This is a genomic window from Streptomyces sp. NPDC002467 (assembly GCF_042889825.1).
In the GTDB taxonomy this organism is placed as follows: Bacteria; Actinomycetota; Actinomycetes; order Streptomycetales; family Streptomycetaceae; genus Streptomyces.
Window position 1 is genome coordinate 226,088 of the sequence record NZ_JBIARJ010000002.1, and the last position, 225,978, is coordinate 452,065.

A 225,978-nucleotide genomic window follows, 5' to 3' on the forward strand; every position below is an offset into this window, starting at 1 on the left:
ACGTCGCTCAGCGACTCCAGGTGCTGGATGTTGAGCGTGGTGACGACGTCGATCCCGGCGGCGAGGATGTCCTCGACGTCCTGCCAGCGCTTCGGGTGCCGGCCGCCGCCCGGGACGTTGGTGTGGGCGAGCTCGTCGATCAGCACCACCTGCGGACGCCGGGACAGCAGCGCCTCCCGGTCCAACCCCGCGTACCGGCCGCCACGGTAGTCGTGGCCGGCCAAGGGCAGCATCTCCAGGCCGTCGAGCTTCGCCTCGGTGTGCCGGCGCCGGTGGCACTCCACGAGACCGGCCACCACATCCGCCCCGCGCGCCACCCGGCGGTGGGCCTCGTCGAGCATGCGGTACGTCTTGCCGACACCGGGGGCCGCGCCCAGGAAGACCTTGAGCCTTCCGGGCCGGACGACCGGCTGTGCCGCCCCTGCCGTCAGGCCGGCCGCGTCCGTCGTCGTCATGCTCAGAACTTCTCGGGAAAGAAGAACGCCAGGATCAGATACCCGACCAGGCAGACCGCAATGATGATGCCGACGACATTCTCCGTACTCACCCGTACCCGACTCCTCCGGACGCCCTCAACCTCAACAGCGAACACCAGCGAGGTCGTGAACGAAACGTCCCTGATGCACTCCTAACGGCACTGGGGTGGGACTTTGACGGTGTATTGACGGCCGTTACATCGATAGGGTGAAGGCGGTGTGCCGGGAAGCCTGGTCGGCGTCGCGTGACCGCACGGTCCGCGTCGACTCGGGTGGGGGCGGAATGCGCAGCGTCGGTACGGTCTTGTTCCTCGTGGTGCTGGCCACGGTCGTGGCCACGGGTGCCCGCCGCTGGCGGATCCCCGCGCCCTCACTGCTCGTTGTCGCGGGCCTCGTCGTCGCGCTGATACCGGGCACCCCCGAGATCAGGGTCAGTCCCGAAGTCATCGGGCTCGTCGTGCTGCCGCCCCTGCTCTATGCCAGCGCGGAGGAACTGTCCTGGCGCGAGCTGCGCCTGGTGTGGAAGCCGGTCAGTGTGCTCGCCGTCGGCCTGGTGCTGGCCTCGGCGGCCGCGGTCGGGGTGATCGCGTCGCTGATCACTCCGCTGACGTGGCCGATGGCGCTGGTGCTCGGGGCCATCCTCGCGAGCACGGACCCGGTGGCGGTCACCGCGCTCGGCCGACGCCTGGCGCTGCCGCCCCGCGTCCAGGTCCTCGTACAGGCCGAGAGCCTGTTCAACGACGCCACCTCGCTCGTGCTCTTCCGGGTCGCCGTCGTCGTCGCCGCGGCCTCCGCCGGAGTGTCCTGGCAGGCGGCGGGCACCGAGTTCGCACCGCTCGCCGGGGGCGGCACTCTCATCGGGGGAGCTGTCGCCGGGGTGGTGGCGCTGATCCGACGCAGGACCGAGGACCCGGTACTGGAGACGGTCATCGCCCTGGTGACCCCGTACGCCGCCTACGTGCTGGCGGAGGCGGTGCACGCGTCGGGCGTGACCGCAGTCGTCGTGGCGGGTGTCGTGCTCGGAGGCCGGGCCGACCGGTTGACCAACGCCGGCATACGGATCCAGTTGCACGCCGTCAACGGCACCGTGCTCTTCCTGCTGGAGAGCGTCGTCTTCAGCCTGATCGGGCTCACCCTGCCGGGACAGGTCGCCGCGCTGACCGCCGCCGACGGACTCTGGCCGCTGTACGCCCTGGCGGTCGCCGCGACCCTGGTCACCGTGCGCCTTCTGTGGGTCCTGCCGCTCTCGGCCGTCGTCCAGCGCAACGCCGGCGTACGCCCGTCCTGGCGCGTCCCGGCCGTGCTGACCTGGGCGGGAACGCGCGGCGTCGTCCCGCTGGCCGCGGCGCTGTCCATCCCGGTCCTGGCGGACGACGGAAGCCCTCTGGACCAGCGGCCACTCGTGCTCGTGCTGACGACGTCGGTGGTGGTGGTCACCCTTGTCGCCCAGGGCTTCACCTTGGCCGACGTGGTCCGCCGTTCCGGAATCGCCCTCGAACCGGACCACACCGAACGCGAGGAGGCCTCGGCCCGGTGCGCCCTCGCATCCGCCGGGATCCGGCGACTGGACGAGATGTCCGACCTCGAAGCGGTTCCGGACGTCGTGGCGGACCGCCTGCGGCGCAGTCTGCAGGCACGTCTCGAACATGCCCACGACCGCCTGGAGGAAGCCGACCTGGCCGAGTCCGCGGACTACGTGTACCGGCTGCTTCGCCGTGACCTCATCCGGGTGGAGGCGGCCGAACTCCAGCGGCTGTACGACGAACACCACATCAGCGACACCACGCGCCGCAACCTCCAGCGCTCCTTGGACCTGGAGGAGGCACGGCTGGACCTGGCGAGCTGAGGTTCAACTGCGGCGGCTGGCTTGGCCGGTACTCGCCAGGTGATGGCGCCGGGTCAGCCGCAGCAGTCGCAACCGGGTCGGCATCCGCACGCGTCCGTCGCCGTGTCGACGGACGGCACGACGGTGGCGGCGGGTGTCGCGCAGCAGCCCTTGCCCTGCCAGGCGTCTAGGCCTTCCTTGAGCGCGATGGCGGAGATGACCAGGGCGGCGATGGGGTCGGCCCAGGACCAGCCGAGGGTGGCGTTGAGAACCAAGCCGACCAGGAGGACGGCGGAGAGGTAGGTGCACAGGAGGGTCTGCTTGGAGTCGGCCACCGCCGACGCGGAGCCCAGTTCGCGCCCGGCCTTGCGCTGGGCGGCGGACAGGAACGGCATCACCGCGAGCGAGAGGGCGGCGATGACGATGCCGGGAACGGAGCGTTCGGCCTCACCGGTGCCGGCCAGCGTGCGGGCGGCGTCGACGGCTACGTATGCGGCGAGCGCGAAGAACGACACCGCGATGATCCGTAGCGTGGTCTTCTCCCGGGCCTCGCGTACCGCATGCTCGCGAGCGGAGAACTGCCAGGCGACCGCGGCGGCGGAGGAGACCTCGATGACCGAGTCGAGGCCGAATCCGATCAGCGCGGTGGACGAGGCGATCGTCCCGGCGGTGATCGCGACGATCGCCTCGATCACGTTGTAGGTGATGGTGGCCGCGACCAGCAGCCGTATCCGGCGGGCCAGTACGTCGCGGCGGGCCGGGGCCGGGCTTACGCCGATGGGTATCTCGGCGGCCATCAGCAGCACCCCTCTTCTTCTGCGTCCACGCAGGTCTTGTCGGCCGCGACCGCCACCACGGCGGTGCGCAGGTCGTCGAGTGCGTGGCCGAAGCGTTCGTCGGCGAGCTCGTAGCGAGTGCGGCGGCCGTCGGGGACGGCGACGACCAGGCCGCAGTCCCGCAGGCAGGCGAGGTGGTTGGACAGTCGGGTGCGCGAAATGTCCAGGGCGTCGGCGAGGTCGGACGGGTACGCGGGGGCCTGGCGCAGCGCGAGGAGGATGCGGCAGCGGATCGGGTCGGCGAGAGCACGGCCGAACCGCACGAGGACCTCGATGTCGGAAGCAAGGGTCAGCACATCACGAAAGTACACCAGATCCTGAATTCAGGATATCGTGGATTGTGTTGGCTGAAGCGTCCTGGTCGATGGTGTCGACCCCTTCGCACCCGGGGGAGCGGCACCGAGTATGTCCTGCCGCCTCTACGGGCACGAGGACGGCACGGTTTCCGGCGCGCCGAGCGAAGCCGCGCTGCGCGAGGCACTGGGGGTACGGTCCTGCCACAGCCCGCCGCGTCGGGTGACCGGTGAGAGCACGACGTATTCGACGTGGCGAGTCGGCCATCAGGCCAAAGCTGCGGCCACGCCCGACGCCGGCACCGGCGTTGCCCGGACCTCGCGTACCAAGGCACGGCCCGTGGCGTGGTGGACGTATTCGCGGGTGAGTCGGAATCCGGCCGTCCAGGCCAGCAGCCGGCTGGGTCGGTTGTCGCGCGAGCAGCACCAGCTCGCGGTACGTCCACGTGCCTGGATATCGGCCGCCAAGCCGGCGACGCAGGCCAGTGCGAGACGTTCGCGGCGGTGGTCGGGCACGGTGACGACCGCGATGTCCTCGTAGGCGCTGCCGAGGAAATAGGTGCAGGCGACGGAGAGGATCCGGCCCTTGGCGAAGGCGGCCCAGGCGTGGCCCGAGGCGGCCAGTCCGAAGGGTCCACCCCAACTGGCGTGGATCCAGGCGTTTTCGGAGTCCAGCTCGGCCAGCGCCGGAACGTCCTCGGGTGTCAGCCGCCGCACCGCCACGCCACGCGGCGTACGGGGGAGGGATACCGATGCCTGAGCCTGGTGGACGTACAGCATCCGCTCCCAGGGGATGACGCGCTCGAACGCGGAGCCGAGGGCGGGCCGGAAGCGTGAGGGCGTCTCGACGTACTGGTCAGCGAACCGGGCCAGGGCATCCGGGGCGAGCGCGCTGGGGTCGCCGCGCAGTAGCACGTGGTCCGCGCAGGTGACGGCGAGGACGCGGGGCCGGTCAGGACGATCGGCCCACCAGCAGCCGGCGCCCGTGGTCAGTACGTGCTCGGCGAGTGCCCCGAGACCGGGGGAGCCGGTGGGAAACCACCGGCTCAGGGTGGGCAGTTGCTGCGGTGCGATTTCGATCATCAACGCTCCCTTGTGGTGCGCGGGCTGTGATGCAGGGGAGCGAGGCGCCGCCTGACGGCGGCCGTCCCGTCCCGGGGTGGTTCGCCTCAGGCGTCGCGGCCGACGAGCAGTCCGGCAAGCTCGCTCAGGCGCTGGATCGGGCGCTCCTCGGCGGGTGCAAACGGCCCGGGCCACGCGCTCATCACGGTCGTAGGACGCAAGGTGAGGCCCGGTGCCTGCCAGGCGGGGCAGGCACCGGGTGGAAGCGGCCGCCCGCTACACGGGCGGGGGCGGGCGGCCGCGGTTCGGAAGCGGTGCGTCAGCGCACCGGCAGGTGAGCAGCGCGCGAGGGCGGGCGCACCGTATGCGGTGGCCGGTCGTCGTGGCGCAGACCGCTGTTCACGTCACTCATCCAACTGCCTTACGAGGTGCGGCTCAAGACAGTCATCCAGTCCTTGACACAGCTCTGATGCCGACGTGCCCCGGACGGATGATGCCGGGCATCAGAGCAGAGCGAGTTCACGCCGCAGGACCTGCCTGGGATGAGGCAAGGCAGGTCTCCCGTTGTGACGTATGAGCGGATTGCGTGCGGATCCATGGGTGAGCTGATAGTGATCAGGCACGGCCAGACCGAGTGGAGCCTGTCGGGCCGGCATGCCGGCCGTACCGACGTTCCGCTGACGGATGCGGGTGAGGCGGCAGCCAAGGCGCTCGCTCCAAGGCTGTCCCAGCGCCGTCTGGTTGCCGTGTTCAGCAGTCCGCTGAACCGGGCCCTGCGGACGGCAGAGCTGGCGGGTCTGACCGATGTCAGGCCTGACCCCGACCTCATGGAGTGGGATTACGGCGCCTACGAGGGCCTGACCGCCGGGCAAATCCGGGAGACGAGGCCGGGTTGGGACCTGTGGCGGGACGGCGTCGTAACTGGCGACGCCGACCATCCCGGCGAGCAGCTCCAACAGGTGGCGGCCCGCACGGATGCGGTGCTGGACCGGATCCGGCCGCTCTTGGACGACGGCGATGTCGCCGTCGTCGCGCATGGTCATCTGGCGCGGGTGCTGACCGTGCGCTGGCTCGGCCTTGACGCGTCCGCCAGCCGACTGCTCGGCCATCCACATCCCGGCACTCTCAGCTTCCTCGCCACCGAGGAGGGGCAGCCGGTCATCTCCGCCTGGAACGTGCCGTAGCGACAGAGGCGCTGCATCACGTCTACCGCGCGGGACGCCGGTCGCGGATGAGGGCGCCGGAGATGCCGATGTCGGCGCAGGCGGCGGCAGCCGGCCGGCCACCGGGACTCACCCGACATCAGCGGTGCGTCAAGAAGCACAGGCCGGCCGTAAGAGGGGTGTCAACGTGGCACGTCGGCTTCCGGCAGTGATCGCAGACTGAGCGCAGGGGGGATCGGGCGGCCGTCCGTGATGCGAGGTTGGAGGGCGCGAGTGATCTCCGCCGAGACCATGCCCAGCCCGGACCTAGGGGGGCGGACTGGAGCCGGACGCATCACGGTCGGGCCGTCACCTCCGGGGGAAAGCCAACGGTCCGATCCGGATCTCCACATGCGACAGGAAGGCGGCGCGCCGATGCCCCGGGTGCTGGTGGTGGATGACGAACCGCAGCTTGCGCGGCTGCTGGTCATCAATCTGAAGGCGCGGAAGTACGAAGTCGACTGCGCGCAGGACGGGGGTACGGCCCTGGAGGCCGTGGCGGCCCGCCGCCCGGACGCGGTCCTGCTCGACCTCGGGCTTCCCGACATGGACGGGATCGATGTGATCAAGCGACTGCGCGTGTGGTCGCAGGTACCCGTCCTGGTGGTCTCCGCCCGCCACGGCTCCGAGGAGAAGATCCACGCCTTGGACGCGGGTGCCGACGACTACATCACCAAGCCCTTCAGCATGGACGAACTGCTCGCCAGGCTGAAAGCCGTGGCTCGCCGCACCCCGACACAAGGCACGGCCGCACCGGACGAAGCGCTGGTCGAGACCGAGGAATTCACGGTCGACCTGCTTGCCAAGAAGGCCCGGCGCAGGGGGAAGAACATCAGGCTCACGCCGACGGAATGGCATCTGCTGGAAGTCCTGATCCGCAATCGCGGCCGACTCGTCAGCCAGCGGCGTCTGCTCCAGGAGGTGTGGGGCTCCTCGTACGGCACGCAGACCAACTACCTCCGGGTGTACATGGCCCACCTGCGGCGCAAGCTGGAGGCGGACCCGTCGCACCCGCGCCATCTGATCACCGCCCCCGGCATGGGCTACCGCTTCGAGGCGTGACCGAGGCGAGGCCGGCGGGGCTTCTGGACGGGGCCGGGTGCAGGGGAGCCGGTGTCAGTATGCGCCGAAGGACCAGAAGACCCCGACCTCTTCGTCGGACACGGCGATGAGGCCCAGTTCTTCGAACAGGTCGAGGCCGTTGATGTACTCGCCCGTGATGAACCCGTGGACCCTCGTCCCTTCCAGGCCGGCCTGGACGAAGTCCCGGGCGGGGTCCGAGGCCGCGTCCCGGGCATTCGTCCAGAAGCGGGCGTCCGGGCCGTAGCGGTCCAGCAGGAACCGTGCGTCGGCGAGCAGGGCATCGCGCTCCGGCCGGTTCCGGACGGGCCGGCCCTCGTTCCACTCCTCCGCCATGACGGCGAGCGCGGTGACGGCCCCTGCCGGCTCCAGCTCGTGCAGGCGGTCCCGGAACTCGGCGGCGGGCGGCGGCTCGAAGGGGTACGTCGGTACGGCGTAGCGGGCATTGTTGGTGCGGTCGCCGTCGATCCGCAGCCAGCCGCGCGGGTCCGGGACCTCGCGGTGCATCAGGGCGAGCACGTCCTCGGCCCAGTCCTCGTGCCGGCGCGGACCGGTGGCGAGGAAGACGTACGGGTCATCCAGCAGGCGCAGGGCCGCCGCGTTCCAGGGGCTCCGGCGCCGCCGCAACTCCATGAGGGTGCTGCCGACGCTGCGGGCGAACACGTCGGCCGGCGAGCGCGGAATGCCGGCCAGCGCTCCGTACCCCCACCGCAGGAGTTCCGCGGCCGCACCGCCCGCAGCGGCCCCGTCCAGCTCGCGCGGCGCCTCGGGGACGACAGCCCGGTTTCCCCGCTGGAGTTCGATGGCTGCCCGCCACAGGTCTTCGAGATGGGAGTCGAGGAGGTCGAGGGCGATGCGGTCGTCGTCTGCCGTGCTCATGGGCCAATCCTAGGCCCGGCTCCGGATCTTGCTCTTGGGCGATGGCTGGGGGAGACGCGGGGTCGACAGGCCGGATTCGAAAGAGACGGCCCGGCGGTCCGAGCGGGCCGCTGACCGCACAGGTCCCGATAGCCGGCGAGGCGCTGTTGCTCACTGCAGGGTTGACCGTGCTGGGGCTGCGGCGACGGCTGGCCGAGTCCGGTGAGGGGGGCCCCGCCGACTGCGGGGCGCTGCCGTCCCCGGGCTGCCCGTACGTCGCGTCATACGCCCAGGTGTGCGCGAATGAGCGTGTCGAGTCGCTGCCATGCCGGAGACGAGGCGTTGACCGTGCCTTGGATGAGGGAGGGGATCTCCGAGCCCGTATCCAGCGCGGGAAGTACGTCGCGTCCGTAGCGTTCCTGCGTCGCATCGGCGATCCGGCGGGCCAGGTCGTCGATGCGGGGGTCGTCGGGGCCGAGGTCGTACGCGTGGTCGTAGTCAAGGTAGAGCTGCCGCAGCGCCGGGTCGGCCGTGGTCTCGGCCTGGTCGTGGAAGAGGGTGAACGCGCGGTCCGGGTGGGTGGCGAACACGAGGATCCACAGATCGCGCTGCAGGTCCACCCACCGAGGCGTGAATCCCCAGCGAGTCAGACGCTCGAGATGGGCTCCGACCTCGGCGGGCAGCGGTGTCAGCCGGCCGGCGGCCAGCTGACGCAGGCGCCCTTGCGTTGCCTGCAGACCACGGATGCGGGCGGTGAGCTCGTCGTCGATCTCGCCCAAGGCCTGCTGGAACTCCGTGTCGGTAGCCGATCTCAGGCCTCGGATACGGGCCAGTGGAACACCTGCTTCGGCGAGCGTCCGGATCTTGATCAGATCGATGGCGTCGTTCGCGCCGTACCTGCGGTAGCCGGACGCGTCGCGGTCCGGTTCGGGGAGCAGGCCCTTGTCGTGGTAGACGCGGATGGTCTTGGTCGACACCCCGACGTACTTGGCCAGCTGCCCGATGGTGATCACCCGGTCATCGTCCCACTTGACCTTTCCCCTGGGGCAGGGTTGCAGCATGGCGTCATGGCGAACATGAACATGAGCTTCGACCGGGAGACCCTGCGCGAGCTGGCCGATGAGGGCAACGAGACCGCTCTGGACCGGCTGGCCGATATGGCCGACGTGGCCGGCGACCTCGGGGAGCTCAGCGAGCTGTTGGATGAGGGATGCATGCATGCCGGGTTCCTGCTCACGCGACGCGCGGCCGCGGCCCGCGATCTGCGGGAGCTGCAACGGATCTCCGATGCCGGATACGACGAGGCGGGGAACGAGCTGGATCGGCTGCTGAAGGGGAATGGCGAGAGCGGATCCGGCCGGCCGCTGTAGTCGGCTGTCCAGACTTCGGCCACCGATGTCGCTTCATCCCGCGGCCGCTCTTCCGGTCGCCGTGGGTGGGCCGACGGCGAAGTGGGCGTACTCCCGCTCCGGGCGGAAGCCGGCGGTCCAGGCGAGTAGGCGGCCAGGGCGGTTGCTCGTCGAGCAGGTCCAGCTGGGCGTGTGGCCGCGGGCCGCTATGTCCGAGCACAGGGCGTTGACGCAGTCGAGCGCCAGGTACTGCAGGCGAGGGTCGGGACGGTGACGCAGGCGACATCCTCGTAGGTGGTGCCGAGGAAGTAGGTGTACAGGCCACGGCCACGATGCGGTCGCCTTGGAATACGGCCCAGGCGTGGCCGGAGCGGGCGAGGGCCTCGGGGCCGCCCCAGGTGCGGTGGATCCAGCTCATCGCCGGCGGAAGCGTGGTGAGCGCCCGGGCATCCCGCGCGTTGAGCCGGCGCACGGTGACACCCCTCGGCGGTCGGGCGGCCGGCACGGAGGACCGCTTGACGTACACCACGCGCTGCCATGGCACCACGTGCTGGAAGGCCGCACCGATCAGCGGAAGGAAGCGGCCCGGAGCCTCGACGCAGCGGTCCGCGAAGACCGCGAGATCGCTCGGCGTGAGGGCCCGCGGGTCACCGCGCAGGAGTACGTGGTCCCCGCACTCGGCGGCGATCACGCGCGGCTGGATCACGCGGTCCACCCACCAGCGGCCGGCCTCGGTGGTCAGCACGTGCTCGGTCAGGGCGGCCGAGCCCGGGGCACCCGTCGGGAACCAGCGGACGAGGGCCGGGAGTCGGTGGGGCGGCAGGTTGATCACGAGACTTCCTTGCTGGGACATGGAAGTGGGGCGGACCTGTCGGAGGGCCGCCCCACGGGGTGGACTGATGACTAGCAGTTGGGTTTGCTGCCGTGGTTGGAGCCCCTCTTGCGGCGGGCCCTCTTCTTGCGTGCGCGCTTGGACATGTCCGTGGATCCCTTCAGGCGGTGTGGCCGACGAGGAGGTCGGCGAGCTTGTTGAGGCGCTTGACGGTGCGGTCCTCGGTGGCGGCGGGGGCCGGGGCCACGCGCTCGGAACGGTCGTAGTAGGCGCCGTTGACGATCTCGGTGGCCGGGTCGCAGAGCCGTACGACGTGCTGCGCGCCCTCGGCGGCCGGCGCGCCTTCGTGCCCGTACAGCGGGAGAAGGCCGGTCTCGCACACGCCGGGGTTGACGGAGACGGCGGTGACCCGCGGGTCGGCGGCGAAGACGGTCAGCGCGAGCTGCGACTGGGCGTACGCGGCGAGGCGCGAGTAACGCCGCACGCGCTGCGGGTCGTTCCACTGGATGGCGCCCGTGCGGTGGAGGGCGGAGGAGACGTTGACGACGCGACCACCGGGGTCACTGGTGAGGGCCGGCTCCAGCATGGTGGTGAGGAGGTAGTGGGCCAGGAAGTTGACCTGGAAGGAGATCTCGTTGCCGTCGGCCGTGAGCGTGTGGCGCTCGGGTGCTGCGATGGCCGCGTTGTTGACGAGTACGTCCAGGCGCGGGTGCTCCCGTACGACGGCGTGGGCGAGGTTCTCGACCTCCTCCAGGCGCACGAAGTCGGCGGCGAGCGGCCGGAGACGGGCGCCGTCCACCCCGGCGGTGGCAACGAGCCGGTCGGCGGCGGCCTGGGCCTCCTCGGGCGTGCGGCCGTGGAGGAGGACGGTGGCGCCGCGCTCGGCGAGCCGGCGGGCGGTCTCGTAGCCGATGCCGGAGGTGGCGCCGGTGACGAGGACGGTACGGCCGGACAGGGATGAAGACATGTGGGATTCCTGGAAGCAGGCATGGCCGAAGCGCCCGGCGCCCCAGCGCGAGGCTGGTGCGTAGGCTCGGTCCATGCGGTGAAGGTGAGGATGCGTACGCGGCCTCGGTCAGCGCCCTTCAGGGGGCTGGCGGCAGGTACGGGGAGGACGCGCGGCCGACGTCAGAGGGCCGGGCGGACAGCGGGCGCCGTCGGCTGCACCGGATTCGGTGGCCGATCGTCATAGCGCGGACCGCTGTTCATGGCGCAATCCCAGCGCATCGGGGACCCGGCGGCAAGCGCTCGAAGGCTTCTTGACGGCCTTCTGATGACCCTTCGTCAGAGCCGCATCAAAGATCGACTTCCGTGCGGAAGGAACCCGTCAAGGAGTACTGCCAGGGCCATCCGCCTGGAGCAGACTGGTGTTGCGACGGAGCCGGACGACGGACCGGCGGCACGCGGCCGACGGGCGGTGACCTGAACACCGCCCGAGGGCGCATGGTCCCACCGTGGGGGTACGGGCCGATGCGACCGCGTGTCGGTCACCCGTCGCACAACACATGAGCCGTCCGGCTCGCCGGTGTGGGGATACCGGGGCCGGACGGCTCGCGTGTTTCTGTCATCAGCCCACACGCGGGCAATCGCGGGACTGCTGCGCTGCCTGATGCGGAGACGATCGCGGGCCATGAGGTGACCCGCGATCGTCGGCCTGAGTCGCCCTGCCGGTCACCTCGGCGTCAGGTGACCGCGGATGTCGGGAGCTCCGGCGATACCGGAGGGACGTCCCCTGCTATGGGGAGGGTGATGACCATGGTGAGGCCGCCGCCCGGGGTGTCCTCGGCGGTGAGGGTGCCTCCGATGGCCTCGGTGAAGCCGCGGGCCACGGCCAGGCCGAGGCCGACGCCGGCGCCGCGCGGGGCGTCGCCGTGGCGCTGGAAGGGTTCGAAGATGCGGTTCTTGGCCTCGTCGGGCACGCCGGGCCCGCGGTCGACGACGCGCAGCTCGACGCGGCTGGCGAGCGCGCTGGCGGAGACGTGGACGGGTTGGCCGTCGGGGCTGTACTTGACGGCGTTCTCGACGATGTTGGCGACGGCCCGTTCCAGGAGCCCGCGGTCGACGGCGACCATCGGCAGGGTCTCGGGGATGTCGAGCGCGACGCTGTCCTCGGGCACGCCGCCCAGGGCCATGGGGACGACCTCGTCGAGATCCGTTTCCCGGATCAGTGGGACGACGGTGCCGGTGTTGAGGCGGGACATGTCGAGGAGGTTGCCGATGAGGGCTGCGAGGCGGTCGGCTCCGTCCTCGATGCCTTCGAGGAGTTCGGCCTTGTCGTCCTCGGACCATTCGACGTCGTCGGAGCGCAGGGAGGTGACGGAGGCCTTGATCCCGGCGAGCGGGGTGCGCAGGTCGTGGCTGACGGCGGCGAGGAGCGCGGTGCGGATGCGGTTGGCCTCGGCGAGTTCGCGGGACTTCTCGGCCTCGTCGACCAGGCGCTGGCGGTCGAGTACGACGGCGGCCTGGGCGGCGAAGGCGCCGAGCACGCGGCGGTCCTCGGCGGGCAGGACCCGGCCCGTGAGGGCGAGGGCCATGTTGTCCCCTATGGGGAGGTCGACATCCGCCTCCTCGGGGCGGCTGACGGGACTGGTGCCGACGGACGCCGCCGTCGTCCAGGGATCCACCTCGCTGCTGCGCTCCAGGAGGACGACCGACTGCATGGCGAAGGTCTCGCGGAGCCGCTCGAGGAGCGCGTCGAGGGAGTTCTCACCGCGCAGGACGCTGCCGGCGAGGAAGGAGAGGATCTCGGATTCGGCGCGCAGCCGGGCGGCCTGGTGCGTACGCCGGGCGGCCAGGTCCACTACCGAGGCCACCGACACCGCCACACCGACGAAGATCGCGATGGCGACGATGTTCTTCGGGTCGGAGATCGTGAACTCGTGCAGCGGCGGCGTGAAGTAGTAGTTCAGCAGGAGGGACCCGAACGCCGCCGAGGCGAGCGCGGGGAGCAGGCCGCCGAGCAGGGCCGCCGCCACCGTGAACGTGAGGAAGAGCAGCATGTCGTTCGCGAGACCGAGCTCGGGGACGAGCTGGCTCAACAGCACGGTGAGCAGTGCGGGGCCGGCGATGCCGGTGAGCCAGCCCCAGATGATCCGCGAGCGGCCGAGCCGCGCGCCGCGTGCGACGGGCAGCCCGCGGCCCTTGGCGGCCTCGTCGTGGGTAACGATGTGGACGTCGAGGTCCGGGCCCGATTCGCGGGCGACGGTGGCGCTGACACCGGGGCGGAACACGGACTGCCAGGAGCGCCGACGGCTGACGCCCAGCACGATCTGGGTGGCGTTGCACCCGCGGGCGAACTCCAGCAGCGCGTCGGGGATGCTGTCGCCTATGACGTGGTGGAAGGTGCCGCCGAGGTCCTCGACCAGGGTGCGCTGGACGGCCAGTTCCTTGGGCGAGGCGGAGGTGAGGCCGTCGCTCGCGGCGATGTAGACGGCCAGGACCTCGCCGCCCGCGCCCTTCTCGGCGAGCCGGGCGGCGCGCCGGATGAGCGTACGTCCCTCGGGGCCGCCGGTCAGACCGACGACGATGCGCTCGCGGGCCTGCCAGGTGGAGCGGATGTTGTGCTCGCCCCGGTACTCCTGGAGGTACTCGTCCACCCGGTCGGCGACCCACAGCAGGGCCAGCTCGCGCAGGGCGGTGAGGTTGCCGGGCCGGAAGTAGTTCGAGAGGGCGGCGTCGACCTTGTCGGGCTTGTAGACGTTGCCGTGGGCCATGCGACGGCGCAGGGCCTGCGGGGACATGTCGACGAGCTCGATCTGGTCGGCGCGGCGCGCGACCTCGTCCGGGACCGTCTCCCGCTGGCGGACGCCGGTGATCGTCTCGACCACGTCACCCAGTGATTCGAGATGCTGGATGTTGACGGTCGAGACGACGTCGATGCCGGCCTGGAGCAGCTCTTCCACGTCCTGCCAGCGCTTGGCGTTGCGCGAGCCCGGCACGTTCGTGTGCGCGAGCTCGTCCACGAGAGCCACGGCGGGGCGGCGGGCGAGGATGGCGTCGACGTCCATCTCGGTGAAGGTGGAGCCGCGGTACTCGATCTCGCACCGCTCGATCAGTTCGAGGCCGTGCAGCATGACCTCGGTCCGCGGGCGGCTGTGGTGCTCGACGAAGCCCACGACGCAGTCGGTGCCCCGCTCGACGCGGCGGTGTGCCTCGGAGAGCATCGCGTACGTCTTGCCGACGCCCGGTGCCGCGCCGAGGTAGATGCGGAGCTTGCCGCGTCCCATGTTCAGACTCTTCTTCTCTGGTGACGATCGGATGGGCGGGTGGGTGGTCAGGGTTCGAAGCGGTAGCCCATGCCCGGTTCCGTGATCAGGTACCGGGGGTGCGAGGGGTCCGCTTCCAGCTTGCGCCGTAGCTGGGCCATGTATACGCGCAGGTAGTTGGTGTTCTCCCCGTAGCTTGGGCCCCAGACTTCCAGCAGGAGCCTGCTCTGGGTGATCAGCCGGCCCGGGTGGGTGATGAGGATCTCCAGCAGGTGCCACTCGGTCGGGGTCAGTCGTACGGTGCGTTCGCCGCGGTGGACCTTCTTCGCGATCAGGTCGACGCTGAACTCGTCGGTCGTCACGACGGCGACCTTGTCGGCCTGGGAGGCGGCAGTCGGTTCCTGCCTGCGGGCGGCGGCCCGCAGGCGGGCCAAGAGCTCGTCCATGCTGAACGGTTTCGTCACGTAGTCGTCCGCGCCGGCATCCAGCGCCCGGATCTTGTCCTCCGAGGTGTGACGTGCGGAGAGGACCAGGATGGGGACTCGGCTCCAGCCGCGGACGCTCTTGATGACGTCGATGCCGTCCATGTCCGGGAGGCCGAGGTCCAGCACTATGACGTCCGGCTTGCGGGCGGCCGCGAGCCGCAGGGCCGAGCCGCCGTCGGAGGCCTCTTCAACGTCGAACTTGCGCGCCTGGAGATTGATCTTCAGTGCGCGGACGAGCTGAGGGTCGTCCTCCACCACCAGCACCCGGGTCATCGGTGTGCAGCCTTTCCTTCGTTGCGGGCACGGTAAGGGGCCGGCGGGACGCTGGGGGCCCCTCCCAGCGTCAGCTGGGGGAGTTCCGCGTCCCGCCGGCCCCCGGTCCGTGCGATGTGGAACATCAGCTCTTGGTCAGTGCCTTGAGGGCGGTGTTCAGTTCGAGCACGTTGACGCGGGGCTCGCCCATGAAGCCGAGGGTTCGGCCGGTGGTGTGGTCGGCGACGAGCTTCTCGACCTGCTTGACGTCGAGCTTGTTCTGCTCGGCGACCCGGTGGATCTGCAGCTCGGCGTAGGCGGGGGAGATGTCCGGGTCGAGGCCGGAGCCGGAGGAGGTGACGGCGTCGGCCGGCACGTCCGAGGGCTTGACCCGGTACGTCGCCGTGGAGTTGTCCGCGATGACGGCTGCCTTGGCGTCCTCGACCAGGTTGACCAGGTCCGGGTTGTCGGCGGCCTTGTTGGTGGCACCGGAGAGGATCAGCGAGTACTGGGTGTTGACGCTGTTGGAGCCGAGGCCGTTGGAGGGGCGCGGCTGGAACCACTTCAGGTCCGGCTTCGCCGCCTCTTCCGGGTCGTCGGGGTTCTGCTTGGGCAAGTTGTACGTCTGGCCGATGAGGGAGGAGCCGACGACCTGGCCGCTCTTGTCCTTGATCTCGGAACCATTGGCCTTGTCGCCGAAGGCGACCTGGGCGATGCCGGTGACGGCCAGCGGGTACAGGACGCCGCAGACGATCGTCAGGACCAGCAGCGCGCGCAGGCCGGCCCACAGCAGACGAGCGGTGTTTCCTACGGAGTTGTTCATGGCTCAGCCGATTCCGGGGATGAGGGAGATGAGCATGTCGATGATCTTGATTCCGATGAACGGGGCGATCAGACCGCCCACGCCGTACAGACCCAGATTGCGGCGGAGCATCTTGTCGGCGCTGGTCGGCTTGTACTGCACGCCCTTGAGGGCGAGCGGGACCAGGGCGATGATGATCAGCGCGTTGAAGACGACCGCGGACAGGATGGCCGACTCGGGCGAGGACAGGCCCATGATGTTGAGCTTGTCGAGGCCCGGGTAGACCACGGCGAACATGGCCGGGATGATCGCGAAGTACTTGGCGACGTCGTTGGCGATGGAGAAGGTCGTCAGGGCACCGCGCGTGATCAGCAGCTGCTTGCCGATTTCCACGATCTCGATGAGCTTGGTGGGGTTGGAGTCCAGGTCCACCATGTTCCCGGCCTCCTTGGCGGCCGAGGTGCCCGTGTTCATCGCGACGCCGACGTCGGCCTGGGCGAGGGCGGGCGCGTCGTTCGTGCCGTCGCCGGTCATGGCGACGAGCTTGCCGCCGGCCTGCTCCCGCTTGATCAGGGCCATCTTGTCCTCGGGGGTGGCCTCGGCGAGGAAGTCGTCGACGCCGGCCTCCTCCGCGATCGCCTTGGCCGTCAGCGGGTTGTCGCCCGTGATCATGACGGTCTTGATGCCCATGCGGCGCAGTTCGTCGAACCGCTCCCGCATGCCCTCCTTGACCACGTCCTTGAGGTGGATGACGCCCAGGACCCTGGCGCCCTCGTCGTCCCTGACGGCGACGAGCAGCGGCGTGCCGCCGGCCTCGGAGATCTTGTTGGCGAGGAGGTCGGCGTCGTCGGAGACCTGGCCACCCTGCTCCTTGACCCAGGTGATGACCGAGCCGGCGGCGCCCTTGCGGGTCTGCTTGCCGTCCACGTCCACGCCCGACATGCGGGTCTGGGCGGTGAAGGCGATCCAGTCGGCGTTCGACAGCTCGCCCTGGTGGCGCTCGCGCAGGCCGTACTTCTCCTTCGCGAGGACGACGATGGAGCGGCCCTCGGGGGTCTCGTCCGCGAGGGAGGACAGCTGGGCGGCGTCGGCGAGTTCGGCTTCCGTGGTGCCCTTGACGGGGACGAACTCGGAGGCCTGGCGGTTGCCGAGGGTGATGGTGCCGGTCTTGTCGAGCAGCAGCGTGGAGACGTCACCGGCGGCTTCCACCGCACGACCGCTCATCGCGAGGACGTTGCGCTGGACGAGCCGGTCCATGCCCGCGATGCCGATCGCGGACAGCAGGGCACCGATGGTGGTGGGGATCAGGCAGACCAGCAGCGCAGTGAGGACGATCATGGACTGCTCGGCGCCCGCGTAGATCGCGAACGGCTGGAGGGTCACCACGGCCAGCAGGAACACGATGGTGAGGGACGCCAGCAAGATGTTGAGGGCGATCTCGTTCGGGGTCTTCTGCCGGGCGGCACCTTCGACCAGGGCGATCATGCGGTCGATGAAGGTCTCGCCGGGCTTCGTGGTGATCTTGATGACGATCCGGTCGGAGAGGACCTTGGTGCCGCCGGTGACGGCCGAGCGGTCGCCGCCGGACTCGCGGATGACGGGTGCGGACTCGCCGGTGATGGCGGACTCGTCGACGGAGGCGACACCCTCGACGACGTCACCGTCGCCGGGGATGATGTCGCCCGCCTCGCAGACGACCAGGTCGCCGATGCGCAGGTCGGTGCCCGGTACCTGCTCCTCGCTCTTGCCGTCCTGGGTCAGGCGGCGGGCGACGGAGTCGGTCTTGGCCTTGCGCAGGGTGTCGGCCTGAGCCTTGCCACGACCCTCGGCCACGGCCTCAGCGAGGTTCGCGAAGATGGTGGTCAGCCACAGCCAGGCGGTGATCGCCCAGCCGAACCAGTCCGTCGGGTTCTTGACCGCCAGGACGGTGGTGACGACCGAGCCGATCAGGACCACGAACATGACCGGAGACTTGATCATGACGCGGGGGTCGAGCTTGCGGACGGCGTCCGGGAAGGACTTCAGCAGCTGCTTGGGATCGAACAGGCCGCCGCCGACGCGTCCGGCGCCAGGCTTGTGGCCGGTGGGCACGTCCTGGTGCGGAGCCCTGGTGGGAGTGGCGGTGCTCATGATGCGAGCCCTTCGGCGAGCGGACCCAGCGCCAGGGCCGGGAAGTAGGTCAGACCGGTGATGATGAGAATCGTGCCGACGAGCAGTCCGGTGTAGAGCGGCTTGTCAGTACGGAGGGTGCCCGCCGTCTCCGGAACGGGCTTCTGCTCGGCGAGCGAGCCGGCCAGCGCCAGGACGAACACCATGGGCAGGAAGCGGCCGAGCAGCATCGCGATGCCGATGGTGCTGTTGAACCACTGGGTGTCGGCGTTCAGGCCGGCGAACGCGGAGCCGTTGTTGTTGGCGCCCGAGGTGTAGGCGTAGAGGACCTCGGAGAAGCCGTGCGCGCCGGAGTTCAGCATGGAGTGGGGCGGGGTGGGCAGGGCCATGGCCGCGGCGGTGAAGCACAGCACGAGCGCCGGGGTGATGAGGATGTAGCAGGCCGCGAGCTTGATCTCGCGGGTGCCGATCTTCTTGCCCAGGTACTCGGGGGTGCGGCCGACCATCAGGCCGGCGATGAACACCGCGATGATTGCCATGATCAGCATGCCGTAGAGGCCGGAGCCGACGCCGCCGGGCGCGATCTCGCCGAGCTGCATGCCCAGGAGTTGGATGCCGCCGCCGAGGCCGGTGAAGGAGGAGTGGAAGGAGTTGACCGCACCGGTCGAGGTCAGCGTGGTGGCGACCGAGAAGATCGCGGAGGCGCCGATGCCGAAGCGGGTCTCCTTGCCCTCCATCGCGCCGCCGGCTACCTCGAAGGCCGGGCCGTGGTGGGCGAATTCGGTCCACATCATCAGCGCGGTGAAGGCGAGCCAGATCGTCGCCATCGTGGCGAGGATCGCGTAACCCTGGCGGAGGCTGCCGACCATGCGGCCGAAGGTGCGGGTCAGGGCGAACGGGATCACCAGGATGAGGAAGATCTCGAAGAGGTTCGAGAACGGGGTCGGGTTCTCGAACGGGTGGGCCGAGTTGGCGTTGAAGTAGCCGCCGCCGTTCGTTCCCAGCTCCTTGATGACCTCCTGCGAGGCCACCGCCCCGCCGTTCCACTGCTGCGAGCCGCCCATGAACTGGCCGACCTCGTGGATCCCGGCGAAGTTCTGGATCGCACCGCACGCGACCAGGACCAGCGCGCCGATCACGGAGATCGGCAGCAGGATCCGGACGGTGCCGCGCACCAGGTCGGACCAGAAGTTGCCGAGCTCACCGGTGCGCGAGCGCGCGAAGCCCCGTACGAGGGCCACCGCGACGGCCATGCCGACCGCGGCCGAGACGAAGTTCTGTACGGCAAGGCCGCCGGTCTGCACGACGTGGCCCATGGCCTGCTCGCCGTAGTACGACTGCCAGTTGGTGTTCGCTACGAACGACGCGGCGGTGTTGAACGCCTGGTCGGGATCGATCGCGGAGAAGCCCAGCGAGCCGGGCAGGACGCCCTGGGCGCGCTGCAGGGCGTAGAGGAAGAGGACGCTGACCGCGGAGAAGGCCAGGACGCCGCGCAGGTACGCGGGCCAGCGCATCTCGGCCGACGGGTTGGCGCCGATGATCTTGTAGATCCACTTCTCCGGCTTGTAGTGCTTCTCGGAGGAGTAGACCCGGGCCATGTAGTCGCCCAGCGGGCGGTAGGCCAGCGCGAGCGCGGCCATCAGTGCGAGGAGCTGGAGCACACCAGCGAAAACGGGACTCATCGGTGGCTAGAACCTCTCCGGGTACACAAGGGCGAGGACGAGGTATCCGAGCAGGGAGACGGCCACGACGAGGCCGACGATGTTTTCGGCGTTCACAGCTTGGTCACCCCCCGGGCGATGAGAGCCACCAGTGCGAAGACCGCGACCGTGGTGACGACGAAGGCCAGATCGGCCACCGTGAGCTCCTGGATGAAGAGGGAAGAAATGAATCGGCCAGATGGCCGATGACGAGATAACCGTGTCTTCATCCCGGCGTTAAGACACCTTGACGGGGTCCATACGGACGCACGGGAACTCTTAACGCCGCCCTTACGTGAAGCGCCGGAGAAAGCCTGGTCAGCCCTGGTGGGACAGGCCGGCCGTGTCCAGGGCGGAGCCGGCCTGGGCGGCCAGTGCGACGGCCACCAGGCGGTCCTGTTCCGAGGGGAGCGGGCCGGGGAGCGGATCCAGCAGGAAGCGGCCGTAGTAGTGCCCGCCGCCGACGACTCGCAGCTCGGTCTCGCCGTCCGGCCAGCCGGCGTACTCCGTCACCCGCCCCGGGCGGCGCAGCCACAGGCCGCCGTCGTGCTCGAGGCGCGGCATGTTTCCCATGAGGGTGCCGTATTCGAAGCGGCAGCCGCGCAACCCCAGCAGGCCGACGAGTTCCCGGCGCACGTATTCGACCACGGCCTCCGGCGAGCGGCCGTCCTCGGTCAGGCGGGCGGTGCCCTGGAGGCTCGACAGATGGGCCGCGTCAGTGATCACGGTCCGCCGAAGCCGCCGTGCGCGTACCGCCAGCTGAGAGACGACCAGGCCGACGACGAGCAGCAGGACCGCCGTCTCGATGTCATCGCGGCCGGCGATCAAGAACCGTTGATAGGGCTCGGTCAGGAAGAAGTCGAACCAGGCGGCGGCCGACAGCGCGGCCGCCGCTCCGGCGGCGCGTGTGCCGACGGCGGCCACCGCGACCACCGCGACGACGAGGATCAGGGCCGCGTTCGTCGCCGAGAGATCCGTGCGGAAGGGCACGAGCACGAGCGCCACGAGGAAGGGGACCACGAGGGCCGCGAGCAGGGCGGCCGCGTCGTGAAGTCGATACCCGGACATGTGATGCCTCCTGTCCGGACACGAGGGGTTCGAATATCAGAACTTCTCGGGCCTGATCAGAGCGACCACGAGATAGCCGAGCAGAGCGAGGGCGATGACCAGTCCGACCACGTTCTCCGCATCCATCTGGACCTTCTCCCTTTCACGGAGGCAGGCGGGGAAGCCGCCTGTATCAACACTGCCCCTTGCCAGAGGGACGGTCACACACTGCGGCCAGGTCTTGACGCACCTCATACGGCTGCCCCGCCTCGGCATCAAAGGCGCGTGAATACTGGAGCAGCGGCCGTATGGATGACGCCAAGAGCACTGGTAATCAAGCCACGGCATTCCGACGCTGTCCTCACTTTGTCCAACGGAGGAACAGCGAAAGATGTCCATAGACATGGGAAAGCCGAGCACGGCAGGACAGGCCCCGGGCACGGAGGAGCCTCCTGATACCGGCGTACGGGCGCCCGCAGCAGGCGACCGCCACCGGCTGACCGCCCTCCAGGGACTGGCCGCCCTGTCGCTGGACGCGATGGCTTCCGTCGCGTACGGGCCGGAGTCGATCGTGCTCGTCCTGGCCGTGGCCGGTGCTTACGGCATGGGCTTCACCCTCCCCGTCACCCTGGCGATCGCCGCCCTGCTCGCGGTCCTGGTGGCCTCGTACCGGCAGGTCATCGCCGCGTTTCCGGACGGCGGCGGCTCGTACGCCGTCGCCAAGAAGCACCTCGGCCGGCGTACGAGTCTGGTGGCCGCCGCCTCGCTGATCCTGGACTACGTGCTGAACGTCGCCGTGTCCGTCACGGCCGGCGTGGCTGCCCTGACCTCGGCGTTCCCCGAGTTCTACGGAGAGCGGGTGTGGATCTGCCTGGGTGTCCTGGTGCTGGTCACGGCGGTGAACCTGCGCGGGGTCGTGGAATCCGCCAAGGCGTTCCTCGTGCCCACCGCCGTCTTCGTCGGGTCGATCCTCGCGATGGTCGTCGTGGGACTCTTCCGCGACGGTCCCGTCAGCACCGCCTCCGCCGCCGGGCACGCCTCCGCGCTCGGCGAGGGAGCCACCACCGTCGGTGCGCTCCTGCTGCTGAAGGCCTTCGCCGCGGGCTGTTCCGCCCTGACGGGCGTCGAGGCCGTCGCCAACGCCGTGCCTTCGTTCCGGGCGCCGGCCGCCCGCCGGGCCCAACGCACCGAGGTCGCACTCGGCGCCCTGCTCGGTGTGATGCTGATCGGCCTGTCGATCCTCATCGGCCGCTTCCACCTCCAGCCGGTCGAGGGCGTGACCGTGCTCGCGCAGCTCGCGGACGCCTCCTTCGGGCACAACGCGGCTTTCTACGTGGTCCAGTTCGCCACGATGGTGCTCCTCGCGCTGGCGGCGAACACCTCCTTCGGTGGTCTGCCGGTCCTGATGAGCCTGCTGGCTCGGGACAACCATCTGCCGCACGTCTTCGCGCTCAAGGCCGACCGTCAGGTCCACCGCCACGGCGTGGTCTGGCTGGCCCTCGTCTCCGCCCTGCTGCTCGTCTTTTCCGGCGGCGACACCAACACCCTCGTCCCGCTCTTCGCGATCGGCGTCTTCATCGGCTTCAGCATCTGCCAGGTCGGCATGGTCCGGCACTGGTACGGGGAACGGCCGCGGGGATGGCAGGCGAAGGCGGCCCTCAACGGCTTCGGTGCCCTGCTGACCGGGGTCTCGGCCGTCGTCGTCACCGCCACCAAGTTCACCGAGGGTGCCTGGCTGGTCGTCGTCGCGCTGCCGTTGCTCGTTCTCGGCTTCGAGAAGATCCACCGCGCATACACCGAGATCGGCGAACGTCTGGAGCTCGGCCGGATTCCCCAGGCCCCGCATCGCTCCCGCTCCTTGGTCGTGGTTCCCGTCTCCGGTCTGTCCCGCCTGACGAGCCAGGCTCTCAACGCTGCCAGCTCGCTCGGCGACGACGTTCTCGCAGTGACGGTCACCCACCCGGCCCCCGAGGACCGCCAGACCGCTGAAGCCCTCAGGCGGGACTGGGAGTTGTGGAAGCCCGGCGTCGAGCTGATCGAGCTCTCCTCGGAGACCCGCTCTCTCGGCCGTCCCCTGGCGGCATACGTGCGGAAGCTGGCCCAGTCCCACCCGGACGCCCAGGTGACCGTCCTGATCCCGGAGACCGAACCGGCCCACCTGTGGCAGCGGCTGCTTCAGAACCAGCGCGGCTCCGTCGTGGCCCACGCGATCCGCCGCGACACCGACGCCGTGATCTGCCGACTGCGCTTCCGCATCACGGCAGACGCACGCTGACGTACGTTGACGCACCTCTGACGGCGGCTTGACACGTCTCGTGCGCCGCCGTCAAGAAGGTGCCAATTCCCACGCCCACAAGCGTACTTCCAAGGCAGCAGGCAGTAGTTTCCTGCCTGTTGCGCTGCCGGGGACCTCTAATACTCACATGACGGCCGAGGGGGTCCATGGGGGACGGTCCCCGGCGGCGACACCCTCTTCCGCGCCCTGGCCGCGAGCTGCCGGGGCTGCCACGCCTCGAACCCATCCAGAAGGTCGCTTCATGCCTCCCGCCGCCGCGCAGCACGTTCCTCCGGGTCTCGGAACACCTCCGCGGACTCCGACCAACCGACCGTCGCGGAAACGCTCCGGACAGGTGAACGTGGTGGACCCCGAACTGCTCGCCGCCTCCGCACGGGAGGCCGTCGGCAAGCTCCATCCGCGCGAACTGGTCAAGAAGCCGGTGCTGTTCGTCGTCGCCGTGGGATCCGTCCTGACCACGCTCTCGGCGCTCATCCACCCGTCCGTCTTCACCTGGGTGATCAGCGTCTGGCTCTGGCTGACGGTCCTGTTCGCCAACCTAGCCGAGGCCGTTGCCGAAGGCCGGGGCCGGGCTCAGGCGGAATCGCTGCGCAAGGCACGTACGGACACCGTCGCGGTGCGGCTGAACCACTGGACGTACGGCGCGAACCTGAACCGGGCCGAGACCGAGGTCGTCACACCGACCGAGCTCCAGCCCTTCGACTTCGTCCTCGTCGAGGCCGGCGAGCTGATCCCGGCCGACGGCGACGTGGTCGACGGGGCCGCGATGGTGGACGAGTCCGCCGTCACCGGCGAATCGGCCCCCGTCTTAAGGGAATCGGGCGGCGACCGGTCCGGGGTCACCGGTGGCACGACCGTGCTGTCCGACTCGATCGTCGTACGGGTCACCTCGCGCCCCGGAAACAGCTTCATCGACCGGATGATCGCCCTGGTCGAGGGCGCCACCCGGCAGAAGACCCCGAACGAGATCGCGCTGAACATCCTGCTGGCCGCACTCACCGTCATCTTCATCCTGGTGGTCGTCGCCATCCAGCCGATGGCGGCCTACGCGCACGCCGCACAGTCCACGACCGTCCTGGTCGCCCTCCTCGTCACCCTCATCCCCACCACGATCGGCGCCCTCCTTTCTGCGATCGGCATCGCGGGCATGGACCGGCTCGTCCAGCGCAACGTCATCGCCATGAGCGGACGCGCCGTCGAGGCGGCCGGAGACGTGAACACCCTGCTCCTCGACAAGACCGGCACCATCACCCTCGGCAACCGCGAGGCCGCAGCCTTCATCCCGCTGCCCGGCGTGGATCACATCAAGCTGGCCGACGCCGCCCAGCTGTCCTCGCTCGCCGACGAGACGCCCGAGGGCCGCTCCGTCGTCACCCTCGCCCAGCAGTACGGACTCCAGCCGGCCGCCGCCGAGGACCTCAGCAATCCCCGCTTCACCGAGTTCAGCGCCCGGACCCGGATGAGCGGCGTGAATCTGAGCTGGGACAACGGCGCCGGCTGCGCCATCCGCAAGGGCGCGGTGACGCAGGTCTGCGACTGGGTGGTGGCGCGCGGCGGGACCGTGCCGCCGGAAGCAGCAGCTTGGTCGGCCACCGTGTCCGAGTCCGGGGGCACGCCCCTGCTGGTGGCCGTCCACGACTGGGACGGCCCGAGGGTGCTGGGGATCATCCACCTCAAGGACGTGGTCAAGGAGGGGATCCGGGAGCGGTTCGCGGAGCTGCGCAGCATGGGGATCCGCACGGTCATGGTGACCGGCGACAACGAGCTGACGGCCCGCGCCATCGCGCAGGAGGCCGGCGTCGACGAATACCTCGCCGAGGCCACCCCCGAGGACAAGCTCGCCCTCATCAAGCGGGAACAGGCCGGCGGCAAGCTCGTCGCGATGACCGGCGACGGTACGAACGACGCTCCCGCGCTCGCCCAGGCCGACGTCGGCGTGGCGATGAACACCGGTACCTCGGCCGCCAAGGAGGCCGGGAACATGGTGGACCTGGACTCCAACCCGACCAAGCTGATCGACATCGTCGAGATCGGCAAGCAGCTGCTGATCACGCGCGGCGCCCTGACCACCTTCTCCATCACCAATGACGTGGCGAAGTACTTCGCGATCATCCCGGCCATGTTCGCCTCGGCCTACCCGGGACTCGAAGCCCTCAACATCATGGGCCTGAGCAGCCCGACCTCCGCCATCACCTCGGCGATCATCTTCAACGCCCTGATCATCGTCGCCCTCATCCCGCTCGCCCTGCGCGGCGTCCGCTACCGCCCCGCCTCCGCACACGACCTGCTGCGCCGCAACCTGGGCGTCTACGGGCTCGGCGGCCTGATCCTGCCGTTCGTCGGCATCAAGCTCATCGACCTGCTGGTGTCCACCATCCCCGGCCTCGGCTGAACTGCGCCGGGTCCTCTGCGGGGGCGGTTCCCGTCCGGGCCGCCCCGCTCCAGCAATGTCCTGAGCGTGAATGCCCCCACTACGCCACAGGTGGCACTGTTTGCGTTAAGGACGCGTCAGGGTTTGTCCGCTCGCGTGCATGAGTGATCAGCCTGCGTACGCTTGCTCAGCCGTCGTTGTCGATGGCTGATTCTTTGCCGTACGACAGGAGCACCCCACGATGGCCACCCCTGCCCGCTCCTCGCGCCTGCGCGCGTGGATGCTGGAAGGCTTGACCGCCCAGACGAGTTCGCCCGCCGCCAAGGAGGCGGCGGCCCAGCCCCACGGCCGGCCGTGGTGGCGCGTCATGTGCCTGACCGGTCTCGACTACTTCTCCACCCTCGGCTACCAGCCCGGCATCGCCTTCCTCGCGGCCGGTCTGCTCTCGCCACTCGCGACCATCGTGCTCGTGCTGCTGACACTGTTCGGCGCGCTCCCGGTCTACCGGCGGGTGGCGGAGGAGAGCCCGCATGGCGAGGGCTCCATCGCCATGCTGGAGAAGCTGCTGTCGTTCTGGAAGGGCAAGCTGTTCGTCCTGACCCTGCTCGGGTTCGCGGCGACCGACTTCCTCATCACCATCACCCTCTCCGCCGCCGACGCGACCGCGCACATGGTGGAGAACCCGCACCTCACCAGCACCCTGCACGGCCACGAGGTACTGATCACCCTGATCCTGATCGCCCTCCTGGGCGGGGTGTTCCTGAAGGGGTTCAGCGAGGCCATCGGCGTCGCCGTGGTCCTGGTGGTCACCTATCTCAGCCTGAACGTCGTGGTCGTGGCCGTCGGGCTGTGGAACGTGTTCAGCGAACCCCAGGTCATCACCGACTGGACGACAGCCCTGACCACCGAGCACGGCAACGTCTTCATGATGATCGCCATCGCACTCGTCGTGTTCCCCAAGCTCGCCCTCGGCCTGTCCGGCTTCGAGACGGGTGTGGCGGTCATGCCACACGTCCAGGGCGAGCCCGACGACACCGAGGCCAAGCCTGCCGGCCGGATCCGCGGCGCCAAGAAGCTGCTGACCACGGCCGCCGTGATCATGAGCATCTTCCTGATCTGCTCCAGCCTCATCACGACCCTGCTGATCCCGGCCGCCCAGTTCCAGCCGGGCGGCGAAGCCAACGGACGCGCCCTCGCCTACCTGGCCCACGAGTACCTGGGCTCCGCCTTCGGCACGGTCTACGACATCTCCACGATCCTGATCCTCTGGTTCGCCGGCGCGTCCGCGATGGCCGGTCTGCTGAACCTGATGCCGCGCTACCTGCCCCGGTACGGCATGGCCCCGCACTGGGCGAGGGCCCTGCGGCCGATGGTCATCGTGTTCACCCTGGTCGCGTTCCTGGTGACCTGGATCTTCAACGCCGATGTGGACGCGCAGGGTGGTGCGTACGCCACCGGCGTCCTCGTACTGATCACTTCGGCCGCGGTCGCCGTAACCATCGCGGCGCGCCGGGCGGGGGAGCGCGGCTGGACGATCGGCTTCGGCGTCATCTCGGCCGTCTTCATCTACACGACGGCCATCAACGTCGTGGAGCGACCGGACGGCGTGAAGATCGGTGCCTGCTTCATCGGCGGCATCATGGCGCTCTCCCTCCTCTCCCGCCTCGCCCGGGTCTTCGAGCTGCGCGTCACGCACATCGAGTTCGACGACATGGCCCAGCGGTTCATCCGTGACACCGCCAACCGCACCATCCGTTTCATCGCGAACGAGCCCGACAACCGGGACCTGGAGGAGTACCGGCAGAAGAAGGCGCAGATCCGCGCGGACAACGACATCCCGGCCGAGGACGACGTGATGTTCGTCGAGGTCACCGTCCTGGACGCGTCCGAGTTCGAATCGGGCATGCGGGTGCGCGGCGAGGTCCTGCACGACCGCTACCGCGTCCTGACCCTGGAGAGCTCCAGCATCCCCAACGCGCTGGCCGCCCTCCTCCTTCACGTCCGGGACGAGACCGGCCAGCGGCCCCACATCTACTTCGAGTGGACCGAGGGCAACCCGATGGCCAACTTCTTCCGGTTCTTCCTCTTCGGCCAGGGCGAGGTCGCCCCCGTCACCCGCGAGGTCATCCGGGAGGCCGAGCCCGACCGCGCCCGCCGCCCCCACGTGCACGCCGGCTGACGCGGCGTAAGGAGCCCGACAGGAATCCCGCTGGACCTTCGCCATGGCGAAGGTCCAGCGGGATTCTCATTACTGTGAACACTCGCTCGCGCCCAGACCACCAGATCCGCCGGACCGTACTGGTCCTCGGAGCGGCCGGACTGACCGTCATCGCCACCGGCGCCGCACTGGACGCCCTGTGGCTGCTCGGGATCGGGGTCTGGGGCGTCATCGCAGCGATGGTGATCGAACTCGTTACCAACCGTAGACGGGCATGCCGCAGGATCCGTTGGATCGGCCCTAACCGCCGATGTCGCGGTTGCGGAAGTCCTCCAGCGTCTCGCGCCGGACCAGCATCCGGGCCGAGCCCTCATGGACCGAGATGACCGCGGGCCGGCCCACGAGGTTGTAGCCGGAGGCCATGGACAGCTGGTACGCCCCCGCCACCGGTGTGGCGAGCAGGTCGCCGGGGTGGATGTCGCCGGGCAGCTCCACGTCGGCCGCGAGGATGTCGCCGGCCTCGCAGTGCCGGCCGACGACCGTGGCCGTACGGCGTCCGGCTGTCGAGGCGCGGCCGATCAGACGGGGCGCGTAGCGCACCCCGTACAGGGCGGGTCGCGGGTTGTCGCTCATGCCGCCGTCGACGGCGACGAACACCTTCTCCCCGGTGTGCTTGACGGCGAGGACCCGGTACAGGGCGACTCCGGCCGGTCCCACGACGGCCCGCCCGGGCTCGACGACGAGCCGGGGTACGGTCAGTCCGGCGGCCGCGCAGCCTTCGATGAGCTCGGCGCGCATCCTGCGCGCGAGCGTCGTGAGGTCGAGGGCGGGCTCGCCGGGCTGGTACGCGATGCCATGGCCACCACCCATGTCCAGCTCGGCCAGGACGACCCCGTGAGCGTCACGGACACGGGCCATCAGTCCGACCATGCGACGCAGCGCCACCAGATAGGGCTTCACGTCCGAGATCTGGGAGCCGATGTGGCAGTGCAGTCCGGTGAGTTCGAGCTGCGACTGACCGAGTACCCGGGTGATCGCGTGCTGTGCGCCCCCGTCGGTGAGGGAGAGGCCGAACTTCTGGTCGTCGGTACCGGTACGGATCTTGTCGTGCCCGCCGGCCGCGACGCCGGGCACCACCCGCACCATGACCTTCTGGCGCCCGCCGGGCCCGACGGCGGCCGCGATCCTCGCGATCTCGGACGGGCTGTCGATGACGATCCGCCCCACGCCGAGGCGCAGCGCCGCCTCCAGGTCGCGAGGCGACTTGGCATTGCCGTGCAGCACGATGCGGTCGGGCGGAAAGCCGGCCGTGACGGCGAACTCCAACTCGCCCGCTGAGCACACGTCGAGCCCCAGGCCCTCCTCGTCGACCCAGCGCACCATGGCACGGGAGAGGAACGCCTTGGCGGCGTAGAGGACATCGGCATCGGGGAACGCATCCCGATAGGTTCGGCACCGCTCGCGGACCTCGCCCTCGTCCAGGACGTAGGCCGGAGTGTCGAACCGCTCGGCGATCTCCGCCAGTGATACTCCGCCGACGGCCAGGCCGCCAGGCGTCACCTGAGTCGTGGAGGCAGGCCAGATCGACAGGTCATCCGCACCGGCCTTGTGCTCGGACAGAACGGCTGTGGTCACCGTGTGATCCCCCATCAGGCGATCCGGGCCGCGACCGGGGAGGCCTGGGGCAGTGGAGCCGCGACCGGAGGCCCCGCGGTGACCGCGGGAGCGGTGAACGTCGGGTCGACGGTCAGCAGGGATACGCCGAGCGGCTCGGCCATCGCGCGGAGCGCGGTCTCGGAGAGCCGGATCCACGGCTGCTGGACGCCCAGTGTCGCGGCAAGACGGTCCGGGTCGGTGAAGCCGACGATGGTGCGAGCTCCCAGCGGGGTGCGGAACAGGCGCACCACCACCTCCGCTCCTCCCGGCCGGACCGGCACGTACAGGGGTCCGGCCGGGACCTGTTCTTCAGGTTCGGGATCGTCGTCGTACTGGAACAAACACATGGGGCCCTCCCTGGGGAACCACGAGCGGCAGGTGTCGCCCCGGGTGCGGGGAGGCAGTCCGGGGCGCGGGTTCGAAGCTATCCCCGCATCCCCGCACCCGGGGCTACCCCGTAACGAGACCCATACGGGGGCGGGCCAAGTCCTGACGGATCACTGACACCGGAGGGTTGAGGCATCAGAAACCCGTCATGGTCACGGATCTCCGCGCTAGAAGGCCGTCAGCAGCCGCACCTCATCCCCCGATGAGGCCATTTCATGAGGACCGTCGGACGAGACGAGAGGGAAGAGGTCATGCGGAGAGTCCTGGTCGGTGTGACGGGAACGGCGGGCAATCTGGCCGCGTTGCACCGTGCCGCCGCGGAAGCGCGCGTGCGTGGTGCGGACCTGTGGGCCGTCCTGGCCTGGCAGTCACCGGGCGGCGAACTCGGAAGCCGCAACGGCCTCGGTCCCCATGCCCTCGCCCAGTGCCGTGCCGCGGCCGCCGAAAGACTCCGCGAGGTCCTCGATACGGCGTTCGGCGCCGTGAAGGCCGGTGTCACCCTTGATGGCATCACCGTACGGGGGACCCCGGGGGCGGCCCTCGTCGACGTCGCCCGCGATCGGCCGGGCCCGGCATGTGGGCCCGGCTGCGGCGAACGGCCGAGACTGACGATGCGGCCCGGCGGTGCTGGCCACCGACGCCCTGCCCCACTGCGGCGTCGATTCATACACGCGGGTTGTGTCGAACGGTCATAGAAGACGCGCAGGTGGGGAGAGCCCTGGACGACGCAGTTGCCCGGGCAGTACCTCGTCGCCGGGAGCCGCCCTTGATCGGCGGCTCGCAGGAGCCTCGTGGGCCGGGTGCACCCTTTCGGGCGTGAGGAGGTGCTGGCGGGAGAGCGAGCGCAGAGGCTGAGCCCATGTCCGCGAAAGCTGATGGTCTACCCGCCCGACGAGCAGGGATGGCGCCGGCCGCCCTGCTCGCCGCCTCCGCAAGGCCGCCCCGTCTCGGCCGCCGGTCAGCGCTCGGTGGTGCGGGAGCTGCAGGGCGTGGCCCAGAAGGTGGGGATGAGCCGGTGGAGCAAGTTGCCGGGAACAGGCGCGAGCAGAGGGGGGCCGGATGACTGGCCGCCTGTCGCCGGTGAGCGCGCGGGCGGTGAAGCCGACGGTGAGGGCATTGCCGGCGGCCTCGAACGTGATCAGGGTGCCCACGGGCGCGGCAGCGCCCTTGTGGGACACGGAGGGGACCGGACCGGCCCATGGTCGGTGAGTTCGGCCCCCGCCCCGCGCGTGTTCAGTACGGCCAAGACCAGTCCGCTACTTCCGGCAGGTCGGTGCCGTGCTCCCGGATCCAGGCGTGGTGGCGGATGCGCTGGTCGGCCATGGCCTGGCGCAGTCCTTCGGCGCGGGTCGCGAGGCCGGGTACGCGGTCGATGACGTCCATGACGAGCCGGTAGCGGTCCATGTCGTTGCGCACGACCATGTCGAAGGGGGTGGTCGTCGTGCCGGACTCCTTGTACCCGCGGACGTGCAGGTTCGGGTGGCCGGTGCGGCGATAGGCGAGGCGGTGGATGAGCCACGGGTAGCCGTGGTAGGCGAAGACCACCGGCTTGTCGGTGGTGAAGAGGGCGTCGTACTCGGGGTTCGTCATGCCGTGGGGGTGTTCCTCGTGGGGTATGAGCCGGGCGATGTCGACGACGTTGACGACGCGGACGGCCAGCGAGGGCAGGTGCTCGCGGAGCAGGGCTGCGGCGGCCAGCACTTCCATGGTGGGTACGTCGCCTGCGCAGGCGAGGACGAGGTCCGGTTCGTGGGAGCCGTGGTCGGTGCCCGCCCACTCCCAGATGCCGGCGCCGCGCGTCACGTGGGTGCGGGCCTCGTCGATGGGCAGCCAGTCGAAGCAGGGCTGTTTGCCGGCGACGATGACGTTGACCTGGTCGCGGCTGCGCAGGGCGTGGTCGGCCACGGCGAGGAGGGTGTTGGCGTCCGGCGGCAGGTAGACCCGTACCACCTCGGGGCTCTTGTTGAGGACGTGGTCGACGAATCCGGGGTCCTGGTGCGAGAAGCCGTTGTTGTCCTGGCGCCAGACGTGCGAGGTGAGCAGGTAGTTGAGTGAAGCGATGGGCGCTCGCCAGGACAGTTCGCGCGAGGCCTTCAGCCACTTGATGTGCTGGGCGACCATGGAGTCGACGATGTGGGCGAAGGCCTCGTAGGTGGAGAAGAGGCCGTGGCGGCCGGTGAGGAGGTAGCCCTCCAGCCAGCCCTGGCAGACGTGTTCGGAGAGGATCTCCATGACCCGGCCGTCGCGTGACAGGTTCCGGTCCGTGGCCTCCGTGATGCCCTGCCAGGCCTTGCCGGTGGCTTCGTACAGGTCGTCCAGCCGGTTGGAGGCGGTCTCGTCCGGACCGACGACCCTGAAGTCCCGTCGCTCAGCCGTGTCCCGCATGATCTGCGTGAGGAAGCGGCCGAGGACGCGGGTCGGTTCGTGGAGGGTGCGGCCGGGCTTGTCGACGGGGACGGCGTGCTGGTCGAGCGCGGGCAGCGGGAGCGGCCGCAGGAGGCGGCCCCCGTTCGCGTACGGCACGGCGCCCAAGCGGTGCTCGCCGTCCGGCACGCAGGCCAGGACCTGAGCCGTCGGCCGACCGTCGGCGTCGAAGAGCTCCTCCGGCCGGTACGAGCGCAGCCAGGCCTCCAGCTGCTGCAAGTGTGCCGGGTTCTCGCGCACACCGGCGAGCGGGACCTGGTGGGCCCGCCACGTGCCCTCGACCGGGTCGCCGTCGACGTTCGCCGGACCGGTCCAGCCCTTGGGCGTGCGCAGCACGATCATGGGCCAGCGTGCGTACTCTCGGCCGGGGTCGGTGCCCGCCGTCCGTGCCTCTTGCTGGATGAGGGCGATGCGGTCCAGGGCGTGGTCCATCGCGCGGGCCATGGCGTGGTGCACCTGGGCGGGGTCGCTGCCGGTCACGTACAGCGGGTCGTGCCCGTAGCCGCGCAGCAGCGCGTCGAGCTCGTCCTCGGGGATCCGGGACAGGACGGTCGGGTTGGCGATCTTGTAGCCGTTCAGGTGCAGGATCGGCAGGACCGCGCCGTCGTGGACCGGGTCGAGGAACTTGTTCGCATGCCAGGACGCGGCGAGCGGACCGGTCTCGGCCTCGCCGTCGCCGATGACGCAGGCGACCAGCAGGTCCGGGTGGTCGAAGGCGGCTCCGTAGGCGTGGGAGAGGGCGTAACCGAGCTCGCCACCCTCGTGGATGGAGCCGGGAGTCTCGGGCGCCACATGGCTCGGCACCCCGCCGGGGAAGGAGAACTGCCGGAACAGCTTCGCCATGCCGTCGGCGTCGCGGCTGACGTCCGGATACGTCTCGCTGTACGTCCCTTCCAGCCAGGAGTTGGCCAGGACCGCGGGACCTCCGTGCCCCGGACCCCAGACGCACAGGGCCTCCAGCGCACGCTCCTTGACCACGCGGTCGAGGTGCGTGTGCACCAGGTTGAGGCCGGGCGAGGTGCCCCAGTGGCCGAGCAGCCGCGGCTTGATGTGCTCCGGCCTCAGCGGTTGGGTCAGCAGGGGGTTGCCCATGAGGTAGATCTGACCGACGGCCAGGTAGTTCGCGGCGCGCCAGTGGGCGTCCAGCTGCGAGATCGAGTGCGCGGTCAACGCGGTCATGTCCGCTCCTGCGTCTGAGGGTCCGGGACGTTCGTCGACGGGGCCGATACCGACACCCTGCCCCTGCTGTGGTGCGGCCGCGAGAGGAGGACCGGCCCTCGAGGAGGGACCGTTGGCCCTTCTGCGCCCCTGCCCGGCACGAGCAAGGTGAATCCCGGTGGCGCCGGTCCTTCCCCCGGCCGACGCCACCCAATCCCCGCCGGCCGACCCCGATGCCTCTCGCATCAAATACGGAGGACAGACCTGTGAAGCGCACCCTCGTTGTCGGAGTGGACGGATCCCCGGAAAGCCGGGCCGCCGCGGACTGGGCCGCGCGCGAAGCCGTACGGCGTGACCTGCCCCTGCACGTGGTCCACGCCTGGCTGTGGCAGCCGCTCGCCGTCCCGATCGTCCAGGACCGCGACACCGAATCCCGCCGGGCCGACGACATCCTGAAGGAGGTCGAGCAGGAGCTCACCCACCGGTACCCGTCGCTCGCGCTCACCGCAGAAGTCCTGTGCGACACGCCCGTGCCGGCCCTGCTGCGCACCGCCAAGGAAGCCGAGATGCTGATCCTCGGCACCCGCGGGCACGGAGCCCTGCTCGGCTTCCTGCTCGGCTCCTACGGTCAGCAGGTGATCGCTGCCGCCGAGTGCCCCGTCGTCTCCGTCCGCTCCGCCCACGGCAGGCCTCTGGCCGTGCCGGAGGAGGGCGAGGTCGTCGTGGGACAGCAGGGTGGAGTGGAGGAATCCGCCGAGGTACTGCGCGTCGCGTTCGAGGCGGCCGCGGCGCGCAAGGTCCCGCTCCGCGCCGTCCGGGCCTGGAACCTGCCCCCGGTGTACGGATACAGCCCCGGCTCGATGTGGATCGCCGAGCAGCTCGGCGGTCTGGAGCCGTTCGAGAAGGCCGCGCTGGACCAGGCGTTGGAGCCGTGGCGGCTGAGGTTTCCCGAAGTGGAGGTCGTCGCGCACGTGGAGCGGGGCAGCGCCGGCCACGTGCTGCTGTCGGAGGCTTCGGACGCCCAGCTGGTCGTCGTCGGCCGCCGGGTCCGCGAGTCGGCGGTGGGTACGCGCATCGGTTCGGTGGCCCATGCCGTGCTCCACCACGCGGCTTGCCCCGTCGCTGTCGTCCCGCACCACTGACGCCGAATCAACGGTTGAAGCCGGGCTCGCCGTCGTGCGGCGTGCCCGGCCCTTACCGTGGGCGGTTCCTACTCCGCGGCCGGGATCGTGTGCCGGCCTGGTGGGGCCAGCGCGTGGCTGGCGATCACTGCGGCCTGGACGCGCCGCTCCACGCCGAGCTTGATGAAGAGCCGCGAGATGATGTTCTTGACGGTCTTCTCCGCGATGTACAGCCGCTTGCCGATCTCCCGGTTGGTGAGACCCGCACTGACCATGAGGAGGATCTCCTTCTCCCGGTCGGTGGAGCCGGGAAGACCCGTGACCTGTTCCTCCTTCGGCACGTCGACGCGTACGCGGGCCATCAGCCGCGTGGTGGCGCCGGGGTCGAGCATCGACTGGCCGGAGGCCACCGTCCGGACGGCGGTCACCAGGTCGGTGCCGGTGATCTGCTTGAGCACGTAGCCGGAGGCCCCTGCCATCACGGCGTCCAGGAGTGCCTCCTCGTCGTCGAACCACGTGAGCATCAGGCAGGCCAGCTCGGGCATCCGTGAGCGCAGCTCCCGGCAGACGCTGACTCGGTCGCCGTCCTGGAGCCGTACGTCCAGGATCGCGACCCGGAGGCGCAGTGCGGGGATGCGGATCAGCGCCTGTTCCGCCGTGCCCGCTTCACCGACCACGGTCAGGTCGGACTCGGCGTCCAACAGGTCGTGCACCCCTCTGCGCACGACCTCGTGGTCGTCGAGCAGGAAGATGCTGATGGGGAACGGTCGCGCCGCTCGCGCTCGCGCTCGTCGCGTGGGAGTGGGCACCGCTGCCGGTCATGACGCGACTCCTTCGCCTGGTTCGTCCTGAACGCACACACAGCGGCAACCTGCCTTCCGTACGGGCGGAACGGACAGTGCCGATTGGCACTCATCGGCCTGCCGCTGCGCGCGGCAGGGCCGGTGTGGGCAGAGGAGGAGGGACCTTCGGCCCTGTCCGAGGGCCTGCCGGGCCTTCCCGAGTGCACTCGGCACCCGATGAACTGCGGGTGCACGGGGAACGGCGCGACTCGACGGAGCCGCACGCAGCGCGGAGGACACCATGACGACCGCCTTGATCGACTTGCGGACCGTGGCACGCGACGACCGCGGCCTGAGGATGGCCCTGGCCGGAGAGCTCGACTTCCATACGGCGGGACGAGTGGAACCACGCCTCGCCGAACTCGCCGGATTCGGCCACCGCAACATGGTCCTGGACTTGTCCGGGATCTCCTTCTGCGACAGCTCAGGCATCGAACTCTTCCTCCGGCTCCACCAGCGCTGCCGTAGCGCGGGCACGCAGCTCCTGCTCTGCGGCGTACCACCCCTGCTGGTCAAGTCCATGCAGGTGCTCGGTGTCGACCGCGGCCTGCCGCTCGCCGTGACGTGATCGAGCGGGTGTCCGAATCTCGCCCCCTGACGGGGGCCGTTCGGCCCTGGTTCTCCCGTGGATCGCGGTGAAGGCTGGGATGCGGAAGCCGCAAGGGCCCATCGGGGCCGGACGAAGGTAAGCAGCATGGATCACGAAGGCAACCCGCTAAGGGCCCGAGAGGTCGGTGACACGACAGCCCGCCGCTACATGCGGGAGCTGGACAGGGCCGAGGCCCTGCGGCTGCTCTCGACGGTGTCCCTGGGGCGCATCGTCTTCACTCAGCACGCGCTGCCCGCCGTCCGCCCGGTGAACCATCTCGTCGAGAACGAGGCCATCATCGTCCGGATACATGAGGACGGAGCATTGGCCTCCCTGGCGGCACCCGCCGATGCTCCCGGTGTGGTGGTCGCTTACGAAGCGGACGTCATCGATTCCGTCACGCACCTCGGCTGGAGCGTTGTCGTCACTGGTTACGCGAGGGTGGTGGCAGATGCCGACGAGTTGGACCGGTACGCGCACTTGCTTCGTCCATGGGTGGCGCACCGGATGACCAGCGCCCTGCGGATCCGGCCGGATCTTGTCACCGGGTTCCTGCTGGAGGCGGACCCGACGCTGCCCGTGCCTGTGACCCGGGGCTGACGCCGTGCCCCGGTCCTCAGCCCCCGGTGGGGAGGGGCGCCCGCCAGACGAGCCTTGTACCCCCGTCATCCGGAGTCTCGTGACTGAAGGAGCCGCCCAGGCTCCGCGCCCGCTCGTCGAGGTTGAGCAGGCCGCTTCTGCGGCCTTGAGCCGGAATACCCGTCCCGTTGTCCGAGACGGTCAGTACGATCTCGCCCTGGCCGGCCTTGAGCGTCACTCCGACCCGGGTCGCCTGTGCGTGGCGGGCGGCGTTGCTGAGCAGCTCGCCCAGCACAGCCATGACGTGGTCGGCGATCTGTGGAGGTACGTCGGTGTCGAGCAGGCCCTCCATGCTCAGGCGCGGCGGATGGCCGAGGGTGGTGGCCGCGTCGCCGACGGCGCGAGCGGCGCGCGCCCGCAGACCAGGGCCGCCCTCGCGGTCCTTGGTACGCAGCCCGAAGATCGTCGACCGGATGATCTTGATCGTTTCGTCCAGGTCGTCGACCGCCTGGCCGACCCTTTCGGCGGCCCCGTCGTGCTCGACGAGCCGGGCGGCGCTCTGCAAGGTCATGCCGGTGGCGAAGAGACGCTGGATCGCCAGGTCGTGCAGGTCACGGGCGATTCGGTCGCGCTCCTCCAGCAGTGCTATCTGCTCGGCGTCCCGGCGCCGCTCCGCCACCTCCAAGGCGAGTGCGGCCTGACCGGCGAAGGCGACGAGCGGCTCCAGCTCGCCCTCGCCGAACGCCGGCTCTCCCGCCGGGCGCGCGAGCAGCAGGACACCTCTGCTTTCGCCGCCCGCGGTGCCCAAAGGGACGGCCACGGCGGGCCCCAACCCTTCCTGAACCTGGGACTCAGCGGGATAGCGCTCGTCGGCCCAGGCTTGCACCGCTGTGATGGGTTTGCCGGCCAGGTGCGCCGCTCCTGCGAGCGTGCCCGCGAAGGGGACGACAAGACCTTGCCGCTCGGCTCCGTCCGCGTCGGCCGCGAACTCCACGACCAGGCCGTCGATACCGCTCACGGGCATGGCGATGTCAGCGAGGCGTGCAGCGGTGATCTCTTGTGCGCGGCGGGCGATGAGCTCCAGCACCGCCGGTCGGGAGCTGCCGGACAGCAGGCTCTCGGTGATCTCCGCATTGGCCCTGAGCCACCGCTGCTGGCGCTGAGAGCCCTCGTAGAGCCGCGCGTTGTCGATCGCGACACCCGCCGCCACCGAGAGGGTGGAGATGACCGTCTCGTCCTCGGTGTCGAAGTCGATCCCGCCGCGCTTGTCGGTCAGGTAGAGATTGCCGAACACCTCGTCGCGGACCCGGATCGGCACACCGAGGAAGGTGCGCATGGGCGGGTGGTGGGCCGGAAAGCCGTAGGAAGAGGAGTGCGCGCCGAGATCGGTCAGGCGCAGCGGTTCCGGGTGGTGGATGACCTCCCCGAGCAGGCCGTGGCCCGCCGGCAGGGGACCGATCTCGGCGATCTCGTCATCCGTGAGCCCCACGGTCAGGAACTGCGAAAGCGTGCGGCCGTCGGGGCCGATCACTCCCAGCGCGCCGTACTCGGCGTCGACGAGCAGCGCGGCCGCCTCCACGATCCGCCGGAGCACCTGGGCGAGATCCAGCTCCCGCCCCACGGACACCACGGCCTCCAGGAGGCTGTGCACCCGGTCCCGGGTGCCGCGCACCTCGTCGATGCGCGCTTGGAGTTCGTCCAGCAGTTCGTCCAGCCGCATCCGCGGTACCTGCGTCAACGGATCCCTCACACCCACGTGCTTCCCCTCCGACGGCTCGCTCGGTTGCCCGATCCACGGTCAGCGTATCGACACGCCCGGACCCGATGGGCATCGTTGCGCGCGGATGCCAGCCGAGACTGACTTGACCGAAGCGCCGGACGACGACGGGGAGGAGACACCATGGGCCTGAAGAAGGCGGTCTACGAGGACGAGCTGCTGCGGCTCCAGACGGAGCTGATCAAAGTCCAGGAGTGGGTGCGCGCGGAGGACGCCCGGCTCGTGGTCGTCTTCGAGGGCCGCGACGCCGCGGGCAAGGGAGGCACGATCAAGCGAGTCGCAGAACACCTCAACCCCCGCGTCGCACGCATCGCGGCCCTCCCCACGCCGACGGAGCGGGAGCGCAGCCAGTGGTACTTCCAGCGCTACGTGGAGCACCTGCCCGCCGCCGGCGAGATCGTCCTGTTCGACCGCAGCTGGTACAACCGCGCCGGGGTCGAGCACGTCATGGGCTTCTGCACACCTGCGGAGCACCGGCTCTTCCTGCGCCAGTGTCCGGTCTTCGAGCACATGCTCGTCGAAGACGGGATCCTGCTCCGCAAATACTGGTTCTCCGTCAGTGACGCCGTGCAGGAGGAGCGGTTCCGCGCCCGGGCGGAGGACCCGCTGCGGCGCTGGAAGCTCTCCCCGATGGACCTGGAGTCCCTCACGCGCTGGGAGGCGTACTCGCGGGCCAAGGACGAAATGCTCGTCCACACCGACACGGTGGACGCACCGTGGTACGTGGTCGAGAGCGACGACAAGCGCAGCGCGAGACTCAACATGATGGCCCACCTGCTGTCCTCGCTTCCCTACGCGGACGTGGCCCTGCCGTCGCTCACTCTGCCGCCCCGCCCTCCCTCCACGGGATACCAGCGTCCTCCCAAGGACCTCCAGAACGCCGTCCCCGACCATGCGTCCACGCTCGGGAACGACTGAAGCGCGGCAGATTCCGACGCGGAGTCGCCAAGTGCACCGTCAGCGAGGAGCGCGATGTCCGCACGTGGAAGGCCGTCCCTGCTGCCCCTCGGTCTCCGGGGGTACCGCCGGCCGTGGCTCGGTCGGGACGCACTGGCCGGAATCACCGTGGCCGCCTATCTGGTGCCCCAGGCCATGGCCTATGCGGGGGTGGCCGGGCTGCCACCGGTCGCGGGACTCTGGGCCGTGCTGCCCGCCATGGTGCTCTACGCCCTGATCGGTTCCTCACGGCTGCTGTCGGTGGGACCCGAGTCGACCACCGCACTGATGACGGCCGTCGCCGTGGGGCCACTCGCCGGAGGGGACACGGGCCGGTACGCGGTGCTCGCGGCGGCCCTCGCCGTGGTCGTCGGCCTGGTGTCCCTGGTTGCCTGGGCCGTGCGCCTCGGCTTCCTCGCCGACCTGCTCTCACGGCCCGTGCTCGTCGGCTACCTCGCCGGTGTCGCACTGATCATGATCGTCGACCAGCTGCCCCGGCTCACCGGAGTACGAGCCACCGGCTCCGGCTTCTTCTCACAGCTGTACACCTTCGCCCTCAACGTCTCGGACGTTCACTGGCCGACCGTCGGCCTGGCCGCCGCTGTGCTCGTCCTGCTCCTGGTGGCGCCGAGGTACTGGCGGCTGGTTCCGCGTCCCCTGCTCGCCCTTGTCGCCGTCACAGCCCTGGTGGCGGCATTCGGGCTGGACGAGCGGTACGGGATCGCCGTGATCGGAGCCGTACCCTCCGGGCTGCCGGTGCCCGCGCTGCCGTCCCTCGGTGACCTTCCGCAGCTGGTGATCCCGGCGCTGGGCGTCCTTCTCGTCGGCTACTCGGACGTGATCCTCACCGCCCGGGCCTTCGCCGACCGGGGCGACCCGCTTCCGCTGGACCCCAACCGTGAGCTGCTCGCCCTGGGGGCGGCGAACCTGGGGGCGGGCGTCATGCACGGGTTCCCCGTCAGCAGCAGCGCCAGCCGCACCGCGTTGGCCCAGTCGGCGAAGGCACGGAGCCAGGCCTACTCCCTGTTCGCCGCACTCGCGGTACTGATGGTCCTCCTCTTCCTGGGGCCGCTCCTGGCCCACACTCCGAGCGCCGTCCTCGGCGCCATCGTGGTCTACGCCGCCGTCCGCCTGGTCGAAGTGGGCGAGTTCCGGCGTCTCGCGGCCTTCCGCCGACGCGAGCTGCTGCTGGCACTCGGATGCCTCCTGGGCGTTCTGGCCCTCGGCATCCTGTACGGCGTGCTCGTCGCCGTCACCCTGTCCGTGGTCGAGTTGCTGGCCCGTGTGGCCCGCCCGCACGACGCCGTGGAAGGCATGGTGCCCGGGCTCGCCGGCATGCACGACGTGGACGACTACCCGACGGCGCGGACGGTTCCGGGGCTGCTGATCTACCGCTACGACTCGCCGCTGTTCTTCGCCAACGCGGAGAACTTCCGCCGTCGTGCCCTGGCAGCGGTCGACGAGCAGACCTCTCCCACACGATGGTTCGTCCTCAACACCGAGGCGAACGTGGAGGTGGACATCACGGCCCTGGACGCCGTGGACGCACTCCGCCAGGAACTCGAGGACCGCGGCATCGTCCTCGCCCTGGCCAGGGTCAAACAGGAACTCCGCGAGGACCTGGACGCTTACGGCCTGACCGCCTCGGTGGGCGCCGACCGCATCTACCCGACCCTGCCCACGGCTCTGGAGGCCTATCGGGCATGGAGCCGCGGGGCAGGGTTCGCGGCGGAATGAGCAGGACCTGCCGCCCCGAAAAGTGCCGCCCGGCCCCTGCTGGTGACTAAGTCGGGGGAATGCGGTCCGGGTGGTTCGGGTGTTCGCTGGGATCGTCTGCCGCCGTGCGCCGGGGGCGGCTGCCCATGTCGGGGGTGAAGTCTTTTGCTCAGCATCCTGCGAAGACGGGAGCCCGTGTGAGAAGGATTCCGTTGGCTTCCGTGAGCGAGGTCCATCTCGGTTCAGTTGGCCGCTTCTCCAGGGCCAGGACGGGGCATACCCGAATGTCGGTGCGCCCGAGCTGTAGCTGGTGCGTGTAGTCGAGGACTTGCCCGATCCCCAGGCGAATCTGCTGATCCTCACTCGCGCCGGTCAAGCGCGTTCTGGGGCGCCGTCATGTACGCCGCGCGGGACCACTGCCGGCCACCCCTGGCCCTTGCACGGCACGCAGACCTCTGACCGCGGGTGTCCCTCGTCCCCGCTGCGTTCGGTTCCCGACCGTCGCCATACAGGGCCGAAGGGCCCTGCGAAGCGACCGGACAGGCCCTCCCGGAGAGTGCCGACCGGCCCGCCACCAGGGACTGTTGCCGCCGGGCATGAGGGGGCGCGAGTGACAGAGTTCACGTGCTCCCCGAGGCGCCCCCAGAGGACGCCGGCCGGGCGCACATCCCATTTCGGCGCCCGTCGAGCGCACCTTCCGTCTCACCTCCGGGGGACCCCATGACGTTTCACGTCGACTCCGAGACCGGCCGGCTGCGGCAGGTCATCCTGCACCGCCCCGACCGCGAAATGACACGCCTCACACCCACCAACAAGGACGAGCTTCTCTTCGACGACGTGCTGTGGGCCAAGCGCGCCCGCGACGAGCACGACGCGTTCGCCGATGTCCTGCGGGACCGCGGAGTGCGCGTGCACCTCCTCGCCGACCTGCTCACCGAGACGTTGGACGGCATCGAGGCGCGGCAGCTCGTGCTGGACCGGGTCTTCGACGAACGCGAGTTCGGCGTCCTCGGCGCCGACCGGCTCCGCACGCACTTCGACTCCCTGGAGCCGGCCGCCCTGACCGCCTGCCTCATCGGCGGCGTCACCATGGCGGAACTGCTCGAGCGCACGGGCCCGATACCGAGCGTACGACTGCACGCCATGGCGCCCGACGACTTCCTCCTCGCGCCGCTGCCCAACCATCTGTTCACCCGCGACACCTCGTGCTGGGTGTACGACGGCGTGAGCGTCAACCCGATGAACAAACGGGCACGCCGCCGTGAAACGGTTCACTTCGAAGCCCTCTATCAGCACCACCCCCTCTTCGCGAAGGGGGAGTTCCACCGGTGGTCCGACGGGCAGGCGGCCTATCCCGCCACCATCGAGGGCGGCGACGTCCTGGTCATCGGCAACGGCGCGGTGCTCGTCGGCATGAGCGAGCGCACCACGCCTCAGGCCGTGGAGAATCTCGCCCTGCGCATGTTCGCGGCGGGTTCCGCCCAGCGGGTCGTGGCCGTCAGCCTGCCGAAGAGCCGCAGCTTCATGCACCTCGACACGGTCATGACGATGGTCAGCGGCGACACCTTCACCCGATACGCCGGCCTCGGCATGCTGCCTTCCTCCACGATCGAACCCGGGACCGGCGGGGAGGGGCTGAGGGTCACCGACCACGCCCCCGAGGACATGGACGGGGCCATCGCCGACGCGCTGGGTCTGCCGTCCATCAACGTCCTCACCCCGAGCCAGGACCTGCGGTCCGCCGAGCGGGAGCAGTGGGACGACGGCTGCAACGTGCTGGCCGTGGAACCCGGCGTGGTCGTCGCCTACGAGCGCAACGTGACCACCAACACCCACCTGCGCAAGAGCGGTATCGAGGTGATCACCGTTCGAGGCAGCGAACTCGGCCGGGGTCGTGGCGGCCCGCGGTGCATGACCTGTCCCATCGAGCGCGAGGCCGCCTGACCACCCCTCCCGCGCCGCGCCCCCGCGTCCCCGTCATCCGCCCGCCGCACACACCCCGTACACATCGAGGAGCCCGCCATGCACGACGACCTGCACCAGCGCCCGTTCGTCAAGGAACTCGACTTCACTCCCGAGGAGTTCCGCCACCTGCTGGAACTCTCCGCCTCCATCAAGACGGCCCGCCGCGAGGGACGCGAGGAGCAGCGGCTGCGCGGCAAGAACATCGCCGTCATCTTCGAGAAGACGTCGACGAGGACCCGATGCGCCTTCGAAGTGGCCGCGCACCAGCAGGGCGCGCACGTGACCTACCTCGACCCGGCCGGCTCCCAGCTCGGGCACAAGGAGTCCATCAAGGACACCGCACGCGTCCTCGGCCGCTACTACGACGGGATCGAATACCGGGGCAGCGACCAGCGCCTGGTGGAGGAGCTGGCCCAGCACGCCGGCGTTCCGGTCTGGAACGGCCTGACGGACCAGTGGCACCCCACCCAGTCGCTCGCCGACGTGCTCACCATGTGGGAGCACACCGACAAACCGCTGAACCAGGTGTCCTTCGCCTACCTGGGCGACGCCAGGAACAACGTCGGCAATTCCCTGCTGATCGTCGCGGCGATGCTCGGCATGGACGTACGCATGGTCGGCCCGCGATCCCTGCACAACGCCTCCGACGTCGTCGACCACGCGCGGCGGGCGGCGGCCGTCAGCGGTGCGCGCATCACCCTGACCGAGGACGTGACCGAAGGCGTGGCCGGCGTCGACTTCGTCTACACCGACGTATGGCTCTCCATGGGAGAGCCGCCGGAGATGTGGGACGAGCGCATAGCCCTGCTCAAGCCGTACCAGGTGACAGCGAAGACCCTGGAGGCGACGGGCAACCCGGCGGTCAAGTTCATGCACTGCCTTCCGGCCTTCCACAACAGCGACACCACCGTCGGCGCCAAGATCGCTGCGCGGACCGGCATGACCGCGCTGGAGGTCACCGACGAGGTGTTCGAGTCCTCGCACTCCATCGTGTTCGACCAGGCCGAGAACCGGCTCCACACCATCAAGGCCGTCCTGGTCGCCACCCTCGGCGACTGAACCGGTATCCCCTCGACCTCCGGAGAACACGTCATGCGTGTAGTCGTCGCATTGGGCGGCAACGCCCTGCTCCGCCGCGAGGAGCGGCCGGACGCCGCCGTGCAGCTCGCCAATGTCCGCGCCGCTGTGTCCGCGCTCGCTCCCCTCGCGCACGAGCACGAACTCGTCATCACCCACGGCAACGGACCTCAGGTCGGCGTGCTCGCTCTCCAGAGCGCCGCCGACCGCTCCCTGAGCAGCCCCTACCCCTTCGACGTCCTCGGCGCGGAGACCCAGGGCATGATCGGCTACTGGCTGCTCCAGTCCCTGCAGAACGCCCTGCCCGAACGGCAGGTCTGCGCCCTGCTCAACCAGACCCTCGTCTCCGCGGCCGACCCCGCCTTCACCGACCCGGCCAAATTCGTGGGCCCGGTCTACGACCGGACCGACGCGGAGCGACTGGCCGCCGAACGCGGCTGGACGGTCAAGCAGGACGGCGCCCACTGGCGACGCGTCGTACCGTCCCCCCGTCCACAACGCGTCGTGGAGACCCGGCTCATCCGGCTGCTGCTCAACTCGGGAGCGGTGGCCGTGTGCGCAGGAGGCGGCGGCGTACCGGTGATCCGAGACGAACAGGGGCAGCTGACCGGCGTCGAAGCCGTGGTGGACAAGGACCTCACCGCCGCCCTCCTGGCCGAGGCGCTCGACGCCGACGCGCTCCTGCTCCTCACGGACGTTCCCCACGTCTCGCTCGGCTACGGCACCCCCGGCGCCGAGCCCGTCGGACGGACCACACCCGCGGCCCTGAGAGCCCAGCAGTTCCCCGCCGGATCCATGGGACCCAAGGTCGACGCCGTGTGCCGGTTCGTCGAGCTCACCGGCGGAATGGCGGCCATCGGCGCTCTCGAAGACGCCCGAGCCATCCTCGACGGAGCCGCCGGCACCGTCGTCACACCCAGCGGCAGCTTTCGCGAAGCCCGCCACGACGGAACACAGGACCTGACATGACTCTGCAGAGCGCACCCGCATCCCCACAGCCGGCCAGAGCCAGAACGGACTCCGGCGCGCCCGGGGCCCCACGGCGGCGGCTTCGGTTCCCGTCCGCCTTCACCGTCCTGTTCGTCGTCACCGTCGCAGTCTGGGCCCTGACGTTCGTCATCCCCGCCGGCCGCTACGACACCAAGGACGGCAGCCCCGTACCGGGCACCTACCACTCCGTAGAACTGACCACCGGATTCTGGGAGCGGCTCAAAGACCTGTTCCTCGCCCCGGTCAACGGTCTGTACGGCGTCACCGATGCCGGGACCGGCCTCACCGCACCTGGCGGCACCGGCTCCTTCGCGGGCGCGGCCGGCGTGTTCCTCTTCATACTGGCCGTGGGCGCGTTCATCACCGTCACGATGCGCACCGGGGCACTCACGACGGGAGTGGCGCGCCTCGCGCAGCGTCTGCACCACCGCAGGACCCTGCTGCTGGTGGTCCTGCTGACGGTGTTCTCCCTCGGCGGGACCACGTACGGCATGGCCGAGGAAACCCTCGGCTTCTACGGGCTGATGATCCCCCTGATGCTGAGCCTGGGCTACGACCGCATGGTCGCCGCGACGGTCGTCATGGTGGGAGCCGGGGTCGGCACCCTCGCCTCGACCGTCAACCCCTTTGCCACCGGAGTGGCTTCCGACAGCGCCGGCATCGGCACGGGAGACGGCATCGTCCTGCGACTGGTGATGTGGGTCTGCCTGACGGCCCTGGCAGCCGCTTACGTCGTGCGCTACGCCCGCCGCGTCACCGAGGACCCCTCCCGGTCGCTGACACCCCTCACCGAGGACGACCTCCGCATCAAGGCCGAGGGTGGCGAAGCGGCGAAGCTCACGAGTCGCCAGCGCATGGTCCTGTGCCTCTTCGCGACCACGTTCCTCTTCATGATCTTCGCCGTCGTCCCCTGGTCCGATCTGCACGTCACCTTCCTGCCCACCCTCGGCTGGTACTTCCCCGAACTCGCCGCCCTGTTCATCGTCGCGGCGGTCGCAGTCGGGCTGGTCGGCGGCCTGGGCGAGAAGGGCACGGTGAACGCCGTCACCGCCGGCGCAGGGGACTTCATCGGAGCGGCGTTGATCGTCATGCTGGCCCGCGGAGTCACGGTGATCATGAACAACGCCAGTGTCACCGACACCATCCTCGACGTCCTGCGGAGCGCGGTGGCCGACACCTCCTCCGGCGTGTTCGCCGTCCTGATGTTCCTGGTGAACCTCCCGCTGGCCTTCTTCGTCCCCTCCTCGTCCGGCCACGCGGCACTCGCCATGCCCATCCTCGCCCCCCTGGCCGACTTCGCCGGAGTGAGCCGGGCGTTGGTGGTGACCGCGTACCAGTCGGCTTCCGGATGGGTGAACCTCGTTACGCCCACCTCGGCCGTCGTCATGGGAGGCCTCGCCCTTGCCAAGGTCCGCTATGACCGGTACCTGCGCTTCATGGCACCACTGATGGGTGCTCTGCTGGTGGCCGTCGCCGGATTCCTCGCACTCGGTGCGGCAGTGCGCTGAATCGCTACGGGGCAGGCAAGTGGCCGGCTGGTCGGGACACCGACCAGCCGGCCACCGTCGTGTGCCCGGCACGAGGCGGACCTGTGGGCTCCGCCGGACGGCGCCGACAGGGCCCTGGGCGCTCCTCTGAGCCGCGACCGTGAGCTCGAGCAGGGCATGGTGTCCGTGGCCGCTCAAGGTGGTGGGGCCTCATGCCCGGACTGCCGGCCATCGGAGCGACTGCACGGGCGCGATTCCCGTCCTCGCTGTGGACCGGCAGTGCGACAGCGCCGACCGGCCACCGGTGGGGCGCTCGCCCCACCGGATGGCCGTCTCGCTGCGGCTGCTGATGCGGATATGCTCGCGGCGTCGGGCGGCCACCCATCGGGGCTGGCAGGCCTGAGAGTTGCGTCGGCGGCAGGCGGGCGGGCAAGGCCTGCACGGACGCTTTGGTCGAGGTGGTGGGGACGCGCGGGGACTGCCGCAACGGTCCTTCCCGGCCGGCCTGTGGACCCGGACCGACCGCCCCATCGCGCCCCTCGCCGCAGTGGCTTCCGTCTTTTCCACCCGGTACGACAAGCAACGCACCGACCACTGCGGTCGCAGCACACCAGGAGCCCTCGTCGCGCAGCTGCGCGACGAGGGCTCCTGGTGTCAAGGGGCGACGGCGTCCGTCGGGGGACCGCAGCCGGGGTGTATCCGTCCTTGGTGAGGCTCGCGACGATCAGAGATGAGGGACGACCGCCACGGGCGTCGTGGCGTGGTGCAGCACTGCGTGGGTGACCGGGCCGATGTGTGCTCCGACCGCCGCCCGGCGTATGCGCCGTCCGACGACCAGCAGCGAGGCTTCCTTCGACGCTTCCACGAGGTGGCCTGCGGGCCGTCCCACCAGGCACTGCTCCTTGACCTCGACCTGGGGGAACTTGCCGCGCCACGACCGCAGTACGTCGGTGAGTGCGCTCGCCTCGCGCAGTCCCAGCGCGACGCCGTGGCCGGGGTCGGCCGCCGCAGGGTCGTACCCCTCGACCACCGGTACGCTCCAGCCGTGCACGACCCGCAGGGTGGCCGCTCGGGCAGCGGCGGCTTCGAAGGCGTACGCGAGCAGCTCGTCGCACGGCCTGGAGAGGTCGAGGCCGAGCACCACGTCGAGGCACTGCCCCTTGCGGTCCCCGTGGTCGCCCGTCCCGGGGAGCGGTTCACACTCGGCCCGTTCCCCGGCCCGTACGGCGACGACCGGACGCTCGGCGTGCGCGATGACGGGCAGGGACACCGATCCGGTCAGGAAGCCGGCCAGGCCACCCAGCCCTCGTGAACCCACGACCAGGACTTCCGCCTTCTCCGCGGCGGACAGCAACACCTCCGTGGGGCGGCCGTGCACCTGCTCGACGCTGATCTCCAGGCCGGGGTACGCCGCCCGCAGCCGGTCGGACGCGTCCTGGGTGACCTGCTCGGCGTAGTGCTGTGCGGCGGTCGCCCCCTCGCAGGGCGTGGTGTCCAGGCCGGTGAACGGGGCGTGGGTGAAGGTCCGTGACCAGTCCTGCCAGACGTGCAGGAGGTGCAGGGGCAGACGGCGCATCTGTGCCTCGTGGGCGGCCCAGTCCGCAGCGGCCAGCGACTCGGCCGAGCCGTCCACGGCGGCGATGACGGTACGTGACATGATTCCTCCGGGTGAGGGGTCTTCGGGTGGTTTGCGGCACTGGTCCGGGGACCGGCGGCCGGGCGTGCGGCGTCGCCCGGAACGTGTTACCGGGACGGAGTGATCAGCCCGTAATGGCCGTCGTAGCGGTGGTAGAGGACGCAACCCCGGCCGGTGGCCGTGTCGTTGAAGAAGACGAAGGGCAGCCCGGTGAGGTGCAACCGTGAAACGGCCTCGGTCACACTGCTCGTCGGCACGGGAACCGTGCTCACGCCGAGTAGACCGTCGACCTCCCGTTCCTGACCCAGAGGTCCCAGGGAAGCCATGCGATGCCGCCCGGTACGGACGTCGCGGTAGACGACGCTGTCGCGCCCGGAGGCCAGGTCCGTGAAGAGCCAGAAGTCGTGGTCCATGGCCTCCAGGTCGATCACGGCGTCCTCAGGCGTCTGGTGGACCAGGCTGAAGGACTTGTGCCGCACGATCCGGCGCTCTTCGGCGGGAACGTGATGCCGGTGCGGACGGTGGTCGTGCCCTGCGCCGTCCCGCGATGTCCGGCTGGGCGTGCCGTTGCGGTGGGGGCCGCCCGCCGCATACCGCCGTGGCCGGGTGAGCCGGGCAGCCAGGCGCTCCTGCAGGAGGTCGACCGCTTCGAACATGCTGTTCGCGGCCACGTGGGCGCGAACCATCCGGCCGTTGACGTCCACCACGGCCTGAGCCGTGGCCGGGCGGTTTGCCGAAGTGTTGACGGCTTGCGTGAGCTTCACCCGCACGGTCAGCACGGGTCCGCGCACGTGGCCGATCACCGCGAGCATCTTTCCCTGGGCGTACACGTCCGCGCCATCGGGCACCTGCCCTCGGTTGCGGACCTGGACGTCGGCTGTCCGGCTGGTCTTGAGACCGCTCATGGGAACTCCTCCTCGATCCCTTCCAGCCTGTCTGCCGGCGGCCGCTCCCGGGCAGAGCCGTCCGGACCCCGCCACGGAGCCACTGGTACCGACACCACCAGAGAAACCGGGACTTCCGGTCGGCCGGGCAAGGCCGTTCGGCCTACAGACCCAGAGACGGGTAAGTCGACGAGCCCCGGGCTGATATCGCGTGACGTGCCGGACCGGCAGCACGGCTCGGGTCGGCGGCTCCGGGTCGCCGCGACCGGCCGCGGTGACTGCGGCCGCTCAACCGACGGAAGAGCCCGTGGTGTCCCGCCCTGTTGTCAGTGATCGCTCTCGCGGCCGGCTGTCAGCCGGTTCACCACACCCACCACACCGTCCACGCGCCACGTGACCCTGATCAACGCCGCTGTATCGAGGGCAGGTTCGGATGAACCCGCCATGGTGACCATCCCGTCGCGAACGTCGATGCGGAGCCCGTCGATGCGGTGGGCGGCAGGCGCCCGGCCGGAGACGGCATCGGCGACGTCCGAGAGGATCTCCTCGTCCGTCCTCAGGAAGACGCGCAGCAGATCACGTCGCGTGGTGATGCCGATCAGACGGTCCTCCTCGTCCACCACCGGCAACCGGTCGACGTGGCGACGTTCCATGATGCGCGCGGCGTCGGCGACGCGCTGTTCGGGATGCACGGTTACAGCCGGGCTGGTCATCAGCTCGCCTGCCGCCAGGGCGGGTCCCGCGACGGAGTGGGCGTCGGCCGGTCGCCGTGGTGTGAGCGCCATCCGATGCCGCCCGGAGTCGTGCCGGCCGAGACAGCCCTGTTGCCTGGCAAGGTCTTTCCGTGAGACGACGCCCATGACCTTGTCGTCGTCATCCACCACCGGCAGCCCGCCGATCCGGTGGGCGATGAACATGCGAGCCAGTTCTTCGAAGGAGGTGTCCGGGCGGGCCTGGACCACCTCGCTGGTCATGACTTGGCCCACCGTCCGTTCTTCGACCATGGTGCTCATCTCCACTCGTCTCGCAGGTTTCCGCATACCGCCGATGGCACCACGACCTCTGACTGCCCGCCGACCGCTGTGCTCAGCGCGCAGGGGCCGGGAAGCCCCGGGTTCGTCTGCTCCTCATGCTTGCCGTTGCCTCCAGAGTGGGGCGGAGGACGGCCGGGGAACAGAACCGGTCAGGACCCGCACGCCGGGCCGTTCGGCCCGTGACAGGCCGGGCCGGGCGGGGCCCGCCGGGGAGAGGGCCCAACGGCCCTGGCGTGCACCCCGTTCGACCCCTGCCCGCGGCGCTACATGCCCCCCAGGCTGGCACCACTCGCATCGGCACCCAACGGAAGGGGCGGCGGAGATGACCGTACGCATCGGAATCAACGGCTTCGGACGCATCGGCCGGAACTACCTGCGCTGCGTCATGGAACGCGCGGAGACGAGCAACGGCACCCCCATCGAGGTGGTGGCCGTCAACGACCTCACCTCCCCGGCTGCGCTGGCCCATCTGCTCACCTACGACTCCACCTACGGCCGACTCCACCGCACCGTTGATCACGACGGCGAATCCATTACGGTGGACGGTCACCGCATCGCGGTCACGTCCCGGCGCGACCCCGCCGACCTCGGGTGGGACGCGCTCGGCGTGGACGTCGTCATCGAGGCCACCGGACGCTTCCGCACCAAGGAGGAAGCGGGCCGGCACCTGACGGCAGGAGCACGCAAGGTGCTGCTGTCCGTCCCCGGCAAGGGCGTCGACGCCACCATCGTCATGGGCGTCAACGAGTCCGCGTACGACCCGCGCGTCGACCACGTGATCTCCAACGCGTCCTGCACCACCAACTGCGTGGCCCCCATGATGAAAGTCCTCAGCGAGCGCTTCGGCATCGTCAAGGGACTGATGACCACCATCCACGGCTACACCAACGACCAGGTCGTGCTCGACGGCCCGCACAAGGACCTGCGCCGCGGCCGCACGGCCGCAGTGAACATCATCCCGACCAGCACCGGCGCCGCCCGCGCCGTCGGCCTGGTGCTCCCCGAACTCGCCGGCACCCTGGACGGCATCGCCGTGCGCGTGCCGGTCGAGGACGGCTCGCTGACCGACCTCAGCCTGGTACTGGCACGGCAGGTGTCCGCACAGGACGTCAACGACGCTTTCCGGGAAGCCGCCGAGGGACCGCTGAAGGGCGTCCTGAGGGTGAGCGATGCCCCTATCGTCTCGCGCGACATCGTCGGCGACCCCGCCTCGTGCATCGTGGACGCCCCGCTGACGCAGACCAACGGCGACCTGGTCAAGGTCTTCGGCTGGTACGACAACGAGTGGGGCTACACGAACCGTCTCGTCGACCTGACCCAGTACGTCGCCACGCTGCTCGACGCCCGGTGAGCCGGCGGCAGCCCGGGCGGCGGACGCCGTAGAGGCACGGAAGGCCCGGTGGTGGCGCAAGCCTCTGCGCTGCCACAGATGCCGGAGACCATCGGGCCCCGTCGAGGGACCTTCGGGACCTCCGCCGAGGACCCGTCCCGGGCAAGGCTGTAGGTGACAGGACGGAACGGGTGGCCACCCCGGTGGCCGGCCACGTGTGGCCACAGCGCCACCCACACCCAGGGAGCTTTCCATGACACAGGCGACCAGCGACCCCCGCACCACCACCGACGGCACCCCGTCGGACACGCTCATCGCCGTGAACCTATTGGTCGACAACGCCTCCAAGGCGCTCGCCGACTTCGAGTCCTTCACGCAGGAGCAGGTCGACCACATCGTCGCCAAGGCCTCGGTGGCCGCCCTGGATCAGCACACCGCCCTGGCCCGCTCGGCGGTGGAGGAGACCGGGCGGGGTGTCTTCGAGGACAAGGCGGCGAAGAACATGTTCGCCTGCGAGCACGTCACCCACAGCATGTCCCGGGCGAGGACGGTCGGCGTCATCGGCCGCGACGACATCGAGGGCATCATCGAGATCGCCGAACCCGTAGGTGTGCTCTGCGCGGTCACGCCCGTCACCAACCCGACGTCCACCACCATCTTCAAGGCGTTGCTGGCGCTGAAGACACGCAACCCCGTCGTATTCGCCTTCCACCCCTCCGCGCAGGCATGCAGCACCGAAGCCGCACGCATCGTGCGGGACGCCGCCGTCGCCGCCGGAGCGCCCGAGCACTGCGTGCAGTGGATCGAGGCTCCCTCGATCGAGGCCACGAGCCTCCTCATGCGACACCCAGGCGTCGCTCTGATCCTGGCGACCGGCGGCAACGCCATGGTCAAGGCCGCCTACTCGGCCGGCAAGCCCGCCGTCGGCGTCGGCGCCGGCAACGTGCCCGCCTACGTGCACCACAGCGCGGACCTGCGCCGGGCGGTCAACGACCTCGTCCTGTCCAAGTCCTTCGACAACGGCATGATCTGCGCGTCGGAGCAGGCGGTCATCCTGGACACCGACGTGTACGACGAGGCGCTCGCCGAATTCCGGCGCCTGCACGCGTACGTCGCCACGGCCGACGAGAAGCGGAAGCTGGAGACCTACCTCTTTCCGCCCGACCCGGCCGGCCGGCAGGGCCGCGTCAACCCGGCAGCCGTCGGACAGAGCCCCGACCGGATCGCCGAGCAGGCCGGGTTCACCGTACCCGCGGACACCTCGCTCATCCTGGCCGAGGCGAGCCACGTCGGGCCCGACGAGCCGCTGACGCGGGAGAAGCTCTGCCCCGTCCTCACCGTGCTGCGGGCCGGGTCCACCGAGGAGGGCTTCGACCTCGCGGCCGACATGGTCGACTTCCACGGGCAAGGACACAGCGCGGTGATCCACACCGGGGACCCGGCCCTCGCCGAGCGCTACGGCCGTCGTATGAAAACCGTACGGATCATCGTCAACTCGCCTTCCTCGCAAGGAGCGATCGGCGGCATCTACAACCGTCTGGTCCCGTCCCTCACCCTGGGCTGCGGTTCCTGGGGCAGTACTTCGGTCTCGGACAACGTCTCGGCCGCCCAGCTGCTCAACATCAAGCGCGTCACCACCCGGCAGAACAACATGCAGTGGTTCAAGGTGCCGCCGAAGATCTACTTCGAGCCCCAGGCCATCCGCTACCTCGCGGCAATGCCCGACGTCCACCGCGTCACCGTGGTCACCGACGCGACCATGACCAGGCTCGGTTACGTGGAGCGCGTCAGCCGTGTCCTGCAACAGCGGCAGCAACCCGTGACCATCCAGGTCATCGACGACGTCGAGCCGGAGCCGAGCATCGACTCCGTACAGCGTGGCGCCGCCCTCATGCGCGACTTCCGGCCGGACACCATCATCGCCCTGGGCGGCGGATCCCCCATGGACGCGGCGAAGGTGATGTGGCTGCTGTACGAACAGCCGGACGTCGACTTCGCCGACATGCGGCAGAAGTTCTCCGACATCCGTAAGCGCGCCTTCCGCTTCCCCGTGCTCGGCAAGCAGGCCCGCCTCGTCTGCGTTCCCACCACCTCGGGAACCGGCGCCGAGGTCACCCCCTTCGCCGTGATCTCCGACCCTACGACCGGCAAGAAGTACCCGCTGGCCGACTACGCCCTGACCCCCAGCGTCGCGATCATCGATCCCGTCCTGACCAACGACCTGCCGGCGTCGCTCGCGGCCGACAGCGGCTTCGACGCCCTCACCCATGCCACCGAGGCGTACGTCTCCGTCTATGCCAACGACTTCACCGACGGTCTGGCGCTGCACGCCATCAGGCTGGTCTTCGACCACCTCGAGGCGGCGGTCACCGGCGAGTCGGCACGGCGGAGCGTGGCACGGGAGAGGATGCACAACGCGGGCACCATCGCCGGCATGGCCTTCGGCAACGCCTTCCTCGGCATCGTCCACGCCATGTCCCACACCCTGGGCGCCACCTTCCACATCGCCCACGGGCGGACCAACGCGATCCTCCTGCCGCACGTGATCCGCTACAACGGCACCGTTCCCGGCAAGCTGACGGGATGGCCCAAGTACGAGAGCTACCGCGCGCCCGAGAGGTTCCAGGACATCGCCCGTGCCCTGGGGCTCCCCGCATCCACCCCCGCCGAGGGCGTGGCCTCGTACGCCGCCGCGGTGGAACGCCTGCGGGACGCCGTGGGCATCGAACCGTCCTTCCGCGCCCTGGGACTTGACGAGGCCGCCTTCATCGGCGCGCTGCCGCAGCAGGCACTGAACGCCTATGAGGACCAGTGCGCCCCGGCCAACCCGCGCATGCCGATGCTGGACGACATGGAGGACATCATGCGCGCGGCCTACTATGCCGGGCCGCGGCCCCTTCCCTCCTTCTGACCGCGCGTAGGGCGGCGGCCCCTCTGCGGGCGGGCCGCCGAGACCGTGTGGACCCGGGGTCCAGGGCAGCCATCTGGGGCGCGGCCGCGCATGAGGGCCATCCGGCCCTGGCCTAAGGTCCCGCTCGCACGGCACGATGCAGTGGATCCGCCGGCGGGCGGAAGACTCGGCGAACTCGGAGTGTGCGATGACGGACAGCAGCGGCGGCCTCACCGGGAAGGAACCGGTCAGGGTCTTCCTCCTCGACGATCACGAGGTCGTGCGCCGCGGTGTGCACGATCTGCTGGACGCCGAGCCGGACCTGACCGTGGTAGGGGAGGCGGGCACGGTCGAGCAGGCGCTCGTCCGTGTGCCCGCGCTGCGCCCGCAGGTCGCCGTCCTGGATGTGCGCCTGCCGGACGGGGACGGCGTGAGTGTCTGCCGGGAGCTGCGCTCCCGCATGCCCGACCTCGCCTGCCTGATGCTGACGTCATTCGACGACGAGGAGGCGCTGCTCGACGCGATCATGGCCGGCGCGTCCGGATACGTGCTCAAGCAGATCACCGGAACCGACCTGGTGAACGCCGTGCGGACGGTCGCCTCCGGCCAGTCCATGCTGGACCCCGGCGCTACGGCGCGGGTGATGGCCCGGCTGCGCGGCGGACCTCAGCAGGAGGAGCTTCCACAGGGTCTGCCCGGCCTTACGGAGCGCGAGCGTGAGATCCTCGCTCTTGTCGGGGAAGGGCTGACCAATCGTGAGATCGGTCAGCGGCTCTACCTGGCGGAGAAGACGGTCAAGAACAACATCTCCCGGCTACTCGCCAAACTGGGCGTCGAACGGCGAGTGCAGGCCGCCGTCATCGCCACGCAGGCTCTGGCCGCCCAGGGAGACCAGAGCGGGCGGCTCGGCAAGGTGTGACGGCTGTGCCGGGATCTGAGCGCAGGTTCACGCGCCCGCGAAACGGCTGAGCGGCCCGGCCCGGCGTCCTTCTCGGACGTCGGGCCGGGCCGCTTCCGCATGTCTGCCGGAGAGGCCGGCCGGGGCCGTCGCCGAAGCGGGGCGGGGCCGTCAGGCGTGCGACACGACAGCTACGGGGCAGCGGGCGTGGTGCCAGAACCGGATGAGCGACCGACCGCTCGGCGGTGTGCGCTCGTGTGGGGCCTACAGGACCCGCAGCAGGGACCTGTGGCCCCTCGGCGGGCGGGTCGTGGGCAGGCCACCGTGGAGATGCAAGGCCTTCCCCGTTCTCCCGAGGAGCCGTTCATGTCCCGCACCGTCACCGTCGGCTTCGACGGATCCCGTGAGAGCCTCGCCGCCGTGGACTGGGCTGCCGGGGAGGCAGTGCGCCGCGCGGCGCCGCTCCGGATTCTCCAGGTCTGGAGCAAGGACGACGATCCGCGTACGCGCCTGGTGGCCCCGGCGACCGCTCAGGCGTGGGGTGAGCGGACGCTCGGTACGGCGGGGAGGCGACTGCGCCGACGCCACCCGGGTCTGCGGACCGAGACGCAATGGGTCTGCGGTGACCCGGTGGAGGAGCTGTGTGCCGCCGCGGTCGAGGCGGAGCTGTTGGTGCTCGGCTCCCGTGGCCTGGGCAGGCCGGCCGGCTTCCTCGCCGGGTCCGTGTCGCCGGCTGTGCTCGCCCGGACCCGGTGCCCCCTCGCCTTGGTCCGACCGCACAACCGTCCGGCTGCCGGGAAGGACGGGCCGGCCGGAGAGGTCGTGGTCGGCCTGGACGTGTCCGCACCCGGCGACGAGGTGCTCGCCTTCGGGTTCGCGGCGGCCGCCCGGTACGGCTGCGGTCTGCGGGTACTGCACACCTGGGCCGTTCCGGCGCTCTACGGAGCCGACATGGGCGCCGCCCTGCAACTGATGTGGGCGGAGGTCGCGCAGGACGCGCGCCGGGCGCTCGACGAGGCGCTGGCCCCGTGGACGGAGAAGTACCCCGGTGTGTCCGTCGTCCGTGAATGCCGCCAGGGCCGGCCTGCGCAGGACCTCGCGGAAGCCTCGCGAGCGGCCCGGCTGGTCGTGGTGGGTCGCCGGAACCGGCGTGCGCGGATCGGCACGCACATCGGGGCCGTCACCCACGCAGTCATCCACCACTCCCTGGCTCCCGTCGCGGTCGTGCCGCACGACTGACCGACCGAACCGGCCGCTACCGTGCGGCATGCCGCCCCGCTTCCCGGGACCCGACATCCACCGAAGAGACAGGCGAGCAGCCATGACCACCTATGTGTACGACTTCTCCGAGGGCGGCCGGGACATGGCCGGTCTCCTGGGAGGCAAGGGAGCGAACCTCGCGGAGATGGCGCGCATGGGCCTGCCCGTGCCGCCCGGCTTCACCGTCACCACCGAAGCCTGCCGGATCTTCCTCGCCACGGGGCAGGCTCCGGACGGCCTCGACCGGCAGATCGGCGAGCATCTCGCGGCGCTGGAACGAGCCGCCGGGAAGCGGCTCGGCCAGGTGGACGACCCGCTCCTGCTCTCCGTCCGCTCGGGGGCGAGGTTCTCGATGCCGGGCATGATGGAGACCATCCTCGACATCGGGCTGAACGATCTCTCGGTCCTGGGCCTGGCCAAGATCCCCGAGCGCGAACGCTTCGCCTGGGACTCCTACCGGCGCCTCGTGCAGATGTTCGGCAGTACGGTCATGGGCGTCGACGGCTCCCACTTCGAGGCGGCGCTCGCCGCCGTCAAGCAGCAACACAGCCGGGGCGACGACACGCAGTTGGACACCTGCGACCTCATTCGGATCGTCGAGACCTTCAAGGACCTGATCCACGAGCGGACCGGGGAGGAATTCCCGCAGGATCCGGCCGAGCAACTCCGGCGGGCGGTACTCGCCGTCTTCACCTCTTGGAACGGCGACCGCGCACGCCTGTACCGCCGGCGCGAGCACATCCCGGACGATCTGGGCACCGCGGTCAACATCCAGACCATGGTCTTCGGCAATCTCGGTCCGGACTCAGGCAGCGGCGTCGCCTTCACCCGGGATCCGGCAACCGGCCGACCGGGCGTCTACGGCGACTACCTTCCCAACGCCCAAGGGGAAGACGTCGTCGCCGGCATCCGCAACACCGTGCCCCTCCAGGACTTGGCCGGTCTCGACCCTGCGTCGTTCGCGCGGCTGCGCGGCTACATGGACCGGCTGGAGGCCCACTACCGCGATCTGTGCGACATCGAGTTCACCATCGAACGCGGCACACTGTGGATGCTCCAGACCCGCGTCGGCAAGCGCACGGCCCAGGCCGCCTTCGCCATCGCCTCCCAGCTCGCCGACGAAGGACTGATCAGCGAGCGGGAGGCGCTGGGCCGGGTCGGCGGCGAGGCACTCGCACGGCTGATGTTCCCCCGCTTCGCCACCACGGACTCGAGCGAGGTCATCGCGCGGGGCGTGCCCGCCTCACCGGGCGCGGCCGTGGGAGCCGTCGTGTTCGACTCCGCGGAAGCGGTCCGCAGGGCGGCCGCCGGCGAGAAGGTCGTTCTCGTACGTCAGGAGACGACGCCCGACGACCTGCCGGGCATGGTCGCCGCCCAGGCGGTGCTCACCAGCCGGGGCGGGAAGACCAGCCACGCCGCGGTCGTCGCGCGCGGCATGGGCAAGGTGTGCGTGTGCGGGGCGGAGGGCATCGTCGTGGACACCCGGCAGCGGCGCTTCAGCGCCGGTGGCGTGACGGTCCCCGAAGGCTCGGTCGTCTCCGTCGACGGGTCGGAAGGCGTGGTGCGCCTCGGCTCCGTACCCCTGGTCGACTCCGACGTCATGCGGTATTTCGAGGAGGGAGGCGTGCTGCCGGCCGACGGCACGGCCCGGCAGCCGGTGCGTGATGTGCACCGGCTCATGCGGCAGGCGGACGCCGTGCGGGGCCTGGAGGTCAGGGCGAACGCGGACACCCCCGAGGACGCGGCCCGCGCCCGTCGCTTCGGTGCCCAGGGGATCGGCCTGTGCCGTACCGAGCACATGTTCCTCGGCGACCGGCGCCCCCTGGTCGAGGCGATGATCCTCGCGCACGGCGGCACCGAACGAGAGGCGGCACTTGCGGCGCTGCTGCCGCTCCAGAGGCAGGACTTCATCGGCATCCTCGAAGCGATGGACGGCCTGCCGGTCACCGTCCGGTTGCTCGACCCGCCACTTCACGAGTTCCTGCCGGACCGCACGGAACTCGCCGTCCGTCTCGCACGCGGCGAAGCGCTCGGAACACCGGCCGATCCGCACGACAGCGAACTCCTGGCGGCCGTCACGCGCATGCACGAGGAGAACCCGATGCTCGGCCTGCGCGGCGTGCGCCTGGGGCTGGTGGTACCGGGGCTGGTGGCCATGCAGGTACGGGCCCTGGCCGAAGCAGTCGTGGCGCGCAGGCGTGCGGGCGGCGACCCTCGGGCGGAGATCATGGTCCCGCTGGTGGACGCGGTCGAGGAGCTCCACCTCGTAAGGGAGGAAGTGGACCGGGTCCTGGCAGAGGTTTCGCTGGAGACCGGCGTCGACGTCACCTGCCCGGTCGGAACCATGATCGAACTGCCCAGGGCGGCTCTCACCGCCGGCCGGATCGCGAAGGAGGCGGCGTTCTTCTCCTTCGGCACGAACGACCTGACACAGACCACCTGGGGATTCTCCCGCGACGACGTCGAAGCCGCGTTCTTCTCCGCGTACCTCGACAAGGGCGTCTTCACCGTCTCCCCGTTCGAGACGATCGACCGTGAAGGCGTCGGCCGGCTGGTGCGGATCGCGGTCGAGGAAGGCCGGGCAGCTCGCCCGGACCTGAAGATCGGCGTGTGCGGGGAACACGGAGGGGACCCCGCTTCGGTCCACTTCTTCCACGGGGCCGGCCTGGACTACGTCTCCTGCTCGCCCTTCCGCGTCCCGATCGCCCGCCTTGAGGCCGGCCGGGCAGCCCTGGAAGCGAACGGCACCGACGCGAGCGCATAGCCCCCGCACCGTGCTGCCCGGGGGCGCGGAGAGCCGCGTCGTCATGGACCCGTACCCGCCGCGGCTGCCGGGTAGGGCTCGTGACGCTCTGCGGGAGGGCCCATGGTCCCTCGCCCCGACGGGACCACAGGCCCTCTCCGCCCCGCTCACCGGGGCCGGTCAGCGGGATCCGCCTTGCCTCTTCGACCCTGGCCGGCGACACAGCCGGCGGGAACCATCAGCAGTGAGAAAGGGCGATCGCCCACCTCGCCTCCGCCCCGGCCCAGGAGATGACGACATGACCGTGACCGTCCAGCACTCTGCCGACCCCGGCCCCCTCGTCACCCGGTCGTGGCGTGGTTTCACCGGCGAGGAGTGGCAACGACACATCGATGTCCGTTCCTTCATCCAGGCCAACTACACGCCCTACGAGGGCGATGCCGCATTCCTCGCCGGTCCCACGGAGCGCACCCGCACCGTGTGGAAGACCGTCACCGCGCTCTTCCCGGAGGAGCGCCGCAAGGGTGTGCTCGACGTGGACACCGCCATGCCGTCCACCATCACCTCCCACGCGCCCGGCTACATCGACCGCGACCTGGAACTGATCGTCGGATTGCAGACCGATGCTCCGCTGAAGCGGGCGGTCATGCCCAACGGCGGGCTGCGGATGGTGGACAACGCGCTGCGCGCGTACGGCTTCGAACCGGATCCGTTCGTCACCAAGGTCTTCGGCACGTACCGCAAGACCCACAACGACGGTGTCTTCGACGCCTACACCCCCGAAATGCTGGGTGCCCGCAGGGCCGGCATCATCACCGGCCTGCCAGACGCCTACGGGCGAGGCCGCATCATCGGCGACTACCGCCGCGTCGCGCTGTACGGAACCGCCCGGCTGATCGAGGCCAAGCGAGCCGAGCGGACCCGGCTGGACGAGACACCGTCCACGGCCGACGTGATCCGCGACCGCGAGGAACTGGCCGAGCAGATCAGGGCACTGGGCGAGCTGGAACGGATGGCCGTCTCCTACGGCTGCGACGTGTCCCGTCCCGCAGCCACCGCGCACGAGGCCATCCAATGGCTCTACTTCGGCTTCCTCGCCGCCGTGAAGGAGCAGAACGGCGCGGCGATGTCACTGGGCCGCACCTCCACCTTCCTGGACGTCTACCTCCAGCGTGACCTCGACGAAGGGAAAATCGACGAGGGCCGCGCCCAGGAACTCATCGACGACTTCGTGATCAAGCTGCGGATCGTGCGGTTCCTGCGCACACCGGAGTACGACGCGCTGTTCTCCGGCGACCCCACCTGGGTCACCGAGTCCATCGGCGGCATCGGAGAGGACGGCCGTTCCCTGGTCACCCGCACGTCCTTCCGCCTTCTCCAGACCCTGTACAACCTCGGCCCCGCCCCCGAGCCCAACCTGACCGTGCTGTGGTCCCCCCTGCTGCCGGCGGGCTTCAAGCAGTTCTGCGCCCAGACATCCGTCGACACCAGCTCCATCCAGTACGAGTCCGACGACCTCCTTCGCCCCCGCACCGGCGACGACACCGCGATCGCCTGCTGCGTCTCCGCGATGGCGGTGGGCAAGCAGATGCAATTCTTCGGTGCCCGTGTGAATCTGGCCAAGGCGCTGCTGTACGCCATCAACGGCGGCCGCGACGAGATGAACGGCGAGCAGGTCGCCCCGGCGACGGCCCCGCTGACCGGCGAGCAGCTCGACTACGCCGATGTGGCCGACGCGTACGACCGCACGCTGGACTGGCTCGCCGCGACCTACGTCAACGCGCTCAACGTGATCCACTACATGCACGACAAGTACGCTTACGAGCGCATCGAGATGGCCCTGCACGACCACCCGGTGCATCGGACGATGGCCTGTGGCATCGCTGGGCTGTCCGTGGCGGCCGACAGCCTCTCGGCCATCAAGCATGCCCGTGTCAGGGTCATTCGGGATGCCACCGGGCTCGCCGTCGACTACCACGTCGCGGGCGACTACCCGACCTACGGCAACGACGACGACCGCGCCGACCGCATCGCGGTCGACCTGGTCCGCTCCTTCATGGCCAAGGTGCGCCGCCACCCGGCCTACCGGGGGGCCGAGCACACACAGTCGGTGCTCACCATCACCTCCAACGTCGTCTACGGCAAGCACACCGGCAACACCCCCGACGGCCGCCGTGCGGGTACGCCTTTCGCCCCGGGCGCAAACCCGATGAACGGACGTGACCGACACGGGATGGCGGCATCGGCGCTGTCGGTCGCGAAGATCCCATATGACCAGGCCCGCGACGGCATCTCCCTGACGTCCACCATCACACCGGAGGGCCTGGGGCACGATCCGGCCGAACGTGCGGAACACCTCGTCGGAATCCTCGACGCCTACACCGCCGCAGGCGGTTTCCACATGAACGTCAACGTCCTCGACCGAGCCACCCTCGAGGACGCCATGGAACACCCGGACAACTACCCCGACCTGACCATCCGCGTCTCCGGCTACGCCGTCAACTTCGTCCGCCTCACGCGCGAACAGCAACTCGACGTCATCAACCGCACCTTCCACGGTGCGCGATGACCACGGGCCGCATCCACTCCTGGGACCTGTCCACCGGCGTGGACGGGCCCGGCACCCGGTTCGTTCTCTTCCTCAGTGGCTGTCAGCTGCGCTGCCTGTACTGCGCCAACCCCGACACCTGGCACATGCGCGACGGGCAGCCGGTCACCGTGGACGAAGTGGTGGGGCGCATTGAGCGGTACCGGCAGTTCACCACCTTGGCCGGTGGAGGCGTGACGCTGACCGGAGGGGAGCCTCTGCTCCAGTCCGCCTTCACCGCCGAGGTGTTCCGACGCTGCAAGGAGCTCGGCCTGCACACCGCACTGGACACCTCCGGTGCCCTCGGCACTCGCGCCGACGACGCGCTCCTGGCCGATACCGACCTGGTCCTGCTCGACATCAAGTCCTTCGACGCCGGCGTCTACCGGCGCCTGACCGGCGGCCACCTTGCACCCACCCTCAACTTCGCCACCCGGCTGAACCGTCTCGGCGTCCCGACCTGGATCCGCTACGTCCTGGTCCCCGACTGGACCGACGATCCGGCTGCCATCGATGGGCTGGGCCGCGTCCTCGCGGAACTGGACAACGTCGACCGCGTCGACGTCCTGCCTTTCCACAAACTCGGAACCCACAAGTACGACTCGCTCGGCATCCCCTTCCCGCTCCGCGACAATCCGGTTCCGGACGCCGCACTGGTCGAGCGCGTTCGCGACCAGTTCCGGGCGCACGGCTTGCGGGCACACTGAACCAGCCGGATGCGCGCCACATGAGACGCCTCTTCCGGGCCCGTGACCATCAACTTCTCCTTGCAGCCGCCTCCACGCTACGAGGAAGGTCATGCGCACCGAACGCCGAGTGTGGGGCGCAGCCCGGGTACACCGATGGCCGGCAACCCTGTTCGGGTGCAGACCCTGTGCCGAGCTGAGACGACAGGCGCCGTTCTAGCTGCCGGACCCGTGCGGTAAGGCGCTTGTTGGCCTCCAGCGCGTTCGCGAGGTTGGTTTGGACGTCCGGCTCACCGCCGCCATCCGCCCATCTTCCGTGGGTGCGCTGGCAGCGACGTGGACGCGTTCGAGCAAGTTGGGATGGCCGTAGAGGAATGTCCGGTCGAGTTGAGCCGTGCGGGCGAGGCTGGAGATGGTGATGTCCCCGCCGGACTTCACCGCGGCGTCGATGGCCTTCAGGACGCGTTCGCGGCGGCGGGCAGAGTCGGCCCGCTTCCCGTCGATCACGGGGTTGGCCATCCGCTAGGCCTTTCAGGGCGGAGACCTTCGGGCGGTCTGATCCTGGGCAGGTCGCGGGAGACGACGCGGCGGGTGCGGCGGCAGCCGACGACGGGGCCGGTCTGCTCGACCGGCACGTCCCCCTCGACCCAGACCAAGCCGCGCGGCGGCTCGGCGTCCGCACGGTCGATTGAGCCAGGTCGTCAAGCTCGGTTTCGTCTCGCCGGAGGGCTCGGTGGAGGTAGGCCTCACCGGGACCGATCGCAGACTGGACCGCGTACATGTCCGTCGTCCGCGAGGCGGCCGTGCCCCTGGCCGCGCTCCGAGAAGGCACGGTCAGCCCGGTCTCCGGCGTGCTGCCGAGTTGGTCGGGCGTCGGGTTTTGGGTGGGTCGTCTTGGAGCATGGGCAGCAAGACGTCCTGGAGATCGGCCGCCGGGAGCAACGCGGCCTTCGTCGTCTACTTCAGCAGGCCGCTCAGGCCGGAGGCATCGGTCGGGGTCGGCGACAGCCCGGAAACGAGGCCGGTGGCCTGCCGCTTCGCGTCGCGGACCGTCGGGGCGAGGAAGCCCAGAGACAGGAGGTTGTCCAGACTGAGTGGACCGGCGGAGGAGTTGATGCCCTGGGGCGCAGCGGCGGGAGCGGCTTGGGCGGCAGGCGCGGAGATGAGCCCGAGGATGACGGTCAGGGGAGCGCCTGCCGCGATGCGGGCAGCGGCGTGGTGGGCCATGACCACCCCAACGCTGCTGGCGTCGTCCGGTGAGGCACGAGCTACACGTTCGAAACCACTGTCGACGTGGCGGCCGACGCTCCCTGCACGGCCACCAACACCGCCAGCGTGCTTGACCTCGGCGCCCCCGGCGGCGACTCCGTGCATGACCGGACCGCCATCACCGGCGGCGACTGCGACGGCAGCAACGGTGATCGTGGGTCGATCCTTCCCGTCAACCTCAATGGCGTTCTCCCGATGTTCAACGACATCAGCACGAACAACAACACAGTCCTGGAGCCGCCAACGCCAACAAGCAGACCTTTGGGCTGAACGCCCCCTGATGCGAGTGACGTCCTCCTGACCCTCCGGGGAGATCGTCGCCCACCTCGCTGAGGTATGCGGCACGGAGATGTCCAAGAAGGCCGTTTGCGCCATTACCGACACGGCCCTGGACTTGATGGGGAACGGCGCACCCGTCCGCTCGATGCCACGTATTCGGTCGTGTTCACCGGCTGGATGCAAGCAAAGATCAGAGCAGTCTGCCTGGCAGTTGCGGCGCTTCCGCAGTCCGCAGGAATCGCTTCCGCCACCCCTGCGCCTGGGCACCGCAGAGGCCGAGCACGTCGTGCGCCGCTGCACCCGCGGCAGGCCGTTGAACCGGCCGCCGCCGAATCCGCTATCCGGCGGTCGGCCGCGTACGGGCATGGGGCGGCCCCAGGCGGTGGCCCGGGGCCGCAGGCTGGCTGGGTGGGTCGGTCAGGGGTCGAGAACATCTCGGCTCCAATGACCACCGCGCGTTCATTGGGGTGGGATGCGGCGAGGATGTCGCGGGCCGTCTTGAAGGCGTCGAGGAACCCCGCGCATGCTCCGCCGACATCGGTGGCCCAAACCCGGTCTGCGCCGAGACGGTGCTGTACCCGGCAGGCTGTGGCGACCGCGAGCTGATCGGGTGCGCTGCCGAGCCGTCCGACACGGTCTTGTGGCAACGGTCGAATTCCATATGGAGACGAGTAGAACCCTTGGTGGGGACCTTCGGCCCCGACGAGGTACCTAGGGCCCCTCTTCTGTCCGGCGCTGGGGTGTCAGCGTGGAGCTGCCCCCAATAGCGGTCGGCGAGGAGGAGCTATCGAGAACAACAGCAGAAGTCCGGACCTCGGATCGGTCATCGTCGGTGTCGATGGGTCCGAGCCTGCCCGGTGGGCGGCGCTCTGGGCTTCGGACGAGGCTGCGCGGCGCCGTCGCCCCCTGCACATCGTGTACGGGTCTGACGTCGACGGCCGGGTCCTCGAGCTTTCGGACGACGACATGGAACGGGTCCGTGTCGCAGGGCGTGAACTGCTGGACGTTACGGCCGAGGCCGTGCAGGCCCGGCATCCCGCGCTCTCGGTCACGACGGAGTTCAGCCGTAGCGGGCCTGCGGTGAGCCTGCGCCGGGCCGCGAGCGACCGCGGGACCCTCGTCGTCGGCAACCGGGGACCGGGCGGATTCAGCTCCTTGACCCTGGGCTCGGTCGGCCTCAAGGTCGCTGCGGACGCTCGTACCCCCGTGATCGTCGTGCGGGGGAGCGAGCACGAGGCCGTGAACGGTGTCGTGCTGGCCGCCGTGCGCGACGAGCGCGATCTCCATTGCGTCCGTCACGCCGCGCGTGAAGCCGAGCTGCGCAAGGCCTCGCTTCGGCTGCTGTACGTACAGGGCGTCCTGCAGTCCGTCGTCTCCGCGGCGGGAGCAGCCGATGGCCAGAACGGGGTCGCCGGCCACCGTGGGCAGAGCTTGAAGGTCGTAGCCGAGCAGATCCGGGCCGAGTGCCCCTCGCTGACGGTCCAGGCGGACGCGGAGAGGAGTGTGTCCGTCGCCGGGGTGCTGGTGGAGGCCTCCCGCCATGCCGATCTGCTGGTCATGGGTGGGCGCCGTTCGCCCGGCTACCTCGGGCGCACCCTGGGGCGCGTGACGCACAGCCTGCTGCACCATGCGCACTGCCCCGTCGAACTGATCCCGCGGCACGCCGACGAGCCCAGGAGCGAGGCGTCATGACGACCACTGAGATGGCCACCACCGAAGCCGGCGAGATTCTCGTCCGCATTGACCCGGCGGAAAACTGGTACGCGAGCCTGGCTCGGGCGGCAGCCGAGGCCGAGAAGCGCGGGCTGGGGCTTCGCCTCGTCCTCACCACGGCCCCTCAACAAGATCTGCCCCCTGCCACCGAGAGCCGAAGTGCCACGACCGGCCAGTGCCCCTCAGAGGCGGAACGGTGGGGCGAGGAAGACGTCCGCCGTGAAGAACGAGACACAGGCGGAACGCAGTAGCGCCAGGCAGACGCCGAGCCCGGCCGGTGGACATCACCCGGCCGGGCTCGGCGCGCATGGGTTGCTCCCAGGTCTGTGGTCAGCCACGGACGGTCAGGGCAACCCGGCACACGTGATCGCTTCAAGCGTGGGGTACGACCGCGACCGGGGCTGTGGCGTGGTGGAGGACAGCGTGGGCGACCGGGCCGAGATGGGTGCCGAGGGCGGAGCGGCGTATCCGCCGGCCGACGACGACCAGTGAGGCGTCTGCCGAGGCTTCGACGAGCTGGTTGGCGGGTTGCCCCGCCGAGCAGTCCACTTCGACACGGACTTCGGGGTACTTGTCACGCCAGGGCCGCAGTTCGTCGGCGAGCGCCGTCGCCGTGGAGGTCGCCATGCCGTCCCGTACCACGGGCGCGAGCAGCGCCGGGTCGAACGCGAAGGCGGGCGGCATGCTCCAGCGGTGGATCACACGCAGTGGGGCCCGGCCTACGGACGCCGCGTCGAAGGCGTGGTCGAGGAGCTCGGCAGACGGGTGGGAGAGGTCCAGCCCGAGCACGACAGGCCGGTCGTTGTCTTTCCGTGGTGCGTCACCATCAGACGCGGGCAGGCAGTCGGCGTCCAGCCAGGCGCCCGGCCGCACGACCACGACCGGGCGCTTGGCCTGGGCGAGCACGGCCTGGGAGACGGATCCGACGAGGAATCCTGTCATCGCCCCCAGTCCGCGCGAGCCGAGTACCAGTACCTCGGCCTCCTGTGCGGCAGCGACCAGGACGGTCAGCGGCCGCCCGTCCACCTGCTCCGTGGTGATCTCCAGGCCGGGGTGTCGCTCGGTCAACTGCAACGCGACCTCCCGGGGGATGCGCTCACCCCAGTACTGGGGTGACGGGGTGGCCTCGGTCTGCGACGCGTATCCGTAGGGCGGGATCCACTCTTCCATGGCGTGCAACAGCTTGAGGGGGAGCCGGCGCCGCCGGGCTTCCCGGGCGGCCCACTCGGCGGCGGCAAGAGATGCAGGGGATCCGTCGATTCCCGCAATGACCGTACGTGACATGGTGTTTCCTCCGGAGCCTATGGGGCGAGTACCGTCGTCCGTCGCCGGCGGTGTGTGTCCCACCCTTCCGTTCCGTACCGTGGGGGAGCGATGGTCCAGGAGACCCGGGGAACGGGCCGAACGTCCCTCGTCGCCCGGCCGGACAGTGGCTGTGCCGGACACGGACGTGCGCGGTGCCCACACCAGTCACTGAGCACCTGGTACGCGAAGCGGCCCGCGTCCCTCACAGAGGGAACGCGGGCAACGGCGATGCGGAGCGCTGTGAATGGTCAGTCGTGGGGGATGACGGCCACCGGCGTCCGGCAGTGGTGCAGGACCGCACGGGTCACGCCTCCGGTGTGGGGACCGAGCCGGGATTGGCGGTTGCGGCGGCCCATGACGAGGAGGCCGGCCGTGTGGGAAGCCTCCACCAACCGTCGCGCGGGGTGGCCGGGGCGGATCTCCCCTGTGACGCGCAGGCCGGGGTACGCATGCCGCCACTGCTCGATCACCTGCGTCAGGTCTCGTGCGGTCCTCGCGTCCGCAGCTCCGGGCGCCATGGCCGAAGCGGTCAGTGCCGCATCGCTGCCGAGCCCCCGCTGGGTATGCGGGCTGTGTACGACTCGCAGGGGTACACCGAGCCGGTGGGCCCGGGAGAAGGCGTGGTCCAGAACTTCGTCGCACGGGTGCGAGAGGTCCAGGCCGAGGACGATGCCGCCGTTCGGGATCGGAGCGCGGCCCGGAACCAGGACGACAGGATGCCGGGTACGGGCGACCACGGACAGGGCCACCGAACCGGACACGAACCCGGCGACCCCGCTCAGACCGCGGGAACCGAGCACCAACAGCTCGGACTCCTCGGCGGCCCCGCACAGAACGGTGGCCGGCTCGCCGCACAGCTCCTGCGCGACCACGTCCAGGCCCGGATGCGTGCGCCGTATCCGCTCGGCCGTGGAGCGCGGGTCCACGTCGTACGGCTCCTGCCGGGTGCGAGAGCCGATGAGCGGTGAATGGACGTCCGGTTCCAGGCCCCACACGTGCACGAGGCGAAGGGCGAGACCGCGTCGGCGCGCTTCGTCCGCGGCCCAGGCGACGGAGGCCAGGCTCTCGCGGGATCCGTCGAGCCCGACGGTGATCGCCCGGGACCGGCGGACCCCGAGATCGGGTGGAGAGGTTGGCGCGGGGTGGAACACGGAAGGACCTCCGGTCTGAAACGGCGAGCCGTGCTGTTGGGAGAGGTGAGCCGCAGCTCAGGCGAAGACGGCCTTGAGGGCACGCAGTGCCGTCAACGGGTCGGACAGCGCGTGGTAGACGGCCGGAACCTCCTTGTCGACGCCCAGCAGTTCGTACACCGCGTGCATCGCCCCGCGGACGGAGTACTCGACGGTGAAGACGACGTCTTCGGGGATCTCGGTGAACTGCCCGAGGAAGGCGAAGTTTGTCGACCCGGAGGGGATCACCAGCGGCCGGTCGTGGATGTCACGGCGCTCGAACTGGCTGGTGATGTAAGGCATCATCACCGTCGTGACGGCAGTGGTGGCGCACACCTCGTCGGCGATGTCGTCGAAGCCGAGGTGCCCGAGCAGTTCGACGAGGATCTCCTGTCCCGTGGCCTCCGACATCCTCTTGCCGGTCAACTCGCCCGGTTCGTCCACGAACAGCCCGTACCCCCAGAGGGTGAAGACGTCCTCGGGCTGGCCGGCGAAGTGCGGCTGGTGGGGCACGACCACCGACATCAGCCAGCGCGAGTCCTTGAACGTCATCAGCGCCCCCGTGCCGGGGGCATTGCCGGAGAACTCCTCGATTCGCTTGAGCAGCGCCGGACTGCGCATCGTCAAGGTGAACGACTCCCACTTGGCCTCGTCGACGTTGCCGTTGAAGGCCCCGGGCCGACCGAAGTCCGGAGCCTTGCGGGCCAGCGTCTCCCACAGGTTCCAGGCCCCGTCGCGCTTGTCGCGGACCAGCTCGGGGACGGTGTCGTCGCCTCCGTAGCGGGCGTCCGCGGTCATGGAGCCGATGGTGATGAACGCGTAGTCCTGCGGCCCGATTCCGTACGATCCCGCTGTGCCGTCCCGCTCGAAGAGGATGCGCTCGGCCCGGCGCTCGCCGGCCTCGCCGACGGCGAACTCCACGTCGGTGACTCGGATTCCGTGCTCGATGCGGACTCCCTGCCGTTCCAGCCACGCCTGTACCGGCAGAACGATCGAGTCGTACTGGTTCAGCCGCGTGCGTCGTACTCCGGCGAGGGTGTGGATACGGGGGAGTTCCTGGAGGAAGCGCAGGAAGTAGCGCTTGAGCTCGATGGCGCTGTGCCAGTTCTGGAAGGCGAAGGTGGTGCGCCACATCGCCCAGAAGTTGGTGGTGAAGAAGTGCTCGGAGAAGAAGTCCTCGATCCGGCGCGCGCCGATGACGGACTCGGGCAAGGCGAGCAGACGGGCCATCTCCACCCGGTCGGCAGTGGTGAAGCCCAGCTCTGAGGCGTCGAGGATTCGGCCGGAGGCGTCGATGAGCCGGGCGTTGGCGTGGGTGAGCCAGCGGGCGTTGAACTCCTCGGTCTCCTGCAGGACGGACACGTTGTCGTTGCCGAGCGTGGGGATCGCCGCCAGGAGGTTCCACAGGCAGACGTAGGCTTCGTCCTCCAGCATCCGGCCACCCCGGGCGACGTAGCCGGTGTCCGGTGCGCCACTGCCGTCGAGTGCGCCGCCGGTCTGCGGCAGTTCCTCGAGGATGCGGATGTTCTCGCCGGGCATCCCCGCGTCCCGTACGAGGAAGACCGCCGCGGCCAGCGAGGCGATGCCTCCGCCGACCAGATAGGCGTGGGAGTTCTGGGTTTCGTTCGTCATGGCCATGCCCTTCGAAGGGCGAGGTGCCTCCCCGCCACTCCGTCCAGTCAACTCCCCTGCCAGCACGTCCCACAGGAGCCGAGGGGCCTGGTCGCCAGGTCCGTTGGTCCCTCCGGTGCTGCTGGAGATCTCGTATCCGGGGGACGTACACGTGCCCCGCCTTGCGATGAGTCGCGTGTCGGCAGCCGGTCCCTCACCGGGGCAGCTCCGGCCAGCTCTCCCAGGCCAATGCCTCCTTCCTCGCCTACTTGCCGACCAGCGCCCGGCCAAGATGCTGTCCGGCTGGCTCCCGAGGGCCCTTCGGCCCAGGGCGGGGACGATCACAGTCCTGTCGACCTTCCGGTACCACTGCCCTGACGGTCCAGGCTCGTGGCGGCAGCGAGAGCGATGAGGCCGACGCCCATCATGATCAGTCCGACGAGCGGCCGGTCGGCGGTGCGCCATTGCCAGTCGACAGCGAACGTGAGGATGGCGCCGAGACCGATCGATGTGATGGCGCCGATGGCAAGGAGACCGGCCATGGCACTCACCTCCCTTGTCCGTCGTCCACGAGACTCCTTGCCTCGTGCAGACCTCACTGTTCCGAAGGGTGCAGCGGGCTCCCAGGGGCCTGTCGGCCCCCTCTCTCGGCCAACAGGGCCTTCACCGCAGCGAGAGCGAACCTTCCGGCCCCCCCGCACTCTGCCCCCGCTTCCGAGATCGGCGGTGAACCGCGCGGCTCTGAGGGACCATTGGCTGCGCGGCGTAGGCCGTCCGCCCCCATGGCCCGCGCCCTCCGTGCGGGGACATTGGCCATGGGCACGCACAGGGCCTGCCCATGAGGAAAGGTCCCTACGACATGGCTCTCAACCAGCACCAGCACCAGGGCCAGCACCGTCAGCCGGGAATGCGCTTCGCCGGGTGGCGCAAGGCCACCTCGGCCACAGCGTCCGGTACCGCGGCTGATGAACTCACCACGCCTCTGACCGTCGCGCGGGTCGCGGCAGCGACCCGGCTGCTGACCGCGTTCACGTTCCTCTGGGCTTTCGGTGACAAGACGTTCGGCTGGGGATACGCGACCCCGGCGGGTAGGGGATGGGTCGATGGCGGGTCTCCGACCAAGGGCTTTCTGAGCCACGTCTCTGCCGGGCCGCTGGAGGAGACGTTCCATTCCTGGGCCGGGGCGGCCTGGGCCGACTGGACCTTCATGCTGGGACTGCTCGGCATCGGTATCGCTTTGGCGAGCGGGGTCGCTCTACGTGTCGCGGCTGCTGCGGGCACCACGATGATGGCGCTCATGTGGGCCGCCGAGTGGCCCCCTGCCAGGCACCTGTCGGACGGCAGCCTCAGCATGTCCACGAATCCGTTGGTGGACTATCACGTCCTGTACGCGGCGGTCCTGGTGACCATCGCGGCGTTCGGAGCCGGCCGTACCTGGGGCCTGGGCAGCATCTGGCAGAGCCTGCCCCTCGTCCGAGGCAAGCGCTGGCTCGTTTGACGTCACCGGAGGAGGACCCGGGGCCGTCGCGACAGTGGCGGCCCCGGACCGCCTGTACTGAGTCGCACGGCACCGCCGGTGCTGCCCGGAGCCTCGTCGCGGCCGACCTGTCTGCCTGGCGCACTCCGCCTGGCCTACCGCGTAACCCACGGATGCATCCGTCATCTTCCGGGAGCGGTCGCGCGTGTCGTTGGTTGGTCGCCAACCTGTTCTCGATGGCACCTCATGTGAAGCGTTTGCCCTACGAAGGCATCACGCGGCCAAGCCGACGTCGAGGATCTTGGCGGCTTTGCCGATGGAGCCGGGCATGAGGTGGCGGTAGATCTTGAAGGTGATGTCGAGGCTCTTGTGGCCCATCCATTCGGCGACGTCGGTGATGGGGATGCCGTTGGTGAGGCAGTTCGAGGCGAAGAAGTGGCGGAGGCTGTAGATCACCATGCCGTCGGGGACGTCCACCTCGCCGGCGCGCTTGATGCGCTGCCACTGGTTCTGGAGGTAGTAGGCGAGGAACGGCTTCGTGGGGTCCATGGGGTGGCGGAGGAGGTAGCCGTCGACCGTGCCGTGTTTGTCGGCGTACCACTCGATGGTCTCGCGGACGCGGGCCGGGAGGGGGACGTCGCGGTAGTCGGTGGGCTTGCGGTGCTTGAGGCGGCCGTAGGTCTTGGTGGTCTGGTTGACCTGTTCGGTGATGCGGTAGACGTCGCTCGCGACGAGGTTGTTGAGGTTGACGGCGAAGGCCTCGCCGTTGCGCATGCCGCAGCCGCTCATGAGGTCGGCGATGAGGAGGAACCGGTCGTCGCCGGCGGTGCGTATGTCGCGGAGCTGGGCGGGGGAGGGGATGACCGCGCGTTCCGGGTCGTACTGCGGGGGCTTGACGCCCAGGACGGGGTTCTCGGTGTAGATGCCGAGTCGGTAGGCGTCCAGGAGGATCGACTTGACCTTGTCGAAGGCGTTGGACTGGGTGGCGAGGCCGGCGCCGTTGCGTTCCATGGTGCGGATGAAGCCGTCGACGACCTTGTGGTCGAAGGTGCTCATCCGGCGGCTGCCGATGGTCGGGAGGATGTGGTGCTCGAGCAGGGACTCCAGGGTGCGGAGCGAGGACTCGGCGAGGTCGCGCTGGCCGGCCTTCCACTCCGCGGTGTACTCGCGGAACTGCATCGCGCCGTACTTCTGGATGCGCTCGGCCTTGCTCTGGTTCCTGGGGGCTGCCTTCTTCTCCTGGTAGACCGTGGTGAGGCGGTCGATCGCCTTCTCCTGGGTGGAGAAGCCCGCCTCCTCGGTCTGCTTCCCCGCCGCGCTGCGGTAACGGATCTTGTACTCGTGAGGACACTTCGACCAGCGGGATGGGGCGTGCTCGCAGTCCTTGTAGAAGGTGCCCATGCCGTGGGCGAGCGACTTCGTTGCCATGCGGTGCGGGACTCCTCGGGCGCCAATGCTGACCTTTTGCTGACGCTGGAGGGCGCAATGCGTTCCTGACCTGAACGAAGACGGATATCTCGTGTTACGTTCTGGAACTGGATCGGACGGTCACACGATGATATCGCGCAGGCCCGAGAAGACTGGATGAATGGGACGAGGTTTGGTGAAGTGAAGGGCTATGACGGCCCTCCGATTCCCTCCCCGGAACTGCCTCCGACCCACCTGAAGCCCAGGGGAAGGCTGCGTTGACCTGCTGCTTTATGCAGGCCTGGGCTGGGTGCGGTGCTCGCACCCAGTGCTCCGCTTCCGGTTTCGGAAGGGAGGTTGCCGGACGTGGTCCGACAGCCTCCGGTGCCGGTGGTCGAGTCTCACGTGTTGCAAGCTGTAATCAACTTTGGTCGGACGGATGCTGACCTTTTCTGACTTTGCTGACGAGTAGTCAGATCTGGTCTCGGGCTGCGTTGAGTTGCCTTGCCTGCAAAGGACAGTGGCGGCGGCCGTTGCGCCGTCGGCTCCCACGACCTTCCCGGCGGATCCGGCCGAGGCGTGCGATCCGTCGCCGAAGTGTGTTCGTGGGTGCGTGGCGGATCTTGTGTACAAGTGACAACGGCCTCGCTCGTCCCGTCGTGTCCGCCAAGCGGTCACGGAGGGCCGTGTGAGTGCGGGAGGCCTCCGGCTCCGGGGTGACTGGACGTTCCAGGGGAGTGCCCTCTTTGAGGAATCGGGCGACCGCGTCCATGCGGTCAGAGAATCCGAGCAGTGTGTGGTCCGCCAAGAGGTCGAGATGGTCGGCGGGCCAGGTCTGCGGTTTGCCCTTCAGTAATACGAGGCGCTGTAGAGCCCTTCTCCTGCGTGCTACTGGCTGTGGTCGGGGTCGTGGCGTCCGTCGGCCAGGTGTATGGAGTGCCCGGCTGGTCTGGCCATCCGCTCTTCAGCGAACTCCCAGTTCGACGGCTTGGTCCTATTCAGGTTCGGGTGTGGTGGCGATGAGGATCTGAGCGGCCTCGGTGGTGTTGTCGGCGTGGACGGCGCGGGCCATCGCTTCGCGGGCGGCGTCGGCGGTTGTGTCCGGGGGAACCACCAGCAGGGCGAAGTGGTCGTTGTGGCCGCGGGTGATGAGGACGGTGTCGTCGCCGACCGGGTCGGAGTCGAGGTGCACGACCTGGTCGTCGATGACCAGGCGGGTCGGCAGGCCGTTCCAGGCGGATGCGTCCACGCCCACGCGGGTGATCGGCCCGAGGTGCCCGGTCAACACGCTGATCAGCGCGGGCAGCTCGGTCTCGATGTCGCGGGTGCGGGGCCACCACGCGCCGTCGAGGCGCCCCTCCCGGGACCGTGTGGTCTCCAGCCGCAGCAGGGCCGTGCCAGGTTTGACCGCCTGGTGGATCGCATCCGGCAGGAGCAGGGGTGGCCCGTGGGGAATGTCGGAGTCAGCCATGTGGATCCGCCCGTCAACGGGGTGCAGCCGTCCCGTCGCAGGTCAGCACCGGTGCCCGGCCGACGGCGCACTTGAGCTTGCCGCCGTTCCACGGTACTCCCGTCGCCCGCACCGTCGCTCTCCACAGCCCCTCCACTGGAAAATACCTGGTCAAGGCGGTCATAGTCCGCCGAACAGGCGTACAGTGAAAGCACCGGAAGTACTTCGCACACCGGCTTTCACGCGGGTGTCATTTCCGGCGATCGCCTAAAAACCGGGCTGCCGACGGGCAGTCCGGGGGCAGGTCCACATCATGACCACGACCTTCGAACGGACCGCGCCCCGCGACCTCGCCGCAGAGCTTCCGGCTCGCTTGTCCCTCACCCCGAAGACCACGCTCGCCGGCCAGCTGGACGGTGCCTGGTGGCCCTACTCCCGGGATCTCGAAGCCGAGCTCCCGGTGTTGGTGGCTGCCCTGGACGAGCCCTGGGGGCGCGTCACCCGCGTCACCGTGAACCCCACCCGCTGGCCCGTAGTACCGCACACGGTGCCCATGGACGGGCGCATTCTGCACGTGGGCTGGTTCACCGAACAGGACCCCGACAAGCTGATCCTGCTCTCCTACACCGTCGGCCGCTGGGACCTCCTCGTCATCCCGCCCGAGACCGCACCCGCATCCGCGGCCCGCCTGATGGCCGCCGCGGCGATCCCGGGCAGCGTCCTCACCGCGGGCGTGCTGATGGCCAACGAAGCCGCCGTTGGGCGTGGCATCCGCGACGCCGGTCGCCGGGAAGACACCTGGGAGGGCGAAGGCGGGGCATGTATGTCCCCCTTCGGGAACCGGATGGACCGAAGCACCCTGCCGCTGCCCGGAAATGGCTGGCGGTGAGCTCCGTGGAGACCATCGTCCTCATCGCTGTGATCATCGTCGCGATCGCCGTCGGGATGCGCTGGATCCACCTGCTGAACGCGCAGCACGATGCGCGGATCGCGGCCTACCACTTCAGCGACCCCCTGCCGAGACCTCCCGGTCTGCCGGACGACACCGGTCGTCGAGCCCACCACACGGGTGCCGACCGGTGAGGAACAGACCTTCCTCCGACCGGGGGCAGCGGTTGGGGTGCCACGGCGCCCCGACCCGCCGGCCTCTCGCCCCCTCCGAACGAAAGGGAACACGCCCCCGTGAAGTACATCGAGACCCAGACACTGCCGTCGCTCGGGCACGCCGAGGTACGGATCATCGCGCACACGCCCGAAGCCGCCCGAGCAGTCGCGGAAGCCCTCCGCGGCTGCTTCGCCGGAGCGGAACAGCGCAGCTATCCCGGCCTCGACGGCGACACCCGCCTCCACCTCACCGTGGACACGGCAGCACCCGCTGGCCCCGCCCGTTCGTGGCTGGCCGCCAGCCGGACCCCCGTCGGCACCGGCGCCCACTCCGACGAGATCCGCTAAGCCCCTACTGGCCCCGGAGTGCACCCGCACACGAAAGGACGCGGTCATGGCCACACTGCGCGAACGCAAGACCTACCGCGAACAGGTGCTCCGGGTCCTGTACGAAGCCGTCGAAGGCAACCGACTCCTCGGCATCACCGGAGCACAGCTGCGACGCGACCTCCACGTACCGGAACAGGACCTGGCCGCCGCCTGCACCTACCTGGCCGGCGAAGGACTGATCACCGTCGACTGGGAACCCGGCAACACCCCCGCGATGGTCACCCTCACCCACGAGGGAATCCGGCACATGGAGTCCGAGGAGGAAGAGCACGGCTGAATCCCCTTGCGCACACGTGAAGTGACACGTCGTGTGAGGTCAGCATGGGCGGGAGGAGCCCGCACTCCCACGCACCGCGCCCCCGCGGCAAGAGCCCCGGCGAGCTCAAGCGGCGCCGTGAGGAAGACCGGCTCCGCGACGAGCGCCGCCTGCGCGACGAGGGCTTCTGAGCAGAACCACATCCCACGTACGTAGGGCTCCGGCCAGGCGCCCCGTAGTCACCCGGCCGGGGCTCTGTCACGGTCCCGCCCAACCGCCTGTGCACCTGTCCGGCATTCTTGGTGCAGCGGGGTGCCCAGGCTGGCGCGGGCGGGCCATGCGGGGCAGGCTGAAAGTAGCCACGCCTACCGGCACGCCGCTGCGGGAAAGGGGCGCTCGGGATGATCCAGATCGCGGATATCCGGGAGTGGCGCACCCACGACGTCGTCGACGCCGCAGGCCACAAGATCGGCACGCTCGAGGCCGTCTACGTGGACACCAGCACCGACGAGCCGGCCATGGCCACCGTCCAGGTCGGGCTTCCCACCCGCCACCGCCTCGTCTTCGTCCCCTTGAACGGCGCGATCGCGGGACCCGGCTACGTCAAGGTTGACTACGACCGGTCGCTGGTGAAGAAGTCTCCGGCGATCGGCGTGGACGACGTCCTGCCCGCCGAGGACGAGGCCGCGGTCTTCGCGCACTACGGCCTGCCCTACCAGCCCGGCGCGAACGGCGAGCGGCAGCTCGCCCGCCGCTGACCGGCCCATCGAGGAGGTGCCCGGCATGACGCTCTTCCTGATCCTCGTCATCGTGGCCATCGTGCTGGGCATCATCGGCGTCGCCGCCGAAGGACTGCTCTACCTGCTCATCATCGGTATCGCGGTCTTCGCTGCCGCCCTGATCTACCTGGTCCTGCACCTGCGGCGCTCCGGCCGCCACCACCGCACGCTCCGCTGAGACAGGCTTCGGCCACCAGCCTGCCGGGCAGCGATGCGGCGGCCGTCGCCGCTCGTCAACGACACCCCGACTCGCAGAGAGACGGCCGACAAAAACCCTTGGCAAAGGACCTCGCGGTCGGCTCTGTCTTCGGTGACATTCAGGGCGGCGAGGTCGGCGTACTGCCAGGGGACGAATTGCACACGCGGCTGGATGATGCGCCGAACAATCTCGATTGTTCGGCCACAAAAGCCGCAGTCTCCGTCAAACAACAGAACGGGCTGGCTTGCCATCTGGGCTCCCCTTCATCGACGGGCTGCCTTGAAGAACCTCAGTGTGCGGTGATCAAAAGCCGATTGGCGAGCAACACGACCCACGGGGCGTCTGCTGATCCGGCCGCCGCCGGAGAGTGGGTCGTACATGAGCGCTCCGGCAGCGGCGGATCACCGTGCCGCCGGGGTATCGGGCCGCCGTGTCCGGACGGCGCGCGCGAGGACGGCTTGGACGATCACTGTGTACCGCGCGACGAGGGCTTCCACGTACGCCACAATGCGTGGCGCCGACGGCACGGAGACATCGCCTCGACGTGGGCGCCAACCGGAACGTGAACTCGATCCTTCACATCGTGCGCGTCACCCAGGTCAGGTGCCACGAGCTGGCACGCTCCTACGTCGCGAGGAAGATCGCGGAGAATGGAACGGAACGCGAAGCCCGCCGGTCCCACAAACGTCAGCTCGCCAACGTCATCATCCGCCACATGTGGGAAGACGAAGCCCGTCGCCGCACCCGGCCAAGCACTCTCGCCGCAACCGGTTGGAGCTTCGAGTTGTACGCGATCCAGCGCCAATACAGACGGACCTCCCACCCACTCGACGGCGGCACCTCACGAGCAGAACCAGAAGCGGTCATCACCCACTCCTACCGTGCCAAGGCTGGCCCGCGGCGCAGACCCACTGAGCAGCCCGCCGCCGCTGAGCGGCCTTCAGTCGAGCCACCTCGCAGAGGCCGGGGAATGGGCATGCTTGCAGGCGGCGGCGCTGACTTCGATGGGGGATACGTGAGACGGGCGTCTACTGACGCCTCTGACCGGTGCTGCGTCTCCAAATTCGAGGCCGGCCCTGGTTCCGAGGCTTACGGGACGCGAACCAGCGATCTTGTTCGGCGGTCCGTTGCGGGTTCTGCAATCCAGTTCCGGGAGGGACGAATCTTCCTGGTTGTGCCGCTGGCAAAGCGCTCTGATGCTGACTTTTGCTGACTTTGAAGGACTCGTAACGCTCTGACCTGCGGAAACGTCGGGCGATCCAATGGTTCTGGAACTGGATCGGCCGGAGCAACGAGGAGATCGTCCAGTTCCGCAAGGACTGGATGGAGGGCAACCGCTACGGCGAAGTGAAGGGCTACGACGGCCCTCCGATCCCGGCTCCCGAGCTCCCGCCGGTGCCGCTGAAGGCACGCGGTCGGGTGCGCTGATCAACCTGGGGTGCTCACGTGATCCCCTCCGCATGGGGGCCTGCCGACGCGGCAGGCCCCTTTTCGTGTGCGTCCGACTGTCGAATCGCGTCGGTCGGACGGCTGCGCGACCGCTCGCGGACCGGCGTTGGTGATACCTCCCCGAAACCCTCTGATCCGTAGCGTTCGATCAAGAGTCCCGGCTCCGTCCGCGCCCGGTCGTGGACGGAGCCGCCGGGAACGTCCACGAGAGACGGAGATTGACATGCAAGGTGCCTCTGGCCGCGGTCGCCCGAACAGCACGAGCACCGGTCGGTCGCGGCGGGCCCGGAAGCTGGTGGCCTCCATGGCCGGGGTGACGACCGTCATGCTGTTCGCGGTCGCGTGCGGCGAATCCGGCGGCGGCGCCGGCGTGGCCGCTCCGAGCGCCTCCAAGGGGGCGGCTTCCGGCGACAAGAAGAGCACCCTCGCGTACGCCAAGTGCATGCGCGAGAACGGAGTCGCCAACTTCCCCGACCCCAACGCCCAGGGCCTGCTCGACATCGACGGCTCCGTCGACATGAAGTCGGCGCAGTCCCAGGCCGCGGACAAGAAGTGCAAGGAACTGCTGCCCGCGGTCGACGCCGCCCCGCCCGCCGGGGTGGCGGAGGCCTCCCTGGCGTACTCCAAGTGCATGCGGGAGAACGGGGTCCCCAAGTTCCCCGACCCCAACGCCGAGGGCGGGCTCGACGTCAACGGCGAAACGCTGGGAGTCGACCCGCAGGGCCCGGTCTTCAAGGCGGCCGACACGACGTGCCGGCCGATCCTGGAGAAGGTCGCCGGCGGCCCCAGGCAGTTCCGGTCCGGGGGACCCGGACCGGCGCCGCAGTAGACGGCCCGCCCGGCATCACGCGCCGTACCCCTACCGTCAGTGCACCGACAGGGGTGGCCGGCGTCGGGCGGGCGGTGCGGGTTCGTGCGTGGTGGGGAAGGCGACGGTGACGCTCAGGCCGCCCCCGGGCCTCGTGGAGGTGGTGAGGTCGGCGTCGTGGGCGTGGGCGATGGCCTGCACGATGGACAGGCCGAGCCCGAGGCCTTCGGCCCGTGCGGCCCGGGTGGCGCCGAGCCGCTGGAACGGCTGGAAGAGTCGGCCGACGGCCTCCGGCGGCACCGGGGGACCGGTGTTGGTGACGGTGAGGACGGCGTGACCGTCCACGGTCCCGGTGGTGACCCGTACCTCACCGTGAGGGGTATTGTGCCGCAACGCGTTGTCCACGAGGTTGACGACGAGGCGTTCGGCGAGCGGCCGGTGCCCCAGCGTCGCTGCCGTCGCCAACGACGTGTGGACCGTCACGGTCCGCAGCTCCGCCTCGTCGGCCCGCGCCCCGACGACCTCCCGGACGATTCCCGTCAGGTCGAAGGGCCGGCGGACCTCGATGCCCGCGTGACTGCGGGCCAGTGTGAGGAGCGCCTCGATCAGCCGTTCCTGCTGGGCGCCGGCGGCGAGGATGCGTTCGTGGGCCTGTCGCAGGGACTCGACGGTCGCCTCGGGGTCGGACAGGGCGACCTGGCCGAGGGCCCGCTGTCGGGCCAGCGGCGTACGCAGTTCGTGGGAGGCGTTGGCGACGAACCGGCGCTGCGCCTGGAACGAGTCCTCCAGCCTGGCCAGCAGCCCGTCGAAGGTGTCGCCGAGTTCCTTGAGTTCGTCCGAGGGCCCGTCGAGGGCGAGTCGTTGGTGCAGGCTGGTCGCCGAGATCTCCTGCGCCGCCGCGGTGATCGTCCGCAGCGGGCGCAGCATGCGGCCGGCGACGATCCAGCCGAGCACGATGGAGACCACCAGCATGAGGGCCAGCGCGATCCCGGACTGGACCAGCAACTGGTGTTTGACGTCCGCGATCTGGCCGGCCATGGCTTCCCGGGCCTGGTCCGAGAGCGTCGTCAGGTCGCTCTGTCTGCTCGGGGGCGGCTGCGCGGGGATGACGCCGGGCTCGGTGGCCGCTTCGTTGATCGACAGTTCGGGCGGCCGCCCGCCGATGGCCCGCTGCACCAGGACGTAGGTGACGCCCAGCAAGGCGGCTCCGGACAGGACGAAGAGCCCCCCGTACAGCAGGGTCATCCGCAGGCGCACGGTGCGGCGGGGTAGACGTCGGCGGGCCCTGTACCCCGCGAGACGGGCGATGGCAGGCACGGGCCCTCAGATCCGGTAGCCGCGTTTGGCGACGGTCTCGATGACCGGCGGGTTCCCGAGCTTGGCCCGCAGCCGGCTGATCGTGATCTTCACGGCACTGGTGAAGGGGTCCGCGGCGTCGTCCCAGACCCGCTCCAGGAGCTCCTCGGCCGGAACGGCGCGGCCCTTGGAGGCCAGCAGCACCTCCAGGACGCCGAACTCCTTCGGCGCGAGCTCCAGTTGCCGTTCCCCCCGGCGGGCGTCGCGCCGGGCGGTGTCCACGACGAGGTCCCCGTGCCGGAGGACGGGCGGTACGGCGGGATGCGCCCGGCGTGCCAAGGCGCCTATCCGGGCGATCAGTACGGGGAAGTCGAACGGCTTGGGAAGGTAGTCGTCGGCGCCGATGCCGAGACCGTCGACGAGGTCCTCCGCGGTCGCCGCGGCGGTCAGCATCAGGACCCGGCTCCGGTTCCCGGCCGCGATCAGCTCCGAGCACACGGCGTCACCGTGCATGCCGGGCAGGTCCCGGTCGAGCACGATCACGTCGTAGTCGTTGCACATCGCGCGTTCGAGACCACCGGGCCCGTCCAGCGCCACGTCGACGGCCATCCGCGCGCGGCGCAGACCGACGGCCACCGTCTGGGCCATTTCCTCGTCGTCCTCCACCACGAGCACCCGCACTGGTCGCCCTCTCTCCGCCGGCACATCGGACACGCTCGTCCAGGAGCGAGCTTCCAGGATGTTCTACCAGCGGTTTCCGCACGGTTTCGCCCGGAAGTACGCATTCCGGCCCGGCCGGAGGCACGAAACGCTGCCGAAACCGCCGCGCCCGTAGAAACGAAGCTGCCGGGAATCCAGCGAGCAACGGAGAGTCGAATGGCTGTCATCGCCAGCAGTGCGGCCGGTCGGAATGGGGCCGGGAAACGGCGGATGCGCGGGAGCGGTTCGTGACTGCCACTCAGATCCCTGCGGACGCGGACGCCGTCGATCCGCCGACCGGTCAGGAGGTGCGCCCCCGTCGGCCGCGCCGGCGGGTCAGGGCGGCCGCGATCGTGGTGGCCCTGGTCTCCGTGGGCGGTGCGGCGGGGATCGCCGCCACCGATCCGTTCGACGCGAGGACGAAGGACGACGCCGCCATCGCCAGTGCCGCTTCCGCGACCTCCCTCGCGAAGGTGACCCGCGGCAGGCTCTCCGCGCGGACGTGGCAGAACGGGACACTCGGGTACGCGGGCGACCATCCTGTGGTCAACAACGCGAGCGGCACGGTCACGCAGCTGCCCGCCGTCGGCGAGGCGATCGACCAGGGCAAGGCCCTGTACCGGGTGAACGGCAAGCCGGTGGTCCTGCTCAAGGGATCCGTTCCGCTGTACCGGGATCTGTCCCGCGGCATGGAGGGCGCGGACGTCGAGCAGCTGAACGCCGCCCTCGTCGCGCTCGGTTACGCCGGCAAGGACGAACTCGATCCCACGTCGGACTACTTCAGCCGGGCGACCCGCCGGGCCCTCATGGAACTCCAGGACGCGGTCGGCCTCAAGGAGACCGGGCAGCTGACGACCGCGGAAGCGGTGTTCCTGCCGGTGGACGTACTCAGGGTCACCAAGGTCGACGGGATGGTCGGGGGCGCCGCGGGAAGCGGCGGGGTGCTGATGAGGGGCTCCTCGACCGAGCGCCGGGTCGCCGTCGCGCTCAACGCGAGCCGGCAGGCTTCCGTGAAGGCCGGTGACAAGGTGCTGATCACCCTGCCGAGCGGCAAGAGCACCGAAGGGGTGGTCTCGGCGGTCGGCAAGGTGGCGACCAAGACGGACCAGAGCATGACCGTCGAGGTCCTCGTCCAGCCGCTGGACGCGTCGGCGACCGGCGAACTCGACCAGGCGCCCGTACAGGTCGCGATCGTGTCCGAGACCGTGGACGACGTACTGGCGGTCCCGGTGGAATCACTGTTGGCGCGCGCCGGCGGTGGGTACGCGGTGGAGGTCGTCGACGAGGACCGGAAGCACACCCTCGTCGCGGTGACCACGGGGCTGTTCGACGACAGTGCCGGCACCGTGCAGGTCACCGGCGAGGGCCTGCTCGCCGGTCAGAACGTGGTGGTGCCGGGCTCATGACCCGTACGGATACGGAGACGGAAGCGCGCGTGGGCGGAACACGGGAGACGGCCGGGCCGGTCCTCCAGTTGCACGAGGTGTCCAAGGTGTATCCGGGCGCGTCGCCGGTGGTGGCCTTGGACAAGGCGGGCTTCACCGTCCACCGCGGCGAACTGGTCGCCATCGTCGGCCCGTCGGGTTCGGGGAAGTCGACGCTGCTGCAGGTCATGGGCAGCCTCGACCGCCCCACCTCGGGAACCGTCCGGATCGTCGGTGACGACGTCGCCGCGATGTCGGACCGCGAACTGGCACGACTGCGGGCGACCCGGATCGGGTTCGTGTTCCAGCAGTTCTTCCTGGCCCGCCACGCCACCGCCCTGGAGAACGTCGCCGACGGAATGCTGTACTCGGGCGCCGGGCACGGCGAGCGGCTGAAGGCGGCGGCCGCGGCGCTGCGCCGGGTCGGGCTCGCCCACCGGGCCGATCACCGCCCGCCGGAACTGTCCGGAGGCGAACGCCAGCGGGTCGCGATCGCCCGGGCGCTGGCAGGCAACCCGGCGATCGTGCTGGCCGACGAGCCGACCGGCAACCTGGACAGCGTCAGCGGGGCCGCCGTCTTCGAGCTGTTGAAAGAGCTCAACGCCGAAGGCACCACCATCGTGGTGATCACCCACGACCGCGAGCTTGCCGCGCGGATGCCGCGCCGCATCGAGGTCCTCGACGGTCGCATCGTCGCCGACGTCGCCGACGTCGCCGACGTCGGCTCGGACGGCGAGGCCACGACCACGGAAAGGCACCTGCCATGACCACCACGACGGCTGCCCCTCCCGGCCGGATGCGTCCGGGCGATCTGGCCCGAACCGCGAGTGTCGGGCTGCGGACGAGGCGGATGCGGGCCGCGCTGTCGGCCCTGGGCATCGCCATCGGCGTCGCCGCCATGGTGGCGGTGATGGGGCTCTCGGCCTCCTCGCAGGCCGGACTGCTGGCCGAGATCGACACGTTGGGCACCAACCTGCTCACCGTCACCCCGGGCCGGGTCCTCGGTGGCGGGACCGCCGAACTGCCCGTCGACGCACCGGCGATGATCGGCCGGATCAAGTACGTCGAAACGGTCCAGAGCACCGGCAAGACCGATGCCAACGCGTTCCGCAACCCCTACATCCCGGGCGTCAACACCAACGGCATCTCCGTGAACGCCGCGAGCCTGGACCTGCCCGAGGCGGTGCGCACGTCCGTCGCCCAGGGCAAGTACCTCAACGCGGCCACGGCCGAGCAGCCGGTCGCCGTGCTCGGTTCGGCCGCCGCCGGCCGCCTCGGCATGGACACCGTGCATCCGGGGACGCGGATCTGGGTCGGCGGGCAGTGGTTCCACGTCGCGGGGATCCTCAACCCCGCGACCCTGGCGCCCGAGATCGACTCATCGGTGCTGGTCGGCTTCCCGGCCGCGCAGAAGTACCTGAACTTCGACGGCCACCCGTCCATGGTCTACGTACGGGCCGACACCGACCACGTCGCCGGGGTCCGGTCCCTGCTGGCCGCGACGGCCAACCCGGCGAGCGCCGATCAGGTCAGCGTCAGCCGGCCCTCGGCCGCCCTGGAGGCCAGGGCCGCGACGCAGTCCGCGCTGGGCGGCCTCTTCCTGGGCCTCGGGGCGGTGGCCCTGCTCGTGGGCGGCATCGGCGTGGCCAACACCATGGTCATCTCCGTCCTGGAACGCCGCTCCGAGATCGGCCTGCGACGGGCCCTCGGAGCGGCCAAGGGGAACATCCGGCTGCAGTTCCTGTGCGAGGCGATCCTGCTCGCCGCGCTCGGTGGCGTGGCCGGAGTGGCGTTGGGCACCGTCGCCACCGCCGTCTACGCCAACGTCAAGGGCTGGGCGACCGTCGTTCCGGTACTCGCCTGGGGAGGCGGACTCGGCGCGGCCATCGTGATCGGCGCGGTCGCCGGACTGCTCCCCGCGTTGCGCGCGGCCCGGATGCAGCCCACCGAAGCCCTGCGCACCGCATAGGAAGCCGCCGGTAAGGGCCGTTTCCCGTGGTGAAACCCCGCTACTCGGTTCGCCCGCCGTCCTCCTCCGGCTCTCCCGCACGACCGGGGAGCCTGGGGCGGCGATCACCGGCGGTGGCCGTGGCCACCATGTCGGCCAGCAGCGTGCAGGCTCGCGCGATCTCCTGCTGGGTCTGGTCGCGCTGGCTGACGGCGGCCGCGACCAGCAGTGCGGTCAGCGCGGAAGAACCGTTGAACGCCTGGAGGGTGATCATGTTGGTCAGCAGGTCATGACCGGCGAACGGGCCTGAGCCGCGGGCGGCGGCGGCGATGGCGAAGGTCGACACGGACAGGGCGCACAGCGCCGCCCCGGCCAGCTGGAAACGGAAGGCCGCCCAGATCAGCAACGGGAAGCCGAGGAACATGAGCGGTGCGTCGCCGGTTTCGAGGAATCCGACGCAGACGGTGGCCGCCAGGAGCAGCAGTCCCTCCGCCCAACGGTACGGCTCCGCATGTCGCGGCCAGCGCGCGTAGCGCAGGACCAGCAGGACGGGCGTGACGATCAGTACGCCCATCGCGTCGCCCGTCCACCAGACCGACCACGTCGGCCAGAATTGCCCGGGGCTCAGCCCACCGGAGAGGGCCAGGGTCCCGCTGCCCACCGTCGCGCTGATCAACATCCCGGTGAGCGCACCGAGGAAGATCAATCCCATGGCATCCCGCAGACGGTCCAATCGCGTGCGGAACCCCGTACGACGGAGCAGCGCGTAGGAGCAGACGGGCGCGAGGGTGTTTCCCGCCACGATCGCCAGGACGGCCGGCATCGACGGGCCGAGCGGGGCATTGACCAGGAACGCGCCCAGCGCGATTCCGGGCCAGACCCGCAGACCGAGCAGGAGCAGGCTCGCCAGGGCGATACCCGTCGGCGGCCACAGCGGGGTGACCTGGCCTCCCACCAACTGCTGGATCAACCCCAGCGTGGCGGAGCCGTAGTACAGCGCGGCGACGGCGCAGATCTCCAGGACGGCCAAGCCGGCCTGCCGGACCCGATCAGGCCGCGCGCCAGTCATCAGGCGATACCTCCGCATCGATATCGTCCCGCACCTCATCATCCCTCGGATCCCTCGTATCCTCCACGGCGCCGTTCAGCCGGAGGCCAGGCACCGGGATCGGGGTGGGGGGTGTGCAGGGCGAGGATGGCCAGGTCGTCGTGGCCGTCGCTGGGGTGGTGATCGGCCAGAGCCTGGACGAACTCCTGCAGCGGCAGGTCGACGTGGACGGTGGCGAGATCGGCGAGCCGGTCGAGACTCTCGTCGATGGGGTACTCGGGATGCTCGACCAGCCCGTCCGTGAAGAACACCACGGTGGACTCCGGGGGCAGGAAGCGGGAGTGGTCGGGGCGGGGCTGCGAGGGGTCGACCCCGAGCGGTACCCCGGGCTCGGCGAAGAGGTACTCCACCGGACGCCCAGGGGTGATCAGCAGCGGTGGGACGTGACCCGCGGTGCTCCAGTGGAGCCGCCAGCCCGATTCCTCGGGTTCGATGCGCGCCAGGGTCGTGGTGGTGACGGGGTTGCTCGTGATGGCGTGCAGGGTGCGGTCGAGCTGGGCGAGGATGGTGCTGGGCGGATCGCTCTGGCCGAACAGCAGGGCCCGCAGCATGTTGCGGGTGGAGGCCATGGAGGCCGCGGCCTTCAGGTCGTGGCCGACCACGTCACCGATGACGACCGCCACGGTGCCGTCGCCCAGCGGGATGGCGTCGTACCAGTCCCCGCCGAGTTGACTGGGCCGGGCGGCGGGACGGTAGATGGCGGCGGCGGTGAAGGGCCGCAGGTCCGGCAGGGTGGGCAGCAGCAGCCGCTGGAACTGCTCGGCTCCGAGGCGAACCCGTTCGAAAAGGCGGACCTTCTCGATCGCGATTCCCGCGGCACTGGCCAGCGCGACGACGACGTTCTCGTCGTGGACGTCGAAGGGGCGTCCGTCGCGCCGCTCGGAGAGGTAGAGGTCACCGTAGATCTCGCCGCGGACACTGATGGCGACGCCGAGCAGCGTGTGCATGTGCGGGTGGCCGGACGGGAACCCGACGGACGACGGATGGGCCGAGATGCCGTCGACCCGCAGCGGTTCCGGGTGGTGGATCAGGTGCCCGAGGACACCCCGACCGAGGGGCAGGCCGGTCCCGGCCAGATCGGCCCGTTCCCGCTCGGACAGACCGGCGGTGATGAACTGCTCCAAGTGCTCGCCGGAGCCGCCGAGTACGCCCAGCGCCCCGTAGCGGGCACCGACCAGATCCATGGCGGTGGTCACGATGCGGTGCAGGACGTCGGGCAGCTCCACCTCCTGACTGATGGACACCACCGCGTCCAGCAGGCCCTGCAGCCGGTCCATGGCGGCCAGCAGCGAGCGGAGTTGCTCGTCGATCCTGGCCAACTCGGTGCGCAGGCGCACGTGCAAGTCGGGAAGGTACTGCCGCTCCGGGTGGTTGGCCTCCTCGTTTCCCGCCATCACGAGCGCCCGGCGTCAGGATCGCGCTCCGAGCGGTGCATTCCGGTCTCCTGACACGACCCTGGTCAATCGGGACCACAGCGTGGCACGGCCGAACAGGTAAAACGGTCATTACTCCGAAGGCGGCATGCCACTTTGGGGCGACCCTCTGCCGACGTACGGCGCCGCGGGGATACTGAAGGTATGGACGCACCGGCACCGGGACCGGGTGAGGTTCCCGAGGACCCGTTCGCGCTGCACAACTCCGCCTCGGCGGTTCTGGACGACCTCGGCAGGGTCGTCGGCTGGAGCGACCGCGCACAGGAGCACCTCGGCTACCGGCCCGACGAGGTGCTGGGCCGCACGGCCCTGGAGCTGATGTTCGATCCCGGTGACCGGGAGGCGGTCCGGGACGCGGCGGCCGCATGCGAGCGCGACCGGGGCTGGTCCGGCGTCCTGCACGTCCGGCACCGCAGTGGGCGACGGGTGGAGCTGGGCTTCCGGGCCCGCCCCGTCATCCGCTCCGGCTCGGCCCGTGAATGGTTCCTCGTCGTCGCCCCGGCGGAGGAGGTGCGCCGGTGGGAGACCGATCGATCGGTCCTGGACGGTCTGTTCCGGCGCTCCCCGATCGGCCTGTCCGTCCACGCCCCCGATCTGAGCATCCTGCGGATCAACCGGGCACTGGCCAGGTTCACCCAACTCTCCCCGGCGGAGATCCGAAGCCGACGCATCGGCGACTTCCTCATCGGTCCGGACCTGGAGACCATCGAAACGCGTCTGCGACGGGTACTGGAGACGGGCACCCCCCTGATCTTCACCGAGCAGCCCTGTCGCCTGCGGAGCGATCCCGGCCGGGAGCGGGTGGTCTCGGTGTCGGCGTTCCGGATGGAGGACCCCTCCGGCGAGATCCTCGGGGTCACCCAACTGGTGGAGGACGTCACCGACCGCCACCGCGCCCGGCGGCGGCTCGCCCTGCTCAACCGGGCGAGCGCCCTCATCGGAACCACGCTGGACCTCGACCGGACCACCCGGGAGCTGGCCGACGTCGCCGTCCCCGACCTCGCCGACGCCGTCTCGGTGGATCTGCTGGAATCGGTCGCCCGAGGCGACGAGACCGCCGAGGAGGAGAGCGGAGCGGTCCACAGAATGGCCGTCCACTCGGTCGTGGAGGAGGCACTGGGGGTGATGTACTCCGTCGGAGAGGTCTTCCACTTCGACCCCCGCACCCCGCAGGCCAGGTGCCTCGACGAGCAGCAGCCCATCCTCGAAGCGGTACTCCGGAGCAGCCCGGGCTGGTACTTCCGGGATCCGGAGCGCACACGGCGCGCCTTCGGACTCAAGGCCCACTCGCTGATCGTCGTACCGCTGACGGCCCGCGGTCTGCTCCTCGGCCTGCTCAGCCTGTGGCGCGCCGAGCGGCCCGAGCCGTTCGAGGAGGACGACCTCACGCTCGCGGAGGAATTCGCCGCGCGGGCCGCGCTGTGCATCGACAACGCACGCCGCTACACCCAGCAGCACCAGGCCGCGTTGACCTTGCAGCGCAGCCTGCTCCCGCAGGCGTTGCCCGACTACAGCGCGGTCGAGGTCGCACACCTCTATCTGCCGGCCGATCCCGCCACCGGCGTCGGAGGCGACTGGTTCGACGTCATCCCGCTCTCCGGGGCACGCGTCGCCCTCGTCGTCGGCGACGTCGTCGGCCACGGTCTGCACGCCGCGGCCACCATGGGCCGCCTGCGCACGGCCGTGCACACCCTGGCCGGCCTCGACTACGCCCCGGACGAGGTCCTCTCCCACCTGGACGACCTGGTCGTGCGCCTGGCAGCCGAGCAGGAGCCCGCCGACGGACGCTCGCGGGGAAGGCAGATCGTCGGCGCGACCTGCCTCTACGCGGTCTACGATCCCACCTCCCGGCGCTGCACCCTGGCCCGGGCAGGCCACTTGCCACCCGCCGTCGTGACCTCGGACGGAGAGGTGAGCCTGCCCGACCTTCCCGAGGGGCCGGCGCTCGGGATCGGTGGACTTCCGTTCGAGTCCGCCGAAATGGAACTCGACGAGGGAAGTCTGCTGGCCCTGTACACGAACGGTCTCGTCGAGGCTCGTGGCCTCGAACTCGACGAGGGGCTCGATCGGCTGCGGGACGTCCTGTCCCGGCCCGGCCGCTCGCTGGAGGAGACCTGTACGGACGTGCGGGCCGCCCTGCTGCCGGAGCACCCACCGGACGACGTCGCGCTGCTCCTCGCCCGCACCCGCGTGTTGGCGCCGGAGCAGGTCGCGTCCTGGGAACTGCCCGCGGAGCCGGCCGCCGCGGCCCGGGCACGGCACCTGGCGGAGACCACACTGACGGGGTGGGGCCTGGAGGAGCTGGCCTTCACCGCCGAACTGGTCGTCAGCGAACTGGTCACCAACGCCTACCGGTACGGCGGCGGCGGGTCGGTGACCCTGCGGCTCATCCGCGACCGCAGCCTGATCTGCGAGGTCTCCGACGGCAGCAGCACGGCTCCGCACCTACGGCGCGCACGCACCACCGACGAGGGCGGCCGCGGCCTGTTCCTGGTGGCCCAGCTCACCGAACGCTGGGGCACCCGCTACACCCGCGACGGCAAAACCGTCTGGACGGAGTTCCCCCTCACCGCAGGCGAGTTGTAGCCGCGGGGGGATCAGCAGGGGCGCCCGCGCGGACGATGACGAGCGGTCCTTCGTACGAGGGCCGGCTCGCGTTCATCGGGCGGCGTACGTGCGCGCGGTGAGTCTGCGCTCCGCCTGAGGGGCGATGGACAGGGCGAAGCCGTGGTTGGCGGCGATGGCCCGGGTGTGGTCCGCGGAGAGGGAGCCGTGCCGTTCGAGGGTCAGGGCGGGCAGCGCCGAGCGGTCGTGGCCGGTTGCGCGGTGGAAGGAGAGCACGGTGGTCGACATCGGCTCGTGATGGGGGTACCGGCGGCGTGCCGCGGCTTCGTCCTCGTGGACCAGGGTGGTGACGCCGGGCTCGTGGCCGAAGTCGGCGATCACACCCGCGGCTCGCCAGTGGGCGGGCTCGTGGACCGCACCGGTCCGGTGACGGGAGCGGTTCGACGAGGTGATGGACAGCAGGTCCGTGGCCGTCGCGTCGAGCGCCGCCGAGAGGAACTCGTTGGAGGGGCAGCGGTAACCGGGCCCGATCAGCTGCACGGTCGCGATCCCGTCCTGGACCGACGTCAGGTGCGCGGGGACGTGCTCGGCGGCGGGGCCCCGGAATCCGAACGGGCCGAGGGTGAAGAGCTCCTCCACCAGGTCCTGGATCTGCCGCCGCCGGAACTCCGCCGGCAGCCGGCACCAGTCGAAGAGGGACGGCACGTGTTCGCCGATGGTGGTGACGCTGCCGACCTGATCGGCGGGGCGGCCCTTCATCAGGTTCACGCGCTCGACGACGGCCCGGTCGGGGCGCGCCGTGAGCGCGTAGAAATTGCCGAACCCGTGCGCCACCGCCTGGCCCCGGGCCAGGGCCGCCGAGGTGTGCGTCACGTCCTCGGCGTTGCCCAGGAACAACTGCCCGGCGACCTTGGCTCGTGCACTCATCTCGGCCTCCCGGCGTGATCGTTTAGACGTCCAACGATCCGTCCGCCCGACGGTCACTTGCCTCGTCCCGCCGATGCCCGGTGGGCACCGGCGGCAGCCGGAAAATACCCGGACCCGGAGCCGCACCCCGCTCTACGATGGCCCGATGTCGACGATCAAGAAGTTCCAAGTCACCTTCGACTGCGCGGAACCGGAGCGCGTGGCCCGCTTCTGGTGCGAGGTGCTGGGGTACGTCGTACCGCGGCCACCGGAGGGTTTCGACACCTGGGCCGAATACGACCGGTCCCTGCCGCCCGAGCGTCAGGGAGCGGGGTTCTCCTGCATGGATCCCACGGGAGTGGGCCCGCGCCTGTACTTCCAGCGCGTCCCCGAGGGCAGGGTCGTCAAGAACAGGGTGCACCTCGACATACGCGTCGGCACGGGGCTCGTGGGCGAGGAGCGCGTCGCGGCCCTGGAGGCCGAGTGCGCGCGACTGGTCGCGCTCGGGGCGGTGCGCGTACAACTGCTGCGCGCCGATGGCTTCGACGAGTCGTGCCTCGCGATGCAGGACGTCGAGGGCAACGAGTTCTGTCTCGACTGAGTGGCCGCGGGGCGGCGCGGGTTCAGGGGGCGATCTCGAACGCGGGCGGCTTCAGGCCCTTCAGGCACGTGGTGTCCGGTGCGGACGGGTCGTCGAAGAAGGAGACGGTGATCTCCTGCGCGCACTTCGACGTCGCGAACACCACGTGGGGTTCGTAGGGGACCGTCACCACGGTCGCGTTGCCCAACGTGCGGGCGACGTAGGGGCCGTTGTCCGCGCCGGTCTGGGAGTCGAACCCGCCCGAGATGGCGAGGGTGGGGATGTCGCCGCGGGTGACGTCCCGGATCGAGCGCGCCGCCGCGGGCACGTTCCAGGCGGCGCAGTCCTCGCGGAGGAAGGCGAGCTGCGGGGCCTGGGCCTGCACCGAGCGGGGGTACGACGGGAAGGCCTTCTGCCCTCCGCGGAGCGCCGCGCCCTGGTCCTCGTACGGTGTCCACTCGCTGCAGAAGATGCCGTAGACGAGCCCGTGGGCCACTCGTCCCATGGCCTGGGGGCTGAGCCTGCCCCCCGCGTACTGCTCGGCGATCCGCTGCGGTTTGCCGTGGGCCAGCTCGTCGAGCTCCGCGGGTACCTGGGGTGCGATGTGCGTGGCGGAGGTCATCCAGGTGACCAGCGCGCTGCCGTCCAGTACGACCTTCACCGGCTTCGGCTGTCCCGGGACGGTGACCGTGGTCGTGATCGGCTTGGCCTCCAGCTCACGTACGAGGCGGTCGAAGGTGGCCGACAGGTTCGGATAGCGGCGGTTGCACGCGGGCTGCTCGGCGCAGGCCTTGAACAGGCCGTCGAAACCCTGCTTGGCGCTGCTCCAGGTCGCGGCCGAGCCCGCCCTGGACGGCGGCAGGATGCCGTCGATGCCGACCGACCGGAGCCCTTCCGGGTGCAGGCGCATGTAGACGAGCGCCAGGTGGGTGCCGTAGGAGATGCCGTACACGTTCCAGTTCTTCACGCCGAGCGCGGTCCTCAGGTCCGCGTAGTCGGCGGCGCTCTCGGTGTCGTTGTAGGCACTGAGGTCGATCCCGCGGGCCGCCAGCTTGTCGCGGCAGGCCTTCGTGGCGGCGACGTGCAGCCGCTCGGTGGACGGCGCGTTGGAGACGAGGCCGACCGCGCGGGCGTTGAACTCGTCGATGTTGGGGCAGAGGACGTTCGGCTCGGCCGAGTACGTGCCCCGCTGGGACATGAGGATGAGGTCACGGTCGCGGTTCAGGCCGCCGTCGACGGCCATCTTCGCCTCGCCGACCGCGTCGTCGCCGGGGCCGCCGGCCAGCCACACGATCGGGTCGGGCGCGGGCTTGGCGGCCAGGGCCGGCACGATCGCGACGCCCAGCCGGATGGTCTTGCCGTTCGGCTTGGCACGGTTCTCGGGCACGGTGAGCGTTCCACAGCGGGCCCCCTTGAGTTCGGGGACCGGGTCGGCCGTCTTCGGGCAGGGGCCCGGCTCGTAGGTCGCGTCGCCAGCCTTCCCGGCGGTCGTGCCGATCGGTGTTCCGCCGTCGTCCTTCGCCCGGGCCGGCGCGGCGAGCAGACCGGTGATGAGGAGTCCGGTCGCCGCACCGGCCGCGGTGGCGCGGATCCGTCGCGTGGCGCTCCGGCGGCGGGGCGTGGGGTGGGAAGCCATCTGTCCTCCCGGTCACTTCGGGACGATCGTGAACGGCGCCGGCTTGAGACCGGCCACGCAGCTCGTGTCGGGCGCGGTCGGATGGGCCAGGAACGAGGCCAGTACGCTCTGCGCGCACGGCGACTGCGGGACCACCCAATGCCCGATCCCGGGGATCAGCACGGAGGTGGAGCGGGACAGGGTGCGGGCGGCGTCCCTCGCGTAGCTCGCCCCGGTCTTCATGTCGAAGGACCCGGAGATGACGAGTGCCGGGACGGAGCTGACGGTGGCCACCCGGTGCCGTGCCGCGTTGCTCGCGACGTTCCAGACCCCGCACACGTCGTACTCGAAGGGCAGCTGCGGTGTCTGGACCAGGACCGATTCGGGCCAGGTGGGGAAGGCGTCGCGGCCCGCCGCCAGTACCTGGGACTCCGAGGTCCCCGGTACCCACTCGGAACACGCCACCGACTGCGTCAGTCCGTGCGCCGCGATGCCGACGGGCTGGACCGAGTCCTTGGCGCGGCCCTGCGCGAAGCGCTCCGGGTTGCCCCGGGCGAGCTCGTCGAGGGCGGCCGGGAGGTCCTTCGGCTTCACGTTGAAGCCGACCATCAGGTTCAGCAGGGCGCCGCCGTCGAGGACGACCTTGACCGGGGTTCCGCCGCCGGGCGGAGTGGCGTTCAGGGTCAGGGGCTTCGCCTCCAGCCTGCGGACCTGCTCGTTCAGGGTCTTGCGGAGGTCCGGGTAACGGCTCTTGCAGGCGGGTTCGGCGGCGCAGGCGTCGAAGGTGTTGTCGATGCCTTCCCTCGCGCTCGGCCAGCCCCACGGCAGCTTCGTGACCTGGGGCGGGCTGACCGAGTCGATCGCCAGCGAACGGATCCCCCGGGGGTGCAGGCGCAGGTAGGCGAGACCGAGGTTCGTGCCGTACGAATAGCCGTAGACGTTCCACTGCGCGATGCCGAGGGCCGTGCGCAGATCGGCGAAGTCGGCCGCGTTCTCGGTGCTGTTGTACGCGCTGAGGTCGGTCCCGTCGGCCGTGAGGCGGGCCCGGCACTGTCGGAACGCCTTGAGCATGAGCTGCTTCGCCGCCGGCGCGTCCCAACCGAAGCCGACGGCCTTCTCGTTGAACCGGTCGACCTCGGGGCAGGCGAGGTTCGGCTGGTCGTAGAGGTTTCCGCGCTGGGCCATGACGATCAGCTCGCGGTCCTTGTTCAGACCTGAGTCGATCAGGAAGGGGATGTCGTCGAAGGTGTCGCCGCCGGGGCCGCCCGCCATGAACACCACCGGGTCCGGAGCCGGCTTCGCCGAGGCGGACTTGATGACCGCCACGGCCAGCTTGATGGTCCGCCCGCCGGGTCGGGTGCGGTTCTCGGGGACCACCAGGAACCCGCACCGCGCCGTGGCCAGCGCCGCGATCGGCTCGGGGGTCTTCGGACAGGCCCCGGGGACGAACCGCGGCGGAGTCGCCGGGCTGGGCCCGGAGGGGCGACCGGGGGACGGGGAGGGGGAGGGGGAGGGGGCAGCACCGGCGGGCGTCGCGCCGAACGCCGCCAGACAAGCCAGAGCGGCCGCGGCAGCCGCCGCGTTGACTCGGTGCAGTGTCATGGGATTCCGTTCCTGTGCCGGCGTCGTGCGGCGGCCCGGAGGGGCCGCGCCGCAACGGTGTGGGCGGAACGCGCGCATTTCGACGGTACCGGCAGGTGCGGACGTACGCACTCCGGCGGCCGCGGACCGGTTGTAGGGCGCGATCACATGACGGGAGGCCCGGGCGTCAGAGGTCCTGGACGCGCCGGAACGGCCGGTCGGCCTCCAGCTCGAACGCGACCTCCAGCAGCTTGCGCTCGGCGCCCGGACGGCCCGAGAACATGACGCCGATGGGCAGCCCGTCCTCCGTCGCGCTCGCCGCGGGCACCGAGATCGACGGGGTGCCGACCACGTTGTTGACCGGTGTGAACGCCACGTACGCCAGGATCCGTTCGATGAGCGTCGGGTACGGAACGGTCGGGCTGAGGTGGCCGATCGGCGGCGTGGAGTGGGCGAGCACGGGCGACAGCACCAGGTCGAGCCCGCGGAAGGACGCCGCGTACGCCTGCTTCGTGCGCTTCAGTCGCCGCAGCATGCCGGGAGTGCGCCGCCACTTGCCCAGGTACTCCTCGCGCAGCCCCCGGCTCAGGCCGTCCATGCGGTGCCGGTCGAAGTCCGAGCCGAGGGTGCGGCCCGTGACGCCGAGGAGGAACGACAGCATCCCCCAGTACGTGAGGAAGTCGTCCGTGAAACTGGGGTCGAGGCCCAGTTCCACCGGCTGGACGGTGTGGCCGAGCCGTTCGAGCGTCGCCACGGTCTCCGTGACCGCCGCCCGGGTGGCGTCGTCGGAGCCGACGCCGTTCGGCGAGTCCAGCAGGAACCCGATGCGCAGCCGTTGGTCCGAGGGGCCTTCGACCAGGCCCAGCGACGGCAGCGCGGGGTTCTTCCAGTACGTCTCGGCGGCCGCGAGGAAGGCGGCGGCGTCCCGGACCGATCGGCTCACGATCCCGTCGGAGATCAGGTCGAGCGGCAGTTGACGGCTCTGGGCGTTCGCCACGACCCGGCCGCGGGTGGGCTTGAGGCCGACGAGCCCGCAGCAGGCCGCGGGTATCCGTATCGAGCCGCCGCCGTCGTTGGCGTGCGCGATGGGCACCGCCCCGGCCGCGACGAGCGCCGCGCTGCCGCCCGACGAACCACCGGCGGAGAAGCCCGTGTGCCAGGGGTTGCGCACCGGTTCGGCGCCCTCGTACTCGGTGGTCGGGCTGAAACCGAACTCCGGCAGCCGGGTCTTTCCCAGCACCGTGACCCCGCTGCTGAGGAACTGCCGGGCGAACGGTGCGTGGCGCCGTGCCGCGCCCGGGCGGAAGGCGGCACTGCCGTGGCCCGTGGGCAGCCCCTGGTAGTCCGTGTTGTCCTTGACGAAGGTGGGCACGCCGGCGAAGGCGCCGCCCGTCCCCGCGGCGGGCGCGGGGGTTTCGACGTACGCCTGGACCGCGCCCAGCCGTGCCTCGACCGTCCGGACCCGCTCCTGCGCGTCCCGGGCCGCCTCGGCGGCGGAGACCTCGCCGCGCCGGATCGCCGCGGCGAGACCGACGGCGTCGTGCTCTGCCAGGGCGTCGTCCCGGAAGGCGTGCACCATGGTCCGTTCGTCGAAAGTCGTCACCGCTGCTCAGCCCCCGGCCGTGTGGATGGTCGCCCTGCCATCATTGCCTACCGCCGGGTAACCCGCGAGTGGTTCCGAAGGATGCCGAGCGTATTTTCGACTCCGGATCAGGGGTTCTGGGTGTCTTCGGAGCGGATGGCGCCGCGGACGCCCGTGATGACCGTGACGGTCAGACAGAGGGCGATGACGGTCTCGGCCCACAGGAAGGCGAACCAGTCGAGCACGGAGCCGATCGGGGGTGAGCCGGGGGCGGTGTTCCGGAAGGCCGAGAGGGCGAACAGGGTGGCGGCCATCCAGGCGAGGGCGGGCCACACCAGGCCCGAATCGTGGGTCATCAGGTACCAGGACCCGATGATCACGGATGCCGCCAGCGCCCACATCACGATCATCATGAACACGGCGAAGACGAGCAGGCTGCCCGACCGGAACACGTCCAGGCCCACGAGGACCCCGCGCTGGGTGGGCACGGGGACCGCGTCGACCGCGAAGAGGGTGTCGTTGTTGGAGAACAGCATCCGCACCGGCACTTCCCGGCCGCCCACCTGCGCCGCGAACCCGATGTCGGTCTGATAGGCGTCGAACGGGTAGTCGCTGATCGATCCACCCGTCATGGCGACCTCCACGTCCTTGGTCGAGAGCCGCTCGTGGGCCTTGAAGGCCAGGTCGCCGACGGTGGCCTCGGTGGTCTGGAGGCTGAGGTCGGCCACCGGGGAGACCCCGTCCTCCTCGCCGAGCGACCCGCGCGGGACGACCCGGACCCGAAGGACCAGTTCCCTGGCAGCGGCGTCGACGCGCTGGATCGTGGCCTCCACGTCCACCCGGTCGGCGGCCGAGGATCCGACGACGTGGACCTTGTCGTTCGCCTGCCGCTCGGAGAACTGCAGCCACGACCCCACGCCCACCGCCGCCACGATCAGCACCGCGATGGGGAGCAGGATGGGCAGGAGCGAGGTCCGGAAGCGGCGTGGGCGGGTGGGGTCCGCGGGTGGGGCCATGGTGACTCCGGCGAGGTGGGTGGGGCGACGGGCTCGCCGTCTCCTCGGGATACGGGGCGGTGGCCGCAGGGCGATCCTCGTCGACGGGGCCGGGGATCCGCCGCATCCGGACCGGGCGTGTCGGCCGACGTCGGCCGGCCCGGGGCGTCGACCCCGGAGTGCCGGCGCCGACGTCGGCCGGCCCGGGGTCCACCGGCCTGGGGTGTCGGCGCCGGGGCGGTGGCGCCGGGGCGTCGAGCCCGTGGCGGCGGCTCCCGAGTGTCGGCGTGTCAGGCGGCGTCTGCCGCCTCGGGGCGTCAACCGGTGTCGGGTTCGCCCCGGCGAACGGCGTCGTGCGCGGCCAGAGCGGCGTGCAGGGTCAGCAGGTCGGCGCCCCGGGCCGCGTCCAGGCCGGTCAGCTCCGTCGCCCTGCGCAGGCGGTAGTCCACCGTGTTGGGGTGGATCTGGAGCCGCGCGGCGGCCCGGCGCCGGTCGAGGCCGCAGGCGAGGAACGTGCGCAGGGTGTCGAGCAGCTCGGGGCGCCCTGCCAGCGGGCCGAGCAGCGCCGCGAGCCCGTCCCGGGCCGAGCTCGGGCGGCTCAACTGGTACTCCAGCAGCACGTCCTCCAGCAGGTACAGCCCGGGTCCCCGGCCGGACGCCTCCGCTATCCTCCGCACCTCGCCGACCATCCGGGCGGCGTCCGCGACGCCCTCCGGCGCGGCCGCGGCCGCCGCCACCAGCAGCTCGGCGCCGCACATCAGACCGAGTTGCTCGACCAGCCGGCCGAGCCGCTCCCGGTCCGCGGCGGCGAAGTCCGCGGCCGGTCCCTCGTACGGGATCAGCACCAGCCCGCCGTCGTCGGAGAGCACGGACAGCGGGACGCCGGGGGTCTGGCGCTGCAATTCGTTGCGCAGCCGCCGGAGTTTGCGGCGGGCGGCGACGGAATGGTTGACGCCGGGCCGCAGCTCGTCCGGGTGCGGTCCCATGGTGATGCCGAGCACCAGGTAGGAGGGCGGCAGCCGGATGCCGGCGCGGTCGGCCGCCGCCCGCGGGTCCCCGCCCTCCAGGAGACGGGACAGCAGGGACTGCCGGGCGACCTGCTCGTCGCCGAGGGCCGCCTGACGCTCCTGTACGTAGCCCGCCGCGACCGCGCAGCTGACCAGTCGGAGGTAGCCGAGCAGCCGGCGCTGGACCAGCAGCACGTCCGCCAGGTCGTCCGGCCCGGCCGTCGCGAGGACCTGGGCGGCGCACTCCTCGGCCCCGAAGTGGTAGGCGCCGACGACGGCTTCCAGCGGCACGCCCTCGTCGGCGCGCCGGGCCGAGGACTCGCTGATCCTCGCCAGTTCGGACTCCTCCGGCAGCTCGCCGCCGCGCAGCACCCGGATGAAGGCCCGGATGCCCCTGTCCACTTCCTTGGTGATCTCGCCGCGGAGCTGTTCCGAGGGCAGCGCTCCGTAGGCGGGCAGCTGCTCGACGAGCCGGGCCATCACGGCGGGGGCGAGGGTCGGGGCGGCGGCCAGGAGCCGCTTGTGGACCGGTACGCCGCCGAACCGCGGCCCCTCATCGCCTTCCACGGGTTTGGCTGCGGTCACAATCAACCTCGCGAATCTCTGTGGTGCGACCCGGAGACACGGCCCCCAAATGCCACCATTCTGTTTTCCGGGACGTTACTTACCAGTTGGTAACACGCCCGCCCGGTGGACCGCCAGCCGCGATCGGACCCAGACCGCAACCTCCACCGGATCCCCACGCCCCCACCCGCAGCGGAGGACCGCCGTGCTCGCGCCCAGAAACGCTGTTCGTCTCCTGGCCACCGCCCTTGTCGTCACGATGGCCGTGACCGCCGCCCCCGCGGCCACGGCCGCCGAGGTCACGCCGTCGAGTGCCACCGCCGGCGACTCGTTCTACAGGTACACCGGCAGCGAACCCCTCGCCTCGTTCGCGCCGGGCACCGTGCTGAAGACGCGGACGCTCCAGTACCACCTCGTGGGCCTTCCCACGCCGGTCAAGGCGATCCAACTGCTCTACCGCACGACCGACGCCCAGGGCCGTCCGTCCGCCAATGTGACCACCGTGGTGCGCAGTCTGACGGGCGACGGCGGCAAGGCGGTGTCCTACCAATCGTTCTACGATTCGCTCAACCCGGAGGACGGCCCCTCCCGGGCCGTCGCGGGCAACGTCAGCCTGGGCGGCGCCATCGCGAACGCCGAGTCCCTCTTCCTCGCTCCGCTGCTCCTCCAGGGCTACAACCTGGTCATCCCCGACACCGAGGGACAGACCGCGAACTTCGCGGCCGGCCCGGAGTACGCGACCAACACGCTGGACTCGATCCGCGCCGCGACCGGGTCCGCGGAGACCGGCATGAACCGGGACACCAGGTTCGGGCTGTTGGGCTACTCGGGCGGCGCCATCGCGACCAACTGGGCGGCCGCGCTCGCACCCACCTACGCACCCGAGGTCAACGCGAAGCTCGTCGGATTCGCGGAGGGCGGTCTGCTCGTGGACCCGGCGCACAACCTCAAGTATGTGGACGGCTCCCTCGTGTGGACGGGTGTCATTCCCATGGCGCTCATCGGCGTCTCCCGCTCGTACGGCATCGACCTCAAGCCCTACCTCAACGACTACGGGCAGGGGGTCTACCAGAAGCTGGAGCGCGGGTCGATCGTCGACGCACTGGGCCGCTACCCCGGGCTGACCTGGAAGAAGATGGCGAAGCCGCAGTACGCCGACCCGAATTCGGTGCCCGCCTTCCTCGACGCGGTGAACCGGATCAACCTCGGCTCGGCGCCGACCCCGTCCGTCCCGGGATTCATCGCCCAAGGCAACGGGGGAGTCCTGGAGGGGACCTTCAGTAACCGTCCGGGCATCGGCACCGGTGACGGGGTCATGGTCGCCGGGGACGTCCGGACACTGGCCCGGCAGTACTGTTCGACCGGCAACGGATCCATCGAGTACCAACAGTTCGACCTGCTCAGCCACGTCGGCGTGCCCGTCGTCTGGGCGCCCCTCGCGATGGGCTGGATGAACGACCGGTTCGCGGGCCGGACCGCCCCGTCCGACTGCGGTCGCATCCCCGCGGGCAACTCCCTGACCCCGGAGCAGCCGGTGCCGGCGTCCTGAGGCCGCGCGCGGCCCGTGTCCCCGCCGCCGCATTCGATGCGGCGGCGGGGACACGGGCGAGCGGGGGTCAGGACACCATGGAGGCGTCGGCCACCTCGGACAACCTGACCGTGCACAGCCCGCCGCGCTCGCTCTTCACGTCCGTCACCTTGAGCTGCGTGCCCGGCGCGAGGATGTACTCCTCCTCCCCGGTGAAGGCGGAGAAGTTCCGGATCCCGACCGCCTGGGAGGGCGTCACCTCGAAGAGGGTCCGCTTGCCCCGGCTGCCCAGGAAGGACCGGGCCACCTTCAGGTCGGAGGTGCAGGAGGAGACGCCCCACCAGGTCACCGTGCTGCCCACCGGGTACTGCGACCGCAGGTCCAGCGACACACCGCGCCACAGCGGCTGCGTGTGGGCGGGCAGCCCCGACACCGCCGAGAACAGCAGCCGCAGGTACGGCAGGTAGGGCGTGACCCTGGTGCGGTCCGGGGAGCGCAGGACGGCGTTGATCTCCCGGTAGAAGGCGGACTCGCAGGTGTAGAGGTAGAGCGCGGCGATCGCGTCGGCGGACAGGCCGACGGTCGTCTCGTCCGCCCTCCGCTTGCCGAAGTCCCGAGAGCGGTCGATGTGTCCGGCGATCCCGGACAACGCCTTCGCCACCGGGGCGACGGCGTCCTGGAAGTCCATCAGCGGCGTGTCGAACACACCGGTGATCGCGGGGAGGACCAGGCCCTCGTCCTTGACGCTGGTGAGTCGCTCCAGGTACAGCTGGTGCAGGTTCATGGTCGACTCGATGAAGGCGCCCATGCGTGCCGCGACACCCCCGTCCCCGCCGCCCGCGGCGGCCGCCGCCCCGTCCCACCCCTTGCTCGGCAGCCAGTCGATCCCGTCGGCGCCCAGCGAGGCGAGGGCCTCGTTGACCATCGCGAAGTGGTCGCCCTCGCAGAAGATGTCGCCCTGCGCCGCCGGGTTCGCGTGGTCGATGTGCCGGACCTCGACGTCCGGGTACTTCTCCTGGAGCCGCAGGACGACCTTCTTCAGGCTGCGTGCGTGCGCTCCCCACCACGCGAACACGACCCCGCGGTCCTCCTCGTCGGCCTGCTGCTTGGCCCTGAGGATCTCCTCGACGATCCGTTCGGCGACGGGCCGCCAGAACGTCGTGTGCTGGTCGGCGCCCATCGCACCGTCACCGCTGGCGGTCAGCGAGGCGTTCAGCAGCAGCACACCCTGGGTCAGCATCGCCTGGAACCACTCCGGCGGCTGGACCGTCTCGCGCTCCTTCAGCAGTGCGCGCACATCGGCGATGGGCGTCTTCTTGGCGATGCCGTACTTCCACATCGCCGCCGCCTTGATGATGCAGCGGATGCTGACGACCCGGCCGAACTGGCTGTCCTTCCAGTCGTTGAAGGTGTTGTCGAACATGGCGATGCCGGTCGCGCTCTCCGGGCGCGGGTACGGGTTCTGGCCGAAGACGACGACCTTCCACTTGTGCGGCGGGTTGGGCTTCAGCGCCTGGAAGGTCAGTTCGCGGACCGGGACGACCTCGGGACTGCGGCCCTTCCCGATGAACCGGGCCGCGTCGGGCCGCGCCTCGATGACGGGCTTCAGGAGCGGGAGCCAGGGCTCACCGCCCCCGTCGAAGAGTTCGGCGAGGGCCAGCGGGTCGTCCGCGGCGGGCTGGGCCGGGTCCTGGGCCTGTGCCGGTGCGACGGCCGTCGGTTCTGCTGCCGGTTCCGATGGCGGTTCTGCTGCCGGTTCCGGGGCAGCGGCCGCTGCGGCCGGGGTCGCGGCCGGCGGCGGCACGATGCGCACCCGCTGCTCGACCGGGGCGTTCTCGATGCCGTCCAGTTGCGCGGTGATCGTGGCGCGCAGCTCGTCGTCGTCCTCGAACCAGTGGTCGTGGAAGAGCGTGTAGCCGGTCCACATCAGGTTCGCGCACACCCTGGCCGGAACCCTGCCGGTCTGCGCGCCCATCCCGACCAGCGCCACGGAGCGGATGCTGCCGGGTTCCTTCCGGTTCTGCCGGTGCACGGCCTGGAACGCGGCGGCGCACGCCAGGGCCACGTTCAGCGTGGCACTCACGTTCTGCGAGGACCGCACCATCGTCGGCGTCGAGATCAGGTACCGGGGGACCGTCGCCCCCGACGGGACGCAGACCGCGCTGCCCACCGGGAGGGTGCCGGCGAACCGGTCGCGGATCGCGCGCTGCACCCGCAACTGGATGCCGGATCCGAGGTGCCGCTTGATGACGGCGTCGACCCCGCCGTCCATCCGGCCCCGGGAGTTCGTCGGCGTGACCCAGGCGTCGACGTCCTCGTCGAGGATCGAGCCCCGGCGGATCTCGATGCCGGGGGTGTCCGCGAATGCCGCCCGCCAGGCCTCCACCACACGCTCGTTGACGTCTGTCAGTACAACCCTGAGCACGGGTCGGCCACTGCTCTCGGTCATCGTCCACTCCTGTCGGAAACGGCTTCGGCAACAACTCGAACCTAGCCGCCACCACTGACAACGCCGTTCCGACAAGGGGACGATGACCTGCCGTCATGACAGCGCGTCACAGCCGCCAGTACGTACCCGCACGGGAATCGACGTGCACCACGTGCCGGCCGACGCGCACCACGTGGTGGTCCTCACCGGACCAGGAGCCGGTGGCGCCGTCGGCGCCGGGCAGCGGGGTCCAGATCTCCAGGAAGGTGCTGCCGTCCGGGTTGGTGCCCCGCTCGACGAGGTTCGCGCCCTCCCGCCGGAAGGTCCCGGCGTCCTCGCCGGGCTCGCCCGTGAGGTGGTGGAAGTGGACCTGTGAACCGTCGAAGGAGGTCGTACCGGCGAAGCCCCGGCTGTCGGCGTAGTACGGGCCCGCCTGCAACCACACCACCTCGCGGTCCTCCAGGAGGGGCCCGCCGTCGCGGCTGATGCCGCGCCGCAGCCAGGCGCCGTGCTCGGGCACCGGGATGCCGGGGCCGGCCTCGAACCGGTCCGTCGGCGGCCGGCGCTCAGGCACGGTCGGCGGGGGAGTCGTCCACGGCCAGCAGGGTCAGCGGCACGTTGCCGCGCACCGCCTGCGAGTACGGGCAGACCGCGTCCGCACGGTGCAGCAGGGGCTGGAGGTCCGTCGCCCGCCACCCCGGCAGGCTGACGGTGAGGGCCACCGCGAGGCCGTAGCCCGCGGGGGTGTCCGTGGTGCCGAGCTGTACTTCGCAGGCCACGCGCGCGGCGGAGGCGTCCGCCCCGAACTCGGCGGCGACCTCCGCGAGCGCGGACGTGAAGCAGGCCGCGAAACCGGCCGCGAACAGCTGCTCCGGATTGGTGGTGCCGGGCACCTTCTTGCGCGGCGGGGCCAGGCGGACGTCCAGCCGACCGTCGTCCGTGCGGACGGAGCCGGTGCGGCCCCCGTCGGCGTGCGCGGTCGTCCGGTACAGGCTGCGGGTGAGTGGCACGGTCATGGCGTACGGCCCATCTTGCTCGACGAGGACGCTGCCGCGGGCGCGGACAGCGGTCGGCGCCGCTCCTGCGGCACCTCGCGCGTCGTCGTGCGTAACCGGGTACGGCGCATCTCGTCCGGGGCCTCGCAAGGCCGCCGCACAAGTTAGCAACGGAGGTGGCCGTCCGGGGACCCGCAGGGCGGTGACCTTCCTCACCCGTTGGCGGCCCCGCCGTGATCCGGGGACGAGAGCCGGGGCCCGCGGCTGCGGTACGCCCCCGGAGGCATGCCCTCCCACCGGGTGAACGCGCGGACCAGGGCCGTCGCACCGCTCAGGCCGACGAGGGGCGCGATCCGGTCCAGCGGCAGGGCCGTGGTATCCAGCAGCCGTCGGGCCCGGCCGTGGCGGGCCGTGTCGAGGAGCGTGCGCCACGACGTGCCCTCCGCCTGAAGGGCCCTTCGCAGGGTCCGGACGCTGAGGCCGAGCTCCCTGGCGGGGCCGGCCGGGCCCGCGTCCCCGAGCGCGGCGTGCTCCAGCCACTGCCGTACGCGCTCGGCCACGGCCGGGGGCGAGGACAGCCGGTGCAGGAGCCGGTCGGCGTAGTCCCGGTGCAGGGCGTTGAGCGCCGGATCGTGGAGCGGCCGGCGCCGGTCGAGGTCCTCGTGGGCGACCGTGATCACGTTCTCCGGGGCGTCGAACACGACCGGGCAGCCGAGGACGCGGGCGTACGGCTCCGCGGAGCCCGCACGCGGGTGCGCGAACGAAACGGACAGCGGCGCCCAGCCGTCGCCGGCGATCCAGCGACCCGCCCGCACCATGCTGCTGACGACCGCCTCGACCTGCTGGGGGTGCATGGCCGCCGGGTCGACGGTCGGCCGGTAGCGGACCCGGCCGGCGTCCCCCCGGCGGTCCACGCTCACCCTGCCCGCCTGGCTCACCAGCGGGTGGTAGCGCTCCGCCGCCAGCGCGGCCTCCGCGAGGCTGGCGCTCGTGAGGACGAGGTGGCCCAGGATGTGCAGGCCCGTGGGTCGGATGCGGTCGCCCACGAGGAGCCCGGTGTGCGGGCCGGCCCCCCGGGCGCCGAGGACCTCGTCCCACAGGACACGCATCTCGGCGTACCCCAGCCGGTCCGCGGGCAGGGCCCGGTGACCGGAACCGCCGCTGCCCTCCGCCGCGGCGCTCAGCACGGCGAGGGCGTAGCACGAGGTGACGGTGGGAGGCTCGATGAGGGACACGGCCGCCAGTCAATGCCGGAGCACGGGCCGCGTCAACACCGCCTGCGCCGCGGTCGCGGGGAGGCACGGCGCGACCGGCGGCCCGGGGAGTCAACGGGTTGGCCGCCGGGGTGAATGACCGCTGCGCGGAGCGCTCCTAAGGTCGCCTTCGGACACCGCTCATGAGGAGTACGCCGTGATTCTCTTCCTGCTCCCCGCAGGCGACTACGACCCGACCGAGGCGGCGGTGCCCTGGGCCGCGCTGCGCGACGCCGGCTTCGAGGTGCGGTTCGCGACCCCCGCCGGGAAGGCCGCGTACGCCGACCCCAGGCTCACCGACCTCGGCTTCTCCTGGCTGTCGCCCTGGCTGATGACCCGCCGCGCCGAACTCGCCGCCTACCGGCGCCTCACCGTGGACCCCTGGTTCCTCGCCCCGTTCGCCTACGAGGACGTCGAACCGGACGCCGTCACGGGTCTCTTCGTACCCGGCGGCCACGCAGCGGGCATGCGGACGCTGCTCGAAGACGCCACCGCCCAGCGCCTGTTCGCCCGGGTCTTCACCCGGGGGCTGCCGGTCGGCGCCGTCTGCCACGGTGTGCTGCTCGCCGCCCGCGCCACCGATCCCGCCACCGGGCGCTCGGTCCTCCACGGCAGGCGCACCACGGCCCTGACCGCCCTGCTGGAGCTCACCGGGTGGAACCTCACCCGGCTCTGGCTGGGCCGCTACTACCGCACGTACCGCACCACCGTGCAGCGGGAGGTCACCGCGGCGCTCGCCGATCCGGGCCACTTCCTCACCGGCCCGCCGCTGCCCGTCCGCGACACCGCCGCCCGGCCCGGACGCGGCTTCACCGTCAAGGACGGCAACTACGTGTCCGCGCGGTGGCCCGGCGACTGCCACCGGCTCGCCGCGGACTACCTGGCCCTGGTCCGCGCCCACGAGGCGGCCCAATTGTCATGAACGCTTCTTGAAGGGGTTCGGGATGAATCGACGAAGAGTCCCCAGGCGACTCCGGTACCTGTTATCCGGCCTGGTCCTCGCGATGGTCACCCTCGTGCTCGGCCCCGCGGCCGGCGGCGCGTCGGCGGGTCCGCAGTGGTGGGAGCCCGTGGCGCGCCCGGTCCCGGACTCCCAGGTGGGCGTCACGGGAGAGCCGTTCACCGGGACCGACGCCCAGGGCCGGGTCCGCGGCTGGGTGGACGCGCACGTCCACCTGATGTCGAACGAGGGCTTCGGAGGGCGGCTGGTCTGCGGGAAGGTCTTCTCCCCGGCGGGCGTGGCGGACGCCCTGAAGGACTGCCCCGAGCACTACCCGAACGGCGTCCTCGCCCTCTTCGACATGATCACCAAGGGTGGTGACGGCCGGCACGACCCGACCGGCTGGCCGACGTTCCGCGACTGGCCGGCCCACGACTCCTCCACCCACCAGCAGACCTACTACGCCTGGATCGAGCGGGCCTGGCGGGGCGGACAGCGCGTCCTGGTGAACGACATGGTCACCAACGGGGTCATCTGCTCGCTGTACTTCTTCAAGGACCGCGGCTGCGACGAGATGGACGCGATCAGGCTGCAGATCCGGAAGACGTACGAACTCCAGGACTACGTCGACGCCATGTACGGCGGCGCCGGCAAGGGCTGGTTCCGCGTCGTCACGGAGCCCGACCAAGCCCGCGAGGTCATCCGGCAGGGCAAGCTCGCCGTCGTCCTCGGCGTGGAGACCTCCGAACCGTTCGGCTGCAAGCAGGTGCTGGACGGCGCCCGCTGCACCATGGCCGACATCGACCGCGGCCTCGACGAACTGCACGGCCTCGGCGTGCGCAGCATGTTCCTGTGCCACAAGTTCGACAACGCCCTGTGCGGCGTACGGTTCGACACGGGCACCACCGGCATGGCCGTCAACGCCGGCCAGTTCCTGTCCACCGGAACCTTCTGGAGCACGGAGCCCTGCACCGGCCCCGAGCACGACAACCCGATCGGCTTCGGACTCGCCGCGGGTCTGTCGGCCGAGGACCACGGAGCCTCGCCCGCCGAGGCCGAGGCCAGGATCCGCGCCGCGCTACCCGAAGGGGTCGAACTGCCGCGCTACGACGCCTCCCTGCAAGCGGCGCAGTGCAACCGGCGGGGCCTGACCGCGCTCGGCGAGTACGCGGTGCTGGGCATGACGAAGCGCAACATGATGCTGGAACTCGACCACATGAGCGTCAAGGCGGCGGACCAGGCGCTGCGCGTGCTCGAAGCCGAGCAGTACTCCGGCGTCCTGTCCACCCACGGCTGGACGGACGACAACTGGACGGAACGCGTCTACCGCCTGGGCGGCCTCGTCACCGGCCACATGTACGAGGCGAACGCGTTCACCGCCGAGGCCCGCAGGCACGCCGACCTGCGGGCGAAGTACGGCGCCGGCTACGGGATCGGCACCGACATGAACGGCTTCGCCTGGCTCCCCGGCCCCCGGGCCGACGCCGGGAACCCCGTCCACTACCCCTTCCGAAGCCCCGACGGCGGCTCGGTCCTCGACCGGCAGGTCACCGGCTCCCGCGTCTGGGACGTCAACACCGACGGCGGCGGCACCCACTACGGCCTCGTACCGGACTGGATCGAGGACATCCGGGTCACCGGCGGCCAGGACGTGGTGGACGAACTCATGCGGGGCGCCGAGGGCTACCTGCGCACCTGGGAGCGCAGCAGCGGGCACACCACCCCCTACGCGCCGCTGGTCCGCGGCTACCGCCCCCACGCCGGACACCTGGCCTCCACCCGCCCCCTGCCCGCCGGCTTCACCCACGAGGGCGTCTGGAAGGTGCTGCGGGACCCCGCGCCCGGCACGGTCCGGCTCTACGAGTGCAAGGTGGCGGAGCACTCGCTGCTGACCCCCGACCCGGGGTGCGAGGGCCAACGGCCCCTCGGCGCGGTCGGATACGTGTACACCAAGCCGGTGCCCGGCTCCGTGCCCCTCTACCGGTGCTACATCCCTTCGGCGTTCGACCACTTCGTGAGCGGCAGGGCCGACTGCGAAGGGCCGTACACGAGGGAGGGCCTGCTCGGCTACGCCATGCCGGCGGCCGGGCCCTAGCCCGACGATCCGACGACCTGACGACCTGACGACCTGACGACCTGACGCCCCGACGGCGAACGCGAGGGCGCCCCCGGCACGTGCGGCCCGGGGGCGCCCCTCGCGTCGATCAGCCTCGCGGAACGAGCCGGTCGGCCAGGCGGGCCAGCAGGGACCGGCGGTGGTCCGGATCGGTCGCGAGGTCCAGCGCCGTCCAGGCCATGGCCAGCCCCCCGTCGAGCACGGCGCGGTCGGCCTGCGCCGTGACCCCGTACCGGGTGAACTCGGGGTTGTGCATGATCGCCTCGCCGCAGTCGTAGCCGATCATCGGGTGGATGGTGGGCACGAGGTGCGAGACGTTGCCCATGTCCGTGGAGCCGCCCCGCAGGGTCGGGTCCAGGTCCTGGACCCGCCGGCCCAGGTCGCGGGCGGCCGTGAGGTAGCTGCGGCCCATCGCGAAGTCCTGGCGCAGGTCCGCGTAGTCGTTCCCGACGGTCTCCAGGGCGAGTTCGGCGCCCGTGGCCAGCGCCCCGGCCTCGAAGCAGGCCCGGATCCGAGCCTGGAGCTCGGCGAGCTCCTCACTGGTGACGGCCCGGCAGTCGTAGTCGGCCGTGGTCCGCGCCGGGATCACGTTCGCGGCCTCCCCGCCGCCGGTGACCACGCCCGAGACCACCGCGCCGGGCCGCATCTGCTGCCGGTACGCGGCGATGGCCACCTGGGCGATCATCATGGCGTCGGCGGCGTTGATCCCGCGCTCGGGCATCGCCGCGGCGTGGGCGGCCCGCCCGGTGTAGCCGACCTGCCAGCTGCTGATGGCGAGCGAGCTCATGCCCACCGAGTCGGACGGTGCGGCGTGCACCATCATCGCGGCGGCCACGTCGTCGAAGGCGCCCTCGCGCAGCATGTCCACCTTGCCGCCGCCGGACTCCTCGGCCGGTGTGCCGAGCAGCTTGACGGTGATGCCCAGCTCGTCGGCGAGCGGGGCCAGCGCCAGGGCGGCGGCGACGGAGGCGGCCCCGTTGACGTTGTGGCCGCAGGCGTGGCCGATGCCGGGCAGTGCGTCGTACTCGGCGCAGATGCCGATGACGAGCTCGCCGCTGCCGGCGGTGGCGCCGAACGCGGTCGGCAGTCCGTACGCGCCCCGGGTGACCTCGAAACCGGCCCCCTCGACGAGGTCCGCGATGCGGCGGGCCGCGCGGTGCTCCTCGTAGGCGAGCTCGGGATCGGCGTGCAGCGCGTGGCTGAGGCCGATGACCGCGTCCCGGTGCGAGGTCAGGACGGTGCGGGCGCGTTCGCGCAGCAGGTCGGTGGCGCTCATCGGCCCACCTGCCCGGTGCCCGCGGTGCCCGCGGTGCGCGGCCTGCGGTAGACCAGGGCGATGGCGGCGCCGGCCACCGAGACCAGGGCGCACACCGTCCAGGTGACGGTGTAGGCGCTCAGCTCGGGCAGCGGCCGCCCGGCCGGGGTGCGGGAGGCGAAGACCGTCAGCACGGCGGCCGCGCCGATGGAACCGCCGACGTTGATCAGGAGCTCGTTGATGCCGGAGCCCACCGAGGTGCGGTCGTGCGGTACGGACTCCACGGCGAGCGTACGGGTGGAGTGCTGGAGGAAGCCCGTGCCCAGACCCGCCACGGCGGTGCCCGCCAGGAAGAGGGCCAGGTCGCCGTGGAAGGACAGCGACAGCACGTACCCGGCGGCCATCAGCAGCGAGCCGGTGACGAGCGTGAGCCGGTCGCTGATCGCGGCGGCCACGGCCGGAGCGACCAGCGCACCGAGGGCCAGGGCCAGCAGGTTGGGCAGCATGCCGACGGCGATGGCGAAGGGGCCGAGGCCCAGCCCGTAGCCGTACGTCGCGGGGTCGGTCCCCATGAACACCGCGTTGGCGACCTGGAGCCCGATCATGCAGAAGGTGAAGGTCAGGGTGACCAGCGAGACCACGACGACACCCCGGCGGCGGAACATCGTCACGTCGATCATCGGCTGCGGGGTGCGCAGCTCCACCCGCACCCAGACCGCGGTGACGAGCGCGCCGCCGACGAGGCAGCCCAGGGTCCGGACGGAGGTCCACTCCCAGCCGGGCGTGCCGCCGAGGCCGAGGCCGAGCATCACGGCGGTCAGGCCGACGCACAGCAGCACGCCGCCCGCCCAGTCGATCCGGCCGCCCGGCCGGTGGTCCGACTCGGGCAGCAGCGGCCAGGTGATGGCGAGGGCCAGGCCGGTAGCGACGGCGGGCACCCACAGGGCCGCGGTCGGACTGTCGACGGCGCCGGCCACGAAACCACTGGCCACGAGCCCGAGGGCGAGGCCCGCGACGAGCGCGGCGACCATCACGCTGATCCCGCGCCGGCTTTCGGAGTCGCCGCCCCGGCTGCGGTTGCGCAGGATGCCGACCAGCAGCGGGAAGAAGCCGGCGAACGCGCCCTGGAGGATCTGGCCGCACAGCAGGGTGCCGAAGTCGCGGCTGAGGCCGACGAGGACCGAGCCGAGCAGGACGATCAGCAGGTTCCAGCGCAGCACGCGGCGGTGGCCGTAGAGGTCGCCCATCCGGGACAGGACCGGAGTGAAGGCGACGCTGGCCAGCAGGTTCGCGATGCTGATCCAGTTCAGGTCGGCCGCCGTCACGCCCAGCGTGTCGGTGAGACCGCGCAGCAGGGGCGAGAGGAAGCCCTGGGTGATGCCGCTGGTGAGCTCCACGAGCATGACGGAGGCGATGACGGCGCCCGCGGGGGTCGCGCGGAGTGCGGAGCAGGCCCCGGCGGGGGAGTGCGAGGGTCTGGCGTCCGTGTCCGTCATACGTATCACCTGTTCGGGGAACGGGCCGTGCGGCCGAGGCAGGGGGAGGGCGGTCCGCCCGCGGGGCGGATTCCGCACCACAATGTCCGGTGCGGGCCGTGCCCCGGGCAAGAGTGGGGCCGATAATCGGGTGAACGCGGCACTCACCCATCATTCGGCGGCGGATTCCGGCACACCGGGGGTCGTGCGGACGCGGCTCGGACAGCCGTCGACGGGGCCGTGGCGCGGTGTCGTACCGTCCGGCGGTTGGGAGGCCCTCGATGAACACCGGTGTTCCGGGCGCGACGCAGCGCCCGCCCCACCCCGCCGACCTGCCCGAGCTCGACGCCGTCGACCACGCGGTGCTGCGCGCCCTGCACCGCGATCCGCGCGCCGCCTTCGCCGACGTGGCCGAGGCGGCCGGGGTGCACGAGCGGACGGTCGCCCGCCGCCTGGAGCGGATGACCGCCACGGGCCACGTCCGCTTCACCGCGGCCCTGATCCCCGAGTACCAGGGCGAGGGGATCACGGCGGAGCTGGCCGTCCGCTGCGCCCCCGGCCGGGTCCACGAGACGGCGCTGGCCATCGCCCGCCGGCCCGAGACCCGCTCCGTGGAAGTGGCCACCGGCGCCCTGGAGGTGTTCGCCGAACTCAACGCGCCCGGCCACGACGCCCTGTTGACCCTCGTGGACTCGGTGATCGGCCGGCTGGACGGGGTCGTGGACATCCACTCCAGCGTGGTCCTGCGGCTGCTGCTCACGGCCAGCGACTGGGCGCCGTACGACGAGGAGCCCACCGGGGTGCGGCGGCTGGCCATGGCGGGGCTGGAGGTGCCCGCGCCGCTCACGGTCGACGACCTCGACCGGCGACTGGTCGCGCTGCTGGGCGCGGACGCCCGGATGTCGACCACCCGGCTCGCCCGCGAGCTGCGGGTGAGCGAGACCACCGCCCGGCGGCGCCTCGCCCGGCTGATGACCTCGCACATCCTGCACCTGCGGCTGCACGCCGATCCGGCGGTGCTGGGCTATCCGGTGGAGGCCCGGTTCCGCGTCGGGGTGGCGCAGAGCAGCCTCGACGCGGCGGTACGTCAGCTGGCCCACGAACCCGCGGTGCGGCACCTGGTGGTCACCACCGGGGCCGCCGGACTCCTCGGCTACTCCAGCCACCGCGACCTGGCGGACCTGCACGCCTTCACGGCCCGGGTCTTCCCCCGACTCGGCGCCGGCACCCAGGTGGAGACGGCCCTGCTGATGCGCACGTACAAACGGGCCGGGGTCGCCGAGCCGACGGCCGGCGGCCCGATGTGACCGGGTCCCCGCTCACGGCCGCTCGTCACCCCGCACGGGGCCGGGCCCGCTCAGGTCGGACTCGGTGAGGGGCTCCAGCTCGCCGTGGGTGTCCAGCCAGTAGAGGAAGAAGACGGCCGGGGCGACGAGCAGCAGGGAGACGAGGCTGACCACCGTCAGCCAGACCAGCGTCTGCGGATCCCCCGCGGCGTCCGCCACGGACAGGGAAGTGGGGATCAGGTAGGGGCGCTGCGCGAGCCCCCAGGCGAGGACGCCCGCGACGACGGTGCCGACGGCGCCGAAGCGGGCCAGGTGCGTCCGGCGCCGCAGCACGAACAACGCCGTCGCGGCGAAGCACACCAGGGACACGATCGCGAGGGCGAGCCCCGCGCCGTGCGTCAGCCCGTGCCAGACGTGCGGGGAGTCGCCCCGGGTCACCACGAGCACCCACACCGCCGTCAGGGCCACCGCGACGAGTGCGAAGAGCGAGCGGAGCCGGAAGTAGCCGACCAGGTCGGGCGCGTCGAAGCGGGCGGCGTCGGCGGTCAGGAACACGGCACCGAGCAGCGCGGTGGCGGCGACGGTGAGCACCCCGAAGGCGAGGGACGCGTGGTTGGCCCACGCGTCCGCCGAGGCCTCGGTGCCCGGCGCGATCCGGCCCGTGGCGATGGCCCCGACCGCCGCCCCGAGGAAGAACGGCGTGAGCAGGGAGGCGACGGCGAAGGCGGCGCCGTAGAGGCGTCGCCGAGCCGGCCGCCGCGCGGGTTTGCGCAGGGCGAATCCGGCGCCGCGCAGGACCATGCCGAGGGCGGCCAGGGCCAGGGGGAGCCACAGGGCCGTGAACACCGTCTGGAACATCACCGGGAACCCGGTCCACATCAGGACCAGGACGAAGACCAGCCAGACGTTGTTGACCTCCCACACGGGCGCCATGGCGTGGTCGATCAGCCACCGGGGGCGCTTGCCGCGCTCGGTCCCGCCGGCCGTCAGGTCCCAGAAGCCCGCCCCGTAGTCGGTGCCGCCGCCGCAGGCGTACGCGGCCACCGCGAGCAGGAGCACGAGCGCGACGAAGCCGGCCATGATCCAGCCTGCGCCAGCCGTACAGGTAGATGGCGATCAGCACCCCTTCGAGGAAGAACGCCCAGGCCTCGACGCCGAAACCGATGCCGAAGACATCGCCCCACCTGCCCATCAGCCCAGGCCAGAGCAGCCCGAACTCGAAGGACAGCACGGTGCCGGTGACGACGCCGATCGCGAACTGCACGGCCATCACGGCCGACCAGCGCCGGGCCAGCAGCAGCGCCGTGGGGTCGTTCCGGCGCAGGCCGCGGTGGTGCATGACGAGGGTGATGAGCGGCAGCGCCACTCCCATCGGCACCAGGATGATGTGGGAGGCGAGGGTGAACGCCATGAGTTCCCTGGCCGGGAGCAACTGGGCGGGGCTGTCCGCCGCCAGCAGGTGGACCGTGGTGTGCATGCGTTCCTTTGCCGCTCGGGATCACGGGCCGGACGGGGCCGAGTCGTGGGGCCGGGCCGCGGGCCGGGCCGCGGGGCTCGGACGCCGGGCTCAGCCGCCGGTGGCGAAGCCGGGGAAGAGGGTCATGCCGCCGTCCACGTAGAGCGTGGTGCCGACGACGTAGTCCATGAGGTCGGATGCGAGTCCGACGGCCGCGTGGGCGATGTCCTCGGGGTCGCCGATCCGGTCGTACGGGATCAGCTTGAGCAGGTCCTCCCGGGCCGCCTCGGTCTCCCACGCGCTCTGGTTGATCGGCGTCCTGATGGCGCCCGGGGCGATCGCGTTCACACGGATCCTCTTGGGCGCGAGCTCCTGGGCCAGGGTCTCCATCAGCATCTGCACGCCCCCCTTGGAGGCGGCGTAGTTCACGTGTCCCGCCCAGGGGATGATCTGGTGCACGGAACTCATGCAGATGATCTTTCCGGCCGCGTGGGACACCTCGGGGACCACGCCGCGCCGCAGGAACTCCTTCGTCGCCTCCCGCGCGCACAGGAACTGACCCGTGAGGTTGACGTCGATGACCTTCTGCCACTCGGCGAGCGTCATCTCCATGAGCGCGGCATCACGCTGGAGGCCGGCGTTGGCGACCAGGATGTCGATCGTGCCGAACTCCCGGACCATCCGGTCCATCATGGCCACGACCTGGTCCTCCTGGGACACGTCCGCCTCGTACGCGGCCGCGCGCACGCCGAACGAGGTGATCTCCTCGACCACCTTCTCGGCTTCCTCCGCCCCGGAGACGTAGTTCACCACCACATCGGCCCCGGCCCGGCCCAGGCCGATGGCGGTGGCCTTGCCGATCCCGCTGTTGGCGCCGGTGACCAGCGCCTTCTGACCCTTGAGCAGGTGAGCGGGAATCACTCCCCGCGGTCCGCTTCGGTGGGAACTCAACGTAGACCGCCTCCTCGAATGCCCGGCCCGGCCCGCCGGACCGCGGCTCGGCAGCGTCCGAAAGCCAGCCAAGCACCGCCTCCGCGGCCCCGCGTCCCGGGCGAGGCGTTCTTGGGCCACGCGGCCGAGCACCGCCGCCCGGTCGGAGGACACGGCGGGCCGGCGTCAGCCCAGCCGTTCCGGCAGGTGGTCGCCCACCCGCAGGGCGTTCGCGATCGCCGTGGGCGACGGGTTGACCGCTCCGATGCTCGGGAAGAAGCTCGTGTCGCCGTCCGAGCCCAGCGCGGAGACCCGCCGCTCGGCCAGGAACCGCACGGCCGTGGGATGGAGGCCGGCCCGGGCCCGCGCGGCGTCCCACGCCCCGAGCTCCCGGCGCCGCGGGCGATGCCCCACCCGAACGAACAACACGTCCCCCGGCCCGACCCGCACCCCCTGGGCCGCCTCCGCCGCCGTCAGGTCGGCGGCGGTCACGTGCTCCCCGGGCTCCAGCCATGGCACCCCCCGCAGCCGCGGCACGTCCAGGAGCACGCCACGGCCGACGATGCCGTCCCGGACGACCTCGACGGAGAGCGCGCCGGCGCCCTCGGAGGTGACGTTGCTCGCCGGCACGCCGTTGTAGAGCGTCCCGTCGAACAACACGTGGCACAGCGCGTCGAGGTGGCTGTCCGCGTCCCCGTGCACCTTCATCGCGAACCGGTCGAGCGCGAAGTGCAGCCCGTCGCCGCCGGTCGCACCCGTCTCGCCCGCGGGGGGCGCGATCATCCGGTGGCGGGCCGGTTGGGGATCGTCCGGGCCGACCTCGGTCTCGATGGGCGCGGCCAGGGACACCGTACGTCCGGAGCGGACCTCGGCGGCAGCGGCCACGACGCGCTCGGGCGTCAGGTGCCGCAGCGCGCCGCGCCGGTCGTCGGGTGCGCTCGGACCACGCCCGCGCAGCTCCTCGTACGGCGCGCGGAAAGCGTCACCGGTCATGGGCCGCGACGTCGACGCACCGGCGCCCGGCGTCACCAGGCTCCCCACGGGGCCAGGGCCCACCGGAAGACATGACCGTCGCCCGGTCGCAGGACGGTGAGCGCCGTACCGCTGCGGAATGCGTCCGCCGGGCAGGACATCGGCTCGATGGCCACCCCACGACGGCGCCGCCCGGGCTCCGACAGCGTGTCCCCGGTGTACACCTGCACGTACTCGACGCCGCGGAGGAGCCGTACGTCGACGCCGCGGTCCCCCGAAGGGTGCGCCAGCCGTACCGCGCAGTCGCCGGCGGAGTCCCGGTCGAGCCCCGTGAACGCGGTGTCCAGGTGCTGCTCTCCGATGGGGCGGGCCGTGCGGAAGTCGTACGCCGTGCCCTCGACCGGCTCCTCGCCGATCGGCACGCCGTGCTCGTCGGCGTCGAGCCGGAGCCGGGCCGGGACGGTCAGCAGCGCGTCGTCCACCAGCTCGGTGCCCACGGTCAGATAGGGGTGCTGGCCCACCCCGTAGGGCGCGGCGGCGTCCCCCGGATTGCCGGCGGTGACGGTGGTCTCCAGCCCGTCAGGGCCCAGCCGGTACTCGGCGGTGACCTCCAGCCGGAACGGGTACCCGGGCTGCGGGAAGAGGGTGGTGCCCACCGTGAGCGACTCCTCCGCGCGGGCCAGCAGCCGCCACGGGACCCACCTCAGCAGGCCGTGGATCGCGTTGCCGTTCTCCGGCTCGGTCAGCGGCAGTTGCAGCTCCCCGCCGCCGAACGGGTAGCGCCCGCCTGCCACTCGGTTCGGCCACGGCACGAGGAGCTGCCCACGACCGCCGGTGACCGGCTCGTCCTCGGCGAACCCGTCGAGGAGCGACCGCCCGCCCACCGAGTACGCGCGCAGGCCGCCGCCCAGCTCGACCACCACCGCGGCCTGCTCGCCGCGGCGCAACGACCATTGTTCTCCCGATGCCGTGGGGGGCATGCGCGGCTCCTCGGTGTGCGACGGAGGTACGGCGGAAGTACGGCGGAAGTACGGCGGAGGGCTCAGGCGGGACCGGCCGCGCCCGCCGCGCCGGGGGCGGGGGGAGGGGCGGCCTGAGGCTGCGCGGGGGCGCCGGCGGTCCGGTGCGCGGAGCGGCGCGTCAGCAGCTGGCTGGTCACGAAGGACACGACGGTCGCCAGGACGATCACCGGGGTCATGGCGGCGCTGTCGAGCACCAGGACGACGAGCACGATGGTGCTGACGGGCAGCCGCAGGGCACTGGCGGTCGCGGCCGCCATCCCCGCGGCCATGGCCGGTACGACCCCCAGACCCGGCAGCGGCGCGAGCAGCACGCCCGCCGCACCGCCCAGGAACAGGGACGGGAACACGGGGCCGCCCCGCAGGCTGCCCAGGCACAGGGCGTAGGCGGCGCCGGCACACAGCAGTACGGCGATCAGGTCCCCGACGCTCCAGCTGTGCGGATCGGCGGCCAGCCGGCCCAGCGTGGCCTGGCCGGAGGACGCCACGTCGGCGGGCGTCCGGCCGGTGGTGAGCGCGTACACGGCGCCGCAGACACCTGCCGCCACGGCGCACAGGGTGGTGCGCAGGACGGTGCGCTTCTCGACGAACCGCGCGGTCAGCTGCCCCCCTTGCATGATCAGGTGGATGGCGGCGCCGATGGCCACGGCCATCAGGACCGCCCAGATCACGTCCCCGGCGTCGAGGCGGGCGGCGGGCGCTCCGACCTTCATGGAGAGGCTGGGTGCGTCGAGCCCCGTCCACCGGCCGAAGCCGGTGAAGACGAGTGCGCCCACGCCGCTCGACAGCAGCGCGGGCAGCATGACCGCGAACAGCTGGGGCCCGCCCACGCCGGCCACCTCGATCAGCAGCACCGCCGCGACCAGCGGACTCCCGAAGATCACCGCGATCGCCGACGCCGCCCCCGCCGCGCCCAGCAGCGCCGTGCTCAGGGGGCTCGCCGGGATCCGCGCCAGGTCCCTGAACAGGAGGGCCAGGCCGCCGCCGAGGGCGATCAGGGGGGCCTCCGGGCCGAGGGTGGCGCCGAGGGGAAGGCTGAGCACGGCGGCGAGGACCACGCCGGGCAGGGCCTTGGGCGAGGCACCGCCCGTGTGCAGCCCTCCGGCGGGGATGTGGCCGCCCCCGCCGGGCATTCGGGTGACCACCAGCCCGACGGTCACACCGGCGACGAGCAGCAGCGGCAAGGGCCACCACCACGGCGGGACGTCCCAGCCGAGGGACTCCGGCAGGACGTCCCACATCAGCTTTTCGAGCTGGTGGAGCCCGACCAGGAACCAGAACGCCACCAGCGACACCGGGATGCCGATGAGGGCGCAGAACACGAGGGTCTTCAAATAGCCGGGACTGCGCAGCAGTTCACCCAGCAGGTTCGCCTCTTCGGGCTGTTTCGCTTCGGAAGGCCCAGTCTCGGTTCCGGACAACCGCAACCACTCCTCACGAGCAACGGCACACGGCGGGGGGCAGCCCGCCAGGCCATTCCAACATCAGGTCGCGGAGTTCGCATGCCAGGAGGTGTCACAGGAGGTGTCAGGACGTGTCAGGCGGGCTGCCACAGCTCGACGCGGTTGCCCTCGGGATCGGTGACCCAGCCGAACCGGCCGACACCTGCCATGTCCTGGGTCTCCGCGTCCACGTCCGCGCCCTTGGCGCGCAGCTGCGCGAGCATCGCGTCCAGGTCGCGGACGCGGAAGTTGAGCATGGTCTGCTGGGCGCGGGCCCCGAAGTAGTCGGTTCCGGACTCGAACGTCGCGAACACCGTGGGCCCGGCCTCCTGGCGCCACAGGCCGTGTTCGTCGGCGTCCAGGCCCAGGCGGTCGCGGTACCAGGCGGCCAGGGCCGCCGGGTCGCCGGCACGCATGAAGTACCCGCCGATTCCCAGTACGCGTTCCATGGCCGCCATCCTGCCAGGAAAGCACTCGGGCCCGCCCGCGCAAGGCTGCGCGAGCGGGCCCGAGCCACTCGTTGTCACACGCGGTTGGCGACCGGCGTCTGCGGCACCACCGGGGGCACCGCGTTCGAAACCGCCCACTGCCGGTCCTGTTCGAAGGTCCGGAGCAGGTCCGCCGCGACGCTGACCGCGATCACGGCGGGTTCCTTGCCGGTGATCTCGGTGAGTCCGATCGGGGTCTTGATCCGATCGATGGTGGCCGCGTCGTGGCCGCCCTCATTGGCCAGGCGCTGCCGGAACCGCGCCCATTTGGCCGAGGATCCGATCAGGCCGACCGAGCCGAGACCGCTGGTGCGCAGAGCTGCGTCGCACAGCGCGGCGTCCTCGGCGTGATCATGAGTCATGATCAGGACGTGCGTGCCGGGCGGCAGCTCCGAGAGCACTTCCTCGGGAAGCAGCAATGTGTGGTGCACGTTGACTTCCGCCACCGCGTCCGAGAGCACACCGAGCCGTTCGTCGGAAAGCATCTCGGGGCGGGTGTCGATCAAGTGCAGGTCGAGGTTGTGGCGGGCCAGGATACGGGCCAGCTCCAACCCCACATGCCCCACGCCGAAGATCGCCACCGCTTCGACCACCGGGAGCGGCTCGACGAGCACGCTCACGGCCCCACCGCAGCACTGGACGCCGTGCCGGCTGGTGACCTTGTCGTTGAGGGCGAACTCCATGAGTTCCGGTTCCGGATCGGGCGTGCCGATCAGCTCGCGGGCCCGATCGATGGCAACGGCCTCGATGTTGCCGCCCCCGATCGAACCCCAGGTCTCATTGCGACCCACGACGAGCTTGGCGCCGGCCTTGCGGGGCGCGTGGCCGCGCACGGTCGCGACGGTCACGAGCGCTCCGGCTTCCCGGTTCGCTCGCAACCGCGCGACCGCGGCCACCCACGTCATGTCAGACATTGCTCAAGGCGGCCGTGTCAGCGGAGATCTCGCTGACGTCCAGCTTCGCGTCGGCCGCACGCGCGTTCTGGATGGCCCAGAACACCGCCTCGGGCGTCGCAGGGGCACCGAGCTCCAGGCTGAGACCGCTCGGCCCGAACGCCGCGGCGGCCTGACGCAGCGCCTCGCGGACCGAGAACGCCAGCATCAGCGGGGGCTCGCCGACGGCCTTGGAGCCGTAGACCGCACCCTCTTCCGAGGCGTTCTGCAGCAGCGAGACGTTGAACTCCTCGGGCATCTCCGAGAAGCTCGGCAGCTTGTACGTGCTCGCCGCCTGCGTCAGCAGACGACCGCGGTTCGGACCCTCGGTGGTGTCCCACCGCATGTCCTCCAGCGTCAGCCAGCCCGCGCCCTGGACGAAGCCGCCCTCGACCTGACCGATGTCGATCAGCGGGGAGAGGCTGTCGCCCACGTCGTGGATGATGTCCACGCGACGGAGCTTGTACTTGCCGGTGAAGCCGTCCACCTCGACCTCGGCCGCCGCGGCGCCGTAGGAGAAGTACTTGAACGGGGAGCCCCGGAACGTCTGCGCGTTCCAGTGCAGACCCTCGGTGCGGTAGAAACCGGCCGCCGAGAGCTGGACCCGCTGGAAGTACGCGGTGTGGACCAGGTCGTCCCAGGCCAGTTCCTTGTCGCTGCCGAGGACGCGGGCGACGCCGTCGACGATGCGCACGTCCGAGGCGTTGCCGCCCAGCTGGCCCGCGGCCACCTGCTGCAGCCGCGCGCGCAGCTGCTCACAGGCGTTCTTGATCGCACCGCCGTTGAGGTCCGCGCCGGAGCTGGCCGCGGTGGCGGAGGTGTTGGGCACCTTGTCGGTACGCGTCGGGGCGAGGCGCACCTTGTGCAGCGGGATGCCCAGCGAGGTCGCGGCCACCTGCATCATCTTGGTGTGCAGGCCCTGGCCCATCTCGGTGCCGCCGTGCGTGATCAGGACGGAACCGTCCTTGTAGATCAGCACGAGAGCGCCGCCCTGGTTGAAGGCGGTGAGGTTGAACGAGATGCCGAACTTGATGTTCGTGATCGCGAGCGCCCGCTTGGTGTGCGGGTGCGCTGCGTTGAACGCCGCGATCTCGCGCTTGCGGTCGGCGATGCCGGCGTTCTGCTGGATCTGGTCCCAGATGAGGGAGATCCGCTCGGCCTGCGTGACCGGCTGGCCGTACGGCGTCGTCTGACCCAGGTTCGGCTGGTAGAAGTTGCGCTCGCGCAGCTCCATGGGGTCCAGGCCGAGCTGCGGCGCGACGCGGCCGAGGATGTCCTCCATCACCAGCATGCCCTGGGGGCCGCCGAAGCCGCGGAAGGCGGTGTTGGAGACCTTGTTGGTCTTGGCGATGCGACCGGCGACACGCGCGTTGGGGATCCAGTACGTGTTGTCGATGTGGCACAGCGCGCGAGCCGTGACGGGCTCGGACAGGTCCAGGCTCCAGCCACCGTCGGAGGTCAGCGTGGCGTCCAGGGCCTGGATGCGGCCCTGGGCGTCGAAGCCGATCTTCCACTTGGCGTGGAAGCCGTGGCGCTTGCCGGACATGGTCAGGTCCTGGGTGCGGTTGAGCCGCAGGCGGACCGGACGGCCGGTGAGCTTGGCACCGAGCGCGGCGATGGCCGCGAAACCGTGCGGCTGCATCTCCTTGCCACCGAAGCCGCCACCCATGCGCAGGCACTGCACAGTCACTTCGTGGCTGTGGATGCCGAGCACGTGCGCGACGATCTCCTGGGTCTCCGAGGGGTGCTGGGTGCTGCTCTGGATGAACAGCTGACCGTTCTCGTCGATCAGGGCGAGTGCCGCGTGCGTCTCCAGGTAGAAGTGCTCCTGGTCCTGGAACTGGAACTCGCCCTCGAAGACGTGGGCGGACTCCTCGAAGCCGGCGTCGATGTCGCCGGTCACCATCAGGGGACGGGCGCCGTGGAAGGCCTCCGCCGCGATGGCTTCCTTGAGCGTCATGATCGACGGCAGGTCCTCGAGCTCGACCTCGACGGCGGCGGCACCGAGACGGGCGGCCTCCAGGGTCTCGCCGAGCACCCAGGCCACGGAGTGGCCGTAGTACTGGACCTCGTCCGGGAAGAGCGGCTCGTCGTGCTTCATGCCGGCGTCGTTGACACCGGGCACGTCGGCGATGGTGAGCACACGGACCACACCGGGCACCGCGAGGGCGGCCTCGGTGCGCAGCGCCGTCACCTTGGCGCGGGCCTTCATGACCTGGACCGGGTAGGCGTGCAGGACGTCCTTGGTGCGGTACACGAGGTCGTCCGTGTAGAGCGCGGCACCGGTGACGTGCAGGTTCGCGCTCTCGTGCGGCATGGATACGCCGACGACGGGCTTCTCGGGGATCTCGGACAGATGGCTCATGACGACACCGCCTCAGGGGTCTCTGCGTACAGCTTCAACAGGCTCTGGCCGAGCATCGCGGAGCGGTATTCGGCGCTGGCGCGGTGGTCGTTCATCGGCGTGCCCTCGGCCTGCAGCAGCTGGGCCGCGGCCTCGACGGTCTCCGCCGACCAGGGCTTGCCCTCGAGGGCCGCCTCGGTGGTGAGGGCGCGGATCGGGGTGGCCGCCACGCCGCCGAGGCCGATGCGGGCCTTGGTGACGATGCCGTCCTGGATCTCCAGCGCGAAGCCGACGGCGACGCTGGAGATGTCGTCGAAGCGGCGCTTGGCGATCTTGTGGAAGGCCGTGACGGGCGACAGCGGGAGCGGGATCCGCACCGCGCGGATCAGCTCGCCGGGACGGCGCACGGTCTGCCGGTAGCCGGTGAAGTACTCGGCCAGCGGGACCACGCGCTCGCCGTCGGCGTCGGCGAGGACCAGCGACGCCTCCAGCGCGAGCAGGACCGGCGGGCTGTCACCGATCGGGGAGCCGGTACCGAGGTTGCCGCCGAGGGTGCCGCTGTTGCGGATGAGGCGGGAAGCGAACTGCGGGAACAGCTCGGCCAGCAGCGGGACGCTGCCGTCGAGGCGACGCTCGATCTCGGTGAGCGTGACCGCGGCGCCGATCTCGAGGTAGTCGTCCTCGAACTTCAGCTCACGCAGCTCGGGCAGGCGGTCGATCGCGACCACGAGGTCGTCCCGGCGGGAGCGGATGTTGATCTCGACGCCGTAGTCGGTGCTACCGGCGACGAGGACCGCGTTCGGCTGCTCGCGGAGCAGTCGGGTCACCTCGGCCAGGGAGGCGGGGCGCACGAAGGTGCGGCCGTCCTGGGTGTACTCGGTGACGGCGGGCTCGGGAGCGGGCTGCTCGCGGCGCTGGGCCAGCGGGTCGTCCTCGGTGGGCTCACCGACGGCGTACGCGGCGTCGCGGATCGGGCGGTAGCCCGTGCAGCGGCACAGGTTTCCGCTCAGCGAGTGCAGGTCGAAGCCGTTCGGGCCGTGCTCGGCGTCGCCCTCGGCGTGCGAGTCGTCGGCCTGGTCCCCGCAGGTCTGGGCGCAGCGGCCCGGACGGTAGTACTCGGAGGCCATGCTGCAGATGAAGCCCGGGGTGCAGTAACCGCACTGCGAGCCACCGCGGACGGCCATCTCCTGCTGCACCGGGTGCAGCGTGGGGGCCTCGCCGGCCTCGCCGGGCGTCGCGAGACCCTCGGAGGTGATGACCTCCTGGCCGTCGAGTGCCGCGGCCGGGACCAGGCACGCGTTGACCGCGACCCAGTCGGTGGGCTTGTCCACTCCGGGACGGGCGACCAGGATGGAACAGGCGCCGCATTCACCCTCGGCGCAGCCCTCCTTGGTACCGGTCAGGCCGCGCTCGCGCAGGAAATCGAGCACCGTGGTGTGGGGTGCGGAAGGGGAAAGCGGTGTTTCTTTCCCGTTTACCGTGATGCGCGCCTCTACCATGGCACGTCCTCATTTCGGGGCGCGGTCGATCGGACTACCCTAGTCGCCATTTTAGGAGCTTTCTTTTTCGTTGGCGCAGCTCTGGAACCAGGAGAGCGCCAAATCGGCACGCGAGACGCGCCGCAGGTGGTGACAGAGATGGAAACGTCCCGGGGCCCTGGAACGGGCACGCCGGACAAACGGCTGCTAAGAGCCGTGTGCTACTCGACCCGGAGCCCAGGCGATCTGGTGAGCGAGACGAAGAAGTTCGGAGATGGTCGACATCCGGCTTCGCCTCCTTCCAGCAGCTCACGAGTAGGTACGGTCGAAAGTACGTGCCCGTGGGTGCATCGGTCAAGCCGGTGTCGGTTGATTCCCTGAAGACAAACGGCCTTGTGCCGTGCGTTTTTGTACGACCGACCAACCCGATTAGTCGCGTTCCGTCGATTCGCTGACTTGTGCCCGATGGCGAGTACCGGATTCTTCGGTTCCGGGTCATCGGTCCTGGGCCTCGCCCAAGGTTCCCCTGAGCCTGCTCGACCCGCCTGAGCAGGTGTTTTGTCGTGATGGGGGTCGGTTGGGACGGCCGGCGGCCGCCATGTCGCCGCCGTGAGGCCCGTGCGGTGGGCGAGCGGGGCGCAAGAGGCGGTTTCAGGCCACTCGCGAGCGCCTCCTATAAGAAGTGGAGCAATGGACATCCCCGGGACACCTCGCGGTGGCCCCGCGGGTGCCGTGACGTGCCGGCAGCCGCACGCGCCCGGGCGGCGGCCGGACGCTCTCCTGCGCCCTCGGGCCGGAGGGGCGAGGAGTGGCGGCCGTACGGCCGGGCAGGGCAGGCTGGAGACATGAGAGCGCCCCCGCGTTCGCCCCCGGAACCGGGAGCCGGCGGCCACCAGGTCCTCTTCGCCTTCGCCGAGTGCGTGCCCTTCGCGATCGCGCTGGTGGTGCTCGTCATCGAGCTCACGCCCCTCCACTTCGTCTACACGGGGCCCCTGCTGGTCGCGACGCCCGCGCTGGCCGCCGTGACGATGGGGCCGATGGGCACCCTCGCGGCGGCCGGGGTGGCGCTGGTGGTCAGCATCATCACCGTCACCCACAACCAGGCCTGGGGCGGCCAGCAGGTCTATACGAACCTGGTCGCCCTGACCCTGGTGACGGTGGCGAGCTTCATGACGAGCAGCGCGGTGCGCACGCGCCGGGAGAACGAGCTCAACCAGGTCCGCCGGATCGCGGAGGCCGCCCAGGAGGTCCTGCTCAGACCCGTGCCGGACCGGCTGGGGCCCGTACGGGCGGCCAGCATGTACCTGGCTGCCGAGACGGGCGCGCAGATCGGTGGCGATCTCTACGACGCCGTCCAGACCCGGTACGGGGTGCGCCTGATCGTCGGGGACGTACGGGGCAAGGGGCTGCCCGCCGTGCGGGCCGCCGCCGTCGTGCTCGGCGCGTTCCGGGAGTCCGTGCACTACGAGGACGACCTGGTCGAGGTCGTCAACCACTGCGGCGCGGCCCTGCGGCGGGACGCCGCCCTGGCGGGAGCGGGCGTCGGTGCGGCGGTGGCGGACGACGAGGAAGCCCTGCTGGAGGGGTTCGTCACCGCGGTCGTGGCCCAGATCCCGGACGGGCCCGTCATCGAGGTGGTCAACCGGGGTCATCCGGCGCCGCTGCTGCTGAGCGACGGCAAGGTCCGGCCCCTGGTGCCCACGACCTCGCTGCCGCCGCTCGGCCTGGAGGAGTTCATCACCGGCCCTCCCGGAAGGACGGAGGTCTATCCGTTCGAGCCGGGGGACCGGTTGTTGCTGCACACCGACGGCGTCCTCGAAGCCCGTGACGGCTCCAACAAGTTCTTCGACCTGCCCGTGGCCCTGGCGTCGATGCGCGACCACACCAGACCCGAGTTCCTGGAGGGCCTGCGCCAGGCACTGATCAGGCACACGCAGGGCGCTCTGGCGGACGACGTGGCGGTCGTGGTCGTCGACCGGATCGACCCCGATCACCTCCGCGACGGCGCGGCCCCGTAGCCGCGGTGGTGACCGGGTCGGGTCGTCCGTTATGAGCCCAAACGGCGCCCGTTGTCATGGTGTTGTCGGCGGCCGGTCGGTCGGGAGCCTGTCGGGAACTCGGTGGAAGCAGTGCGTCCGCAACCCTTGACGGGCCTCCGGGGCCCTCACATACTGGCGGCCAAATCGATTTGGCCAAATCGATTTGGCCCCTGCCGGGAGCCGGATCGTGGCCGAAACCGGAGCGAGCCGAACGGAGCTCGAACGTGTCCAGTCCCAGCACTCTCCCGCACCCCGTGGACCAGTCCCGACCGCTGAGCAGGATCATCCTGTTCGGCATCCAGCACGTCCTCGTCATGGCGGCGACCCCCGTCTCGGCGATCTTCCTGATGAGCGCCACCCTCCATCTCGACCCCGGCCTCACCGTGAACCTGCTCTCGGCGGCCTTCGTGCTCTCCGGGGTCGGCTCCCTGATCCAGTCCCTGGGACCCTGGAAATTCGGGCCCCGGCTGCCGTTCGTCATGCTGCCCGGCGGAGCACCGCTGATCCTCTTCCTCGCCATCGCCGAACAGCGCGGGGTGCGCACCGCCACCGGAGCGGTGATCATCAGCGCCGCCTTCTACTTCGTCGTACTGCCCGTCTTCTCACGTCTGTTGAAGTTCTTCCCCACCCTCGTCATCGGCACGATGATCGTGATCGTCGGGGTCAACCTGGTGAAGGTCGGCGCGCTGCTCGTCACCGGCCGCCCCGGCACCCCCGGCTTCGCGAACACCATCAACCTCGCGCTCGGCATGGCCACCATCGGCTTCACCGTCGCCCTCTACTGGCTGTTCAGCGGCATCGTCCGGCAACTCGCCGTGATGCTCGGCCTGATCGCCGGCGCCGCACTGGCCTTCGCACTCGGCCGGTTCGACTTCGGCGGCGTCGCCGACGGCGGGATCCTGAGCGCACCGCAGCCGATGCCCTTCGGCTCGCCCGAGTTCAACCTCGTCGCCGCGCTGCCGCTGATGCTGTACGGACTGGCCTCCATGGCGGAGGCCACCGGTCAGACCGTCATCAACGCCGAGACGGTCGGCAAGGAGATCGACACGCGGACGGTCGTCCCCCGGACCATCCGGGGCGACGCGCTCGTCTCCCTCTTCGGCGGATTCCTCGGACTCCCGCTGATGGTGACCAGCGGCGAGAACATCGGAATCGTCCGCGTCACGGGCGTGCGCAGCCGGTTCGTCACCGCGGCCGCGGGCGTCGTGCTCATTGCCATCGGCTTCCTCGCCCCGGTCATCCGCGCCATCAGCGTCATCCCCTCCGCCGTCGTCGGCGGCACCGCGATGGTGGTGTTCGCGGTGATCACGGTGCTCGGCGTCCAGATGCTCGGGAAGGCCGACCTGGAACGGCACTCCAACGGGTTCATCTGTGCCGTCGCCCTCGCACTGGGCCTGCTGCCCATCCTCGTCCCCGGCGTCTACGCGGGCCTGCCGTCCGGTGCGCGGATCCTCCTCGAAAGCGGCGTCGCCGTCGGCGCCTTCACCGCCGCCATCCTCAACGTCCTCTTCAACCACGTACGGCCCCGGCTCGCCCGGGGACGAGCCGGCGAGCCCCTCACCGCCCTCGTCGACGCGGGCGATTCCCGCGCCGTACCCCACGCGTGACCCGTACGGAAAGAGCGAGATGACCGACCTGACGCAGTACGAAACGAACGCGGACGGCGGCCCGGGCCCGGAGGGCCTGCGCCCCGACCACCTCACCGGCGAGGTCCAACTCCTCGCCCCCGCCGTCGTGATGACCCCCGACGGACCGAAGGAGCAGTACGCGGTCGTCGTGGCCGACGGCTCCTTCCTCGCGGTCGGACCGGCGCCCCGACTGGAACGCGAGCACCCGCACCTCACCCCCCTCGGACTGCCCGGACACGTGCTCATGCCCGGATTCGTCGACGCGCACCACCACCTGACGCAGAGCTTCGGCGCCGCACTCGCCTTCGGCGAGCCCTCCGAGATCTTCCGTCGGGTGTGGGTCCCGCTGGAGGGCGCCCTGGACGAGGAATCCGCCTACGTGGCCGCGAAACTGGCGGCGCTCGAATCGCTGCGCGGCGGGTTCACCACCGTCGCGGACGCCGGCACCCGGGCCTCCGTGGACGTCGACGTCGTGGCCTCGGCCACCCGCGACGCCGGAATCCGCTGCGTGCTGGGACTCGTCTGCCACGACACGCAGGACGCCGGCGATCCGGGAAACCCCTCCCGTACGTCGGTCGAGGTCCTGGCCCGCGCCGAGAAGCACCTCGCCCGCTACGAGGGCGAGGCAATGGTCCACCCGTCGCTGGCGGTCGCCGTCCCGGAGGCCGCGACGGCGCACACGCTGCGGGCCACCGCCCGGCTCGCCGCCGAAGCGGGCGCCGTCGTCCAGATCCACGTCAACGAGCACCTCGCCGGCGTGGAGCGCTCCCTCGTCCGGCACGGCCTGCGCCCCCTGGAGTACCTGCGGGAAGTCGGCGCCCTGGGACCGCAGTTGCTCGCCGCGCACGCCACCCTGGTCACGCCCGCCGAGCTGACCCTGCTCGCCGACACGGGCGCCGCCGTGAGCTACAACCCCGTCGCCAGCGCCTGGAAGGGCAACGCCGTGGCGCCGGCGACCACCATGGCCGAACGCGGGATCCGCTTCGGACTGGGCACCGACGGCACCCGCGGCGACGGCTTCCGACTGGTGGAGGCCGCGGAGTTCGCCCAGCGCCTCACCTACGGCCTGGCCACCGGGGACTCCTCCTGCGGCGCCGGCTGGACCTGGCTCGAACACGCGGGTCCGGGCGGTGCGGACGCGGTCGGCCTCGGAGCGCTCACCGGCCGGATCGAGGCGGGGGCGGCGGCCGACTTCCTCCTCGTCGACGCGAGCGGCCCGGAGATGCGCCCTTCCTGGGACCTGCCCTGGGAGCTGGTGCGGCGCGGCAACCGCGACCAGATCACCGCCGTGGTCGTCGCCGGACGGCTGCGCATGTTCCGGGGCCGACCCGTCGGCTGGGACGGCGCGGCACTGGTACGGCGGGCCGCCGAACTGGCCGGGGAGGTGGTCGGGCGGGCCGGGGTCGAACGCGTGCACCGCACGTCCACGGACGCACGGGAGAGGAGCACCGCGCGGTGAGCGCCTCGACCCTGGCGGTCCTCGCCCTGGTGGTGGCCGCCGCCGCGTTCGTCCAGGGCACCAGCGGCCTCGGCTTCGCCCTGGTCGTCGCACCGGTCGCCGGCCTGCTCGCACCCGCCCTGCTCCCGGTGTTCGTCCTCGCGTCGATGATCCCGCTGAACGTGTACGTGGCCTGGCGCGAGCGGCACTCCCTGGACCTGAGGGGTGCCGGCTGGATCACGGCGGCCCGGCTGGCGGCGACCCCGGGCGGACTCGTACTGCTCTGGGCGGTGCCGGAGCGGCGGCTCGGACTGGTCGTCGGCGTGGCGACCGTACTGGCGGCGGTGGTGAGCCTGGCCGCACCGGCCTTCGTGCCCGGCCGCGCCGCCTACCTCGGTGCGGGGCTCGTCACGGGGCTCACCGAGACCGCGACCGGGGTGGGCGGACCGCCACTGGCCCTCGTCTACCAGCACCGTCCGCCGGCGGAGCTGCGGTCCACGGTCGCCGTGTGCTTCCTCATCGGCGAGGTCGTCTCCCTGGCCCTGCTGCTCGCGACCGGTCAGGGCAGCCCGGCACAGCTGGGCTGGGCCGTGCTGCTGCTGCCCGCGCTGGCCGTCGGGGCGTGGCTGAGCAGGCTGGCGCACCACCGTGTCGACGCCGCGAAGATGCGACCCCTCGTCCTCGTCTTCGCCCTCGTCTCCGGGGCGGTGCTCATTCTGGCGCCGTGACCCGCAGGGACGAGGCCCGCGCGATGACGCGGGGCTCGGGCGCCGACACCGCCGCCGCGGGGACCGCCCCGGCGGCGGTGGCCTCCGTACCGGCGCCGGCCTCGTCCCGCAGGCGGGCGAGGAGCAGCTCCACCGCCTCGGAGGCCGCCCGGTCCAGTTGGAGGTCGACGGCCGTGAGCGGGGGCTCGCAGGTGCGGGCCCGCGGGCCGTCGTACCGGGTGACCACCATGACGTCCTCGGGGACCCGCCGGCCGCTGTCCCGGATCGCGCGGACGGCGCCGACCGCGAAGGCGTCCACGAGCGCGCAGACGGCGTCGGTCTGCGGATGCTCGGCCAGCAGGGCCGCGCAGCGCTCGTACCCGGCCTCCTCCCCGCCCTCCTCCCGAGCGGTGGCCACGACCGGGGTCCAGCCCCGCTCGGCGGCGACCCGTTCGTACGCGGCGCGGGCGTCGACGGCCGAGTGGCGGGTGCCGGCGCCGATGATCAGGGCCGGGTGGCGGGCGCCCTGGGCGCGCAGGTGCTCCAGGAGCAGTTCCGCGACCAGACCGCCGCGCAGGTCCACGTACGGGGCGTCCGTGCCCGAGGGCATCTCGCGGCCCAGCGCCACGTACGGCAGGCCCCGCTCACGCAACTGCGCGACGGCCGCGTCGTCCTCACCGGGCTCGACGACGATCGCGCCGTCGATGTCGAGGGAGTGCAGCGCCGATCCGGACTGGACGGGAGGCACCAGGACGAGCGCGTACCCGTGGAGCAGGGCGCGCTCGGCCGCCGCCGCGGCGACCTCCATGTAGAAGCCGAGCCGGGAGGGGCCGCCGGCCACCGCGAAGGGCATCGAGGAGGCCAGCGCGATGGCCTTCGCCTGCCCCTGGCGCAGGCGCTGCGCGCGCAGGTTCGGCCGGTAACCGAGCTCGGCCGCCACCTGCTTGATGCGTTCACGGGTCCGGGGGTCGACCTTGCCCAGCCCGTTGAGGGCGTGGGACACGGTCGTCCGCGACACCGAGGCGGCCTGGGCCACATCGGCGATCGTCGGCGGCCGCCTGCGGGAACCGGATCCGGATCCGGGGCTGGACATCGGCAGGACGCTCCTCGATCGGTCGACGGCTCGCGCGCCGGTCGACAGGTGACGGGTGACGGGTGACGCTGCCATCTTCGCCGACTCGCCCCCCGTCATCCAGCCCCGTCCGCCTCACCCGCCCCCGGGGCCCGTACTCGGAGGCATCGGCGGCGCGTAGCGGTACGACGTCGGGCTCGGCAGCGGCCGCTCGGGCTCCGGCGCGAACGGTCCGGCCCGGTTGGCCATCAGGATCATCATCGTCCCCGCGAAGAGCACCGAGAGGACGATGAGCGCGAGCCCCACGGGGTTGCGGGGGTTGTAGTAGTAGCGGTTCGTTCCCCACTTGCTCCGCTTGAAGACCGGTTCGTCGTCACGCATCGGCGAAGAGGTCCTGCCGTGCCTCGTCGAGGACGAAGCCGTTGTCGAGCCGGACCCGTACCGTCACACCGAGTCCCCGCGTCTGGTGGGCGATCCACTCGGCCTCCAACGAGGCCAGGTTCTCCTCCAGTTGGCGCCTGCTCGCCGGGGGCATCTGGTGGCCGAAGTCGTCCATGAGCGACTTGAGGCGCACGTACTCGCGGACCTCGGGGCTCTGCTGCTCCCGCCGGTCGCCGTAGACCCGCTCGACGGTTCCGCCGGTGCCCGGGGCGAGGGACAGGGAGCCGGCGACGGGACCCGTCCGCACCGGGTCGTCCCCGGCCGCCGTGACCGAGCCGGTCAGCACGATCTCCGCCGCCAGCTCCACCCGCTGGCCTTCCTTGAGTGTCATCGCCCCATTATCCGAGGGCGGCCACGGCCCCGACCATCCGGTCCCAGAAGCCGTCCACGTCCAGTCCCACGGCGACGCGGGCGTTGACGGGCCGGTCCACGTAACGGTGGAGGTCCACCACGGTGGCACCACGCGTGTACCGGCCGTGCAGCTCCACGACGACATTGGCGTCCACGCAGTCCACGAGGGCGGGATCGATCACGCGGGCCACCGCGACCGGGTCGTGCAGCGGCGGGTGCGGGAACCTCCACAGCGTGCGGTACGTGGACCCGAAGAAGGTCAGCAGCTCGGCGCAGACGTGCCCGAGGGGAGTGCCGAGCCCTTCGAAGCGGGCCACCACCTCGGGCGTGGCCAGCGCCTGGTGCGTCACGTTCAGACCGCACATCGTGACGGGCACTCCGCTGCGGAGGACGATGTCCGCGGCCTCCGGATCCGTGAGGACGTTGAACTCGGCCGCGGGCGTGCGGTTGCCGCGCTCCGTCGAGCCGCCCATCAGGACGATCTCTCGGATGAGGGCGGCGTCCTGCGGATAGCGGGTGAGCAGGAGCGCGATATTGGTCAGCGGGGCGGTGGGGACGAGGGTGACGGGCTCGGGATGCCGGTTCAACGTCCGGTGGATGAGCTCCACGGCGTGCTCCGGGACGACGTCCACGGTGGGCTCCGGGAAACTCGGCCCGTCCATGCCGGACGCGCCGTGCACGTCGGCGGCGACACCGAGGGGCTGGACGAGCGGGCGGTCGCAGCCGGCGGCGATGGGGACCCCGGTGATCCGGGCGACCGTGAAGACGCGGCGCGCGTTGAGGGTGGTCTTCTCCAGCGTCTGATTGCCCGCGACCGTGGTGACGGCCAGCAGGTCGACGGCCGGGTCGCCGGCCGCCAGCATGATCGCGAGGGCGTCGTCGTGTCCGGGATCGCAGTCGATGATGATCGGAACGGGCACGCTGCTGCTCCATCCGGTCGGCTCGTGGCTCCTCCAGTCTGCCGCCGCGCCGGTCCGGCGACCCGCAGGCGCCCGGAGAACGGCTTGATCCGGTCGTATGGTCGGAGCATGGTACGCAAGCGCGTGATCGTGTCGGGGACCGTGCAGGGGGTGTTCTTCCGGGACACCTGCCGCGGCGAGGCGCTGGCCCACGGGGTGTCCGGATGGGTGCGGAACCTGCCGGGCGGAGATGTCGAGGCGCTGTTCGAGGGGGACGAGGCGGCGGTCGCGGCGATGGTGCGGTGGGCCCGCGTGGGCCCTCCGGCGGCGGTGGTCCGCGCGGTCGAGATCCACGAGGCCCCACCGGCCCCGCCGGGCCCCGCCGGCTTCGAGGTCCGCCCCACACCGCGCGGCGGCCCGTCCTGACCCAGTCGTGGGCGTCGCTGGGCGGCGGTGCGTTGACCGGCTTCGCCGGTGGAGGTCGCGGGGCGTGTTTCCGCTGTGCGAGGACGAGGAGACACCCCGGCGCGGCCTCGCGGACCGACCCTCCGGCCATGGATCCACCGAAGCGACCCCCCTGAACCCCCGAACCCCGCAGGGAACCGGCTCCACCGAAGCGAGCCCCCTGAACCCCGGAGCCCCGCAGGGACGCGGCAGGGACCCGGCCCCGCCGAAGCGAGCCCCGTACCGCCGAGCCCCGCGGGGAATACGTACAGGCCGCACGGGTAGGTGCCGGGTATGTCCGGTCACGGTCACCTCATCGACAGCACGCTTTCCCTGCTCGCCCACGGCTACGCATGGGCCCCCGACCTGCGCCGGGCCCATGGCGGGGAGCCGCTGGTGCACACCCGGCTGATGGGGCGGCACGCAGTGCTCCTGCACGGCACGGACGCCGTCGACCTCTTCTACGACGAGGGCAGGATCCAGAGGCAGGACGCCCTGCCCGCGCAAGTGGTGGACACCCTCTTCGGCAGGGGAGCGGTGCACACCCTGGACGGAGCACGGCATCGGGAGCGCAAGCAGATGCTGGTCTCGCTGCTCATGGCGCCGAACGGCGTCGGCGGCCTCGCCGCGCGGGTCGAGAGCGGCTGGAGCGAGGCCGTCGCGGGCTGGGAGGACCGCAGCGTGGTGCTCTTCGACGAGGTGGCAGCCCTGCTCGCGGGGGCGACGTGCGACTGGGCGGGCCTGCCGGTCCCGGAGGACGCGGCCCGCGAGATCGCCGAGGACTGCGTGGCCATGGTGGACGGTTTCGCCACCGCGGGCCCCCGCCACGTCCGCGCCCGCCGCGCCCGGCAGCGCCAGGAACAGGGTCTGATGGCCGCCGTCGACCGCATGCGCGCGGAGATGGAGGGCCGAAACCCGGTCCCGGAGACGGTGGCGGAGACCCTCGCCCTGCACCGCGAGCCGGACGGCACCTTGCTCGATCCCCGCACGGCGGCCGTGGAGCTCCTCAACATCATCCGCCCGACCGTCGCCATCGCCTGGTACGTCACCTTCGCCGCACACGCGCTCCACCGCCACCCGGGGCAGCGCGACCACCTGCGCACGGACGGACCCGGCTACGCGCTCGCCTTCGCGCAGGAGGTCCGCCGCTTCTACCCCTTCGTGCCCTTCATCGGCGGTCTGGCCGCCCAGGACCTCTCCTTCGCCGGCGATCGGATCCCGGCCGGGACCCTCGTCCTCCTCGACGTGTACGGCCAGCACCACGACCCCGAGCTGTGGGACCGGCCGTACCACTTCGACCCCGCGCGGTTCCTGGGGCACGAAGGCCGTGAATCCGGCCGCGGCGAGCTCGTCCCGCAGGGCGGTGGTGACGCCCGGACCGGACACCGGTGCCCCGGCGAGGACATCACCCTCGCCCTGCTCGGCACGCTCGCCCCGGCGCTGGCCCACCTCGACCTCGCCGTACCGCAACAGGACCTGTCCATCCCGCTGAGCCGGATCCCCACCCGGCCCCGCAGCGGCTTCGTCATGGGAGTCGAATCCCGGCAGATGGTCGGCGGCGGCCGCCGCTGAGCGGCGTCAGCCCGTGGAGCGGGAGCCCGCGGCGGCGGGCGACTCGTCGAGCGTGAAGAGGCCGCCGTCCGGATCGCACACCGTCACGCGCTCACCCCCGGCCCACCCGGCGGCGTCCGGGACGATGGTGCCGCCGTTCTCGACGACCGCCCGCTGTGCCTCCTTCAGGTCCGGAACCTTGAAGTGGACCAGCCAGCGGGGCCGCAGCAGCGGCTTGTCGGCGGACGCCTCGACCGGGCCGCTGTTCAAACGGGTGACTGCCTGGCCCGAGCGCCGCAGGACCACCTGGTCCTCCTCGTACGAGACCTCGCAGCAGTCGGCGTGCTCGTTCTCCTCGTCGTCCTCGTCCCCGTCCTCGTGCGCGACCCACTCCAGGACCTCGCCGTAGAAGACGGCCGCGTCGAAGGCGTTGCGGGTGTGCAGTTCCACCCATGCGGGTGCCCCGCCCTCACCCACGCGCCACTCGGACAGCGGCTCGCCCTCCCAGACGCCGAAGGCCGCGCCCTCGGGGTCGGTGGCGAGGGCCGCCCTGCCGCGCGGCGGATAGGACACGGGCCCCACCCCGACCGTGCCCCCGCGCTCGCGGATCCCGGCCACGGTTGCATCGGCGTCGTTGACCGCGAAGTACACCGTCCACGCCACGGGCGCGGCCAGTTCCCCGGCCATCGCCCCGATGCCCGCCACGGCGACACCGTCCCGCTCGGCCACCGAGGACGCCCGCCCGAACACACCTCGGCGGAAGGTCCAGCCCAGGACGGCGCCGTAGAACCGCTCCGCAGCCTGAAGGTCGCGTGCCATCAGGCTCAGCCAGCACGGCGCACCCGGCACATCCGCTGCCACCAGCACCATGGCAGCCTCCTCTCGTCCCGCTCGTACCGTGCTTCCGGAAATACTCTTGGTCGTATTGTGACCGTACATGCGGTTCGGCGGGATTCAGGTGAATTGTCCGGGGTGTGCCCGGGGGGCGTCACCCCGCGCAGCCGCCGGTCCTCCGGGCCCAGGCCTCCTCGAACATCTCGTGCAGCGGCGCCGTCGGCAGCACCCGGTCGAACGGGGCCTCGATCCGGCCCCGCCACGTCGGGCGCACCAGGTGGCTCTCCAGCTTCACGGTCTCCAGCGGCAGGTGCGGCGCCTTGAGCTCGGTCCACTCGCCGGGCAGGAACAGGGTCCGGCCGGCCCGTGCCCGCTTGGCCTCCACCACCGCGCCGGTGGCCGACAGCTCCGCCCGGACCTCGGTGTGCCGCTTGGCCGTCCAGCCGTTCCACCGGCGTACGTTCCGGTCGGTGGGCGCGGCCAGGGTCGCCAGCTGGAGGTACAGCGCCGCCGCGTCCGTCCCCGTGCCGAGCCCTGCCGCCACCCGGGCGACCAGCTCCGGGCAGGACTGCCGCGGATCCGCCTCGTACGCGCCGGCCGGCACCGCACCCGATGCGGCCCGGAGCATCATCCGCTCCAGCGCGCCGCCGGGCAGCAGCGGCGCCACCCGGTCCAGGGCCTGCGCGAGGCCGGTGATCCCGCGCAACCGCCGCAACTCCTCGGGGCCGGAGACCGCCGAGGGCCGCAGGATGGCGACACCTCCGGGCGCGCACACCACCAGCGCGCCGGAGTCGTACGCCGTCATCGGAGTCGGATCGTCCTCCTTGCGGAGGTCCATCGCCACGGGCAGCAGCTCGGGACCGAACTGCTCGGAGATCGGTGTGGAGGAGTCGGCGACCACCCCGCCGGGCAGGTCCAGGAGCAGTTCCGGACGCGCCAGCTCCGCCCGGAGCCGCTCGTAGAGCGCCGGCGCGCCGGCCACCGCGGGATCTCCGACGGGCCGGTCCGTCCACGCCCACACGAGCGCACTCGCGATCCGCCCGAGCCGGAGCCCCACCGGAGTGCCGTACCGCAGCTCGGTTCCGGCCGGGGGCACGGCCCTGACCTCCACCCCGGTGCCGTACCGGCTCGCGGCCGGCTCCCAGCCCACCGCCGGCACCGTCGAGTCCTCGGCCGCGTCGTAGCCGCCCGCCAGCCGTCGCGCCCACACGTCCGACAGGCCCAGAGCGGTCTCCAGGGCGTCGGCCGCCTCGTCGTGCACGCCCGGGAGGGCCCCGAGCAGCTCCCGCCACACCCCGGCCATGCGTTCCACGGCCGCCGTGACCCCGCCCGGCCGCCACAGCTCGGCCGGGTCCTCCGGCAGGGCCGCGGCGAGCAGGGCGCGTCGACCGGCGGCTCCGAGCCGGGCGCGCAGCTTCTCGTACGACTCCGCCGTCATCGGGGTCGCCTTGTACGGGGCCTTGCACGCCAGGGAGCGGGCCTCGTCCCGACCGGGCCGGCCGACCAGACCGGCCACCACGAGCCGCGCCACGGCCCTTCGCACGCCGGTCAGTTCGGCGAAGCGCGCGGCCGCGGACTCCGGCACCGGAACCGGCCCGTGCTCCTCGACCGCCGCCACCAGGGCCCGGAGCCGGGTGGCGTCGTCCCGTTCCACCCGCACCAGCCGGGCCTGCGGGGCCGCGACCGGGACCGGATCGCCGTCCCGGTCCTCGGCGGCGGGGGCCACGAACCACTCCCGCGAACCCCCCTCCCGTACGACGGCGGACGCCACGACGGTCCCGCCGGCCCGCAGCGCGTCCAGGGCCGCGGAGCCGTCGGCTCGGCCCACCCACCAGGCGCTGCCCGCACGGGCGAACGGCTGGTCGGCCCAGGTGTCCAGGAGCGCCAGCAGCGCCGCCCGTTCGTCATCCGGGGTCGGTGCCACGGCCGCCCGCCAGGCCACGGAGTCGATCGAGCCGAGCAGCTGCGACCAGTCCTGCGGCGGCGCGGGCGGCGAGACCCGCCGCACCTCCTCCGGGACGGTCCCCGCCAGAGCCGCGCCGTCGGCGGCGAGCGCGGCCAGCGTCGCGGGCAGGGGCACCGCCGCGCGGCGCCGCCACGGATCGCGCTGCCCGTCCGGGAGCAGCCCGAACAGCGCGGGGACCAGCTCGGTGTCCGGCGCCGAGCGGCGCGGCAGCGCGGGCGGGGCCTCGGAGAGCAGCGCGACCCGCCGGTGCAGGGCCCGCCGCCGCTCCTCCACCCGGGCGGCCCGCGCGGCCACCGCCACCACGGCCTCGACCAGGACCGGGTCGGTGACCTGCGGCAACTCCCGTGCCACGGCCGCGCGAAGGGCCGCCGTGCCACCGGAGGCCACCGCGTCGTCGAGGGCCGCTGAGTCCTCCAGGGCCGCCGCGTCGTCCAGGGCGGCCGTCAGCAAGGCGTCCGCGGTCTCCCGCCGCACGGTCCGCAGGGCCCGCGATCCGGCCGCGTCCCGCGTCCGCAGCAGGTACCAGAAGGCCGGCGGCAGGGCCGTGCCGCCCGACGCGGTGACCCGTCGGACCGGCCTCACCCGCGGGTGGCGGGGCGAGTGGTGCCCGTCCAGCTCCCACAGCAGGACGCCGTCGGCGGTGTAGGCGCGCACTCCGGTGGGGGTCTGCGCCTCGGCGAGGACCACGTCCTCCACGGCACCCTCCGGCGGGGACCACAGCCCCCAGGGCTCCTGTCCCGGCCGGTCGATGTCGAAGCGGGCGGTGCGCCCGTCGATGCTCTCCACCAGGTAGTGGTTGGGCGCGGGGTCGCGGTGCCCGGTGCGGAACAGCACCCGGGTCCCGACCAGGCCGTCCCGGCTGCCCAGCGGGGAGCCGTCCAGCCCGGCGGGCAGCGGCGCCAGTTGCAGGGCCTCCCTGGCCAGGTCCATACCGGCCTCGGACGGTTCCGCGGCCGGATCGGCGTTCGCCGGGCGGCCCGGGAAGTCCGGCAGCGGCGTCGGGCCCCGCCGCTCCCCGGTGACCCGGTCCACCTGCTCCCACGGCTTGCCGTACACCTCGCCGGTCCAGATCCGCGCGCCGTCGCCGAGCTGCAGCTCGCGACCGTCGATGCCCTGGGTGCCGCCCGGCCGCAGCACCCGCCCGCCGTCGTGCCGCCCGCCGCCGTCGGCGCTCTCGAACTGGAAGCCGTACGCCCCGTCCAGGCTGCCGCCGAACGGCACCAGACCCCTCTGCTCGTCCGGGGTGAAGGGCTCGTCCGGACGGTCGGCCCAGACGGCGGTGTCGCAGGACCAAGGGCTCGCCTTGAGGCTCCAACTCACCAGGAAGGAGCCGCCGACGTAGTGGACGGCGTACATGGTCGCCCCCTCGGGCACCGTGAACCGGCAGGAGCCGCGGACCCCGTCGGGGGCGACGGCGACCGCCCGGTCCCGCCCGAACACCGTCAGTACCGGCCAGGTGGAGGTCACCCCGGCCACGCCTGGCAGAGTCCGGTCCACCTTCCCGAGCCCGGTGTCGGCGTCGGTGGCGGCGTACGCGTCCGCGTCGGCGGCGAACTCCGCGTACACCGACTCCAGCGCCGGCCAGGCCAGTTCCTCCGGCAGACCCGCCGCCAGCGAGCGCCGCAGCGCGCCCGCCGCGCAGGCTTCGGCGAGGGCTTCGGTAATGCCGTCGAGTGCCGACACCGTCGGCCGGTCCAGGAGGGTCTCCAGCTCGGCCACGGACTCCTCGGCCCCGGCCATACCGCCGCCCGCGACCGTGTCGACGAGCTTGCCGACCCGTCCGGCCACCTCGTTCGCGATGCCCTCGTTGCCCGGCAGCAGAGTCACCGCCGACCCGGCCCGCCGCTCGCGCGCCGAGGACCAGCGCGGGAGCAGACCCGCGTGCACGGTGCCCTCCAGCCGGGGGCCGAACACCGGGTCGGCGGCCAGCGCGGCCAGGTCCCGCCGGGAGCGTTCCCCCCAGAAACGCATGCCGACCTCGGGGCCCGGGTCGACGACCGGGACCCCGGCCGCCAGACAGGCGTCCAGGACGTCCGCGTCGAAGCCCTGGTAGTAGTGGCGGGTCACGTGCACCGTCACCGGGGCGCCCGCCGCCTTCAGCAGCGGCCCCAACCGGCCGACGAGGTCGAAAAACTCCTCCGGCAGGGGCTGGCGTCCGACCCCGCCGCCGCGCTGGACCGCGTACTGGTACATCCGCACGAACTCCCCGACCCAGTGGTGCAGCCCGCCCTCCGGCACCACCCGGCCCGCCTCCATGGCCTTCGTCGCGCCGCAGCCGATGAGCATCCGCAGCCACGCCCCGCCGTCGGTGACCCCGTCCGGGAAGACCTCCACCAGCCCGGCCGCGACCGCCTCCGCCGGCGGATGGGCCGTCAGGACCGGGACCGCCGCGGTCAACAGCGCGTCCGGCACCGACTTCTTCCGGGTGACCGACAGGATCGTGCCCACCAGCCGGGCGACTTCCTCGTCCCCGTGCCCGGCCGCCTTGGCGGAGGCCCGCACCCGGCGCACCAGATCCGCCGGCAGATCCGCGGACGAGCCCGCCCACGCGGTCAGGAACGCGTCCAGCGCCGCGTGCGCCGCGACCGGTTCCAACGTCTCGGCGAGGAACCGCTGATGGGCCCCGAACTCCTTGGCCGGCATCGCCCCGCCCCTGGCGAACAGCAGCCCGTTGGCCCGCCGGTAGCCGGGATCCACGGGAAGCCCGTGCTCCGCCTCCGCAGCCCGGGCCGCCGCGTAGGCGCGCCCGCCCGGCCGGTTCCCGTAACCGATCAGCCGGTGCCCCACGGTGTCCCAGAACCACGGCAGATGGGCCGGCGGAAGCCGGCGCGCCCGCACGGCCATCGCGTCGACGAAGCCGCCCGGCTTGGTCCAGAGCCGCCCCAGTTCGGAGCGCATGTCGTCGATCAGATCGCGCGCGACCCGCTCCGCGCCCGGATCGTGCGCGGCGACCCAATCCGCGTACGTCGTCGAGGTGTGCGGACCGGCGGTGGGCAACAGGGCGGCGAGCGAAGCGATCATGCTCTGGATCGTCGCACGCCCCTCTGACAGTGCCCTCGGTCCGGGTGGGGCAGGATGTACGGGTGCGGACGACGAGCGAACCGGTGGCGAGGGCGGCCCTGCTGGCGGCCCGGGGCAGCCGGGGCGCCCGACGGATCCTCGGTATCGCGGGGCCGCCCGGTGCGGGGAAGTCGACGCTGGCGGCCCGGCTCGCCGAGGCGCTCGGGCCGGAGACGGCCGTGGTGGTACCGATGGACGGGTTCCACCTCGCCCGGGCCGAACTGGCCCGGCTCGGGCGGGCGGACCGCAAGGGCGCCCCGGACACCTTCGACGCCGCCGGATACGTGGCCCTGCTACGCCGGCTGCGCGGATCGGACGGGGCCACGGTCTACGCACCCGCCTTCGACCGCTCGATCGAGGAGCCGATCGCGGGCAGCATCCCCGTCGATCCGGACGTAGCACTCGTGATCACCGAGGGGAACTACCTGCTGCACGACGCGGGGGAGTGGGCCGAGGTCCGGCCGCTGCTCGACGAGGCCTGGTACCTCGCTCCGGAGGAGGACCTGCGGCTCCGGCGCCTGATCGACCGGCACGTACGCCACGGCAAGGACCCCGAGCACGCGCGCGCCTGGGTGGCGCGCTCGGACGAGCCGAACGCCCTGCTCATCGCCCGGGGCCGGCACCGCGCCGACCTCGTCGTCGACAACGGCTGATCCACAAACCTCCACCACCCCTTCACGGAATCCCACTTGGCGGGATTCGGCTCCCGCCTCGCCGAGCGCCCCGAGGCGCGGTCACGCGAACCCCGAGGTCGGTGCCCGGCCGACCGGGCCACCACGCCGCGCCGGGCTCGGGCGGACCCTCGCACGTGTCCGAAAGCTATCGAAACGCACACCAAACCCCGCGCCGGACAAGATCACTGCATCGAAGTAATGGGGACGGCTCTCCAAGGTCATCCGGCCGTACGGGCCGCTAGTGTTCCCACGGATCTGGACGGATTCCCAGATATTCACCCCCATTTATCCTCTTTTCACCGGCGATGTGCCATGCGCCGATCGCCGCCCTTGAGAAGGAGAGCTCGTCCGATGACCGTTGACGCCAGCCCGGAAGCGCAGCTGGACCAACCCCCGCAGTCCAGCCTGAGCACGGCTGCCGCCCGCAACCTTGCCACCACGACCAAGTCCGCCCCGCAGATGCAGGAGATCACCTCCCGCTGGCTGCTGAAGATGCTCCCGTGGGTGGAAACCAAGGGCGGCGCCTACCGGGTGAACCGCCGGCTCAGCTACACCGTCGGCGACGGGCGCATCGACTTCGTCCAGGACGGCGCCAACGTCCGCGTGATCCCCCGGGAGCTCGGCGAACTCGCCCTGCTGCGCGGCTTCGACGACGTGGACGTACTCACCGAGCTCGCCGGCCGGTGCGTCCAGCGCGAGTTCCGGGCCGGTGAGGTGCTGGTACAGCGAGGCGCCCCCGCCGAGCACATCCACCTGATCGCCCACGGTCGGATCAGCCAGACCACGGTCGGCAAGTACGGCGACGAGGTTTCCGTCTCCGTCCTCGCCGACGGTGACCGGTTCGGTGAGAACGCCCTGCTGGACGGCGACGCCGGCTGGGACTACACGGCCACCGCCGAGACCCCCGGCACCCTGCTCACGCTCTCCCGCGCCGACTTCGCCTCCGTGCTGGCCGCGGCGCCGAGCCTCCGCAGCCACATCCACCAGTTCAGCTCGCTACCCCAGCAGCGGCAGAACAAGCACGGCGAGGCCGAGATCGCCATGTCGGCCGGCCACACCGGCGAGGCCGAACTGCCCGGCGCCTTCGTCGACTACGAGCTGAAGCCGCGCGAGTACGAACTCTCCATCGCGCAGACCGTCCTGCGGGTCCACACCAGGGTCGCCGACCTCTACAACGGGCCGATGAACCAGACCGAGGAGCAGCTCCGGCTGACCATCGAGGCCCTGCGCGAGCGACAGGAGCACGAGCTCGTCAACAACCGGGAGTTCGGCCTGCTCCACAACGCCGACTTCAAGCAGCGGATCCAGACCCATTCGGGCCCGCCCACCCCGGACGACCTCGACGAGCTGCTCTGCCGCCGCCGCGGCACCAAGCTCTTCCTGGCCCACCCCAAGACGATCGCGGCGATCGGGCGCGAGCTCAACGCCCGCGGTCTCTACCCGGACCACGTCGACGTCGGCGGCCAGTCGGTACCGGCCTGGCGCGGGGTCCCGATCCTGCCCTGCAACAAGATCCCGATCAGCGCGGAGAACACCAGCTCGATCATCGCCATGCGTACCGGCGAGGACAACCAGGGCGTCATCGGTCTGCGCCAGACCGGTCTGCCGGAGGAGTACGAGCCCGGTCTGTCGGTGCGCTTCATGGGCATCAACGAGCAGGCGATCATCTCGTACCTGGTCACCACCTACTACTCCGCCGCGATCCTGGTGCCCGACGCGCTCGGCGTGCTGGAGAACGTACAGATCGCCCGTAGGCGCGACTGACTCCGAAACGTCCCGACGGTCCCGACGGCCGTCGACACCTCCACGGCGGCCCGGGACCTCCCGGGCCCGCCGCCGAGTACGCCCGGGATCCGGGACAGCCCTTTCACTTCACCGAGGAGCCACGGATGCCCGATCCCGGGCTTTCCCCCCTGCAATCGAGCCTGCCCGCCGCCGCGGCGCGCTTCGGGGCCCACGTCCTGGCCGAGGCCCTGGCCCACGGCCGGGGCGCGGCGGAGGACGCACCTGCCGCCGCGGCCCTGCCGCTGCCGCTGCCGCCGACCCTGCCCTTCGGCCGCGGGCCGGGCGCGGAGGCGGTCCCCGCCGACGTCCCCGTTCCCGACGGGGGGCCGACCCCGGCCATGGAACGCATCCTGCGCGGCCCCAGTGGCCTCGGTACGGCGGCGCTGAGCCTGGCCCGGCGCGCTGAGCCACCGGCGCCGCGGGTCCTCGAAGCACCGGAGCCGGCGGAGCTGCCGGAGCCGGCGGTCGGCCGGCCCATCCCGGGCCTCTACCACCACCCGGTGCCCGAGCCCGACCCGCTCCGGGTGGAGGAGGTCAGCCGCAGGATCAAGGCCTGGGCGCTGGACGAGGTCGAGCTCTACCCCGAGGACTGGGAGGACCAGTTCGACGGCTTCTCCGTCGGGCGCTACATGGTCGCCTGCCACCCGGACGCGCCGAGCATCGAACACCTGATGATCGCCACCCGGCTGATGGTCGCCGAGAACGCGGTCGACGACTGCTACTGCGAGGACCACGGCGGCTCGCCGATCGGCCTCGGCGGACGCCTCCTGCTGGCCCACACCGCCCTCGACCACCTGCACACGACGAAGGAGTACCACCCGCAGTGGGAGGAGTCGCTCCACGCGGACGCCCCGCGGCGCGCCTACCGCTCCGCCATGGAGTACTTCGTCCGGCAGTCCACCCCGTCGCAGGCCGACCGGTACCGGCACGACATGGCCCGGCTGCACATGGGGTACCTCGCCGAGGCCGCCTGGGCCCAGACGGACCACGTGCCCGAGGTGTGGGAGTACCTGGCGATGCGCCAGTTCAACAACTTCCGCCCCTGCCCCACCATCACGGACACCGTCGGCGGCTACGAACTGCCGGCGGACCTGCACGCCCAGCCCGCCATGCAGCGGGTCCTGGCGCTCGCCGGGAACGCCACGACGATCGTGAACGACCTGTACTCCTACACCAAGGAACTCGCCACTCCCGGCAAGCACTTGAACCTGCCGGTGGTGATCGCCGAGCGTGAGGACCTCTCCGACCGGGAGGCCTACCTGAAGGCGGTCGAGGTCCACAACGACCTCATGCGCGACTTCGAATCCGAAGCGGCCGCCCTGGCCGCCGCCTGCCCGGCCCCCAGCGTGCTGCGCTTCCTGCGGGGAGTGGCCGTGTGGGTCGACGGCAACCACTACTGGCACCAGACGAACACCTACCGATACAGCCTCCCCGACTTCTGGTAAGGATTGGGACATTTTCATGACCAGCACCGATCTCTCCGCCTTCATTCCCGCCCCGGCCACGGCCTACCAGGGGGACATCGCCCGCTACTGGAACAACGAGGCCCGCCCCGTCAACCTGCGCCTGGGTGACGTCGACGGCCTTTACCACCACCACTACGGCATCGGTGACGTCGACCACGCCGCCCTGGGCGACACCTCGGACAGCGCATACGAGAAGAAGCTGATCGCCGAGCTGCACCGGCTGGAGTCGGCCCAGGCCGAAGTGCTCCTGAACCACCTCGGCCCCATCGGCCGCGACGACACCCTCGTGGACGCCGGCTGCGGCCGCGGCGGTTCGATGGTCATGGCCCACCAGCGTTTCGGATGCAAGGTCGAGGGCGTCACCCTGTCGGCGAAGCAGGCCGACTTCGCCAACGACCGCGCCCGTGAACTCGGCATCGAGGACTCCGTCCGCGCCCGCGTCTGCAACATGCTCGACACGCCGTTCGAGACCGGTCAGGCCGCGGCCTCGTGGAACAACGAGTCGAGCATGTACGTCGACCTCCACGACCTCTTCGCCGAGCACTCCCGGGTCCTCGCGGTCGGCGGCCGCTACGTGACCATCACCGGCTGCTGGAACCCCAAGTACGGCCAGCCCTCGAAGTGGGTCTCCCAGATCAACGCGCACTTCGAGTGCAACATCCACTCCCGCCGCGAGTACCTGCGGGCCATGGCCGACAATCGCCTCGTACCGCAGGCCGTCATCGACCTGACCCCCGAGACCCTGCCCTACTGGGAGCTGCGGGCCACGTCCTCGCTGGTCACCGGCATCGAGGAAGCCTTCATCAACTCCTACAAGGACGGCTCCTTCCAGTACGTCCTGATCGCGGCCGACCGGGTCTGATCCCGGGCGGCCTCGGGGGCCGGGCCCGTCAGCGGACGGACCCGGCCCCCTTGATCATGTACGGAGGGGCGCCGGCTAGGATGCGGCTCATGTCGCAGCCGGTGAAACTCGTCATCCTCATCACGACCCTTCCGGGCCGGGGCCGGGAACAGATCGCGGCGTTCGAGCGCCTCGCCCCGCTCGTACGGGCCGAGGAAGGGTGCCTGCAGTACGACATGCACCAGGTCAGCGGCGAGCCCGAGCGCTTCGTGCTCATGGAGCGCTGGGCGTCGCAGGCGGCACTGGACGCGCACGACGTCACCCCCCACATGATCGAAGCCGACGCCACGAGCCCGGCGTTCCGAGCGGGCCCCGCCGAGGTCATCGCCCTGGCCGCGGACCCGCTGGCCTGAGATCCGGGGTCTAGCCCTTCCTGCGGCCGGTCCGTTTCGCCAGTGTGGTGCGGCTCCATCGGCACAGCAGTCCGAGCAGACAGGCCGCGGTGGGCACCCACAGGACGGCGAAGGTCACGATCCCGGCCGGCGAGGTCGAGGTCGCGGCCCTGAGGAACGCCGCCACGGAGGCCATCGAGAGCAGGCACGCGCACAGCACGAGCCCGTCGCTCAGGGACCCCGTCCATGGCCTGATGCCGCGGCGCAGCGTGCGCAGTCTGCGGTCGAGGACCGGATCCGTTCGAAGCCGGGCCTCCATGTCTTCGAGGATCATCCGCTCCTGCCGGGAGAGCTCGGGGCCGTCCATGGCCACCTCCCGAGACTCGTGCCTGCCTGCTCTGCGAGTACCCCATTGTGAACCGCTTACACGTGTCATCGGCAACCCGGGCGCGAAGGTCGGGCAAACGCGCCGATGGGGGCGCGTGGCATTACGCGCCGGCCCTGACCGGATGCCGCAGCAGGTAGCCGAATGCGGTGGTCACCAGGGCCGCCATACAGGCGATGAACACCAGCCCCGCGCCCTCCAGCCCGATCGGCCCGACCAGCAGCCCCACCCCGATCACCGGTACCGAGATGCCCGCGTACGCCACCACGAACAGGGTGGAGATCACGGCGGCGCGCCGGTCCGCCGGCGAGGCCGCCGCCACCGCGGCGAGCGCCCCGCGGAACGCCAGGCCCTGCCCGACCCCGCCCACCACCGCGCTCAGCACCACCAGCGCGAGCAGGTCCCACCACAGCGCGCCCGCCAGCAGCGCCAGCCCGGTGAAGAGCCCGACGCACCCCAGGGGCAGCGACCGCCCCACCCCCACCGGGCCGACGGCGAGTTGCCCGGCGGTGGAGGAGAAGAAGGCGAGTGCGACGACCAGCCCGGTCACGGCGCGGTTGTGGACGTCCAGGGACTCCGAGAGGAACGCGGGGCTGACCGAGGTGAACACCCCGAACAGTGCGAACCCGGCGAACGAGGCGATCGCGGCGGGCGCGAACACCGCCCGCACCTGCGGGGGCAGACCGGGCCGCTGCGGGCGCACGGCGCTCCACGGCCGCCGGTCCCGCACCGTCTCCGGGAGCAGCAGCAGGACGCCCGTGGAGCAGGCCACCAGTGCGAGGTGCACGACGAACGACAGGTGGAGCGGCCACGGGGCGTACTGGGAGAGCACCCCCGCGAGCAGCGGGCCGCACCCCAGCCCGCCCATGTTGGCGGCCGTCGCCACGAACGTGGCCCGGGAGCGGCCGTGTTCCGGGGCCAGCTCCATCACGTACGCCGTCGCCGCGCCGGTGAACAGGCCGGCGGACAGTCCCGAGAGCAGCCGGCCCGTGTACAGCCACCCGAGCCCGGTGGCGCAGAGGAAGCAGACCGCGCTCGCCGCCGCGAAGCCCAGGCCCGCCAGTAGCACCGGCCGCCGGCCCACGGTGTCCGAGGCGTTGCCCGCCAGCAGCAGCGCGGCGATGACCCCGAAGGCGTACACGGCGTACACCACGGTCACCGTCAGCTCGGTGAACCCGAATTTCTCCTGGTAGAGGCCGTACAGGGGGGTCGGCAGCGTGGTGCCGGCCATGCACACGGCGAACACCGCCCCCATGAGCACGCACTGCCGCCACCCTCGGCGATCACCGTCCATGGCGCAGACGGTAACCCCGCGCACCGCCCGGTTCCGGACGGGGAGGCTCCGGCGCGCCGCCGGTCTCGCGCCCCGCCCCCCGCCGGGTTCGCGCGCCGCCGGTCTCGCGCCCCGCCCGCCGGCCGGAGCCGCCGCCCGGGCCGCCGGGAGCTTCCGGCCGGGCGGCCCGGTCGGTGATACTCGGGACGATCGATCGCCCTTCACGTTCGGCTCGACCTCAGGAGAGCAGCGCGGATGCACCGGTTCGACGTCACCCCCGGCGGCTTCCTCCTCGACGGGCGCCCCCACCGGGTGCTCTCCGGCGCGCTGCACTACTTCCGGGTGCTGCCCGCGCAGTGGCCCCACCGGCTGGCGATGCTCCGTGCGATGGGCCTGAACTGCGTGGAGACGTACGTCCCGTGGAACCTCCACGAGCCGGAACCCGGGGTCCACCACGACGTCGGCGCGCTGGGGGAGTTCCTGACCCGGGCGGCGGAGGCCGGACTGCACGCCATCGTCCGTCCCGGCCCGTACATCTGCGCCGAATGGGAGAACGGCGGTCTGCCCGCGTGGCTCACCGGCCGGGACGACGTACGGCTGCGCTGCATGGACGGGCCGTTCCTGGAGGCGGTCGACGGCTGGTTCGACGTACTGGTCCCGCTGATCGCCGGGCACCAGATCACCCGGGGCGGCAATGTCCTGATGGTCCAGGTCGAGAACGAGTACGGCTCGTACGGCTCCGACCGGGCCTACCTGCGACACCTGGCCGACGGGTTGGTGCGGCGCGGCATCGACGTGCCGCTGTTCACCTCGGACGGCCCCGAGGCCCACATGCTCACCGGCGGCACCCTGCCCGGCGTGCTCGCCACCGTGAACTTCGGCAACGACCCCGAAGCCGCCTTCGCCGCGCTCGCCGAACACCGGCCGCAGGACCCGCCGTTCTGCATGGAGTACTGGAACGGCTGGTTCGACCACTGGGGCGAGGGGCACACCACCCGGGACGCGGCGGACGCGGCCGACGTCCTGGACCGGATGCTCGCCGCCGGAGCCTCGGTGAACATCTACATGGCGCACGGCGGAACCAACTTCGGGACCTGGGCCGGAGCCAACCGCGGCGGCCCGGACCACGCCGGCCCGCACGCCCCCACCGTCACCTCCTACGACTACGACGCCCCCGTCGACGAGCGGGGCGCGCCGACCGAGAAGTACCGGCGCTTCCGCGAGGTGTTGGCGAAGTACGCGACCGGGCCGCTCCCGGACGTTCCCGAACCGGCGCCGCTGCTGACGCCCGCCGAGGTCACGCCCGTCGAGTCGTTGAGGCTGTTCGACGTACTCGACGTACTGGGCCCGCGGGTGGTGTCCGCTCCAGTGCCTCCCACCTTCGAGCAACTCGGGCTCACCCACGGCCTGGTGCTCTACCGCACCGCTCTGCCGGGCCCCCGGCCACCGCTGCCGCTCACCCTGGACGGCCTCGCCGACCGGGCGCACCTGTTCCTCGACGGGAAGCCGGCCGCCGTCCTCGACGCGGACGACCCGGCGCCGGAGGTGGCCGTCCCGGGGGAGCGGCTGCGGGTGGACGTCCTCGTGGAGTCGATGGGGCGCGTCAATTACGGCCCCCTGCTGGGCGAACGCAAGGGCATCGTGGGCGGCGTCCGGCACGCCCTGCAATGGGTGCACGGGTACGAGGCCCACCCGGTCGACCTGGCCGGCGCGCCCGGCCGGCTGCCCTGGGGCCGGGCGGCCGGGGCGGCCGGCCAGGGCCTGCCCGAGGGAGGGCCGGTGTTCCACCGGGGCTGGTTCGAGGTGGACTCGCCCGCCGACGGCTGGATCGCCCCGACCGGCCCGGGCAAGGGCTACATCTGGATCAACGGCTTCTGCCTCGGCCGCCATTGGTCGCGCGGCCCGCAGGGCTCGCTCCACCTCCCCTGGCCGCTGCTGCGGCCGGGCCGCAACGAGATCGTCGTCCTGGAACTGGACGGCGCCGCCCCCACCACCCTGGCGATCCGGGCCGAGTCCTCATTGGGTTAGAACCTGTCTTTCGGATCACGCCGGGCTGGGCCCCGTCGTCGCGGCAGGGGTGACGCGCGCTCAGGTCAGACGGTCACCCCTTCCGCCCGCGCGCCGGCGACGGGCGCCGCGAGGCGGCCCGTCCGCTGCAACCCGTACAGGGCGGCGGCGCACCCCAGGCCCAGGGCGGACAGCGCGAGCCACGGCAGCGCGGACACGCCGGCGGCCCGGGCCGCGTCCAGCGCCGCGCCCGTGAGCAGGTTGCCGACCGCGATGCCGACCCCGCAGACGGTGTTGTAGAGGCCGTAGTGCGTCGCCACCAGGTGGTCGCCCGAGAGCCGGACGATGGTGTCCATCTCGAAGGGGTACGCGATCATCGTCCCCAGCGCCAGCAGCAGGGCGGCCAGGGCCGGGGGCACCGCGGCGAGCAGCCACCGCCCCGCCCCGCCGCCCGGCACCGGCAGCGCCGTCGCGGCGAGCAGCGGCAGGAAGGCGGCCGCCATGGCCAGCAGCCCCAGGACCAGTGCCCGGCCCGGCTCCATCCGGGCCTTGCACCAGGCGGTCACCCGGGTCTGGAACAGGATGGTGCTCAGCCCGGACACGGCGAACAGCACGGCCACCGCCGCCGTGCCGCCGGTGCCACCGCCGCCCAGGCGCCGGACCTCCAGCGGCAGTGCCAGGTAGACCTGGAACGTCAGGACGTACGAGCCGATCATGGCCAGGGAGAAGAGCAGGAACGGGCGGTTGGCGAGGATGCCGCGCCACTGCCCGAGCACGCTCTCGCGCCGGCCGCCGCCCCGCTGCGCGGTCGCGGCGCCGTCCCCCCTGCGCGCGGGCAGGGCCCGGATCTGCACGAGGCCCAGCACGGCGAAGATCCCCGCGGCGACCAGGCAGGTGACGCGGAAGTCGACCCCCGTCAGCACCATTCCCACCAGCGGCCCCAGCAGGATGCCCGCCTGGTAGAAGACATTGAACAGGGCGAAGGCCTCCACCCGGCGCTCGCCCGCGTCCAAGGCCAGGTAGGCGCGGGTGGCCGGGTTGAACAGCGCCCCGGCCAGCCCCGTCGCGGCGGAGGCGCCGATCAGGGCGGGAACGGAGTCGACCAGCCCGAGGGTCGCGAAACCGGCGGTGCGCAGCACCAGCCCGGCGATGATCATCGGCTTGTAGCCGAACCGGTCGGCGAGGGTCCCGCCGATCAGGAACATGCCCTGCTGGCTGAAGTTGCGTACGCCGAGGATCAGCCCGACGGTCCAGCCCGCGAGCCCCAGCGGGCCCGCGAGGTGCGCGGCCAGGTAGGGCATGAGCATGTAGAAGCCGAGATTGATGGTGAACTGATTGACCATCAGCAACTGGACGCTGCGCCCGTAGGAACGGACCTGCGCGATCGTGCCCGTCATCGGGCCCGCTCCTCGGCGCCGTCCGTGCCGTCCGTGCCGAGGGTGAGGGGATCGACCACGGCGCCGCAGCGGGTCCAGTGCGTGACCTCCTTCTCGTCCAGCCGCCCGATCGTGTCCGGTTCGGCGGCCGGGGGCCCGTCGAGCAGCCCGTGGGCCGCGCAGTAGTCGTCGTCGTAAACGGTGCTCAGGTAGCGCTGGGGCCCGTCGGGGAAGACCGCGGCGATCCGGGTGTCCGCGGGCAGGGTGCGGGCCAGCCAGCCGGCCACGAGCGCGACCGCGCCCACGCTCCAGCCGCCCGTGGCGTAGTGCGAGGCCGCCAGCCGGCGGCAGGCCCACACGGCCTCCGCCGGGGCCACCCAGTGCACCTCGGAGAACTGCTCGTAGGCGACGTTGCGGGGGTAGATGCTCGATCCGAGGCCGCGCATCAGCCGGGTCCGGGCGGGCTGGCCGAAGATGGTGGACCCCACGGTGTCCACGCCCACCAGTGTCAGGTCGGGGTAGAGCCGGCGCAGGATCCGGGAGACGCCCGCCGAGTGCCCGCCGGTGCCGACACTGCACACCAGCACGTCGATGTGGCCCATCCCGGTGGCCAGTTCCAGGGCCAGCGGGGTGTACGCGGTGCTGTTGTCGGGGTTGTTGTACTGGTCCGGGCACCACGAGCCGGGATACCGCTCCAGCAGTCGGGCGACCCGGTCGCGGCGCGCCTGTTGCCAGCCGCCGGTGGGGTGCGGTTCGGACACGACGTTGACCTGGGCCCCGTAGGCGGTCAGCAGTCGGGTCATCGACGACTCCAGACCCGGGTCGGTGACCAGGGTGACCGGATGGCCGTAGACCATGCCGGCCAGGGCGAGGCCGAGGCCGAGGGTACCGCTCGTGGACTCGATGATCCGGGCCCCAGGCTCCAGATCCCCGCGGGCGCGGGCGCGTTCGACCATGTGCAGGCCGGGACGGTCCTTGATGCCGCCGGGGTTGAACCCCTCCAGCTTCGCCCAGAAGCCGCGCCCCGCGGAGGCGAGGGGCTCCGAGACGTGGAGCAGGGGGGTGTTGCCGACGAGCCCGGACAGGGCCGTGCGGGCAGGCGGCGTCACGGGAGTCACGGTCGACAGGTCGGTGATCGATGTATGCATTTTTCCGCTCTCAATCGAAGATGCGTCAGGTGCTCGCTCGTCGGGAGCGGCCTATACGCGCCATCGACACGCGGCGGTCAGCGTGGAGCGGCCGGACCGGTCTATCGGGGAGAGTTCGGCGCGGGGCGCCGCGGCGGGGCCCGCCGTCGTGGTCCGTACGGCGACGGCGACGGGCAGCGCGAGGTCCGGCGCGACCGTGCTCCGGTCGCCGGCCTGGGCCTGCGGGGTCAGCGCGGGTGTGGCGCAGGCGGAACCGTGCTCGGTGTGGGCGGGCTCCTCGTGCCCGGCCGAGGCGGTGTAGGCGGTGTGTCCGGCGCCGTCGCCGTGCGGATAGGTGGAGCAGTGAAACGCCGCGAACAGGAGCGCGGTCAGTACGGCCAACAGCACGCCGCGCGCCCAGGACGTGCCTGGGCGGGTGCGGGCTGTGATCATGCCGTGATCGTAGCGTCTCCCTCACGTGATGACCGTCTGCAAATCGGTCAACATCATTCGGCGATTTCCGTACGCTCCCACCATTCGTAGACGGGCTGCCGGCCCTCGGGGCCGTCCTGGGTGCGCGAGGTGCCGCGGAAGTGCTCGTAGCCGCCGCGGTGCGGGATCTTCAGGTCTTCGCCGGGGGCGGGGGCGGGGACGGTCCGCTCGGGCAGGTCGTCCGGTCCACCCTCCAGCACTGCCTTGTTCGCCATGTCGTCACTCCTCTCACCAGTGTGTCCAGCCCGGCATCAGGCCCATGCCCATGTCCATGGACGGATCCGATGCCTGGAGGCCCGGGAGTACCCAGTCCTGGAACGGCGCGAGCACCGCCAGGACGAGGAAGGCGGCGCCGACCGCCCAGGCGAGCCACGGGCCCTGGCGCCACAGTTTCTCCAGGAAGATCACGACGGCCAGCCCCGCCATGGCGGCCACGTTCATCACCCCGAGCGGAATCAGGACGATCATCAGCCCCCAGCAGCAGCCGACGCAGTACGTCCCGTGGTGCGCGCCCACGCGCAGGTCCTTGGCCCAGGGCCGGAAGCGGGAGTACCGCAGCAGCTGGAACATCGGGCTGCGGCAGTGCCGCAGGCACACCGACTTCAGGGGCCCGAACTGCTGGACCGCCGCCAGCAGGAAGGCGCCCGCGCCGATCCAGCGCCCGGCCTCCGGGTGGGCGCCGAGCAGCCGGTCGGTCATGGCGAGCAGCCCGTACGCGACCAGCCCGAACGCCGTCCACGCGAGCAGGTAGCCGACGAGGAACCCGGCGGTCCGGACAGCCCTGACCGCCGGGTTCGCGGACGTACGGCCGATCGTCGCGACCCAGGTCAGGGCGACCGGTGCCACCGAGGGCAGCATCATCGCGGCCATCATGACCACCCACAGCACCACGAACGGTGGCAGCGCCATGCCCATCGTGCCGGTGCCCGCACCCATCTCGCGGGACTGCGCGACGGTCAACGCCCAGGCCAGTGAGGCGAGCACGGTCAGCAGGATCCAGGCGACCGCCAGCTCGCGCCTCGGCAGCAGGACGCCCGGCCCGGTGGGGGCCGGCGGCGCCAGTCGGACGTGCGGCATGGCACTCCTCCCGAACGCGCGAGGACACCTCCAGCACAGCACACAACCTCGTCCGGTGCCCGCCCGGTCTGGTCTGCGCGCCGTACGGGGCGGAGAATGGTTCCCGGGGACTGGCGAGGAGGCGGGACCATGTCCGAGACGACCACGGCGACCGTTCCGAGATGGCACGTTGCAGGGGACTGGTTCGATACGTGCAGGTGCAACATCCCCTGTCCCTGCAACTTCGCGCAGCCGCCCACCTACGACACGTGCGAAGGCGTGCTCGCCTGGCACGTCAACGAGGGGAGCTACGGCGACGTGCCGCTCGACGGGCTCAACGTGCTCCTGCTCGGCTCGTTCGAGGGCAACCTGTGGGGCGAGCACTCCGACGCGTACGCGGCCGTCTTCTTCGACGAGCGCGCGGACGACGCACAGCGGACGGCCCTCCAGATGATCTTCGGCGGCCAGGCGGGCGGCTGGCCCGCGCAACTGGTGGGCACGCTCGGGCCCGAGATGCGGGGCATGGACTTCGCGCCGATCGAGATCGAGGTCGACGCGGACCTCGGCAGCTGGCGGGCGGCGATCCCCGGCCGCGTGGAGGCCCGGGCCGAGGCGCTCACCGGACCGACGACACCGGAAGGCGCACGCGTCCAGTCGATGAACATGCCGGGTTCCGAGACCGGGCCGGGCCAGGTCGTGACCTGGGGCCGGGCGACGGCCGACAGGGTCGACGCGTTCGGCTTCCAGTGGCACCGCGAGGGGCGGTCCAGCAAGCACATCCCCTTCGACTGGAGCGGCCCGGACGCCTGAGGGCTCAGGCGGGCTGACGCACGGCGGTGGGCAAGGGGGACGCCGTTCGCCCGATGAGCAGCCCGGTGGTGGCCGCGCCCAGGGAGACCACGGCGAGCACGGCCGCGGTGACGGGGAGGCCGGCGCCCGCGGCGAGCCATCCGGCGAGCGGGTAGGTGAGCAGCCAGCAGCCGTGGGACAGCGAGAACTGGGCGGCGAACGCGGCCGGCAGGTCGGCCTCCGCGGTGCAGTCGCGGATCACGCGCCCGCCGGGGGTCAGGACGGCCGAGCAGGCGGCGCCGACGGCGGCCCACGCGGCGAGCAGCGCGGGCCAGGACCAGGAGCCGGGGGCCGCGGCGGTGAGTACGGCGACCCCGGCCAGCACCACGGGCAGGGCGAAGGCGGCCGGGAGCATCACGGCGCGGTCGGCGAAGCGGCGCAGCAGGCGGGGCAGGAGCAGTGCCGTGAACATGGAGCCGGCGCCGTACGCGCCCAAGGCCAGGGAGACGGCGCTCGCGGGCCGGCCGAGGTGGTCCCGGACCAGTACGACGGTGTCCACGAAGACGATCGCCCCGGCGGCGGCCACCGCGAGGTCCAGGGCGAGCAGGCACCGCAGCCGGGGGACGGCCAGGAACGGGCGGACTCCGTACGAGGCCCGGGCGCGGACTGCGGCGGCCCTTCCGGCCCGCCCGTCCGGCCCGGACTCCGGGCTCGGTTCCGGGTCCGGGCCGGGACCGGGAACGGCGGTGGACAGGATCAGGGCGGCGGAGGCGACGAAGCCGAGCACCGTGCCGGCGAACAGCCAGTCGTAGGAGACCAGGGTGAGCAGGGCCGCGGCCAGGGCCGGGCTGAACAGGCTCTCCAGGTCGTAGGCGAGCCGGATCGTCGACAGGGCCCGCGTGTAGTCGCGCTCGGCCGGGAAGAGAGCGGGGACGGTGGCCTGGAACGCGGGTGTGAACGCCGCCGACGCCGACTGGAGGACGAAGACCAGCACGTACACCTGCCAGACCTCGGTCACGAACGGCAGGGCGAGCGCGACCGCCGCGCGCAGCACGTCGGTGGCCACCAGCAGGGTCCGGCGGGGGATCCGGCGGGCGGCGGCGCAGGCCACGGGGGCGATGGCGACGTAGGCGATCATCTTGATCGCCAGCGCCGTCCCGAGCACCGCCGAGGCCCGGTCCCCGGCCAGGTCGTGGGCGAGCAGGCTCAGCGCGACGGTGGCGAGCCCGGTGCCGGTGAGGGCGACGGCGTGGGCGGTGAACAGGCGGCGGTAGGCGCGATTGCGCCATACGGAGAGCATCGGCGGCCCCGTTCCCGGTCGGCGGTTCGCTGGGAGGGACGTCCATCGTAGCCAACATGTGCGTACCCATGCACGTATTGGTGTGGGCTCCGGGGCCGGTCCCGGAGGGTGGGTCTCAGTCGTGCGGGGGCAGGGAGTCGAGCTGGTGGTCCGCCACGTTCAGCGCCTCGTCCACCAGCCGCCGCAGATGCCCGTGGCGCAGCGCGTACACGACGCGCCGCCCGTCCTTGCGGGCGGTGACCAGGCCGGCGAGCCGGAGCTTGGCGAGGTGCTGGCTGACGGAGGGCCGGGCCGCCCCGCACGCCTCGGTGAGGGTGGTGACGTCGGCCTCGCCCCGACCGAGCTCGTCGAGGAGCGCCAGCCGGGTGCGGTCGGAGAGCAGGGCCAGCACGGCCGCGGCCGTCTCCAGGCGGGCGCCTTGCCGCTGCGCATCCCGCGCACCTGCCAGGTGCATGCCCTCACTCATGCGCACATCGTACGGGCGCGGGCGCCGATGCCGTCGCTGCCGCCGATGCCTCCGATGCCTCCGAACGGAGGTGGGGCGGCCACCTCTTCGAGGGAACCGGGCGGCTCGGGCCGGGGCTGGGGGCCGTCGGATGCCGAAGGAACGGGGGATGGCCCCGCTCGGGGCCGTGCGGTGCTCCGGCTCCGCCGTGTCGTTGCGAGGAGATGTCACATGTTGCGTATGTGGAAGAGCGCGGGTCTTGCCCTGGCGGCCGGTCTCGTGGTCATCGGCGGTGCGTCCGTGGCCTCGGCCGATGCCAACGCCGAAGGCTTCGCGGTGGGCTCGCCGGGCGTGCTGTCGGGCAACGTGGTCCAGATCCCGATCCACATCCCGATCAACGTCTGCGGCAACAGCGTGAACCTGGTCGGCGCCCTCAACCCGGCCGGCGCCAACACCTGCATCAACACCTGAACCTGACGCACACCGTCACGACCCACGGCTCGCCCCGGCCCGCGCCACGGCCGGGGCGAGCCGCGCGTCCGGCTCAGGACAGGGTGCGGACGCGCTGGTCGCGCAGGTCGTAGCGGGCGGCGACCACGGCCAGTCCGCCCGAGGCCACCTTCGCGGCGATGTCGGGCTCGGCCGCCAGCCTGTTCCGCACGTTCCGCACGTTCGCGTTGATCGTGGCGTCGATACGGGCGGACCCGCTCTGGCCGCGGTCGATGGACGGCCGTATCTGATCGGCCAGGTACTGGATGTGCGCGGGGAGCGGCTGACCGGTCTCGTCGGCGTGGACGGCCGCGGCGACGGCCCCGCAGGACTGGTGGGCCAGGACCACGATCAGGGGGATGTGCAGTTCCAGGACGCCGTACGCGACGCTGCCGAGCACCGCTTCGTCCAGTACCTCGCCGGCCGAGCGCACCGTCAGGAGGTCGCCGAGCCCCTGGTCGAAGACCAGCTCCGGCGGGACCCGGGAGTCGACGCAGCCCAGCACGATCGCGAACGGCTGCTGACCGTCGACGAGCCGGCGCCGCAAGTACGCGGACTCGTGCGGGTGTTCCTGGCGCAGCGTGCGCCAGCGCTCGTTGCCCGCCGCCAGTCGGCGCAGCGCCTGCGCGGGAGTGGTGATCCGCTCGGTGCTCTCGGCCTCCCGCGAGGCGGCGGACGCGGCGGAGGCGGGGGAGGCCGTACCGAGGGTCAGGCCCGCTCCGGCGACCGCCGAGCCCGCGAGGGCGGTGCGCAGCAGGGTCCGGCGGCTGGGGGCGGGAGCGGAGGCGGAGGCGGGCGCAGGGGTGGCGACAGTTCGTATGTTCGAAGACATGGCGGGACCGTAACCCGCCTTTTGCCGCGTTCAGTCGATTCACCGGCCACAATGGCGCGAACCGCTCGTCGAGGGCCGGATGAGGTCGGGATCCTCTCACCATGTGGTCCCGACGGTGGCCTGGGGCCACCAAGTCAGGGTGCCGAGTCGGCCGTCAAGTCAGGCCGTGAGAAGGGGTGTTGAGGGAGTCGATGCGCCGTCCCGCGAGGCCGCCGCCGCGGACCAGACCGCCTGCACGGACTTGCCGACGCCATGGAGTCGTACGGTCAGCGAGGAGGCCAGCTGCTCGACGATGCCCCAGCCGAAGCCGCCGCCGTTGTCGGGGTCCCCGGCCCGCGGCACGGGCCGGGCGCTGCTGTGGTCGTACACCTCGACGACCAGGGATTCGGACGGGCAGCTCATCCGCAGCCGCCACCGGCCGTCGTCGGTGTGCCGCACCGCGTTCCCGAGCAGTTCGCTGACCACGAGCAGCACGTCGTCCGCGTCGACCCACGGGCACCGGGCCCGCAGGTACAGGGCGGCGGCGTGGCGGGCTCGTGCGGTGTCCGCACGTGAGGAGTCGAGGACGAGCATGGGTGCAGCTCCTGTCCGGCGAGGAATCGGTTGGTATCGGAACCGGCCCCCTCGAACAGCTTCCCAGCCCCCGCCCCTCCGGCCCATCGGCATTTCGGCCGACCCGGGCTCGCCCACCCGGCCGGCAGCCGAACGTGGCGGATGCGCCACCGCGGGTCACCGGTCCTATCCTGCGGGCATGATCAAGCCCATTGAGCTGGTGATATTCGACTGCGACGGGGTGCTCGTCGACAGTGAACGCATAGCGGCACGCGTGCAGGTGGCCCTCGGGGCGGAACTGGGGTGGCCGCTGACCGAGCAGGAGGTCGTCGACCGGTTCATCGGACGCTCCCACGCCTCCATCCGCGAACAGATAGCCGAGCGGCTCGGCGACGACACGGCCGCGGTCTGGGCGGAGCGGTTCGAAGAACTGCACCGAAAGGCGGTGGACGAGGGCCTTTCCCCGGTCGACGGACTGCCCGAGGCGCTCGACGCCCTCACCCTGCCGACCTGCGTCGCCTCCAGCGGCTCCCACGACAAGATGCGCCACACCCTGGGCCGCACCGGCCTCTACGAACGCTTCGCGGGCCGCATCCACAGCGCGACCGAAGTCGCCCGGGGCAAGCCGGCCCCGGACCTCTTCCTGTACGCGGCCCGGCGGATGGGCGTCGACCCGGCGGCCTGCGTGGTGGTCGAGGACAGCCGCCCGGGCGTGGAGGCCGCCCGGGCCGCGGGCATGCGGGCGTTCGGCTACGCGGGCGGCCTCACCCCGGCCGAACGCCTCGAAGGCGCGGGCACGGTCGTGTTCCACGACATGCGCGAGCTGCCGCGTCTGGTCGGCCGTGCCGGCTGACCAGGAGTGCGCGGCGGCGGGAAGCCGGACCGGGGGGAGGGGTTCCCGGTCCGGCTGGTGGTGGGGCGGTGATTCCGCACGCCCGGCCGCTACTTGAGGGCGGCGAACGCCTTCGTGAAGGCCAGGGGCTGCTGGAGGATCGAGCTGCACGTGGCGTCCGCGTACGGCACCGCGCCCGAGGCGCACTGCTTGTCGCGGGTCCCGGACCACATCGCCAGGCGACCGACGCCCTTCGACGCGGCGAAGTCCACCAGTTGCGTCGCGTCCGCGACGGTGAAGACCTCGCTCGCGACGTCGTTCACGCCGATCATCGGGGTGACGGCCAGCGCCTTCCACGCCGCCGCGTCCGACAGGCCGAGGACCCCCTTCAGCTGCGCCTGCGTCGCGGTCGCGGCCTGGATCGCGTACTGGCCCATGTCCCCGGCGTACGCCGGCCCGTAGTCCATCGCCATGATGTTGACGGAGTCGACGCGCACGCCGTTCTTCTTCGCGTCGGCCAGCAGCGCGACACCCGGCTGGGTGAGGCCCTCGGGCATCACGGGGAGGGTGAACGCCACGTCCAGGCCCGGGTGGGACTTCTGCAGGCGGGCGATCGCCTGGGCGCGGCGGGCGTTGGCCGCCGTGTCGGGCAGGGCCGCGCCCTCGATGTCGAAGTCGACCTTCGCGAGCCGGTACTGGTCGACGACCTTCCCGTAGGCGGCGGCCAGTTCGTCTACGGTGCCGCAGTTCAGGGCCAGTTCGCGGCCGGCGGCCCCGCCGAAGGAGACGCGGACGTCCCCGCCCTTCGCGCGCAGCGCGCCGATCTGGGAGGCCACCTTGTCGCTCGCGAGGTCCGTGACCCCGCCCCACAGCGGCGCGCAGCCGCCGCCGGCGGTGATGAAGGCGAGGTGGAACTCCTTCACGCCCGCCTTCGTCGCCGTGTCCAGCAGGTCGTAGGCGGGGTAGAGCGAGGTGTCCACGTACGGCGCGAAGCGCGCTCCGGCGCCGCTGCCTCCGCCGGTGGTGGGCGCAGGGGTGGTGGGGACCGTGGGGGAGGGCGCCGCGGTCTTCGTCGGCGTGGACGACGCGGTGGGCGCGGGCGCGGTGGGGGTCGAGGTCGCGGTGGGCCGGCTGGTGGGGCGTCCGCTGGGCTGGGCCGTCGCGCCCTGGTCGACCGAGCACTTCAGGCCGTTGATCAGGCAGCGGGTCGGGTCCCCCGGCGCGCCGGCGCCGCTCGCGACGAAGCCGACGGTGACCGAGGCACCCGCCGCCAGCTCCCGGTTCCAGCCGGCGGGCTTCACGGTGACGCGACGTCCTTCGACCGTGTGGGTGCCGTTCCAGAGGGAGTCGATCTTCGTGCCCTCGGGGAGGTCGAACTGCAGGGTCCAATCCGTCTGCGCCTGGCCGGTGTTGTTGGTGATGACGTACTGGCCGGTGTAACCGCCGCTCCACGAGCTGGACTTGGTGTAGGCGGCGCCGACGGAACTGGCCTGCGCGGTCCCGGTGAACGCGAACACCGCGCCCCCGATCACCGCCGCCGTGAGCACCGCTCCCGTGACCTTCGCCGTACGACTCGTCCTGCGCCGGTGCCCGACTGTGCTGCCCATCGCGTGCCTGCCTTCGTGTTACCGGGGAGTTGGGATGCGGCAGCACGCTAGCCGCCCCGAAACGGACATTCGTCCGTTTCGGGGCGGCACCGTCGAGGCTTACGGTCCGCTTAAGGCGGCGAAAGGCGGGTGTTAAGGCGTCCGGGGCCGGTCAGATCCTGTTCCACGCCTCGGTGAGGCAGTGGCGCGTGATCTGCTCGATCTCGTCGAAGGTGCCCTGGTCGGCGATCAGCGGCGGCGAGAACTGGACCACCGGGTCGCCGCGGTCGTCGGCCCGGCAGTACAGGCCGTTCTCGTACAGGGCCTTGGAGGGGTACCCGTAGAGCACGCGCTCGCACTGCTCGTCGGTGAAGGTGGTCTTGTTCGTCTTGTTCGCCTTGTCCGTCACGAGTTCGACACCGAAGAAGTAGCCGTTGCCGCGGACGTCGCCGACGATCGGGAGGTCGTGCAGCTTCTCCAGCGTCTTGCGGAAGTTCGCCTCGTTGCCCAGGACGTGCTGGTTGAGGCCTCGCGCTCGAAGATGTCGAGGTTGGTCAGCGCGACCGCTGCCGAGCCTGGGTGGCCGCCGAAGGTGTAGCCGTGCGGGAAGACGGCCTCGCCCTTGTAGAACGGCTCCGCTATCCGGTCGGAGATGATCGTGGCGCCGAACCCGGACGGCTCGAAAGCGGTAATCGACCGCAGCCGGGAGGAAGAGGGGACAACCGACCGCCCGCGGCGCCTCGCGGACCCGCGGGAATCATGTCGGCGCGGGGCATCGTCCCGGCTCCGTCGACGGACGAGGAGGAGGTCGCCCCGATCGGGCCGGAGCGGGTCGCCGGCCGGCCCGGCGGCCCCGGGGCGTTCCTCGACCACCACGCGGGGCGGTTCGCGCGTCCCTCAGCCGTGAGCCGCGTCGATGACGCAGAACCGGTTCCCCTCGGGGTCGGCCAGCACCACGAAATCGGGGTCCTCCGGGTAGGAGTCCCAGTCGACGTGCGAGGCCCCCAGCTCCACCAGCCGCTTCACCTCCGCCGCCTGCTCCGCCGCGTCCGCCGCGTACAGGTCGAGGTGGACGCGCGGCCGCTCCTGTACGGGCGTCACGCTCCGCCCGAGCGCCAGGTCCGGCCCGCCCCCGTCGGCGGCGACCAGGACGGTCCAGCGCTCGTCCACCTCGCCGTCGCGCGGTACGTACCCCAGCGCCCGGCACCAGAATTCCACTGCGCGCGGCACGTCTTCGGCGCCCATGACGATCGTTCCGATGGTCAGCATGATCCGATTCTGGCAAAGGCTACGGGCGGCGGGGGCGGTCGAGCCGCTCGATCGCGACCATCGCGGCGTCGTCGCCGAGGGTGCTGCCGACCACGTGGGCGAGCAGGTCGGCGCAGAGGTGGTCCAGGACGGCCTGGGGCTGGAGGCCGCCCCAGGCGGCCACGCGCTCGGTGAGCGGGTAGAAGTCCCCCGCCCGGTCGCGGGCCTCCAGCACGCCGTCCGTGTACAGGAGCAGGACGTCACCCGGCGCGAAGGCGAAGGTCTGCGCCGCGACCGGGCCGTCCACGAGACCGGCGAGGCCCAGCGGCGGGGAGGGCCGGGCCACTTCGAGGGGAACGGTCCGGCCGTCGCGCAGCAGGAGCAGTGGGGGCGGATGGCCGCAGCTGACGAGGTGCAGCACGGGTTCGTCGTCCGGGACGTCCAGGACGGCCGCCGTCGTGAAGCCCTCGTCCTCGCCCGTCCGCGGCCCCGCGCCCTCGTCCTCCTCGTCGTCGTCCAGGGCCGTGCTGTCGTAGAGGTCGGGGGCGACCGCCCCCTCCAGGTAGTCCACCAGCCGCCGCAGATCGGCCTCTTGGTGCGCGGCCGCCCGGAAGGCGCCGAGGACCAGCGCGGCCTCCCCGACCGCGTCCAGGCCCTTGCCGCGGACGTCCCCGATGATCAGCCGCGTGCTCGTGGCCGTGCGGGCGGCGGCGTACAGGTCGCCGCCGATCCGGGCCTCCGCGGCGGCGGCGAGGTAGACGGAGGCGACGCGCAGCGGGCCGATCCGGTCGCGCAGCGGCCGCAGGACCACCTGTTGGGCGGTCTCGGCCACCGAGCGCAGCTGCATCAGTTCCTTCTCGTGCTCCTCGCGCAGGTAGGCGAAGAGGGTCACGAACACCGAGATCATGATCAGGGCGATGGTCTGGAACGTGTGGTTCAGGTCGGTGAGGGTGGTGCGGACCGCCGAGACCACCACCTGCGCGATCACGGCGACCAGGCCGACGAACGCCGTCATCCGGGGGCCCCGGAACGATGCCGTCAGGGCGGGGGCGGCGACCAGGAACGGACCGAGGTGGACATCGGGCGGAGCCAGGATGTCGACCACGGTCACGGCGGCGATCAGGACGAACGGAACCGCGAGCTGAGCGTGGCGCACGCGCTCGGACCGTTGCCGAGGCGTGCCCGGCGGTCGAAGATCCATCCCACCTGCATACACCGCCGAGCCGCCCGGATCCGCCACGCGAGGCCGTCGGGACCGCTCCTTGTCGCCCCGCGGGATCCCGGACGGGACCGCGCGGTGTCCGTTCTAGCGGCCGCGGGGCTTCCCGCGCTTGGGTGTCGCCTTCCCGCCCTTGGCGCCGCCTGCGCCGCCGCGGGGGTTCTTGCCGCCCGCCTTGCCGCCGGCCGTGCTCCCCGTCCTGCCGCCGGACTTCCCGGCCGCCGCCGCGGCCGGCTTCCGCTTCGCCTTCGGCTGGGGCGGCGTCGGCCCGCCGCGGCCGCGCGTGCTGTTGACCGTACGGCCGCGGACGATGCCGATGAACTCCTCGACCAGATCGGGCGTGGTGTCCTCCTGCTGCCACGACAGCGCGACCCGCGACTCGGGCGCGTCCGTGACGGGCCGGTACGTGAGGTCCTTGCGGTGGTGGAGGCGGGCCAGGGACTGCGGGACGACGAGCACGCCGATGCCCGCCGCGACCAGCTCGATGGCGTCCGCGGTGGTGGCGGGGCGCTCGAAAGCGGGGCGGCCCGGCAGCTTCTCCCAGTCCAGGGTGTCGTCGAGCGGGTGCAGCACGATCTCGTCGGCGAGGTCCGCGGTGGTGATCTCCTCGACCGCCGCCACGAGGTGGTCCTTGGGGATCACGACCACGGTGGTCTCGGTGTAGAGCGGGATGGCGCTGAGATCCGTACGGTCGACCGGCAGCCGCACGAGACCCGCGTCGGCGTCGCCGCCGCGCAGCGCGCCGAACGACTCGGCGGGGGACACCTGGACGAGCGTCAGCGGAACGTCGGGCAGCCGCTCGTTCCAGATCCGTACCCACTTGGTGGGGGTCACGCCCGGTACATAGGCGAGACGGAACGAATGGGGTACTTCCGAGCCTGTCACCCCGCCAGGTTAACCGGTCGTGGTCGGAGGTAGCGCACACGCTCGATACCCTTGACACCATGACGTCGCACCAGAACACCCAGACGATGAAGCCCGCGACCGCGGCGAAGAAGCTGGGCGTGTACCTCGAGGCCACCCCCGCAGAGTTCCGGGAGGGTGTCGTCTCGCGCAGTGAATTGAGTGCGCTGCAGGCCGACCCGCCCCAGTGGCTTCAGGATCTGCGGCGCAACGGCCCGCACCCGCGCCCCGTGGTCGCGGCCAAGCTCGGCGTGTCCATCGCCGGACTCGCCCGCGGCGGGGTCACCGAGGCCCTGACCACCGAGCAGATCGAAGAGCTGAAGCAGGAGTCCCCCGAGTGGCTCCAGCGTGAGCGCGCCACGCAGGCCGAGGTCCGCAAGGAAACGGTCCGCATCAAGGAGATGCACGCCGAGAAGGCGGCCAAGGCCGCCCAGAAGGACGACAAGACCGACGGTTCGCGCTCCTGATCCGCGGTCCTCGCCGACCCCTTCCGTCAGGCCCGGTTTCCCCTCGGGGAGGCCGGGCCTGACGGCTTCCCCCTCACCGCTTCCCCTCACCCCTTCCCCCCACGGCTCCCCCCCACGGCTCCCCCCCACGGCTCCCCCCCACGGCTCCCCCTCACGGCGTACGTCGAGCCGAGTCCGCGCCGTGCCGTTTCGTCCCGCGCGTCATCCCGGGCCCTCGCCCGCCGTCAGCCGGCGCAGGGCAGGGTCGAGCCGGGCCCGCCGGGTCTCCGCCGTGAGGGCCTGGAGCGGCGGCAGGATCACCTGGTAGCGCCCGCTCCTGTCGAGCGCCTCGAACGCCCGCTTCGCCTCGGACGCGCGTCGAGCCCCGCCGCGAGGTCGGGTGGCACGCCCGCCGTCCGCTGGGACTCGTACGCCGCCGTCCACCGGCCGTCAGCGCGCGCCCTGCGCACCTCGGCCGGCCCCGGTTCGCGCGTCCGCCCCGCCGCGGTCGGGCCATGACCGCGGGAACCGTCGTACGGAGGAATGGGGCGAGCCCGGAAGACGGAGAGCGCGGCCGGGGCCACGGTGATTCCCGATCCCCGTGGCGGTTCGGCCGCGCCCGCGACGTGTGCGGATCCCGAGCCCGCCGCCGCGGCAGCGCGTCGATCCGCGGAGCCCGCCGGTCCGTACCCCTGTGACGGACCGGCGGCCCTCGTCCTGGTACGAGCCTAGGGGCGGCCCGCCGGCGGGTGTGTGCATCGCGCGCACGGTCTGTTGATCATCCGTGCAAGAGGGTTTGACGGGCCGTCCGTGCGGATCAGCCGGAGTGGCGGCCCGGCCGCGGGTGGGGTCCGCTGGAGGGGTGAGCCCTTTCCCCGGCCGGGGCTGGTGGGCCGGACTCCCGCCGGCGGCGGGAGCCGCCGTCATGGCGACCGGCATCCTCTCCGTCGGCCTGCACCTGACCGGCCACGAGGCGCTGTCGCTCGTGGCGCTGGTCGTCGCGGCCGCGCTGTGGCTCGTCCTGGCCGCCGACTTCACGACCCGGCTGCTCGCCGACCGCCGGCGGTTCCGCGCGGAGGCCGACACCCCGGCCGCCCTCACCGCCGTGGCCGCCACCACCGTGCTCGGCACCCGCCTCTGCCTGCTCGGTTGGCAGACCACGGCCGCGGCTCTGCTCGCCTTGGCCGCCGCACTGTGGCCCGGGCTGCTGCTGCACGTCCTGCGGCACTGGCGCCGCCGCATGCCGGGCGCGGGATTCCTCGTCTGCGTGGCCACCCAGGGACTCGCCGTCCTCGCCGCGACCCTCGCCGCCGCGGGGGCCCCCGTATGGCTGGACCAGGCCGCGCTCGCCCTCTTCCTGCTCGGGCTGGTGCTCTACGTGGCGGCCCTGCTCCGCTTCGACCTGCGCGAGGTCGCGGCCGGGTCGGGCGACCACTGGGTGGCGGGCGGGGCGCTGTCCATCTCCGCACTCGCCGGTTCCAAACTCACCGCGTCACCCGTGTGGACCGGCGCCGCGCACACGGCCCTGCGCACCGTCACCCTCATCCTGCTGGCGCTGTCCCTGGCCTGGTACGTGGTCCTCCTCGGCGCCGAACTGCGCCACCCCCGCCACCGCTACGACATCCGGCGCTGGTCCACCGTCTTCCCGCTCGGCATGACGGCCACCGCCTGCCTCTCCGTGGCGGAACCCGCGGGCATCGCATGGCTGCGCCCGCTGGGCGAGGTGCTCCTGTGGATCGCGGTGGGCGCCTGCGTGCTGACCTGCGCCGCCATGATCACCTCCCGTCATAGACTCGAACATGTGAGCGATTGAGAGTAGGGTCCCGACATGGCGTACACGTTTCAGGTGACCATCGACTCGTCCGACCCCCACACGCTCGCCGACTGGTGGGCCGACGCCCTCGGGTGGGAAGTGGAGCGCAGCGACGAGGAGTTCATCCGCGGCCTGGTCGTCGCCGGCCACGCGAGCATGGAGGACACCACCACCCACCGCGGCACCCTCGTGTGGAAGGCCGGAGCCGGGATCCGGCACCCCGAGGGACTGGAGCGGGCGCCGCGGGTGCTCTTCCAGTTCGTGCCCGAGCCCAAGACGGTCAAGAACCGGGTGCACCTCGACGTCCGGACCGGCGACGACGATCCGAGGGCGGTCGTGGAACGCCTCGTAGCCAAGGGCGCCAAGCAACTCCACGAAGGCCGCCAGGGCCCCTCCGCGTGGACGACACTCGTCGACCCCGAGGGCAACGAACTCTGCGTCTCCCACTGACGCGGTCCTACTCTGGTCCCGTGAACGTCATCCTGTTCGGCGCCACCGGAATGATCGGCCGGAGCGTCCTGCGCGAGTGCCTTCGAGACGACTCCGTCGAGAAGGTGCTCGCCATCGGCCGCAGCCCGCTCGGCGTCAGCCACCCCAAGCTCCACGAGCGCGTCCAGGGTGATCCCTCGGACCTCGCGGCCGCGGGCGTCGACCCGGCCGACTACGACGCCTGCTTCTTCTGCCTCGGCGTCTCCTCCGTCGGCATGAAGGAAGACGCCTACCGGCGCATCACCTACGACCTGACGCTCGCCGTGGCCCGCCCGCTGGCCGCCGCCAACCCCGGAATGACCTTCGTCTACGTCTCCGGCGAGGGGACGGACAGCACCGAACGGGGCCGGTTGATGTGGGCCCGGGTCAAGGGACGGACCGAGAACGCCCTGCTGGAACTCCCGTTCCGCGCCTACATGTTCCGCCCCGGCATCGTCCAACCGGTGCGCGGAGTGCCCTCCAAGACGCGGCTCTACCGCACCCTGTACGCGGTCACCGCCCCGCTGATCCGGCTGCTCCGCCGCGTCGCGCCGAACCTCGTCACCAGCTCCGAGGAGATGGGCCGCGCGATGATCGCCGTCGCCACACCCGGTACCGAAGTCCCCGGGCACGTCCTGCGGCCCGCCGACATCAACCGGCTGGGCGCCGGCGTGACCAGGCATAATTAAGTACCGGGCAGAACCTCCCGCGCGTCAGAATGACGCATCTCAAACCGGGAGGAACCCATGAGCCAGGAGACCCTGACTCTGCACGACCTGCTGCCCGCCCAGGCCCTCGCCCAGGCGATCGAGGCCGGCCACGTGACCCGCAAGACGCACCCCGAACTGCCGCTGTCCATCTACACGTACACGCGGACGGCACAGTACGAACACGTCTGGAACCAGGTCACCACGCGCTGCCGCGGACTCGTCGCCGACGACACCACCGGCGCGATCGTCGCGCTGCCGCTGCCGAAGTTCTTCAACGTCAGCGAGCACGAGTCGGGCAGGCCCTACGCGTCCGCCCTGCCGGACGAGCCGTTCGAGGTGTACGACAAGGTCGACGGCAGCCTCGGCGTGGTCTTCCACTACGCGGGCCGCTGGCACGTCGCCTCCAAGGGTTCCTTCATCAGCGCCCAGGCCTCCTGGGCCCAGCGCCGGCTCGACACCAAGGACACCGCGGCGCTGCGCCCGGGCGTCACCTACCTCGCCGAGATCCTGTACCCGGGCAACCGCATCGTCGTCGACTACGGCGACCGGCGCGACCTCGTCCTCCTCGCCGCCTTCGGCACCGACGGGGTCGAGGTCCCGCTCGCCGAGGCCGCGACCCACTGGGAGGGGATCGGCTCCGTCGTCACCGTGTGGCCCGCCATGCCCCTCGACGAACTGATGGCGCTGACCGCCTCCAACACCCTGCCCGGGGGTACCGCGGCGACCGGCATCGACGCGGAGGGCTTCGTCCTGCGCTTCGCCTCCGGTGTACGGGCGAAGGCCAAACTGTCCGAGTACGTACGGCTCCACCGGGTGCTCACCAAGGTCACCGAGCGGGACATCTGGCGCGCCCACGGCATCCAGCGGTTCGCCGGGCTGCCCGCCAAGCAGCTGGCGCAGGGCCTCGGTTGCACGGTCGCCGAGATCGAGGCCTCGGGCGGCAAGCCGCTCGACGCGCTGCTGGACCAGGTACCCGACGAGTTCGACACATGGGTGCGCGAGATGATCGCCCGCTTCGAGGACGAGGCCGGGCGACGCGAGCGCGCGGTGGACGAGGCGTACGCGGGACTCGCGCACCTGGCCGCGGACCGGGGCGCGTTCGCGCGCGCGGTGAAGCAGCTGCCCGACCGCGCGATCCGCGCCGCGATGTTCCTGCGGCTGGACGGCAAGGTCACGGACCTCGTGGTCTGGCGGTTCGTCCGACCCGAGGCCTCCGACCCCTTCACGAACGACGAGGAGAACTGACCCGTGTCCGAGGAGACACCCGCACCCGCCGACGACACCGCGACCGGGCTGCCCGCCGCCGAGGAGGACCGGCTGCCCGTCGTGCACGTCATGACCGGTCTCCCGGCCTCCGGCAAGACCACGGCCGCGCGCGCCCTCCAGGCCGAGGCCGGCGGGCGCATGCGCCGCGTCAACCTCGACGACCTGCGCGCCATGCTCGACCTGCCGGACCCGGAACGGGGCCGCAGCTGGGCGCACGAGCAGACGGTCCTGGCGGTCCAGGACGCGGCCGTGCGCGCCGCGGTCGACGGCGGCTTCGACGTCGTCGTCGACAACACGCACCTGACCAAGCACATCCCCAAGCGGCTCAAGGCGGCGGTCGGCGGCCTCGCGACCTTCGTCGTGCACGACTTCACCGACGTCCCGTTGGAGGAGTGCCTGCGCCGGGACGCCGGCCGGGAACGCCAGGTCGGCGAGGAGATCATCCGCGTACTCGCCGAGAAGCACGAGAAGGCCCGCAAGGGCGGCTGGCGGCTCACCTCGGAGTGGATGAACGGCGGTTCCGGAGGCGCCGCGGTGCCCCCGGTGACCGAGTACGTCCCCGACCCGGCGCTGCCCTCCGCCGTGATGTGCGACATCGACGGCACCCTCGCGCTGACCGGCGACCGGGGCCCGTACGACTTCACGCGCTGCGAGCTCGACCTGCTCAACGAGTCCGTCCGGCACGCCCTCGAGGCCTTCCGGCGGGCCGACGGCGACACGATCGTGCTGCTGTCGGGGCGGAGCGAGGAGTTCAGGCCGCAGACCGAGCGCTGGCTGGCACGGCACGAAGTCCCGTACGACGAGCTGTGGATGCGCGCGTCGGGCGACCAGCGCCGCGACGACGTGGTGAAGTCGGAGCTGTTCGACGCGCACGTGCGCCACAGGTACGCGGTACGCGTGTCGCTCGACGACCGGGACCGGGTGGTCGCGGTCTGGCGCCGGATGGGCCTGCCCACCTGGCAGGTCAACTACGGCGACTTCTAGGGCCTCTGTTTTGGATCAGGTCGGCCCCGCGAGCCCGGCATGATCCGAAACACAGGCCCTGGGAGCCGGGGCATGGAGCGCGGAACGTGGAGAAGAGCGTGCTGATCGTGGACGCCGCCAACGTCGTCGGCTCGGTGCCGGACGGCTGGTGGCGGGACCGGCGGGGCGCCGCCGAGCGGCTGCGCGACCGGTTGGCCGCGCGCGACGCCGGCGAGGAGATCGTCCTCGTCGTCGAAGGCGCGGCCCGGGGTGTCGAGTCCGTGCCCGGGGTACGGGTGGACCCGGCACCCGGCAGCGGCGACGACCGGATCGTCGAGCTGGCGGCGGCCTACGCGGACCGCGACTGCGTGGTGGTCACGGCCGACCGCGAACTGCGGGCGCGCGTAGGTGCGTACGGCGCGCGGTGCGTGGGGCCGCGCGCCGTACGCCCACCGGACTGACCGGGGGCCGGGCGGTTCAGCGGCAGTACTGCACCCAGCCGTGGTTCTCGACGTAGCGGGCGGAGACCCAGCGCTCCTCGTCGTACGCCCTGCGGCCGTCCGGGCGGGTGCCGTGCTGCCAGTCGGTGTGGTCCTTGCGGCCGTTCTCCGGCTTGGCGTGCTCGGGCTTGCCGTGCTCGGGCTTGCCGATCTGCCAGTCGCCGTGCTCGGAGTTTCCGTTCTCCTTCTTGTCGTCGCGCTCCGCCAGGCGGTACCAGAGGTTGTTCCCGTCGACGCTCTCGCCGCGCTTCTTGCACAGGATCTCGACCTTGCCGTGCGGGTGCACCTCGCCCACGGCCCGCGCGTGGGTGGTCGGCTTGCTCCGGACCTTCAGCGGGCCCTTCGAGACGACCTTGCCGGTGGTGCGGCCCGTGATGCGGAACCCGCCGTCCTCCGCGACCGCGGTGCCCGCACCCACCAGACCGAGCACCAGGCTTCCGGCGGTGAGGGCGAGGATGGTCCTGGTGGACTTCAGCATGAGCCGGCTCCTCTACGAAGACTTCCGCCCGGCCGCCGAGCGCGGCACGGGGCGGCAACCGGGCGGTTGCCACGGACGACTATGGCGAGGACGGCGCCGGGCCCTCCGGTGGCACACCGCCGGTTAGCCCGATATGCCCAATCCGCGACAGCGGCGTACGAGGCCCTGTCCGTCCCCGAACGACCGACCCGGAACCGCTCCGGGCTTCCGGATGCGGGCGGCGGCGGGCCGGGCGAGAGTGGGTGCCATGGGAATCGAAGACTACGGCGGCGGTCCCGGGGCGCACGAGACCGGCATCCTCGTCGTGACCACCAACGACGTCCCCGGATACCGGGTCGAGCAGGTCATCGGCGAGATCTTCGGCCTCACGGTGCGCTCCCGCCACCTGGGCAGCCAGATCGGCGCCGGCCTGAAGTCCATGATCGGCGGAGAGCTGAAGGGCCTCACCAAGACCCTCGTCGAGACGCGCAACCAGGCCATGGCCCGACTCATCGAACAGGCGAAGGCACGCGGCGCGAACGCCGTGCTGGCGATGAGGTTCGACGTCACCGACGCCGCCGACGTCGGGACCGAGATCTGCGCGTACGGGACGGCCGTGGTCCTGGTCCCCGCCTCCACCTGAGGTCACCGCCGCCGTTCCACAAGTCCAGGACGGCGCTCCGCTTTGTCCATGGGTTTGATCCGCCCCGGTCCGCAAGCTGACAGATCAGTGAGCGGACCGCTCGGGCCGGCTGTGCCGTGAGCGGTCTTCCGTGATGGAAGCGCCGACTCCCGGAGGCCCCATGCGAACCCCCCTCTGGCCGGCCGCGGCCGCGGTGGCCGGTCTGGTCGCCACCCTGGTCGTGGCCGTGCCCGCAGCCCCCGCCACGGCGGCGGCCGGGCCCGTGACGATCACCTCGCCCGAGCTGTCCGTCAGCGTGGACAGCGCCTTCCCCCGCGTCATCGGCTACACCCGGCGCGCCATCGGGGACGTACTGCACGGCAACGAGGACCCGCTGAGCGGCATCCTCGTCAACGGGACGGCCTACACGCCCACCGTGACCTCCACCGCCTCCGCATCCGGCGTGGACCACGCGCTCGCCTTCTCCGGAGTGACCATCAGGACCCGGATCTCGGTGACCGGTTCGACCGTGGAGTTCAAGGTCACCGCGATCGAGGACACCCCCGCGCTGCGCGTGCGCAGCTTCGCGATCCCCGACCACACCCTGGTCAGCGTCCGCAGCGACCAGCCGGGAGCCGCCCTCGCCACGGCGAACATGCACACCGCGACCACCGGCACCGGAGACACCTTCACCCCCGTGACCGCGAGCACCCCCGTCGACCCGGCGGCGACCACCGTGATGTACGGGCTGGCCAACACCGGGAAGCTGGCCGCGGCCATCGACTCCAATTCCCTCTACGACCAGCCCTCCGGCGGCACGGCCCGCGAGAACGGCCGGATATCGAAGCGCGTCACCGACAAGGGCGCCTACCGCCGGGCCGGCCTGTGGAGCGGCGCCTGGCTCCACCGGGCCGCCGGCGCCGCCGACACGGACACCGAGCCGCTCCCGTACGCCCGTGTCGCGATCACGGCCGACCGCAACGCGGACTCGGTCGTCGACTGGCAGGACGCGGCCGTCGCCTACCGCGACATCTGGACCCCGCCCACCGGCTGGGAGAGGACCGCCGACCGGGTCGTCCAGAGGATCCCCTTCAACTTCGCCTCCCAGGCCACCCACCCCTTCGCGCAGACCCTCGACGAGACCAAACGGGTGAGCCTCGCCACGGACGGCCTCGGCCAGTTCGTCCTCCTCAAGGGGTACGCCTCCGAGGGCCACGACTCCGCGCACATGGACTACAAGAACATCGGGTCCAAAGTCGGTGGCGCCGTCGACCTGAACACCCTCACCACCGCCGGCCACTCCTACAACGCCGACTTCGGGGTACACGTCAACGCCACCGAGGAGTACCCGGTCTCCGCCACCTTCGACCCGGCCCACCAGAGCGGCGGACTCGGCTGGGACTGGCTCGACCAGTCGTACTACGTGGACACCCGCAAGGACGGCCAGTCCGGCGAGCGGCTGAAGCGCCTGAAGGACCTCAAGGCCGCGGCCCCCGGCCTCGACTTCCTGTACGTGGACGTCTGGTACGGCGACGGCTACGTCTCCCGCAGGCTCCAGCGCGAGATCTCCGGTCTCGGCCTCCAGCTCGCCACGGAATTCCCCAACACCCTCACCGAGCAGTCCCTCTGGCACCACTGGGCCGCCGACGTCGACTACGGCGGCAGCGACCTGAAGGGCATCAACTCGACCATCGCCCGGTTCGTCGCGAACCACGCCAAGGACGACTGGATCGCCCGCGATCCGTTGCTCGGCGGGGCCGAGGTCACCGCCTACGAGGGCTGGCAGGGCAAGAAGGACTTCACCGCCTTCCGGAACACCACCTTCGGGGTCAACCTCCCGACCAAGTACCTCCAGGAATCCCCGATCGTGAAGTGGACCTCCGACACGGTCACCCTCGCGAACGGCACCGCCGTCACCACCGTCGGCAACAAGCGCCGCATCACCACGGGCGGCCGCACCGTCCTGTCCGGTGACGCCTACCTGCTGCCGCGCGACGGCAAGCTCTACCACTGGAACGACAAGGGCGGCTCCACCACCTGGACCCTGCCCGCCGGGTGGAGCGCGCCCAAGCTGTACGAGCTCACCGACACCGGGCGCCGGCCGGTGGGCGACCTGACCGTCGGGACGGGCGGGACCGTCACCCTGAACGCCGGCGCCAGGACCGCGTACGTCGTCACCAACGGCGCGGCGCCCGGCCGGCCCGACCCCGCGTGGGGCGAGGGCACCCCGGTCAAGGACCCCTCCTTCTACGCGGGCGACCTGAACGCCTGGACCGTCACCGGGACCGGCGCCGCCGTCGCCCGCAACGCCCAGGGACAGAACGAGCTCGCCTTCGCCCCCGCCACCGCCCCGGCCGTCTCCCAGCGGCTCACCGGGCTCGCCCCCGGCACCTACGCCGCCTCCGTCTGGGTCTCCACTCCGGCCGGCCGGGCCACCACCCTCACCGTCACCCCGACCGGAGGGAGCCCCGCCTCCGTGTACGCCGACTCCTCGCCCCTGACCAACGGCCTCGGCGGCAGCGAGAAGAACGGCACGAAGATGCAGCGCATGAAGGTGCTCTTCGACGTCCCGGCCGGGCAGTCCACGGCCGTCCTCGGGCTGTCGGCGGCCGCGGGCCCCGGCACCGCGCACCTGGACGACGTACGCGTGGTCCCCTCGACCCGCACCCCGCTCGCCGGCCACTGGTACGCGGAGGACTTCGAGAGCCCCGACGCCGGCTGGGGACCCTTCGCCTTCGGCGGCGCGGGCGGCTCCGCCACCGACCCGCGCACCCACGTCGCCCAGCGAAACGCCCCCTACACGCAGGCCGGCTGGAACGGAAAGCTCGTCGACGACGTGATCGGCGGGCAGAACTCCCTCAAATCGCACGAGGAGCGCACCGGACTCGTCTACCGCACCCTGCCGCAGACCCTGCGCCTGACCCAGGGCCGCCGGTACAAGGTGAGCTTCGCCTACGAGGCCGGCTTCGGCGACGACTACCGGTTCATCACCGGCTCCGGATCCACCGAGAGCGCCACCGCGCTCGGCCAGGCCCGGACGCCGACCACGTTCACGACCACCTTCACGGCCGGGGCCGACGCCTGGATCGGCGTACGGAAGGTCACCCCCGAGGGCTCCCACAACGAGGCCGACCTGATCCTCGACGACCTCACCGTCGACGACCTCGGGACGGGCGGTGACGGCGAACTCCTGGTACCGCAGGGGCAGATGAAGGTGAAGGCCGTCGACAGCCAGGAGACCGCGGGGGAGAACGGCGGCGCCGCCAACGTCCTGGACGGCGACGCCTCCACCATCTGGCACACCCAGTGGTACGCGGCCACCGCGCCGATGCCGCACGAGATCACCCTCGACCTCGGCGCCTCCTACGACGTGTCGGCCCTGCACTACCTGCCCCGGCAGACGCAGTCCAACGGCCGCATCGCCGCCTACCAGGTGCTCACCTCGACGGACGGGGTGGACTGGGGGACCGCCGCCGCCTCCGGCACCTTCCCGGACGCCACCGCGCAGCAGGACGTCACCTTCGCTCCACGCGCCGCCCGTTACGTCAGGCTCAGGGCCACGAGCGAGGTGGGCGGGAACCAGTGGACCTCGGCCGCGGAGCTCAACATCGGGTACCGGCCCTAACGTTCTGCCCCGGGGACGGATTGTCGTGCACGGAAGCAGACCGGGGACATGCCGACCCGGCGGCTGAACAACCGGCTGAAGTAGGCCGGATCCTCGTACCCGACCCGCCGGGCGATCCCCGCGACCGGCAGGTCGGTACGGGCGAGGAGTTCCTTCGCCCGGCTCAACCTGATTCCCAGGAGGTACTCCTTGACCCCCTCGCCCGTACTGCGCCGCACCGCGCAGCGCAGTTCGGGCAGGGGCATCCCGAGCCGGGCGGCGTGCTCGGCCACCGATATCGGCAGCAGGGCGTCGCGTGCCAGGGCGTCCACGACCGCGTCCCCGTGCGGGGACACCTCGGCACGGGCGTAGCGCAGCGCCACCAGCAGCGCGTGCACGGCGGCGGCCGCCTCGACGTCGAGCAGGGGGCCGCCGCGCCGGGCGGTCCGTACGATCCCGTCCACCACGTGCTGCACACCGGCCGTCCCGCCGAGCGGGACCACGGGCTGCTCCGGGGTGACGTAGCCGAGGTCCGTGTACGCGGCGACGCCGGCCCCGGAGAAGTCGACGAAGCACTCGTCCCAGCCGGTCCGAGGATCGGGCCCGTAGTGGTGCTCCACCCCGGGCACCAGCCACAGCAGGGCGGGCGCGGTCACCGGCTGCGGCGGCCGACCGGCGTGGCTGAACCAGCCGCGGCCGCGGGTGACGACCACGGCGACGTGGTGGTCGAGCGCGCGCGGGCCGACGACCGGCAGCCGGCCCTCCTGCACCCCGACGCCGAGGCAAACGAGCCCGAGCCGGACGTGGTTGGCGGTGGGGGAGAAGTACCGCATCCAACTGCTGTACGGGGGCGTCGGCATCTGCGGATTGTGATCCACACCCCAGGCCGCCCTCAAGTGCCCGAACTCTGCGCGTCACCCCTACGGCGCTCCGCTCCATTCAGCCTCGCCGGCGTTTGAGCCCCGGGGTCTTTCCGCCGCCGGGCGATTCCAGCCCGTCCGGCGTTTGAGGGCGGGGGTACCTCCCTGCGGTAGCCGGGGGGAGGGTCCGGGCAGAGCCCGGGGAACGGTGGAAGGGCGGGTAGGGGACCTGCTCCGCGCAGCGGCACCCCGGGTCGGGCCGCAGGGTGGGCCGTCGGGGCCGGGTGCGCGCCGGGGCACCTCCTCGGGCGTCGAACGGGAAGCGGCAGCGGACATGCAAGACGAGGTGTGTTCGACGCCCTGCGGGGGCTCCCCGCCGCGCACCCGACCCCGACGGCGCGGGGGTACGGGGGAGGGGACGCCTCGCGGGAGCAGCGGAGTTCGAGGCCGGGCGGGGGCGCCCCCGTGGGCGTCAGGCGGCGCGTTCAGGAGCCCGCCGGGCTTCGGGGCGGAGGGGGGCGCCCGACCGGGGCGGCGTCGTGCGGGGCGGCCGGAGGCCGAGCGCCAGGCCGGCGATCACCACGACCAGGCCGAGCCACACGAGGGGGTCGGGGACACCGCCGCCCGCGCACACGCCCGCCCCCGCCGCCGCGACCGGCGCGATCCCGGTCAGCAGCCCGGCCCGCCCCGGGCCCACCGCGGCGACCGTCCGGTACCAGAGGACGAAGGCCACCGCGGTGACCATCACGGCCAGGTACCCCGAGACCGCCCACTGCGTCCCGGTGACCGAGCCCAGGTCCGCGGGGTGTTCGAACGCCACCGCGAGTCCCGCGAACACCACCGCGCCCATCCACACGGCGTGCACCGAGACTCCCCACGGGCCGTGCCGCCGCAGGACCGGAACCGCGAGCAGGGTGAACCCGGCCTCGCAGCCCAGGGCCAGTGCCGCCCACGCCACCCCGACGGCGTCCGTCCGGCCCGTCCCCTCGACCAGTACGGCCCCCGCCACGACCACGGGAGCGGCGAGCAGCACCTGCCGGCTGGGCCGACGCCCCTCCAGGAACGGGCCGAGCAGCCCCAGCAGGATCGGCACGGAAGCCACCGCGACGGCGATCACGGCCGGTTCGGCATGCGCGACCCCGCGCACCACCGCCACGTTGAACAGCACCAGACCCGTGACCGCGATCCCGGCCAGCCACAGCCACTCCCGCCCGCGCGGCCGCAGCACCGGCACCCCGGTCGCCCTGGCGAGCGCGAGGAGGAGCAGGGCCGCGCCCGCGTACCGGGCGGCCTGGACGGTGAACAGAGGGGCGTCGACGAGGGAGTGGGAGACGGTGACGCTGCTGCCGACCAGCGCCATGCCGGTGACACCGGGGGCCAGGTCCCGGAAGGTGGAGTTCTTGGTCATAGGGACCAGCCTGGGTTCACAATGGACCTGTGAGCAGGTCCAAAGAGGGCGGAAACAAGGGGTCCAAAACGGCGGCGACCGTGTCGGCCGGGTCGGACTTCCTGCAGCTCGACATCGGCGAGGCCCCGGCCGGCGGGCGCACCGACTGGCTCGCCGGTCGGCTCCGCGCCGCCATCGCCGACGGCACCCTCCCGGTCGGCAGCCGGCTCCCCGCCAGCCGTGTGCTCGCCGCCGAACTCCGCGTCTCGCGGGGGCTGGTCACCGAGGCGTACCAGCGGCTCGCCGAGACCGGCCAGGTCGACGGCCGCGGGCGCGGAGGCACCGTGGTGGTCGCCGCCCCACCCCAGGCGACCGCCCCGACCGCCGCCCCGGAACGCGGCGGGCTCGTGGACGCCCTGCGTGCCGTGCCCTGCCGGATCGACCTCTCGCCCGGGGTCCCCGACCTGACCGCCTTCCCCCGCACCGCCTGGCTCCAGGCCGAGCGCCGGGTGCTCGCCGCACTCACCCCGGCGGACTTCGGCTACGGCAATCCGCAGGGCGCGCCCGCGCTGCGCGGGGCCGTCGCCGGCTGGTTGTCGCGCAACCGGGGCATCCGGGCCGATCCGGCGGAGGTGGTGATCGTCAGCGGCGTGGCCCAGGCCCTCGGGCTCCTCGCACACGTTCTGCGCGAGGACGGCGTACGGCGCGTCGCGGTGGAGGACCCCGGCTCCCTCGGGGCCCGGCAGCAGCTGGAGTACGGGCGGATGGAGACCGTACCGGTGCCCGTGGACGGGGCCGGGCTGGACGTGGCCGCGCTGCGCGGGAGCGGGGCCGGCGTCGTGCTGACGACCCCGGCGCACCAGTTCCCGACGGGGGTCGTCCTCGACGGCGAACGCCGCCGGGAGCTGCTCGGCTGGGCGGCCGCCGGCGGACTGGTCATCGAGGACGACTACGACGCCGAGCACCGCTATGACCGCGCCCCCGTCCCCGCGCTGCGCGCCCTGCTCCCCGACGGCGTCTGCTACGCCGGGAGCGTCTCCAAACTGCTCGCCCCCGCGCTGCGCCTCGGCTGGCTGCTGGTCCCGCCGCGGCTGCGCGACCGCGTGATCGAGGCCAAGAGGTACGCCGACCTCGGCAACCCGGTCCTCGCCCAGCTCGTCCTGGCCCGGCTGATGGAGTCGGGCGAGCTGGAACGGCACCTGCGCTTCGTGCGGCGCCGCCACCGTCGCCGCCGGGACGCGATGCTCCGGGCCCTCGCCGAGCGGCTGCCCGACGCCCGGGTGCACGGAGCGGCGGCCGGTCTGCACCTCATGGTCACCTTCGACGGCGCCCGTTTCGAGGACACCGACCTGTCCTCGGCGGCCCTGGCCCTCGGGGTCAAGGCCCATCCGCTGTCCTGGCACCGGACGCGACCGGGTGCGCCGGGCCTGATCCTCGGCTACGCGGCCGGCTCCGTGAGCGAGATCGAGGAGGGCGTCGCCACGCTGGGCACGGCCCTGGACGGGCTCCCGCGGACCGGTCGGAAAATTAGTTCGGAAGATCTTCCGAAAGAGAAGCAACCTCCGGCGGGGTCGCGCGTCGTGCGGGGGTGAAGGGTGCGGTCCCGCGCCCTCGACCCGACCGTGGAGAACCACCGTGAAGAACCTGAAGCGCGTCCCCCGAACCGTCCGCCGGGCGGCCGTCACCGTTGCCGCCGCCGGGGCGGTCGTCGCCCTCGCCGGGCCGGCCTTCGCCACGGGGGCCTCCGCCTCGCCGTCGCCCGCGCCCGCCTCCAGCACCTCGCCGAGCGCCTCCCCGAGCTCCGCTCCGAAGACGCCCACGGCGAAGCCGAGCCCCTCGGTCAGCGTCCCGGGCAGCGCCGCGCCCTCGGCGTCCGTGTCCTCCGCCCCGAGCGCCTCCCCCGGCACGGCCTCCGGTGCCTCCCCCTCACCCGCCGGCTCCGGTGACGCCGAGCTCGCGCATACTGGCTCCTCCGCTACCACCACCGCCCTGGGTGCCGGGGCCGCCGTCCTCCTCGCCGCCGGAGCCGGAACCCTGTACGCCGTCCGGCGCCGCACCAACGGCTGAGGAAACCCGTGCTTCACCTCGTACCGACCGCCGGCCCCGCCACGCCCGTCCTCGACCGGGCGTGGCGGGGCCTGTGGGCGTTGCTGCGCCGCGAACGCTCCGCCCCGCCGGTCACCGCGCCCGCGTACGGGCACTCGTACACCTACGACTTCACCGGCCACGGAGACTTCGGGCAGCCGCCCACCGTGTCCGCGCTCTACCACGCGCACCGGCTGCGGATGGTGCGGCTGGCCGTACTGCTCGTGGACGACCCGGCCACCGCCGAGGACGTGGTCCAGGACGCCTTCACCGCCCTGTACCGCCGCCACGGCGAGCACATCGCCGAGGTCGACAACGCGCTCGGCTACCTGCGCACCGCCGTGGTCAACACCTCGCGCTCCGTGCTGCGCCGCAGGCGTACCGCGCGGGCCTGGACCCCGCCCGCCGCCGCGGACGTGCCGTCCGCCGAGGCGTCCGTCGTGCTCGACGAGGCGCACCGCGAAGTCCTGGCCGCGCTCGGCCGGCTGAGTCCGCGCCGGCGCCAGGTCCTGGTGCTGCGCTACTGGGCCGAGCTCAGCGAGGCGGAGATCGCCACCACCCTCGGGATCAGCCGGGGAGCGGTGAAGTCGAACGCGAGCCGCGGCCTGGACGCGCTGGAGCGGATTCTGGAGGGACGGATATGACGCCCACGACGCACGACGGCGAACGCCCCGTCGAGCGGCGGCTGCGGCAGGCCCTCGACGCACGCGCCGCCGAGGTCACGGTACGCACGCTGCGGCCCGCCGATCCGCCCGGTCCGCACACTGCCGTCCCACGGCTGCGGCGCCGACTCGCCTTCGCGCTGGCCGGGTTGGGGGTGGTGGCCGCCGCGCTCGCCGGGTACCTGGTGCTCACCCCGGAGGACGCGCCGGTCCGTCAGGTGCCGCCGGCGGCGCCCCCCGAGCTCGGCTCACCCACGCCGTCGCCCTCGCCGTCGCCCTCGTTGTCGTCCCCCGGTTCGGCAACGCCGTCGCCCGAGGGGACGCGGGCACCGAAGTCGCCGTCCGCGTCGCCGAGTTCGCCGCTCACCCCCGGGGCCTCCGTGAGTCGCTCCGCCACGCCGTCGGGCTTCCCGACCCCGGGCGGGTCGTCGGTCTCGCCGTCGGTGCCCCGATCGCCGAGCCCGTCCTGACCGTCGTGGGACACCCCCTAAGGTGTCCCACGTGGCGGAGACGAGCGGGGCGTTGGTCGGGGGCCGGTACCAACTCATCGAGCTGGTGGGCCAGGGCGGCATGGGCCGTGTGTGGCGGGGGCGCGACGAGACGCTCGGCCGGGAGGTCGCCGTCAAGGAGGTGACCCTCCCTCAGGGAGTGGGCGAGGCGCAGCGCGAGGTCCTGCTCCAGCGGGTCATGCGCGAGGCCAGGGCCGCCGCCCGGCTCAACCACCCGGGGATCATCACCGTGCACGACGTGGTCGTGCACGAGGGTGCGCCCGTCATCGTCATGGAGTTCGTCACGGGCACCTCCCTCGCCGCCGCCGTGACCCGGGAGGGCCCGCTGCCGGCGCGGCGGGTCGCGGAGATCGGCGTACAGCTGCTGAAGGCGCTCGGGGTGGCGCACGCCGCGGGCATCGTGCACCGTGACCTCAAGCCCGACAACGTGCTGCTCATGGACGACCGGGTGATCATCACGGACTTCGGCATCGCGCACGTGTCGGACGCGACCACGGCCCTGACCCACAGCGGAACGATCATCGGCACGCCCGCCTACATGGCCCCCGAGCAGCTGGAGGGCAAGCCGCCCACGCCCGCCACGGACCTGTGGGCGCTGGGCGCCACCCTCTACAACGCGGTCGAGGGCGCCGCCCCGTTCTCCGCCGAGACGTTCACGGCGCTGTGCATCGCCATCGTCACGCAGGGGCCGCGCACGGCGGAGCGGGCGGGTCCGCTGGCGGGCGTACTGGCGGCGCTGCTGACCAAGGACCCGGCGCTGCGCGCCGGCGCCGGACGGGCCTTGGCCGCGCTGGAAGCCGTCGCGCGCGGGGACGCGGCCACGACCCGCACCGAGGCGCCCCGGCCGGAGGATCCGCGGGTGCCGCCACCGCGGGCCCGTGCCTCGTCGACGACGGCCGCGCCGGACCGGGGGCCCGTCCCGTGGACGCGGACGGGCCGGGCCCTGCTGCTGCGCGGCGGGGTCTGTTTCGCGCTCGTCTGGGCCGGAGCGTTCCTGCTGCCGTGGAGTCGTGCCGCGCACTGGTTCACCCCCGCGCGGGGGCTGTCCCTCCTCGTCGTGGCCCTGGTGGCGGCGCTGGTGAACGCGTCGGTGCGGCCGCGGCCGCCGGCCCGCTGGGCTTGGCCGGCGTTCGTGGGCGTGAACCTCCTGCTGTTCCTCGTGGGGCACCTGCTGGGCGTGTGGGCCCTGTTGCCGGTCGTCCTCAACGGGCTGATCCTCGGCACCGGCGCCTTCGCCCTGTGGAGGGTCGCTCCCGGCAGGCGTTAGGCCGTCCCCGTGCCCCGTACCGCCGCCACCAGCGGGGCCAGCTCGGGCTTGAGCGCGGCCTGGTCCAGGGCCTCGCGCAGGGCCGCGTCGTTCGTGGGTCGGGCCTCGGCCAGCAGGGCCAGGCCCGACTCGCTGACGTCGGTGTAGATGCCCCGGCGGTCGGTGTCGCAGATGTAGCGGGCCAGCAGTCCGCGGTCCTCCAGCCGGGTCACCAGCCGGGTCGTCGCGCTCTGGCTGAGCACCACCGCGTCGGCGACCTGCTTCATCTGCAGGTGTCCGCCCGGTCCGGAATGCTGCCGGCTCAGTACGTCCAGCAGGGAGTACTCGCGCACGCTGAGCCCGTGCCCCGCCTGGAGGGCCCGCTCGACGTGCGACTCGATGCGCCCGTGCAGGAGGGAGAGGGCGCACCAGCCCTGGGCGAGGCCGGTCAGTGCGCTGTCGGTTGCCGTCATGCCCCCAGGATAGGCGAACCCCGCAATAGCCCGCGCTTGCAATTATCCCGCGTCCGCAATTAATGTGGACGCACGTAAGCCGCGAAAGCAATCTCCCCTGAAGGGGCACCCCTCATGCCACTCGCCCTCCTCGCCCTCGCCATCGGGGCCTTCGGGATCGGCACCACCGAATTCGTGATCATGGGCCTGCTGCCCGAGGTCGCCGCCGACTACGGCGTCTCCATCCCCACCGCGGGCTTCCTGGTCACCGGCTACGCCCTCGGCGTCGTGCTCGGCGCCCCGCTGATGACCGTCCTCGGCACCCGCGTCCCCCGCAAGCGCATGCTGATGCTGCTCATGGGCCTGTTCATCGCGGGCAACGTGCTCTCCGCGCTCGCCCCCGCCTTCGGCGTCATGCTCGCCGGCCGGGTCGTCGCCTCCCTCGCGCACGGAGCCTTCTTCGGCATCGGCGCGGTCGTCGCCGCATCGCTTGTCGCCCCCGAGAAGAAGGCCGGCGCCATCGCGATGATGTTCACCGGCCTGACCGTGGCCAACGTCGTCGGCGTTCCGCTCGGCACCCTCGTCGGACAGACCGCCGGCTGGCGCCTCACCTTCCTGATCGTCGCCTCCCTCGGCGTCCTCGGCCTGCTCGGCATCGCCCGCCTCGTGCCCGAGCTGCCCCGGCCGCAGGGCGTGCGGATCCGCCACGAGCTGGCCGCGTTCCGCAACGTCCAGGTGCTCCTCGCGATGGCCATGACCGTCCTCGGCTTCGGCGGGGTCTTCGCGGCCATCACCTACATCACCCCGATGATGACCTCGGTCGCCGGCTTCGCCGACACCTCCGTCACCTGGCTGCTCGTCCTCTTCGGACTCGGCATGGTCGCCGGCAACCTCGTCGGCGGCCGGTTCGCCGACCGCGCGCTCATGCCGATGCTGTACGTGACCCTGGGCGCGCTGGCCGTCGTACTGGCCCTGTTCACGCTCACCGCGCACGGCAAGGCGGGCGCGGCCGTCACCGTCGTGCTCATCGGCGCCCTCGGCTTCGCGACCGTCCCGCCGCTCCAGAAGCGGGTCCTCGACCAGGCCGCCGGGGCCCCCACCCTGGCCTCCGCCGTCAACATCGGCGCCTTCAACCTCGGCAACGCCCTCGCCGCCTGGCTCGGCGGCCTGGTCATCGCCGCAGGCCTCGGCTGGACCGCGCCGAACTGGGTCGGTGCCGCCCTGGCCGCCTCCGCCCTCGTGCTCGCCCTGGTCTCCGGAGCCCTGGAGCGCCGTACGGCGGCCCGGCCCGGCCGGATCGTGGCCTCCGGAACCCCCGAAACCGTCCGCGTCGCGGCCCGCCGCTGACCCCCACCGGTCGCGCGCCCGTGTCCCCCGTGCCAGGTTGGTACGGGGGACACGGGAGCATGATGCGGAATCGAATACGGCACAAGAGCATCCACGCCATCGCGACGGCGACCGCCGCCGCGCTGGTCACCCTCGCCGTCCCGGGCTGTACGGCCGCCTCCGACAGCGCCCGCGCCCCGGCCGCCCCCGCCACCCCGACCCGGGGGTCCGGCACCGGCACTCCGGCCGACGGCGGCACCGAGGCCACCCCAGAGGCAGCCCCCACCCCCTCGCCGACGCCGACCCGCACCTACCCCCTCTCCGCGGCACCGCAGACCATCCCGGCCGTACGGGAGCACGTGCCCGCCCGGGGCCCCGGCTGGAAGCCCGCCCCCGGCTCACGCGTGGTCGTCCCGCCGCAGGACAAGGCGGCCCTCTCCGACGAGGGCAGACTGCTCGCGGGTGAACTGGGCCTCGGCTACGCGGAGGCCGCGGCGGCGAACACCGGAGACGTGGAACTCTCCCTCGGCGACGCGAAATCGGGGTCGCCCGAGTCGTACACCCTCACCGTCAAGGACGGCCGGGTCCACGTCACCGGCCCCGACCAGGCCGGGGTGTTCTACGGCACCCGCACCCTCAAGCAGGCGGTCAAGGCAGCCGGCTCGGCCCCCGAGGGCACCGTCCGCGACGCGCCCGCCAAGCCCCAGCGGGGCCTCAACCTCGACATCGCGCGCAAGTACTTCACCCCGGAGTGGATCAAGGACCGGCTGCGGGAGATGGCCGACCTCAAGCTCAACCAGCTCGGCCTGCACTTCTCCGACGACCAGGCCTTCCGGATCGAATCCACCAGCCACCCCGAGATCGTGTCGACCCCGCACCTCACCAAGGCCCAGGTGCGCGACATCAACGCGCTCGCCGCCCGGCTGCACATCACCGTCGTCCCGGAGATCGACTCGCCCGGACACCTGGGTGCGGTGATACGCGCCCACCCCGGCCTGCAACTGCACGACGTACAGGGCAGGGCGGTCAAGGGCGCGGTGGACATATCCGACCCGGCGGCGGCCAAGCTCGTGGACGAACTGCTCCGCGAGTACCTGCCGCTGTTCCCCGGCGGGGCCTGGCACCTGGGCGCCGACGAGTACCAGGCACTCGTCTACCGCGACCCGCAGGCCTCCTTCCCCCAGCTCGCCGCCGCCGCACGGCAGCGGTACGGGGCGAACGCCCGCGTACAGGACCTGGCGACGGGCTGGCTCAACGACCGGGCGGCCGTCGTCCGCCCCTCGGGCAAGGCGCTGAAGGCGTGGAACGACGGCTTCTTCACCGGCGGGGTGACCACCGCGGCCAAGGACCTCCAGGTCGAGTACTGGACGGGCAAGGAGATCGGCGCCCGCCCGCCGCTGGAGTACCTGCGCGAGGGCCGCAAGGTCGTGAACCTCAATGACGAGTACCTGTACTACGTGCTCGGCGAGCCGAACCAGTTCACGTACCCCACCGGCCGCCGCATCTACGAGCAGTGGACCCCGCTCGTCCTGCGCGGGACCACCCCCGTGCCGGCCTCGTACGCGCCGCAGATCCTGGGCGCGCGCCTCGCCGTCTGGTGCGATCTGTCCGGCGCCCAGACCCAGGCCCAGGTCGCGGCGGGCATCCGGCTGCCGCTGGCCGCGCTCTCCCAGAAGGTGTGGGACGCGCGGACGCCGACGCAGCCCTGGACCGGGTTCAAGGCCCTCGCCGACCGCCTGGGCTCCTGAGCCCGGCCGCCCGGCGGTCACGGTCGTCCGCCGAGCGGGGCGGAGGTCCGTACTCCGCAACAACCGGATCCCCACCCGGTGACGAACCGGATCCGGCCGTCGCCCCGGCCTGATCCCGGGGGCTACGGTGCGGCGACGCCGGAATCCGGGAGAGGGAGAAGACCATGAGAGCGGTACGGGGGCAGGCGGCCGTGGCCGCCCTCGCGGTGTGCGGCATGCTGGCGCTCACCGCCTGTCAGAACGGCGACGACCCGGCACCGTCGGGCGCCGGGCCCACCGCGGCCGCACCGGCCGTGCCGACCGCCACGGCCTCCGCGCCCGCCGCCACGGCCTCCGCGCCCGCCCCCTCGAAGACCGGCGCGGCGCCCAAGACCTCGGCGACCGCCACCCCGGCGGGGAAGAATCCCCCCGCCCCGGCCCCGCCCTCCGCGCCGGTCTGCGGCCCGGACCACAGGATGCCGGTCTCGCCCGACACGATCGCCGTGCACCGCTACACGCCGGAGGGCGGCATGATCAGCCTGATCGTCCAGCACGGTACGTACGGCTGCCCCGGGCGCTTCGAACCGTCGGGCGCGTGGACGTACATCCCGATCTCGGAGAAGGCCAAGATCACCGCGACGGCGCCGATCCTCCCCTCCGAGGTGATGGGCAAGCCCATCTCCACCAGCGAACTGACCTCCTGGCTGGACACCCACCCGGACAAGGGCCTGCCCTTCCGCTACCACCTGGACTCGGCGGGTGTCATCGACACCCTCGACGAGATCTACGTCAAGTAGCCGCCGAGCCCACCGGGGCGGCTACCAGATCGAGTCGACCCACTCCGGGTGGTCGATGAACGGGTTCCGGTTGTGCTGGTACGTGTCGTAGATGACCTGGTTGCGGCGCTGCTCGAAGGCGTCCGGCGGGTCCATCCGGTTCCACTGCTTCAGCACGCTGATCCGGCCGAACAGCGGAGCCGTGCCGTTGTTGACCTTGTCGTTCATCTCCAGGTCGGCGAAACCGTCGCCGCCGTCGTAACGCACGGCCATGTAGAGGATCATCCGCGCGACGTCGCCCTTGACGGCGTCGCGGGGCTCGAAGGAGTCGCCGTCGGTGAAGCTGCCCGGGGCCTCGGCGACCGGGCTGCCGCCCATGTCGAAGTCCTTGTTGCCGCGGGTGCTGTTGACCGTGACGTCCTCGGGGCGCAGGTGGTGCAGGTCCGTGCCCGGTCCGGTGGCGGTGCCGAAGTCCCCGTGGCTCTTGGCCCAGACGTGCTCGCGGTTCCAGTCGTTGACGCCGCCGCCGTTGGTGGACTTCGACTGGGAGCGGCCGGAGTAGACCAGGATGACGTTGTTCGGGTTCGCCGGGTCCTGGTCGGTGACCTTCAGCGCGTTCCACACGCCGTCGTAGCTCACCTTCGACTGCACCTTGATGATGTCGTGCAGGGCGGTCTTGAGCGCGGCGCCGGACTTGCCCTCGGCGGCGGCGTAGTACGAGTCGACGGAGACGGAGGCCGTCGCGGCCGCGGGGGCCGCCGTGCTGTTCTGGCCGGCGGAGGCGGCCGCCGGTATCGCGATCAGAGCGGCCACGGCGAGGCCGCAGGCCCACGGGGTCAGCCGGGATAATCTCATGACGTGGGGGTTCCTCTCCACAAACACCGTCCCCGCCCTGGGTATTGGCGGGGTGTCAGGTGGCAGAGCGAGGCTCACATTGTCATGTGCCCGGCAGGTAAAGGCCATGTGTCCGGCACGCGGATCTTCGTGTGTGCGGCCGCCGCGGCGCGGGCAGGGTAGCGGTGGCCCGGCGGGGGCCGGGTCGATCGCGCACCCCCGTACCGTGCACACCTACCGGGAGCAGCCCATGGCAGTGAAGATCCTCATCGTGACCGGCGACGCGGCCGAATCGCTGGAGGTCCTGTATCCGTACCAGCGGCTCCGCGAGGAGGGCTACGAGGTCCACATCGCGGCGCCGGCGGTCAAGAAGCTGCGGTTCGTGGTCCACGACTTCGAGGAGGGCTTCGACACCTACACCGAGAAGCCCGGCTACACCTGGCCGGCCGACGTGGCCTTCGCCGACGTGGTGCCGGAGGAGTACGCGGCCCTGGTCGTGCCCGGCGGCCGCGCGCCGGAGTACCTGCGCAACGACCCCGAGGTGCGGCGGATCCTGGCCGCCTTCGCCGACGCGGACAAGCCGATCGCCCAGATCTGTCACGGACCCCTGATCACGGCCGCGGCCGGGGGCCTGTCCGGACGCCGCGTCACCGCGTACCCGGCGCTGGAGCCGGACATGAAGGCGGCCGGGGCGGAGTTCGAGGACTCCGAGACGGTGGTCGACGGCACCCTGGTCTCCGCCCGCGCCTGGCCCGACCACTCGCGCTGGATGCGGGAGTTCCTCACGGTGCTGCGCGGCAAGGCCCCCGTGGCCTGAGCCCCGCCCTGCCCGACCCGCCCGACCCGCCCTGCCCGCCCGGCCCGGGGTCCGCGGTCCCCGGGCCCGGCGGTGAACGGGAGGCTCCCCATTCCCTTGTGAAGTGTCCGGGCGGGCACGCTGACGGGACGGGGCGGGTGTGTTGAGGTGGGTGGGTCGATCGATGCTGATTTCAAGGCAGTTGAAAGGACACCACCGTGACTGGACGACCCTTGGGCAGGCGTGGCTTCATCGGGGCGGCCGCCGCCCTCGGCAGCGCCGCGCTCGCCGGGCCGCTCGCCCCGCTCGCCCAGGCCCGTACGACGGCCGACGAGCCCACGCCCGCCGCCTCCCTCCCCGACTCCGCCGCCTCCCTCCCCGACTCCGTCGCCACCCCGGCCGGATTCCAGCCGGAGGGCATCGCCGTCTCGGGCCGGGGTGCGGCCTACACGGGATCGCTGATCGACGGCTCGATCTACCGCGCCGACCTCGCCACCGGCACCGGCCGGATCATCACCCGGGGCCAGGGGTCGATGTCGGTCGGCCTCAAGCTCGACACGTACGGCAGGCTCCTCGTCGCCGGTGGCGACAGCGGGCAGATCCGGGTGATCCACTCCGGCGACGGCCGCGTACTGGCCACGCACCAGGCCGCCACCGGCACGGCCTTCATCAACGACGTCGTCGTCGGATGCGGCGGGGCCTGGTTCACCGACTCCTTCGCCGACGTCGTGTACTTCCTGCCCGCCGGCCGCTCGCTCGCGGGCGCCGATGCCGCACCGCGCCCGCTGCGCCTCGGTGGGGAGTGGGTCCCGGTCCCGCCCGGCGGCCAGTACTGGGGCGCCAACGGCATCGAGCGCACCCCCGACGGCCAGGCCCTGCTGCTGGTGCACGACACCGCCGAGGCCCTCTTCCGAGTCGACCCGCGCACCGGCACCGCGACCCGGACCGTCCTCGACGGGGGCTCGGTGGGCAACGGCGACGGGCTCGTGGTCCACGGCCGCACCCTGTACGTCGTAAGGAACTGGGCCTACGCCGTCGACGTGTTCACGCTGAGCGGCGACGGCCGCCGGGCCCGGTTCGTGAAGCGGATCACCGACCCGCGCTTCGACGAACCCACCACGGCGGCCGTGTACGGCGACCGGCTCTACGTGGTCAACGCCCGCTTCGACGCCGACTGGGCGGATCCGGCCACCTCCTCGACGATCGTCAGCTGCCCGCTGTGATCGCCGGGGCCTGGTCGGCCTTGTAGTCGGCGCCGAAGTTCCTCTTCACCGCCGCCGCCCAGGAGCCGTCCTCGACCATCTTCTTCAGCGCGGCGTTGATCTTGCCCTGGAGTTCCTTGTTGCCCTTCTTGACGCCGATGCCGTAGTTCTCGACGCTCAGGCTCTGGCCCAGGAGCTTGAACTTGCCCTCGTTGCCCTTCCGGGCCGCGTAGCCGGCCAGGATGGAATTGTCCGTGGTCATCGCGTCGGCCGTGTGGTTCTGAAGGGCGACGATGCACTCCGAGTAGCCGGCGAGCTCGAGGATGCTCGCCTTCGGCGCGAGCCTGCTCCTGAGGTTCTCGGCCGAGGTGGAGCCGGTGACCGAGCAGAGCTGCTTGGCGGGGGTGTTGAGGTCCTCGGGCTTGTTGACGCTCGTGTCTTCGGCACGGGTCAGCAGGTCCTGGTGGGCGACGAAGTACGGGCCGGCGAAGTCGACCTTCTCCTTGCGCTTGTCGTTGATCGAGTAGCTCGCGGCGACCAGCTGCACCTCGTTGTACTGCAGGAACAGCTCGCGGTCGTTGCTGTACACCTGCTTGAACTCGATCTGGTCCGCCTTGTACCCGAGCTCCTTGGCGATGTAGCGGGCGACGTCCACGTCGAAACCGGTGAAGGTGCCGTCGGGCTCCCGCATCCCGATGCCCGGCTGGTCGAACTTGATGCCGACCGCCAGCTTCCCCTTGGCCTCGTCGTCGCCACCGCACCCGGAGGTGGTGAGGGTGAGGGCGATCACTGCGGCGACCGCACAGGCCTGGGGAACCTTCATCTTGCACTCTTTCTTTGGACACGGCGGTGCGCCGGGATCGCCGGTCGCGTGGAACCGCGGAGACGTGGGGGGACGTCGAGACACGCGTACGAGAAGGACGCGTGTATGAGGAAGCTAGGAAGGTGACGGGCCCAGCGTCACTACATCTGAGCAAAACTTGAGGATAACGATCCGGACCGACCGTGGATCCTGTGGTCGATCGGCACCCGGACGGAAAAAGAGGCGGCGTGGGAACCGGTTCGGTGAGGGTGCACAGAAATGCTTTGATACTCGGATAAGGGGTGCGGATCATCTTCATTCGGACCCCGCGGCTTCCCGAATCCGGTACGCACGCGCTGCCGCCGGGGGCCACGGCGGTCAGGCGACCGCGTGGCGGCGGATCACCGGGGAGGACGCCCCTCCTTCGCCGATCGACCCAGGTCAAGCCGCTGGGGAACGCCCGGCGGCCGGGCCGGACCGCGCAGGACGGCGACCGGTGGACCGGACGGGGGGCGGGCGACGGAGCGGGGAGCGCGCGACGAGCCGGGGTCGACTGGCCGGGATCATACGGTCGTTCGGGCCCGCCCCGCAGCTGCATGGGATCATGGCCGGGCCATACCCGTTGAACGGAGGGGGAGTTCGGTGACCGGTGTACGCAAGGGCCTGGCCAAGGTGGAGGTCGCCCTGAAGTGGGATCCCAGCCCGGCCGGCACGCCCGCGAACGACCTGGACATCATCGCCGCCGTCTACGGGGCGGCGGACCTCCACCGGGAACCCGTCCAGCTGGTCCACTTCGGCAGGCGCTCGCCCGACGGCACGATCACCCTGAACCGGGACAGCCACACCGGCCAGGGCTTCGGCTTCGACGAGGTGATGACGATCGAACTCGACCGGATGGGCGAGGACTTGCGACGGGTCGTCGTCGGCGTGGTCATACAGAACGCCCTCGCCGGCGCGGGCGGCGGCGCGAAGACCTTCGCCGCCATCGGCGGCACGGGCTTCCGGATCCGGGAGGGCCACACGGACCTCGCGCAGGGAGACTTCGGGGACGTGCCGACCGCCACGGCGGCCACGGTGGCCGAGTTCCTCCGGGACGCCTCGGGCGCCTGGTCCCTCGACGCGCGGGTACGCGGCTTCGACGCCGACCCGGAGGAGTACACGCGCGCGATGGGCTCCGTGCGCTGACGCCCCGCGCGACCGGACGGTCGCGCCCCAGGGGTGGCCCACACGGCCCGGGCGGCGGCCACTCCACGAGTGAGTGACCGTCGCCCGGCCCGGGTGGCGCGCTGCCACCGTCCCCACGAGGCAGCGCGGGCGGGTCGCCGTCAGGTCATCGAGACGGCGCCCCGCCGGTTTCAGGGGGTCCGGCCGCCTGTAGGCGCCAGACCCAGGGAAGGGAGCACGGCCGCGTCGACGAACCGGACCAGGTAGTCGGCGTCGGCGTACCGGCCCTCCAGCACGTGCCGGATCCGGAGCACGCCCATCAGCTGCGCGGGCAGGAACTCCACCGCCGGGTGGTCCGCGGTGATCTCGCCCCGCGCCACCGCCCGCCCCACCATCGCGTCGAAGGCCGCCAGCTCCGGCTCGACCAGCGCCTCGCGCAGCGCGGACTGGAGCTCCTCGTCGCTGAGCACCGCATGCCCGAGGGCCTGGACCAGCCGGGTGTCCCGGCCCGAGGTGCACGCCGCGATACGGGCGGCCTCGCGCAGGTCGCCGGCCAGTGATCCGGTGTCCACCGCGGCGAGGGTGCCCTGCCGGTTCGCGCGCAGGGCGGCGGCGACCAGCCGCGGCTTGGTCTTCCACTGCCGGTAGAGCGTGGACTTGCCGCAGCTGGCGCGTGCGGCGACGCCCTCCATGGTCAGGGCCTCGTACCCGTGCTCGCGCAGCTGCTCCAGGACGGCGTCGAAGAACTCCTGCTCCCGCTCCGGAGTGATCTTGGAGCGGCGCGCGGGGGTCGGCTGCGTCGACGTCATGGTGCGGCTCTCCTCGGGGCGCCTCGGTGGCTGGGTCTGGTGAAAGTCTACGGGAACGCGAGCGTATCGGTACAGGGGCGTATCGATACGCGAATGTATCGATACACTGGCGTGTCGATGTCGGTCGGAGACAGGCCGATCCCAGGGGGACGCAGGACCGATGCGAGTGCGAACAGGAAGCGAGACCGGCGGATGAACGCCCAGACCACCGGGATATCCGAGGAGCCCGCCCAACCGGGGGCGGCGCGGCGCCGGCTCATACGCGAGGTGCTCCTCGTCGCGGGACTGTTCGCCGTCTACAAGGCGGGCCGGACCCTCTCGACCGGCCGCACCGACGAGGCCTTCCGCAACGCGGGGTGGACCTGGGACGCCGAGAGGGCCCTGCACCTGCCCGGCGAGGGCGCGGTACAGCGGCTGCTGCTGCACGGCGACGCGCTGGTGCACACGGCGAACACCTACTACGCGGCCGTCCACTTCCCCGCGACCGCGCTCTTCCTGATCTGGCTCTACGTGCGCCGCCCCGGCCACTACCTGTGGGCCCGCCGGGTCCTCGCCGTGCTCACCGGAGCCGCCCTCGTCCTGCACCTGGCCTTCCCGCTGGCGCCGCCGCGGATGCTCGGAGCGGCCCACCTCGTCGACACCGGCCAGGTGTACGGGCCCTCCGTCTACGGAGTCGAGCCGGCCGCCGACACGATGGCCAACCAGTTCGCGGCGATGCCCTCCCTGCACTTCGGCTGGGCGCTGGTGCTCGCGCTCGGCATGATCGCCGCCACGAGGTCGCGGTGGCGCGCGCTGTGGCTGCTGCACCCGCTGGCGACCCTGCTCGTGGTGGTCGGCACGGCCAACCACTACTGGCTCGACTCCATCGTGGCCGCCGCCCTCCTGGGCGCGGCCCTCCTCCTGGTCCCGCGCCCGCCGCGGAGCGGCTCCCCGACCCGGGAGCCCACCGCACCGCGAAACCGGCGAACCGCCCCGGCCCCGGTCTCCGCTCCGGCCTTGGCCGCTGTGCCGGCCGGTGCTCCAGCCTCGGCTGCTGCTGCTGCTGCTGCTGCTGCTGCGGCGGCGGCCCCGGCCCCGGGGTTGGCCCCGGTCCTGGACACCGCCACCGCCACCGTCGCCCCCGCCTCCGCAGGAGCACCGCGGTGAACGCCACCCTCCTCGCCGTCGTGCTCTGCCTCGCCTCGACCGTCACGTACGCCGCCGCGGCCGTCGCGCAGGAGCGGCTCGCCAGGGCCGCCTCCGCGCGCAGCGTCGGCGCCCTCCTCGGCAACGGCGCCTGGTGGTGGTCGGCCGGGCTGAACGCCGCCGCCGCGCTCCTGCACGCCGCCGCCCTGCGGTACGGGCCGCTCACCCTGGTCCAGCCGCTCGGCGCGCTCACCCTCGTGGCCGCCGTCCCGCTGGGCGCGCACGGAGCCGGGCGCCGGGTCGCCGCCACCGAATGGCGGGGCACCCTGGCCACCGTCACCGGGCTCGGTCTGCTGCTGCTCCCGGCTTCCGGGCCGGCCCCCGACGACACCCTCTCCCTCGCCGAGGCCTTCGCCGTGTCGGGGGCGACGGCCGCCGTGATCCTGCTGCTGACCGCCCGCAAGGACCCCCGCTCCGGGCTCCGGCACGCGACCGCGTCCGGTCTCGCCTCCGCGGCCGCCTCCGCCCTGACCCAGACCGTGGCAGTCGCGGGCGGCCGCGGCGGGGACCTGCTCAGCGTCCGGGTCGTCGCGGTGGCCCTGCTCGTCGTGGTGTTCGCGGTCGGCGGGATGCTCCTGTCACAGCGGGCCTACCGCGGCGGCCTCGGTGCCCCGCTCGCCGTGGTGAACCTGTCCAACCCCCTCGCGGCGGCCGCCATCGGCATGCTCCTGCTCGGCGAACGCCTCCAGGGCGGCGCGCTGGGCGTGCTGCTGGCGGTGGTCGGAGCACTCGCCGCGACACGAGGGGTGCTCCTGCTGACCCGGACGCCGCCCGCCGCCGTGGCCGGTGCCACCGCCTGAGAACCGTATCGGCCCGCGCCGCGTCCTCCTCGGAGAACACCGAACCACCGAAACGGAGTGACTGGGCATGGGTATCGTCAGCTGGATCATCCTGGGACTGCTGGCCGGAGGCATAGCCAAGCTCCTGCTGCCCGGCCGGGACCCCGGCGGCCTGATCATCACCACCCTCATCGGTGTCGCGGGCTCCTTCATCGGCGGCTGGCTGTCGGCGAAGTTCCTCGACAAGCCGATCCAGACCGAGTTCTTCGACCTCACCACCTGGGGCGCCGCCATCGCCGGCTCCCTCGTCCTGCTCATCGCCTACCGGATCCTCTTCGGCAACTCCCGCCGCTGACCCGCGTCCGATGGCGAGCGCCGGCCGGCCACTACGCTGGCCGCACGGCGCGACCAATGAGTGAGAACGAGCAGCGAGGAACCATCAGCGACATGAGCGTCACCCCCGTCCCCACGGCCGACCTGTACGACGAGCACGGCGAGGCCCTCGACATCTGTGCCACGCAGTTCCGGCAGCTCGGCGGTCGCCAGCTGTTCGCCGGTCCGGTGCGGACCCTTTCCTGCCACGAGGACAACGCGTTGCTGCGCGAACTCGTGAACGGGCCCGGCGAGGGCGCCGTCCTCGTGGTGGACGGCGGCGGCTCGCTGCGCACCGCCCTCGTGGGCGACCTGATCGCCGGAGCCGCCGAACGCAACGGCTGGGCGGGCCTGATCATCAACGGAGCCGTCCGCGACAGCGTGGCCCTCGGCGGGCTCGACCTCGGCGTCAAGGCGATGGGCACGGTCCCGCGCAAGAGCGGGAAGACCGGCGCGGGCGAGGTGGACGTGCCCGTCACCATCGGCGGCACCACCTTCCGCCCCGGGGACGTCGTCCACGCCGACGACGACGGCGTCGTGGTCCTGCCGGCCTGACCCGGAGCCCTCCCGCAGGGGCGAGATCGCGCCACATCCGTCGCGTCCGCCCTGGCGCCGCCCCGCGGGCCGGGTTTCACTGCGGGCCCATGAGACGACACAGGATCATGGGCCTGCTCGGCGCGATCGCGCTGGCGACGGGCACCCTGGCCGCCGCGGGACCCGCGCACGCCACCACCGGCCCTCTCGCCACCTCCCCCCTCGGCACCGGCCACCCCGCCTCCGCGCAACCCGTCGCGGCGCCCCCGGCCGACCCGCCCGCCGAGTTCGGCACCGACTGGCACGACCCGCTCACCCCCGCCCCGCCCGTCACCCGGCCCGGGACCAAGTCCTGCCGGGTGACCCTCGCGGAGGCGCAGTTCCGGGACTTCACCCCCTACCGCGGCGGCTACGCACCGCCCGCGGACTGCGGACCGGGAAACTGGGCCAAGGTGGTGCTCCGCCTCGAAGGCAAGGTCAAGGGCCGCCAGTACGACCGCCTGGGCAACCTCACCCTCGGCGGCGTCGAGATCCTCCGTACCTCCACCCCGCAGCCCTCACCCGACGGCATCGCCTGGTCCGTGGAGAAGGACGTCACCCGCTACCGCGACACCCTCGCCCGCCCGCAGCCCGTCGAGATGCTCATCGGCAACGTCGTCGACGACACCTACACGGGAGTCATCGACGTCAAGGTCACCCTGACCTTCCACGCCTCCGAGGGCCGCACCCCGCCGGCCGCCGACACCCCCGACCGCGTGTTGCCCCTCACCACCCCGGCCGTCACCACCCCGCGCAACACCGAACGACTCCTCGCCGAGGTGTACGCCACCGGCTCCGGCGGCGGCTGCGAGGAGTACTGGTACATGACGGTGCCCGATCCGGCCCCGTACTCCTGCAAGGCGGACAAGGGCTCCCACCGCGAGGTGCGGATCTCCGTCGACGGGCAACTCGCGGGCATCGCAGCGCCCTTCCCGACCGTCTGGACCGGCGGCTGGTCCAACCCCTTCCTCTGGTACGTCACTCCCGGCCCGCGCGCCTTCGACGTCCAGCCGATCGTCTACGACCTGACCCCCTACGCGGCGCTCCTCAACGACGGTCGCCCGCACCGGATCGAGGTGTCCGTGGCCGGGGTGCCGGCCGGGCAGAGTGGCTGGAGCACCCCGACGAACCTGCTGCTCTGGCAGGACGAGGCCCGCGAGACCGTCACCGGGGCCCTGACCCGGCAGGAGCGGAGCGAACCGGCAGGCTCCTCCCGTTGGACGCCCGCCGCCCCGGGCGGCGAACACCGCGTGGACACCGACGGCAGCCACCGGCTGACCGTCTCCGGCTACCTGGACACCTCGCACGGCCGGGTCACCACCACCGTCACCCGCGCCGTGCGGGGCACCTCCGCGCACCGCTGGACCGAGGGCGAGAGCCGCGACGCGCTGACCGCGACCTGGACCGACGAGGAGAGCGTGACCCGCGGGCCCACCACCACCCGAACCACCCGCACGTACACGATGGACGGCGAGACCACCCTGGGCGCCGGAGACCGGCTGAGGACCGTCCTCTCGCTCGGAGACCGCGCCGACACGGTGACCCTGCGCGGCGGCCGCGGCGTCGACGTCTCCCACCTCGACGACCGCTACACGGGCGACGCCACCTACACCGCGAACGTCCCGCGCGACCAGCGCCACGCGGTCGCCACCACCTCCGCCCGCCACCGGCTGCACGGATCCGGGGCGCCGGACGGCTGCTACGACCGTACGATCACCACCGTGCAGGGAACGCTCACGGTGGACCGCCGACGCTGCTGACAGCGGAGGGGCCTACGATGACCGGCCATGAGCACTGGTGAGGCCGGCAGACAAATGATCGACGGGCGATTCGAACTCGTCGCACCCCTGGGCAGTGGGGGCATGGGTACGGTGTGGCGCGCCCGCGACGTCGCCCTGCACCGCGAGGTCGCCCTCAAGGAAGTGCGCCCGCCGGACCCGGCGACCGCCGCGGCCCAGCCCGGTCTCGCCGATCAGCTGCGCGAACGGGCCGTCCGCGAGGCCCGTGCCCTCGCCCGCCTCGCCCACCCCCACGTGGTGACGATCCACCACATCGTCGAGCCTCCCGAGGGCGCGGACGGGCATCCGTGGATCGTCATGGAGCTCGTCCGCGGCGGCTCGCTGCACGACAAGCTGGCGGCCGGCCCGGTGCCGCTCGCGGACGTGCTGCGGACCGGCCTCGACGTGCTCTCCGCGCTGCGCGCCGCACACGCCGAGGGGATCCTGCACCGTGACGTGAAACCGGCCAACGTGCTGCTGCGACCCGACGGGTCGGCGGTGCTCACCGACTTCGGCATCGCGGCCCTCCAGGAATCGACGGGGCTCACCGCGACCGGTGTGCTGATCGGCTCGCCGGAGTACATAGCGCCCGAACGCGTGCGGGGCGAGGAGGGGCTCGCCGCCTCCGACCTGTGGTCGCTGGGCATGATGCTGTACGTGGCCGCGGAGGGCGTCCATCCGCTGCGCCGCGCCACCAGCCTGGCCACGGTCGTCGCCGTACTGGACGACCCGATCCCGACGCCCGTGCGCTCGGGCCCGCTGGGATCCGTACTGGAACGGCTGCTCGTACGGGACCCGGCCGCGCGGCCCGACGGCGCGCAGCTGGAACAACTGCTCCGGGACGCGAGCGCCGCTCTCGCAGCGGGAGCGGGAGCGGGAGCGGGAGCGGGAGCCGCAGTCGGAGCCGCGGCCGCGGTTCCGCTCGGCGCCGCCGCCCCCATGGCCGCCCCCCTTCCCCCGTCCCCCTACGGGCAGTACGGGCCGCCCACCCCGCCCCCGTTCGGCCCGGTGCCCTCCCCCTACGCGGCCAACACCACGCCCCTCGCCACGACGCCGGCCCCGCGCAGGCGCCGGACCCTGATCGGCGCCGTGGCCGTGGTGGTGCTGGCAGCCGCGGTCATCGGGATCGTCAGGGCGCTGCCCGGCGGGAACGCCGACGGCGGCCGCGACGCGGCCAAGGGCGGCTCCTCCGCCGCCCCCAACGTCTCCGCGAGCTCCGCCGCCGACCGGCCCGCCACCGCGAGCCCGGGGCCGAAGGCGAGCGGCTCCAAGGCGACCGCGCCCCGCGGCAGCATGCTCACCCCGGAGAACATCCGGATCGCGCTGGAGGACTTCAAGCAGAAGGCGGGCACGACCACGTTCGTGGACATGACGGTCTACGACGGCTACATCCTCGCCTCCATCCCCACCGCCGCCGGTGCCGAGACCGTCGACTCCTGGCAGTTCCGCGACGGTGCCGCCAAGCGCACCGGCCCGGACGGCACGGTCAAGGAGGGCGAGCCGCTGATCGACATGGCCACGGTCAACTGGGACGCCCTGCCCGGCCTGCTGGAGCAGTCCAAGAAGGACCTGAACGTCCCCAACCCCAGCTCGCGCTACGTCATCGTCGAGCCGTGGATGATGGACCAGGTCCCCTGCATGCGCCCGTACCTCAGCGACGAGTACGGCCGCGGCGGCTACGTGCTCGCAGGGATCGACGGCAAGGTCAAGAAGGTGGTCTCCTCCTGACATCGTGTACCCGTACGCACGTACGGTCCGACACGCCGAGGAGCCCCACCGACATGCCCAGTTGGCGCACCACCCTCACGGGGGCCGGGATCTCCGGCCCCCGCCTGCGCGAGGACTACACGCACGCCGCCCGCCGGGTCCTCCGCAGGGAGCCCGCCCCCTACCTCGCACTGCGCCTGCTGGCCGCGCCGGCGCTGGTGCCGTACCTCGCCGCCGGTCTCGCCTTCATGAACCTGGTCGACGACGTGGCCGAGACCGGAACGCCCGGCCAGCGGGCCGAGGGACTCGCCGCGCTCACCGGGCGGGTGGAGGCGGCCCTGAAGACCGGAGACAGCCCCGACCCCGTCCTGCGCGCCTACGCCCACGCGGTCCACACGCGTGCGCTGCCCCCGCACTGGATCTCCCGCTTCCTCGACGGCGCCGCCACCGCCGAGGCGGGCTTCGACGGCTTCGACACCGAAGCGGACTTCCAGACCTACCTCGACGTCTACGCCTGGCCCGGGGTACTGGTCTTCACCGGACTCCAGTACCAGGGCGGACCCGACCCCGAACAGGCCGCGGGCTGGCGGAGGTTCGTCGACGCGGCCCAGCGCGTCGACTTCCTCGCCGACCTGTGCGGGGACTTGGCGGACGGTCGGCTGTGCATCCCGCGCAGCAGCCTCGCCGAGCACGCGGTCACCCGGGCCGACCTCGAACGGGCCCGCGACACCCCTGCCGTGCGGGCCCTGCTCGCCGCCGAGACCCGGCGCGCCCGTGCCTCCCTCGACGCCACGCACGACGTCCTCGGACTGGCCGAACCGGGGCTGCTTCCGGTGATCGCCACCATGCGGGAACTGATGGAGCAGCAGTTGACCGCGGTCGAGCGCGCGGGGGTCTCCGCCCTGCGCCGGGACGTCGGCTACGGGCTGGTGGCGCCCCTGCGCACCCTCGCGCGTGCCCGCAAGGGGCTCAGTAGGCCCCGTTGACGTTGTCGATGGAACCGTAGCGGGCGGCCGCGTAGTTGCACGCCGCGGTGATGTTGGCGACCGGGTCGTACGAGTTCAGCGAGGTGCCCGGCACGTGGTAGGCCTGGAAGGTCGGGTCGATGACCTGGAGCAGGCCCTTGGACGGGATGCCGTTCTGGGCGTTGATGTCCCAGTTGTTGATGGCGAGCGGGTTGCCCGAGGACTCGCGCATCACGTTGCGGTGAATTCCGTTGTAGGTGCCGGGAATTCCGTGCTTGGCCATCACCGACAGGGACTCGCGGATCCACCCGTCGAGGTTGTTCGGGTAGGTGGGTGCCACGGCGGGTGCGGCGGCGGGGGCGAGCGTGGTCCGGGCGGCGGAGCGGCTCGCACGGACGGCCTCCGGCTGGGCGCCCAGCTTCAGTTTGATGCCGGGCCGGATGATCGACGGATTGTTGCCGATGACGCTCTTGTTCGCCGCGTAGAGCGTCTTCCAACCGCCGCTCACGGAATGTTTCGAAGCGATCCCGGAAAGGGTGTCGCCGGCCTTCACGGAATAGGTCGTGTCGGCGGCGGCGGGGGTCGCGGCGGCGATGGTGCGCGTCGCGGGAGCGGTGGTGGTCTCCACTGCCCCGGCGGTGGTCGCGCTGATCAGGGGGAGGGTGAGGGCCGCGCCACCGGTGCCGGCGAGGGCCAGCTTGCGGGTGATCTTCTGGTGCTTCGGCCGACGGTGCTTACCCTTTGCGGGCATGGCGGAATTCCTCACGTGGGGGGACGGGAGACCCCGGTGGGTGGGCCGGATTCGGCTGGGGAGCACCGGGAGTGAGGTGACCGTAAGTGAGTCCGCCGGGCGGCAACAAGACCCGAATTCCGCCGGTAGATCGACTTCCTGCCTTAGGTCCGGTAAATGACCTTGATGGCGTACCGGAGAAATGGCCGATTCCCTTTCCGGGAAAAGGGAATCGGCCGTCGGGAAGAAATGATGTTGGAGGAATCGCCGTGACTCACATCACGGGTCCGGGGCCTCGTGCCCAATCCGGGCAAGTCCGGTCTCCATGCGGCTCATTCGGGCGACCTGCCCTTAGGTGGCGAATCGGCTGAATCGGGCATTTCGGAGTGTTGGATCCTACGGTTCGAGTTCCGCCAGCCGCTCCAGGGCGGACGCCACCGCCGCCTCGGAGGCCGGCAGCAGCGGGAGCCGCACACCGGGCGTCGGAATGCGACCCAGCGCGTGCAGGACACCCTTGACGACCACCGGATTGGGTTCGGCGAAGGCCGCCGCGGACAGCCGCGCCAGGGCGTGCCCCAGCGGTCGCGCCCGCGCCACGTCCCCCGCCCGCCAGGCCCCGGCCAGCTCCGCGAACCGGTCCGTCGCCAGATGGGCCGAGGCGAGGATCGCGCCCGACGCGCCCATCGCCAGCAGCGGGGACGCGTACGCGTCGTCCCCCGCGAGCACCTCGAACCCGTCCGGCAGGTCGCCCAGCAGTGCCACCGTGTCCTCGCCGATGCCCCCGCCCGCGTACTTCATCCCGGCCACCCCGGGCAGTGCCCCCAGCGCCCGCAGCGCGGCCGCGTCCAGCGCCTGCCCCGTGCGGTACGGGATGTGATAGACGATCAGCGGTACGGGGCTCACCTCGGCCAGCCGCGCGAAATGCGCCAGGACCCCCGCCGCCGAGGGCCGTACGAACGACGGGACGGTCACCAGCGCCGCCCGCGCCTGCGGCCACCGCGCCAGCCGGGCCAGCGAGGCCTCCGCCTCCCGCGTCCCGCTCGCCCCCGCCCCGACCGTCAGCACCGCGCCCCGCTCCCGGCAGACCCGGGCGCACACGTCGGTGACCAGGTCGCGCTCCGCCCCGTCGAGGGCCGCGCTCTCCGCGGTGGTGCCGAGCGCCACGATCCCGCTCGCGCCCGCGTCGAGCACCTGGTGCGCCAGGCCTTCCAGCGCCTCCGCCGCCACCTCCCCGGCGCGGTCGAAGGGGGTGACGAGGGGTACGTGGATCCCCCGGAGAGCGGCGGAGGGGGAAGTGGGTCGAGCCGTGTCCTGCGCTGTGTCGAGTGCCATGACGTAGAGCCTGACCCGCCCGACCCGACAGATCCAGTTCGCATTTCTTACCCGAAGCGTAAGCTGAGCCGATGCTCGACGTACGACGCCTGCGCCTCCTGCGCGAACTGGCCCGCCGCGGCACCATCGCCGCCGTGGCCGAAGCCCTCGCGTTCAGCCCTTCGGCGGTGTCCCAGCAGCTCGGCGTCCTCGAACGGGAAGCCGGTCTGCCCCTGCTGGAACGCACCGGCCGCCGGGTCCGCCTCACCCCGGCCGGGCAGCACCTGGTCGAACACGCCGAGGCCGTCCTCGAACGGCTGGAACGGGCCGAGGCCGATCTCGCCGAGGCCCGCGGCGGCCTGGCCGGCGCCCTGCGGATCGGCGCCTTCCCCACCGCCACCCGGGCCATCGTCCCCGCGGCCCTGACGGCCCTCGCCCGGCGCCACCCGGGGCTGGAGCCCATGGTCTCGGAGACCGACCCGGCGGCCGTGGCGCACGCGCTGCGGGCCGGGGACCTGGACGTGGCCCTCGTCCACGAGTACGACTTCGTCCCCGCCGCCGAGGAGCCGGGCCTGGCCACCGAGCCGCTGTACGCCGAGGCGATGTACCTGGCCACCGCGGCCGAGGACCCCCGGCCTCCGGCCCCCGGTGGCACGGCCCCGGCTCCGGGAGGCCCCGCGCCCGGACCCCCGGCCCCGGCCCCGACCGCCGGGGTCGACCCGGACGGCGTTTCACCCCCCGAGCGGGCCGCGGGCCACCCGGCCGATCAGGACGCCGTCCTGCGCGCGCACGCCGACGCCCCGTGGATCACCGCCACGCCCGGCACCCTCTGCCACGCCATGACCCTGCGGGCCTGCCAGGCCGCCGGGTTCACGCCCCGGGTCCGCCACCAGGTCGACGAGTTCGCCACCGTCCTCGCCCTGGTCGCGGCCGGGCAGGGCGTGGCCGTCGTACCGCAGCTCGGCATCACGGCCCCCGCCGACCCGGCCGTACGCCTCACCCGCCTGCTCATGGGCCGCCGCACCCAGCTCGCCTTCCGCAGCGGAGCCGCCGCCCACCCGGCCGTGGCCGCGTTCGGAGCGGCCCTGCGCGCGGCCGTGCCGCCGGAACTGGCGGGATCGCGCGCCGTGCCGTGAACTGCCCTACGGGGCCCCGCCCGTGTACGTTCCGTACCGACGGAGCCGACGACAGCAGAGCGGGGTAGACGTGACGCATCGCGTACGAGGGGTCATCGCCCGGAGCAAGGGCGCACCGGTGGAGACGACGACGGTCCTGGTGCCCGATCCCGGACCGGGCGAGGCGCTCGTACGGGTCCAGGCCTGCGGGGTCTGCCACACCGACCTGCACTACCGCCAGGGCGGCATCAACGACGAGTTCCCGTTCCTGCTCGGCCACGAGGCCGCCGGGGTCGTCGAATCGGTCGGCCCGGACGTCACCTCGGTGGCCCCCGGCGACTTCGTCGTCCTCAACTGGCGTGCCGTGTGCGGTACCTGCCGGGCCTGCAAGCGAGGGCGGCCCTGGTACTGCTTCGCCACGCACAACGCCACCCAGCCGATGACCCTGGAGGACGGCACCCCGCTCTCCCCGGCCCTCGGCATCGGCGCCTTCGCCGAGAAGACCCTCGTCGCGGCCGGCCAGTGCACCAAGGTGGACCCGGCCGCCTCGCCCGCCGCCGCGGGCCTCCTCGGCTGCGGGGTGATGGCCGGCCTCGGCGCGGCCCTGAACACCGGCAACGTGGGACGCGGCGACTCCGTCGCCGTCATCGGTTGCGGGGGAGTCGGCAACGCCGCCGTGGCCGGGGCCCGGCTGGCCGGCGCCTCGCGGATCATCGCCGTGGACCTGGACGACCGGAAGCTGGAGTGGGCCCGCGGCCTCGGCGCCACCCACACCGTCAACGGCCGTACGGAGGACGTGGTCAAGGCCGTCCGGGAACTGACCGGAGGCAACGGCGCGGACGTGGTCATCGAGGCCGTCGGCCGCCCCGAGACCTACAACCAGGCCTTCTACGCGCGCGACCTGGCGGGGACCGTGGTCCTGGTCGGCGTGCCGACGCCGGACATGAAGCTCGAACTCCCGCTCATCGACGTCTTCGGCCGCGGCGGCGCCCTCAAGTCCTCCTGGTACGGGGACTGCCTGCCCGAGCGGGACTTCCCGCTCCTGATCGACCTCTACCTCCAGGGCCGGCTCGACCTCGACGCGTTCGTCTCCGAGACCATCCCGCTCGACGGGGTGGAGGAGGCCTTCGCCCGGATGGAGCGCGGCGAGGTGCTCCGCTCGGTGGTCGAGTTCGGGCCGTCCACCACGGCCTAGACTCGGGCGGAACAGCACACCCGCGCCCCGGCCGCGATCCGGTCGGGGCGCGGGTCTTCCGTACCTCGTACCCCTGGGGCCGTCCGTGACCGTCGAGCACAGCTACCGCCATCCCGGAACGGTCCTCACCGACCACCGGTTCACCGTCCCGCTGGACCACGCGCACCCGGACGGGGAGCGGATCGAGCTGTACGCCCGGGAGGTCGTCGCCTCGGACAGGGACCCCGCGTCCCTGCCGTGGCTGCTGTACCTGGAGGGCGGTCCCGGCTTCGGAGCGCGCCGGTTCGTCGGCCGGCAGGCCTGGCTGGGGCGCGCTCTCGCCGAGTACCGGGTGCTCCTCCTCGACCAGCGCGGCACCGGACGCTCCACGCCCGTCAACCGGCAGACCCTGCCGCTGCGCGGCACCCCCGCGCGGCAGGCCGAGTACCTCGCCCACTTCCGCGCCGACTCCATCGTGCGCGACGCCGAGGCCATCCGCCCCGGCCTGACCGGCGGCGCGCCCTGGACGGTGCTGGGCCAGAGCTTCGGCGGCTTCTGCGCGGTCAACTACCTCTCCACCGCCCCCGAGGGCCTGACCGCCGCCCTGATCACGGGCGGGCTGCCGTCGCTGACCGCCACCGCGCGGGAGGTGTACGAGGCCGCGTGCCCCCGTATGGAGCGCAAGAACCTGGCGCACTACGCCCGGTACCCGATGGACGTCGACCGCGCCCGCCGGATCGCCGCCCACCTCGCCGAGCGTCCCGTCGAACTCCCCGGCGGCCACCGCCTGACGGCCTCCGCCTTCCAGTCCCTCGGCATCCTCCTGGGCTCCGGCGAAGGCAGCCACGAGCTGCACTACCTCCTGGAGGACGCCTTCGTCCCCACGCCGGCCGGCCCCGCGCTCTCCGACGCGTTCGTCGAGTCCGTCCGCTCGCACCTCTCCTTCGCGGGCCACCCCCTCTACGCGCTGCTCCACGAGGCGATCTACGCCCAGGACCCCTCCGAGGCCACCGCCTGGGCCGCCGACCGGGCGCTCGCGGACCGGCCCCGTTTCGACGCCGCGAAGACCCTCGCGGGCGACGAGCCGCTGCTGTTCACGGGCGAGACCATCCACCCCTGGCACTTCACGACCGACCCGGCCCTCGTCCCGTTGCGCGCGACCGCCGACCTGCTGGCCGCCCGTACGGGCTGGCAGCCGCTGTACGACCCGGCCCGGCTCGCCGCCAACGAGGTCCCGGTGGCCGCCGCCGTCTACCACGACGACCTGTACGTGGACACCGCGCACTCCCTGGAGACCGCCCGCGCGATCCGCGGCCTGCGCACCTGGGTGACGGACGAGTACGAGCACGACGGCGTCCGCGCCGGCGGCCCGCGAGTCCTGGACCGGCTGCTGGCCCTCGTACGCGACGAAGCCTGAGCCGGCGGGGCGGTTCGCCTATGGTGCGACGTATGACCGAACAGCATGCTCAGCAGTCCCAGTTGCCTCCCATGCCCACCGACTGGCAACGCGCTCTCGCCGTGGTGGCGCACCCCGACGACCTGGAGTACGGCGCGTCCGCCGCCATCGCGGACTGGACGGACGGCGGCCGAGAGGTCGTCTACGTCCTCGCCACGCGCGGCGAGGCGGGCATCGACACCGTCGCGCCCGCCGAGTGCGCCCCGCTGCGGGAGGCGGAGCAGCGCGCGAGCGCGGCCGCCGTCGGCGTGTCGCAGGTGGAGTTCCTCGACTACCGCGACGGCGTGATCGAGTACGGCCTGGACCTGCGCCGGGACATCGCCGCGGCCATCCGCCGCCACCGCCCCGAGCTGGTCGTCACGATGAACCACCGCGACACCTGGGGTGGTGCCGAGGGCGGCGGTTACTGGAACACCCCCGACCACAAGGCCGTGGGCCGGGCCACCCTGGACGCGGCGGCCGACGCCGGCAACCGGTGGATCTTCCCCGAGCTGATCACCGAGCAGGGTCTGGAGCCCTGGAACGGGGTGCGGTGGGTCGCGGTGACCGGTACGACCACCCCGACGCACGCGGCCGACGCCGGTCCGGGGATGGAGCGGGCCGTGAAGTCCCTCCTGGAGCACAAGGCCTACATCGAGGTGCTGACCGAGCAGGATCCGGAGGAGTACGTGCGCGGTTTCCTCGGTGGCGCGGCCGAACAGGCGGGCGCCCGGTTCGGCGGCCGTCCGGCGGTGCTGTTCGAGGTCTTCCACCGCTGACCCGCCACCCCTAGTCTGACGGTTCGTCAGCCAGGGATGGGGGGTGCGGGCAGGTGATCGACACCGTCTCCACGGAGATCGCGGAGGGTGAGGAGCGGATCCGGCTGGAAACGGCGGACGGGATCGCGGTCCTCACCCTGTGCCGCCCAGACAAGCTGAACGGCTGGAGCTGGGAGTCCACCCGTCAGCTCGGCCTGCTCGCGGACCGGATCCGCTTCGACCCCTCGGTACGGGTGGTGCTGCTGCGCGCCGAGGGCCGGGCCTTCTGCGCGGGGATCGACGTCACCGCGCCCGGCGGCGCCATCGCCGGTGCCTCGGCCGCCGAACGCACCCGCAACTACTACGAGGGCATCCGCTGGGTCCACGAGCGCTTCGCCGTCCTCGCCCGCCTGCCGCAACCGGTGGTGGCCGCGGTCCAGGGCTACTGCCTGGGCTTCGGCTTCGAGCTGGCCCTGATGGCGGACATCAGGGTGGCGGCCGAGGACGCCGTCTTCGCGCTCCCCGAAGCCGGGCTGGGCGTGGCCGTGGACGCGGGCGGAGACCTGCGCATCGCCCGCGAGGCGGGCGCGGGATGGGCCAAGTACCTGGCCCTGACCGGCCGCCGCATCGACGCGGCGACGGCCCACCGCCTCAACCTGGTCCAGCTGACCGTCCCCGGGGACGAGTTGGAGCCCACCGCCCGCGCGCTGGCGGCGGAGATCGCCGCGAACGCGCCCCTCGCGGTCCAGGGCGTCAAACGCGGCATCGACGCCTACGCCGACGCGGCCCTGCCCGCCGCCCTGGACCGGGTGGCGATGACCGCCGCCCTCACCCTCACCTCGGAGGACGCCCGCGAGGGGTACGGGGCCAAGGCGGCCCGCCGCCCGCCGCACTTCACCGGGGGCTGACCCTCATCCGGTGAACGGGCCCCGCCCCAACTGCTCCCGCAGCGGGACGACCTCCGGGTTGACCACGGCCCGGCGCTGCCAGTTCGCCCCGTCCACCACCAGCGTGTGACCGGTGACGAAGCGGGCGTAGGGCGAGGCCAGGAAGGTGGCGGCCCAGCCCAGTTCGCGCGGCGCGCCCACCCGCAGCGCGGGCTGCCGGGCGTCCTTGGCGTCGGGAGCGGCCCGCTCCAGTCCGCCGCGGATGTCCGCGGTCATGTCGGCGTGCGGGAACAGCCCGGGGACGAGCCCGTTGATCTGGATGCCGTACGGGCCCCACTCGACGGCGAGGGTCTCCACCAGGTTCTTCACCCCGGCCTTGGCGGCGGCGCTGTGGGCGAACCCCGGGCCGCCCGTCCAGGCGTACGAGGCGCCGATGTTCACGATGGACCCGGGGCTGCCCGCGGCGAGGTGGCGGCGGCCGAACTCGCGGGTCATGAACCAGGTGCCGGTGAGGGTGATGTCGACCACCGCCCGCCAGGCGTTCGGCGACAAGTCCTCGGCGGGGGAGGGGAAGTTGGCGGCGGCGTTGTTGACCAGCACGTCGGGCAGGCCGAAGGCCGCCTCGGCGGCGTCGAAGACCTCCGCGACCCGCTCCGGGTCCCGGATGTCGCAGACGGCGGCCGTCACCCGCCCCGCGCCGGGCACGGCCGCCAGCTCGTCCTGCGCGCTCTTCAGTTGCTCGACGCGCCGCCCCGCGATCACCAGGTCGGCGCCGAGCCGGGCGAACTCGGCGGCGATGGCCTTCCCGAGCCCGGTGCCGCCGCCGGTCACGAGGACCACCTGCCCCGCGTACGTACCGGGGGGCAGGGCGGCGGCACCGAGCGGCGGTGGCGCGGGCAGCCCGCGCGGGGGGTTCTCCATGCGCCCATCGATAGCGTGCGGGCGGCGAGATCACCATGCCGCCGACAGGATCAGCTCCGCGGCGCGTACGCCTGCCCGCTCGCGCAGTTCCAGATCACGGCACCGCCCGCCCGGGTGTTCCGGTCGATCACGCTGCCCCCGACCCGGTCGTCGTCCGTGGCGGCGAAGGCGCGGGTGAGCGGCACGTCGCCCGGGGCGCCCGCCGGGGCGGGCAGCGCCAGCGGGGCACCCTTGCCGGGCCAGTAGACGGCCTGGAAGTAGCTGGGCCAACTCTCCTCGAAGGTGGTGGCCGTGCCGACGGCCACGTTCGTGGTCGGGCTGCTGCCCGAGAGCTCCAGGTGCCCGTGGCCGGCGAGCCGGCCCGGGTCGGTGGGCAGGGCGTCGTACGGCTTCTTCCAGACCGCCGGGGTCTGCCTCGGGTCGTTGCGGTAGTAGTAGTCCTCCAGGCCGACGACCCGGCCGCGGTCGTCGATGTCCCGGCCGATGGTGGCGAAGGACCGGTGGTAGCCGTTCCACACCTGGAGGCTGTACGGCGGGTAGCCGCCCCCGGCGGGCCAGACCACCGGGAAGGTCTTGGTGACCTCGATGTCGTTGTCGGCGTCGAAGTAGGAGCCGCTGGCCGTGCCGACGATGTCGCCCCGCTTGTTGATGCCGGTCACCGCGACGATGGTGGTGCCCGGGATCGCGTCGTCGGGAACCGGCAGTTCCCGCACGACCTTGCCGTTCACCCACTCCTTGGCGACGCCCCGGTCCACGGCGACGACCCGGCCCGACGCGTTGACGTCGACGTCCGCGGAGCTCCCCGTGGCGGGCGTCGTGAGCGCTTCGGAGGCCGCGGCGCCCTGCTGGTGGGTGAAGGCGACCCGGGCACCGTCGGCGTCCCGGATGGCCGTCCCCACCATCAGGCCCGTCGCGCTGACGGCCTTGACGCCGCCCCGGTCGAAGCCGGCGGGCAGCGGGACGGCGTGGACCGTGTGCTCGGCGCCCGTCCAGTACGCGGGCAGACCGCCGCTCTCGCCGACCGCGAGCCCGCCGGTGCCGAAGCCCGACACGGTGCCCCCGCTCAGCCCCGGCAGGGCGGGCAGGAGCTGGACGGACGGGGTGCACGCGGTCGTCCCGGCCGCCGTGGCCGGTCCGGCGCCGGTGATCAGTCCCGCGAGGACGGCGGCGACCCCCGCGGCGGCCGTGGTGCTCTTCCTGTTGATGGCGTTCACTGTCGGTATCCCCCTGATGGTGCGTGGTCTCTGTCATATGCCGTATGGCATCTGCCTGTTGATCCACTGGCCATGCTGCCCGACCGTGATCCGTGAACACAGCCCTCCGCCGGAACCGCCGCGCGCGGGGGGCGCCGTCAACGCGGAGCGCTACCTTCCCCCTGGTGCGTCGATGGGTTCACAGAACGGCAAGCGACCGCTTAGTATGCGGCGCGGAGCGTGATTCTCGACGGCGGCTGGAGGCCCCGGATGCAGGCATGGCGCGTACACACCCCCGGCGAACCGATCGAGGCCATGCGCCTCGAAGAGGTTCCCGAGCCGGTCCCCGGCGAGGGCGAGGTGAGGCTCCGGGTGCTCGCCGCCAACGTCAACTTCCCCGACGCCCTGCTCGCCCGAGGGCAGTACCAGATCCGCCCGCCGCTGCCCTTCACCCCAGGCGTCGAGGTCTGCGGCGAGACCGAGGACGGCCGCCGCGTCATCGCCAACCCGAGCCTCCCGCACGGCGGTTTCGCCGAGTACGTCACCGCGCCCGCGCGCGCCCTGCTCCCCGCGCCGGAGAGCCTCGACGACGCCGAGGCCGCCGCCCTGCACATCGGCTACCAGACCGGCTGGTTCGGCCTGCACCGCCGCGCCCGGCTCCGGAGCGGCGAGACCCTGCTCGTGCACGCCGCCGCCGGCGGCGTCGGCAGCGCCGCCGTCCAGCTCGGCAAGGCCGCCGGGGCCACCGTCATCGGAGTCGTCGGCGGCAAGGCCAAGGCCCGCACCGCCGAGGACCTCGGCTGCGACCTGGTCATCGACCGCACGGCCGAGGATTTGGTGGGCCGGGTGAAGGAGTTCACCGGCGGCCGGGGCGCCGACGTGGTCTACGACCCGGTCGGCGGCGACGCCTACACCGCCTCCGCCAAGTGCGTGGCCTTCGAGGGCCGGATCGTCGTCGTGGGCTTCGCGAGCGGCACCATCCCCACCCCCGCCCTCAACCACGCGCTGGTCAAGAACTACACGATCCTCGGCCTGCACTGGGGGCTCTACGCCGCCAAGGAGCCCGCGGCCATCCTGGCCTGCCACACCGAACTCACCCGCCTCGCCGCCGAAGGCGCCGTCAAACCCCTCGTCAGCGAACGACTCCCGCTGACCGCGGCCGCCGACGCCGTGCAGCGCCTCGCCGACGGGACCACCACCGGCCGGCTGGTCGTCGTACCGGCCCAGGCCCCGGCCCGCACCGCGGACACGGCCCAGGACGGAGCGGCCCGATGACCCGTCCCGCCGTCACCGCCGAGGACCTGTCCGCCCGCGTACGGGACCTGCTCGCGGCCCACCCGCCCGCCGCCACCGCACGCGCCGACTTCCTGCACGCACGCTTCGACGCCGGACTCGCCTGGGTCCACTACCCCGAGGGACTCGGCGGACTCGGCGCGTCCCGCACCCTCCAGGCCGCCGTCGACGCCGAACTGGAAGCCGCGGGAGCCCCCGACAACGACCCGCGCCGGATCGGCATCGGCCTAGGCATGGCCGCCCCGACGATCCTCGCGTACGGAACCGAGGAGCAGAAGCGCCGCTTCCTGCGGCCCCTGTGGGCCGGCGAAGAGGTCTGGTGCCAGCTCTTCAGCGAGCCCGGAGCCGGTTCCGACCTGGCCGCGCTCGCCACCCGCGCCGTCCTCGACGAAGCCTCGGGGGAGTGGGTGGTCGACGGCCAGAAGGTGTGGACCTCCAGCGCCCACACGGCCCGCTGGGGCATCCTCATCGCCCGCACCGACCCCGCCCTCCCCAAGCACCAGGGCATCACCTACTTCCTGTGCGACATGCACGCCCCCGGAGTCGAGGTCCGGCCGCTGCGCCAGATCACCGGCGAGGCCGAGTTCAACGAGGTCTTCCTGACCGGCGTCCGCATCCCCGACGCGCACCGCCTCGGCGCCGTCGGCGAGGGCTGGGCCGTCGCCCGCACCACTCTGATGAACGAACGCGTCTCCATCGGCGGCATGCGCATCCCGCGCGAGGGCGGCATGATCGGCCCCGTCGCCGCCACCTGGCGAGAGCGCCCCGAACTGCGCACCCACGCCCTCCACCAGCGGCTCCTGGAACTGTGGGTGGAGGCCGAGGTCGCCCGCCTCACCGGCGAGCGGCTGCGCCAGCAGCTCGCCGCGGGGCAGCCCGGCCCCGAAGGTTCGGGCATGAAGCTCACCTTCGCCCGCCTCAACCAGGAGATCAGCGGCCTGGAGGTCGAACTCCTCGCCGAAGAGGGCCTGTCGTACGACGACTGGACCATGCGGCGGCCCGAAGGCGTCGACTTCACCGGCCGCGAGGCCGGCTACCGCTATCTGCGCGCCAAGGGCAACAGCATCGAGGGCGGCACCAGCGAAATCCTCCTCAACATCGTCGCCGAACGCGTCCTCGGGCTGCCCCCCGAGCCGCGCGACGACAAGGACCTCCCGTGGAAGGACCTGGCCCGATGACCCGCGACCTGCTCTACTCCGAGACGGAGGAGGAACTGCGCTCCGCCGTGCGGTCCCTGCTGGCCGACCGCTGCGACAGTACGACGGTCCTCGCCCGCGCCGAGACCGGCAGGCCGCACGACCCGGCCCTGTGGGAGGCCCTCGCCGCCGGGATCGGAGCCGCGGGTCTCCTCGTGCCCGAGAAGCTCGGCGGCCAGGGCGCCTGCCACCGCGAAGCGGCCGTGGTCCTGGAGGAGCTGGGCCGCGCGGTGGCTCCCGTCCCGTACCTGACGAGCGCGGTGCTCGCCACCGAGATCCTGCTGGGCTGCGACACCCCGGAAGCCGCCGACCTGCTGCGGGAGCCGGCCTCGGGCAGTCGGGTCTGCGTGCCGGCCGTACCCCTCACGCTCGCCCCCGGCGCGCCGCTGCCGGCCGCCGTCCGGGATTCCGGCGGGGGAACCCTGAGCGGCGCCGTCACCTCCGTCGCCGACGCGGTCGCCGCCGACGTGCTGCTGGTCCTCGCGGACACCGGGCTGTACGCCGTCCCCGCCGCCTCCGCCGAGCTGACGGATCAGGTCCCGCTGGACCTGACCCGCCCGCTCGCCACCGTCACCCTCGACGGGGCCGCCGGCACCCTGCTCGCCGATCCCGCCACCGCACGGGCCGCGGTCGCCGGGGCCCTGCTCTCCGGGGCCGGACTGCTGGCCTCGGAGCAGCTCGGGATCGCCGAGTGGTGCCTGACGGAAACCGTCGGGTACCTGCGCACCCGGCACCAGTTCAACCGCCCCGTCGGCTCCTTCCAGGCCGTCAAGCACCGTCTGGCCCGGCTCTGGCTCGACGTGGCCTCGGCCCGCGCGGCGGCCAGGGCCGCGGCCGACGCCCTGGCCACCGGGGCCCCCGACGCCCCGCTCGCGGTGGCCGTCGCCCAGTCGTACTGCTCGGGCGTGGCCGTCCGCGCGGCCGAGGAGTGCGTCCAGCTCCACGGAGGCATCGGCATGACCTGGGAACACCCCGCCCACCTCTACCTCAAGCGCGCCAAGGCCGACTCCCTGGCGCTCGGCACGGTCGGCCACCACCGCGGGTTGGTGGCAGACTTCGCGGAGCTCCCTGATCCGGCCTGATCCAAAAGACAGGCCTTAGGAGTCCGGGGCGGTCCGCTCGCTCTTCATCGGGATCTCCCGGTACGGGGGGATGCTCTGCTGGGGGCCGGCCGACAGGACCGTGGTGCGGTGAGCGATCATTCCGTCGTGTTCCCCGCCGCGGTAGTGGCTGGTCGACTCCAGCAGTCCGCCCTCCTCGGGGTCGATGACCAGGCGGATGCGCATGTTGTGGGTGTCCGCCTCGACGGCGGTCCCGGACCGACCGGTGCTGTCCTTCACGGGCCCCACCAGCCGGAGCCCCGGCATGTCCGCGAGAACCTCGTACACGGCCGCCCGCTGCCGTGGCTCGAGGGGCGCGAACAGGAGCAGGCTCTGCAGGTTGCCCAAGTAGTCCAGGAAGCGATCGGCCTCGGGGTCCGACCCCGGGCTTGCGGGGTGGAACCTTCCCAGGGCCGCCTTGAGTGCCGCGGCGTCCGAGGGCAGGGCCTTCACATCCTCCCAGCGGAGGACCTCGGCGCTGCCGTCGGGAAGGGCAGGGCTCCACTGGAACCTGACCCCGATGGTCTTGACGATCTCCCCGTCGGCGCCCTCCTGGTGGAACACGGAATCGGCCGACAGCCAGAGGCTCCCGTCGCGGACCATCGGTGTCTCGAAACGCTCGATCTCCGGGTTGCGAGGATTACCCCAATGGGACTGCACCGTGTGGACCTTCCAGTACGGCGCGTTCGTGGCCGTGCCCTTGGCCTCCGTCGCGGCGACCCGGCGCAGGAAGTCGGCCGCGCCGGCCGTGGCCGCGGGCGGGGATCCCTTCAGGCCGGCGACCGGGTAGACGCTCACGCCCGCCGCGATGGCCGCGATCGTCGCGGCCGAGACCAGGAGCCTGCGGGTCCGCATCCGGCGCGGGGCGGCGACGCCCACGGGGGCGCCGACTTCGGCCGCGGCCGCCGCCCGAACGGCCAGCAGCGCGGCCTCCACGACCGCCGGGGCGGGCGCGGCCGCCTCACCCGCGGCGCGCAGCCGGTCGGCCTCGGGGAAGTCCAGGAAGTCCGTCGTACGTTCCGTCATGCCATCTCTCCGGACAGGTGAAGGGGGTTGGGGGTGCCGAGGGCGTCCCGCAGCCGGCCGCGGGCGCGGTGGAGCCGGGAGCGGGCCGTGCCGGCCGGTATCCCGACGACGTCGGCCGCCTCGGTGGGGGTCAGCTGCTCCCAGGCGACGAGCAGCAGCAGATCGCGCTCCACGGCCGGCAGCCCGGCCAGGGTGTCGCGCAGCTGCGGGGCCAGGGCCGCCGCGTCCAGCCGCTGGTCGACGGCGTGCCAGGGGTCGCTGTGGTCCGACTCGCGCCGGTGCGCGTCGGGACGCTCCTGGGCGAGCCGCCGCCAGTGCCCGGCCAGCACGTTCCTGGCCACGCCGAACAGCCACGCCCTGGCCGTGCCCCGGCCGGCGTCGAAACCGGCGCGCCCCGCGAAGGCCTGGAGCCACACCTCGGCCAACAGGTCGTCCGCCGCCTCCGGCGCGCGGCGCACCAGATAGCCGTGCAGGCCCGCCGACAGCCGCACGACCAGCGCCTCGAAGCACTCCGTGTCCCGGGCCGACCGGGCCAACAGTTCCTCGTCGTCCACGTCCATGCGCGTTCCCCTCCCTGGCCCCACGAGCAGCGGCCTCACCCCGTACTTGTCGTCCGCGCGCACGAGCGTTCGCACCGGCCTCCCCGGCCCCGGCCCGCACCCTCCCGATCCGTACGCTGGCCACATGATCACCACCATCAGCCCCCTCGACGCCACCGGCCTGCGCGCGCACCGCGACGAACTCGCCGCCCTCCTCCTCGCGGTCGTCGACGGCGGCTCCTCGCTCGGGTTCCTCGCCGGCCTCGACCACGAGGGCGCCGCCGCCTGGTGGGACTCCCTGCTGCCCGCCGTCGAGGAGGGTTCCCTGGCGCTGTGGGTCTCCCGCGGCGGGGGCGACGGCCGCATCGACGGCACCGTCAGCTGGTACCGGGAGTCCAAGCCCAACGGCCGTCACCGTGCCGAGCTGCGCAAACTGATGGTCCATCCGGCCGCCCGCGGCCGGGGCACCGCCCTCGCCCTGCTCGCCGAGGCCGAGTCGGCCGCCGCCCGCGCCGGCGTGGTGCTGATGTTCCTCGACACCGAGACCGGCAGCGGCGCCGAGAAGGTCTACCTCCGGGCCGGCTGGACCGAGGTCGGCACCATCCCCGACTACGCCACCGACCCGGCGGGCCGCCTGCACCCCACCACCCTCTTCTACAAGCACCCCCAAGGGTGACCTCGCCCGCCGCGCGGCGTTAGACCCGTAGCCGCCGGCCACCGAGCGAGGGAGACCGTATGTTGTCCGCAGCAAGCGCCGCCGCACCACTGACCCGCCGCGCGGTCCTCCGTACGGCGTTCACCGCGACGGTGCTCGCCGGAACGGCCGCCGCCCTGGCCCCCGTACTGCGCGCCCGCCGCCCCCGGCAGACGCTGACCCCGGCCCCCCTCACCGAGGAGACGTACCGGGGCCGACACATCGCCGTCGACCTCGCCGGGGTGCGCATCGACGGCCGTCCGCTGCACGTCATGCGGCGCGCCGACGGCAGTTACCTCAGCGGCATCAACCACTTCCAGTCCTACGAGACGCCCCTGGAAGTGGCCCGCGCGGCCGTCGACGAACTGGGCACGGCCCAACTGGCGTTCGCGGCGCCGCACCACGGCTGACACCCACGGGAAAGGGGAGGAGCCCCGCGTTGTACACCCGGCAGAACCAGAAGAACCTGACCAGCGCCCAGAAGAAGCGATTCACGGCGGCGGTGTTGGAGCTGAAGCGCGACGGCACCTACGACTCCTTCGTGCGCACCCACGACAAGTACTTCGTGCCCGACCGCGACCGCAAGCTCCGCGTCGGGCACATGTCGCCGTCCTTCTTCCCGTGGCACCGGCTCTATCTGCTGCGGTTCGAGAAGGAGTTGCAGCGCGTGGACCCCGGCGTCTCGATCCCCTACTGGGACTGGACCACCGACACCAGCCCGGTCTCCTCGCTCTGGGCCGACGACTTCCTCGGCGGCACCGGCAGGGAGAGCGACCGCAAGGTGATGACCGGACCGTTCGCCTACGACAAGGGCAACTGGACGGTGACCGTCGGCCTCACGGAGTCCGCCTTCCTCACCCGCAACCTCGGCCGCCCGCAGAACCCGATCACGCTGCCCACCCCCGCCGAACTCCAGTGGGCGATCGACGACCCGACGTACGACTCGTCGCCCTGGGACTCCACGGCCGCCGGCGGCAGCTTCCGCAACAGGCTGGAGGGGTGGGCCGCGCCCAAGAGCGAGCGCTGGCGCAACCACAACAAGGTCCACCAGTGGATCGGCGGCCACATGACCGGCGGCACCGCCCCCAACGACCCGGCGTTCTGGCTGCACCACTCCTTCGTGGACCTGATCTGGGACCGCTGGCAGGAGAAGCACCCCGACTCCGGCTACCTGCCGGCCGCGCCGCTTCCCTACGAGGACTTCCAGCGGGGCCGCGTCATCGCCCTCGACGAGCCGATGCCGCCCTGGAACGTCACCCCGCGCGAGGCGTTCGGCCACCGGGGCGTCTACCGCTACGAATGACCCGTACGAACGACCCGTATGGATGATCCGTCCCGGACGGGACGTGGAAAGGGCCCCCGCCGCTCGGCGGGGGCCCTCTCGGTGATCAACCGATCAGGAGATCAGGCGATCAGTGGCCGTAGTCCCCACCCTCGGTGTGGTGGTCGCCGCCGCCCGAGGCGTTGACGCAGGTGTTGCCGAACGCCGGGTTGAGCAGCGCGATCACGTTGACCGTGTTGCCGCAGACGTTGACGGGGACGTGGACGGGAACCTGGAGCACGTTGCCCGACAGGACACCGGGGGAGCCGACCGCCGCACCGTGCGCTCCGGCATCGGCGACAGCCAGACCCGCACCGGCGGTGACGGCGCTACCGGCCACGGCGGTGATGGCGAATGCCTTCGCGATACGCGACATCAAAGATCTCCTCGTGAGATATGGGAAGCCACAGAATCTGCGGCGTTTGACATGGCATACAACGCCGAGAGGGCCGAGGGGTCACGGCCCCTGCGCCTACCCGGTGACGGCGAATGCCACGGATGCGAAGTACGGCCGCACCTGGGTGACGGCGCCCGGCCCCAGCACCTCGACCACCCGCCCCTTGCAGCCGGGGTCCCGGTAGAAGGTCGCCGTGGCCGCGGTCCTGTTGGAGACCGCGCGGCCGCCGCCGCCCTCCGCCGCGAGGCAGCCCTTCGGCGCGGTGAGCCCGTGGGGCCGGTCGTCCTGGCCGACGTACTGGAAGTCCGGCTCCGCCGCGGCCGCGGCCGGGCCGCCGACGACGGCCGGCCCGGTGGCGGCCAGCAGCAGGACGGGCAGAATGTGGTGGATACGCAGGGATCGCATACCGCGTCCAACCGGGCCGGGCCCCGACGCGGTCACGCCTTGTCACCCGTCGGAGGGCTGTGCGACCGTGCGCGGAGCACTTGCGACAGCAGGAGGACCAGATGAGCGCACCCGGTGACGACGGCCAGGCGAGGCCCCGGGTCCGGACCGGCCACGGCCTGGTCGAGGGCCGGAGGGACGCCCACGGGAGCGCCGTCTTCCTGGGCGTCCCCTACGCCGCCCCGCCCGTCGGCGCCCTGCGCTTCGCGGCTCCCGCGCCCCCGGCCGCCTGGGAAGGCGTACGGGACTGCGACGCCTTCGGTCCCACCGCGCCCAAGGTGCCCTACGAGCACACCTTCGCGGCCCTGCTGCCCGATCCGCAGATCCCCGGGGACGACTGCCTGACCGTCAACGTGTGGACCCCCGACCCGGCGCCGGCGGCCCGGCTCCCCGTCATGGTGTGGCTGCACGGCGGCGCGCACACCCGGGGCTCCTCGGCCGTGCCCGTCTACGACGGCGCCGCCTTCGCGCGGGACGGGGTCGTGCTCGTCTCCTGCAACTTCCGCCTCGGGGTCCTGGGCTACGGGCTCTTCCCCGACGCCCCCGCCAACCGCGGCCTGCTCGACCAGATCGCCGCCCTGGAATGGGTGCGCGACAACATCGCGGCCTTCGGCGGCGACCCCGCCCGCGTCACGGTCTTCGGCGAGTCCGCCGGGGCCATCAGCATCGGGGCCCTCCTCGCCGCCCCGCGCGCCGCAGGGCTCTTCTCCCAGGCGGTCCTGCAGAGCGGAGCCCCCGGGACGCTGCCGCGCGACAAGGTCCGCGCCATGGTGCGGAGGATGGCCTCCCTGCTCAAGGTGAAGGCCACCGCGAAGGCCTTCGCCGACGTCCCGCTGCCCGACCTCCTCGCCGCCCAGGCGGCCGTGCTCCACAAGTCGAGCCCCCTCGTCGGCGGCCCCGCCTTCGGGCTGGTGACCGACCCGAACACGCTCCCCGAGGACCCCCTCGAAGCCGCCGCCCGCAGCGAGGTGCCGCTGCTGCTGGGCTGGACCACCGAGGAGTACCGGCTCTGGCTCGCTCCCACCGGCGCGATGCGGCTCCTGGACCGGCTCGGCCCGCTCGCCCTGTGGCTGGCCCGCTTCCGCAGCGGCAAGGACCGCGCCGACGTACGGGCGCTGCGCGCCGCCCTGCCCGGGGCGAGTCCCGCCGAGCTCGCGGGTCAGTTGCTCACGGACAGCCTGCTGCGCGACCCGCTGCGCAGGCTCGCCGGGGCCGGGCGGGCCGCGCCCAGTCACCTGTACGAATTCGCCTGGCCGTCCGGCGTACCGGGTCTGGGTGCCTGCCACGCCCTGGAGCTGGGCTTCGTGTTCGACTCCCTCGGCGTGCCGGAGGCCTCGTGGCTCGCCGGCCCGGACACCCCGCAGGCGCTCGCCGACGAGATGCACTCCGCGTGGGTGCGCTTCGCGGTGACCGGGGACCCGGGCTGGGCGCCCTGGGACGGCAACGGCCCGCCGAGGACGTTCGGCGGGCCGGAGACGAAGGTGGAACTCGTGGAGGAGCCGCGGGCTACTCGACGGGTCCTTCCATGACCTTGCTGATGAACTGGATGGGGCCCAGGCCCATGTTCGGGACGTAGGTCTTGGCGTTGTGCTGGCCGCCGGGGATGACCCTCAGCTCGGTGTGGATCGGCCCCTTGTTGCCGTAGGTGGTGATGAACTTCTGCACGTCCGGCAGGGTCCGCTTGTTGTTCTCGTTGTCGCCGACCTGGAAGGCGATGTAGACGTCCGGCCCGGTCTTCTTGTCGATCATGGCCTTCGCCAGGAGCTCCGGGTTGTTCTCGGCCTTCTCCTTGTCGTGGCCCTTCCACAGCGAGGAGTCGGGGACGATGTCCGGGCCGGAGCAGATCGCGGCCTTGAACTTCTCCGGGTACTTGAGCACGGCCTTCAGGCTCGCGAAGCCGCCGGTGGAGGAGCCCATGTAGGCCCAGCCGTCACGGGACTTGACGGTGCGGAAGTTCGCCTTCATCAGGTCCGGGACGTCCTCGGTCAGCCAGGTGCCCATCTTCGGCTGGTCGGGGATGTCGGAGCCGTCCCAGTAGATGCCCTTGTCGTCCGGGCCCGGGTTCAGTACCGGCATGGCGAGGATGAACGGCTTGCTCTTCCCCTCCGCGTACCACTTGCTGATGCTGGTCTGCAGCCCGAGGTCGGTGCCCATCCAGTAGTTGTTCGGGTATCCGGCGCCGCCGGGCAGGGCGATCATGACCGGGAAGCCGCTCTTGGCGAACTTCGGGTCGTTGTACTCCTTGGGCGCCCAGACCCAGACCTTGCCCTTGAAGCCGGACTTCTTGCCGTCCAGGGTGGTGACGGCCACGTGCGTGCCGTCGGCCAGGGTCATCGAGTTCTTGAACTCGGCGGCCGGGCCGGTGGGCATCAGCATCTTGGAGTTCGGCGCCGGCTGCCCGGCGTCCTTCTTCTTGCCGTCACCGCCCGCGGGCTGCCCGAAGGACACGTCGGAGCCCTTGTCGGTGAACGGCGGTATTTCGAAGTGGTTCATCACGAGCGCCGCGATGCCGGCGAGCGCCAGCACGGAGGCACCCGCGATCACCCAGCGACGCACGCGCGACTTGCGCGGCGGAGGCTCCGGGTCGTAGCCGTACTGGTCCCCGTACTGCTCGTCGTACTGCGGCTGTTGACCGTACGGCTGCTGCTGCCCGTACGGACCCTGCTGCTGCCCGCCGTACGGCCCCTGCGGCGGCCGGCCGGGGGCCTGCTGCCCCGCGTAGGGCCCGCCGTACTGGTCCCCGTAGGGCGGCTGGGGACCCTGCCCCTGCGGCCTGTACGGCTGGAACTGCTGCCCGTCAGGTGAGTACGACATGTGCGGTGGCTCTCCGGCTGATGCTGCCCCGAGGGGGCGGTGTGGTCTGGCGGCTGGTCCCGTCCGTTCGGAAGATGAACGAATACTTGTCCGGGTTCCGCATTTTTACTTCTCTTGGGGTTTTCTGGGGGAGGCCCTTACCCGGCGCCTGAAGGGCCGGTGGAGTTCGGGTTCCGTTCGCCAAGTATCCCTGGCCAGTGCACATGCCCCTGGGTATGGTGCCTCCGCGCCGCCGTCCGAACCCTCATTCCGCCCGGAGGTACCCCGTGTTTGGCATGTCCCTGCCAGGCTCTCGTCGTAAGACCGCCCTCGCCACCGCATTCGGCCTCAGCGTCGCGGGCGTGGCCCTGTGGGCGGGCATCGGCGCCGTCCAGCCCGCCCACGCCGCGGGCCTGCCCGCGCCCGACCACGTCGTGGTCGTGGTCTTCGAGAACCACGCCTACGACCAGGTCATCGGCAGCTCCAGCGCTCCGTACATCAACTCGCTCAAGAGCGGCGGCGCCAACCTGACGCAGTCGTACGGCATCACCCACCCGAGCCAGCCCAACTACCTCCAGCTCTTCTCGGGCTCCAACCAGGGCGTCACCGGCGACAGCTGCTACACGCCCGGCTTCAGCTCCGCGCCGAACCTGGCCTCCGAGCTGATCGCCGCGGGCAAGAGCTGGGGCAGCTACAACGAGGGCCTGCCCAGCGCCGGCTCCACCACGTGCAGCAGCGGCAAGTACGCCCGCAAGCACAACCCCTGGTTCGCCTTCTCCAACGTGCCCACCGGCACCGCGAAGACGATGACCCAGTTCCCGACGGACTTCACCACCCTGCCCAAGGTGTCCTTCGTCGTCCCGGACCTGTGCAACGACATGCACGACTGCTCCGTCGGCACCGGCGACACCTGGCTCAAGAACAAGATCAAGCCCTACGCGGACTGGGCCAAGACGCACAACAGCCTGCTCGTCGTCACCTTCGACGAGGACAACCGGCTCGCGGGGAACAAGATCCCCACCGTGCTCTACGGCCAGCCCGTCACCCCCGGCAGCACGTCGAGCACCACCTACAACCACTACGACATGCTGCGCACCCTGGAGGGCCTGGCCGGCCTGACCACCCACGCCGGGAACGCCGCCACCGCCAAGGACATCACGGGGATCTGGGTTTCCTGACCATGTACGTTGCGGACAGCCGCGGGACCCCCGCGCCCGCCGTGACCCCCGAGCCGCAGGCCGCCGCCCCGGGCACCCACCCGGGGCGGCGCGCCGCCCTCGCCCCCACGGTCCTCGCCCTCGGCACGGTCAGCCTGATCACCGACGTCTCCTCCGAGATGGTCACGGCCGTGCTCCCGCTCTACCTCGTCGCCGGCCTCGGGCTCTCCCCGCTCGGCTTCGGACTGCTCGACGGCCTCTACAACGGGGTCGGCGCCCTGGTCCGGCTCACCGGCGGCCACCTCGGCGACCGCCTCGGCCGCCACAAGGCCCTCGCCGGCATCGGCTACGGCCTCTCCGCGCTCTGCAAGCCGCTGCTCCTGCTCGCGCACACCCTGCCCGCGATCGGCGCCGTCCTCGCCCTCGACCGCACCGGCAAGGGCCTGCGCACCGCCCCGCGCGACGCCCTGATCTCCCTCGCGGCCGCCCCCGAGGACCGCGGCCGGGCCTTCGGCGTGCACCGGGCCATGGACACCGCCGGCGCGCTCATCGGCCCGATCCTCGCCTTCCTCATCCTGCGTGGCGCGGCCGACGGCTACGACGCCGTCTTCACCGTCAGCGCCTGCGTGGCCGCCCTCGGCGTCCTCGTCCTGGTCCTGTTCGTCCCCGGCCGGCGGACCGTACCGGCAGCCGACGCCGAGCCCGTCTCGCTGCGCGCCGCCGTCGGGCTGCTGGGCCGGCGCGACCTGCGCCGGATCGGTCTCTGCGCGCTGGTCCTGGGCCTGTGCACCGTCAGCGACGCCTTCGTCTTCCTGCTGCTGCAACGGGCCACGGGCATCGCCGACCGCTGGTTCGCGCTGCTGCCGCTCGGCACCGCCGCCGCGTTCTTCCTCCTCGCGCTGCCCCTGGGCAGGCTCGCCGACCGGATCGGCCGCGGCCGCGTCTTCGTCGGCGGCCACCTCGCCCTGCTGCTCGCCTACGGACTGCTGTTGGCCGGCGGGGCGGGCGCGTGGCTGCCGTACGCGGTGCTCCTGCTGCACGGCGGCTTCTACGCGGCGACCGACGGCGTCCTGATGGCGGCGGCCGCCGGAGCCGTCCCCGAGGAGCACCGCGGCGGTGGGCTGGCCCTCGTCCAGACCGGCCAGGCCCTCGCCCGGTTCGCCGCCTCCCTCGGCTTCGGTGCCGCCTGGACGGTGTGGGGCGCCCGCCCCGCCCTGGCCGTGGCCGCCGCGCTGCTCGCCGTGGCCGTCTGCGTGTCCGTACGGCTGCTGCCCGCCGGCGACGACTGACGCGGCCGCTCCCGAACACCCCCCGACGCCGCCCCGAAAGGCCCCCATGCCACCCGTGCCCCCCTTGTCCCTCCGCCACCGGATCCTGATCCTCGCCGCCGTCGTCTCCCTGCTGGCCGTGGTCGCGGGGCTGTCCTTCCTGCGGGCCGCCGACCGCGCCGAGCAGAAGAACCAGGCCCAGGCGGGCGGCCCCGAGATCACCCGGGGGGAGCTCTCGCTGACCCCGGGCGACGGCGGCCCTCGGATCGTCTTCCGCAACATGGCGTGGGGACCGCACCGCGACGAACTCGCCTCCGTCCCCGTCTCCGCGCCCGAGGGGGCCCGTACCGCCTCCGGAGTGAGCTGCCTGCGCTTCCACTCCGCGGCGGGCACCGGCATCTGCCTCCAGGCGGTCAAGGGCGGGGTCCAGGACGGCTACCGGGCCGTCGTGCTCGACGCCCGACTGAAGGAGGTCTCGGCGCACCCGCTGGCCGGCATCCCGACCCGCGCCCGGGTCTCGCCCGGCGGGCACCTCGCCGCGTGGACCGTCTTCGTCGGCGGGGATTCGTACGCCGGTACGAACTTCTCTACGCGGACCTCGGTGCTCGACCTTCGCACGGGCAGGTACGACGCCTCCCTGGAGGACTTCACGATCCTCAAGGACGGCAAGGAGTACCGGAACGCAGACGTCAACTTCTGGGGGGTCACCTTCACCGCCGACGAGCAGGCGTTCTACGCGACCATGGCCACGGGCGGCCGCACCCACCTGATCCGCGGGGACCTGACCGCACGCACGGTGACCACCCTGCGCGAGAACGTGGAGTGCCCGTCGCTGGCACCCGACGGGAAGCGACTGGTCTTCAAGAAGCGGGTGGAGGGCCTGCCGGCCGAGGCCCCGTGGCGGCTGTACGCCCTGGACCTCGCCTCCGGAGCGGAGACCCCGCTCGCCGAGGAGCGCAGCGTGGACGACCAGGTCGTGTGGCTGGACGGGCGCACCGTCGCCTACTCGCTGCCCGGGGACTTCGGGGCCGACCTGTACACGGTGCCCGCGGACGGGAGCGGCGCCCCGGCCCGGCTCATGGCGTCGGCCCTCGCCCCCGCGTTCCTCGGGTGAGGAAGGCGGGGGCGGGAGACCGAAGGACCGTTACGCCGGAACCAGTGTCTTGCGCCTGCGCTTGCGCGGGGCCTTCGCCGAGAGCCTCAGCTCGATGATCGACCGGACGGTCGGCCACTCCTCGTCGAGGATCGAGTAGAAGGCGGTGCTGCGGACCGCGCCGTCCAGCCCCCGGGAATGGGCCCGGCGGACCCCTTCGCAGGTGAAGCCGAGACGCTCCATCGCGGCCCGCGAGCGGAGGTTGCGGGCGTCCGCGCGCAGTGAGATGCGTCGCACGCCCCAGGTCTCGAAGGCATGGCGGAGCATGAGCAGCTTCGCCTCGGTGTTGATGCCGGTGCCCTGGGCGCCCGGGGACAGCCAGGTATTGCCGATCTCGGCGGCATCGGGGATGGCCGTCGCCGGATCACCGAACGGGACACCCGGCACGGCGGGCCACACCAGCGGACCCTGCCAGTAGTCCAGTTCCAGGAACCGGGTGGAACCGACAACAAGGCCGTCCGCGGCTCTGACCACCGCGAACGGGAGCGATCGGCCCGCCGCCTGATCGGCGAGGGCGCGTTCGATGTACTCGTGGGACGCCTGCACCCCATGGGGTACGGGGGTGAAGGCGTAAGTCGTACGATCCTCGGCCCCGGCCAGGGCCAGAGCCTCGGTGTGGTGGGGGGCGAGGGGCTCGAGCCGCACGGAGCGGCCGGCGAGGAGTACGGGTACGGGCACGGAGCCTTCGGTCCTTCTGGGCGGTGGGGTGGTTGCACAGTGTGCGTCTCTGACGTCGCCCCCCGTGCAAAACACGGGTGAAAGGCAACGGGCTGTCAGGTGAACGCGAGTGGCTCAATGTAGCTCCTTAAAGTCCTCTCATGAACCCCCAATTTGGCAATGGCGTGAACGTCTTTTTCGATGACTTGGGTCCCCGGGGCGGAGCGCCCGTAATCCTGATCCACGGACATCCGTTCAACCGCACGATGTGGGCGCCCCAGACCGCCGCGCTGACGGCCGCCGGCTATCGGGTGATCACCCCTGACCTGCGAGGATACGGAGAAAGTCCGGTCGTTCCCGGCAAGGCGCTCCTGGCCGACCACGCGGACGACCTCGCCGCCCTGCTCGCCCGCCTCGGCATCGAACAAGTGGTCGTCGGTGGTGTGTCCATGGGCGGGCAGATCGCCATGGAGCTGCGGCTGCGCCACCCGGGTGTGGTACGGGCCCTCGTCCTCTGCGACACCTCGCCGGAACCGGAGACCGAGGACGGCGCGAAGTACCGCCGGGAGCTCGCGGAGCGGCTCCTCGCCGAGGGGATGGAGGGATATGCCGAAGAGGTCATCGACAAGATGCTGGCGCCTTACAACGTGACCGGCATGCCCGAGGCGGCCGCCCGGGTGAGCGCCATGATGTGCGCGACCGACCCCGAGGGCGCCGCCGCCGCCCTGCGCGGGAGGGCCGAGCGCCCCGACTACCGGCCCGTGCTCGCCGGGGCCGCGGAGCCCTGCCTGCTGCTGGTCGGCGCGGACGACGTCTACACCCCGGTCGCCGACGCCGAGGCCATGCACGCGTTGATGCCGCACTCGGTGCTCACGGTCGTCGACGGGGCCGGGCACCTGCCCGGGGTGGAGCGGCCGGAGGCCGTCAACCGGGCGCTGCTGGAGTTCCTCGCGGCACTGTGAGTGGCCCAAGATCCCAAGCCATGAATGGCTCTCCCGTGCGGGCCACACAGCTGATGGAATGACGGGGTGACGCTACGGATCCTGCCCCCGCCCGGGGCGCCGCGACGGCTCGCCGCGGCCCAGTTGAGCAACTCCGTCGGTGACGGCGCCTACTACGTGTGTTCGGCCCTGTACTTCACCCGCGTGGTCGGTCTCTCGCCCGCGCAGATCGGCCTCGGGTTGACCGTGGCCTGGGCCGTGGGCTCCGTCGCCGGCGTCCCGCTGGGGGCGCTCGCCGACCGGCGCGGGCCCCGGGGCACCTCGGCGGTACTGGCGGCCGCCACCGCGGCCTCGGTGCTCTCCTTCCTCTTCATCCGGTCCTTCTGGGGCTTCCTGGCGGCCGTGGTCGTCTACGCCACCGCCCAGTGCGGCCTCGGAGCCGCCCGCCAGGCGCTCCTCGCGGGAGTGGTCCCCGCGGAGCAGCGGACGGGGGTGCTGGCCCACCTCCAGTCGATGCTCAACGGCGGGCTGGCCCTGGGCGCGGCACTCGGCGGCCTGGCGCTGGGCGCGGACACCGAACGGGCCTACCTCGCGGTCTTCGTCCTGGACGCGGTGGGATTCCTCGGCTGCGCCGCCGTCCTGCTGACGCTGCCCGCCGTGGCCCCCGCCCCCGGGCGGGCGGCCGGGGAGCCCCGGCTGGCGGTGCTCCGCGACCGCCCGTACGCGCTGGTCACGCTGCTGAACGCGGTCCTGCTGCTGCGCATGCCGCTGCTCAGCCTCGCCGTGCCGCTGTGGATCGTGCAGCGCACGCACGCCCCCGGCTGGCTGGTGTCGGCGCTGTTCGTGCTCAACACCGTCGCCGTGATGCTCTTCCAGGTGCGCGTGGCCCGACCCGTGACCGACCTGGACGGCGCCCGGCGGGCGCTGCGGATCTCGGGGCTGGTGATGGCCGCCTCGTGCGCCGTGTTCGCCCTGTCGGCGCTGCCGGGGGCGGGCTGGGCGGCGGCCGGGCTGCTCGTGGCGGGCGCGGTGCTCCAGGTGGACGCGGAGATGCGGCAGTCCGCCGGGTCGTGGCAGATCGGCTTCTCCCTGGCGCCCGCTGACCGGATGGGCCAGTACCAGGGGTTCTTCGGCACCGGGGTGCCCGTGGCCCGCACCCTGGGGCCGCTGGTGCTGACCTCGCTCCTGCTGGTGTGGGGCATCCCGGGGTGGCTGCTGCTGGGCGCCCTGCTGCTGGCGGCCTCGTACGGGATGGGCCCGGCCGTGCGCGCGGCCGAGGCCGCCCGCGAGCGAGTCGGCAGCCCACTCCCCGAACGACTGGGCAGTCGCGCCTGAGATCATCCGGGCATGGAAGAGGTACTGCGCAGGCTCGCTTCCGTCGGGCCGTTCTTCACCGTGCCCCACGGGAGCCGGCCGCCCGGGGAGGGATTCCGGCCGCTCGACGAGCTGTACGGCGAGCGGCTGGAGCCGTACGTCGCCGAGGTCGGGCGGCGGATCGGCAGCGGGCCCGGGCGGGTGGCCGCCTCGACCGCCCAGCTCGGCATCGCCTCGCGGTTGTGGTCCATCGGGCTCGGCTGCGCCGCCCTGGCCGGGAGGGTGCCGGACCTGGCCCCCGACCGGGTGTGGTGGCGGCTGCCGTCGGCGGGCTCGCTGGAGCTGTGGCTGCCCGAGCCGGGGGAACTGCCGGCCGGGGCCCTCGGGGAGAACGTCCTCGGGAACCTGGCCGTGCTCGACGCGGGACTGCGGGAGCGGTTCGGGGTCTCGCCGAAGGTGCTGCGGGGCAACGCCGCGTCGGGACTGGTCGGGGCCCTGCGGGTCCTGCTCGACCGGGTACCGGGAGGCGCGGCGGTGGACCTGGCCGGCGACTTGCTCGGCGAGGGCGGGGCGCTCGCCGGGACGGGCACCTTCATCGACGAGGAAGGGCTCGGCGTGGCCTTCGTCCGACGCAGCTGCTGCCTCTACTACAAGGTGCCGGGCGGCGGGCTCTGCGGGGACTGCGTGCTGCGCACGAGGTAGCGCGGGCGCGGGAGCGGGCCATCGGGGAGGAGCGGGGCTGCTCCCCGATGGCCCGCGGGGCGGTGCTGTGGAACCGGTGGGACCAGTGGGACTAGAAGGTCAGGTTCCAGGAGTCGATCTTGCCGGTGTCGCCGCCGGCGTTGTCGTTGACCCGCAGCTTCCAGGTGCCGTTGGCGACCTCCGAGGAGGCGTTCACGGTGTAGACCTGGCTGATGTTGTCGGTGCTGCCGCCGGCCCGGTTGTGGACCGTGTACACGGTGCCGTCGGGGGCGATCAGGTCGACCTTCAGGTCGCCGATGTAGGTGTGCACGATGTTCACGCCCACCTTGAGGGTGGCCGGGGCGTTGCCCGTGACACCGCTGACGGCGATGGGGCTCTCCACGGTGGTGTTGTCGCCGATGGCGAAGTCACCCGTGTTCTCGAAGTACTTGCCGGGGGGCGGGGTGGACCCGACCGCCTTCAGGGCGTCGACCTGGCCCTCGCCGAAGAACCCGTTGTTGGCCGTGGTGCCCTTGCACCGGCTGTCCGACGGGCAGGCGGTGTCGTTGGCCTGGGTGGCCAGCTTCTCGCGGATCTGGGCCGGGGTGATGCCCGGGTTGGTGCTGGCGATGAGCGCGGCCACTCCGGTGACGTGCGGGCTGGCCATCGAGGTACCGCTCATGGTGGCGTAGGTGCCGCCAGGCGCGGTGGAGTAGACGTTGCTGCCCGGCGCGGAGACGTCGATGACGCCCTGACCGAAGTTGGAGAACGACGCCTTGGTGGTGCCGGTGCCGTTCGCCGCGACCGTGACCACGCCCGGGAGTTCGGTCGGGATGTCCAGGCAGGCGTTGGTGATGGTGCGGGTGACCGGCGTCGAGTCGTTCGGGCTCTCGGTGTCGGTCGTCTTGTTGGCCAGGTCGATGTTGGAGTTGCCGGCCGCCGCGACCTGGAGCGAACCCTTGCCCTCGGCGTACTCCTGGGCGCGCTTGACGCCCTCGATGATCGCGGCCTGGTCGAGGTTGTCCGGGCAGTTGAACTGCCACGGGTCCGTGTAATAGCTGTTGTTGGTGACCTTGAAGCCGTGGTCACCGGCCCACATGAACCCGCAGACGGTGTTCTCGGCGAAGAAGAGCGAGGAGCCGGGCTCGGCGATGCGCACCGAGGAGATCTTCACGCTCGGGGCCACGCCGACGACGCCCTTGCCGTTCTTGGCCGCGGCGACCGTACCGGCCACGTGGGTGCCGTGGGTGCCGACGTCGCGCCAGGCGCCCGTACGGGTGTCCGGCTTTCCGTAGGCGCAGGAGGCGGAGTCAGCCGCGTTGAAGTTCGGGGCCAGGTCCTGGTGCTGGTCGTCCACGCCGGTGTCCAGGATGCCGACCTTGACGGAGGGCGAACCGGTGGTGACGGCCCAGGCCTGGTCGGCCTTGATCTGGGTCATGTCGACGCGGGCCGGCTCGCCCGCGGGCGTGGCGGCCTGCGCCGGGTTGGCGGGAAGCGCCGGGTCGTAGGCGTCCGCCGGCACGTCCGAGGTACGGGTGGCGCCCACCTTCTGGACCCCGCTCACGCCGCGCATGGTCGTGGCGAAGGAGCCGGAGGTGGAGTGGGCCAGGACCACGCCGATGGCGTCGTAGTACTGGAAGACCGAGCCGCCGTTGGCCGCGACCGCGTTGCGGACCGCGGTGGTGTCACCGGGAGCGGTGATCACGAGGTAGGCGCGGGTGCCGGCAGCCCAGGTCGCACTCTGGGAAGTCGGCGCCGCGGCCTTGGGCGCCGCGGGTGCGGAGCCGGCCTTGGCGGGAGAGCCGGAAGGCGAGACGGGGGCGGTGCCGGCGAGCGCGGCGGGGGCCCCGAAAGCGAGTGCGGCGCCGAGGGTGGCGGCCAGCACGAGGGTACGTCGAGGTCGGCTGGATATGTGGGGTATCAATGCGTCCTCCGATGACG

Annotated in this window: 205 protein-coding genes, 4 pseudogenes and 1 riboswitch (1 of these 210 running past the window's edge); of the genes and pseudogenes, 106 read left to right on the forward strand and 103 right to left on the reverse strand. The window is 71.8% G+C overall.

Annotation, left to right across the window (positions count from 1 at the left end; genetic code table 11):
* A protein-coding gene (locus ACFYYJ_RS04375) for an ATP-binding protein (protein ID WP_389128344.1) crosses the window boundary here: on the reverse strand, positions 1-455 show its start. It extends 2,122 nt beyond the left edge of the window; only the first 455 of its 2,577 coding nucleotides appear in the window; the start codon lies at positions 453-455; its stop codon lies off the left edge, out of view.
* A 2-nt stretch (positions 456-457) separates the two neighbouring features.
* Positions 458-547: a K(+)-transporting ATPase subunit F gene (kdpF, locus tag ACFYYJ_RS04380; protein WP_099888229.1), complete on the reverse strand. Its 90-nt coding sequence runs from the start codon at positions 545-547 to the stop codon at positions 458-460.
* 212 nt (positions 548-759) lie between these two features.
* Between kdpF (ACFYYJ_RS04380) and ACFYYJ_RS04385 the strand changes: the two genes are divergently transcribed.
* On the forward strand, positions 760-2,322 hold the full coding sequence (locus tag ACFYYJ_RS04385) for a Na+/H+ antiporter (RefSeq protein WP_389128346.1): 1,563 nt from the start codon (positions 760-762) through the stop codon (positions 2,320-2,322).
* A gap of 53 nt (positions 2,323-2,375) precedes the next feature.
* Here ACFYYJ_RS04385 and ACFYYJ_RS04390 read toward each other — a convergent pair whose 3' ends face one another.
* The 3 genes from ACFYYJ_RS04390 to ACFYYJ_RS04400 form a co-directional block, all read right to left on the reverse strand.
* Entirely contained in the window at positions 2,376-3,098 is a 723-nt protein-coding gene (locus ACFYYJ_RS04390) for a cation transporter (protein WP_389128348.1), read from the reverse strand.
* A complete protein-coding gene (locus tag ACFYYJ_RS04395; protein ID WP_389128350.1) occupies positions 3,098-3,433 on the reverse strand; it encodes an ArsR/SmtB family transcription factor in 336 nt (111 codons plus the stop codon). The genes ACFYYJ_RS04390 and ACFYYJ_RS04395 overlap by 1 nt, the downstream gene beginning before the upstream one ends.
* Positions 3,434-3,697: 264 nt before the next feature.
* Positions 3,698-4,513 carry a GNAT family N-acetyltransferase gene (locus ACFYYJ_RS04400; RefSeq protein WP_389128352.1) on the reverse strand — a complete coding sequence of 272 codons (816 nt, stop codon included), beginning with the start codon at positions 4,511-4,513 and terminating at the stop codon, positions 3,698-3,700.
* A 575-nt stretch (positions 4,514-5,088) separates the two neighbouring features.
* On the opposite strand from ACFYYJ_RS04400, the gene ACFYYJ_RS04405 reads away from it, so the two are divergent.
* Positions 5,089-5,676: a histidine phosphatase family protein gene (locus tag ACFYYJ_RS04405; protein WP_389128354.1), complete on the forward strand. Its 588-nt coding sequence runs from the start codon at positions 5,089-5,091 to the stop codon at positions 5,674-5,676.
* Positions 5,677-6,069: 393 nt separating this feature from the next.
* Complete coding sequence (locus ACFYYJ_RS04410; protein WP_389129038.1) at positions 6,070-6,756, forward strand: response regulator; 687 nt, start codon at positions 6,070-6,072, stop codon at positions 6,754-6,756.
* Positions 6,757-6,810: 54 nt separating this feature from the next.
* Here the strand turns inward: ACFYYJ_RS04410 and ACFYYJ_RS04415 are convergent, their stop codons facing one another.
* Together ACFYYJ_RS04415 and ACFYYJ_RS04420 are read right to left on the reverse strand one after the other, a co-directional pair.
* Positions 6,811-7,653 (reverse strand): hypothetical protein, encoded by an 843-nt coding sequence (locus ACFYYJ_RS04415; protein WP_389128356.1) that lies wholly within the window; start codon positions 7,651-7,653, stop codon positions 6,811-6,813.
* 260 nt (positions 7,654-7,913) lie between these two features.
* Complete coding sequence (locus ACFYYJ_RS04420) at positions 7,914-8,645, reverse strand: MerR family transcriptional regulator (protein WP_389128358.1); 732 nt, start codon at positions 8,643-8,645, stop codon at positions 7,914-7,916.
* Positions 8,646-8,699: 54 nt separating this feature from the next.
* Between ACFYYJ_RS04420 and ACFYYJ_RS04425 the strand changes: the two genes are divergently transcribed.
* Positions 8,700-9,002, forward strand: coding sequence for a hypothetical protein (locus tag ACFYYJ_RS04425; protein WP_389128359.1), 303 nt, complete (start codon positions 8,700-8,702; stop codon positions 9,000-9,002).
* 882 nt (positions 9,003-9,884) lie between these two features.
* Here the strand turns inward: ACFYYJ_RS04425 and ACFYYJ_RS04430 are convergent.
* The 11 genes from ACFYYJ_RS04430 to kdpF (ACFYYJ_RS04480) form a co-directional block, all read right to left on the reverse strand.
* Positions 9,885-9,959: a 50S ribosomal protein bL37 gene (locus tag ACFYYJ_RS04430; RefSeq protein ID WP_383394580.1), complete on the reverse strand. Its 75-nt coding sequence runs from the start codon at positions 9,957-9,959 to the stop codon at positions 9,885-9,887.
* Positions 9,960-9,973: 14 nt separating this feature from the next.
* Positions 9,974-10,780 carry an SDR family NAD(P)-dependent oxidoreductase gene (locus tag ACFYYJ_RS04435; protein WP_389128361.1) on the reverse strand — a complete coding sequence of 269 codons (807 nt, stop codon included), beginning with the start codon at positions 10,778-10,780 and terminating at the stop codon, positions 9,974-9,976.
* 715 nt (positions 10,781-11,495) lie between these two features.
* Positions 11,496-14,039, reverse strand: coding sequence for an ATP-binding protein (locus ACFYYJ_RS04440; RefSeq protein WP_389128363.1), 2,544 nt, complete (start codon positions 14,037-14,039; stop codon positions 11,496-11,498).
* Between the two features lie 47 nt (positions 14,040-14,086).
* Positions 14,087-14,776, reverse strand: coding sequence for a response regulator (locus ACFYYJ_RS04445; RefSeq protein WP_328775431.1), 690 nt, complete (start codon positions 14,774-14,776; stop codon positions 14,087-14,089).
* Between the two features lie 124 nt (positions 14,777-14,900).
* Positions 14,901-15,578: a potassium-transporting ATPase subunit C gene (locus ACFYYJ_RS04450; RefSeq protein ID WP_389128365.1), complete on the reverse strand. Its 678-nt coding sequence runs from the start codon at positions 15,576-15,578 to the stop codon at positions 14,901-14,903.
* Between the two features lie 3 nt (positions 15,579-15,581).
* Positions 15,582-17,687, reverse strand: coding sequence for a potassium-transporting ATPase subunit KdpB (gene kdpB / locus ACFYYJ_RS04455; protein ID WP_389128367.1), 2,106 nt, complete (start codon positions 17,685-17,687; stop codon positions 15,582-15,584).
* The gene (gene kdpA, locus ACFYYJ_RS04460; protein ID WP_389128369.1) at positions 17,684-19,348 is read right to left on the reverse strand and encodes a potassium-transporting ATPase subunit KdpA; all 1,665 of its coding nucleotides are present in this window, start codon (positions 19,346-19,348) and stop codon (positions 17,684-17,686) included. The genes kdpB (ACFYYJ_RS04455) and kdpA overlap by 4 nt, the downstream gene beginning before the upstream one ends.
* Positions 19,349-19,354: 6 nt before the next feature.
* A complete protein-coding gene (gene kdpF / locus ACFYYJ_RS04465) occupies positions 19,355-19,444 on the reverse strand; it encodes a K(+)-transporting ATPase subunit F (protein ID WP_037789535.1) in 90 nt (29 codons plus the stop codon).
* Positions 19,441-19,596 carry a hypothetical protein gene (locus tag ACFYYJ_RS04470; RefSeq protein WP_008734570.1) on the reverse strand — a complete coding sequence of 52 codons (156 nt, stop codon included), beginning with the start codon at positions 19,594-19,596 and terminating at the stop codon, positions 19,441-19,443. Before ACFYYJ_RS04470 ends, kdpF (ACFYYJ_RS04465) begins: the two co-directional genes overlap by 4 nt.
* A gap of 88 nt (positions 19,597-19,684) precedes the next feature.
* Positions 19,685-20,434: a DUF4118 domain-containing protein gene (locus ACFYYJ_RS04475; RefSeq protein ID WP_389128372.1), complete on the reverse strand. Its 750-nt coding sequence runs from the start codon at positions 20,432-20,434 to the stop codon at positions 19,685-19,687.
* Positions 20,435-20,470: 36 nt separating this feature from the next.
* Positions 20,471-20,560: a K(+)-transporting ATPase subunit F gene (gene kdpF / locus ACFYYJ_RS04480; protein ID WP_037847856.1), complete on the reverse strand. Its 90-nt coding sequence runs from the start codon at positions 20,558-20,560 to the stop codon at positions 20,471-20,473.
* Between the two features lie 244 nt (positions 20,561-20,804).
* On the opposite strand from kdpF (ACFYYJ_RS04480), the gene ACFYYJ_RS04485 reads away from it, so the two are divergent.
* The 3 genes from ACFYYJ_RS04485 (at position 20,805) to ACFYYJ_RS04495 (ending at position 27,259) form a co-directional block, all read left to right on the forward strand.
* Positions 20,805-22,688, forward strand: coding sequence for an APC family permease (locus tag ACFYYJ_RS04485; RefSeq protein ID WP_389128375.1), 1,884 nt, complete (start codon positions 20,805-20,807; stop codon positions 22,686-22,688).
* Between the two features lie 262 nt (positions 22,689-22,950).
* Positions 22,951-25,101 carry a potassium-transporting ATPase subunit KdpB gene (gene kdpB / locus ACFYYJ_RS04490; protein WP_389128377.1) on the forward strand — a complete coding sequence of 717 codons (2,151 nt, stop codon included), beginning with the start codon at positions 22,951-22,953 and terminating at the stop codon, positions 25,099-25,101.
* Positions 25,102-25,321: 220 nt separating this feature from the next.
* Positions 25,322-27,259, forward strand: a complete 1,938-nt coding sequence (locus tag ACFYYJ_RS04495) for an amino acid transporter (RefSeq protein WP_389128378.1) — start codon at positions 25,322-25,324, stop codon at positions 27,257-27,259.
* A gap of 279 nt (positions 27,260-27,538) precedes the next feature.
* Here the strand turns inward: ACFYYJ_RS04495 and lysA are convergent, their stop codons facing one another.
* Both lysA and ACFYYJ_RS04505 read right to left on the reverse strand, forming a co-directional pair.
* Positions 27,539-28,888, reverse strand: coding sequence for a diaminopimelate decarboxylase (gene lysA / locus ACFYYJ_RS04500; RefSeq protein ID WP_389128379.1), 1,350 nt, complete (start codon positions 28,886-28,888; stop codon positions 27,539-27,541).
* Positions 28,888-29,241, reverse strand: a complete 354-nt coding sequence (locus tag ACFYYJ_RS04505) for an SAV_915 family protein (RefSeq protein WP_389128380.1) — start codon at positions 29,239-29,241, stop codon at positions 28,888-28,890. The genes lysA and ACFYYJ_RS04505 overlap by 1 nt, the downstream gene beginning before the upstream one ends.
* Before the next feature lie 291 nt (positions 29,242-29,532).
* On the opposite strand from ACFYYJ_RS04505, the gene ACFYYJ_RS04510 reads away from it, so the two are divergent.
* On the forward strand, positions 29,533-29,976 hold the full coding sequence (locus ACFYYJ_RS04510) for a universal stress protein (RefSeq protein WP_389128381.1): 444 nt from the start codon (positions 29,533-29,535) through the stop codon (positions 29,974-29,976).
* 538 nt (positions 29,977-30,514) lie between these two features.
* Here ACFYYJ_RS04510 and ACFYYJ_RS04515 read toward each other — a convergent pair.
* Positions 30,515-32,884, reverse strand: coding sequence for a phosphoketolase (locus ACFYYJ_RS04515; protein ID WP_389128382.1), 2,370 nt, complete (start codon positions 32,882-32,884; stop codon positions 30,515-30,517).
* A 245-nt stretch (positions 32,885-33,129) separates the two neighbouring features.
* On the opposite strand from ACFYYJ_RS04515, the gene ACFYYJ_RS04520 reads away from it, so the two are divergent.
* Entirely contained in the window at positions 33,130-34,005 is an 876-nt protein-coding gene (locus tag ACFYYJ_RS04520; protein WP_389128383.1) for a universal stress protein, read from the forward strand.
* Between the two features lie 68 nt (positions 34,006-34,073).
* Here ACFYYJ_RS04520 and ACFYYJ_RS04525 read toward each other — a convergent pair whose 3' ends face one another.
* On the reverse strand, positions 34,074-34,793 hold the full coding sequence (locus tag ACFYYJ_RS04525; protein ID WP_389128384.1) for a response regulator: 720 nt from the start codon (positions 34,791-34,793) through the stop codon (positions 34,074-34,076).
* A gap of 274 nt (positions 34,794-35,067) precedes the next feature.
* Between ACFYYJ_RS04525 and ACFYYJ_RS04530 the strand changes: the two genes are divergently transcribed.
* Together ACFYYJ_RS04530 and ACFYYJ_RS04535 are read left to right on the forward strand one after the other, a co-directional pair.
* Positions 35,068-35,394 (forward strand): STAS domain-containing protein, encoded by a 327-nt coding sequence (locus tag ACFYYJ_RS04530; protein WP_389128385.1) that lies wholly within the window; start codon positions 35,068-35,070, stop codon positions 35,392-35,394.
* 126 nt (positions 35,395-35,520) lie between these two features.
* Complete coding sequence (locus ACFYYJ_RS04535) at positions 35,521-36,015, forward strand: pyridoxamine 5'-phosphate oxidase family protein (RefSeq protein WP_389128386.1); 495 nt, start codon at positions 35,521-35,523, stop codon at positions 36,013-36,015.
* 16 nt (positions 36,016-36,031) lie between these two features.
* Here ACFYYJ_RS04535 and ACFYYJ_RS04540 read toward each other — a convergent pair whose 3' ends face one another.
* Entirely contained in the window at positions 36,032-37,714 is a 1,683-nt protein-coding gene (locus ACFYYJ_RS04540; protein WP_389128389.1) for a GAF domain-containing protein, read from the reverse strand.
* Positions 37,715-37,894: 180 nt separating this feature from the next.
* Here ACFYYJ_RS04540 and ppk2 point away from each other — a divergent pair, with 180 nt between their 5' ends.
* The 6 genes from ppk2 to ACFYYJ_RS04570 all read left to right on the forward strand — a co-directional run bounded on the left by ppk2 (position 37,895) and on the right by ACFYYJ_RS04570 (position 45,963).
* Complete coding sequence (ppk2, locus tag ACFYYJ_RS04545; protein WP_389128392.1) at positions 37,895-38,689, forward strand: polyphosphate kinase 2; 795 nt, start codon at positions 37,895-37,897, stop codon at positions 38,687-38,689.
* 54 nt (positions 38,690-38,743) lie between these two features.
* On the forward strand, positions 38,744-40,444 hold the full coding sequence (locus tag ACFYYJ_RS04550) for a SulP family inorganic anion transporter (RefSeq protein ID WP_389128395.1): 1,701 nt from the start codon (positions 38,744-38,746) through the stop codon (positions 40,442-40,444).
* A gap of 699 nt (positions 40,445-41,143) precedes the next feature.
* The gene (locus tag ACFYYJ_RS04555) at positions 41,144-42,367 is read left to right on the forward strand and encodes an arginine deiminase (RefSeq protein ID WP_389128398.1); all 1,224 of its coding nucleotides are present in this window, start codon (positions 41,144-41,146) and stop codon (positions 42,365-42,367) included.
* Positions 42,368-42,445: 78 nt separating this feature from the next.
* Positions 42,446-43,447 (forward strand): ornithine carbamoyltransferase, encoded by a 1,002-nt coding sequence (gene argF / locus ACFYYJ_RS04560; RefSeq protein WP_329096493.1) that lies wholly within the window; start codon positions 42,446-42,448, stop codon positions 43,445-43,447.
* Between the two features lie 33 nt (positions 43,448-43,480).
* The gene (arcC, locus tag ACFYYJ_RS04565; protein WP_389128401.1) at positions 43,481-44,434 is read left to right on the forward strand and encodes a carbamate kinase; all 954 of its coding nucleotides are present in this window, start codon (positions 43,481-43,483) and stop codon (positions 44,432-44,434) included.
* Positions 44,431-45,963 carry a YfcC family protein gene (locus ACFYYJ_RS04570; protein ID WP_389128404.1) on the forward strand — a complete coding sequence of 511 codons (1,533 nt, stop codon included), beginning with the start codon at positions 44,431-44,433 and terminating at the stop codon, positions 45,961-45,963. The genes arcC and ACFYYJ_RS04570 overlap by 4 nt, the downstream gene beginning before the upstream one ends.
* 703 nt (positions 45,964-46,666) lie before the next feature.
* Here ACFYYJ_RS04570 and ACFYYJ_RS04575 read toward each other — a convergent pair.
* From ACFYYJ_RS04575 to ACFYYJ_RS04585, 3 genes are all read right to left on the reverse strand, one after another.
* Entirely contained in the window at positions 46,667-47,599 is a 933-nt protein-coding gene (locus tag ACFYYJ_RS04575) for a universal stress protein (protein ID WP_389128407.1), read from the reverse strand.
* 86 nt (positions 47,600-47,685) lie between these two features.
* Positions 47,686-48,483 (reverse strand): sigma 54 modulation/S30EA ribosomal C-terminal domain-containing protein, encoded by a 798-nt coding sequence (locus ACFYYJ_RS04580; protein WP_389128410.1) that lies wholly within the window; start codon positions 48,481-48,483, stop codon positions 47,686-47,688.
* Between the two features lie 305 nt (positions 48,484-48,788).
* Positions 48,789-49,475: a CBS domain-containing protein gene (locus ACFYYJ_RS04585; RefSeq protein ID WP_389128413.1), complete on the reverse strand. Its 687-nt coding sequence runs from the start codon at positions 49,473-49,475 to the stop codon at positions 48,789-48,791.
* Positions 49,476-49,818: 343 nt separating this feature from the next.
* On the opposite strand from ACFYYJ_RS04585, the gene gap reads away from it, so the two are divergent.
* From gap to pflA, 7 genes are all read left to right on the forward strand, one after another.
* Positions 49,819-50,847, forward strand: a complete 1,029-nt coding sequence (gene gap, locus ACFYYJ_RS04590) for a type I glyceraldehyde-3-phosphate dehydrogenase (protein WP_389128415.1) — start codon at positions 49,819-49,821, stop codon at positions 50,845-50,847.
* A gap of 232 nt (positions 50,848-51,079) precedes the next feature.
* Complete coding sequence (adhE, locus tag ACFYYJ_RS04595; RefSeq protein WP_389128417.1) at positions 51,080-53,737, forward strand: bifunctional acetaldehyde-CoA/alcohol dehydrogenase; 2,658 nt, start codon at positions 51,080-51,082, stop codon at positions 53,735-53,737.
* Between the two features lie 187 nt (positions 53,738-53,924).
* A complete protein-coding gene (locus ACFYYJ_RS04600) occupies positions 53,925-54,635 on the forward strand; it encodes a response regulator transcription factor (protein WP_202203253.1) in 711 nt (236 codons plus the stop codon).
* 345 nt (positions 54,636-54,980) lie between these two features.
* Positions 54,981-55,853, forward strand: a complete 873-nt coding sequence (locus ACFYYJ_RS04605) for a universal stress protein (protein ID WP_389128420.1) — start codon at positions 54,981-54,983, stop codon at positions 55,851-55,853.
* An 82-nt stretch (positions 55,854-55,935) separates the two neighbouring features.
* Positions 55,936-58,638, forward strand: a complete 2,703-nt coding sequence (ppdK, locus tag ACFYYJ_RS04610) for a pyruvate, phosphate dikinase (protein WP_389128422.1) — start codon at positions 55,936-55,938, stop codon at positions 58,636-58,638.
* A gap of 277 nt (positions 58,639-58,915) precedes the next feature.
* The gene (pflB, locus tag ACFYYJ_RS04615) at positions 58,916-61,186 is read left to right on the forward strand and encodes a formate C-acetyltransferase (RefSeq protein WP_389128423.1); all 2,271 of its coding nucleotides are present in this window, start codon (positions 58,916-58,918) and stop codon (positions 61,184-61,186) included.
* Positions 61,183-61,911: a pyruvate formate-lyase-activating protein gene (gene pflA / locus ACFYYJ_RS04620; protein ID WP_389128425.1), complete on the forward strand. Its 729-nt coding sequence runs from the start codon at positions 61,183-61,185 to the stop codon at positions 61,909-61,911. The genes pflB and pflA overlap by 4 nt, the downstream gene beginning before the upstream one ends.
* A gap of 195 nt (positions 61,912-62,106) precedes the next feature.
* On the opposite strand, the gene ACFYYJ_RS04625 is transcribed toward pflA, so the two are convergent.
* The gene (locus ACFYYJ_RS04625; protein WP_389128427.1) at positions 62,107-62,409 is read right to left on the reverse strand and encodes a hypothetical protein; all 303 of its coding nucleotides are present in this window, start codon (positions 62,407-62,409) and stop codon (positions 62,107-62,109) included.
* 438 nt (positions 62,410-62,847) lie between these two features.
* Positions 62,848-63,117 carry a hypothetical protein gene (locus ACFYYJ_RS04630; protein ID WP_389128429.1) on the reverse strand — a complete coding sequence of 90 codons (270 nt, stop codon included), beginning with the start codon at positions 63,115-63,117 and terminating at the stop codon, positions 62,848-62,850.
* A gap of 66 nt (positions 63,118-63,183) precedes the next feature.
* Here ACFYYJ_RS04630 and ACFYYJ_RS04635 point away from each other — a divergent pair, with 66 nt between their 5' ends.
* From ACFYYJ_RS04635 to ACFYYJ_RS04645, 3 genes are all read left to right on the forward strand, one after another.
* The gene (locus ACFYYJ_RS04635) at positions 63,184-63,429 is read left to right on the forward strand and encodes a hypothetical protein (protein WP_389128431.1); all 246 of its coding nucleotides are present in this window, start codon (positions 63,184-63,186) and stop codon (positions 63,427-63,429) included.
* An 834-nt stretch (positions 63,430-64,263) separates the two neighbouring features.
* Entirely contained in the window at positions 64,264-65,130 is an 867-nt protein-coding gene (locus ACFYYJ_RS04640; RefSeq protein ID WP_389129042.1) for a universal stress protein, read from the forward strand.
* Entirely contained in the window at positions 65,127-65,402 is a 276-nt protein-coding gene (locus tag ACFYYJ_RS04645) for a hypothetical protein (RefSeq protein ID WP_266607101.1), read from the forward strand. The genes ACFYYJ_RS04640 and ACFYYJ_RS04645 overlap by 4 nt, the downstream gene beginning before the upstream one ends.
* 121 nt (positions 65,403-65,523) lie before the next feature.
* Here the strand turns inward: ACFYYJ_RS04645 and ACFYYJ_RS04650 are convergent, their stop codons facing one another.
* From ACFYYJ_RS04650 to ACFYYJ_RS04665, 4 genes are all read right to left on the reverse strand, one after another.
* On the reverse strand, positions 65,524-66,435 hold the full coding sequence (locus ACFYYJ_RS04650; protein WP_389128435.1) for a universal stress protein: 912 nt from the start codon (positions 66,433-66,435) through the stop codon (positions 65,524-65,526).
* A gap of 269 nt (positions 66,436-66,704) precedes the next feature.
* Positions 66,705-67,607 (reverse strand): universal stress protein, encoded by a 903-nt coding sequence (locus tag ACFYYJ_RS04655; protein WP_389128437.1) that lies wholly within the window; start codon positions 67,605-67,607, stop codon positions 66,705-66,707.
* 57 nt (positions 67,608-67,664) lie between these two features.
* On the reverse strand, positions 67,665-69,257 hold the full coding sequence (locus ACFYYJ_RS04660) for an oleate hydratase (protein ID WP_389128440.1): 1,593 nt from the start codon (positions 69,255-69,257) through the stop codon (positions 67,665-67,667).
* A 320-nt stretch (positions 69,258-69,577) separates the two neighbouring features.
* Positions 69,578-69,778 carry a hypothetical protein gene (locus ACFYYJ_RS04665; RefSeq protein ID WP_389128442.1) on the reverse strand — a complete coding sequence of 67 codons (201 nt, stop codon included), beginning with the start codon at positions 69,776-69,778 and terminating at the stop codon, positions 69,578-69,580.
* 317 nt (positions 69,779-70,095) lie between these two features.
* Here ACFYYJ_RS04665 and ACFYYJ_RS04670 point away from each other — a divergent pair, with 317 nt between their 5' ends.
* Entirely contained in the window at positions 70,096-70,734 is a 639-nt protein-coding gene (locus ACFYYJ_RS04670) for a hypothetical protein (RefSeq protein WP_389128444.1), read from the forward strand.
* Between the two features lie 252 nt (positions 70,735-70,986).
* Here ACFYYJ_RS04670 and ACFYYJ_RS04675 read toward each other — a convergent pair whose 3' ends face one another.
* On the reverse strand, positions 70,987-72,141 hold the full coding sequence (locus tag ACFYYJ_RS04675) for a tyrosine-type recombinase/integrase (protein ID WP_389128446.1): 1,155 nt from the start codon (positions 72,139-72,141) through the stop codon (positions 70,987-70,989).
* 93 nt (positions 72,142-72,234) lie between these two features.
* Here ACFYYJ_RS04675 and ACFYYJ_RS04680 point away from each other — a divergent pair.
* Positions 72,235-72,402, forward strand: a pseudogene (locus ACFYYJ_RS04680) (pirin family protein); the annotation flags it as partial.
* A gap of 712 nt (positions 72,403-73,114) precedes the next feature.
* On the opposite strand, the gene ACFYYJ_RS04685 reads toward ACFYYJ_RS04680, so the two are convergent.
* Positions 73,115-73,591 carry a DUF5994 family protein gene (locus tag ACFYYJ_RS04685; RefSeq protein ID WP_389128448.1) on the reverse strand — a complete coding sequence of 159 codons (477 nt, stop codon included), beginning with the start codon at positions 73,589-73,591 and terminating at the stop codon, positions 73,115-73,117.
* A 292-nt stretch (positions 73,592-73,883) separates the two neighbouring features.
* Between ACFYYJ_RS04685 and ACFYYJ_RS04690 the strand changes: the two genes are divergently transcribed.
* The 7 genes from ACFYYJ_RS04690 to ACFYYJ_RS04720 all read left to right on the forward strand — a co-directional run bounded on the left by ACFYYJ_RS04690 (position 73,884) and on the right by ACFYYJ_RS04720 (position 76,277).
* Positions 73,884-74,459 (forward strand): DUF5994 family protein, encoded by a 576-nt coding sequence (locus ACFYYJ_RS04690; RefSeq protein WP_384579402.1) that lies wholly within the window; start codon positions 73,884-73,886, stop codon positions 74,457-74,459.
* Positions 74,460-74,464: 5 nt separating this feature from the next.
* On the forward strand, positions 74,465-74,653 hold the full coding sequence (locus ACFYYJ_RS04695; protein WP_384579403.1) for a hypothetical protein: 189 nt from the start codon (positions 74,465-74,467) through the stop codon (positions 74,651-74,653).
* Positions 74,654-74,752: 99 nt separating this feature from the next.
* Positions 74,753-75,022 carry a hypothetical protein gene (locus tag ACFYYJ_RS04700; RefSeq protein WP_384579404.1) on the forward strand — a complete coding sequence of 90 codons (270 nt, stop codon included), beginning with the start codon at positions 74,753-74,755 and terminating at the stop codon, positions 75,020-75,022.
* A 46-nt stretch (positions 75,023-75,068) separates the two neighbouring features.
* Complete coding sequence (locus tag ACFYYJ_RS04705; RefSeq protein ID WP_384579405.1) at positions 75,069-75,341, forward strand: hypothetical protein; 273 nt, start codon at positions 75,069-75,071, stop codon at positions 75,339-75,341.
* Between the two features lie 44 nt (positions 75,342-75,385).
* Complete coding sequence (locus ACFYYJ_RS04710) at positions 75,386-75,511, forward strand: hypothetical protein (protein ID WP_384579406.1); 126 nt, start codon at positions 75,386-75,388, stop codon at positions 75,509-75,511.
* A 210-nt stretch (positions 75,512-75,721) separates the two neighbouring features.
* Positions 75,722-76,078 carry a PRC-barrel domain-containing protein gene (locus tag ACFYYJ_RS04715; protein ID WP_389128453.1) on the forward strand — a complete coding sequence of 119 codons (357 nt, stop codon included), beginning with the start codon at positions 75,722-75,724 and terminating at the stop codon, positions 76,076-76,078.
* Positions 76,079-76,103: 25 nt separating this feature from the next.
* The gene (locus tag ACFYYJ_RS04720; RefSeq protein WP_384579408.1) at positions 76,104-76,277 is read left to right on the forward strand and encodes a hypothetical protein; all 174 of its coding nucleotides are present in this window, start codon (positions 76,104-76,106) and stop codon (positions 76,275-76,277) included.
* Here the strand turns inward: ACFYYJ_RS04720 and ACFYYJ_RS04725 are convergent.
* Complete coding sequence (locus ACFYYJ_RS04725; RefSeq protein WP_389128456.1) at positions 76,223-76,549, reverse strand: DCC1-like thiol-disulfide oxidoreductase family protein; 327 nt, start codon at positions 76,547-76,549, stop codon at positions 76,223-76,225. The genes ACFYYJ_RS04720 and ACFYYJ_RS04725 overlap by 55 nt on opposite strands.
* 1,015 nt (positions 76,550-77,564) lie before the next feature.
* Between ACFYYJ_RS04725 and ACFYYJ_RS04730 the strand changes: the two are divergent.
* Together ACFYYJ_RS04730 and ACFYYJ_RS04735 are read left to right on the forward strand one after the other, a co-directional pair.
* A pseudogene (locus ACFYYJ_RS04730) lies at positions 77,565-77,726 on the forward strand (pirin); the annotation flags it as partial.
* A gap of 244 nt (positions 77,727-77,970) precedes the next feature.
* Entirely contained in the window at positions 77,971-78,576 is a 606-nt protein-coding gene (locus ACFYYJ_RS04735) for a hypothetical protein (RefSeq protein WP_389128459.1), read from the forward strand.
* Between the two features lie 36 nt (positions 78,577-78,612).
* On the opposite strand, the gene ACFYYJ_RS04740 is transcribed toward ACFYYJ_RS04735, so the two are convergent.
* Together ACFYYJ_RS04740 and ACFYYJ_RS04745 are read right to left on the reverse strand one after the other, a co-directional pair.
* Positions 78,613-79,800 (reverse strand): sensor histidine kinase, encoded by a 1,188-nt coding sequence (locus tag ACFYYJ_RS04740; RefSeq protein WP_389128461.1) that lies wholly within the window; start codon positions 79,798-79,800, stop codon positions 78,613-78,615.
* A gap of 78 nt (positions 79,801-79,878) precedes the next feature.
* Entirely contained in the window at positions 79,879-80,532 is a 654-nt protein-coding gene (locus ACFYYJ_RS04745; RefSeq protein WP_385127084.1) for a response regulator transcription factor, read from the reverse strand.
* A 266-nt stretch (positions 80,533-80,798) separates the two neighbouring features.
* Here ACFYYJ_RS04745 and ACFYYJ_RS04750 point away from each other — a divergent pair, with 266 nt between their 5' ends.
* Genes ACFYYJ_RS04750 through ACFYYJ_RS04760 form a run of 3 tightly spaced genes read left to right on the forward strand, consistent with a single transcriptional unit; the run spans position 80,799 to position 83,943 of the window.
* Entirely contained in the window at positions 80,799-81,956 is a 1,158-nt protein-coding gene (locus ACFYYJ_RS04750; RefSeq protein WP_389128464.1) for a peptidoglycan-binding protein, read from the forward strand.
* Entirely contained in the window at positions 81,953-82,741 is a 789-nt protein-coding gene (locus ACFYYJ_RS04755; RefSeq protein WP_389128467.1) for an ABC transporter ATP-binding protein, read from the forward strand. Before ACFYYJ_RS04750 ends, ACFYYJ_RS04755 begins: the two co-directional genes overlap by 4 nt.
* Entirely contained in the window at positions 82,738-83,943 is a 1,206-nt protein-coding gene (locus ACFYYJ_RS04760) for an ABC transporter permease (protein ID WP_389128470.1), read from the forward strand. The genes ACFYYJ_RS04755 and ACFYYJ_RS04760 overlap by 4 nt, the downstream gene beginning before the upstream one ends.
* A 40-nt stretch (positions 83,944-83,983) precedes the next feature.
* Here ACFYYJ_RS04760 and ACFYYJ_RS04765 read toward each other — a convergent pair whose 3' ends face one another.
* Both ACFYYJ_RS04765 and ACFYYJ_RS04770 read right to left on the reverse strand, forming a co-directional pair.
* Positions 83,984-84,991 carry an MASE1 domain-containing protein gene (locus ACFYYJ_RS04765; RefSeq protein WP_389128472.1) on the reverse strand — a complete coding sequence of 336 codons (1,008 nt, stop codon included), beginning with the start codon at positions 84,989-84,991 and terminating at the stop codon, positions 83,984-83,986.
* Positions 84,992-85,029: 38 nt separating this feature from the next.
* A complete protein-coding gene (locus ACFYYJ_RS04770; RefSeq protein ID WP_389128475.1) occupies positions 85,030-86,424 on the reverse strand; it encodes a PP2C family protein-serine/threonine phosphatase in 1,395 nt (464 codons plus the stop codon).
* 183 nt (positions 86,425-86,607) lie between these two features.
* Between ACFYYJ_RS04770 and ACFYYJ_RS04775 the strand changes: the two genes are divergently transcribed.
* Positions 86,608-89,049, forward strand: coding sequence for a SpoIIE family protein phosphatase (locus tag ACFYYJ_RS04775; protein WP_389128478.1), 2,442 nt, complete (start codon positions 86,608-86,610; stop codon positions 89,047-89,049).
* Between the two features lie 72 nt (positions 89,050-89,121).
* Here ACFYYJ_RS04775 and ACFYYJ_RS04780 read toward each other — a convergent pair whose 3' ends face one another.
* Positions 89,122-89,955, reverse strand: a complete 834-nt coding sequence (locus tag ACFYYJ_RS04780; protein WP_385127073.1) for a hypothetical protein — start codon at positions 89,953-89,955, stop codon at positions 89,122-89,124.
* A gap of 145 nt (positions 89,956-90,100) precedes the next feature.
* On the opposite strand from ACFYYJ_RS04780, the gene ACFYYJ_RS04785 reads away from it, so the two are divergent.
* Entirely contained in the window at positions 90,101-90,535 is a 435-nt protein-coding gene (locus ACFYYJ_RS04785) for a VOC family protein (protein WP_389128480.1), read from the forward strand.
* A 22-nt stretch (positions 90,536-90,557) separates the two neighbouring features.
* Here ACFYYJ_RS04785 and ACFYYJ_RS04790 read toward each other — a convergent pair whose 3' ends face one another.
* The 5 genes from ACFYYJ_RS04790 to ACFYYJ_RS04810 form a co-directional block, all read right to left on the reverse strand.
* Entirely contained in the window at positions 90,558-92,150 is a 1,593-nt protein-coding gene (locus tag ACFYYJ_RS04790; RefSeq protein WP_389128482.1) for an alpha/beta fold hydrolase, read from the reverse strand.
* A 12-nt stretch (positions 92,151-92,162) separates the two neighbouring features.
* Positions 92,163-93,731, reverse strand: coding sequence for an alpha/beta fold hydrolase (locus ACFYYJ_RS04795; RefSeq protein WP_389128484.1), 1,569 nt, complete (start codon positions 93,729-93,731; stop codon positions 92,163-92,165).
* A 166-nt stretch (positions 93,732-93,897) separates the two neighbouring features.
* Complete coding sequence (locus ACFYYJ_RS04800; RefSeq protein WP_389128487.1) at positions 93,898-95,313, reverse strand: amidase; 1,416 nt, start codon at positions 95,311-95,313, stop codon at positions 93,898-93,900.
* Positions 95,314-95,420: 107 nt separating this feature from the next.
* On the reverse strand, positions 95,421-96,308 hold the full coding sequence (locus ACFYYJ_RS04805; RefSeq protein ID WP_389128489.1) for a DUF4436 family protein: 888 nt from the start codon (positions 96,306-96,308) through the stop codon (positions 95,421-95,423).
* 296 nt (positions 96,309-96,604) lie between these two features.
* Positions 96,605-97,879: a PucR family transcriptional regulator gene (locus ACFYYJ_RS04810; protein WP_389128491.1), complete on the reverse strand. Its 1,275-nt coding sequence runs from the start codon at positions 97,877-97,879 to the stop codon at positions 96,605-96,607.
* A gap of 238 nt (positions 97,880-98,117) precedes the next feature.
* Between ACFYYJ_RS04810 and ACFYYJ_RS04815 the strand changes: the two genes are divergently transcribed.
* Positions 98,118-99,407, forward strand: a complete 1,290-nt coding sequence (locus tag ACFYYJ_RS04815; RefSeq protein ID WP_385127111.1) for a lipase family protein — start codon at positions 98,118-98,120, stop codon at positions 99,405-99,407.
* A gap of 67 nt (positions 99,408-99,474) precedes the next feature.
* Here ACFYYJ_RS04815 and ACFYYJ_RS04820 read toward each other — a convergent pair whose 3' ends face one another.
* The 4 genes from ACFYYJ_RS04820 to ACFYYJ_RS04835 form a co-directional block, all read right to left on the reverse strand.
* On the reverse strand, positions 99,475-101,835 hold the full coding sequence (locus ACFYYJ_RS04820; protein WP_389128493.1) for an ADP-ribosyltransferase domain-containing protein: 2,361 nt from the start codon (positions 101,833-101,835) through the stop codon (positions 99,475-99,477).
* A 106-nt stretch (positions 101,836-101,941) separates the two neighbouring features.
* Entirely contained in the window at positions 101,942-102,388 is a 447-nt protein-coding gene (locus tag ACFYYJ_RS04825) for a hypothetical protein (RefSeq protein WP_385127057.1), read from the reverse strand.
* Positions 102,381-102,830, reverse strand: a complete 450-nt coding sequence (locus tag ACFYYJ_RS04830) for an Ohr family peroxiredoxin (RefSeq protein ID WP_385127055.1) — start codon at positions 102,828-102,830, stop codon at positions 102,381-102,383. The genes ACFYYJ_RS04825 and ACFYYJ_RS04830 overlap by 8 nt, the downstream gene beginning before the upstream one ends.
* 76 nt (positions 102,831-102,906) lie before the next feature.
* Positions 102,907-102,968, reverse strand: a riboswitch (guanidine-III (ykkC-III) riboswitch).
* Positions 102,969-103,021: 53 nt separating this feature from the next.
* Positions 103,022-104,044: an AraC family transcriptional regulator ligand-binding domain-containing protein gene (locus ACFYYJ_RS04835; RefSeq protein ID WP_385365692.1), complete on the reverse strand. Its 1,023-nt coding sequence runs from the start codon at positions 104,042-104,044 to the stop codon at positions 103,022-103,024.
* A 175-nt stretch (positions 104,045-104,219) separates the two neighbouring features.
* Between ACFYYJ_RS04835 and ACFYYJ_RS04840 the strand changes: the two genes are divergently transcribed.
* Positions 104,220-104,984, forward strand: a complete 765-nt coding sequence (locus ACFYYJ_RS04840) for a type 1 glutamine amidotransferase domain-containing protein (RefSeq protein WP_389128498.1) — start codon at positions 104,220-104,222, stop codon at positions 104,982-104,984.
* A gap of 22 nt (positions 104,985-105,006) precedes the next feature.
* Positions 105,007-107,097, forward strand: a complete 2,091-nt coding sequence (locus ACFYYJ_RS04845) for a hypothetical protein (RefSeq protein ID WP_389128500.1) — start codon at positions 105,007-105,009, stop codon at positions 107,095-107,097.
* 109 nt (positions 107,098-107,206) lie between these two features.
* Here ACFYYJ_RS04845 and ACFYYJ_RS04850 read toward each other — a convergent pair whose 3' ends face one another.
* A complete protein-coding gene (locus tag ACFYYJ_RS04850; protein ID WP_385365689.1) occupies positions 107,207-108,394 on the reverse strand; it encodes an amidohydrolase in 1,188 nt (395 codons plus the stop codon).
* Complete coding sequence (locus ACFYYJ_RS04855) at positions 108,391-109,869, reverse strand: MFS transporter (protein WP_389128503.1); 1,479 nt, start codon at positions 109,867-109,869, stop codon at positions 108,391-108,393. The genes ACFYYJ_RS04850 and ACFYYJ_RS04855 overlap by 4 nt, the downstream gene beginning before the upstream one ends.
* A 260-nt stretch (positions 109,870-110,129) precedes the next feature.
* Here ACFYYJ_RS04855 and ACFYYJ_RS04860 point away from each other — a divergent pair, with 260 nt between their 5' ends.
* Positions 110,130-111,155: an Lrp/AsnC family transcriptional regulator gene (locus ACFYYJ_RS04860; RefSeq protein ID WP_389128505.1), complete on the forward strand. Its 1,026-nt coding sequence runs from the start codon at positions 110,130-110,132 to the stop codon at positions 111,153-111,155.
* Positions 111,156-111,167: 12 nt separating this feature from the next.
* On the opposite strand, the gene ACFYYJ_RS04865 is transcribed toward ACFYYJ_RS04860, so the two are convergent.
* The 10 genes and pseudogenes from ACFYYJ_RS04865 to ACFYYJ_RS04910 form a co-directional block, all read right to left on the reverse strand.
* On the reverse strand, positions 111,168-112,214 hold the full coding sequence (locus ACFYYJ_RS04865; RefSeq protein WP_389128507.1) for a cytochrome d ubiquinol oxidase subunit II: 1,047 nt from the start codon (positions 112,212-112,214) through the stop codon (positions 111,168-111,170).
* Positions 112,215-112,218: 4 nt separating this feature from the next.
* Positions 112,219-112,611: pseudogene (locus tag ACFYYJ_RS04870) on the reverse strand (cytochrome ubiquinol oxidase subunit I); the annotation flags it as partial.
* Between the two features lie 90 nt (positions 112,612-112,701).
* Positions 112,702-113,508, reverse strand: coding sequence for an SDR family oxidoreductase (locus ACFYYJ_RS04875; protein WP_389129045.1), 807 nt, complete (start codon positions 113,506-113,508; stop codon positions 112,702-112,704).
* 198 nt (positions 113,509-113,706) lie between these two features.
* Positions 113,707-114,513 carry a cyclase family protein gene (locus ACFYYJ_RS04880; protein WP_389128511.1) on the reverse strand — a complete coding sequence of 269 codons (807 nt, stop codon included), beginning with the start codon at positions 114,511-114,513 and terminating at the stop codon, positions 113,707-113,709.
* 32 nt (positions 114,514-114,545) lie between these two features.
* Positions 114,546-115,472 carry an aldose 1-epimerase family protein gene (locus ACFYYJ_RS04885; protein ID WP_385127033.1) on the reverse strand — a complete coding sequence of 309 codons (927 nt, stop codon included), beginning with the start codon at positions 115,470-115,472 and terminating at the stop codon, positions 114,546-114,548.
* A gap of 62 nt (positions 115,473-115,534) precedes the next feature.
* The gene (locus ACFYYJ_RS04890; protein WP_389128515.1) at positions 115,535-116,932 is read right to left on the reverse strand and encodes a chloride channel protein; all 1,398 of its coding nucleotides are present in this window, start codon (positions 116,930-116,932) and stop codon (positions 115,535-115,537) included.
* A 116-nt stretch (positions 116,933-117,048) separates the two neighbouring features.
* Complete coding sequence (locus ACFYYJ_RS04895; protein ID WP_389128518.1) at positions 117,049-117,402, reverse strand: VOC family protein; 354 nt, start codon at positions 117,400-117,402, stop codon at positions 117,049-117,051.
* Positions 117,403-117,476: 74 nt separating this feature from the next.
* A complete protein-coding gene (xdhC, locus tag ACFYYJ_RS04900; protein WP_389129047.1) occupies positions 117,477-118,346 on the reverse strand; it encodes a xanthine dehydrogenase accessory protein XdhC in 870 nt (289 codons plus the stop codon).
* A gap of 1 nt (position 118,347) precedes the next feature.
* The gene (gene xdhB / locus ACFYYJ_RS04905) at positions 118,348-120,738 is read right to left on the reverse strand and encodes a xanthine dehydrogenase molybdopterin binding subunit (RefSeq protein WP_389128521.1); all 2,391 of its coding nucleotides are present in this window, start codon (positions 120,736-120,738) and stop codon (positions 118,348-118,350) included.
* Positions 120,735-122,216 (reverse strand): xanthine dehydrogenase small subunit, encoded by a 1,482-nt coding sequence (locus ACFYYJ_RS04910; protein ID WP_385364009.1) that lies wholly within the window; start codon positions 122,214-122,216, stop codon positions 120,735-120,737. Before ACFYYJ_RS04910 ends, xdhB begins: the two co-directional genes overlap by 4 nt.
* 824 nt (positions 122,217-123,040) lie before the next feature.
* Here ACFYYJ_RS04910 and ACFYYJ_RS04915 point away from each other — a divergent pair.
* From ACFYYJ_RS04915 to ACFYYJ_RS04930, 4 genes are all read left to right on the forward strand, one after another.
* Positions 123,041-124,213 (forward strand): PP2C family protein-serine/threonine phosphatase, encoded by a 1,173-nt coding sequence (locus tag ACFYYJ_RS04915; RefSeq protein WP_389128525.1) that lies wholly within the window; start codon positions 123,041-123,043, stop codon positions 124,211-124,213.
* A 245-nt stretch (positions 124,214-124,458) separates the two neighbouring features.
* Positions 124,459-125,841: a uracil-xanthine permease family protein gene (locus tag ACFYYJ_RS04920; protein ID WP_389128528.1), complete on the forward strand. Its 1,383-nt coding sequence runs from the start codon at positions 124,459-124,461 to the stop codon at positions 125,839-125,841.
* A gap of 19 nt (positions 125,842-125,860) precedes the next feature.
* Positions 125,861-127,321 (forward strand): amidohydrolase family protein, encoded by a 1,461-nt coding sequence (locus tag ACFYYJ_RS04925; RefSeq protein ID WP_389128531.1) that lies wholly within the window; start codon positions 125,861-125,863, stop codon positions 127,319-127,321.
* Positions 127,318-128,028, forward strand: a complete 711-nt coding sequence (locus ACFYYJ_RS04930; RefSeq protein ID WP_385127016.1) for a sulfite exporter TauE/SafE family protein — start codon at positions 127,318-127,320, stop codon at positions 128,026-128,028. Before ACFYYJ_RS04925 ends, ACFYYJ_RS04930 begins: the two co-directional genes overlap by 4 nt.
* Here ACFYYJ_RS04930 and ACFYYJ_RS04935 read toward each other — a convergent pair.
* The 4 genes from ACFYYJ_RS04935 to ACFYYJ_RS04950 form a co-directional block, all read right to left on the reverse strand.
* A complete protein-coding gene (locus ACFYYJ_RS04935) occupies positions 128,012-129,100 on the reverse strand; it encodes a LacI family DNA-binding transcriptional regulator (RefSeq protein WP_385127014.1) in 1,089 nt (362 codons plus the stop codon). The genes ACFYYJ_RS04930 and ACFYYJ_RS04935 overlap by 17 nt on opposite strands.
* Before the next feature lie 114 nt (positions 129,101-129,214).
* The gene (locus tag ACFYYJ_RS04940) at positions 129,215-129,460 is read right to left on the reverse strand and encodes a hypothetical protein (RefSeq protein WP_389128536.1); all 246 of its coding nucleotides are present in this window, start codon (positions 129,458-129,460) and stop codon (positions 129,215-129,217) included.
* Positions 129,453-129,851: a hypothetical protein gene (locus ACFYYJ_RS04945; RefSeq protein ID WP_385364014.1), complete on the reverse strand. Its 399-nt coding sequence runs from the start codon at positions 129,849-129,851 to the stop codon at positions 129,453-129,455. Before ACFYYJ_RS04945 ends, ACFYYJ_RS04940 begins: the two co-directional genes overlap by 8 nt.
* Positions 129,852-129,858: 7 nt before the next feature.
* Positions 129,859-130,791, reverse strand: coding sequence for a nucleoside hydrolase (locus tag ACFYYJ_RS04950; RefSeq protein ID WP_389128540.1), 933 nt, complete (start codon positions 130,789-130,791; stop codon positions 129,859-129,861).
* Positions 130,792-130,899: 108 nt separating this feature from the next.
* Here ACFYYJ_RS04950 and ACFYYJ_RS04955 point away from each other — a divergent pair, with 108 nt between their 5' ends.
* Positions 130,900-131,196: an acylphosphatase gene (locus tag ACFYYJ_RS04955; RefSeq protein WP_385127006.1), complete on the forward strand. Its 297-nt coding sequence runs from the start codon at positions 130,900-130,902 to the stop codon at positions 131,194-131,196.
* A gap of 312 nt (positions 131,197-131,508) precedes the next feature.
* Positions 131,509-132,786: a cytochrome P450 gene (locus ACFYYJ_RS04960; RefSeq protein WP_389128544.1), complete on the forward strand. Its 1,278-nt coding sequence runs from the start codon at positions 131,509-131,511 to the stop codon at positions 132,784-132,786.
* A 6-nt stretch (positions 132,787-132,792) separates the two neighbouring features.
* Here ACFYYJ_RS04960 and ACFYYJ_RS04965 read toward each other — a convergent pair whose 3' ends face one another.
* Both ACFYYJ_RS04965 and ACFYYJ_RS04970 read right to left on the reverse strand, forming a co-directional pair.
* Positions 132,793-133,635, reverse strand: coding sequence for a VOC family protein (locus ACFYYJ_RS04965; protein ID WP_389128547.1), 843 nt, complete (start codon positions 133,633-133,635; stop codon positions 132,793-132,795).
* A 118-nt stretch (positions 133,636-133,753) separates the two neighbouring features.
* Positions 133,754-138,586 carry a hypothetical protein gene (locus tag ACFYYJ_RS04970; RefSeq protein ID WP_389128549.1) on the reverse strand — a complete coding sequence of 1,611 codons (4,833 nt, stop codon included), beginning with the start codon at positions 138,584-138,586 and terminating at the stop codon, positions 133,754-133,756.
* A 62-nt stretch (positions 138,587-138,648) separates the two neighbouring features.
* On the opposite strand from ACFYYJ_RS04970, the gene ACFYYJ_RS04975 reads away from it, so the two are divergent.
* From ACFYYJ_RS04975 to ACFYYJ_RS04995, 5 genes are all read left to right on the forward strand, one after another.
* Positions 138,649-139,278 (forward strand): nucleoside/nucleotide kinase family protein, encoded by a 630-nt coding sequence (locus tag ACFYYJ_RS04975; RefSeq protein WP_385126998.1) that lies wholly within the window; start codon positions 138,649-138,651, stop codon positions 139,276-139,278.
* Between the two features lie 372 nt (positions 139,279-139,650).
* Positions 139,651-141,063 carry a family 2B encapsulin nanocompartment shell protein gene (locus tag ACFYYJ_RS04980; RefSeq protein WP_385126997.1) on the forward strand — a complete coding sequence of 471 codons (1,413 nt, stop codon included), beginning with the start codon at positions 139,651-139,653 and terminating at the stop codon, positions 141,061-141,063.
* A gap of 125 nt (positions 141,064-141,188) precedes the next feature.
* Positions 141,189-142,529 (forward strand): family 2 encapsulin nanocompartment cargo protein terpene cyclase, encoded by a 1,341-nt coding sequence (locus tag ACFYYJ_RS04985; protein WP_389128554.1) that lies wholly within the window; start codon positions 141,189-141,191, stop codon positions 142,527-142,529.
* A gap of 16 nt (positions 142,530-142,545) precedes the next feature.
* Positions 142,546-143,412, forward strand: a complete 867-nt coding sequence (locus ACFYYJ_RS04990) for a geranyl diphosphate 2-C-methyltransferase (protein ID WP_389128557.1) — start codon at positions 142,546-142,548, stop codon at positions 143,410-143,412.
* Between the two features lie 89 nt (positions 143,413-143,501).
* Positions 143,502-143,804, forward strand: coding sequence for a putative quinol monooxygenase (locus ACFYYJ_RS04995; RefSeq protein WP_389128560.1), 303 nt, complete (start codon positions 143,502-143,504; stop codon positions 143,802-143,804).
* 10 nt (positions 143,805-143,814) lie between these two features.
* Here the strand turns inward: ACFYYJ_RS04995 and ACFYYJ_RS05000 are convergent, their stop codons facing one another.
* Together ACFYYJ_RS05000 and ACFYYJ_RS05005 are read right to left on the reverse strand one after the other, a co-directional pair.
* Positions 143,815-144,150, reverse strand: coding sequence for a DUF3040 domain-containing protein (locus ACFYYJ_RS05000; RefSeq protein ID WP_384749377.1), 336 nt, complete (start codon positions 144,148-144,150; stop codon positions 143,815-143,817).
* 121 nt (positions 144,151-144,271) lie between these two features.
* Positions 144,272-145,462: an MFS transporter gene (locus ACFYYJ_RS05005; RefSeq protein ID WP_385123545.1), complete on the reverse strand. Its 1,191-nt coding sequence runs from the start codon at positions 145,460-145,462 to the stop codon at positions 144,272-144,274.
* 234 nt (positions 145,463-145,696) lie between these two features.
* On the opposite strand from ACFYYJ_RS05005, the gene ACFYYJ_RS05010 reads away from it, so the two are divergent.
* Positions 145,697-147,469 carry a beta-galactosidase family protein gene (locus ACFYYJ_RS05010; protein WP_389128565.1) on the forward strand — a complete coding sequence of 591 codons (1,773 nt, stop codon included), beginning with the start codon at positions 145,697-145,699 and terminating at the stop codon, positions 147,467-147,469.
* Positions 147,470-147,534: 65 nt separating this feature from the next.
* Here the strand turns inward: ACFYYJ_RS05010 and ACFYYJ_RS05015 are convergent, their stop codons facing one another.
* The 5 genes from ACFYYJ_RS05015 to ACFYYJ_RS05035 are packed head-to-tail and all read right to left on the reverse strand — an operon-like array spanning position 147,535 to position 151,520.
* On the reverse strand, positions 147,535-148,845 hold the full coding sequence (locus tag ACFYYJ_RS05015; RefSeq protein ID WP_389128568.1) for an MFS transporter: 1,311 nt from the start codon (positions 148,843-148,845) through the stop codon (positions 147,535-147,537).
* Positions 148,842-149,972 carry a PLP-dependent cysteine synthase family protein gene (locus ACFYYJ_RS05020; protein ID WP_389128571.1) on the reverse strand — a complete coding sequence of 377 codons (1,131 nt, stop codon included), beginning with the start codon at positions 149,970-149,972 and terminating at the stop codon, positions 148,842-148,844. Before ACFYYJ_RS05020 ends, ACFYYJ_RS05015 begins: the two co-directional genes overlap by 4 nt.
* A 51-nt stretch (positions 149,973-150,023) precedes the next feature.
* Positions 150,024-150,404 carry a hypothetical protein gene (locus ACFYYJ_RS05025; protein WP_385363758.1) on the reverse strand — a complete coding sequence of 127 codons (381 nt, stop codon included), beginning with the start codon at positions 150,402-150,404 and terminating at the stop codon, positions 150,024-150,026.
* Positions 150,405-150,457: 53 nt separating this feature from the next.
* Positions 150,458-150,658 (reverse strand): DUF5988 family protein, encoded by a 201-nt coding sequence (locus ACFYYJ_RS05030; RefSeq protein WP_384581465.1) that lies wholly within the window; start codon positions 150,656-150,658, stop codon positions 150,458-150,460.
* 13 nt (positions 150,659-150,671) lie between these two features.
* Positions 150,672-151,520 (reverse strand): DUF2182 domain-containing protein, encoded by an 849-nt coding sequence (locus tag ACFYYJ_RS05035; protein WP_389128575.1) that lies wholly within the window; start codon positions 151,518-151,520, stop codon positions 150,672-150,674.
* A 129-nt stretch (positions 151,521-151,649) separates the two neighbouring features.
* On the opposite strand from ACFYYJ_RS05035, the gene ACFYYJ_RS05040 reads away from it, so the two are divergent.
* Positions 151,650-152,309 carry a DUF1326 domain-containing protein gene (locus tag ACFYYJ_RS05040; RefSeq protein WP_385123559.1) on the forward strand — a complete coding sequence of 220 codons (660 nt, stop codon included), beginning with the start codon at positions 151,650-151,652 and terminating at the stop codon, positions 152,307-152,309.
* Between the two features lie 4 nt (positions 152,310-152,313).
* Here ACFYYJ_RS05040 and ACFYYJ_RS05045 read toward each other — a convergent pair whose 3' ends face one another.
* Entirely contained in the window at positions 152,314-153,588 is a 1,275-nt protein-coding gene (locus ACFYYJ_RS05045) for an MFS transporter (protein WP_389128578.1), read from the reverse strand.
* A 115-nt stretch (positions 153,589-153,703) separates the two neighbouring features.
* A complete protein-coding gene (locus tag ACFYYJ_RS05050; RefSeq protein ID WP_385123564.1) occupies positions 153,704-154,054 on the reverse strand; it encodes an ArsR/SmtB family transcription factor in 351 nt (116 codons plus the stop codon).
* 210 nt (positions 154,055-154,264) lie between these two features.
* On the opposite strand from ACFYYJ_RS05050, the gene ACFYYJ_RS05055 reads away from it, so the two are divergent.
* Positions 154,265-154,504 (forward strand): chaplin, encoded by a 240-nt coding sequence (locus tag ACFYYJ_RS05055; protein ID WP_385123566.1) that lies wholly within the window; start codon positions 154,265-154,267, stop codon positions 154,502-154,504.
* A gap of 73 nt (positions 154,505-154,577) precedes the next feature.
* Here ACFYYJ_RS05055 and ACFYYJ_RS05060 read toward each other — a convergent pair whose 3' ends face one another.
* On the reverse strand, positions 154,578-155,354 hold the full coding sequence (locus tag ACFYYJ_RS05060) for a carbonic anhydrase (protein ID WP_385363761.1): 777 nt from the start codon (positions 155,352-155,354) through the stop codon (positions 154,578-154,580).
* A 159-nt stretch (positions 155,355-155,513) separates the two neighbouring features.
* Entirely contained in the window at positions 155,514-155,927 is a 414-nt protein-coding gene (locus ACFYYJ_RS05065; protein ID WP_385363762.1) for an ATP-binding protein, read from the reverse strand.
* 178 nt (positions 155,928-156,105) lie between these two features.
* Between ACFYYJ_RS05065 and ACFYYJ_RS05070 the strand changes: the two genes are divergently transcribed.
* The gene (locus ACFYYJ_RS05070) at positions 156,106-156,759 is read left to right on the forward strand and encodes an HAD family hydrolase (protein ID WP_385123573.1); all 654 of its coding nucleotides are present in this window, start codon (positions 156,106-156,108) and stop codon (positions 156,757-156,759) included.
* A gap of 89 nt (positions 156,760-156,848) precedes the next feature.
* Here ACFYYJ_RS05070 and ACFYYJ_RS05075 read toward each other — a convergent pair whose 3' ends face one another.
* The 5 genes and pseudogenes from ACFYYJ_RS05075 to ACFYYJ_RS05095 form a co-directional block, all read right to left on the reverse strand.
* The gene (locus tag ACFYYJ_RS05075; RefSeq protein WP_389128582.1) at positions 156,849-158,345 is read right to left on the reverse strand and encodes a cellulose binding domain-containing protein; all 1,497 of its coding nucleotides are present in this window, start codon (positions 158,343-158,345) and stop codon (positions 156,849-156,851) included.
* A 151-nt stretch (positions 158,346-158,496) separates the two neighbouring features.
* Positions 158,497-158,999: pseudogene (locus ACFYYJ_RS05080) on the reverse strand (aminotransferase class III-fold pyridoxal phosphate-dependent enzyme); the annotation flags it as partial.
* Positions 159,000-159,221: 222 nt separating this feature from the next.
* Positions 159,222-159,593 carry a VOC family protein gene (locus ACFYYJ_RS05085; RefSeq protein WP_385123577.1) on the reverse strand — a complete coding sequence of 124 codons (372 nt, stop codon included), beginning with the start codon at positions 159,591-159,593 and terminating at the stop codon, positions 159,222-159,224.
* Positions 159,594-159,612: 19 nt separating this feature from the next.
* Entirely contained in the window at positions 159,613-160,773 is a 1,161-nt protein-coding gene (locus ACFYYJ_RS05090) for a PP2C family protein-serine/threonine phosphatase (protein WP_385363764.1), read from the reverse strand.
* Positions 160,774-160,878: 105 nt separating this feature from the next.
* Positions 160,879-161,676, reverse strand: coding sequence for a LysR family substrate-binding domain-containing protein (locus ACFYYJ_RS05095; protein WP_389128587.1), 798 nt, complete (start codon positions 161,674-161,676; stop codon positions 160,879-160,881).
* Positions 161,677-161,735: 59 nt separating this feature from the next.
* Between ACFYYJ_RS05095 and ACFYYJ_RS05100 the strand changes: the two genes are divergently transcribed.
* Positions 161,736-162,161: a DUF5997 family protein gene (locus tag ACFYYJ_RS05100; RefSeq protein WP_385123583.1), complete on the forward strand. Its 426-nt coding sequence runs from the start codon at positions 161,736-161,738 to the stop codon at positions 162,159-162,161.
* A 201-nt stretch (positions 162,162-162,362) separates the two neighbouring features.
* Here the strand turns inward: ACFYYJ_RS05100 and ACFYYJ_RS05105 are convergent, their stop codons facing one another.
* A complete protein-coding gene (locus ACFYYJ_RS05105) occupies positions 162,363-162,461 on the reverse strand; it encodes a hypothetical protein (protein WP_389128590.1) in 99 nt (32 codons plus the stop codon).
* 541 nt (positions 162,462-163,002) lie between these two features.
* Here ACFYYJ_RS05105 and ACFYYJ_RS05110 point away from each other — a divergent pair.
* The 6 genes from ACFYYJ_RS05110 to ACFYYJ_RS05135 all read left to right on the forward strand — a co-directional run bounded on the left by ACFYYJ_RS05110 (position 163,003) and on the right by ACFYYJ_RS05135 (position 167,821).
* Entirely contained in the window at positions 163,003-163,953 is a 951-nt protein-coding gene (locus ACFYYJ_RS05110; RefSeq protein WP_385123585.1) for a hypothetical protein, read from the forward strand.
* Positions 163,954-163,968: 15 nt separating this feature from the next.
* Positions 163,969-164,403, forward strand: a complete 435-nt coding sequence (locus ACFYYJ_RS05115; protein WP_389128594.1) for a VOC family protein — start codon at positions 163,969-163,971, stop codon at positions 164,401-164,403.
* A gap of 20 nt (positions 164,404-164,423) precedes the next feature.
* Positions 164,424-165,110: an epimerase gene (locus tag ACFYYJ_RS05120; protein ID WP_385123589.1), complete on the forward strand. Its 687-nt coding sequence runs from the start codon at positions 164,424-164,426 to the stop codon at positions 165,108-165,110.
* Between the two features lie 57 nt (positions 165,111-165,167).
* Complete coding sequence (locus ACFYYJ_RS05125; RefSeq protein ID WP_385365840.1) at positions 165,168-166,376, forward strand: RNA ligase; 1,209 nt, start codon at positions 165,168-165,170, stop codon at positions 166,374-166,376.
* Between the two features lie 3 nt (positions 166,377-166,379).
* A complete protein-coding gene (locus ACFYYJ_RS05130; protein ID WP_385365839.1) occupies positions 166,380-167,381 on the forward strand; it encodes an AAA family ATPase in 1,002 nt (333 codons plus the stop codon).
* An 86-nt stretch (positions 167,382-167,467) separates the two neighbouring features.
* Positions 167,468-167,821, forward strand: a complete 354-nt coding sequence (locus ACFYYJ_RS05135) for an NTP pyrophosphohydrolase (RefSeq protein ID WP_385123595.1) — start codon at positions 167,468-167,470, stop codon at positions 167,819-167,821.
* Between the two features lie 16 nt (positions 167,822-167,837).
* On the opposite strand, the gene ACFYYJ_RS05140 is transcribed toward ACFYYJ_RS05135, so the two are convergent.
* Entirely contained in the window at positions 167,838-168,338 is a 501-nt protein-coding gene (locus tag ACFYYJ_RS05140) for a hypothetical protein (protein WP_389128598.1), read from the reverse strand.
* 247 nt (positions 168,339-168,585) lie between these two features.
* On the opposite strand from ACFYYJ_RS05140, the gene ACFYYJ_RS05145 reads away from it, so the two are divergent.
* Both ACFYYJ_RS05145 and ACFYYJ_RS05150 read left to right on the forward strand, forming a co-directional pair.
* Positions 168,586-168,960, forward strand: a complete 375-nt coding sequence (locus tag ACFYYJ_RS05145; RefSeq protein WP_385123599.1) for a YbjQ family protein — start codon at positions 168,586-168,588, stop codon at positions 168,958-168,960.
* A 160-nt stretch (positions 168,961-169,120) separates the two neighbouring features.
* Positions 169,121-172,564 carry an endo-alpha-N-acetylgalactosaminidase family protein gene (locus ACFYYJ_RS05150; RefSeq protein ID WP_389128602.1) on the forward strand — a complete coding sequence of 1,148 codons (3,444 nt, stop codon included), beginning with the start codon at positions 169,121-169,123 and terminating at the stop codon, positions 172,562-172,564.
* On the opposite strand, the gene ACFYYJ_RS05155 is transcribed toward ACFYYJ_RS05150, so the two are convergent.
* A complete protein-coding gene (locus tag ACFYYJ_RS05155; RefSeq protein WP_385123603.1) occupies positions 172,561-173,403 on the reverse strand; it encodes a helix-turn-helix domain-containing protein in 843 nt (280 codons plus the stop codon). The two genes, ACFYYJ_RS05150 and ACFYYJ_RS05155, sit on opposite strands and share 4 nt — an antisense overlap.
* Positions 173,404-173,875: 472 nt before the next feature.
* Positions 173,876-174,811 (reverse strand): DMT family transporter, encoded by a 936-nt coding sequence (locus ACFYYJ_RS05160; RefSeq protein WP_389128605.1) that lies wholly within the window; start codon positions 174,809-174,811, stop codon positions 173,876-173,878.
* A gap of 29 nt (positions 174,812-174,840) precedes the next feature.
* Here ACFYYJ_RS05160 and ACFYYJ_RS05165 point away from each other — a divergent pair, with 29 nt between their 5' ends.
* Genes ACFYYJ_RS05165 through ACFYYJ_RS05175 form a run of 3 tightly spaced genes read left to right on the forward strand, consistent with a single transcriptional unit; the run spans position 174,841 to position 177,519 of the window.
* The gene (locus tag ACFYYJ_RS05165) at positions 174,841-176,382 is read left to right on the forward strand and encodes a PLP-dependent aminotransferase family protein (protein WP_389128608.1); all 1,542 of its coding nucleotides are present in this window, start codon (positions 174,841-174,843) and stop codon (positions 176,380-176,382) included.
* A gap of 43 nt (positions 176,383-176,425) precedes the next feature.
* Entirely contained in the window at positions 176,426-176,857 is a 432-nt protein-coding gene (locus ACFYYJ_RS05170) for an LAETG motif-containing sortase-dependent surface protein (protein ID WP_389128610.1), read from the forward strand.
* A gap of 8 nt (positions 176,858-176,865) precedes the next feature.
* A complete protein-coding gene (locus tag ACFYYJ_RS05175) occupies positions 176,866-177,519 on the forward strand; it encodes an RNA polymerase sigma factor (RefSeq protein ID WP_389128613.1) in 654 nt (217 codons plus the stop codon).
* Between the two features lie 232 nt (positions 177,520-177,751).
* On the opposite strand, the gene ACFYYJ_RS05180 is transcribed toward ACFYYJ_RS05175, so the two are convergent.
* Positions 177,752-178,021 (reverse strand): hypothetical protein, encoded by a 270-nt coding sequence (locus ACFYYJ_RS05180; protein WP_385365825.1) that lies wholly within the window; start codon positions 178,019-178,021, stop codon positions 177,752-177,754.
* A 17-nt stretch (positions 178,022-178,038) separates the two neighbouring features.
* On the opposite strand from ACFYYJ_RS05180, the gene ACFYYJ_RS05185 reads away from it, so the two are divergent.
* A complete protein-coding gene (locus tag ACFYYJ_RS05185) occupies positions 178,039-179,313 on the forward strand; it encodes a serine/threonine-protein kinase (protein WP_389128617.1) in 1,275 nt (424 codons plus the stop codon).
* On the opposite strand, the gene ACFYYJ_RS05190 is transcribed toward ACFYYJ_RS05185, so the two are convergent.
* Complete coding sequence (locus ACFYYJ_RS05190) at positions 179,310-179,765, reverse strand: MarR family winged helix-turn-helix transcriptional regulator (protein WP_385123620.1); 456 nt, start codon at positions 179,763-179,765, stop codon at positions 179,310-179,312. The genes ACFYYJ_RS05185 and ACFYYJ_RS05190 overlap by 4 nt on opposite strands.
* A gap of 114 nt (positions 179,766-179,879) precedes the next feature.
* Between ACFYYJ_RS05190 and ACFYYJ_RS05195 the strand changes: the two genes are divergently transcribed.
* The 3 genes from ACFYYJ_RS05195 (at position 179,880) to ACFYYJ_RS05205 (ending at position 183,594) form a co-directional block, all read left to right on the forward strand.
* A complete protein-coding gene (locus tag ACFYYJ_RS05195) occupies positions 179,880-181,091 on the forward strand; it encodes an MFS transporter (protein WP_385123622.1) in 1,212 nt (403 codons plus the stop codon).
* Positions 181,092-181,153: 62 nt separating this feature from the next.
* Positions 181,154-182,818 (forward strand): glycoside hydrolase family 20 protein, encoded by a 1,665-nt coding sequence (locus ACFYYJ_RS05200; protein WP_389129049.1) that lies wholly within the window; start codon positions 181,154-181,156, stop codon positions 182,816-182,818.
* Positions 182,819-182,982: 164 nt separating this feature from the next.
* Positions 182,983-183,594 carry a hypothetical protein gene (locus tag ACFYYJ_RS05205; protein WP_389128621.1) on the forward strand — a complete coding sequence of 204 codons (612 nt, stop codon included), beginning with the start codon at positions 182,983-182,985 and terminating at the stop codon, positions 183,592-183,594.
* A 21-nt stretch (positions 183,595-183,615) separates the two neighbouring features.
* On the opposite strand, the gene ACFYYJ_RS05210 is transcribed toward ACFYYJ_RS05205, so the two are convergent.
* Positions 183,616-184,428 (reverse strand): endonuclease I family protein, encoded by an 813-nt coding sequence (locus ACFYYJ_RS05210; RefSeq protein ID WP_385365829.1) that lies wholly within the window; start codon positions 184,426-184,428, stop codon positions 183,616-183,618.
* Between the two features lie 229 nt (positions 184,429-184,657).
* Here ACFYYJ_RS05210 and ACFYYJ_RS05215 point away from each other — a divergent pair, with 229 nt between their 5' ends.
* Both ACFYYJ_RS05215 and ACFYYJ_RS05220 read left to right on the forward strand, forming a co-directional pair.
* Positions 184,658-185,224 carry a DJ-1/PfpI family protein gene (locus tag ACFYYJ_RS05215; RefSeq protein ID WP_385123629.1) on the forward strand — a complete coding sequence of 189 codons (567 nt, stop codon included), beginning with the start codon at positions 184,658-184,660 and terminating at the stop codon, positions 185,222-185,224.
* Positions 185,225-185,421: 197 nt separating this feature from the next.
* Positions 185,422-186,426, forward strand: coding sequence for an SMP-30/gluconolactonase/LRE family protein (locus tag ACFYYJ_RS05220; protein WP_389128624.1), 1,005 nt, complete (start codon positions 185,422-185,424; stop codon positions 186,424-186,426).
* Here the strand turns inward: ACFYYJ_RS05220 and ACFYYJ_RS05225 are convergent.
* Positions 186,410-187,228: a glutamate ABC transporter substrate-binding protein gene (locus ACFYYJ_RS05225; RefSeq protein WP_389128626.1), complete on the reverse strand. Its 819-nt coding sequence runs from the start codon at positions 187,226-187,228 to the stop codon at positions 186,410-186,412. The two genes, ACFYYJ_RS05220 and ACFYYJ_RS05225, sit on opposite strands and share 17 nt — an antisense overlap.
* 621 nt (positions 187,229-187,849) lie before the next feature.
* Here ACFYYJ_RS05225 and ACFYYJ_RS05230 point away from each other — a divergent pair.
* Complete coding sequence (locus ACFYYJ_RS05230; RefSeq protein WP_385123636.1) at positions 187,850-188,392, forward strand: TerD family protein; 543 nt, start codon at positions 187,850-187,852, stop codon at positions 188,390-188,392.
* A 170-nt stretch (positions 188,393-188,562) separates the two neighbouring features.
* Here ACFYYJ_RS05230 and ACFYYJ_RS05235 read toward each other — a convergent pair whose 3' ends face one another.
* Positions 188,563-189,180, reverse strand: coding sequence for a TetR/AcrR family transcriptional regulator (locus ACFYYJ_RS05235; protein ID WP_389128630.1), 618 nt, complete (start codon positions 189,178-189,180; stop codon positions 188,563-188,565).
* Between the two features lie 192 nt (positions 189,181-189,372).
* Between ACFYYJ_RS05235 and ACFYYJ_RS05240 the strand changes: the two genes are divergently transcribed.
* From ACFYYJ_RS05240 to ACFYYJ_RS05270, 7 genes are all read left to right on the forward strand, one after another.
* Positions 189,373-190,326, forward strand: coding sequence for a phosphatase PAP2 family protein (locus ACFYYJ_RS05240; RefSeq protein ID WP_389128633.1), 954 nt, complete (start codon positions 189,373-189,375; stop codon positions 190,324-190,326).
* Positions 190,323-191,165, forward strand: coding sequence for a hypothetical protein (locus ACFYYJ_RS05245; RefSeq protein WP_389128636.1), 843 nt, complete (start codon positions 190,323-190,325; stop codon positions 191,163-191,165). The genes ACFYYJ_RS05240 and ACFYYJ_RS05245 overlap by 4 nt, the downstream gene beginning before the upstream one ends.
* Before the next feature lie 67 nt (positions 191,166-191,232).
* Positions 191,233-191,499 (forward strand): GlsB/YeaQ/YmgE family stress response membrane protein, encoded by a 267-nt coding sequence (locus ACFYYJ_RS05250; protein WP_385123644.1) that lies wholly within the window; start codon positions 191,233-191,235, stop codon positions 191,497-191,499.
* 56 nt (positions 191,500-191,555) lie between these two features.
* A complete protein-coding gene (gene rraA, locus ACFYYJ_RS05255; RefSeq protein WP_389128639.1) occupies positions 191,556-192,071 on the forward strand; it encodes a ribonuclease E activity regulator RraA in 516 nt (171 codons plus the stop codon).
* A gap of 89 nt (positions 192,072-192,160) precedes the next feature.
* Positions 192,161-193,849, forward strand: coding sequence for a peptide-N4-asparagine amidase (locus tag ACFYYJ_RS05260; protein ID WP_389128641.1), 1,689 nt, complete (start codon positions 192,161-192,163; stop codon positions 193,847-193,849).
* 27 nt (positions 193,850-193,876) lie between these two features.
* Positions 193,877-195,595 (forward strand): serine/threonine-protein kinase, encoded by a 1,719-nt coding sequence (locus tag ACFYYJ_RS05265; RefSeq protein ID WP_389128643.1) that lies wholly within the window; start codon positions 193,877-193,879, stop codon positions 195,593-195,595.
* Positions 195,596-195,648: 53 nt separating this feature from the next.
* On the forward strand, positions 195,649-196,560 hold the full coding sequence (locus tag ACFYYJ_RS05270; RefSeq protein WP_385365756.1) for a squalene/phytoene synthase family protein: 912 nt from the start codon (positions 195,649-195,651) through the stop codon (positions 196,558-196,560).
* Here ACFYYJ_RS05270 and ACFYYJ_RS05275 read toward each other — a convergent pair.
* Both ACFYYJ_RS05275 and ACFYYJ_RS05280 read right to left on the reverse strand, forming a co-directional pair.
* Positions 196,544-197,290: a transglycosylase SLT domain-containing protein gene (locus ACFYYJ_RS05275; protein ID WP_389128645.1), complete on the reverse strand. Its 747-nt coding sequence runs from the start codon at positions 197,288-197,290 to the stop codon at positions 196,544-196,546. The genes ACFYYJ_RS05270 and ACFYYJ_RS05275 overlap by 17 nt on opposite strands.
* 375 nt (positions 197,291-197,665) lie before the next feature.
* Positions 197,666-198,601, reverse strand: coding sequence for a dihydrodipicolinate synthase family protein (locus ACFYYJ_RS05280; protein ID WP_389128647.1), 936 nt, complete (start codon positions 198,599-198,601; stop codon positions 197,666-197,668).
* A gap of 71 nt (positions 198,602-198,672) precedes the next feature.
* On the opposite strand from ACFYYJ_RS05280, the gene ACFYYJ_RS05285 reads away from it, so the two are divergent.
* The 5 genes from ACFYYJ_RS05285 to ACFYYJ_RS05305 all read left to right on the forward strand — a co-directional run bounded on the left by ACFYYJ_RS05285 (position 198,673) and on the right by ACFYYJ_RS05305 (position 203,970).
* Positions 198,673-199,716 (forward strand): LysR substrate-binding domain-containing protein, encoded by a 1,044-nt coding sequence (locus tag ACFYYJ_RS05285; protein WP_389128650.1) that lies wholly within the window; start codon positions 198,673-198,675, stop codon positions 199,714-199,716.
* A gap of 70 nt (positions 199,717-199,786) precedes the next feature.
* Positions 199,787-200,890 (forward strand): S-(hydroxymethyl)mycothiol dehydrogenase, encoded by a 1,104-nt coding sequence (locus tag ACFYYJ_RS05290; RefSeq protein WP_385510845.1) that lies wholly within the window; start codon positions 199,787-199,789, stop codon positions 200,888-200,890.
* A gap of 85 nt (positions 200,891-200,975) precedes the next feature.
* Positions 200,976-202,286 (forward strand): alpha/beta fold hydrolase, encoded by a 1,311-nt coding sequence (locus ACFYYJ_RS05295; RefSeq protein ID WP_389128654.1) that lies wholly within the window; start codon positions 200,976-200,978, stop codon positions 202,284-202,286.
* A 32-nt stretch (positions 202,287-202,318) separates the two neighbouring features.
* The gene (locus ACFYYJ_RS05300; protein ID WP_389128657.1) at positions 202,319-203,083 is read left to right on the forward strand and encodes a PIG-L deacetylase family protein; all 765 of its coding nucleotides are present in this window, start codon (positions 202,319-202,321) and stop codon (positions 203,081-203,083) included.
* A 53-nt stretch (positions 203,084-203,136) separates the two neighbouring features.
* Positions 203,137-203,970 (forward strand): enoyl-CoA hydratase/isomerase family protein, encoded by an 834-nt coding sequence (locus ACFYYJ_RS05305; RefSeq protein ID WP_389128659.1) that lies wholly within the window; start codon positions 203,137-203,139, stop codon positions 203,968-203,970.
* Positions 203,971-203,973: 3 nt separating this feature from the next.
* Here the strand turns inward: ACFYYJ_RS05305 and ACFYYJ_RS05310 are convergent, their stop codons facing one another.
* Both ACFYYJ_RS05310 and ACFYYJ_RS05315 read right to left on the reverse strand, forming a co-directional pair.
* Positions 203,974-204,870 (reverse strand): SDR family oxidoreductase, encoded by an 897-nt coding sequence (locus ACFYYJ_RS05310; RefSeq protein WP_389128662.1) that lies wholly within the window; start codon positions 204,868-204,870, stop codon positions 203,974-203,976.
* Positions 204,871-204,920: 50 nt separating this feature from the next.
* Positions 204,921-206,084 carry a hypothetical protein gene (locus tag ACFYYJ_RS05315; RefSeq protein ID WP_389128665.1) on the reverse strand — a complete coding sequence of 388 codons (1,164 nt, stop codon included), beginning with the start codon at positions 206,082-206,084 and terminating at the stop codon, positions 204,921-204,923.
* Positions 206,085-206,333: 249 nt separating this feature from the next.
* Here ACFYYJ_RS05315 and ACFYYJ_RS05320 point away from each other — a divergent pair, with 249 nt between their 5' ends.
* The 3 genes from ACFYYJ_RS05320 to ACFYYJ_RS05330 are packed head-to-tail and all read left to right on the forward strand — an operon-like array spanning position 206,334 to position 209,634.
* Entirely contained in the window at positions 206,334-207,338 is a 1,005-nt protein-coding gene (locus tag ACFYYJ_RS05320) for an NADPH:quinone oxidoreductase family protein (protein WP_389128667.1), read from the forward strand.
* Entirely contained in the window at positions 207,335-208,534 is a 1,200-nt protein-coding gene (locus ACFYYJ_RS05325) for an acyl-CoA dehydrogenase family protein (protein ID WP_385123681.1), read from the forward strand. Before ACFYYJ_RS05320 ends, ACFYYJ_RS05325 begins: the two co-directional genes overlap by 4 nt.
* The gene (locus ACFYYJ_RS05330) at positions 208,531-209,634 is read left to right on the forward strand and encodes an acyl-CoA dehydrogenase family protein (protein WP_385123684.1); all 1,104 of its coding nucleotides are present in this window, start codon (positions 208,531-208,533) and stop codon (positions 209,632-209,634) included. Before ACFYYJ_RS05325 ends, ACFYYJ_RS05330 begins: the two co-directional genes overlap by 4 nt.
* Before the next feature lie 15 nt (positions 209,635-209,649).
* Here ACFYYJ_RS05330 and ACFYYJ_RS05335 read toward each other — a convergent pair whose 3' ends face one another.
* Both ACFYYJ_RS05335 and ACFYYJ_RS05340 read right to left on the reverse strand, forming a co-directional pair.
* Entirely contained in the window at positions 209,650-210,678 is a 1,029-nt protein-coding gene (locus tag ACFYYJ_RS05335) for a CU044_5270 family protein (protein WP_385123686.1), read from the reverse strand.
* Entirely contained in the window at positions 210,675-211,238 is a 564-nt protein-coding gene (locus ACFYYJ_RS05340; protein WP_385123689.1) for an RNA polymerase sigma factor, read from the reverse strand. The genes ACFYYJ_RS05335 and ACFYYJ_RS05340 overlap by 4 nt, the downstream gene beginning before the upstream one ends.
* 124 nt (positions 211,239-211,362) lie before the next feature.
* Between ACFYYJ_RS05340 and ACFYYJ_RS05345 the strand changes: the two genes are divergently transcribed.
* Genes ACFYYJ_RS05345 through ACFYYJ_RS05355 form a run of 3 tightly spaced genes read left to right on the forward strand, consistent with a single transcriptional unit; the run spans position 211,363 to position 213,214 of the window.
* A complete protein-coding gene (locus ACFYYJ_RS05345) occupies positions 211,363-211,893 on the forward strand; it encodes a GNAT family N-acetyltransferase (protein WP_385366757.1) in 531 nt (176 codons plus the stop codon).
* A 59-nt stretch (positions 211,894-211,952) separates the two neighbouring features.
* Positions 211,953-212,321 carry a tyrosinase family oxidase copper chaperone gene (locus tag ACFYYJ_RS05350; protein WP_385123691.1) on the forward strand — a complete coding sequence of 123 codons (369 nt, stop codon included), beginning with the start codon at positions 211,953-211,955 and terminating at the stop codon, positions 212,319-212,321.
* Between the two features lie 29 nt (positions 212,322-212,350).
* Entirely contained in the window at positions 212,351-213,214 is an 864-nt protein-coding gene (locus ACFYYJ_RS05355; protein WP_385123694.1) for a tyrosinase family protein, read from the forward strand.
* A 109-nt stretch (positions 213,215-213,323) separates the two neighbouring features.
* On the opposite strand, the gene ACFYYJ_RS05360 is transcribed toward ACFYYJ_RS05355, so the two are convergent.
* Positions 213,324-213,608, reverse strand: coding sequence for a chaplin (locus ACFYYJ_RS05360; protein WP_384579191.1), 285 nt, complete (start codon positions 213,606-213,608; stop codon positions 213,324-213,326).
* 96 nt (positions 213,609-213,704) lie between these two features.
* Positions 213,705-214,034: a hypothetical protein gene (locus ACFYYJ_RS05365; RefSeq protein WP_389128676.1), complete on the reverse strand. Its 330-nt coding sequence runs from the start codon at positions 214,032-214,034 to the stop codon at positions 213,705-213,707.
* Between the two features lie 101 nt (positions 214,035-214,135).
* Between ACFYYJ_RS05365 and ACFYYJ_RS05370 the strand changes: the two genes are divergently transcribed.
* Positions 214,136-215,602, forward strand: coding sequence for a carboxylesterase/lipase family protein (locus ACFYYJ_RS05370; RefSeq protein ID WP_385123699.1), 1,467 nt, complete (start codon positions 214,136-214,138; stop codon positions 215,600-215,602).
* Here ACFYYJ_RS05370 and ACFYYJ_RS05375 read toward each other — a convergent pair.
* On the reverse strand, positions 215,580-216,887 hold the full coding sequence (locus tag ACFYYJ_RS05375; RefSeq protein ID WP_385123702.1) for an alpha/beta hydrolase: 1,308 nt from the start codon (positions 216,885-216,887) through the stop codon (positions 215,580-215,582). The genes ACFYYJ_RS05370 and ACFYYJ_RS05375 overlap by 23 nt on opposite strands.
* 275 nt (positions 216,888-217,162) lie before the next feature.
* Between ACFYYJ_RS05375 and ACFYYJ_RS05380 the strand changes: the two genes are divergently transcribed.
* The 3 genes from ACFYYJ_RS05380 to ACFYYJ_RS05390 all read left to right on the forward strand — a co-directional run bounded on the left by ACFYYJ_RS05380 (position 217,163) and on the right by ACFYYJ_RS05390 (position 220,405).
* Complete coding sequence (locus ACFYYJ_RS05380) at positions 217,163-218,044, forward strand: alkaline phosphatase family protein (protein ID WP_389128681.1); 882 nt, start codon at positions 217,163-217,165, stop codon at positions 218,042-218,044.
* Between the two features lie 2 nt (positions 218,045-218,046).
* Positions 218,047-219,312, forward strand: coding sequence for an MFS transporter (locus ACFYYJ_RS05385; protein ID WP_389128684.1), 1,266 nt, complete (start codon positions 218,047-218,049; stop codon positions 219,310-219,312).
* A gap of 64 nt (positions 219,313-219,376) precedes the next feature.
* On the forward strand, positions 219,377-220,405 hold the full coding sequence (locus ACFYYJ_RS05390) for a TolB family protein (protein ID WP_389129051.1): 1,029 nt from the start codon (positions 219,377-219,379) through the stop codon (positions 220,403-220,405).
* Between the two features lie 30 nt (positions 220,406-220,435).
* On the opposite strand, the gene ACFYYJ_RS05395 is transcribed toward ACFYYJ_RS05390, so the two are convergent.
* A complete protein-coding gene (locus ACFYYJ_RS05395; RefSeq protein ID WP_385123709.1) occupies positions 220,436-221,122 on the reverse strand; it encodes a GNAT family N-acetyltransferase in 687 nt (228 codons plus the stop codon).
* A 140-nt stretch (positions 221,123-221,262) separates the two neighbouring features.
* On the opposite strand from ACFYYJ_RS05395, the gene ACFYYJ_RS05400 reads away from it, so the two are divergent.
* The 3 genes from ACFYYJ_RS05400 (at position 221,263) to ACFYYJ_RS05410 (ending at position 224,058) form a co-directional block, all read left to right on the forward strand.
* A complete protein-coding gene (locus tag ACFYYJ_RS05400; protein ID WP_384579179.1) occupies positions 221,263-222,063 on the forward strand; it encodes an alpha/beta fold hydrolase in 801 nt (266 codons plus the stop codon).
* 66 nt (positions 222,064-222,129) lie between these two features.
* Positions 222,130-223,377, forward strand: coding sequence for an MFS transporter (locus ACFYYJ_RS05405; RefSeq protein ID WP_389128688.1), 1,248 nt, complete (start codon positions 222,130-222,132; stop codon positions 223,375-223,377).
* A 12-nt stretch (positions 223,378-223,389) separates the two neighbouring features.
* Positions 223,390-224,058, forward strand: coding sequence for a (2Fe-2S)-binding protein (locus ACFYYJ_RS05410; RefSeq protein WP_389128690.1), 669 nt, complete (start codon positions 223,390-223,392; stop codon positions 224,056-224,058).
* A gap of 91 nt (positions 224,059-224,149) precedes the next feature.
* Here the strand turns inward: ACFYYJ_RS05410 and ACFYYJ_RS05415 are convergent, their stop codons facing one another.
* Positions 224,150-225,922 (reverse strand): S8 family serine peptidase, encoded by a 1,773-nt coding sequence (locus tag ACFYYJ_RS05415; protein WP_385365999.1) that lies wholly within the window; start codon positions 225,920-225,922, stop codon positions 224,150-224,152.
* Positions 225,923-225,978: the final 56 nt, after the last annotated feature.

Coding starts and splice junctions, on each gene's coding strand:
- ACFYYJ_RS05265 (WP_389128643.1), top strand. CDS start 193,877: ATGAGCACTGGTGAGGCCGGCAGACAAATGATCGACGGGCGATTCGAA.
- ACFYYJ_RS04705 (WP_384579405.1), top strand. CDS start 75,069: ATGGCCACACTGCGCGAACGCAAGACCTACCGCGAACAGGTGCTCCGG.
- ACFYYJ_RS04570 (WP_389128404.1), top strand. CDS start 44,431: ATGACTCTGCAGAGCGCACCCGCATCCCCACAGCCGGCCAGAGCCAGA.
- ACFYYJ_RS04995 (WP_389128560.1), top strand. CDS start 143,502: ATGTCGCAGCCGGTGAAACTCGTCATCCTCATCACGACCCTTCCGGGC.
- ACFYYJ_RS04415 (WP_389128356.1), bottom strand. CDS start 7,653: ATGAGCACGGCAGACGACGACCGCATCGCCCTCGACCTCCTCGACTCC.
- ACFYYJ_RS04450 (WP_389128365.1), bottom strand. CDS start 15,578: ATGAACAACTCCGTAGGAAACACCGCTCGTCTGCTGTGGGCCGGCCTG.
- ACFYYJ_RS05235 (WP_389128630.1), bottom strand. CDS start 189,180: ATGACGTCGACGCAGCCGACCCCCGCGCGCCGCTCCAAGATCACTCCG.
- ACFYYJ_RS04805 (WP_389128489.1), bottom strand. CDS start 96,308: ATGGCCCCACCCGCGGACCCCACCCGCCCACGCCGCTTCCGGACCTCG.
- ACFYYJ_RS04630 (WP_389128429.1), bottom strand. CDS start 63,117: ATGGCCCACCACGCCGCTGCCCGCATCGCGGCAGGCGCTCCCCTGACC.
- ACFYYJ_RS04530 (WP_389128385.1), top strand. CDS start 35,068: ATGACGACCGCCTTGATCGACTTGCGGACCGTGGCACGCGACGACCGC.
- ACFYYJ_RS04715 (WP_389128453.1), top strand. CDS start 75,722: ATGATCCAGATCGCGGATATCCGGGAGTGGCGCACCCACGACGTCGTC.
- ACFYYJ_RS04940 (WP_389128536.1), bottom strand. CDS start 129,460: ATGCGTGACGACGAACCGGTCTTCAAGCGGAGCAAGTGGGGAACGAAC.
- gap (WP_389128415.1), top strand. CDS start 49,819: ATGACCGTACGCATCGGAATCAACGGCTTCGGACGCATCGGCCGGAAC.
- ACFYYJ_RS04485 (WP_389128375.1), top strand. CDS start 20,805: ATGTCCATAGACATGGGAAAGCCGAGCACGGCAGGACAGGCCCCGGGC.
- ACFYYJ_RS05145 (WP_385123599.1), top strand. CDS start 168,586: ATGGGAATCGAAGACTACGGCGGCGGTCCCGGGGCGCACGAGACCGGC.
- argF (WP_329096493.1), top strand. CDS start 42,446: ATGCACGACGACCTGCACCAGCGCCCGTTCGTCAAGGAACTCGACTTC.
- ACFYYJ_RS04740 (WP_389128461.1), bottom strand. CDS start 79,800: ATGACCCTGCTGTACGGGGGGCTCTTCGTCCTGTCCGGAGCCGCCTTG.
- ACFYYJ_RS05275 (WP_389128645.1), bottom strand. CDS start 197,290: ATGCCCGCAAAGGGTAAGCACCGTCGGCCGAAGCACCAGAAGATCACC.
- ACFYYJ_RS04985 (WP_389128554.1), top strand. CDS start 141,189: ATGCCCGATCCCGGGCTTTCCCCCCTGCAATCGAGCCTGCCCGCCGCC.
- ACFYYJ_RS04605 (WP_389128420.1), top strand. CDS start 54,981: ATGTCCCGCACCGTCACCGTCGGCTTCGACGGATCCCGTGAGAGCCTC.
- ACFYYJ_RS05115 (WP_389128594.1), top strand. CDS start 163,969: ATGGCGTACACGTTTCAGGTGACCATCGACTCGTCCGACCCCCACACG.
- kdpB (WP_389128377.1), top strand. CDS start 22,951: ATGCCTCCCGCCGCCGCGCAGCACGTTCCTCCGGGTCTCGGAACACCT.
- ACFYYJ_RS04815 (WP_385127111.1), top strand. CDS start 98,118: ATGGCCGTGACCGCCGCCCCCGCGGCCACGGCCGCCGAGGTCACGCCG.
- ACFYYJ_RS05345 (WP_385366757.1), top strand. CDS start 211,363: ATGATCACCACCATCAGCCCCCTCGACGCCACCGGCCTGCGCGCGCAC.
- ACFYYJ_RS04575 (WP_389128407.1), bottom strand. CDS start 47,599: ATGTCACGTACCGTCATCGCCGCCGTGGACGGCTCGGCCGAGTCGCTG.
- ACFYYJ_RS05380 (WP_389128681.1), top strand. CDS start 217,163: ATGTCCCTGCCAGGCTCTCGTCGTAAGACCGCCCTCGCCACCGCATTC.
- pflA (WP_389128425.1), top strand. CDS start 61,183: ATGACCACGGGCCGCATCCACTCCTGGGACCTGTCCACCGGCGTGGAC.
- ACFYYJ_RS04515 (WP_389128382.1), bottom strand. CDS start 32,884: ATGACCGCGTTGACCGCGCACTCGATCTCGCAGCTGGACGCCCACTGG.
- ACFYYJ_RS05075 (WP_389128582.1), bottom strand. CDS start 158,345: ATGGGCAGCACAGTCGGGCACCGGCGCAGGACGAGTCGTACGGCGAAG.
- ACFYYJ_RS04440 (WP_389128363.1), bottom strand. CDS start 14,039: ATGGGACGCGGCAAGCTCCGCATCTACCTCGGCGCGGCACCGGGCGTC.
- ACFYYJ_RS04915 (WP_389128525.1), top strand. CDS start 123,041: ATGAGAGCGCCCCCGCGTTCGCCCCCGGAACCGGGAGCCGGCGGCCAC.
- ACFYYJ_RS05035 (WP_389128575.1), bottom strand. CDS start 151,520: ATGCCGCACGTCCGACTGGCGCCGCCGGCCCCCACCGGGCCGGGCGTC.
- arcC (WP_389128401.1), top strand. CDS start 43,481: ATGCGTGTAGTCGTCGCATTGGGCGGCAACGCCCTGCTCCGCCGCGAG.
- ACFYYJ_RS05335 (WP_385123686.1), bottom strand. CDS start 210,678: ATGACGGAACGTACGACGGACTTCCTGGACTTCCCCGAGGCCGACCGG.
- ACFYYJ_RS04895 (WP_389128518.1), bottom strand. CDS start 117,402: ATGGAACGCGTACTGGGAATCGGCGGGTACTTCATGCGTGCCGGCGAC.
- ppdK (WP_389128422.1), top strand. CDS start 55,936: ATGACCACCTATGTGTACGACTTCTCCGAGGGCGGCCGGGACATGGCC.
- ACFYYJ_RS04555 (WP_389128398.1), top strand. CDS start 41,144: ATGACGTTTCACGTCGACTCCGAGACCGGCCGGCTGCGGCAGGTCATC.
- ACFYYJ_RS05205 (WP_389128621.1), top strand. CDS start 182,983: ATGAGAGCGGTACGGGGGCAGGCGGCCGTGGCCGCCCTCGCGGTGTGC.
- ACFYYJ_RS05280 (WP_389128647.1), bottom strand. CDS start 198,601: ATGGCACTCGACACAGCGCAGGACACGGCTCGACCCACTTCCCCCTCC.
- ACFYYJ_RS04425 (WP_389128359.1), top strand. CDS start 8,700: ATGGCGAACATGAACATGAGCTTCGACCGGGAGACCCTGCGCGAGCTG.
- ACFYYJ_RS04510 (WP_389128381.1), top strand. CDS start 29,533: ATGCGGAGAGTCCTGGTCGGTGTGACGGGAACGGCGGGCAATCTGGCC.
- ACFYYJ_RS05160 (WP_389128605.1), bottom strand. CDS start 174,811: ATGACCAAGAACTCCACCTTCCGGGACCTGGCCCCCGGTGTCACCGGC.
- ACFYYJ_RS04865 (WP_389128507.1), bottom strand. CDS start 112,214: ATGGCCGGCTTCGTCGCGCTCGTGCTCCTGCTCGCGGTGGCCGCGTAC.
- ACFYYJ_RS04880 (WP_389128511.1), bottom strand. CDS start 114,513: ATGACCGGTGACGCTTTCCGCGCGCCGTACGAGGAGCTGCGCGGGCGT.
- ACFYYJ_RS05025 (WP_385363758.1), bottom strand. CDS start 150,404: ATGATCACAGCCCGCACCCGCCCAGGCACGTCCTGGGCGCGCGGCGTG.
- ACFYYJ_RS05370 (WP_385123699.1), top strand. CDS start 214,136: ATGAGCGCACCCGGTGACGACGGCCAGGCGAGGCCCCGGGTCCGGACC.
- ACFYYJ_RS05195 (WP_385123622.1), top strand. CDS start 179,880: ATGCCACTCGCCCTCCTCGCCCTCGCCATCGGGGCCTTCGGGATCGGC.
- ACFYYJ_RS04585 (WP_389128413.1), bottom strand. CDS start 49,475: ATGAGCACCATGGTCGAAGAACGGACGGTGGGCCAAGTCATGACCAGC.
- ACFYYJ_RS05030 (WP_384581465.1), bottom strand. CDS start 150,658: ATGGCGAACAAGGCAGTGCTGGAGGGTGGACCGGACGACCTGCCCGAG.
- ACFYYJ_RS05285 (WP_389128650.1), top strand. CDS start 198,673: ATGCTCGACGTACGACGCCTGCGCCTCCTGCGCGAACTGGCCCGCCGC.
- ACFYYJ_RS04885 (WP_385127033.1), bottom strand. CDS start 115,472: ATGCCCCCCACGGCATCGGGAGAACAATGGTCGTTGCGCCGCGGCGAG.
- ACFYYJ_RS04580 (WP_389128410.1), bottom strand. CDS start 48,483: ATGAGCGGTCTCAAGACCAGCCGGACAGCCGACGTCCAGGTCCGCAAC.
- ACFYYJ_RS05300 (WP_389128657.1), top strand. CDS start 202,319: ATGACCGAACAGCATGCTCAGCAGTCCCAGTTGCCTCCCATGCCCACC.
- kdpF (WP_037847856.1), bottom strand. CDS start 20,560: ATGGATGCGGAGAACGTGGTCGGACTGGTCATCGCCCTCGCTCTGCTC.
- ACFYYJ_RS04540 (WP_389128389.1), bottom strand. CDS start 37,714: ATGCGGCTGGACGAACTGCTGGACGAACTCCAAGCGCGCATCGACGAG.
- ACFYYJ_RS05015 (WP_389128568.1), bottom strand. CDS start 148,845: ATGACGGGCACGATCGCGCAGGTCCGTTCCTACGGGCGCAGCGTCCAG.
- ACFYYJ_RS04850 (WP_385365689.1), bottom strand. CDS start 108,394: ATGAGCGCCACCGACCTGCTGCGCGAACGCGCCCGCACCGTCCTGACC.
- lysA (WP_389128379.1), bottom strand. CDS start 28,888: ATGGGGGATCACACGGTGACCACAGCCGTTCTGTCCGAGCACAAGGCC.
- xdhC (WP_389129047.1), bottom strand. CDS start 118,346: ATGACGTGGGTGGCCGCGGTCGCGCGGTTGCGAGCGAACCGGGAAGCC.
- ACFYYJ_RS04710 (WP_384579406.1), top strand. CDS start 75,386: ATGGGCGGGAGGAGCCCGCACTCCCACGCACCGCGCCCCCGCGGCAAG.
- ACFYYJ_RS04470 (WP_008734570.1), bottom strand. CDS start 19,596: ATGAAGACACGGTTATCTCGTCATCGGCCATCTGGCCGATTCATTTCT.
- ACFYYJ_RS05010 (WP_389128565.1), top strand. CDS start 145,697: ATGCACCGGTTCGACGTCACCCCCGGCGGCTTCCTCCTCGACGGGCGC.
- ACFYYJ_RS04960 (WP_389128544.1), top strand. CDS start 131,509: ATGTCCGGTCACGGTCACCTCATCGACAGCACGCTTTCCCTGCTCGCC.
- ACFYYJ_RS05040 (WP_385123559.1), top strand. CDS start 151,650: ATGTCCGAGACGACCACGGCGACCGTTCCGAGATGGCACGTTGCAGGG.
- kdpA (WP_389128369.1), bottom strand. CDS start 19,348: ATGAGTCCCGTTTTCGCTGGTGTGCTCCAGCTCCTCGCACTGATGGCC.
- ACFYYJ_RS04690 (WP_384579402.1), top strand. CDS start 73,884: ATGACCACGACCTTCGAACGGACCGCGCCCCGCGACCTCGCCGCAGAG.
- ACFYYJ_RS05360 (WP_384579191.1), bottom strand. CDS start 213,608: ATGTCGCGTATCGCGAAGGCATTCGCCATCACCGCCGTGGCCGGTAGC.
- kdpB (WP_389128367.1), bottom strand. CDS start 17,687: ATGAGCACCGCCACTCCCACCAGGGCTCCGCACCAGGACGTGCCCACC.
- ACFYYJ_RS05215 (WP_385123629.1), top strand. CDS start 184,658: ATGGCAGTGAAGATCCTCATCGTGACCGGCGACGCGGCCGAATCGCTG.
- ACFYYJ_RS04720 (WP_384579408.1), top strand. CDS start 76,104: ATGACGCTCTTCCTGATCCTCGTCATCGTGGCCATCGTGCTGGGCATC.
- ACFYYJ_RS05065 (WP_385363762.1), bottom strand. CDS start 155,927: ATGCTCGTCCTCGACTCCTCACGTGCGGACACCGCACGAGCCCGCCAC.
- ACFYYJ_RS05020 (WP_389128571.1), bottom strand. CDS start 149,972: ATGCATACATCGATCACCGACCTGTCGACCGTGACTCCCGTGACGCCG.
- ACFYYJ_RS05365 (WP_389128676.1), bottom strand. CDS start 214,034: ATGCGATCCCTGCGTATCCACCACATTCTGCCCGTCCTGCTGCTGGCC.
- ACFYYJ_RS04445 (WP_328775431.1), bottom strand. CDS start 14,776: ATGACCCGGGTGCTGGTGGTGGAGGACGACCCTCAGCTCGTCCGCGCA.
- ACFYYJ_RS05005 (WP_385123545.1), bottom strand. CDS start 145,462: ATGGACGGTGATCGCCGAGGGTGGCGGCAGTGCGTGCTCATGGGGGCG.
- ACFYYJ_RS05385 (WP_389128684.1), top strand. CDS start 218,047: ATGTACGTTGCGGACAGCCGCGGGACCCCCGCGCCCGCCGTGACCCCC.
- ACFYYJ_RS04535 (WP_389128386.1), top strand. CDS start 35,521: ATGGATCACGAAGGCAACCCGCTAAGGGCCCGAGAGGTCGGTGACACG.
- ACFYYJ_RS04400 (WP_389128352.1), bottom strand. CDS start 4,513: ATGATCGAAATCGCACCGCAGCAACTGCCCACCCTGAGCCGGTGGTTT.
- ACFYYJ_RS04760 (WP_389128470.1), top strand. CDS start 82,738: ATGACCACCACGACGGCTGCCCCTCCCGGCCGGATGCGTCCGGGCGAT.
- ACFYYJ_RS05410 (WP_389128690.1), top strand. CDS start 223,390: ATGGAAGAGGTACTGCGCAGGCTCGCTTCCGTCGGGCCGTTCTTCACC.
- ACFYYJ_RS04925 (WP_389128531.1), top strand. CDS start 125,861: ATGACCGACCTGACGCAGTACGAAACGAACGCGGACGGCGGCCCGGGC.
- ACFYYJ_RS04625 (WP_389128427.1), bottom strand. CDS start 62,409: ATGGCCAACCCCGTGATCGACGGGAAGCGGGCCGACTCTGCCCGCCGC.
- ACFYYJ_RS04755 (WP_389128467.1), top strand. CDS start 81,953: ATGACCCGTACGGATACGGAGACGGAAGCGCGCGTGGGCGGAACACGG.
- ACFYYJ_RS05060 (WP_385363761.1), bottom strand. CDS start 155,354: ATGTCTTCGAACATACGAACTGTCGCCACCCCTGCGCCCGCCTCCGCC.
- ACFYYJ_RS05070 (WP_385123573.1), top strand. CDS start 156,106: ATGATCAAGCCCATTGAGCTGGTGATATTCGACTGCGACGGGGTGCTC.
- ACFYYJ_RS05140 (WP_389128598.1), bottom strand. CDS start 168,338: ATGCTGAAGTCCACCAGGACCATCCTCGCCCTCACCGCCGGAAGCCTG.
- ACFYYJ_RS04405 (WP_389128354.1), top strand. CDS start 5,089: ATGGGTGAGCTGATAGTGATCAGGCACGGCCAGACCGAGTGGAGCCTG.
- ACFYYJ_RS04790 (WP_389128482.1), bottom strand. CDS start 92,150: ATGGCTTCCCACCCCACGCCCCGCCGCCGGAGCGCCACGCGACGGATC.
- ACFYYJ_RS04675 (WP_389128446.1), bottom strand. CDS start 72,141: ATGGCAACGAAGTCGCTCGCCCACGGCATGGGCACCTTCTACAAGGAC.
- ACFYYJ_RS04600 (WP_202203253.1), top strand. CDS start 53,925: ATGACGGACAGCAGCGGCGGCCTCACCGGGAAGGAACCGGTCAGGGTC.
- ACFYYJ_RS05045 (WP_389128578.1), bottom strand. CDS start 153,588: ATGCTCTCCGTATGGCGCAATCGCGCCTACCGCCGCCTGTTCACCGCC.
- ACFYYJ_RS05090 (WP_385363764.1), bottom strand. CDS start 160,773: ATGGATCTTCGACCGCCGGGCACGCCTCGGCAACGGTCCGAGCGCGTG.
- ACFYYJ_RS05200 (WP_389129049.1), top strand. CDS start 181,154: ATGCGGAATCGAATACGGCACAAGAGCATCCACGCCATCGCGACGGCG.
- ACFYYJ_RS05310 (WP_389128662.1), bottom strand. CDS start 204,870: ATGGAGAACCCCCCGCGCGGGCTGCCCGCGCCACCGCCGCTCGGTGCC.
- ACFYYJ_RS04955 (WP_385127006.1), top strand. CDS start 130,900: ATGGTACGCAAGCGCGTGATCGTGTCGGGGACCGTGCAGGGGGTGTTC.
- ACFYYJ_RS05210 (WP_385365829.1), bottom strand. CDS start 184,428: ATGAGATTATCCCGGCTGACCCCGTGGGCCTGCGGCCTCGCCGTGGCC.
- ACFYYJ_RS04845 (WP_389128500.1), top strand. CDS start 105,007: ATGAATCGACGAAGAGTCCCCAGGCGACTCCGGTACCTGTTATCCGGC.
- ACFYYJ_RS05270 (WP_385365756.1), top strand. CDS start 195,649: ATGCCCAGTTGGCGCACCACCCTCACGGGGGCCGGGATCTCCGGCCCC.
- ACFYYJ_RS04945 (WP_385364014.1), bottom strand. CDS start 129,851: ATGACACTCAAGGAAGGCCAGCGGGTGGAGCTGGCGGCGGAGATCGTG.
- ACFYYJ_RS04390 (WP_389128348.1), bottom strand. CDS start 3,098: ATGGCCGCCGAGATACCCATCGGCGTAAGCCCGGCCCCGGCCCGCCGC.
- ACFYYJ_RS04765 (WP_389128472.1), bottom strand. CDS start 84,991: ATGACTGGCGCGCGGCCTGATCGGGTCCGGCAGGCCGGCTTGGCCGTC.
- adhE (WP_389128417.1), top strand. CDS start 51,080: ATGACACAGGCGACCAGCGACCCCCGCACCACCACCGACGGCACCCCG.
- ACFYYJ_RS05100 (WP_385123583.1), top strand. CDS start 161,736: ATGACGTCGCACCAGAACACCCAGACGATGAAGCCCGCGACCGCGGCG.
- ACFYYJ_RS04660 (WP_389128440.1), bottom strand. CDS start 69,257: ATGACGAACGAAACCCAGAACTCCCACGCCTATCTGGTCGGCGGAGGC.
- ppk2 (WP_389128392.1), top strand. CDS start 37,895: ATGGGCCTGAAGAAGGCGGTCTACGAGGACGAGCTGCTGCGGCTCCAG.
- ACFYYJ_RS04725 (WP_389128456.1), bottom strand. CDS start 76,549: ATGGCAAGCCAGCCCGTTCTGTTGTTTGACGGAGACTGCGGCTTTTGT.
- ACFYYJ_RS05150 (WP_389128602.1), top strand. CDS start 169,121: ATGCGAACCCCCCTCTGGCCGGCCGCGGCCGCGGTGGCCGGTCTGGTC.
- ACFYYJ_RS04785 (WP_389128480.1), top strand. CDS start 90,101: ATGTCGACGATCAAGAAGTTCCAAGTCACCTTCGACTGCGCGGAACCG.
- ACFYYJ_RS05085 (WP_385123577.1), bottom strand. CDS start 159,593: ATGCTGACCATCGGAACGATCGTCATGGGCGCCGAAGACGTGCCGCGC.
- ACFYYJ_RS04650 (WP_389128435.1), bottom strand. CDS start 66,435: ATGTCACGTACGGTCATTGCGGGAATCGACGGATCCCCTGCATCTCTT.
- ACFYYJ_RS04665 (WP_389128442.1), bottom strand. CDS start 69,778: ATGGCCGGTCTCCTTGCCATCGGCGCCATCACATCGATCGGTCTCGGC.
- ACFYYJ_RS04980 (WP_385126997.1), top strand. CDS start 139,651: ATGACCGTTGACGCCAGCCCGGAAGCGCAGCTGGACCAACCCCCGCAG.
- ACFYYJ_RS04935 (WP_385127014.1), bottom strand. CDS start 129,100: ATGTCCAGCCCCGGATCCGGATCCGGTTCCCGCAGGCGGCCGCCGACG.
- ACFYYJ_RS04770 (WP_389128475.1), bottom strand. CDS start 86,424: ATGGCGGGAAACGAGGAGGCCAACCACCCGGAGCGGCAGTACCTTCCC.
- ACFYYJ_RS04775 (WP_389128478.1), top strand. CDS start 86,608: ATGGACGCACCGGCACCGGGACCGGGTGAGGTTCCCGAGGACCCGTTC.
- ACFYYJ_RS05125 (WP_385365840.1), top strand. CDS start 165,168: ATGAGCCAGGAGACCCTGACTCTGCACGACCTGCTGCCCGCCCAGGCC.
- ACFYYJ_RS04795 (WP_389128484.1), bottom strand. CDS start 93,731: ATGACACTGCACCGAGTCAACGCGGCGGCTGCCGCGGCCGCTCTGGCT.
- ACFYYJ_RS05190 (WP_385123620.1), bottom strand. CDS start 179,765: ATGACGGCAACCGACAGCGCACTGACCGGCCTCGCCCAGGGCTGGTGC.
- ACFYYJ_RS05225 (WP_389128626.1), bottom strand. CDS start 187,228: ATGAAGGTTCCCCAGGCCTGTGCGGTCGCCGCAGTGATCGCCCTCACC.
- xdhB (WP_389128521.1), bottom strand. CDS start 120,738: ATGAGCCATCTGTCCGAGATCCCCGAGAAGCCCGTCGTCGGCGTATCC.
- ACFYYJ_RS04495 (WP_389128378.1), top strand. CDS start 25,322: ATGGCCACCCCTGCCCGCTCCTCGCGCCTGCGCGCGTGGATGCTGGAA.
- ACFYYJ_RS04435 (WP_389128361.1), bottom strand. CDS start 10,780: ATGTCTTCATCCCTGTCCGGCCGTACCGTCCTCGTCACCGGCGCCACC.
- ACFYYJ_RS04670 (WP_389128444.1), top strand. CDS start 70,096: ATGGCTCTCAACCAGCACCAGCACCAGGGCCAGCACCGTCAGCCGGGA.
- ACFYYJ_RS04735 (WP_389128459.1), top strand. CDS start 77,971: ATGCAAGGTGCCTCTGGCCGCGGTCGCCCGAACAGCACGAGCACCGGT.
- ACFYYJ_RS05330 (WP_385123684.1), top strand. CDS start 208,531: ATGACCCGCGACCTGCTCTACTCCGAGACGGAGGAGGAACTGCGCTCC.
- ACFYYJ_RS04385 (WP_389128346.1), top strand. CDS start 760: ATGCGCAGCGTCGGTACGGTCTTGTTCCTCGTGGTGCTGGCCACGGTC.
- pflB (WP_389128423.1), top strand. CDS start 58,916: ATGACCGTGACCGTCCAGCACTCTGCCGACCCCGGCCCCCTCGTCACC.
- ACFYYJ_RS04820 (WP_389128493.1), bottom strand. CDS start 101,835: ATGACCGAGAGCAGTGGCCGACCCGTGCTCAGGGTTGTACTGACAGAC.
- ACFYYJ_RS04550 (WP_389128395.1), top strand. CDS start 38,744: ATGTCCGCACGTGGAAGGCCGTCCCTGCTGCCCCTCGGTCTCCGGGGG.
- ACFYYJ_RS05000 (WP_384749377.1), bottom strand. CDS start 144,150: ATGGACGGCCCCGAGCTCTCCCGGCAGGAGCGGATGATCCTCGAAGAC.
- ACFYYJ_RS04410 (WP_389129038.1), top strand. CDS start 6,070: ATGCCCCGGGTGCTGGTGGTGGATGACGAACCGCAGCTTGCGCGGCTG.
- ACFYYJ_RS04990 (WP_389128557.1), top strand. CDS start 142,546: ATGACCAGCACCGATCTCTCCGCCTTCATTCCCGCCCCGGCCACGGCC.
- rraA (WP_389128639.1), top strand. CDS start 191,556: ATGAGTGAGAACGAGCAGCGAGGAACCATCAGCGACATGAGCGTCACC.
- ACFYYJ_RS05340 (WP_385123689.1), bottom strand. CDS start 211,238: ATGGACGTGGACGACGAGGAACTGTTGGCCCGGTCGGCCCGGGACACG.
- ACFYYJ_RS04780 (WP_385127073.1), bottom strand. CDS start 89,955: ATGAGTGCACGAGCCAAGGTCGCCGGGCAGTTGTTCCTGGGCAACGCC.
- ACFYYJ_RS04860 (WP_389128505.1), top strand. CDS start 110,130: ATGAACACCGGTGTTCCGGGCGCGACGCAGCGCCCGCCCCACCCCGCC.
- ACFYYJ_RS05050 (WP_385123564.1), bottom strand. CDS start 154,054: ATGAGTGAGGGCATGCACCTGGCAGGTGCGCGGGATGCGCAGCGGCAA.
- ACFYYJ_RS04965 (WP_389128547.1), bottom strand. CDS start 133,635: ATGGTGCTGGTGGCAGCGGATGTGCCGGGTGCGCCGTGCTGGCTGAGC.
- ACFYYJ_RS05250 (WP_385123644.1), top strand. CDS start 191,233: ATGGGTATCGTCAGCTGGATCATCCTGGGACTGCTGGCCGGAGGCATA.
- ACFYYJ_RS05375 (WP_385123702.1), bottom strand. CDS start 216,887: ATGTCGTACTCACCTGACGGGCAGCAGTTCCAGCCGTACAGGCCGCAG.
- ACFYYJ_RS04910 (WP_385364009.1), bottom strand. CDS start 122,216: ATGGTAGAGGCGCGCATCACGGTAAACGGGAAAGAAACACCGCTTTCC.
- ACFYYJ_RS05240 (WP_389128633.1), top strand. CDS start 189,373: ATGAACGCCCAGACCACCGGGATATCCGAGGAGCCCGCCCAACCGGGG.
- ACFYYJ_RS05325 (WP_385123681.1), top strand. CDS start 207,335: ATGACCCGTCCCGCCGTCACCGCCGAGGACCTGTCCGCCCGCGTACGG.
- ACFYYJ_RS05055 (WP_385123566.1), top strand. CDS start 154,265: ATGTTGCGTATGTGGAAGAGCGCGGGTCTTGCCCTGGCGGCCGGTCTC.
- ACFYYJ_RS04855 (WP_389128503.1), bottom strand. CDS start 109,869: ATGACGGACACGGACGCCAGACCCTCGCACTCCCCCGCCGGGGCCTGC.
- ACFYYJ_RS04475 (WP_389128372.1), bottom strand. CDS start 20,434: ATGTCCGGGTATCGACTTCACGACGCGGCCGCCCTGCTCGCGGCCCTC.
- ACFYYJ_RS04970 (WP_389128549.1), bottom strand. CDS start 138,586: ATGATCGCTTCGCTCGCCGCCCTGTTGCCCACCGCCGGTCCGCACACC.
- ACFYYJ_RS05260 (WP_389128641.1), top strand. CDS start 192,161: ATGAGACGACACAGGATCATGGGCCTGCTCGGCGCGATCGCGCTGGCG.
- ACFYYJ_RS04685 (WP_389128448.1), bottom strand. CDS start 73,591: ATGGCTGACTCCGACATTCCCCACGGGCCACCCCTGCTCCTGCCGGAT.
- ACFYYJ_RS04645 (WP_266607101.1), top strand. CDS start 65,127: ATGACGACCACTGAGATGGCCACCACCGAAGCCGGCGAGATTCTCGTC.
- ACFYYJ_RS05320 (WP_389128667.1), top strand. CDS start 206,334: ATGCAGGCATGGCGCGTACACACCCCCGGCGAACCGATCGAGGCCATG.
- ACFYYJ_RS04830 (WP_385127055.1), bottom strand. CDS start 102,830: ATGACCGTGCCACTCACCCGCAGCCTGTACCGGACGACCGCGCACGCC.
- ACFYYJ_RS05155 (WP_385123603.1), bottom strand. CDS start 173,403: ATGCCGACGCCCCCGTACAGCAGTTGGATGCGGTACTTCTCCCCCACC.
- ACFYYJ_RS05400 (WP_384579179.1), top strand. CDS start 221,263: ATGAACCCCCAATTTGGCAATGGCGTGAACGTCTTTTTCGATGACTTG.
- ACFYYJ_RS05350 (WP_385123691.1), top strand. CDS start 211,953: ATGTTGTCCGCAGCAAGCGCCGCCGCACCACTGACCCGCCGCGCGGTC.
- ACFYYJ_RS04505 (WP_389128380.1), bottom strand. CDS start 29,241: ATGTGTTTGTTCCAGTACGACGACGATCCCGAACCTGAAGAACAGGTC.